Origin of the sequence: Roseobacter sp. MED193, from assembly GCF_000152965.1 — a bacterium.
Taxonomy (GTDB): domain Bacteria; phylum Pseudomonadota; class Alphaproteobacteria; order Rhodobacterales; family Rhodobacteraceae; genus Pseudophaeobacter.
This window is the reverse complement of sequence record NZ_CH902583.1, coordinates 569,676-795,048: the sequence shown is the minus strand read 5'-3', so window position 1 is coordinate 795,048 and position 225,373 is coordinate 569,676. Positions and strand designations below refer to the sequence as shown.

Annotated in this window: 216 protein-coding genes, 2 tRNA genes and 2 pseudogenes (1 of these 220 running past the window's edge); 90 read left to right on the top strand and 130 right to left on the bottom strand. The window is 57.2% G+C overall.

Annotation, left to right across the window (positions count from 1 at the left end):
• The 5 genes from MED193_RS06300 to MED193_RS06280 all read right to left on the bottom strand — a co-directional run.
• Positions 1–32 carry the 5' portion of a glycerophosphodiester phosphodiesterase family protein gene (locus tag MED193_RS06300; protein WP_254655436.1) on the bottom strand. The gene continues 1,195 nt to the left of window position 1, outside the view, so the window shows 32 of its 1,227 coding nt (coding positions 1–32); the start codon lies at positions 30–32; its stop codon lies off the left edge, out of view.
• Positions 33–149: 117 nt separating this feature from the next.
• The gene (locus tag MED193_RS06295; protein WP_009808836.1) at positions 150–512 is read right to left on the bottom strand and encodes an SUF system Fe-S cluster assembly protein; all 363 of its coding nucleotides are present in this window, start codon (positions 510–512) and stop codon (positions 150–152) included.
• 137 nt (positions 513–649) lie between these two features.
• Positions 650–1,147, bottom strand: coding sequence for an STM3941 family protein (locus tag MED193_RS22890; RefSeq protein WP_009808835.1), 498 nt, complete (start codon positions 1,145–1,147; stop codon positions 650–652).
• A 145-nt stretch (positions 1,148–1,292) separates the two neighbouring features.
• Complete coding sequence (locus MED193_RS06285) at positions 1,293–1,583, bottom strand: NfeD family protein (protein WP_157041295.1); 291 nt, start codon at positions 1,581–1,583, stop codon at positions 1,293–1,295.
• Positions 1,580–2,470 (bottom strand): SPFH domain-containing protein, encoded by an 891-nt coding sequence (locus MED193_RS06280; protein WP_009808833.1) that lies wholly within the window; start codon positions 2,468–2,470, stop codon positions 1,580–1,582. Before MED193_RS06280 ends, MED193_RS06285 begins: the two co-directional genes overlap by 4 nt.
• A 183-nt stretch (positions 2,471–2,653) precedes the next feature.
• Here MED193_RS06280 and tgt point away from each other — a divergent pair, with 183 nt between their 5' ends.
• From tgt to lon, 4 genes are all read left to right on the top strand, one after another.
• Positions 2,654–3,784, top strand: a complete 1,131-nt coding sequence (gene tgt / locus MED193_RS06275) for a tRNA guanosine(34) transglycosylase Tgt (RefSeq protein WP_039965969.1) — start codon at positions 2,654–2,656, stop codon at positions 3,782–3,784.
• 129 nt (positions 3,785–3,913) lie between these two features.
• A complete protein-coding gene (locus MED193_RS06270) occupies positions 3,914–4,159 on the top strand; it encodes a RebB family R body protein (protein ID WP_009808831.1) in 246 nt (81 codons plus the stop codon).
• Between the two features lie 165 nt (positions 4,160–4,324).
• Entirely contained in the window at positions 4,325–4,477 is a 153-nt protein-coding gene (locus MED193_RS22885; RefSeq protein WP_009808830.1) for a hypothetical protein, read from the top strand.
• Positions 4,478–4,884: 407 nt separating this feature from the next.
• Positions 4,885–7,299 (top strand): endopeptidase La, encoded by a 2,415-nt coding sequence (gene lon, locus MED193_RS06265; protein ID WP_009808829.1) that lies wholly within the window; start codon positions 4,885–4,887, stop codon positions 7,297–7,299.
• 137 nt (positions 7,300–7,436) lie between these two features.
• On the opposite strand, the gene MED193_RS06260 is transcribed toward lon, so the two are convergent.
• Positions 7,437–8,489 carry a Glu/Leu/Phe/Val dehydrogenase dimerization domain-containing protein gene (locus tag MED193_RS06260; protein WP_009808828.1) on the bottom strand — a complete coding sequence of 351 codons (1,053 nt, stop codon included), beginning with the start codon at positions 8,487–8,489 and terminating at the stop codon, positions 7,437–7,439.
• A 131-nt stretch (positions 8,490–8,620) separates the two neighbouring features.
• On the opposite strand from MED193_RS06260, the gene MED193_RS06255 reads away from it, so the two are divergent.
• The 3 genes from MED193_RS06255 to MED193_RS06245 all read left to right on the top strand — a co-directional run bounded on the left by MED193_RS06255 (position 8,621) and on the right by MED193_RS06245 (position 9,882).
• Complete coding sequence (locus MED193_RS06255; protein ID WP_009808827.1) at positions 8,621–9,076, top strand: Lrp/AsnC family transcriptional regulator; 456 nt, start codon at positions 8,621–8,623, stop codon at positions 9,074–9,076.
• 307 nt (positions 9,077–9,383) lie between these two features.
• Positions 9,384–9,788, top strand: coding sequence for an HU family DNA-binding protein (locus tag MED193_RS22270; protein ID WP_083790515.1), 405 nt, complete (start codon positions 9,384–9,386; stop codon positions 9,786–9,788).
• A gap of 19 nt (positions 9,789–9,807) precedes the next feature.
• Positions 9,808–9,882 (top strand) — tRNA-Val (locus MED193_RS06245).
• 192 nt (positions 9,883–10,074) lie between these two features.
• Here MED193_RS06245 and MED193_RS06240 read toward each other — a convergent pair.
• The 11 genes from MED193_RS06240 to uxaC all read right to left on the bottom strand — a co-directional run bounded on the left by MED193_RS06240 (position 10,075) and on the right by uxaC (position 21,385).
• The gene (locus tag MED193_RS06240) at positions 10,075–11,001 is read right to left on the bottom strand and encodes a sugar kinase (RefSeq protein WP_039966715.1); all 927 of its coding nucleotides are present in this window, start codon (positions 10,999–11,001) and stop codon (positions 10,075–10,077) included.
• A gap of 14 nt (positions 11,002–11,015) precedes the next feature.
• Positions 11,016–12,500, bottom strand: coding sequence for a UxaA family hydrolase (locus MED193_RS06235; protein WP_009808824.1), 1,485 nt, complete (start codon positions 12,498–12,500; stop codon positions 11,016–11,018).
• Positions 12,493–13,695: a mannonate dehydratase gene (uxuA, locus tag MED193_RS06230; protein ID WP_009808823.1), complete on the bottom strand. Its 1,203-nt coding sequence runs from the start codon at positions 13,693–13,695 to the stop codon at positions 12,493–12,495. The genes MED193_RS06235 and uxuA overlap by 8 nt, the downstream gene beginning before the upstream one ends.
• Positions 13,692–15,131 (bottom strand): mannitol dehydrogenase family protein, encoded by a 1,440-nt coding sequence (locus MED193_RS06225; RefSeq protein ID WP_009808822.1) that lies wholly within the window; start codon positions 15,129–15,131, stop codon positions 13,692–13,694. The genes uxuA and MED193_RS06225 overlap by 4 nt, the downstream gene beginning before the upstream one ends.
• A complete protein-coding gene (gene kduD, locus MED193_RS06220) occupies positions 15,109–15,861 on the bottom strand; it encodes a 2-dehydro-3-deoxy-D-gluconate 5-dehydrogenase KduD (protein ID WP_009808821.1) in 753 nt (250 codons plus the stop codon). The genes MED193_RS06225 and kduD overlap by 23 nt, the downstream gene beginning before the upstream one ends.
• Positions 15,858–16,682, bottom strand: a complete 825-nt coding sequence (kduI, locus tag MED193_RS06215) for a 5-dehydro-4-deoxy-D-glucuronate isomerase (protein WP_009808820.1) — start codon at positions 16,680–16,682, stop codon at positions 15,858–15,860. The genes kduD and kduI overlap by 4 nt, the downstream gene beginning before the upstream one ends.
• Positions 16,683–16,693: 11 nt before the next feature.
• Entirely contained in the window at positions 16,694–17,008 is a 315-nt protein-coding gene (locus MED193_RS06210) for a cupin domain-containing protein (RefSeq protein ID WP_009808819.1), read from the bottom strand.
• A 13-nt stretch (positions 17,009–17,021) separates the two neighbouring features.
• Entirely contained in the window at positions 17,022–18,302 is a 1,281-nt protein-coding gene (locus tag MED193_RS06205; RefSeq protein ID WP_009808818.1) for a TRAP transporter large permease, read from the bottom strand.
• 5 nt (positions 18,303–18,307) lie between these two features.
• Positions 18,308–18,904: a TRAP transporter small permease gene (locus tag MED193_RS06200; RefSeq protein WP_198133855.1), complete on the bottom strand. Its 597-nt coding sequence runs from the start codon at positions 18,902–18,904 to the stop codon at positions 18,308–18,310.
• Positions 18,905–18,976: 72 nt separating this feature from the next.
• Positions 18,977–19,954, bottom strand: a complete 978-nt coding sequence (locus tag MED193_RS06195) for a TRAP transporter substrate-binding protein (RefSeq protein ID WP_009808816.1) — start codon at positions 19,952–19,954, stop codon at positions 18,977–18,979.
• 24 nt (positions 19,955–19,978) lie between these two features.
• Positions 19,979–21,385 (bottom strand): glucuronate isomerase, encoded by a 1,407-nt coding sequence (uxaC, locus tag MED193_RS06190; protein ID WP_009808815.1) that lies wholly within the window; start codon positions 21,383–21,385, stop codon positions 19,979–19,981.
• A gap of 102 nt (positions 21,386–21,487) precedes the next feature.
• Between uxaC and MED193_RS06185 the strand changes: the two genes are divergently transcribed.
• Complete coding sequence (locus MED193_RS06185) at positions 21,488–22,207, top strand: GntR family transcriptional regulator (RefSeq protein ID WP_009808814.1); 720 nt, start codon at positions 21,488–21,490, stop codon at positions 22,205–22,207.
• A 229-nt stretch (positions 22,208–22,436) separates the two neighbouring features.
• Here the strand turns inward: MED193_RS06185 and MED193_RS06180 are convergent, their stop codons facing one another.
• Genes MED193_RS06180 through MED193_RS06165 form a run of 4 tightly spaced genes read right to left on the bottom strand, consistent with a single transcriptional unit; the run spans position 22,437 to position 27,166 of the window.
• On the bottom strand, positions 22,437–23,849 hold the full coding sequence (locus MED193_RS06180) for an ABC transporter ATP-binding protein (protein ID WP_039965967.1): 1,413 nt from the start codon (positions 23,847–23,849) through the stop codon (positions 22,437–22,439).
• A complete protein-coding gene (locus MED193_RS06175; protein ID WP_009808812.1) occupies positions 23,846–24,682 on the bottom strand; it encodes an ABC transporter permease in 837 nt (278 codons plus the stop codon). The genes MED193_RS06180 and MED193_RS06175 overlap by 4 nt, the downstream gene beginning before the upstream one ends.
• Complete coding sequence (locus tag MED193_RS06170; RefSeq protein WP_009808811.1) at positions 24,682–25,638, bottom strand: ABC transporter permease; 957 nt, start codon at positions 25,636–25,638, stop codon at positions 24,682–24,684. Before MED193_RS06170 ends, MED193_RS06175 begins: the two co-directional genes overlap by 1 nt.
• 1 nt (position 25,639) lies before the next feature.
• Positions 25,640–27,166, bottom strand: a complete 1,527-nt coding sequence (locus MED193_RS06165; protein WP_039965966.1) for an ABC transporter substrate-binding protein — start codon at positions 27,164–27,166, stop codon at positions 25,640–25,642.
• Between the two features lie 570 nt (positions 27,167–27,736).
• On the opposite strand from MED193_RS06165, the gene MED193_RS22265 reads away from it, so the two are divergent.
• Positions 27,737–30,322 (top strand): PAS domain-containing protein, encoded by a 2,586-nt coding sequence (locus MED193_RS22265; protein ID WP_009808808.1) that lies wholly within the window; start codon positions 27,737–27,739, stop codon positions 30,320–30,322.
• A gap of 225 nt (positions 30,323–30,547) precedes the next feature.
• Here MED193_RS22265 and MED193_RS06155 read toward each other — a convergent pair whose 3' ends face one another.
• Positions 30,548–33,337 carry a bifunctional aconitate hydratase 2/2-methylisocitrate dehydratase gene (locus tag MED193_RS06155; protein ID WP_009808807.1) on the bottom strand — a complete coding sequence of 930 codons (2,790 nt, stop codon included), beginning with the start codon at positions 33,335–33,337 and terminating at the stop codon, positions 30,548–30,550.
• A 498-nt stretch (positions 33,338–33,835) separates the two neighbouring features.
• Between MED193_RS06155 and MED193_RS06150 the strand changes: the two genes are divergently transcribed.
• Both MED193_RS06150 and MED193_RS06145 read left to right on the top strand, forming a co-directional pair.
• Positions 33,836–34,606 carry a mannosyl-3-phosphoglycerate phosphatase gene (locus tag MED193_RS06150; RefSeq protein WP_254655435.1) on the top strand — a complete coding sequence of 257 codons (771 nt, stop codon included), beginning with the start codon at positions 33,836–33,838 and terminating at the stop codon, positions 34,604–34,606.
• A 16-nt stretch (positions 34,607–34,622) separates the two neighbouring features.
• The gene (locus tag MED193_RS06145; RefSeq protein ID WP_009808805.1) at positions 34,623–35,843 is read left to right on the top strand and encodes a glycosyl transferase; all 1,221 of its coding nucleotides are present in this window, start codon (positions 34,623–34,625) and stop codon (positions 35,841–35,843) included.
• Here the strand turns inward: MED193_RS06145 and MED193_RS06140 are convergent.
• A complete protein-coding gene (locus MED193_RS06140; RefSeq protein WP_009808804.1) occupies positions 35,840–37,588 on the bottom strand; it encodes a sugar phosphorylase in 1,749 nt (582 codons plus the stop codon). The two genes, MED193_RS06145 and MED193_RS06140, sit on opposite strands and share 4 nt — an antisense overlap.
• Before the next feature lie 479 nt (positions 37,589–38,067).
• Here MED193_RS06140 and MED193_RS06135 point away from each other — a divergent pair, with 479 nt between their 5' ends.
• From MED193_RS06135 to MED193_RS06125, 3 genes are all read left to right on the top strand, one after another.
• The gene (locus MED193_RS06135; RefSeq protein ID WP_009808803.1) at positions 38,068–39,504 is read left to right on the top strand and encodes an alginate export family protein; all 1,437 of its coding nucleotides are present in this window, start codon (positions 38,068–38,070) and stop codon (positions 39,502–39,504) included.
• On the top strand, positions 39,485–40,825 hold the full coding sequence (locus tag MED193_RS06130; protein WP_083790457.1) for a serine hydrolase: 1,341 nt from the start codon (positions 39,485–39,487) through the stop codon (positions 40,823–40,825). The genes MED193_RS06135 and MED193_RS06130 overlap by 20 nt, the downstream gene beginning before the upstream one ends.
• 289 nt (positions 40,826–41,114) lie before the next feature.
• Positions 41,115–42,833, top strand: coding sequence for a bifunctional diguanylate cyclase/phosphodiesterase (locus MED193_RS06125; RefSeq protein ID WP_198133854.1), 1,719 nt, complete (start codon positions 41,115–41,117; stop codon positions 42,831–42,833).
• A gap of 55 nt (positions 42,834–42,888) precedes the next feature.
• Here MED193_RS06125 and MED193_RS06120 read toward each other — a convergent pair whose 3' ends face one another.
• On the bottom strand, positions 42,889–43,920 hold the full coding sequence (locus MED193_RS06120; protein WP_009808800.1) for a LysR substrate-binding domain-containing protein: 1,032 nt from the start codon (positions 43,918–43,920) through the stop codon (positions 42,889–42,891).
• Positions 43,921–44,327: 407 nt separating this feature from the next.
• Between MED193_RS06120 and MED193_RS06115 the strand changes: the two genes are divergently transcribed.
• A tRNA-Cys gene (locus tag MED193_RS06115) sits at positions 44,328–44,401 on the top strand.
• Positions 44,402–44,584: 183 nt separating this feature from the next.
• Here MED193_RS06115 and MED193_RS06110 read toward each other — a convergent pair.
• Both MED193_RS06110 and MED193_RS06105 read right to left on the bottom strand, forming a co-directional pair.
• Entirely contained in the window at positions 44,585–47,686 is a 3,102-nt protein-coding gene (locus tag MED193_RS06110) for an HsdR family type I site-specific deoxyribonuclease (RefSeq protein WP_009808799.1), read from the bottom strand.
• Positions 47,679–48,743, bottom strand: coding sequence for an AAA family ATPase (locus tag MED193_RS06105; RefSeq protein WP_009808798.1), 1,065 nt, complete (start codon positions 48,741–48,743; stop codon positions 47,679–47,681). The genes MED193_RS06110 and MED193_RS06105 overlap by 8 nt, the downstream gene beginning before the upstream one ends.
• Between MED193_RS06105 and MED193_RS06095 the strand changes: the two genes are divergently transcribed.
• Positions 48,715–49,844 (top strand): IS3 family transposase gene (locus MED193_RS06095; RefSeq protein WP_085978290.1). Its coding sequence is split into 2 segments (ribosomal slippage): positions 48,715–48,979 and positions 48,979–49,844, totalling 1,131 coding nucleotides; the frame shifts between segments, so codons are not numbered across the junction. The genes MED193_RS06105 and MED193_RS06095 overlap by 29 nt on opposite strands.
• A gap of 18 nt (positions 49,845–49,862) precedes the next feature.
• Here MED193_RS06095 and MED193_RS06090 read toward each other — a convergent pair.
• The 11 genes from MED193_RS06090 to MED193_RS06040 all read right to left on the bottom strand — a co-directional run bounded on the left by MED193_RS06090 (position 49,863) and on the right by MED193_RS06040 (position 58,713).
• The gene (locus MED193_RS06090; protein WP_009808796.1) at positions 49,863–50,324 is read right to left on the bottom strand and encodes an Anticodon nuclease PrrC; all 462 of its coding nucleotides are present in this window, start codon (positions 50,322–50,324) and stop codon (positions 49,863–49,865) included.
• Positions 50,325–51,512: a restriction endonuclease subunit S gene (locus MED193_RS06085; RefSeq protein WP_009808795.1), complete on the bottom strand. Its 1,188-nt coding sequence runs from the start codon at positions 51,510–51,512 to the stop codon at positions 50,325–50,327.
• The gene (locus MED193_RS06080; protein WP_009808794.1) at positions 51,509–53,053 is read right to left on the bottom strand and encodes a type I restriction-modification system subunit M; all 1,545 of its coding nucleotides are present in this window, start codon (positions 53,051–53,053) and stop codon (positions 51,509–51,511) included. Before MED193_RS06080 ends, MED193_RS06085 begins: the two co-directional genes overlap by 4 nt.
• Positions 53,050–53,244, bottom strand: a complete 195-nt coding sequence (locus MED193_RS06075; RefSeq protein WP_009808793.1) for a helix-turn-helix domain-containing protein — start codon at positions 53,242–53,244, stop codon at positions 53,050–53,052. Before MED193_RS06075 ends, MED193_RS06080 begins: the two co-directional genes overlap by 4 nt.
• Positions 53,245–53,430: 186 nt before the next feature.
• A complete protein-coding gene (locus tag MED193_RS06070) occupies positions 53,431–53,769 on the bottom strand; it encodes a hypothetical protein (RefSeq protein WP_254655434.1) in 339 nt (112 codons plus the stop codon).
• On the bottom strand, positions 53,735–55,285 hold the full coding sequence (locus MED193_RS06065) for a relaxase/mobilization nuclease domain-containing protein (protein WP_009808790.1): 1,551 nt from the start codon (positions 55,283–55,285) through the stop codon (positions 53,735–53,737). The genes MED193_RS06070 and MED193_RS06065 overlap by 35 nt, the downstream gene beginning before the upstream one ends.
• On the bottom strand, positions 55,282–55,743 hold the full coding sequence (locus tag MED193_RS23220) for a MobC family plasmid mobilization relaxosome protein (protein WP_254655433.1): 462 nt from the start codon (positions 55,741–55,743) through the stop codon (positions 55,282–55,284). The genes MED193_RS06065 and MED193_RS23220 overlap by 4 nt, the downstream gene beginning before the upstream one ends.
• Entirely contained in the window at positions 55,743–56,531 is a 789-nt protein-coding gene (locus tag MED193_RS06055) for a hypothetical protein (RefSeq protein ID WP_009808788.1), read from the bottom strand. The genes MED193_RS23220 and MED193_RS06055 overlap by 1 nt, the downstream gene beginning before the upstream one ends.
• 11 nt (positions 56,532–56,542) lie before the next feature.
• Positions 56,543–56,758 carry a helix-turn-helix domain-containing protein gene (locus MED193_RS06050; protein ID WP_009808787.1) on the bottom strand — a complete coding sequence of 72 codons (216 nt, stop codon included), beginning with the start codon at positions 56,756–56,758 and terminating at the stop codon, positions 56,543–56,545.
• A 39-nt stretch (positions 56,759–56,797) separates the two neighbouring features.
• Positions 56,798–57,574: a hypothetical protein gene (locus MED193_RS06045; RefSeq protein ID WP_009808786.1), complete on the bottom strand. Its 777-nt coding sequence runs from the start codon at positions 57,572–57,574 to the stop codon at positions 56,798–56,800.
• 35 nt (positions 57,575–57,609) lie between these two features.
• Positions 57,610–58,713, bottom strand: a complete 1,104-nt coding sequence (locus tag MED193_RS06040; RefSeq protein ID WP_009808785.1) for a site-specific integrase — start codon at positions 58,711–58,713, stop codon at positions 57,610–57,612.
• 684 nt (positions 58,714–59,397) lie between these two features.
• On the opposite strand from MED193_RS06040, the gene MED193_RS22260 reads away from it, so the two are divergent.
• Positions 59,398–60,525, top strand: coding sequence for a hypothetical protein (locus tag MED193_RS22260; protein ID WP_157041291.1), 1,128 nt, complete (start codon positions 59,398–59,400; stop codon positions 60,523–60,525).
• A 309-nt stretch (positions 60,526–60,834) separates the two neighbouring features.
• Here MED193_RS22260 and MED193_RS06030 read toward each other — a convergent pair whose 3' ends face one another.
• The 5 genes and pseudogenes from MED193_RS06030 to MED193_RS06005 all read right to left on the bottom strand — a co-directional run bounded on the left by MED193_RS06030 (position 60,835) and on the right by MED193_RS06005 (position 65,477).
• Positions 60,835–61,584 carry a hypothetical protein gene (locus MED193_RS06030; RefSeq protein WP_009808780.1) on the bottom strand — a complete coding sequence of 250 codons (750 nt, stop codon included), beginning with the start codon at positions 61,582–61,584 and terminating at the stop codon, positions 60,835–60,837.
• Between the two features lie 413 nt (positions 61,585–61,997).
• Positions 61,998–62,186 (bottom strand): AlpA family transcriptional regulator, encoded by a 189-nt coding sequence (locus MED193_RS06025; protein ID WP_039966700.1) that lies wholly within the window; start codon positions 62,184–62,186, stop codon positions 61,998–62,000.
• A 197-nt stretch (positions 62,187–62,383) separates the two neighbouring features.
• Positions 62,384–63,277, bottom strand: a complete 894-nt coding sequence (locus tag MED193_RS06020) for a phage integrase N-terminal domain-containing protein (protein ID WP_009808777.1) — start codon at positions 63,275–63,277, stop codon at positions 62,384–62,386.
• A gap of 539 nt (positions 63,278–63,816) precedes the next feature.
• A pseudogene (locus MED193_RS06010) lies at positions 63,817–64,265 on the bottom strand (transposase); the annotation flags it as partial.
• 102 nt (positions 64,266–64,367) lie between these two features.
• Positions 64,368–65,477 (bottom strand): NADH:flavin oxidoreductase, encoded by a 1,110-nt coding sequence (locus MED193_RS06005; RefSeq protein ID WP_009808773.1) that lies wholly within the window; start codon positions 65,475–65,477, stop codon positions 64,368–64,370.
• A 119-nt stretch (positions 65,478–65,596) separates the two neighbouring features.
• Here MED193_RS06005 and MED193_RS22880 point away from each other — a divergent pair, with 119 nt between their 5' ends.
• The 4 genes from MED193_RS22880 (at position 65,597) to MED193_RS05990 (ending at position 68,514) form a co-directional block, all read left to right on the top strand.
• Positions 65,597–65,764 (top strand): hypothetical protein, encoded by a 168-nt coding sequence (locus tag MED193_RS22880; RefSeq protein ID WP_009808772.1) that lies wholly within the window; start codon positions 65,597–65,599, stop codon positions 65,762–65,764.
• A 53-nt stretch (positions 65,765–65,817) separates the two neighbouring features.
• Positions 65,818–67,104, top strand: a complete 1,287-nt coding sequence (locus MED193_RS06000; RefSeq protein ID WP_009808771.1) for a lipoprotein-releasing ABC transporter permease subunit — start codon at positions 65,818–65,820, stop codon at positions 67,102–67,104.
• On the top strand, positions 67,097–67,780 hold the full coding sequence (locus MED193_RS05995) for an ABC transporter ATP-binding protein (RefSeq protein WP_009808770.1): 684 nt from the start codon (positions 67,097–67,099) through the stop codon (positions 67,778–67,780). The genes MED193_RS06000 and MED193_RS05995 overlap by 8 nt, the downstream gene beginning before the upstream one ends.
• A 113-nt stretch (positions 67,781–67,893) precedes the next feature.
• Positions 67,894–68,514, top strand: coding sequence for a DUF6869 domain-containing protein (locus MED193_RS05990; protein ID WP_157041289.1), 621 nt, complete (start codon positions 67,894–67,896; stop codon positions 68,512–68,514).
• 41 nt (positions 68,515–68,555) lie between these two features.
• Here MED193_RS05990 and MED193_RS05985 read toward each other — a convergent pair whose 3' ends face one another.
• The gene (locus MED193_RS05985) at positions 68,556–68,990 is read right to left on the bottom strand and encodes a DMT family transporter (RefSeq protein ID WP_009808768.1); all 435 of its coding nucleotides are present in this window, start codon (positions 68,988–68,990) and stop codon (positions 68,556–68,558) included.
• A gap of 251 nt (positions 68,991–69,241) precedes the next feature.
• On the opposite strand from MED193_RS05985, the gene MED193_RS05980 reads away from it, so the two are divergent.
• The gene (locus MED193_RS05980) at positions 69,242–69,649 is read left to right on the top strand and encodes a cytochrome c (RefSeq protein WP_009808767.1); all 408 of its coding nucleotides are present in this window, start codon (positions 69,242–69,244) and stop codon (positions 69,647–69,649) included.
• A 36-nt stretch (positions 69,650–69,685) separates the two neighbouring features.
• On the opposite strand, the gene MED193_RS05975 is transcribed toward MED193_RS05980, so the two are convergent.
• The 4 genes from MED193_RS05975 to MED193_RS05960 all read right to left on the bottom strand — a co-directional run bounded on the left by MED193_RS05975 (position 69,686) and on the right by MED193_RS05960 (position 72,342).
• Positions 69,686–70,369 carry a hypothetical protein gene (locus MED193_RS05975; RefSeq protein ID WP_009808766.1) on the bottom strand — a complete coding sequence of 228 codons (684 nt, stop codon included), beginning with the start codon at positions 70,367–70,369 and terminating at the stop codon, positions 69,686–69,688.
• 71 nt (positions 70,370–70,440) lie between these two features.
• A complete protein-coding gene (locus MED193_RS05970; RefSeq protein ID WP_009808765.1) occupies positions 70,441–71,100 on the bottom strand; it encodes a DNA-3-methyladenine glycosylase I in 660 nt (219 codons plus the stop codon).
• A gap of 20 nt (positions 71,101–71,120) precedes the next feature.
• A complete protein-coding gene (locus MED193_RS05965; protein WP_039965962.1) occupies positions 71,121–71,543 on the bottom strand; it encodes a PaaI family thioesterase in 423 nt (140 codons plus the stop codon).
• Positions 71,544–71,577: 34 nt separating this feature from the next.
• Positions 71,578–72,342 carry a hypothetical protein gene (locus MED193_RS05960; RefSeq protein WP_009808763.1) on the bottom strand — a complete coding sequence of 255 codons (765 nt, stop codon included), beginning with the start codon at positions 72,340–72,342 and terminating at the stop codon, positions 71,578–71,580.
• 166 nt (positions 72,343–72,508) lie between these two features.
• Between MED193_RS05960 and MED193_RS05955 the strand changes: the two genes are divergently transcribed.
• Complete coding sequence (locus tag MED193_RS05955) at positions 72,509–73,297, top strand: hypothetical protein (protein WP_009808762.1); 789 nt, start codon at positions 72,509–72,511, stop codon at positions 73,295–73,297.
• An 80-nt stretch (positions 73,298–73,377) separates the two neighbouring features.
• Here MED193_RS05955 and MED193_RS05950 read toward each other — a convergent pair whose 3' ends face one another.
• The 3 genes from MED193_RS05950 to parE all read right to left on the bottom strand — a co-directional run bounded on the left by MED193_RS05950 (position 73,378) and on the right by parE (position 76,824).
• The gene (locus tag MED193_RS05950; RefSeq protein ID WP_009808761.1) at positions 73,378–74,136 is read right to left on the bottom strand and encodes a hypothetical protein; all 759 of its coding nucleotides are present in this window, start codon (positions 74,134–74,136) and stop codon (positions 73,378–73,380) included.
• Between the two features lie 380 nt (positions 74,137–74,516).
• Positions 74,517–74,873: a hypothetical protein gene (locus tag MED193_RS05945; RefSeq protein WP_009808760.1), complete on the bottom strand. Its 357-nt coding sequence runs from the start codon at positions 74,871–74,873 to the stop codon at positions 74,517–74,519.
• Entirely contained in the window at positions 74,866–76,824 is a 1,959-nt protein-coding gene (gene parE, locus MED193_RS05940) for a DNA topoisomerase IV subunit B (RefSeq protein ID WP_009808759.1), read from the bottom strand. Before parE ends, MED193_RS05945 begins: the two co-directional genes overlap by 8 nt.
• Before the next feature lie 197 nt (positions 76,825–77,021).
• Here parE and MED193_RS05935 point away from each other — a divergent pair, with 197 nt between their 5' ends.
• Positions 77,022–77,630: a carboxymuconolactone decarboxylase family protein gene (locus MED193_RS05935; protein ID WP_009808758.1), complete on the top strand. Its 609-nt coding sequence runs from the start codon at positions 77,022–77,024 to the stop codon at positions 77,628–77,630.
• A gap of 85 nt (positions 77,631–77,715) precedes the next feature.
• Here MED193_RS05935 and MED193_RS05930 read toward each other — a convergent pair whose 3' ends face one another.
• Positions 77,716–78,591: an alpha/beta fold hydrolase gene (locus MED193_RS05930; RefSeq protein ID WP_009808757.1), complete on the bottom strand. Its 876-nt coding sequence runs from the start codon at positions 78,589–78,591 to the stop codon at positions 77,716–77,718.
• 196 nt (positions 78,592–78,787) lie between these two features.
• On the opposite strand from MED193_RS05930, the gene ppk2 reads away from it, so the two are divergent.
• Both ppk2 and MED193_RS05920 read left to right on the top strand, forming a co-directional pair.
• The gene (ppk2, locus tag MED193_RS05925; protein ID WP_009808756.1) at positions 78,788–79,708 is read left to right on the top strand and encodes a polyphosphate kinase 2; all 921 of its coding nucleotides are present in this window, start codon (positions 78,788–78,790) and stop codon (positions 79,706–79,708) included.
• 111 nt (positions 79,709–79,819) lie between these two features.
• Complete coding sequence (locus tag MED193_RS05920; RefSeq protein ID WP_009808755.1) at positions 79,820–81,208, top strand: MATE family efflux transporter; 1,389 nt, start codon at positions 79,820–79,822, stop codon at positions 81,206–81,208.
• 51 nt (positions 81,209–81,259) lie between these two features.
• Here the strand turns inward: MED193_RS05920 and MED193_RS05915 are convergent, their stop codons facing one another.
• Positions 81,260–81,673 (bottom strand): hypothetical protein, encoded by a 414-nt coding sequence (locus tag MED193_RS05915; protein ID WP_009808754.1) that lies wholly within the window; start codon positions 81,671–81,673, stop codon positions 81,260–81,262.
• Positions 81,674–81,691: 18 nt separating this feature from the next.
• Complete coding sequence (locus MED193_RS05910) at positions 81,692–82,894, bottom strand: pyridoxal phosphate-dependent aminotransferase (RefSeq protein WP_009808753.1); 1,203 nt, start codon at positions 82,892–82,894, stop codon at positions 81,692–81,694.
• Positions 82,895–82,993: 99 nt separating this feature from the next.
• On the opposite strand from MED193_RS05910, the gene MED193_RS05905 reads away from it, so the two are divergent.
• From MED193_RS05905 to MED193_RS05895, 3 genes are all read left to right on the top strand, one after another.
• On the top strand, positions 82,994–83,395 hold the full coding sequence (locus MED193_RS05905) for a helix-turn-helix domain-containing protein (RefSeq protein WP_009808752.1): 402 nt from the start codon (positions 82,994–82,996) through the stop codon (positions 83,393–83,395).
• 10 nt (positions 83,396–83,405) lie between these two features.
• Positions 83,406–83,675 (top strand): succinate dehydrogenase assembly factor 2, encoded by a 270-nt coding sequence (locus tag MED193_RS05900; RefSeq protein WP_009808751.1) that lies wholly within the window; start codon positions 83,406–83,408, stop codon positions 83,673–83,675.
• Positions 83,676–83,746: 71 nt separating this feature from the next.
• Positions 83,747–84,244: a MarR family winged helix-turn-helix transcriptional regulator gene (locus tag MED193_RS05895; protein WP_173907544.1), complete on the top strand. Its 498-nt coding sequence runs from the start codon at positions 83,747–83,749 to the stop codon at positions 84,242–84,244.
• 262 nt (positions 84,245–84,506) lie between these two features.
• Here MED193_RS05895 and MED193_RS05890 read toward each other — a convergent pair whose 3' ends face one another.
• A complete protein-coding gene (locus tag MED193_RS05890; protein WP_009808749.1) occupies positions 84,507–84,935 on the bottom strand; it encodes a VOC family protein in 429 nt (142 codons plus the stop codon).
• A gap of 410 nt (positions 84,936–85,345) precedes the next feature.
• Here MED193_RS05890 and MED193_RS05885 point away from each other — a divergent pair, with 410 nt between their 5' ends.
• Positions 85,346–86,242, top strand: a complete 897-nt coding sequence (locus MED193_RS05885; protein WP_009808747.1) for a thymidylate synthase — start codon at positions 85,346–85,348, stop codon at positions 86,240–86,242.
• 166 nt (positions 86,243–86,408) lie between these two features.
• Here MED193_RS05885 and MED193_RS05880 read toward each other — a convergent pair whose 3' ends face one another.
• The gene (locus tag MED193_RS05880) at positions 86,409–86,951 is read right to left on the bottom strand and encodes a YaeQ family protein (RefSeq protein ID WP_009808746.1); all 543 of its coding nucleotides are present in this window, start codon (positions 86,949–86,951) and stop codon (positions 86,409–86,411) included.
• A gap of 355 nt (positions 86,952–87,306) precedes the next feature.
• Between MED193_RS05880 and MED193_RS05875 the strand changes: the two genes are divergently transcribed.
• Complete coding sequence (locus MED193_RS05875; protein WP_009808745.1) at positions 87,307–87,795, top strand: dihydrofolate reductase; 489 nt, start codon at positions 87,307–87,309, stop codon at positions 87,793–87,795.
• A 127-nt stretch (positions 87,796–87,922) separates the two neighbouring features.
• Here MED193_RS05875 and MED193_RS05870 read toward each other — a convergent pair whose 3' ends face one another.
• Positions 87,923–88,141: a cold-shock protein gene (locus MED193_RS05870; protein WP_009808744.1), complete on the bottom strand. Its 219-nt coding sequence runs from the start codon at positions 88,139–88,141 to the stop codon at positions 87,923–87,925.
• Between the two features lie 227 nt (positions 88,142–88,368).
• Between MED193_RS05870 and MED193_RS05865 the strand changes: the two genes are divergently transcribed.
• Positions 88,369–88,686, top strand: coding sequence for an ArsC/Spx/MgsR family protein (locus tag MED193_RS05865; RefSeq protein ID WP_009808743.1), 318 nt, complete (start codon positions 88,369–88,371; stop codon positions 88,684–88,686).
• Between the two features lie 75 nt (positions 88,687–88,761).
• Here MED193_RS05865 and MED193_RS05860 read toward each other — a convergent pair whose 3' ends face one another.
• The 5 genes from MED193_RS05860 to thrS all read right to left on the bottom strand — a co-directional run bounded on the left by MED193_RS05860 (position 88,762) and on the right by thrS (position 93,661).
• Positions 88,762–89,325, bottom strand: a complete 564-nt coding sequence (locus tag MED193_RS05860; protein ID WP_009808742.1) for a DoxX family membrane protein — start codon at positions 89,323–89,325, stop codon at positions 88,762–88,764.
• Between the two features lie 4 nt (positions 89,326–89,329).
• The gene (locus tag MED193_RS05855) at positions 89,330–90,115 is read right to left on the bottom strand and encodes a DNA-binding domain-containing protein (RefSeq protein WP_009808741.1); all 786 of its coding nucleotides are present in this window, start codon (positions 90,113–90,115) and stop codon (positions 89,330–89,332) included.
• Complete coding sequence (locus MED193_RS05850; RefSeq protein ID WP_009808740.1) at positions 90,112–91,008, bottom strand: DUF692 family multinuclear iron-containing protein; 897 nt, start codon at positions 91,006–91,008, stop codon at positions 90,112–90,114. Before MED193_RS05850 ends, MED193_RS05855 begins: the two co-directional genes overlap by 4 nt.
• Before the next feature lie 179 nt (positions 91,009–91,187).
• A complete protein-coding gene (locus tag MED193_RS05845) occupies positions 91,188–91,493 on the bottom strand; it encodes a DUF2282 domain-containing protein (RefSeq protein WP_009808739.1) in 306 nt (101 codons plus the stop codon).
• 221 nt (positions 91,494–91,714) lie between these two features.
• Positions 91,715–93,661: a threonine--tRNA ligase gene (gene thrS, locus MED193_RS05840; RefSeq protein WP_009808738.1), complete on the bottom strand. Its 1,947-nt coding sequence runs from the start codon at positions 93,659–93,661 to the stop codon at positions 91,715–91,717.
• Here thrS and MED193_RS23155 point away from each other — a divergent pair.
• On the top strand, positions 93,660–93,842 hold the full coding sequence (locus MED193_RS23155) for a hypothetical protein (RefSeq protein ID WP_009808737.1): 183 nt from the start codon (positions 93,660–93,662) through the stop codon (positions 93,840–93,842). The genes thrS and MED193_RS23155 overlap by 2 nt on opposite strands.
• A gap of 14 nt (positions 93,843–93,856) precedes the next feature.
• On the opposite strand, the gene MED193_RS23215 is transcribed toward MED193_RS23155, so the two are convergent.
• From MED193_RS23215 to MED193_RS05820, 4 genes are all read right to left on the bottom strand, one after another.
• On the bottom strand, positions 93,857–94,213 hold the full coding sequence (locus MED193_RS23215; protein ID WP_254655490.1) for a DUF4105 domain-containing protein: 357 nt from the start codon (positions 94,211–94,213) through the stop codon (positions 93,857–93,859).
• Positions 94,156–94,899, bottom strand: a complete 744-nt coding sequence (locus MED193_RS05830; protein ID WP_009808735.1) for a DUF4105 domain-containing protein — start codon at positions 94,897–94,899, stop codon at positions 94,156–94,158. Before MED193_RS05830 ends, MED193_RS23215 begins: the two co-directional genes overlap by 58 nt.
• 42 nt (positions 94,900–94,941) lie before the next feature.
• Positions 94,942–95,652 carry a CbiX/SirB N-terminal domain-containing protein gene (locus tag MED193_RS05825; protein ID WP_009808734.1) on the bottom strand — a complete coding sequence of 237 codons (711 nt, stop codon included), beginning with the start codon at positions 95,650–95,652 and terminating at the stop codon, positions 94,942–94,944.
• A 112-nt stretch (positions 95,653–95,764) separates the two neighbouring features.
• Positions 95,765–98,038 (bottom strand): NADP-dependent malic enzyme, encoded by a 2,274-nt coding sequence (locus MED193_RS05820; protein ID WP_009808733.1) that lies wholly within the window; start codon positions 98,036–98,038, stop codon positions 95,765–95,767.
• A gap of 170 nt (positions 98,039–98,208) precedes the next feature.
• On the opposite strand from MED193_RS05820, the gene MED193_RS05815 reads away from it, so the two are divergent.
• The 6 genes from MED193_RS05815 (at position 98,209) to MED193_RS05790 (ending at position 104,552) form a co-directional block, all read left to right on the top strand.
• Positions 98,209–99,300 carry a cupin domain-containing protein gene (locus MED193_RS05815; RefSeq protein ID WP_009808732.1) on the top strand — a complete coding sequence of 364 codons (1,092 nt, stop codon included), beginning with the start codon at positions 98,209–98,211 and terminating at the stop codon, positions 99,298–99,300.
• Positions 99,301–99,414: 114 nt separating this feature from the next.
• On the top strand, positions 99,415–99,807 hold the full coding sequence (locus MED193_RS05810; RefSeq protein ID WP_009808731.1) for a cytidine deaminase: 393 nt from the start codon (positions 99,415–99,417) through the stop codon (positions 99,805–99,807).
• A gap of 5 nt (positions 99,808–99,812) precedes the next feature.
• Positions 99,813–101,117: a thymidine phosphorylase gene (locus tag MED193_RS05805; protein ID WP_009808730.1), complete on the top strand. Its 1,305-nt coding sequence runs from the start codon at positions 99,813–99,815 to the stop codon at positions 101,115–101,117.
• Positions 101,117–102,328, top strand: a complete 1,212-nt coding sequence (locus MED193_RS05800) for a phosphopentomutase (RefSeq protein ID WP_009808729.1) — start codon at positions 101,117–101,119, stop codon at positions 102,326–102,328. The genes MED193_RS05805 and MED193_RS05800 overlap by 1 nt, the downstream gene beginning before the upstream one ends.
• Positions 102,329–102,419: 91 nt before the next feature.
• Positions 102,420–103,052 carry a uracil phosphoribosyltransferase gene (upp, locus tag MED193_RS05795; protein WP_009808728.1) on the top strand — a complete coding sequence of 211 codons (633 nt, stop codon included), beginning with the start codon at positions 102,420–102,422 and terminating at the stop codon, positions 103,050–103,052.
• A 138-nt stretch (positions 103,053–103,190) separates the two neighbouring features.
• Entirely contained in the window at positions 103,191–104,552 is a 1,362-nt protein-coding gene (locus MED193_RS05790) for an SPOR domain-containing protein (protein ID WP_039965959.1), read from the top strand.
• A 230-nt stretch (positions 104,553–104,782) separates the two neighbouring features.
• Here the strand turns inward: MED193_RS05790 and MED193_RS05785 are convergent, their stop codons facing one another.
• Together MED193_RS05785 and MED193_RS05780 are read right to left on the bottom strand one after the other, a co-directional pair.
• Positions 104,783–105,793 carry a hypothetical protein gene (locus MED193_RS05785; protein ID WP_009808726.1) on the bottom strand — a complete coding sequence of 337 codons (1,011 nt, stop codon included), beginning with the start codon at positions 105,791–105,793 and terminating at the stop codon, positions 104,783–104,785.
• A 153-nt stretch (positions 105,794–105,946) separates the two neighbouring features.
• Positions 105,947–107,575, bottom strand: coding sequence for an AMP-binding protein (locus MED193_RS05780; RefSeq protein WP_039965955.1), 1,629 nt, complete (start codon positions 107,573–107,575; stop codon positions 105,947–105,949).
• A 78-nt stretch (positions 107,576–107,653) separates the two neighbouring features.
• Between MED193_RS05780 and MED193_RS05775 the strand changes: the two genes are divergently transcribed.
• The 4 genes from MED193_RS05775 to MED193_RS05755 all read left to right on the top strand — a co-directional run bounded on the left by MED193_RS05775 (position 107,654) and on the right by MED193_RS05755 (position 110,773).
• Entirely contained in the window at positions 107,654–108,586 is a 933-nt protein-coding gene (locus MED193_RS05775) for a DMT family transporter (RefSeq protein ID WP_039966691.1), read from the top strand.
• A gap of 91 nt (positions 108,587–108,677) precedes the next feature.
• Entirely contained in the window at positions 108,678–109,076 is a 399-nt protein-coding gene (locus tag MED193_RS05770) for a DUF5071 domain-containing protein (protein ID WP_009808722.1), read from the top strand.
• A 244-nt stretch (positions 109,077–109,320) separates the two neighbouring features.
• Positions 109,321–110,010 carry a sulfotransferase family 2 domain-containing protein gene (locus MED193_RS05760; protein WP_009808721.1) on the top strand — a complete coding sequence of 230 codons (690 nt, stop codon included), beginning with the start codon at positions 109,321–109,323 and terminating at the stop codon, positions 110,008–110,010.
• Between the two features lie 100 nt (positions 110,011–110,110).
• The gene (locus tag MED193_RS05755; protein WP_009808720.1) at positions 110,111–110,773 is read left to right on the top strand and encodes a Hint domain-containing protein; all 663 of its coding nucleotides are present in this window, start codon (positions 110,111–110,113) and stop codon (positions 110,771–110,773) included.
• A gap of 203 nt (positions 110,774–110,976) precedes the next feature.
• Here MED193_RS05755 and MED193_RS05750 read toward each other — a convergent pair whose 3' ends face one another.
• The 12 genes from MED193_RS05750 to MED193_RS05695 form a co-directional block, all read right to left on the bottom strand.
• Complete coding sequence (locus MED193_RS05750) at positions 110,977–114,369, bottom strand: error-prone DNA polymerase (protein WP_009808719.1); 3,393 nt, start codon at positions 114,367–114,369, stop codon at positions 110,977–110,979.
• The gene (locus MED193_RS05745) at positions 114,366–115,844 is read right to left on the bottom strand and encodes a DNA polymerase Y family protein (protein ID WP_083790456.1); all 1,479 of its coding nucleotides are present in this window, start codon (positions 115,842–115,844) and stop codon (positions 114,366–114,368) included. Before MED193_RS05745 ends, MED193_RS05750 begins: the two co-directional genes overlap by 4 nt.
• Entirely contained in the window at positions 115,786–116,334 is a 549-nt protein-coding gene (locus MED193_RS05740; protein WP_009808717.1) for an ImuA family protein, read from the bottom strand. Before MED193_RS05740 ends, MED193_RS05745 begins: the two co-directional genes overlap by 59 nt.
• Positions 116,335–116,472: 138 nt before the next feature.
• Entirely contained in the window at positions 116,473–118,677 is a 2,205-nt protein-coding gene (locus tag MED193_RS05735; protein WP_009808716.1) for a 3-hydroxyacyl-CoA dehydrogenase NAD-binding domain-containing protein, read from the bottom strand.
• The gene (locus MED193_RS05730; RefSeq protein WP_009808715.1) at positions 118,674–119,159 is read right to left on the bottom strand and encodes a cupin domain-containing protein; all 486 of its coding nucleotides are present in this window, start codon (positions 119,157–119,159) and stop codon (positions 118,674–118,676) included. The genes MED193_RS05735 and MED193_RS05730 overlap by 4 nt, the downstream gene beginning before the upstream one ends.
• Positions 119,159–120,370 carry an acetyl-CoA C-acetyltransferase gene (locus tag MED193_RS05725; protein ID WP_009808714.1) on the bottom strand — a complete coding sequence of 404 codons (1,212 nt, stop codon included), beginning with the start codon at positions 120,368–120,370 and terminating at the stop codon, positions 119,159–119,161. Before MED193_RS05725 ends, MED193_RS05730 begins: the two co-directional genes overlap by 1 nt.
• A gap of 10 nt (positions 120,371–120,380) precedes the next feature.
• The gene (locus MED193_RS05720; protein WP_009808713.1) at positions 120,381–121,013 is read right to left on the bottom strand and encodes a glutathione S-transferase family protein; all 633 of its coding nucleotides are present in this window, start codon (positions 121,011–121,013) and stop codon (positions 120,381–120,383) included.
• Positions 121,014–121,293: 280 nt separating this feature from the next.
• Positions 121,294–122,445 (bottom strand): acyl-CoA dehydrogenase family protein, encoded by a 1,152-nt coding sequence (locus tag MED193_RS05715; protein WP_009808712.1) that lies wholly within the window; start codon positions 122,443–122,445, stop codon positions 121,294–121,296.
• Positions 122,446–122,488: 43 nt separating this feature from the next.
• Positions 122,489–122,701 carry a hypothetical protein gene (locus MED193_RS05710; protein ID WP_009808711.1) on the bottom strand — a complete coding sequence of 71 codons (213 nt, stop codon included), beginning with the start codon at positions 122,699–122,701 and terminating at the stop codon, positions 122,489–122,491.
• A 93-nt stretch (positions 122,702–122,794) separates the two neighbouring features.
• Positions 122,795–124,576, bottom strand: coding sequence for an acyl-CoA dehydrogenase C-terminal domain-containing protein (locus MED193_RS05705; protein WP_009808710.1), 1,782 nt, complete (start codon positions 124,574–124,576; stop codon positions 122,795–122,797).
• Between the two features lie 75 nt (positions 124,577–124,651).
• Positions 124,652–125,065, bottom strand: coding sequence for a MerR family DNA-binding transcriptional regulator (locus tag MED193_RS05700; RefSeq protein WP_009808709.1), 414 nt, complete (start codon positions 125,063–125,065; stop codon positions 124,652–124,654).
• A 319-nt stretch (positions 125,066–125,384) separates the two neighbouring features.
• Positions 125,385–125,753, bottom strand: coding sequence for a MerR family DNA-binding transcriptional regulator (locus MED193_RS05695; RefSeq protein ID WP_039965949.1), 369 nt, complete (start codon positions 125,751–125,753; stop codon positions 125,385–125,387).
• 141 nt (positions 125,754–125,894) lie between these two features.
• Between MED193_RS05695 and MED193_RS05690 the strand changes: the two genes are divergently transcribed.
• The 3 genes from MED193_RS05690 to MED193_RS05680 all read left to right on the top strand — a co-directional run bounded on the left by MED193_RS05690 (position 125,895) and on the right by MED193_RS05680 (position 128,217).
• Positions 125,895–126,317, top strand: a complete 423-nt coding sequence (locus MED193_RS05690) for a PaaI family thioesterase (protein ID WP_009808707.1) — start codon at positions 125,895–125,897, stop codon at positions 126,315–126,317.
• Complete coding sequence (locus tag MED193_RS05685) at positions 126,314–126,829, top strand: PaaI family thioesterase (RefSeq protein ID WP_009808706.1); 516 nt, start codon at positions 126,314–126,316, stop codon at positions 126,827–126,829. Before MED193_RS05690 ends, MED193_RS05685 begins: the two co-directional genes overlap by 4 nt.
• A gap of 68 nt (positions 126,830–126,897) precedes the next feature.
• Complete coding sequence (locus MED193_RS05680; RefSeq protein WP_009808705.1) at positions 126,898–128,217, top strand: MATE family efflux transporter; 1,320 nt, start codon at positions 126,898–126,900, stop codon at positions 128,215–128,217.
• An 8-nt stretch (positions 128,218–128,225) separates the two neighbouring features.
• Here the strand turns inward: MED193_RS05680 and arsC are convergent, their stop codons facing one another.
• Genes arsC through MED193_RS05660 form a run of 4 tightly spaced genes read right to left on the bottom strand, consistent with a single transcriptional unit; the run spans position 128,226 to position 130,385 of the window.
• Positions 128,226–128,567, bottom strand: a complete 342-nt coding sequence (arsC, locus tag MED193_RS05675; protein WP_009808704.1) for an arsenate reductase (glutaredoxin) — start codon at positions 128,565–128,567, stop codon at positions 128,226–128,228.
• Entirely contained in the window at positions 128,564–129,622 is a 1,059-nt protein-coding gene (locus tag MED193_RS05670) for a quinone-dependent dihydroorotate dehydrogenase (RefSeq protein ID WP_009808703.1), read from the bottom strand. Before MED193_RS05670 ends, arsC begins: the two co-directional genes overlap by 4 nt.
• Positions 129,619–130,050, bottom strand: a complete 432-nt coding sequence (locus MED193_RS05665; RefSeq protein WP_009808702.1) for a DUF1330 domain-containing protein — start codon at positions 130,048–130,050, stop codon at positions 129,619–129,621. The genes MED193_RS05670 and MED193_RS05665 overlap by 4 nt, the downstream gene beginning before the upstream one ends.
• The gene (locus MED193_RS05660) at positions 130,047–130,385 is read right to left on the bottom strand and encodes a DUF952 domain-containing protein (protein WP_039965945.1); all 339 of its coding nucleotides are present in this window, start codon (positions 130,383–130,385) and stop codon (positions 130,047–130,049) included. Before MED193_RS05660 ends, MED193_RS05665 begins: the two co-directional genes overlap by 4 nt.
• Before the next feature lie 218 nt (positions 130,386–130,603).
• On the opposite strand from MED193_RS05660, the gene MED193_RS05655 reads away from it, so the two are divergent.
• From MED193_RS05655 to mnmH, 4 genes are all read left to right on the top strand, one after another.
• Positions 130,604–132,187, top strand: coding sequence for a bifunctional UDP-sugar hydrolase/5'-nucleotidase (locus MED193_RS05655; RefSeq protein ID WP_009808700.1), 1,584 nt, complete (start codon positions 130,604–130,606; stop codon positions 132,185–132,187).
• Between the two features lie 107 nt (positions 132,188–132,294).
• The gene (locus MED193_RS05650; protein WP_009808699.1) at positions 132,295–132,603 is read left to right on the top strand and encodes a DUF1992 domain-containing protein; all 309 of its coding nucleotides are present in this window, start codon (positions 132,295–132,297) and stop codon (positions 132,601–132,603) included.
• A 60-nt stretch (positions 132,604–132,663) separates the two neighbouring features.
• Positions 132,664–133,422 carry an SOS response-associated peptidase gene (locus tag MED193_RS05645; protein WP_009808698.1) on the top strand — a complete coding sequence of 253 codons (759 nt, stop codon included), beginning with the start codon at positions 132,664–132,666 and terminating at the stop codon, positions 133,420–133,422.
• A gap of 73 nt (positions 133,423–133,495) precedes the next feature.
• On the top strand, positions 133,496–134,563 hold the full coding sequence (gene mnmH, locus MED193_RS05640; protein WP_009808697.1) for a tRNA 2-selenouridine(34) synthase MnmH: 1,068 nt from the start codon (positions 133,496–133,498) through the stop codon (positions 134,561–134,563).
• On the opposite strand, the gene selD is transcribed toward mnmH, so the two are convergent.
• The 7 genes from selD to MED193_RS05605 form a co-directional block, all read right to left on the bottom strand.
• The gene (selD, locus tag MED193_RS05635; protein WP_009808696.1) at positions 134,560–136,719 is read right to left on the bottom strand and encodes a selenide, water dikinase SelD; all 2,160 of its coding nucleotides are present in this window, start codon (positions 136,717–136,719) and stop codon (positions 134,560–134,562) included. The two genes, mnmH and selD, sit on opposite strands and share 4 nt — an antisense overlap.
• A 160-nt stretch (positions 136,720–136,879) precedes the next feature.
• The gene (locus MED193_RS05630) at positions 136,880–137,254 is read right to left on the bottom strand and encodes a Na+/H+ antiporter subunit G (RefSeq protein ID WP_009808695.1); all 375 of its coding nucleotides are present in this window, start codon (positions 137,252–137,254) and stop codon (positions 136,880–136,882) included.
• 15 nt (positions 137,255–137,269) lie between these two features.
• On the bottom strand, positions 137,270–137,539 hold the full coding sequence (locus tag MED193_RS05625) for a K+/H+ antiporter subunit F (protein ID WP_039966687.1): 270 nt from the start codon (positions 137,537–137,539) through the stop codon (positions 137,270–137,272).
• The gene (locus MED193_RS05620) at positions 137,539–138,036 is read right to left on the bottom strand and encodes a Na+/H+ antiporter subunit E (RefSeq protein ID WP_009808693.1); all 498 of its coding nucleotides are present in this window, start codon (positions 138,034–138,036) and stop codon (positions 137,539–137,541) included. Before MED193_RS05620 ends, MED193_RS05625 begins: the two co-directional genes overlap by 1 nt.
• Complete coding sequence (locus MED193_RS05615; protein ID WP_009808692.1) at positions 138,033–139,598, bottom strand: monovalent cation/H+ antiporter subunit D; 1,566 nt, start codon at positions 139,596–139,598, stop codon at positions 138,033–138,035. Before MED193_RS05615 ends, MED193_RS05620 begins: the two co-directional genes overlap by 4 nt.
• Entirely contained in the window at positions 139,595–139,948 is a 354-nt protein-coding gene (locus MED193_RS05610; protein WP_039966686.1) for a Na+/H+ antiporter subunit C, read from the bottom strand. The genes MED193_RS05615 and MED193_RS05610 overlap by 4 nt, the downstream gene beginning before the upstream one ends.
• A gap of 17 nt (positions 139,949–139,965) precedes the next feature.
• Positions 139,966–142,830: a monovalent cation/H+ antiporter subunit A gene (locus MED193_RS05605; protein ID WP_009808690.1), complete on the bottom strand. Its 2,865-nt coding sequence runs from the start codon at positions 142,828–142,830 to the stop codon at positions 139,966–139,968.
• A gap of 416 nt (positions 142,831–143,246) precedes the next feature.
• Here MED193_RS05605 and MED193_RS05600 point away from each other — a divergent pair, with 416 nt between their 5' ends.
• Both MED193_RS05600 and MED193_RS05595 read left to right on the top strand, forming a co-directional pair.
• Positions 143,247–143,759 carry a rhodanese-like domain-containing protein gene (locus MED193_RS05600; RefSeq protein ID WP_009808688.1) on the top strand — a complete coding sequence of 171 codons (513 nt, stop codon included), beginning with the start codon at positions 143,247–143,249 and terminating at the stop codon, positions 143,757–143,759.
• Complete coding sequence (locus MED193_RS05595; RefSeq protein WP_009808687.1) at positions 143,747–144,622, top strand: PHB depolymerase family esterase; 876 nt, start codon at positions 143,747–143,749, stop codon at positions 144,620–144,622. Before MED193_RS05600 ends, MED193_RS05595 begins: the two co-directional genes overlap by 13 nt.
• 204 nt (positions 144,623–144,826) lie before the next feature.
• On the opposite strand, the gene mdoH is transcribed toward MED193_RS05595, so the two are convergent.
• The 11 genes from mdoH to MED193_RS05540 all read right to left on the bottom strand — a co-directional run bounded on the left by mdoH (position 144,827) and on the right by MED193_RS05540 (position 159,325).
• Complete coding sequence (gene mdoH, locus MED193_RS05590) at positions 144,827–146,680, bottom strand: glucans biosynthesis glucosyltransferase MdoH (protein ID WP_039965941.1); 1,854 nt, start codon at positions 146,678–146,680, stop codon at positions 144,827–144,829.
• 59 nt (positions 146,681–146,739) lie between these two features.
• Positions 146,740–148,257, bottom strand: a complete 1,518-nt coding sequence (locus tag MED193_RS05585) for a glucan biosynthesis protein (RefSeq protein ID WP_009808685.1) — start codon at positions 148,255–148,257, stop codon at positions 146,740–146,742.
• Positions 148,254–149,534 carry an OpgC family protein gene (locus MED193_RS05580; protein ID WP_009808684.1) on the bottom strand — a complete coding sequence of 427 codons (1,281 nt, stop codon included), beginning with the start codon at positions 149,532–149,534 and terminating at the stop codon, positions 148,254–148,256. The genes MED193_RS05585 and MED193_RS05580 overlap by 4 nt, the downstream gene beginning before the upstream one ends.
• A gap of 74 nt (positions 149,535–149,608) precedes the next feature.
• Complete coding sequence (locus MED193_RS05575; protein ID WP_009808683.1) at positions 149,609–150,973, bottom strand: tetratricopeptide repeat protein; 1,365 nt, start codon at positions 150,971–150,973, stop codon at positions 149,609–149,611.
• Between the two features lie 271 nt (positions 150,974–151,244).
• Positions 151,245–152,474 carry a CaiB/BaiF CoA-transferase family protein gene (locus MED193_RS05570; RefSeq protein WP_009808682.1) on the bottom strand — a complete coding sequence of 410 codons (1,230 nt, stop codon included), beginning with the start codon at positions 152,472–152,474 and terminating at the stop codon, positions 151,245–151,247.
• Positions 152,461–154,083, bottom strand: a complete 1,623-nt coding sequence (locus tag MED193_RS05565) for a thiamine pyrophosphate-binding protein (RefSeq protein ID WP_009808681.1) — start codon at positions 154,081–154,083, stop codon at positions 152,461–152,463. Before MED193_RS05565 ends, MED193_RS05570 begins: the two co-directional genes overlap by 14 nt.
• A gap of 166 nt (positions 154,084–154,249) precedes the next feature.
• The gene (locus MED193_RS05560) at positions 154,250–154,723 is read right to left on the bottom strand and encodes a DUF302 domain-containing protein (RefSeq protein WP_009808680.1); all 474 of its coding nucleotides are present in this window, start codon (positions 154,721–154,723) and stop codon (positions 154,250–154,252) included.
• Between the two features lie 291 nt (positions 154,724–155,014).
• Positions 155,015–157,045 (bottom strand): PhoX family phosphatase, encoded by a 2,031-nt coding sequence (locus MED193_RS05555; RefSeq protein WP_009808679.1) that lies wholly within the window; start codon positions 157,043–157,045, stop codon positions 155,015–155,017.
• A gap of 168 nt (positions 157,046–157,213) precedes the next feature.
• The gene (locus MED193_RS05550) at positions 157,214–158,272 is read right to left on the bottom strand and encodes a YeeE/YedE family protein (RefSeq protein ID WP_009808678.1); all 1,059 of its coding nucleotides are present in this window, start codon (positions 158,270–158,272) and stop codon (positions 157,214–157,216) included.
• Between the two features lie 207 nt (positions 158,273–158,479).
• Positions 158,480–158,821 carry a helix-turn-helix transcriptional regulator gene (locus MED193_RS05545; protein WP_009808677.1) on the bottom strand — a complete coding sequence of 114 codons (342 nt, stop codon included), beginning with the start codon at positions 158,819–158,821 and terminating at the stop codon, positions 158,480–158,482.
• A gap of 63 nt (positions 158,822–158,884) precedes the next feature.
• Entirely contained in the window at positions 158,885–159,325 is a 441-nt protein-coding gene (locus tag MED193_RS05540; RefSeq protein ID WP_039965938.1) for a hypothetical protein, read from the bottom strand.
• Positions 159,326–159,442: 117 nt separating this feature from the next.
• Here MED193_RS05540 and MED193_RS05535 point away from each other — a divergent pair, with 117 nt between their 5' ends.
• The 9 genes from MED193_RS05535 to MED193_RS05495 all read left to right on the top strand — a co-directional run bounded on the left by MED193_RS05535 (position 159,443) and on the right by MED193_RS05495 (position 167,485).
• On the top strand, positions 159,443–160,180 hold the full coding sequence (locus tag MED193_RS05535) for a cytochrome c biogenesis CcdA family protein (RefSeq protein WP_009808675.1): 738 nt from the start codon (positions 159,443–159,445) through the stop codon (positions 160,178–160,180).
• A 40-nt stretch (positions 160,181–160,220) separates the two neighbouring features.
• Positions 160,221–160,814 carry a thioredoxin family protein gene (locus MED193_RS05530; RefSeq protein ID WP_009808674.1) on the top strand — a complete coding sequence of 198 codons (594 nt, stop codon included), beginning with the start codon at positions 160,221–160,223 and terminating at the stop codon, positions 160,812–160,814.
• Positions 160,815–160,938: 124 nt separating this feature from the next.
• On the top strand, positions 160,939–161,415 hold the full coding sequence (gene soxX, locus MED193_RS05525) for a sulfur oxidation c-type cytochrome SoxX (protein WP_009808673.1): 477 nt from the start codon (positions 160,939–160,941) through the stop codon (positions 161,413–161,415).
• Positions 161,416–161,466: 51 nt separating this feature from the next.
• A complete protein-coding gene (gene soxY, locus MED193_RS05520) occupies positions 161,467–161,886 on the top strand; it encodes a thiosulfate oxidation carrier protein SoxY (RefSeq protein WP_039965935.1) in 420 nt (139 codons plus the stop codon).
• Between the two features lie 67 nt (positions 161,887–161,953).
• Positions 161,954–162,283, top strand: coding sequence for a thiosulfate oxidation carrier complex protein SoxZ (gene soxZ / locus MED193_RS05515; RefSeq protein WP_009808671.1), 330 nt, complete (start codon positions 161,954–161,956; stop codon positions 162,281–162,283).
• Positions 162,284–162,358: 75 nt separating this feature from the next.
• Positions 162,359–163,210: a sulfur oxidation c-type cytochrome SoxA gene (gene soxA / locus MED193_RS05510; RefSeq protein WP_009808670.1), complete on the top strand. Its 852-nt coding sequence runs from the start codon at positions 162,359–162,361 to the stop codon at positions 163,208–163,210.
• A 127-nt stretch (positions 163,211–163,337) separates the two neighbouring features.
• Positions 163,338–165,035: a thiosulfohydrolase SoxB gene (gene soxB, locus MED193_RS05505; protein ID WP_009808669.1), complete on the top strand. Its 1,698-nt coding sequence runs from the start codon at positions 163,338–163,340 to the stop codon at positions 165,033–165,035.
• 112 nt (positions 165,036–165,147) lie between these two features.
• A complete protein-coding gene (gene soxC / locus MED193_RS05500; protein WP_009808668.1) occupies positions 165,148–166,440 on the top strand; it encodes a sulfite dehydrogenase in 1,293 nt (430 codons plus the stop codon).
• Positions 166,424–167,485, top strand: coding sequence for a c-type cytochrome (locus MED193_RS05495; RefSeq protein WP_009808667.1), 1,062 nt, complete (start codon positions 166,424–166,426; stop codon positions 167,483–167,485). Before soxC ends, MED193_RS05495 begins: the two co-directional genes overlap by 17 nt.
• A 170-nt stretch (positions 167,486–167,655) precedes the next feature.
• On the opposite strand, the gene MED193_RS05490 is transcribed toward MED193_RS05495, so the two are convergent.
• Positions 167,656–169,044, bottom strand: coding sequence for a hypothetical protein (locus MED193_RS05490; protein WP_157041287.1), 1,389 nt, complete (start codon positions 169,042–169,044; stop codon positions 167,656–167,658).
• A 314-nt stretch (positions 169,045–169,358) separates the two neighbouring features.
• Here MED193_RS05490 and MED193_RS05485 point away from each other — a divergent pair, with 314 nt between their 5' ends.
• Positions 169,359–170,969, top strand: a complete 1,611-nt coding sequence (locus MED193_RS05485; protein ID WP_009808665.1) for a class I SAM-dependent methyltransferase — start codon at positions 169,359–169,361, stop codon at positions 170,967–170,969.
• A 112-nt stretch (positions 170,970–171,081) separates the two neighbouring features.
• On the opposite strand, the gene MED193_RS05480 is transcribed toward MED193_RS05485, so the two are convergent.
• The gene (locus MED193_RS05480; RefSeq protein WP_009808664.1) at positions 171,082–172,089 is read right to left on the bottom strand and encodes a GlxA family transcriptional regulator; all 1,008 of its coding nucleotides are present in this window, start codon (positions 172,087–172,089) and stop codon (positions 171,082–171,084) included.
• Between the two features lie 341 nt (positions 172,090–172,430).
• Between MED193_RS05480 and MED193_RS05470 the strand changes: the two genes are divergently transcribed.
• The 7 genes from MED193_RS05470 to MED193_RS05440 all read left to right on the top strand — a co-directional run bounded on the left by MED193_RS05470 (position 172,431) and on the right by MED193_RS05440 (position 177,222).
• Positions 172,431–173,063, top strand: a complete 633-nt coding sequence (locus MED193_RS05470; protein ID WP_039965932.1) for an ATP-dependent Clp protease proteolytic subunit — start codon at positions 172,431–172,433, stop codon at positions 173,061–173,063.
• Between the two features lie 144 nt (positions 173,064–173,207).
• Positions 173,208–174,476, top strand: coding sequence for an ATP-dependent Clp protease ATP-binding subunit ClpX (gene clpX, locus MED193_RS05465; RefSeq protein ID WP_009808661.1), 1,269 nt, complete (start codon positions 173,208–173,210; stop codon positions 174,474–174,476).
• 163 nt (positions 174,477–174,639) lie between these two features.
• The gene (locus tag MED193_RS05460) at positions 174,640–175,011 is read left to right on the top strand and encodes a RidA family protein (protein ID WP_009808660.1); all 372 of its coding nucleotides are present in this window, start codon (positions 174,640–174,642) and stop codon (positions 175,009–175,011) included.
• A gap of 196 nt (positions 175,012–175,207) precedes the next feature.
• The gene (locus tag MED193_RS05455) at positions 175,208–175,771 is read left to right on the top strand and encodes a glyoxalase superfamily protein (RefSeq protein WP_009808659.1); all 564 of its coding nucleotides are present in this window, start codon (positions 175,208–175,210) and stop codon (positions 175,769–175,771) included.
• A 113-nt stretch (positions 175,772–175,884) separates the two neighbouring features.
• Entirely contained in the window at positions 175,885–176,271 is a 387-nt protein-coding gene (locus tag MED193_RS05450; protein WP_009808658.1) for an NADH:ubiquinone oxidoreductase subunit NDUFA12, read from the top strand.
• 100 nt (positions 176,272–176,371) lie between these two features.
• On the top strand, positions 176,372–176,824 hold the full coding sequence (gene mlaD / locus MED193_RS05445; protein ID WP_009808657.1) for an outer membrane lipid asymmetry maintenance protein MlaD: 453 nt from the start codon (positions 176,372–176,374) through the stop codon (positions 176,822–176,824).
• A gap of 50 nt (positions 176,825–176,874) precedes the next feature.
• Entirely contained in the window at positions 176,875–177,222 is a 348-nt protein-coding gene (locus MED193_RS05440) for a DUF2155 domain-containing protein (RefSeq protein ID WP_254655489.1), read from the top strand.
• On the opposite strand, the gene aat is transcribed toward MED193_RS05440, so the two are convergent.
• The 4 genes from aat to MED193_RS05420 all read right to left on the bottom strand — a co-directional run bounded on the left by aat (position 177,171) and on the right by MED193_RS05420 (position 180,483).
• Complete coding sequence (aat, locus tag MED193_RS05435; protein WP_009808655.1) at positions 177,171–177,803, bottom strand: leucyl/phenylalanyl-tRNA--protein transferase; 633 nt, start codon at positions 177,801–177,803, stop codon at positions 177,171–177,173. The genes MED193_RS05440 and aat overlap by 52 nt on opposite strands.
• Before the next feature lie 108 nt (positions 177,804–177,911).
• Positions 177,912–179,261 (bottom strand): acetyl-CoA carboxylase biotin carboxylase subunit, encoded by a 1,350-nt coding sequence (accC, locus tag MED193_RS05430; RefSeq protein WP_009808654.1) that lies wholly within the window; start codon positions 179,259–179,261, stop codon positions 177,912–177,914.
• Between the two features lie 9 nt (positions 179,262–179,270).
• Complete coding sequence (accB, locus tag MED193_RS05425; protein ID WP_039966679.1) at positions 179,271–179,762, bottom strand: acetyl-CoA carboxylase biotin carboxyl carrier protein; 492 nt, start codon at positions 179,760–179,762, stop codon at positions 179,271–179,273.
• 181 nt (positions 179,763–179,943) lie between these two features.
• Positions 179,944–180,483 carry a LuxR C-terminal-related transcriptional regulator gene (locus MED193_RS05420; RefSeq protein ID WP_039966677.1) on the bottom strand — a complete coding sequence of 180 codons (540 nt, stop codon included), beginning with the start codon at positions 180,481–180,483 and terminating at the stop codon, positions 179,944–179,946.
• Positions 180,484–180,617: 134 nt separating this feature from the next.
• Here MED193_RS05420 and MED193_RS05415 point away from each other — a divergent pair, with 134 nt between their 5' ends.
• Positions 180,618–182,120: a class I adenylate-forming enzyme family protein gene (locus MED193_RS05415; protein ID WP_009808651.1), complete on the top strand. Its 1,503-nt coding sequence runs from the start codon at positions 180,618–180,620 to the stop codon at positions 182,118–182,120.
• Here the strand turns inward: MED193_RS05415 and MED193_RS05410 are convergent.
• The 8 genes from MED193_RS05410 to MED193_RS05375 all read right to left on the bottom strand — a co-directional run bounded on the left by MED193_RS05410 (position 182,111) and on the right by MED193_RS05375 (position 189,091).
• Positions 182,111–182,638, bottom strand: coding sequence for a helix-turn-helix transcriptional regulator (locus MED193_RS05410; protein ID WP_009808650.1), 528 nt, complete (start codon positions 182,636–182,638; stop codon positions 182,111–182,113). The genes MED193_RS05415 and MED193_RS05410 overlap by 10 nt on opposite strands.
• Positions 182,635–183,177 carry a cytochrome b/b6 domain-containing protein gene (locus MED193_RS05405; protein ID WP_009808649.1) on the bottom strand — a complete coding sequence of 181 codons (543 nt, stop codon included), beginning with the start codon at positions 183,175–183,177 and terminating at the stop codon, positions 182,635–182,637. The genes MED193_RS05410 and MED193_RS05405 overlap by 4 nt, the downstream gene beginning before the upstream one ends.
• Positions 183,178–183,251: 74 nt before the next feature.
• Positions 183,252–183,500, bottom strand: coding sequence for a PepSY domain-containing protein (locus MED193_RS05400; protein WP_009808648.1), 249 nt, complete (start codon positions 183,498–183,500; stop codon positions 183,252–183,254).
• Positions 183,501–183,738: 238 nt separating this feature from the next.
• Entirely contained in the window at positions 183,739–184,494 is a 756-nt protein-coding gene (locus tag MED193_RS05395) for an ABC transporter ATP-binding protein (RefSeq protein ID WP_009808647.1), read from the bottom strand.
• 77 nt (positions 184,495–184,571) lie between these two features.
• Positions 184,572–185,327 (bottom strand): ABC transporter ATP-binding protein, encoded by a 756-nt coding sequence (locus MED193_RS05390; protein ID WP_009808646.1) that lies wholly within the window; start codon positions 185,325–185,327, stop codon positions 184,572–184,574.
• Between the two features lie 12 nt (positions 185,328–185,339).
• On the bottom strand, positions 185,340–186,542 hold the full coding sequence (locus MED193_RS05385) for a branched-chain amino acid ABC transporter permease (protein ID WP_039965927.1): 1,203 nt from the start codon (positions 186,540–186,542) through the stop codon (positions 185,340–185,342).
• A gap of 3 nt (positions 186,543–186,545) precedes the next feature.
• Complete coding sequence (locus MED193_RS05380; protein WP_009808644.1) at positions 186,546–187,568, bottom strand: branched-chain amino acid ABC transporter permease; 1,023 nt, start codon at positions 187,566–187,568, stop codon at positions 186,546–186,548.
• Positions 187,569–187,744: 176 nt separating this feature from the next.
• Entirely contained in the window at positions 187,745–189,091 is a 1,347-nt protein-coding gene (locus tag MED193_RS05375) for a substrate-binding protein (RefSeq protein ID WP_009808643.1), read from the bottom strand.
• 233 nt (positions 189,092–189,324) lie between these two features.
• Here MED193_RS05375 and MED193_RS05370 point away from each other — a divergent pair, with 233 nt between their 5' ends.
• From MED193_RS05370 to MED193_RS05350, 5 genes are all read left to right on the top strand, one after another.
• Positions 189,325–190,623: a helix-turn-helix domain-containing protein gene (locus MED193_RS05370; protein WP_009808642.1), complete on the top strand. Its 1,299-nt coding sequence runs from the start codon at positions 189,325–189,327 to the stop codon at positions 190,621–190,623.
• 95 nt (positions 190,624–190,718) lie between these two features.
• Positions 190,719–191,132, top strand: a complete 414-nt coding sequence (locus MED193_RS05365; protein WP_009808641.1) for a response regulator transcription factor — start codon at positions 190,719–190,721, stop codon at positions 191,130–191,132.
• A gap of 31 nt (positions 191,133–191,163) precedes the next feature.
• A complete protein-coding gene (locus MED193_RS05360) occupies positions 191,164–191,487 on the top strand; it encodes a hypothetical protein (protein ID WP_009808640.1) in 324 nt (107 codons plus the stop codon).
• A complete protein-coding gene (locus tag MED193_RS05355) occupies positions 191,487–194,180 on the top strand; it encodes a sensor histidine kinase (RefSeq protein WP_009808639.1) in 2,694 nt (897 codons plus the stop codon). The genes MED193_RS05360 and MED193_RS05355 overlap by 1 nt, the downstream gene beginning before the upstream one ends.
• A gap of 68 nt (positions 194,181–194,248) precedes the next feature.
• The gene (locus MED193_RS05350) at positions 194,249–195,601 is read left to right on the top strand and encodes a FliM/FliN family flagellar motor C-terminal domain-containing protein (protein WP_009808638.1); all 1,353 of its coding nucleotides are present in this window, start codon (positions 194,249–194,251) and stop codon (positions 195,599–195,601) included.
• Positions 195,602–195,819: 218 nt separating this feature from the next.
• Here MED193_RS05350 and MED193_RS05345 read toward each other — a convergent pair whose 3' ends face one another.
• The 4 genes from MED193_RS05345 to MED193_RS05330 form a co-directional block, all read right to left on the bottom strand.
• The gene (locus tag MED193_RS05345; protein ID WP_009808637.1) at positions 195,820–196,245 is read right to left on the bottom strand and encodes a TIGR01244 family sulfur transferase; all 426 of its coding nucleotides are present in this window, start codon (positions 196,243–196,245) and stop codon (positions 195,820–195,822) included.
• Between the two features lie 10 nt (positions 196,246–196,255).
• Complete coding sequence (locus MED193_RS05340) at positions 196,256–196,690, bottom strand: DUF6691 family protein (RefSeq protein ID WP_009808636.1); 435 nt, start codon at positions 196,688–196,690, stop codon at positions 196,256–196,258.
• Entirely contained in the window at positions 196,690–197,118 is a 429-nt protein-coding gene (locus MED193_RS05335; protein WP_009808635.1) for a YeeE/YedE family protein, read from the bottom strand. Before MED193_RS05335 ends, MED193_RS05340 begins: the two co-directional genes overlap by 1 nt.
• A gap of 183 nt (positions 197,119–197,301) precedes the next feature.
• Positions 197,302–198,165, bottom strand: coding sequence for an MBL fold metallo-hydrolase (locus tag MED193_RS05330; protein ID WP_009808634.1), 864 nt, complete (start codon positions 198,163–198,165; stop codon positions 197,302–197,304).
• A 384-nt stretch (positions 198,166–198,549) separates the two neighbouring features.
• On the opposite strand from MED193_RS05330, the gene MED193_RS05325 reads away from it, so the two are divergent.
• Entirely contained in the window at positions 198,550–198,765 is a 216-nt protein-coding gene (locus MED193_RS05325; protein WP_009808633.1) for a hypothetical protein, read from the top strand.
• 193 nt (positions 198,766–198,958) lie between these two features.
• Here the strand turns inward: MED193_RS05325 and MED193_RS05320 are convergent, their stop codons facing one another.
• Positions 198,959–199,177 (bottom strand): hypothetical protein, encoded by a 219-nt coding sequence (locus MED193_RS05320; RefSeq protein WP_009808632.1) that lies wholly within the window; start codon positions 199,175–199,177, stop codon positions 198,959–198,961.
• 297 nt (positions 199,178–199,474) lie between these two features.
• Here MED193_RS05320 and MED193_RS05315 point away from each other — a divergent pair, with 297 nt between their 5' ends.
• From MED193_RS05315 to preA, 4 genes are all read left to right on the top strand, one after another.
• On the top strand, positions 199,475–199,738 hold the full coding sequence (locus tag MED193_RS05315; RefSeq protein ID WP_009808631.1) for a DUF2312 domain-containing protein: 264 nt from the start codon (positions 199,475–199,477) through the stop codon (positions 199,736–199,738).
• Positions 199,739–200,143: 405 nt separating this feature from the next.
• Positions 200,144–200,542, top strand: a complete 399-nt coding sequence (locus MED193_RS05310) for a RidA family protein (protein WP_009808630.1) — start codon at positions 200,144–200,146, stop codon at positions 200,540–200,542.
• Positions 200,543–200,908: 366 nt separating this feature from the next.
• Positions 200,909–202,243 carry an NAD(P)-dependent oxidoreductase gene (locus MED193_RS05305; RefSeq protein WP_009808629.1) on the top strand — a complete coding sequence of 445 codons (1,335 nt, stop codon included), beginning with the start codon at positions 200,909–200,911 and terminating at the stop codon, positions 202,241–202,243.
• 58 nt (positions 202,244–202,301) lie between these two features.
• Positions 202,302–203,606, top strand: a complete 1,305-nt coding sequence (gene preA, locus MED193_RS05300; RefSeq protein ID WP_009808628.1) for an NAD-dependent dihydropyrimidine dehydrogenase subunit PreA — start codon at positions 202,302–202,304, stop codon at positions 203,604–203,606.
• Positions 203,607–203,725: 119 nt separating this feature from the next.
• On the opposite strand, the gene MED193_RS05295 is transcribed toward preA, so the two are convergent.
• Positions 203,726–204,340 (bottom strand): TetR family transcriptional regulator C-terminal domain-containing protein, encoded by a 615-nt coding sequence (locus MED193_RS05295; RefSeq protein ID WP_009808627.1) that lies wholly within the window; start codon positions 204,338–204,340, stop codon positions 203,726–203,728.
• A gap of 254 nt (positions 204,341–204,594) precedes the next feature.
• Here MED193_RS05295 and MED193_RS05290 point away from each other — a divergent pair, with 254 nt between their 5' ends.
• From MED193_RS05290 to MED193_RS05260, 7 genes are all read left to right on the top strand, one after another.
• A complete protein-coding gene (locus MED193_RS05290) occupies positions 204,595–205,845 on the top strand; it encodes a Zn-dependent hydrolase (protein ID WP_009808626.1) in 1,251 nt (416 codons plus the stop codon).
• Between the two features lie 139 nt (positions 205,846–205,984).
• Positions 205,985–207,439: a dihydropyrimidinase gene (gene hydA / locus MED193_RS05285; protein WP_009808625.1), complete on the top strand. Its 1,455-nt coding sequence runs from the start codon at positions 205,985–205,987 to the stop codon at positions 207,437–207,439.
• An 82-nt stretch (positions 207,440–207,521) separates the two neighbouring features.
• Positions 207,522–208,346, top strand: a complete 825-nt coding sequence (locus MED193_RS05280) for an ABC transporter ATP-binding protein (RefSeq protein ID WP_009808624.1) — start codon at positions 207,522–207,524, stop codon at positions 208,344–208,346.
• Positions 208,339–208,617 (top strand): hypothetical protein, encoded by a 279-nt coding sequence (locus MED193_RS05275; RefSeq protein WP_157041285.1) that lies wholly within the window; start codon positions 208,339–208,341, stop codon positions 208,615–208,617. Before MED193_RS05280 ends, MED193_RS05275 begins: the two co-directional genes overlap by 8 nt.
• Positions 208,610–209,527 carry an ABC transporter permease gene (locus MED193_RS05270; protein WP_009808622.1) on the top strand — a complete coding sequence of 306 codons (918 nt, stop codon included), beginning with the start codon at positions 208,610–208,612 and terminating at the stop codon, positions 209,525–209,527. Before MED193_RS05275 ends, MED193_RS05270 begins: the two co-directional genes overlap by 8 nt.
• A 121-nt stretch (positions 209,528–209,648) precedes the next feature.
• Entirely contained in the window at positions 209,649–210,494 is an 846-nt protein-coding gene (locus MED193_RS05265; RefSeq protein WP_009808620.1) for an ABC transporter permease, read from the top strand.
• Positions 210,495–210,715: 221 nt separating this feature from the next.
• Positions 210,716–211,702: an ABC transporter substrate-binding protein gene (locus MED193_RS05260; RefSeq protein ID WP_009808619.1), complete on the top strand. Its 987-nt coding sequence runs from the start codon at positions 210,716–210,718 to the stop codon at positions 211,700–211,702.
• Positions 211,703–211,823: 121 nt separating this feature from the next.
• On the opposite strand, the gene MED193_RS05255 is transcribed toward MED193_RS05260, so the two are convergent.
• The 8 genes from MED193_RS05255 to acs all read right to left on the bottom strand — a co-directional run bounded on the left by MED193_RS05255 (position 211,824) and on the right by acs (position 221,307).
• Positions 211,824–212,324 (bottom strand): flavin reductase family protein, encoded by a 501-nt coding sequence (locus MED193_RS05255; RefSeq protein ID WP_009808617.1) that lies wholly within the window; start codon positions 212,322–212,324, stop codon positions 211,824–211,826.
• A gap of 12 nt (positions 212,325–212,336) precedes the next feature.
• Positions 212,337–213,791, bottom strand: a complete 1,455-nt coding sequence (locus MED193_RS05250) for a 3'-5' exonuclease (protein WP_009808616.1) — start codon at positions 213,789–213,791, stop codon at positions 212,337–212,339.
• Between the two features lie 3 nt (positions 213,792–213,794).
• Positions 213,795–214,313: a hypothetical protein gene (locus tag MED193_RS05245; protein WP_009808615.1), complete on the bottom strand. Its 519-nt coding sequence runs from the start codon at positions 214,311–214,313 to the stop codon at positions 213,795–213,797.
• A 99-nt stretch (positions 214,314–214,412) separates the two neighbouring features.
• Positions 214,413–216,236 carry a DUF294 nucleotidyltransferase-like domain-containing protein gene (locus MED193_RS05240; protein ID WP_009808614.1) on the bottom strand — a complete coding sequence of 608 codons (1,824 nt, stop codon included), beginning with the start codon at positions 216,234–216,236 and terminating at the stop codon, positions 214,413–214,415.
• 139 nt (positions 216,237–216,375) lie between these two features.
• A complete protein-coding gene (locus MED193_RS05235; protein WP_009808613.1) occupies positions 216,376–218,160 on the bottom strand; it encodes a sodium:solute symporter family protein in 1,785 nt (594 codons plus the stop codon).
• A 3-nt stretch (positions 218,161–218,163) separates the two neighbouring features.
• On the bottom strand, positions 218,164–218,448 hold the full coding sequence (locus tag MED193_RS05230; RefSeq protein WP_009808612.1) for a DUF4212 domain-containing protein: 285 nt from the start codon (positions 218,446–218,448) through the stop codon (positions 218,164–218,166).
• Positions 218,449–218,655: 207 nt separating this feature from the next.
• Positions 218,656–219,339, bottom strand: a complete 684-nt coding sequence (locus MED193_RS05225; protein WP_009808611.1) for an adenylate kinase — start codon at positions 219,337–219,339, stop codon at positions 218,656–218,658.
• A 6-nt stretch (positions 219,340–219,345) separates the two neighbouring features.
• Positions 219,346–221,307, bottom strand: coding sequence for an acetate--CoA ligase (acs, locus tag MED193_RS05220; protein ID WP_009808610.1), 1,962 nt, complete (start codon positions 221,305–221,307; stop codon positions 219,346–219,348).
• A gap of 543 nt (positions 221,308–221,850) precedes the next feature.
• On the opposite strand from acs, the gene MED193_RS05215 reads away from it, so the two are divergent.
• The 3 genes from MED193_RS05215 (at position 221,851) to MED193_RS05205 (ending at position 225,015) form a co-directional block, all read left to right on the top strand.
• The gene (locus MED193_RS05215; protein WP_009808608.1) at positions 221,851–222,867 is read left to right on the top strand and encodes a C4-dicarboxylate TRAP transporter substrate-binding protein; all 1,017 of its coding nucleotides are present in this window, start codon (positions 221,851–221,853) and stop codon (positions 222,865–222,867) included.
• A gap of 85 nt (positions 222,868–222,952) precedes the next feature.
• Complete coding sequence (locus MED193_RS05210) at positions 222,953–223,606, top strand: TRAP transporter small permease subunit (protein ID WP_009808607.1); 654 nt, start codon at positions 222,953–222,955, stop codon at positions 223,604–223,606.
• Between the two features lie 5 nt (positions 223,607–223,611).
• Positions 223,612–225,015 (top strand): TRAP transporter large permease, encoded by a 1,404-nt coding sequence (locus MED193_RS05205; protein WP_009808606.1) that lies wholly within the window; start codon positions 223,612–223,614, stop codon positions 225,013–225,015.
• Between the two features lie 65 nt (positions 225,016–225,080).
• Here MED193_RS05205 and MED193_RS05200 read toward each other — a convergent pair.
• Positions 225,081–225,373: pseudogene (locus tag MED193_RS05200) on the bottom strand (NAD(P)-dependent oxidoreductase); the annotation flags it as partial.

Sequence of the window (225,373 nt, the reverse complement as noted above, 5' to 3'; positions counted from 1 at the left end):
GCGGTCAGCGTAAGGGCGATGATATTGCGCAAGGGAGGTCTCCAAAGAAGTTGATTTTCAAAAGAGAAATCGCGGCGAAAGGTAAAACCTTTGCCGCGATCCGGTGAAGCTTTTATGACCATCTTTGATGGTGTAGTGCTTGGTCAATCCTACATGAAGCCCAGCTCGAGACGGGCCTCATCGGACATCATCTCCATGCCCCAGGGCGGCTCCCAGGTGATTTCGACATCAACGGATTTGACGCCTGCCACAGGCGAGACCGCATCAACGATCCAACCGGGCATCTCACCGGCGACAGGGCAGCCGGGCGCGGTGAGGGTCATGATGATCTGCACATCGTTTTCATCCGTGATGTCGATGGTGTAGATCAGGCCGAGTTCGTAGATGTTGACCGGAATTTCAGGGTCATAAACAGAACGGCAGGCCTCAACGATTTGATCGAAAAGCGGGTGTTCAACGGAAGACGGCGCGATCAGCGGCGTGCCTTCAAGCGGTTCGGAAGCGTTGGTCATGTCGATCCCTGACAGTTAATCCGACTGTTTATATAGGGAAACTGTGGGAGGAGGTCCATAGCCCGTGACAAAGTCTGATCGCGCCAAGTTAGAACCGGGGCTGTTGAGGTGCAGGACACAGATTGATAGGAGTGGCGTTACTTGAAGTGGTTTATCCTGTCCGGCAGAGCCTTGGGATTGTGCTCTTGCAGAAACTGGCACATGCGCTCCCAAAGTTCGCTAAAGGGGGCATCGAACTCGTAGGTGGAAATCCACACAGTGTTTCTCCCCAAGACGGAGTTGAGCCAGAACGATAACCGTCCTTGCAAATTTAGGTCTAGTTGCTGAATTCCCTCTTCTGTAATCTGGAGGCCAAGAAATTCGTGGCCTCGATAGTTCTTTTGCGAAATCTTTTCAATGTTGCTCCAAGGGATGATCCCAACGGACAATCTCCTATCCAAAACGCCAACTGGTGAGAACACGAGGGTGGTCTTGGGTGTTTTGACCAAACGGATTACTCCAAGGATAAGGAACGAACCGAAAACCACCAATGTAAGCCAACCAACTACTATGGAAATACTTCCCTTGGTCCCATAGGCCCAACCCTGCGCGATTAGGAAACCCAAGTAACAAAATACGCAGTTTAAGGCGATCAAACAGATCAGGCGGGGCGTGTTTCGGTCAAAGTAAATGGTTTTTTGGGGGCCGTGCAATGGTGCTTCCCTTCATGGGGCCAGCTAGATGACCCAAGGCAATATCCTTGGTGTTCAACAAATGACCTTGGATCAGTGACTTCTGACTTTAGTCGTTGATATCGTGTTCAAAGGTCTTCACCTGGCCTTTGGGCAGGGCAAAATAGCGGCGCATCAGCAGCCAGGAGATCAGCGACAGGGCCGCAAAGAGGAAGATCAGGGCGGGCAGGGCTATAGCGCCACCACCCAGCACTGCGAGCAGAATGCCACAGGCCAGGGCGCCCAGGGCAAATCCAAGGAAGACAAAACCGGGGGCGAGGACCTCAAGGATGGCGAGCACCAGCGCGGCGGCACACCAGACCCACCAGAGCTCCCAATAGGCGGCTACCTGTTCCATCATTTGCCACCTTTCAGCAGTTTGAAGGCATCGCCAAAGGCCTCGATTGCATGGGCGGGCAGCACGATGGTCTGTTTGCCCTCACCATTGCCAAGCGCATTCAGCGCCTCAACCTGTTTCAGGGCAACCTGATACTGCGCGGCTTCAATACCGTTTTCGCGGATCGCCTTGGCAACCACCTCGGTGGCATAGGCTTCGGCATCGGCTTGAATGCGGCGGGCCTTGGCGATCTGTTCGGCAGCGTAAAGCTCAGCATCGGCAGACAATTCAACCGCGCGTTTGCTGCCCTCGGCCTCGGTCACCTGAGCACGGCGGGCGCGTTCGGCATTCAGCTGCTGCAACATGGCGTCGCGGGTGGCTTGATCGAGGTTCACATCCAGGATTTCGGCACGGGTGACTTCGATGCCCCAGTCATCTACGGCATCCTCGACGCTTTCCTGGATCTGGCCGATCAGTTGGGCGCGGTTTGATTGCACCTCGTCCAGATCCATCTTGCCGATTTCTGCCCGCACGATGCCTGCCACAGTGGTGGCAATGGCGGCATCCACGTCGCGGATGCGGTAGACAGTCTTTTCTGGCTCGGTGATGCGGTAGAAGACCGAGGTGTCGATCTGCACCAGCACGTTATCCTTGGTGATGGCATCCTGGCTGGCGCTTGGCAGCTGACGCTCCAGAATTGAGATCCTGTGGGCAATGCTATCCAACAGCGGTACGATAAAGTTGATGCCGGGCCCCAGAACCGCATGCAGGCGGCCAAAGCGTTCCACTACATATTTTTCAGACTGCGGGACGATGTGGACGCCCTTGAAGATGATGACGATCAGGAAGATCGCCCCCAGCAGATAGATGGCGTTTTGTGAAATTAGTCCAATGAGGAAGTCTTCGTTCATCGGGTCCTCCTAATAAATACTGTGTACTATTGTATACATATGTGGTCGCGCTGGCGCGTTTTCAAGAATAGGGCTTATGTTATGTATGGGCTGCCCTTGGCAGGCTGGCAAGATGGCTTGAGGCTTGTCAAACGCGCCGCAATCAGGCAAATGCGCCGGGTTCCGCAGTCAAAGGAGAGTAAAATGGCGCCGAAAATCACCTTTGATCTGAAAGCCCAGGATGGCAAGGCCCGCACTGGGGTCATTTCAACTCCACGCGGCGACATCCGCACCCCGGCTTTTATGCCAGTTGGCACCGCTGCCACGGTCAAGGCGATGATGCCCGAAAGCGTGCGCGAAACCGGCGCTGATATTCTGCTGGGCAATACCTACCATTTGATGCTGCGCCCCACGGCAGAGCGGATTGACCGCCTGGAGGGGCTGCACAAGTTCATGAATTGGGAGCGCCCTATCCTGACCGACTCCGGCGGGTTTCAGGTGATGTCCCTGGCAGGGCTGCGCAAGCTTACGGAGAAGGGCGTCACTTTTAAGTCCCATATTGACGGTTCCAAACACGAGCTGACCCCGGAACGCTCGATGGAGATCCAGCGGCTGTTGGGTTCTGACATCGTGATGTGTTTTGATGAATGTCCCGCGCTGCCCGCGACCCGTGATCGCATTGCCGAAAGCATGCGCCTGTCGATGCGCTGGGCGGAACGCTCGAAAGAGGCCTTTGGAGATCGCCCGGGGCATGCACTTTTTGGCATTGTTCAGGGCGGACTGGAGCAGGATCTGCGCGAAGAAAGCGCCGAGGCGCTGAAGCAGATTGGCTTTGATGGCTATGCGGTAGGCGGCCTGGCGGTGGGCGAGGGGCAGGAGGCGATGTTTAAGTGCCTCGACTATGCCCCCGATATGCTGCCGCAGGACAAGCCGCGCTATTTGATGGGGGTTGGCAAACCCGATGATATCGTCGGCGCGGTGGCGCGGGGTATCGACATGATGGACTGTGTGCTGCCCTCCCGTTCGGGTCGTACCGGGCAGGCTTTCACCCGTCATGGTGTGGTCAACATCAAGAACGCCCGCCACGCGGATGATCCACGCCCCCTGGATGAAAACTGCAGCTGCCCGGCCTGTTCAAAATACAGCCGCGCCTATCTGCATCATGTGTTCCGCAGCAACGAAATGATCTCGGGCATGCTGCTGACATGGCACAATCTGCACTATTTCCAGGAGATCATGCAGGGCATGCGCGAAGCCATCTCGGCAGGCACCTTCGAGGCCTGGCAGAAGGATTTTCATGACCAGCGTGCTCAGGGCGATATCGAGCCTTTGTAATCTGGCTCGAACTGCAGTCTTTGACTAAAACTATGTTTAAAAATCATGGGGGTGTGATGCGTGCCCCTTATTTTTGCCTCTTTGTAGGGAAACTCTGTGAAGGGTTTTTGATACGAGGAAAAACTGGTTATGGTTACAGAAAGCACGCATGGTAGAAAACAGGCCCGCCAGAGGGCGGGAGGTCCTTCACCTGTTGCATTGGCCCTGGTCGGTACGGTTTGGGTCATCAGTCTGATCTGGGCACGCGGTGGATTTGCCTATGAAAACTCCGTGAACGCGCAAAATCAGCAGAATATTTTGTCTCAGGCTGCCACGACGCAGGGCGTGAGCGACATGGCGACTGCTGGCAGCGCGGGTATTGTCGGGCCTCGTTAGCGGTGCGAACTAGCGCTAGCGCTTGGGGCAACCTGTAGGGATCGGACGCAGCGGATTTGACCTGAATTTGAGCGGTTCTCCAGCAGAGTGACCTGATCGAGCCCAGTTTTTGCCGCAAACAGCGGGTCTGTTGATCATCAGTTAAATGGTGATTGGAGATGAGTAATGAAAAACACTATATCCGCGAATTCGGCGCATATTGCGCTATTTGTTGTCCTGGGTCTTGGCGTCGCATTGATTGGATTTTGGGATGGAAGCTCCGCCCAGCAAACCGAGTTTGCAGAGCTGTCACATCTTCACAGCAGTGCTGCTCAGTAGTCGGCGCATTGGGGTCTTGAGGGCCCTGCGGTCGATACGCGGCTGGTCTGTTGGTAGCAAAGTCTCATGTTCGGGAAGCACAGGTGCTCCTCCAAGCAGAAGATGATTTTTGATTTTTCAGGCCGAGCCCTTGAAAGCCTGTCGTTTTGAGGAATTGCAGGGAGCTTCTCCCTCGCAGTATCCTCACCAGCCGGAATTCTCTCGTCTACAAACCTTGTTCCTTGGAAGCCACGAGGCCAATTGTGCCCTTGTGGTTGCTTTGGCTTGCGGGCACACTGCGATCCAACTTGTAGGCTGGGTGGTTGAAAAATATTAACTGCTCTACCAGATAAAGACTTCCAAAGAGGAGAGCGCCAGAGGTCGCCGAATGTCGGGGCTGGGCACTCTTGCCAAGTAAAGGACCAAGTATGAACGAGCCGCTTAATTCTTCCTATCCTGTACTGCCGCTGCGCGACATTGTGGTCTTCCCTCATATGATCGTGCCGCTGTTTGTGGGTCGGGAAAAATCTGTGCGCGCCCTCGAAGAGGTGATGGCCGATGACAAGCAGATTCTGCTGTCCAGCCAGATTGATCCGGCAGAGGACGAGCCACAGACCGATGGCATCTATCCAACAGGTGTTCTGGCCAATGTGCTGCAGCTGCTGAAGCTCCCCGATGGCACCGTCAAGGTGCTTGTCGAAGGTCACGCGCGCGTCAAAATCACCAATTTCCTCGAGAATGACGATTATTTCGAGGCCAGTGCCGAGTATCTGACCGAAATTCCGGGCGACGCCACCACCATTGAGGCGCTTGTGCGCACTGTGGGCGATGAGTTCGAGCGCTACGCCAAGGTCCGCAAGAACATTCCCGAAGAAGCATTGTCCGCAGTGGGTGAAACCGCAGAACCTGCCAAACTGGCGGATCTGGTTGCAGGCCACCTTGGGATCGAGGTCGACCGCAAGCAGGAACTTCTGGAGACCCTGTCGGTCAGCGAGCGCCTAGAGAAGGTCTATGGCCTGATGCAGGGCGAGATGTCCGTGCTGCAGGTCGAGAAAAAGATCAAGACCCGCGTCAAATCCCAGATGGAGAAGACCCAGCGCGAGTATTATTTGAATGAGCAGATGAAGGCCATTCAGAAGGAACTGGGTGACGGCGAAGAAGGGGCTGGCGAAATCGCCGAGCTGGAAGAGAAAATAGCTGCCGTCAAATTGTCGAAAGAAGCCCGTGAAAAGGCGGATGCGGAGCTGAAGAAGCTCAAAAACATGTCGCCCATGTCGGCAGAGGCCACTGTGGTGCGCAACTACCTCGATTGGATGCTTGGCATCCCTTGGGGGGTGAAGTCGCGCGTCAAAAAGGACCTGGGCAAGGCGCAGGACATTCTGGATGCGGATCACTATGGCCTGGAGAAGGTCAAGGAGCGCATCGTTGAGTATCTCGCGGTGCAGCAGCGCTCGGCCAAGCTCAAAGGTCCGATCCTCTGCCTTGTTGGCCCTCCCGGTGTTGGTAAAACCTCGCTTGGAAAATCCGTGGCCAAGGCTACGGGCCGCGAATTCATCCGTATCTCTCTGGGGGGGGTGCGTGACGAGAGCGAGATCCGTGGTCACCGCCGGACCTATATTGGCTCCATGCCCGGCAAGATCATCCAGGCGCTGAAAAAGGCCAAGACCACCAATCCGCTGATCCTTCTCGATGAGATCGACAAGATGGGTCAGGATTTCCGCGGCGACCCGGCTTCAGCGATGCTGGAAGTGCTTGATCCGGAACAGAACTCGACCTTTGTGGATCACTATATGGAGGTCGAATATGACCTATCCAACGTGATGTTCCTGACTACTTCGAACAGCTACAACATGCCTGGGCCTTTGTTGGACCGGATGGAGATCATCCCGCTGTCTGGCTACACCGAGGATGAAAAGCGCGAGATTGCCAAGCAGCACCTGGTGTCCAAGCAGGTCAAGAACCATGGTCTGAAGGCCAAGGAATTCGAGATGAGCGATGACGCGCTGAAGGATATTATCCGCGTCTATACCCGCGAGGCGGGCGTGCGGAATCTGGAGCGTGAAATCGCTAAGGTAGCGCGTAAGTCTCTGACAAAGATCGTCAAAAAGGAAGCCGCGAGCGTTTCGGTCACCTCTGATAATCTGGATGAGTTCCTGGGTGTTGCCAAATACCGCTATGGTCTGGCAGAGAAAGAAGACCAGGTTGGTGTGGTCACCGGGCTTGCCTATACGTCGGTTGGCGGGGAGCTGCTGTCCATCGAGGCCCTGCGCCTGCCGGGCAAGGGCCGGATGAAGACCACCGGCAAGCTGGGCGATGTGATGAAGGAAAGCATCGAGGCAGCCTCTTCTTATGTGCGGTCAATTTCGCCCAAGATCGGTGTGAAGCCTCCCAAGTTCGACAAGTGGGATATCCACGTCCACGTGCCCGAAGGCGCCACCCCCAAGGATGGCCCCTCTGCGGGATTGGCTATGGTGACTTCCATCGTGTCGGTGCTGACGCAGATTCCTGTGCGCAAGGACATCGCCATGACCGGTGAAGTCACCCTGCGCGGCAATGCGCTGGCCATTGGTGGTCTCAAGGAGAAGCTCTTGGCGGCTCTGCGTGGCGGTATCAAAACCGTGCTGATCCCGCAGGAAAACGCCAAAGACTTGCCTGAGATCCCGGACAACGTAAAGGAAGGCCTGGAAATCATTCCCGTAAGCCATGTCTCCGAGGTGCTGGAACATGCTCTGGTAAAGCAGCCAGAAGCCATTGAGTGGGATGAGGCCGCCGAAGAAGAGGCTGCTGCCGCAAAGGCTGCTTTGGAGGCCCAGGCGCGTAGCTCAGGTGCGCCAGCGCATTAAACGCGATCTGCTGTTGGAGATCTGGAAAAAGTGAGGGCGGCCCACAGGGGTCGCCCTTATTAGGTGTTTTGTTTTTACTCTTACCGTTCTGGCCCCCTTGGCAAGGGCTCGAATTGTTATGCTGGGGTGTAGCCGGATCAGGCGGCGTTTTGTCTGTCCATTTTGGCCAGGACAGTGCTGATTGCCACTGAATCGGGGCTCTGGCCTTCCACTTTGGCCTGTTTGAGAATATTCGCCATGGTTACATCCAGAGCCTTAAGTTTCTCTGCGACATAGGCCTTTCGGTCGGTGATCTGTTCGATCTCGGTGGCCACATTGATGATGCCGCCGCCATTGGCCACAAAATCAGGCGCATAGAGAATACCCGCATCCTGCAGGGCCTGCCCATCCGTTTTGGTCGCCAGCTGGTTGTTGGCGCCGCCGCAGACAATTGCGACCTTGAGTTGCGGGATGGTCTGGGCGTTCAAAATACCGCCAATGGCGCAGGGGGCAAAGATATCTGCTTTGACCGCGTAGATCTCATCCGGTGCTACGGCTATGGCGTTAAACTCGGTGATCGCTTTGTCGATTTGCCCTTGATTGACATCTGTTACGATCAATTTGGCACCGGCCTCATGCAGGTACTCACAGAGATAATAGCCCACATGTCCCAAGCCCTGCACCGATACGGTTAGACCAGACAGATCCTTGCTGCCACTCCTGTGGGACTGGCTGGTGCGAATGGCATTAAAGATGCCGCGCGCGGTAATCGGGGAGGGGTCACCACTGGCAAATTCCCCATCAGCCAGACCAGCGACATATGGTGTCTCCTCTGCCAGTATCGCCATATCTGCGGGGCTCATCCCCATATCCTCGGCAGTGTAGTAGCGCCCTTCAAGGCTGTGAATGGCGCGGGCGAAGGCGCGCAACAGGGCTGGCGATTTTTCGGTAAGGGGATCCCCCATGATTACCGCCTTGCCTCCGCCAAGCGCCAGGCCTGCGGCAGCGTTCTTGTAGGTCATGCCTTCGCTCAACCGTTTGACATCCGTCAGCGCCTCCGCCTCGCTGGCGTAGGGGCGCATGCGCAACCCGCCAGCGGCTGGTCCCAGCTGGGTGGAATGCAGGGCAATGAAGCCGACAAGCCCTGTGGGTTTGTCTTCGACCCGGTAGATTTCTTCATGCGTCGTGGTTGCGACTGGGGTGACTGTCATTGCGATGGCTCCTCCTAGATTGACACATAGGTTAGCCCGGAGCGATTGGCGGTTTTCGTCAAAAATCGGCTTCTTTGGTTGAAAATTTCGAGGGTTCATCTAAAGTGGAGGAAAAAATTAGGGAAAAAACCATGGACTCCATTGATCGGAGGATCGTCGCCATTCTACAGACCGAAGGGCGGATCAAGATGGCGGAGCTCTCTGAGCGCGTCGGTCTTTCCCCTACGCCCTGCGCGCGGCGCGTTGCAATGTTAGAAGATGCCGGTGTGATTAGCGGCTACTCGGCGCGGGTGGATCAGGCAAAGCTAGGGCTGCCGGTGACGATCTTTGTCGCGGTGGAGCTGGAGCGCCAATCAACAGACGCCCTGCAGGCGTTTGAGCGTGCTGTTAGCCAGTTTGATCAAGTGATGGAATGCTATTTGATGACGGGAACCCGCGATATCCTGTTGCGGGTTGTGGCTCAGGACCTGAGTGATTTTGATCGATTTCTGGAGGAGCGCCTGATGCGGGTTTCTGGCATTCGAAATACCCGGTCCAGCTTCACCCTGCGGACAATGATCGCCCGCAACGCCTTGCCGCAGTTTTAGCGAGGACCTTTCCTTGGGAACAGCTTCAGGTGCGGCATTGAAAAGTCACAGGTTAACCTTTTGTTAATCATTCGGCTGGCCATGCGGGGGAGGAGAGCCTAGCCTGTCTTTAGATGATGGATAAGCAAAAATCATATAATTGAGGCACATCATGGCAAGCAGTAAGACAGGCAGTCGCAAATCTGGGGTGAGAAAACCCACAGTGCGAAAGACATTGCCGCCGAAATCAGCAACCAAGGCGAGATTGACAAAGGGTAAGACCGCCCTTCAGACCGCGCCGCTTCAGCAAGAAAAAGAAGAGCTCCCAATGTCAGATGGATCGGCAAAAACAGTTTCTCCCCCCCAGGCCCTGGCCGCCGGACAGGAGCCCAGCCCCGTTGTTGTCCCCTCTGCGGCGGTCGTCAAAGAACCGGCCCTGAACAAGAGAGAGCTAATTGACGAGGCCGTATTGCGCTCTGGCGTCAAGAAAAAGGATGCCAAACCCGTTGTCGAGGCGCTCTTGGCGATCCTCGGAGAGACCGTGGCCGCAGGGCGGGATCTGAACCTCAAACCTTTTGGTAAGTTGCATGTGAATCGCAGTGATATACGTAGCAATGGCACGGTTCATGTCTGCAGATTGCGCCAGCCGCTGGAGCGCCAAAGCATTGATCAAGAAAGTGTAGGGGAGCTGGATGTTTCTTCTCTGAACCCACTTGCGCAGAGCGAGACCTAAAGGTAGTACCCGGCGCCAAGGGTGATTAGCTCAGTGGTAGAGCGCTTCGTTCACATCGAAGATGTCAGGAGTTCAAATCTCTTATCACCCACCACTTCCAATAGCTTAGTGCTGTTTTACGAAGCATGCATTGGTTCAGTGAACCTGAGGGCCTGATTGATTAGCGTGCCTCCCTAAACTGGCAAATCAAGGATCTCGGTGATCGCCTTGCAGGGCTCCCGGCTGGTTATGGGGCGTTTTACCAATCCGAGGTCTTCTGCCCCTGACAGATCGACTGCGGTAGATATCAGTTTCTTTCACCCTCAAAGGCTGCAGAGCCCTTCGAGAGCGGAACAATGGCTCCTTTGTGTGCGATCACCCGAGTTGCCTGTTCATGGGCCAGTTTAAGGGCTGTGGCCGGATCGCAGTTCCCAAGAGTGCTGGCCATCCAGGCTCCGTTGAAGCTGTCGCCTGCCGCAGTCGTATCGACAACCTTTGTTGCCTGTGGGAGAATGGGAGAGGGCAAGTTCGGATCAATCGGCCGCGGCCCGCGGGCGCCGCGTTTCAGGGCGCCGTTTCTCAACCCATAGCTGCGCAAACGCATTAAGACGGCCTCGTCATCCTGATCTCCAAATAGCAGCATCTCATCATCGACCGAGGGCAGCGCGATATCACAAATGCGCCATGCAGATTCGGTCATTCGGCGCGCCGTGGCCTGATCCTCCCACAGCTTTGGGCGATAGTTGGAGTCAAACGCGATGCGGGCCGGGTGGTGCTGGAGGTGATCCAGCAGTGCCAGGCGGCGCTCTTGCGGTAGAATGGCGAGGGTGATGCCGCTGAGGTAAATCAAGTCTGCGCCGTCGAGTTGGCCAAAGCCATCCTCGAACAGGCTGCGCGCAGCGGATTGATCGCGCCAATAGGAAAAACTGCGTTCGCCCTCTGCATCAACAGCGATGGAGTAGATACCTGGCAGTCGTGTGTCATGGTGGCGAATGCGCGTGGTGCCGACGCCCTCTCTGCGAATAAAGCGTTCCATTTCCGCAGACAATGGATCCTGCCCGAGGACCGAGACAAACTCGACCTTGCTTGCGGCGTCTAGCCCGCGCGACAGATAGATTGCAGTGTTCAGCACGTCGCCAGCAAAAGCGATTTGCTGTGCGGTGTTGGTGATATTTAGTTCGACCATGGCTTCACCAACGCAGGCAATTGTGCGTGAGGTGTTCGTTGCTGTCATATCGGTTCCCATTTTCACATTACCGCGCCGGTCTGCCAGGGGACGAACTCATTGTCACCCAGGCCAAGCAGTTCGCTTTTGGTAGACTGGCCAGAAGCAACGGCAAGGACCATTTCGAAAATTTCTTCGCCCTTATCCTGCAGTGAAACGCCGGTCGATATAATGTCGCCGCAGCCAAGGTCCATATCATCGGGCATCTGCATCAAGAGTCTGTCAGAGGTTGCCAGTTTAAGGGTTGGAGCCGGTTTGGAACCGAAGGCAGACCCGCGTCCGGTGGTGAACACAATGAGCTGCGCACCGCCTGCAATTTGTCCGGTTGCGGACACCGGATCATATCCAGGCGTATCCATGAAGCTGAGCCCTGGTGAGATAACGGCCTCGCCGTAGGGGTAAAAGGCACGCAGGGGGGTGGACCCGGCCTTCGCGACGGCGCCAAGCGATTTTTCAAGAATGGTGGTGATCCCACCTTCCTTGTTGCCAGGAGAGGGGTTGTTATCCATCGACCCGCCCCCCTGGGCTGCATAGTCTTCCCACCAGTTCAGGCAGGCGATCAGGCGCTCCGCTACGTCGGGTTGGCTTCGCCGCAACAGCAGGGCCTCGGCGCCATAGATTTCAGGTGTTTCAGAGAGGATCACGCCTCCGCCCTCGGCGACGATCAAATCAGAAGCGATCCCGAGAGCGGGGTTCGCGGTGATCCCAGAGAGGCCATCAGAGCCGCCGCATTGTAAGCCCACGCGCAGGTCTGACACCGGACAGTGTTGCCGCCGAAGCGCGTTGACTTGTGGCAGGATCTCTTTGATATGGGCCTTGATACGATCAATGCTGGCGCGGGTTCCTCCGGTTTCCTGGATGGTTAGCCCATGGAACCGTCCAGCAAAATTTTCCCCAAAACGGGCCTTCATGCGTGCCAGCTGCATAACCTCACACCCCAGGCCAACAAAGACGGCGGCCCCAACATTTGGATGGCTGGCATGGCCCCAAAGCACCCGCTCCAGGATCTCGGCACTGTGACCGGAGGCAGACATTCCGCAGCCGGTTCCGTGGGCCAGGGCGCAGATCCCGTCCACATTTGGGTAAGGGGCCAGCGCCGCTTCGGCCTGTAGCTCTTGGGCGGCTTGGCGGATCACGGTTGCCGAGCAATTCACCGTGGCGCAAAGCGCAATGTAGTTGCGCGTGCCTGCCGGACCAGCGCCTCGGCGGTAGCCAAGAAAACTGCGTGCGCGCGGCGATGGCATTGCCGCCTCTGCATGGGCATAATCAATACCAACGGGGTAGGATCTATCGTGATCTGAAAAGCTGCAATTGTGCACATGCACATGCTCCCCTAGGGAAACCGTTTGGGTCGCAGTACCGATGATCTGGCCGAATTTAATGACCGGATCTCCTGCCTCCATCATCCGCCGTGCTCGTTTGTGCCCTTGCCCAATGCCCTGGCCATGATCTGTGGCCGTGACGATTTCTACCGTATCAGCCGGGTGTAGGAGCAGTGCATCAGCCATGGGCCTGACCTTGCTTTTGCATGTGCATCAGGCCCTCAATCACGCCGCGCAGTTCTGCCAGCCCGCGCAGACGCCCCACCAGGGGGTAGCCGGGAAAAGTGCCTTTGCCGATGTCACCGGCAATTTCATGGCCGTGATCCGGGCGAAACGGGATCTGGTGATCCTGGCGCTCAATCTCCTTACGCCGGTTTTCTTCGTCCAAAAGCGCTGCGATCACTGCGGCCATATCGGTGTCGCCTTCAAGATGTGCGGCCTCTTCAAAGGATCCATCTGCATCTTTGCGCACGTTGCGCAGATGGGCGAAATGGATGCGGTCTGCAAACTGGCGGGCGATGGCGGGCACATCATTGGCCGGGTTGGCGCCCAAAGAGCCGGAACACAGGGTCAATCCGTTGGCGCGGCTGTCGACCGCGGCCAGGATCCAGGCAATGTCTTCGACATTCGAAACCACCCGGGGCAGGCCCAGAATATCGCGGGGCGGGTCATCGGGGTGCACACACAGGCGCAGGCCCAGATCCTCGGCTGTTGGGATCACCTCGTCCAGGAAACGTTTGAAGTTGGCGCGGATCTGAGCACGGTCGATCCCGTCATAAAGCGACAACTGGTGACGCAGGCCGGCGATATCATAGCGGTCAAAGGCGCCGGGCAGGCCTGACATGATGGCGTGCAGCAGCGCGTCGCGGTCGCTCTCGGTACTGGCTTCGAACCAGCTGCGGGCCTGATCAAGCACGGCGGGCAGGTAGTCGCTAGCAGCATCTGCGCGGCCCAGCATGTGCACCTCAAAGGCGGCCATCTTGTAGGCTTCAAAGCGTAGGCAGCTGCCGCTGCCGCGTGCCAGTGGCGCGGCCAAATCGGTCCGGGTCCAGTCCAGCACCGGCATGAAGTTGTAGCAGATGACCGAGACGCCCTCATCGGCCAGATTGGCCATCGACTGGCGATAGTTGGCAAAGAGATGCGCCAGATCCCCGTCGCCGCGTTTGATCCGCTCATGGATGGGCAGGCTTTCGACCACGGACCAGGTGAACCCGGCCTGCTCGATCAGCTTCCGCCGCGCTGCAATCGCCTGTTGCGACCAGACCTCCCCGTAGGGAATTTCATGCAGGGCATTCACGATTCCGGTGGCGCCGGTCTGCGCCACCTCATCCAGGGTGATCTGGTCCAGGTCAGGCCCGTACCAGCGCCAAGTTTCGATCATGCCAGAACCTCCTTGATGCTGTCGCGCGCGCCGATCTCGAGCAACCGTTGGTAGGCTGCTGTCACGGGAACCTTCAGGGCTTCCGCTTGGTCAGCGGAAAAGACCTCGCGCACTGATAAGAGGGCGGAAACCTTGTCGGCAGGCGTTTGGCCACCATCGCTGAGCGCCTTTAGACGTGCTGCAAGCGGGTCGCGTACGTCGATCACATGTCCATTCTCATCTATGCCGCCGACATAGCGCATCCAGGCGGCCACCGCGAGGATCAGGCCGGGGCAGGGGCGCCCTGCAGTCATGGCATCGTTGAGCGTTCCAAGGATGCGCTGAGGCAGTTTCTGGCTGCCATCCATCGCGATCTGCCAGGTCAGATGCCGGATTTGCGGGTTGGCGTAGCGGGTCGCCAAGGCTTGGGCGTAGTCACACAGGGAGACCCCATCCGGCGGCGTCAAGGTCGGCGCGATCTCGGTCTGCCAAAGCTGTTCGACAAGAGCGGCCATCCGCGCGTCCGCCATGGCGTCTGAAATCGTCTCATGCCCTGCCAGATAACCCAGATAGGCGAGCGCCGAATGGGTGCCGTTCAGCATGCGCAGTTTCATATGCTCATAGGCGGTGATGTCTCCCACCATCTGCGCCCCTGCGGCCTGCCAGTCGGGCCGCGCGCCCGCAACAAAATCGTCTTCGATCACCCATTGGCGAAAGGGTTCATGCAGGACCGGCGCGGCATCCCCTTGCCCGATCAGGTCGGCAACATGGACGATATCCTGGGGCTTGGTTGCCGGGACGATCCGATCCACCATCGACGAGGGAAAACACCCCTCGGCGGCGATCCAGCCCGCAAGATCCGGGTCGATCTGCTGCGCCAGCGCCAGCACAACGCCCCGCACGACGCGCCCGTTGTCAGGCAGGTTGTCGCAGGATTGCACGGTGAAGGGGGCGAAGCCTGCGGCCCGCCGCGCTTGCAGCGCGCGCACCAGGTAACCAGGGGCTGAGCAGGGCAGCGGTTGGGCGATGTCATGCTGAATATCAGGGTGATCCAGATTCAATTCGCCAGTCGAGGGTTCGTGGCAATAGCCTTTTTCGGTCACTGTCAGCGACACGATGCGGATCGCCGGGTCTGACATTGCCTCCAGAACGACCTGCGGATCCTCGCGGGCGGCCAGCACCCGGTCAATGATCTGGATATGCCGTGGCTGGCTTGCCTCTGGTCCGAGTTCCACGGCCATGTATGTGCCCCCCTGCGGGGTCAGGGCGTCGCGCATGGTCGGCGATTGCAGCGACACGCCGATGATGCCCCAGTCACCGCCGGATTTGGCAATCGCGTCAGCGGTATAGATCGCGCCATGGGCACGGTAAAAGGCGCCAAGCCCCAGATGCACGATACCCGGTTTGGGTGCGGCGACAGTGCGGGTCAGTCTCTCAGCGGGCAAGCCAGCCTCCATCCACGTTCAGAACCGCGCCGTGAATATACTGCGCGGCGGCAGAGCACAGAAAGGCAGCGGTGCCTGCGATATCCTCGGGGGCGCCCCAACGCCCAGCAGGGATCCGGTCGACAATGGCGCGGTTGCGCTCGGGATCGGCCTGTAGCGCGGCAGTGTTGTTGGTGGCGATATAGCCCGGTGCGATGGCGTTCACATTGATGCCTTTGGCGGCCCATTCATTGGCAAGGATCTTGGTCAACCCGGCCACCCCGTGTTTGGATGCGGTGTAGGAGGGCACCCGGATACCGCCCTGAAACGACAGCAGGGAGGCGATGTTGACGACCGCGGCGTGGCTGCCTCCTTCGGAGGGCGTGTTGATATAGGCGCGGGCAAAGGCCTGCGTGGTGAAAAACAGCGCCTTGAGGTTCACGTCCATCACCGCATCCCAGTCCTCTTCCGAAAACTCCAGGCTGTCGGCGCGGCGGATAATGCCGGCATTGTTCACCAGGATCGAATAGTCCTGCCCAGCAAACACATCCGCAGCGGCCATGGGATCGGTCAGATCAAGGATCAGCCCCTCCGCCGCGCCGCCTGCAGCAGAGATCTGGGTTATCGTCTCATCGCAGGGACGTCGACCGGCGCAGGTGACGCGCGCGCCCTGCGCCGCCAGCGCTACGGCGATGGCCTGGCCGATGCCAGTATTGGCCCCGGTTACCAGCGCCCTGCGGCCTGCCAGAGAAAAAGCGCTCATTTTAGGTCGCCCGGCTGGTGGAAATCCATGTCGGTGTAGTCAACATTGTCGCCGGCCATGGCCCAGATGAAGGTGTAGCTGCCGATGCCCGCACCGGAATGGATCGACCAGGGCGGCGACAGGGCGCCTTGCTCGTTGGCGATGAACAGATGCCGTGTCTCCTGCGGCTCTCCCATCAGGTGCAGAACGCGGGCTTCAGGGGTCATGTCCCAATAGAGATAGGCCTCCATCCGGCGGTCATGGGTATGGGCCGGCATGGTGTTCCAGACTGAACCTTCAACCAGCGTGGTATAGCCCAGAACCAACTGGCAGCTGTCCATGACGGTGGGGTGGATGAACTGGTTGATCACCCGCTTGTTGGAGGTGGCGGCTTCGCCCATTTCGACCTGGCTTGCCTCGCTCAGCCGGATAAGCCGGTGGTCGCAGGTCCGGTGCGCCGGGGCCGAAGTGATATAGAACCGCCCCGCGCCATCAAATGTGACTTCGCCTGCGCCCATGCCGAGGTACAGGACATCACCGCGCTCCAGCGTCCATACCTGCCCTGCGGCGCTGACGGTGCCGGTGTCGCCAATGTTGACGATGCCCATCTCACGCCGCTCCAGAAAGGTTTCGGTGCGGGTTTCTGCCACCTTGCCAAGAGTCAGCGGGCTGCCGCCTGGCACTGCGCCGCCCATGGTGAAGCGATCGTAGTGGGTGTAAATCAGCCGGATCTGCCCGTCCTGAAACATGTCCTCGGTCAGGAAATGGCGGCGCAGGCTGTCGGTGTCCATGCCCTTGGCATGATCGGCGTGAACGGCGTGGCGGGTTTCAACGTGAAGCATGGGGTATCCTGTTACAAAAAGTCGTCGCGGCGTGGCGTGAAGGTGTCGATCAGCTCTCCGGGTTTTAGGCAGGTGCAGCCGTGTTCGGCGCCGGAGGGGATGATGAAGCTGTCGCCAGGGCCAATCTCGAAGGTTTCGCCCGCGACTGTGAAGCGAAAGCGCCCGGATTTGCAGTAGGTGGACTGCACATGGGGATGGCTATGCAGCGCGCCGGTCGCGCCATTTGCGTTAAAGCGGAACGAGACCACCATCAGCTCAGGCGCATCGGACAGAACCTGCCGGGTGACATCCGGACCGGCATCGACTTCGGGGAATGATTTCAGCATTGAATACAGGTCCTTAGTGGAACATGGAGGGCAGCCAGAGCGACAGAGCCGGAACATAGGTCACGGCCATCAGCGTCGCGACGGCGGCCAGGTAGAAGGGCCAGATCGAGTGCATCACCGACCAGATCGACACCCTCCCGACGGCGCAGCCCACAAAGAGAACGGCGCCCACCGGTGGCGTACACAGGCCGATGCCGAGGTTCAGGATCAGGATCACGCCGAAATGCACCGGATCGACGCCAAAGGCCTGCGCCACGGGCAGGAAGATCGGTGTGGTGATCACGATCAGCGGCGACATATCCATGAAGGTGCCGAGCAGCAGCAGCACCAGATTGATCAGCAGAAGGATCACGATGGGATTGTCGGACAGGCCCTGCAACGCGGCCACCAGCATGGCGGGCACCCGCAAGAAAGCGAGAAGCCAGCCAAAGGCCGCGGCGCAGCCGATGACCATCAGGACCATGGCCGTGGTGCGCACCGCAGCGAGGGTGGCAGCGACGAATTCGCTCCAAGTCAGGCTGCGATAGACCAGCAGGGTCACGAACAAGGCATAGACCACCGCGATGTTAGAGCTTTCGGAAGCGGTGAAGACACCCGAACGCACGCCGCCAAAGATGATCAGGATCAGGATCAGCCCCGGCGCGGCACTGGCAAAGAGAACGCCCAGCATCCGAAGACCCGGAAACGCTTCTGTCGGGTAACCGCGTTTCTTGGCCACGAACCAAGCCACAGCCATTAGAGACAGGGCCAACAGCAGCCCGGGCACAATGCCGGCGGTAAACAGATCCGCGATCGAGATCTTGCCGCCGGCTGCAATCGAATAGATGATCATGTTGTGTGAGGGGGGCAGCATCAGCGCGATGATCGAAGAAACAACCGTTATGTTAACTGCGTAGTCAGCGCCGTAGCCGCGCTCCTTCATTTGCGGCACCATCAGGCCGCCGACAGCAGAGGCATCAGCGGCGGCCGATCCGGATACCCCGCCAAACATCACCGAGGCGGCGATATTGACCTGGCCCAGGCCGCCGCGCATGTGCCCCACCAGGGCAGAGGCCAGGGCCACCAGGCGGCGGGCAATGTCTCCACGCACCATCAAATCGCCGGCATAGATGAAAAAGGGGATCGCCATCAGGGCATAGACTGACACGCCCGAGTTCAGGCGCTGAAACACCACCACCGGCGGCAGATCCAGATAGAGAACGGTGGCAAAGGAGGCCGCGCCAAGGCAAAAGGCGACTGGCGTTCCGATCAAGAGCAGCACGCTAAAGGTGCCAAAGAGAATCCAGAGTTCCATCGGGGTCAGGCCTTTTCTGTGGTCATGGCAGCGCCATCGGACGTCGCCGCAGAGGCAGATTGCGAGGTCGGGCGATTTTGCGCCTCATCGTCGTGATCATCGCCGAACCGTCGCGTTGGCAGGCCAGCAGCGCGGCGGGCCAGCCGTTCCAGCGTGAACAGCACCAGCAGTGCACCGCCCACCACCAGTGGCAGGAAATCGAAGGCACCCGAGATGCCCAGAGAGGGTAGTTTATTGCCGGCAGTTTTGATTGCCAGATCGGTGCCATATTTCGTCATCCCTGCGCCAAAGGCACAGATCACCACGTCGGATATGGAAAAACACCACAGGCGCGCGCGTTCCGGCAGCACGAAGATCACCACGTCAAAGGCAAGGTGATAGCCTTCGCGAATCCCGACAGCGGCGCCCAGAAAGATGAACCAGCCCATGATCATCACCGCGGCCGGCTCGGTCCAGGGCAGTGAATCATTCAGCACGTAGCGCCAGAACACCTGGGCTGCGATGAAGAGGGTCATCAGCACGACGCCTGTCCCCGCCACCCATAGACCCGTTTGGGCCAATAGCCCTGTTGCACGCGCAATCCGTAGCATAACCTGTTGCACGGATCCCCCCTTCCGCTGTCATTCATGAGTGAGGAGGCGCAGCCTGAGCGCGCCCCCAAAGCTGTTTTGAGATTATTCAGTCGCCTGAATCCGCGTCACCAGGTCCTTGAGCGTGTCTGTTGTGACATACTTCTGGTAGACGGGAACCATTGCTTCGATGAAGGGGGTTTTGTCGATGTCAGTAATGACCTCTACGCCGGCTGCGACGATTTTCGCCTCAGAGGCTTTTTCCCGTTCGGCCCAGAGGTCGCGCATGACTGGAACAGAAGCGCGCGCAGCGGCCCTTACGGCCTCCTGCTGATCAGCCGAAAGGCTATCCCAGGTCTTCTTCGACATGACCAGAACCTCAGGCACGATCAGGTGCTGATCGAGGGTGTAGTATTTGGCGACCTCGAAATGGCCCGAGCTTTCGTAGGAGGGCCAGTTGTTCTCTGCGCCGTCAATCACGCCGGTCTGGATCGAGGAATAGACCTCGCCATAGGGCATTGGGGTTGCATTGGCACCAAGGGCAGAGACCATGTCAACAAACAGGTCAGACTGCATCACGCGGAACTTCATTCCAGCCAGATCTTCCATCGACTGGATCGGCTTTTCGCTATTGTAGAAGCTGCGCGAGCCGCCATCATAGAAGGCGAGCCCGATCAGATCATGGGCTGCAAAGGCATCCAGGATTTGCTGGCCGACAGGGCCATCCATGACCTTGTGCATATGTTCGACCGAGCGGAAGATATAGGGCAGGGACGGGATCTGGGTTTCGGGAATGATGTTATTGAAGGGGCCAAGCGAGACGCGGTTGAGGTCAATAACGCCGAACTGGGTTTGTTCAATAGTGTCTTTTTCCTGACCCAGCTGGGCGGAGTGGAAGACTTCGACGCAGAGGCTGCCATCGGTGCTGTCCTTGAGGATTTCGCCCATCTTCTCGACCGCGACGACGGTCGGATAGCCTTCGGGGTGGGTGTCCGAAGACCGCAGGGTGGTCTCGCAGGCGCCAGCGGCGCTGGCGAAGCCAGCAGAGGCCAGCAATGCGGCCGTAAGGGTCAATTTATTCATTTTTTCCTCCCAGAAAATGGCTGTTCAAAGCCGGTAGGCTTGGCGTGCAAGCCGGTGTGTGAGGTCCTCCACGACCTCAAATGCCTCGTCCATGGCCAGCCGCCCGGTGGAGACCAGCGTGGCGAGGTAACTTGCATCGACCCGGCGCGCCACGTCGTGACGGGCCGGAATCGAGCAAAAGGCGCGGGTATCATCGTTGAACCCGACTGTGTTGTAGAACCCTGCGGTTTCCGTGGTCATCTGGCGGAACCGCATCATGCCCTCATAGCTGTCGTGGAACCACCAGGCAGGTCCAAGGCGCAGGCAGGGGTAGACGCCGGCCAGCGGCGCCAGTTCGCGGGCATAGGTGGTTTCATCAAGGGTAAAGAGGATCAGCGTCAGATCCGGTTCCATGCCTACCGCATCCAGCAGTGGCTTCAGCGCCGTCACATAGTCGGTGCGGGCCGGGATGTCGTAGCCCTTGTCGCGGCCGAAACGGTTCAAAACACTGCTAGAGTGATTGCGCATGGATCCGGGATGCAACTGCATGACCAGACCGTCCTCGAGCGACAGCCGCGCCATTTCGGTCAGCATCTGTCCTCGGAAATCCTCGCGCTCTGCCGTATCTGCCTTGCCAGTCATGACACGGGCATAAAGCGCCTCGGTCTCGCTGCGGGTGAGGTTGCGCGTTGTCGCGCTGGGGTGACCGTGGTCGGTCGAGGTGGCGCCGAACTGTTTGAAATAGGCGCGGCGATTGCGATGGGCATTGAGGTATCCGTCAAAGCTGGCGGCGCTTTCACCCGCAAGGGCGCAGAAGGTCTCGACGTTTTGCACAAAGCCTTCGAAGTCGGGGTCAATGACCGCATCCGGGCGATAGGCGGTGATGACTCGCCCGCTCCAGCCGCTGTCCTGTATCATCCGGTGCCACTTTAGATCATCCAGGGGGCTTTCGGTGGTGGCGATGACTTCAATGCCGAAGGTCTCAAACAGCGCGCGCGGGCGATACTCGGGGCGCGCCAGGCAATCGGCGATATGGTCATAGTATAGGTCTGCGGTCTCTTTGCTTAGCCGAACATCCAGCGCGAACACCTCCTGAAAGGCATGATCGAGCCAGATCCGCGACGGTGTGCCACGAAACAGGTGGTAGTTCTCGGCAAAGCGCCGCCAGATCTTGCGACCGTCGACCTCGGTTGGACCGCCATCCACCCGCGGCACACCCAGATCTTCGAGGCGCGTCCCCTGACTGTGCAGCATCCGAAACACATAGTGATCGGGCGTCACAAAGAGCTGTGCGGGATCTTGAAATGGCGTGTTTTCGGCAAACCAGCGGGGGTCCGTGTGGCCATGCGGGGAGAGGATAGGGGCGTCTTTTACGCTCTGATAGAGCTCTCGCGCCAGGCCGCGCAGGGTGGGGTCAGTTGGTAGGAGGCGATTCTCGTCCAGGATAGGCATTTTTCTATTTTTCCAATTTTTTAAAGGCTTTATCTGCTGGACAATGCCCTGTCTCTTATAGTAATATTCTAGTATATCAGTTTCAGTCAAGGGAGAATTGTCATGCTTGAGATCAAGCCGCTTGCCAGTCAGGAGCCATCTTCGCGTCCATCAGCAGCTGAGCAGGTCTTTGCGCAGCTGCAGCGGCAGATCCTCTCGCTTGAGCTGGAGCCAGGGAGCAAGATATCTGAGGCGGAGTTGGCGAAGGCTCTGGGGGTGTCGCGACAACCTGTGCGTGATGCCTTCTTTCGTCTTGCGAAGCTGGGATTTCTTTTGATCCGCCCTCAGCGGGCCACCACGATCACCCTGATTTCTGAAAACGCGGTCATGCGGGCACGGGCGATCCGCACAGCGCTTGAGGTCGAGACCGTCCGTACAGCTGCCTTTACCCTGAATTCAGAAGACCTTGATGCGCTGGAAAATGTGATCGAACTGCAAGACGTTGCAGTCAGGGCCGAGGATAAACAGGAGTTTCACCGGCTCGATGATCTTTTCCATCACGAGATCTGCACCCGTGCTGGTGTCGGGTTCTTCTGGGATCTGATTGCCGAGAACAAGGGGCACATGGATCGGGTGCGCATGCTGTCGCTCAGTTTTGCTTCGCGTGATGCCTGGAACGACCACGTTGAAATCATGAGAAAATTAAGGGCGCGTGATGTAGAGGGCGCTAGCGAAGCAATTCGTGACCACCTGAGCCGAATTCGCCAGCAGATAGATCGGATCCGCGCCGCAAACCATGAATGGTTCGCGCCCGAGGAAACGGATTTGCATTTGCGCGGCTGAGCCTGGGATTGGCAAGGGCGCTAGGTCTCCGTTTTGTGCCCCTGGTACTTGCATCACCAAAGGTCACTTTGGTCTATTGATGGCAAAACCAATAAAGTATCAGCGGAAAGCTTTGCCCAGAGCGCTGCCGCAGGTCTGTTAGGGGTGGGGGGGGCGTTTGAGTGCGCTTCAAATTGCCCCCGACAGGCTATGCGCCTGCCGGAGGGGGGTGAGAGCAGAGGTTTCCGGTTCACTCTGTGCTCGCGGGCGCTGCCACCAATGAGATCGTTCTATCGGCCCATTTCTGGGCAATATTTTGATCATGGGTCACAAGAACAATGGAGATCCGCGTTTTTGCAGCGATGCCTGCGAGCATGGCCAGGGTCTCACGTTGGGTGATCGGGTCAAGGCGCGAGGTGGGTTCGTCGGCCAGAAGTATCTTTGGCTTTACGGTTAAGGCGCGCGCAATGGAAATCCGTTGCAGCTCCCCACCGGATACTTCGTCTGGTCGCCGATTCAGCAAAGCAGGGGAAATGCCAAGCTGTTCCAGATGGTGCAGGACTTCGTTCCAATCCGTTCTGTGCAGCCTTGCAACGTCTTTTAGTGTGCGCGACAGGGAAATACGGTCTGGAAAGGCCGCGGGCGGGTCCTGATAGAGCTTTTGGATCCCGTGGCGTGACAGCGAAGGATCCCGCAGAACTGTACCGGATTGCGGTTTCAATAGCCCGGCCAAAGCATCCAGGAGCGTGGTCTTCCCGATCCCGCTGGGGCCTGTGAGCGCAAGTTTTTCACCCTCGCGCAGCTCGAGGTTAAACTCTTGGAACAATTTCCTATTGCCGCGGGCAACAGCAAGATTTTTGACCGTTAGGACCGTTTCACCCAGGGAAGCAGGTGCACTGACAGGCCAATTCTGCGGGTCGGCGTCTAACAATGACTGGGTGTAGCTATCGGTCGGGGCATTCAGGACCTTGGCGGTCGGCCCTTGCTCCACCAAAGTGCCCTCTCGCAGCACCAGCATCACACCGCCAAGACGACGAGCAACAGTGGCTTCATGGGTGATGGCTAGCAAAGTGCCGCCTGCCTGGGGAACCTCAGCCAATAGATCGATCACTTTGCTATGGCGTTCGGCGTCAAGTCCCTTTGTTGGTTCATCGGCCAGAAGGATCGGTGCCTTTGCTGCGGTGGCGGCGGCAAAGGCAACCCGTTGCGCCATGCCTCCCGAAAGCGCTCCAGGAAGGCGCTGTTCGGCCCCGGTCAGGCTCAGCGTCTGAAACGCGCTTTGGGTGGCTTGATGTGCTTCGTCCGGGGAGCGCCTGGCCACAAAGCGATGGGCTTCCTGGACTTGCCCGAAGGATCGCATCAGTGGATCTAGCGCGCGCCAGGGCTCCTGAGGCAGCGTTGCAATGTCACGCCCCCAAAGCTTGGCGCGCTCGACTTGGGGCAGCTGATCAACGCGATTGCCGTTGATATAGATGTCTCCCTCTGCTCGCAAAGCTGCTGGTAAGGTGCCAAGAATAGCCTGTGCAATAAGGCTTTTGCCTGCGCCGGTTTCACCCATGATAACAAGTGTTCCTCCAGGGGCCACTTGAAAGCTCACGGGTCCCAAAAGGCATTCTTTTCCCGCAAAGACTGAAAGGGCTTTCACTTGGATTGAAGTATTCATGAGCGGCGCAGGCCTCCGACGGATAGATGTAGGGCAAGAACGGTAATGACCAGGCAGGCAACCGGCTGCAGGATCAAAAACGGCGCCTCTCGCCAATAGGGCAGGAGTTCGGTCATCATAACGCCCCACTCGGCAGTTGGGGGCCGAACACCGACGTTGACAAAGCCCAGTGCTGCAACCGCAGTTACAGCAGTGGCCGCGCCAAAGGCGGCAATGGTCAAAAGGCCCGGCCCGATCTCAGGGATCAGGTGACGACGTACCAAAAGCCAGGGACCAAGGCCCAACAGGCGAGAGGCCTCAACCGAGGGGTCTGCCAGAATGATCCGAGCCCGTTGACGGGTATAGCGGAAGTATTCGACCCAAAGGGTCAACGAAATACCGGCATAAAGCGCCCACCATGAACCTGGCGCGATCGCTGCAAGCATCAGCACCAGCAGCAGGCCCGGCATCGCGAGAACCGCGTCGGCAAAAGCCCCTAGGAGACGATCTGTCCAACCGCCAAACCAGGCGGATGTGACGCCTAAGATAGTGCCTGGCAAGCCAGCAGTCAGGACGGACAACAAGGCCAGCGACAAAGACAGCTGCGCTCCTGACAACAGCCGGGCAGCCATATCGCGACCAAGATGATCTGTGCCAAGCGGATGTGTGAGGCTTGGAGGGCTAAGCGTGGCCAACAGGGATTGCTTGGCGGGGTCCACTCCGATTAAATCTGGCCCGCCAATAGCCGCGATGGCCAAGCCAGTTACGAGCCCAAACCCCAGCACTTTTGCGATGGGTTGTTTTGGCAGTCTTGTCTGCGCATGGGGCGACTGGATTGCGTTTGTCTGTTGCATTACAAAGCCCTTTCTCGTGGGTCGATGCCGCGGCAGGCCAGATCAACGCAGAGGTTCAAGGCCACATAGAGCAAGCCCAGCGTTAGGGCTGTGCCCTGTACCATGGCGATGTCGCGCCCAAAAATCGCGTGGACAAGTGCGTGGCCAATTCCGGGCCAAGCAAAAACGGTTTCAACGATCACAACGCCCTCGATCAGATAGGCCAGCTGGACACCCACATAGGTCACAACCGGCAATGCGGCGTTGCGCAAAACGTGGCGTGTCAGGGTTAGACGCGCACTCAGACCTTTGGTGCGTGCGAACAGCTGCCAATCTGAATTCATGGCGTCAACAACTGCATCGCGCACCACTCGGTTGGACACTGCGGCGAGCCCAATTCCAAGGGTAAAGGAGGGTAAGATCAGGTTTTCAATGCCGCGAAACCCAGCAACAGGAAAGAGTTTGAGCTGCACCGCAAAGATCAAAACCAAGACGACCCCCAGTGCAAATGCGGGCACTGCGCGCAAGAATATGGAGAGCCCCATGCAGATCCGGTCCAAAAGGCTGTTTGGGTTCAGCCCTGTCGCGATCCCCACTGGCAGGGCGATCATCAGTGAGGCAGCCACTGCGCCGCCTGCCAGCAAAAGCGAATAGCCAAGTTGGGTGGCGATTTCGTCGACAACAGGCGTGCCATAGACCAGTGAATTGCCCAAATCAAATTGGGCCAATTGGCCAAGCCATCCCCAAAGCTGCACAAACCAGGGCGCATCCAGACCCAATTCCAGACGAACAGCTTCGGCGGCGGCGGCATCCATCATATCATAGCCATAGCGACCAGCGGCAATGCGAAAGGCGGCATCACCGGGCAAGGCCTGCATCATTGCAAAACTGACGATGCCGACGATGACCGATACAATAATGGCTTGCAGCCCTCGCGCAGCGAGGACTGTAAGCACTGACTTAAAATAGTGAGCCATTCTAGTCTTTGGCCCAATACATTTCGCTCAGGCCGTAGCTACGCTGCAGCGGGTCAATAACCACACCTTCAAGGTTTTTATCAATCGAAACAGTATGTTGATACCAAACCACAGGGATCACCGGCAGCTCCTGCTGCAGCAGGTTTGCTACGGTGGCGATGTTTGCCTGGCGTAGTTCCTGGTCAGAGGTGGATGCAATAACCTTCAAGGCATCCACGACCTTTTGGTTTTCCCAACCCATGGCGCCCCAATCGCCGCCACCCGGACCAAAGTCCTGCAGGACAGACCCAATCGGATCGGGCGTCAGCCCATAGTTCCGCGCGTAAAGCGCCACATGTAGCGAGCCATCTTGGTGGCCTGCGGGAATTTCAGAATAGCTTGCTACGCTGACTTCCAGCTCGATGCCGATGTCACGCCATTGATCCTGTAGGGCTGCAGCGATCAGCGGCAATTCTGGGCGATCGGGGAAGGTCCGCAGGGTGATGGCAAAGCGTTCACCATCGCGGGTCAGAACTCCGTCGTCACCGGGCACCCAGCCTAGGTCCGCCAGCAGGGCCTTGGCAGCTTCAATGTCTGTCTGAAGAGGTTCGATTTTTGCGGAATGCCACCGGTTTAGTGCGGGCGGGAAAAGCTGATCCGCTGCGGCCTCTGGGAACCGGGTGATCGCGCGTGCGATCCCATCCCGCGGAATGGCAAGGCTTAGGGCTTGACGCGCCTTTGGGTCGTTGAAAAATGGGTGAGCGGCATTGACCTTGAGGGCGACAACCCGCGGGATCGGAACTGCAGAGGTCTCAACGGTCTCGACGTGGCTCAAATGCGAGTATCCGGCGGCGTCAAGGGTAAAGACGATATCAGCATCGCCGCTTTCAGCGAGCAAAGCCCGGGTTTCGGCACGTCCCGCCGCCAAATAGGTAGCGGTTTCCAGCTTGGCTTTTTCACCCCAATAGGCGTCATTGCGCATCAGCGAGATACTTTGCGGGGGGGTGAAGGCAGACACTGCAAATGCTCCGGTGCCAATCAACGCCACTGGCTTACCTTCTGCGTCGAATGCAGCAGGCGCGGGTATGATTGTGGTTGCATGGGCCAAAAATGCGGGCAGGGCGGTGAAGGGGGCGTCAAGCGTCACTACCACTTTGCCCTCTTTTGCGGTGATTTGGGTGATCGGCGCCTTTTGCAGAACGCCGGGCTGCCCCCAGGCACGGGTCAGAGCAAGAACCGCCGCATCGGCATCAAAGGCGGATCCATCGTGAAAGCGCACACCTTGGCGCAGGGTGAACTCCCATGTCAGCCCATCCTCGGATGCGGCCCATTGCGTGGCCAGGCCCGGGCGCAGCGCCCCGGTTGCATCCGCATCAACCAGGTTTTCCATGATCTGCAGTTTTTGGATGGTGAAACCCGCTACAGCAGGGTCATAGCTCGCCACTTCCCATGGGGAGGCGATTGTAACGCTTGATCTGGTCTCCGCTAAAACGGGACTCGCAGCAGCTGCGAGCGCAATGGCTGCGGCGAGGCTTAGGGATCTGAACATTTTTTATCTCCGAAAATGAGCACAAGATTCGGCGATAGGTAGCATGAAATGTTATGTCATAACATTCTAAAAGTACTAGAGCGGACAACAGGCCTAAGATCGGACATTCTGCGCAAACGCAGGCAGTAACCCGAGGGGGTAAAGCGCATCCCAGACTCTAAAGGGGTACACAAGTAACCTGAGGTTTGGCCCGCTTTCCATATGTTTGGATTGGGCAATAAACGCCTGCGCTGGTCATTGAGCGGCTGCCTTTGATCGCGCAACTTCCGCCAAAATTTTAATAGGTTACCCTTGGGAGAGTGCGTTGAAATCTTTTCTTTCGAAAAGGACGGCCCCCAGAACGACCAGTGGTTCACGAAAGGCGAAGCCGGAGCCTGGCCAAGGCGCGCCAACCCCAGTGTCCATTAAGAGCATTTAGCTTTTTGAATTTAGTTTTTTTTGTGGGAGGAGCTTAGAATTCTCCAAGGGCCTTTGTGCGAACCCAAATTGAGCAAAACGTTGACAGTAGGTCTGTATTGGGTGCTCTACTCTTCCTGTAATTGGGCTGCTGCCCGCCAAAGTGGATGCCAAATGTTTGCCTTTATTCTGCAAAGCCTAATTTCCCTTTCTCTGGCGGGTGTTCTGGTCTACGTCGCGCTGACCAACGATTATCTCAACGGCAAGGAGCAACGACAGAAAGCTCTGATCGGCCTGTGCCTCGGGGTGACCGTGATCTCGTTGAGCATGATTTCGATAGAGGTCGGGCCACAACGGATTTCGATGAATGCTGTGACCGGACCGTTGTTGTTGGCAGGCTACCTTGGAGGACCGGTCGGAGCTTTTATTGCCGGGCTTTGTGCGGTTATGTTCCGGGTCCTGAGTAGCGATCCAATGCCTGCTGTGACCCTTTATATGTTGCTCGCGATTCCGTCCCTTGGTCTGGCAACGAGTTATCTGAAGGGGGGACGGGCTTGGCCGCAGATTTCGCGCCGGGCCTTGCTCACGATTTGGATTGGCTATTGCCTGTTGTTCATCCCGCCACTGTTGAACAATCTATATGTCTCTCCCACGTCGTCCTCGTTGTTCCAGGCCGTAAAGATGACTTTGATTTTCGGTGGTAATGGGACGCTCTCCATTGTTGTCACATGGAAAATTCTCAATTTTGCTGCGCGCCTTGCAGATAAAGTAAACGGTGCAAATGAATTGTCTGAAAGCTTTGAACTGGCAATGGGGATGTCGGGAATGGGGCGGTTCAGACGGGAGAAGGGCGATCCTAGGCCATTCTTTGATGAAGGCATGCTCGCAATCTATGGGCTTGATAACACTGGTGCCTCTGAAGAGGGGGGCAAACATGGTTTCATTCCAGTCTCTGGGTGGGATAAACTTGTCCTGCCCGAAGACCAACCTGAGATATTGTCCGAGGTGGACCGGGTTTGGAGAGGTGAGCAACGGTTTGGTCGGGGCGAGTTTCGGGCGCTCAGACCGGATGGATCGGTGTGCTTTATTCGCGCCGCCTGGGTCTCGGATTCAAAGAATGGCGAGGTTCCAACCCGTGTAACTGGCGTGCATATGGACCTTACTGACATTCGCGAAGCAGAGAGGCAAAACAGGGCCTCGCAAGAGCGTTTGGCGATGATTGCTGAAGAAATTCCGGGCGTGATCATGGAAATTGACATGACGGATATCAAGCGCCCGAAGCCTTTGTATGTCAGCCCAAAATGCAAAGAGATCTGGGGGGTTTCGGACCACGAAATTTATGACAGGCCTGAGATCTTGTTCGAAATGCATGATCCCGAGGACATCGACCATTTCATGGGGCTGATTGAAACAAAGGGTGCAGAGGGCAAACCCTTTTCGCATCGTTACCGGATTACTTCGCGAGATGGATCAAACCGCTGGTTGGATTTCCATTGCAGCTTTTCCAAGGGGACAGATGGCGAGGTATTGTTGAGAGCGGTGCAGCTGGATGCGACCGGACAGGTTGAAGTGCAAAACCAGATGCAGCAAGAACGCGAGATCGCCCGCCGGGCACAAAAGTTCGAGAGCATTGGCCAGCTGACCGGTGGTGTGGCCCATGATTTCAACAACCTGCTGGCGGTTGTGCTGGGCAATCTGGAACTGTTGCGTGACGATGAAGAGCCAGCAAAACAAGTTCAGCTGATTGATGCGGCCATTGCTGCGGCGTTGCGCGGGGCCGATCTGACCAAGAACATGCTTGCCTTCGCGCGCAAGGCGCCACTTGAACCGGTAAAACTCAACCTCAATGATGTGGTGCGGGAGGCCAAGAATTGGATGGGTCGCGCTTTGCCAGAAAGCGTACAGGTCGAGACCTCCCTTCTTGCCGGACTTTGGGCGATTGATGCTGACCGGACCTCTCTGGAAAGCGCGTTGCTTAACCTGACCCTCAATGCCCGTGATGCGATGAATGGCAAAGGAAACCTGACGATTGAGACCGCCAATGTGCGGATCGACGACGACTACATTGACAGTCGAGAGGAAGAGCTTGCTCCTGGGCGCTATGTCATGCTGGCGATCAGTGACACCGGTCCTGGAATTGAGAAAGAACTGCTGGCTTCGATTTTTGAACCTTTTTTTACCACCAAACCTCCAGGCGTTGGATCGGGGCTCGGCTTGTCGATGACGCTCGGATTTATGCGTCAATCCGGTGGCACCGTGCAGGTCTATTCCGAAATTGGCGAGGGCACGACGTTCAAACTGTATTTCCCTGCTGCTAAGGATCAGCCAGACACACCGACAAAGGTGCAATCCATTAAGGTTGCCGAGGCGACGGCGGGTCGTCGACTTTTGCTGGCTGAGGATGAAGAAGGTGTGCGCGACACCCTTGTGACCATCTTGGAACGGGCAGGCTACTTGGTGACCGCCACGGCCTCGGGAGATGAGGCCTTTGCCACCTTCGTTGCAGATCCCACTTATGATCTGTTGCTGACAGATATCGTTATGCCAGGAAAGTTGCAGGGCACGACCCTTGCCAAGGAACTGCGCCTTAGGTGGACGGATCTACCGGTTATTTTTATGTCGGGCTATGCCAGCGAGGCGACCGTACATGGCAATGGTCTGCGACCAGAGGATATCCGCCTGATGAAGCCGGTTCGCCGGGCCGATTTGTTGGCCGCGCTGGACAAAGCCACTGCCAATCTCCGTGACAGGCCCACCTGAACCTGTCCTGCAGCTATGGCCGTGTCTAACCGGCGTCTGATCGCCTATTTGGGTGGGTCTGGCGGCGACTTAGCTCCGGCCTGAGGCCTCGAGACGTCAAAAACCGGTGAGAAGCCTCACCCGGAGAAACACGGGGCTGAGCGAAACAGAACAGCACATGAAATAGGCAAGGGGCGCAATGTTGCCATCACGCCCCTGCCAAGTATTGGATTGCTTTTTCAGCTCTTAGAAATGTGCTGATTTGGTCCCTGCTGGAACCGTCAGAGGGGGGGCAAACTTGGTGAGGTCGATGCCTTCTACTGCGGTTTTGTATTCCTCCATCGTGGGCGTGCGGCCCAGAATGGCGGAGAGCACAACAACTGGGGTCGAGGCCAGCAGCGATTCACCCTTCTTCTCAGCGGTGTCACCCACGACGCGGCCTTGAAACAGACGGGTCGAGGTCGCCAGAACGGTATCGCCTTTTGCGGCCTTTTCCTGGTTACCCATGCAGAGGTTGCAGCCGGGGCGTTCTAGATAGAGAATGTTCTCATACTCGGTCCGGGCCTGGGTTTTGGGGAACATATCGTCAAAGGTGAAGCCGGAATAGCGCTGCAGGATCTCCCAGTCGCCTTCCTCCTTCAGTTCGTCGATGATGTTATAGGTTGGGGCAGCGACCACCAGCGGCGCGTTGAACTCCACCTTGCCCATCGCCTTTTCAAGGTTCTTGAGCATCTGCGCCACGATCTTCATGTCGCCCTTGTGCACCATGCAGGAGCCAACAAAGCCCAAATCAACATGCTTGTCACCACCGTAGTAGGTGATGGGGCGGATGGTGTCGTGGGTATAGCGCTTGGAGACATCATCGTTGTTCACATCCGGGTCAGCGATCATCGGCTCATCAATGGCCCCAAGATCAACGACAACCTCTGCAAAATATTTGGCGTTGTCGTCTGGGGTCAGGGCCGGCTTCGCACCTGATTTGATATCAGCGATACGTGCATCTGCCTTTTCGATGAGACCCTGCAAGAGCTTAGCTGCATTGTCCATGCCCTTGTCGATCATGATCTGGATGCGACCCTTGGCCAGCTCCAAAGAACCAATCAGGGTTTCATCATTAGAGATACAGATCGAGGCCTTGGCCTTCATCTCGGCTGTCCAGTCGGTGAAGGTAAAGGCCTGGTCTGCCAACAGGGTGCCGATGTGGACTTCGATGATACGCCCTTGGAAGACGTTCTCGTCATGTTGATCCAGCATCTGTGCCTGGGTAGCATGGACCACATCCCGGAAGTCGAGATGCTCGGCCATCTTGCCCTTAAAGGTCACCTTAACGCTCTCCGGGATCGGCATCGAGGCCTCACCGGTGGCCAGCGCCAAAGCAACGGTACCGGAGTCGGCGCCAAAGGCCACGCCCTTGGACATGCGGGTGTGGCTGTCGCCACCGATGATGACGTCCCAGTCATCCACGGTGATGTCGTTCAGCACCTTATGGATCACGTCGGTCATCGCGTGATATTCGTCCTTGGGGTCACGCGCTGTGATCAGGCCGAAATCATTCATGAATTTCATCAGCTTGGGAATATTGGCCTGCGCCTTTTTATCCCACACAGATGCAGTATGGCAGCCGGACTGATAGCCAACGTCCACTGAAGGTGAAATCACGGTCGCCGCCATGGCTTCCAATTCCTGCGCCGTCATGGGGCCAGTGGTATCCTGCGAGCCAACCACGTTAACCTTGACGCGGACATCAGACCCAGCGTGCAGGGTGGCGCCAGGGGTGGTGCCCAGGGCATTGCGGTTAAAGATTTTTTCAACGGCGGTCAGGCCCTGGCCCTCGGCGGTGATCTCCTTGGAAGGGGCGTAGGCCGATTTCAGCTCCTGTCCCAGGGCTTCGGCGGCAAATGTCTGCAGCTTCTTGCCGAAGACCACGGCGTAGGAGCCGCCTGCCTTCATGAATTCAATTTTCTGCGGAGTGAAGGCCGCTGCGACGCTTTTCAGCTCTTTGCCTGTCGCATCATGCAGCGTCTTGGTTTTGGAATTGATGGTCAGCACGGTGCCAGTGGCGACCGAATAGGCTTCTTCCAGAACGGCTTCGCCCTCTTCGTCCTCAACCACGTTGCCATCCGCGTCCAGCTTCTTGACCCAGTTGTCCAGATCAATGCCGATGCCGCCGGTCACGCCTACGGTGGTCAAGAAGATGGGCGAAATGCCATTGGTCCCAGCCACAACAGGGGCGATGTTGATGAAGGGCACATAGGGAGAGGCCTTTTTACCAGTCCAGAGCGCCACGTTGTTGACGCCGGACATCCGGCTGGAGCCAACACCCATGGTGCCTTTTTCGGCAATCAGCATCACGCGTGCATCGGGGTGCTGTTTTTGCAACTCCTGAATTTCTGCCTGGGCTTCGGGGGTCATCATGCATTTGCCGTGCAGCTCGCGGTCCGCGCGCGAATGCGCTTCTGCACCAGGGCTCAGCAGGTCGGTCGAAATATCGCCCACACCGGCGATATAGGTCACAACCTTGATTTCTTCTTCCACCTCGGGAAGCTTGGTGAAGAATTCAGCCTTTGCGTAGCTCTCAAGGATGTCCTTGGCCACGGCATTGCCTGCAGCCAGGGCAGCGGCCAGACGGTCGGTATCGGCCTCATAGAGGAAGACCTGAGTTTTTAGGACTTCAGCTGCCTGGGCTGCAATCGCTGCGTCGTCACCAAGTGCCAGATCGAGCAGAACCTCAACCGAGGGGCCGCCCTTCATGTGAGACAGCAGTTCAAAGGCAAAGGTCGGGGTGATTTCCGCAACCTCTTCCTGACCCAGAATGATCTCTTTCAGGAACTGCGCCTTGACCCCTGCGGCGCTGGTGGTGCCGGGGATGGTGTTATAAATGAAGAAGTCGAGCGAGGCCTCGCGGTTTGCGTTGCCTACATCCTTGATCTGCGCGATGAGCTCTGCAACCAGGTCAGCCCCGTCGATGGGCTTGGGGTGCAGGCCCTGTTCTTTGCGCGTTTCAATCTCTGCTAGGTAGTCAGTGTACAAGGTCATGGTTTTCCCGCCGATAGAGTGTTGCACGTGAGCTTGAACGACGGGTGTCAGAAAGGTCTGGCGAGTCGGAACAAGCTGGTTGTATGCGATTGTATACTTCGTGGGGCCGATATGCAATATGCCCACCAAGCCGTTTGATGTTTTGACTGCTCTCGTTTGTGAATAATTTTAAGACTGCGCTGGGGCAGCCCCGTTGTCACGGCGCAAATTAAACCATCAAAGTTACCGCAGGACTAAACACGGTTCTGCGAGGCTGGCAAGGAGTGCTTCGCACAAGAACCTGCGGCACTTTTGTGTCATTGAAGCCCTCCCTGTGGTGGGTTTTGAACCAGAGGAAGCAGCAGGCGGGCCGGAAATCCCATGGGGTTCACTGCCGACACTTCGGTTGATCGAGGCAGCTGACATCCGATCACAGTTGGCTAACGAGGTTTTCGCCGGGCTCGCTCACTGTTGAACCTTTCTTCGATTGCTCGCTAAATTACCTCTATGACATTCAAAATGCCTTTGCTCGTATTTACCGATCTTGATGGGACACTGCTGTCCCATAGTGATTACCAATGGAAGCAGGCAGCTCCGGCCCTCAGGCGCCTTGCAGATATCGGTGCGGGAGTTGTGATGGCAAGCAGCAAAACCGGGGCTGAGATAGCAAGCCTGCGCGCCGAAATGGGCTTGCAGCACTGGCCCGCGATTCTTGAAAATGGTGCCGGTCTGCTTGAAGCCTATGCAGAAGCTCCCTCCGATTGTTCCGATTATGCCCAATTGCGCGCCGGTTTGTCTAATATTTCAGCACCACTCAGGGCGCGGTTCTTGGGGTTTGGGGATATGAATGAGGCGCAGGTCTCTGAGGCGACCGGGCTCTCACACTCTGATGCGCGCCTTGCCAAGCAGCGCGCCTTCTCAGAGCCGGTGATCTGGTCAGGAACGCTGGAGGAAAAAGAAGATTTCCTTGCAGAATTGGCAAAACTGCGCATTTTTGCCCGCGATGGTGGCCGGTTTATGACCCTCTCATTGGGGGCAACCAAGGCGGATCAAATGGCAGATCTCATGCGCAACTATGCGCCCCGCCATACCATTGCCCTGGGCGATGCGCCCAACGATGTCGAAATGCTGGAGAAAGCTGATCTTGGTATCATTATTGCTAATCCACATCGTGCGCCGTTACCTGAGTTGAAGGGTGAAAGTGCAGGCAGGATCATACGCACGACACTGTCCGGCCCCGAGGGGTGGAACGCTGCAATCCTGGCGCAGCTGACGCGATTAAACTTGTGATAGAGGGTGAAAAACTATGGCGGACTTCCATCAAAACGGAAACATCACAACCCTTCACAATCTGCGAACACGCTCGGTTGACGAACTGACCTATGAGTTGGAAAGCTTTGCAGCGAACCGCAATATTTCTCTTGTTTTGCCCTGTCTGTATTCTGAACTGGAAACAGACGCGATGCCAAAAATTTTGGACGAACTGGCAAAGGTTCCCTATCTGCATCGTATCATCATCGGGTTAGACCGCGCTGATGAGGCTCAATACCGTCACGCGAAGGCGTTCTTTAAAGGGTTGAACCAGAACCATATCGTGATTTGGAACGACAGCCCCAGAATGCTTGAGTTGGGCAGCAAGCTTGTTGAAATGGGATTGGCTCCCTCTGAGCCGGGGAAGGGCAAAAATGTCTGGACCGCGATGGGCTATCTGATTTCATGCCAAGACAGCGCAGTCATGGCCATTCATGACTGTGATATCCTGACCTATACAAACGAACTGCTGGCGCGTCTGGTGTATCCGGTTGCGAACGTGAGTTTTCCCTATCAGCTTGCAAAAGGTTACTACGCCCGTGTTGGACAAGATCGCCTGAATGGTCGTGTGTCCCGGCTCTTGGTGAGCCCGCTGCTAATTGCGCTTAAAAAGGTGGTTGGAGACCGCGATTACATCGACTATCTGCGCAGTTTCCGCTACCCCTTGTCCGGTGAGTTTGCCATGCGGACCTCGATCCTGCCGGACCTGCGCATTCCATCAGACTGGGGGCTGGAGATCGGCATTCTGTCCGAAGCCTGGCGCAACCTGGCATCGCAAGCAGTCTGCCAAGTGGAGATCGCTGATCAATATGATCACAAGCATCAGGACATGGGGGAAGAGGATGCCAACTCAGGGCTCAATCGGATGTCCACGGATATTTGCAAGGCAATTTTCCGCAAACTTGCTGCAGACGGTACCGTGTTCACCCCCAATGTGTTTCGCACCCTCAAAGCAACCTATTATCGCAGCGCTTTGGACGTGCTCGAAGCCTATTACAGCGATGCGAAGATGAATGGCCTTAGCATTGATCGTCACAAAGAAGAGCGCGCAATCGAGCTGTTTGCCGAGAACATTATGCGCGCGGGGCAGTTCTTTTTGGACAACCCACACGAAACCCCCTTCATTCCCACCTGGAACCGGGTCCATTCTGCTGACCCAGACTTCCTGTCTAAACTCCACGCTGCAGCTGCTGCGGATGAGGCGGAGTATGTCTAGTTGCGGTTGGTGATCCACAGGCACTGATAGGGGGCGACAGTGATCTCAGGGGCGGTGGTGTCAATGACGGTATCGCTCAGGAGGTCGGTCCAAACCTGATCCTCAATCAGATTGAGATCTGCTGCTGAGACCTTAACGGCGGCGTCCGAGACATTGTGCAAAGCAAAAATCGACTGGCCACGATCGAGGCTTTGGCGCCAGATACCAAATATACGGTCATCCCCCATATTGACCGTGAACTGCGTCGCGTTGGGGTGAAAGGCTGCCTGTTTCTTGCGGATTTGCAAGCGCATAGACAGGTCGGACATGACGCGGGCCTGGTCTGTGCTGGGGTCAGCCAGACGGTCGCGCAAAACCGGGTAATCCCAACGGTGGCGGTTGATTGCGCGGTTCATGCCGCGGTATTCGACGCCATCATGATCGTTTGGCGTGGCAAGCATTGCGTGAATGTAGAACGCCGGTATGCCTTCCAGCGACATGACGATCGTCTGCGAGCAGATGAAGCGCGCATGATGATAGCTATCGGTCCCTTTGAAGGTCCGAGACATCGCGTCGTAGAAAGTCGTATTCAACTCATAGGGGCTTTCGCTGCCATCGGGCAGTGTGCGCATGGACACCAAACCGCCCAGATCTGTGACCGTATCAATCACCCGTTGCTTTTCGTGTTCTGGCAACAACCCTTCTGCGGGGCGCATGCCAATGCCATCATGGCTCGCGGTGAAGTTCAAATAGGCACATCCCATAGGGGCAGGGGGCATGGCACGCTGCCAGCGCCGCAAGAACTCTGCGTTTCCAGACATCATGGCGTGTAGAATGAGCGGCGGAAGGGGAAAGTTGTAGATCGCATGCGCTTCGTCACCCTTGCCAAAGTAGCTTAGGTTTTCGGCCTTTGGCACATTGGTTTCCGTCAGCAGGATCACCTTCTCCGTGGCAAAATCACATAGCAGCCGCATGAGTTTGATCACCGCATGTGTTTGCGGCAGATGGATAGATGGGGTGCCGGCCTCTTTCCATAAAAACGCGACTGCATCGAGGCGAATGATTTGAACTCCATTGTCCACATGCAGACGGATGATGCGCAGAAATTCTAGCAAGACTTCTGGATTGCGAAAATCCAGGTCAATCTGGTCATGGCTAAAGGTGCACCAGACATGGCGCGGGCCCATGCTTGTATCGACCTCTTGCAACAGCGGGGTTGTGCGGGGGCGCACCACGTCACGCAGATCATCCTCGGGCGAGGCCTCAAAGAAAAATTTGTCGTAAGGGGCTTGGCCCTGGCGATAGGCATTGAACCAGCTTCCCTGGCTCGACACGTGGTTTAGAACCAGATCCGACATCAGCATGAATTCACTGGCAATGCGGTTGATGTCTGGCCAATCCCCGAGTTGCGGATTGACCGCGCGAAAATCGGATACGGCAAACCCATCGTCGGAAGTATAGGGAAAGAAGGGCAATATATGCACTGCATTGAGCGTGCCCTCCAGATAGGTTTCCAAAAAATCCGAAAGCAAATCCAACGGTTTATGGGCTCCGTCGATGATTGAGTTTCCATAGGTGATCAGTAGCGCGTCTTTTTGCGTCCAAAGGGTATTGCCGGGAACCCGCCCTCGTTTGCGCCTGACAGTCCCTTCGGGCCAGAAGGCTTCGATGACCATGCTGGACAGAATGTCACCGTCGAGCTCAGGGTATATCTGCTTGAGAAAACCCGATAGTTTTGGGCCAATCGAACCTGCGTGCTCTTTCATGGAACGTAAACTCACATATCTTGGTCAGGGTGTTGGTCTTAACCGTTGCTTCCCCGCTTTTTGCGATCATGCAGGTCTATCACCGATTCAGGCCATCTACTTTTGCGACAACTGTGGATCTTTCTGAAATTGAGGCGTTTGTTTTGCAACAATGCCGCTTGTTTACGCATCCCTTCGCGCCGCAGGTGGCATGGGATAAGGTCTGGCGCGGATCACGTTGCTGGTCCCGGAGCCAGCCTAGGACGACCGCCCTGCGAGTGATGGTGGCTCAAAGTCCTGCCTGGTGGCGCCAACACAGGGCCAGTCCCTAAGAACCACAGCTAGCGTTTGCAAACTGTATAGTTCGCGCTGCGGGTTTCGCAGGGCGTGGCGCTTTGGTCTTTGGGACGCAGCAAGAATGGAGAGAAAAGAATACTGGCCTTTTGAGGCATTCCAGCTACCCTCGCTGCGAGAGAATTCTTTTGGAATGGGAGGCGCCAATGGAATTTCCGTGCAGGTTACCTCTTGTCGTCGCCTCTGTCTGCGGTGTGACCTTGGTACCAGATTTGGCACCGGCCCAGGATCGCGATCCAATGCTGATCCGCCAACAAGATGCGCTGACTATACGGGGACACCTACAGGTTGGCCTAAACGCAGTGGCAGAAGGCAACCTGTTCTGGGATCTCGCGGTGACAACCGCTCCTGGCAGCGGTTTCGATCCCGACACAAGCTGGCTAGAAGGCTACATTAAGCCTGGAGTCAGTTTTGAGTACCAGCTCGACGCTGGCGCGGTTGTCTATGGTAAGCTCTCAGCGGTTTCTTCGTATAGCTGGGGGACCGACGCCTTTGATACGGGCGACACGGGGGCAACGACACTGGAAGAGGCCTATCTTGCCATCCGTGGCGATTTTAGGTCCAAGGGTAGCTATGATCTGTCTCTTGGCGCGCGAGAATTGACCCTCGGCACGGGTATGCTGATTTCAAATGGCGCAACCAGCGGGTTCGAACGGGGGGCGTTGAAGCTCGGTCCGCGCAAGGCCTGGGAACGTGCCGCTATCGGAGAACTCTCCCTTGGGGGTTTTAGCGGGACCGCCTTCTTTCTTGATCCCAACGAATTGCCATCGACGGATGGCAACAACGAGCTGGCGGGCATGGATCTACGCTATGACGATCCGGCGGGAGGCTATCTGGGCGCGACATATGTTGAGGTGTTGCAGTCCGACTCGCCTTACCCCCAGGCTGCACCAGGTGGAATTGGTCCGCCAACGGTAACGCCGGGGGCGCGGGAGGGGACGCGTACGCTCGGCCTCTACGGCAAAAACAATCCCCTGACGGCTGGCTTGAAGAATTGGACCTTTTCTGGGGAAGTCGCTTATCAATGGAACAAAAGGATCGACATGGAGGCCTGGGCTGGACGGATAACAGCTGGATATGATTTTGTGCAGTTGCCCTGGTCGCCCAACCTCACCCTAGGCTATCAGAGCTTTTCCGGGGACGACCCCAATACCACCAAGCTCGAACGGTTCGATCCGCTGTACTATCAGGGAAGCCCCAGTGCCTGGGCCACAGGATCGAAATCCGCATCGACCTTCATCAATTCGAACGTGAACGCGCTGACCCTGGCGCTGCGTGTCCAGCCAAGGCCACAGGATACCTGGACGCTTCGATATGCCCATATCCGAGCAAATGAGTTAAACAGCCCCGTCCAGTTTGGGCAGGCGACGCGGGTGAACGTGAATGGCAACGTTGTGTCCGGTGTTACGGACAGCCATCTCTCTGATGATTTGTTTCTCGAATACAGCCATATCATAAATCGCAATACCTATCTCTCGGCCGGGGTTTCGGTTTCCTTCCCGGGTACGGGGATAGACAGGGTCATCGGCGCAAACGCTGATCCGTGGACAGGGGGATTCATCAATGTCGTTGTTAACTTCTAAGCTCTTCTCGGGGACAATGGGGGGCGTGATTGCGCTGGGCCTGGCAATGGGCGCACAGGCGCAAACCGTGCCGCTTTCGGCGCAGGAGTCAGACCCCAATGTCATGGGCTGGATGCAGGGTTTCCCGCCGCCGCCTGACAAGATTATCACGCAGCCTGACAGCCACTATTTCAGCTTTCCCCGGCTGCGCTGGTCTGTCTGCCACTTGCGTGAATTCCTCCCGACTGAAGAGATCAGCCGCGGTATCGGAGCGCCTGTGCCACTGAGCTACCCGTCTCCGTCCGACTTCGCCGAGTTTAGGTCGCAGATCGACGCGCTCACCTTCACTCCGCAAAGCAGCGAAGCACAGATGACTTGGGAGCAGTCGCTCTACGCCAATTACACCGACGGCATGTTGATCATGCACAGGGGCGAGGTCGTCTATGAGCGCTATTTCGGCTGCCTTGAGGAAGACGGCAAACACGCCATTATGTCGATGACCAAATCCTTTACCGGGCTCTTGGCTGAGATCATGGTGGCGGAAGGTCTGCTTGACGATGGGGCACTGGTGCGTGAGGTGGTGCCTGAGATCGGCGATAGCGCCTTTGCGTCGGCCACCGTGCGGCAGGTCATGGATATGACCACGGGGGTGAAATACTCCGAGGATTACGCCGATCCTAACGCCGATATCTGGCTCTATTCCGCTGCCGCCAGTCCATTGCCCAAACCTGCGGATTACGAGGGACCAAACGGCTATTGGGAATACCTGCAACAGGTGGAGGGCGAGGGCAAACACGGCACGGAGTTCCACTATAAGACCATCAACTCCGATATGTTGGGTTGGATCATCAGCCGGGTGTCGGGGAAATCGGTCACCGAACTTGCCTCTGATCGCCTGTGGCGCCGGATGGGGGTGGAACAGGATGCTTATCAGACCGTCGACGGCAAGGGGGTGCCTTTCGCAGGTGGCGGCATTACTGCGGGGCTGCGTGACCTGGGCCGTCTGGGACAGCTGATGCTGAACGAGGGCAGGCTGAATGGGCAGCGCCTGTTCCCGGCCAAAGTAGTAGAAAAAATCCGTGCAGGAGGCGATCGCTCAAAGTTCGGCGAGGGCTTCCCCACTTTTGGTGCGGGCAGCTACACCAGCCAGTGGTGGGTCTTCCACAATGACCACGGGGCCTATGCCGCAAGAGGGGTGCACGGCCAGACGATCTATGTCGATCCCACGGCTGAGATGGTGCTTGTGCGTTTGGCCTCCTTCCCGCAGGCGCAAAACGGCTTCATCGATCCGACCTCGTTGCCCGCCTATCAGGCCGTGGCCGAGTACCTTATGGCGAGATAGCACATAGCAGGGGCGTAATCAGTTCGCTGCGCGGATAAAATACAGATTGCTGCACATCGCCTGTGATGGGATCTGAGCAAGCCTGACCTCCCTCGGTGAGGTTTGGCCCCTTGACGTAGCGCGCAGAACACGCCGGACCTTTGCTGTTGGCGGCGCGCGGTTTCTGCTCGTGCGGAATGCTCTTTTACGGAATTTACGGCCAATTGTAAGGAATTAATAAAATCGATGAAACGATTTTTAACTGCCGGCAGCGTAGAAACTTGACGAATGTTTTATGGAGTGTGTGCTGGTGTTTGCCAAAGAACGAGGGCTGAACAGCATCCCGGTGCGATTTGGGCTGATGGCCGTAGTGATGGGGGGGCTGGCGATTGCGGGTCTTCTGCAGGCGGTTCGAGCGGAGCTAAGCAATGGCTGGCTTGGGCTGGCCATTGCTGCTGCGGTACTGCTTCCAGGATTGGTTACAGTTCTTGCAGCGCATAAGTTGACAGGGCAGATCTTGGCCTTGCGGCGCAGTACAGAGGCACTTGTTTCCGGCGACTTCAATGCCGCCGTTGACGTTGATTGTGCCTGCGAGGTCGGCGGTCTGGCTGACAGTTTCCGCAAGATGGTGGGGCGGCTCAACAGCAACATTTTGCGAATGAATGTTCTGGCCTATGCGGATGGGGTCACAGGCCTTCCAAACCGGGCGGTGATTTTCCATCTGTTGAGCCGCTTGACCCAAGCGCCTCTTGTCGATGCCTCAACCGTTCTCTTCATTGATCTGGACGGTTTCAAGCGTGTGAATGATCTTCATGGTCACGAAGCAGGGGATGATCTGTTGCGTGGTGTAAGCCAACGCATCGCTTCTGCGCTGGGCCGGTCATTGGAAGAGTTGGAAACCTGCATGTCCCCGACGGGAGAGCTATGTGACGAGGTGCCCAATGACATCGTTTTAGCCCGTGTTTCCGGTGATGAGTTTGTGGTTCTGCTGCCGCCGGAAACGGGGGACCCAGAGGCGCTTGCTTCAAACATCCTCGAAGGCCTGGCGGAACCCTTTCAGATCAGCGAAGCGACAGTCCACATTGGCGCCAGTATTGGTTTGGCCAATTATCCTGAAGATGCTGTTACCCCGGAAGAGCTGTTGAATATGGCGGATCTCGCCATGTACGAGGCAAAGCGCAATGGCCGCAATCGTTTGGTCGCCACTAGCCCGGTTTTGCGGGCCAAATGGCAGGACCGTCGTGATGTAGAAAGAGACCTCAGGCGCGCCCTGGAGAACGACGAGATCGTTCTGGCCTACCAGCCCAGATTTGCCACAACGGACATGCACTGTGTTGCCGTCGAGGCGCTGGCAAGATGGTCGCACCCCGAGCGCGGGGATATTTCGCCGGCGGTTTTTGTGCCAATTGCAGAACAGGCCGGGATGATCCCAATTCTCGGGGCGGTCGTGTTCGAAAAAGCGGTTCAGCAGTGCCGTAGATGGCAAGACCAGGGGCTCGAGTTGAGTGTTTCTGTCAATGTTTCCCCAGCCGAGTTTGCGGCGCCGGATCTTGTATCGCGGCTGACCTCAGTTCTGAGACGCCATGGGGTTGACGCCAGTCTTGTTGAAATCGAGATAACTGAGACCATAGCAATGGATGATTTTGAAACGACGCAGGAGCAAATGATCAGCCTGAGAGGCGCAGGTTTCAGGATCGCAATCGACGACTTTGGCACGGGTTACTCCAACCTGTCACAGCTGTCCCGGTTGCCCTATACATCGATGAAACTTGATCGTTCATTGATCCTCGATAGCTCAGAGGGTGATATTGGCCTGAAAATCCTGCGCGCTGTGACGAATATGGCTAAGGCGCTGGGACAGGCAACCATTGCAGAAGGGGTCGAAACCCAAGCGCAGTATGAGGTGGTCAAGGCGCTGGGCTGCGATGAAGTGCAGGGGTTCTATCTAGCCCGTCCCATGACGCCTCATGACGTGCATGATTTCGTCTTACAGTCCCGAAAGAAGGGGGGGAAGGCGCAAAACCGCTAAGGCGGTCTTGCGCAATCTGACGTGATCTTTGCAGGGACGAACAAATCTGGAAATCTCAGTCGAGCTGGGAGGCGGTGTCTTCTGTCACCTGATCTCCCACCCAACGGGCAAAGAGGTGGATCAGAATAATGATCATGGAGAGGGGTACGGCCACGGAGATCCAAACCATCGGTATTCCGAGTGTATCGGCTGTCAGGCCGGATTGACGGGCCAGGTAACCCTTCGCGAAGCCGCCTCTTAGTGGCAGCGTCGCGATTGCTCCGCGCCTGGCCTGGGCCTGTGCAAGCCGCAGCGGCAATAAGCCAAGCGCGGGCATCGCCTGCAGAATTTCAAGGTTCAACGCCTGCGAAAGAGAGGCTATTGTATTGGTGGGTGGCGCCAGTCCATTGGTCGCAAACAGCGCGTCGACAGCCCGTCGAGCAACTGAATTAGGGTGTGGCAGGATCCAAGGATAGTTCACAACATCTGCCCAGGCCACAGCAACTTCTTGCGCCGGCGGATGGTCGTGCCCAGCCACGACGACGGGTTCCGAAAACAGTGTCATCTGGTCGATCCCGCCCAGTTCTTTTGGCTGCCAGATCCGCGCAATCAATAGATCCAGTGCCCCTGCCTCAGGCTGTGGTAAGAGTTCGACGAAATGGCCTTCGGAGACGGATACGTTTGCCTGAGGTGTGCTGCGTTTGAATAAGGCAATCGTGCCAGGCAACAGGGTTGGGGCCACCGAGCTGACAACGCCAACGGAGACAGATCCTGTGACCCCACTTGTCATGGCTTCGATATCAAATTCGGCACGATCAAGCTGGCTCAGAGCGAGGCGTGCGTGTTCTGCAAGCCGCACCCCAATCGGTGTCAGGTACAGCCTGTTGCGATCCCGCGTAACAACGGGCACGCCTACGATTTTTTCCAGCTCTGCGATCTGTTTCGACACAGCCGGCTGGGTGACCCCAAGCGCCTCGGAGACCCGAGCTAGAAGTTTCAGGTCTGAGAGAGAAACAAGTGCACGCAGGTGCCGAAGCGTTATAACTTGTTGAAAACCCTTAGCCCAAATACGATCTGCCTCCTCACAAAGCCGTGGCAGTGGTGCCATGGCTCTTCCTTCAATCTGCAGATATAGCCTACAGAGAGCGACTTCGCACCTCGCCTGATCCTGATTTGCACATAATCTGCTTTCGAAGAGGGGGAGGGGGCGCTCGACTTGGCACCGAAATACGTGGTTCTGTTTCGTCGTAAGTGCTTGGCTTCTTGGAAAAACCACCTGATCTGCCCTGCCAGTTTTACAAAGGGACCAGTCAAATTAGGTGGGGTTGCTCAGCAGGGAACTGGCCTGACCAGTACGACGCGATACCGAAGCAGAAGACCCCAAAATGCGTGATTTTTTGAAAGGCGATTTTCCGGAGTAATTGTCGTTTTGCCTCTTGCGAACAAAACGGAACATTAATAGAAGGTCCCCAGACCGTGTGGCAGGACACCACCCGCCATACAACGGTCACTAAAGGCGAGTTGGCGGAGTGGTGACGCAGCGGATTGCAAATCCGTGTACACCGGTTCGATTCCGGTACTCGCCTCCAATAAAATCAATGACTTACATGATTGCAAAAAGTCGAGCGCTGGAAATTGGTGGCGACTTTGGTGGCGAAAACACAAAATTGCCTTCGAGGGAACTGTGGCTGAATCGCCATAAATTCCGCATGAACCAGCTTAACCTCAAACAATGTGTGTCAGTCGGTTCGAGTGACTCAACTGTTCGAACGCTAGATTTTCCCACCAACGTCTTTAAACCTCTCGACCAAGGCAGATATTTTCTGGAAAACACTTTGCTTCTTCGTGCGGAACTGAGAGTTCAGCGGACTCATCTTGGGCAGGATATCGTTTAGATCATCTCCGTTTTCGCTGGCAAAGTTGCGTTTGATCGACGCCGATATATAGCGCTTGGCCTCTTTTGGCTTAAGGTCTTCGGAATTGATGAGATCTTCAACTTCGCGTTGCTGCTCTGCCCTTGCAAAGGTAAAGAATGCATCAATCACACTAGCTTTATCGTCCATTTGCCCCAGATCGGTTGCGTTGATGAACTCAATAAGCAGACCTTCCTTTGCCCGGTGTCCAAGGCTGGCACGGATGATGCGACGGGCTTCTTCAATCAGATCCCCCTTGTCTTTGGCGTGCTTGTTTTTCTCAAAAATCAGCTTAAGGATATAGTCCAGATTGATTTCCTGCGACTTGAGAAGGTCAACCTCGAACACGATATCATCCCAGTCGATGCTGGTTTCCTCCTGCTCTTTTCCTGCCTTCTCCTGCCGCAACCAGTCGCGAATGTCGTTATAGGTTGACCGGTAGTCTTGCACCGATCTTTCAGAGGGCAACTTGATTGCAGTCAGTTCACGTAAATCCTCGTCGTTCAGGTAGTGTTTTTCCTTAAAGGCCTCAACGGCGTCTGCATCAGACGGGTCAATGTGCTGAAACGCTTTCAAGGCCGCGAACTCATCATAATTCTGAAGAATATTCTCGGCCCTCAGGTATTCACCAAACAGTTTTGCAAACGCCTTCTTGTCGGATTCTTTGACGATATCTTCAGGATTTGGGAACCGCTCTTCCAGTTCTTCCACAATCTCAGTGAACCCGCGCCGTGCCTTACCGGTTTCCTGATCCTGAAAGCCGTTCATATATTCATCGTAACTCTTTTCGAGAACGACATTTTTCGTATTTTTGTCACCAAAGAGCGTGATCGCATCCACGGTGGCCTGCTCAAGGTCACGAAAGGCAACGATATTTCCAAAAGTCTTCGTCGCATCAAAAATCCGGTTAGTGCGGGAAAAGGCCTGCATCAAGCCGTGATATCGCAGGTTCTTATCGACGAATAAGGTGTTCAGTGTCGGCGCATCAAAACCGGTCAGGAACATTCCCACAACAATCAACAGATCAATGTCCTGCGACCGCACGCGTGCAGCCAGATCACGATAGTAATTCTGAAAACCGCTACTATCGACACTGAAGTTCGTTTTGAAATATGCGTTGTAGTCGCCAATCGCCGCATTCAGAAACTCTTTGGCGCTGCTGTTCATGGCAGACACGTCAAAGCTTTCATCGTGAATGTCGCCGATGGCATCCTGTGCTTCATTCGCGGCAAAGGAAAAGATGGTGGCAATCTTCAGAGGCTTGTCGCGGTCCTTCTGCAGCTCGTTCAACGCCTCATAGTACAGCTTGGCGGCATCGACACTGCTCACGGCGAACATGGCGTTAAAGCCGCCTGTGCCTGCCTGTGTCCGATGGGTTTTCTGGCGGAAGTTGTTCAGGATATATTGTGAGACCTCTTTGATCCGCTCGGGATGCAAAAGCGCCTGCCGGTTTTCCGCCGCACTCAGCTTCTTCTCGTCCTGTTCGCTCTCAATCGCTTTGAATTGCGGACGGACATCATTGTAATCAACCTTGAACTTCAGAACCTTCTCATCGCGGATCGCATCCGAAATCACATAGGAATGCAATTCGCGCCCGAATACGCTGGCCGTGGTTTCCGCCCCAAGAGCATTTTCCGGAAAAATCGGCGTTCCGGTAAAGCCAAACTGATAGAACCGCTTAAACTTCTTTTGTAGGTTCTTCTGGGCCTCACCAAACTGGCTGCGGTGACATTCATCGAAAATGAACACCACCTGCTGCTTGTAGACCGGCAGCTCCCCCTCGGACTTCATCAGATTGTTCAGCTTCTGGATCGTGGTGACAATGATCTTGTTGTCGTCCTTACCCAGATTGCGCTTTAGCCCAGCCGTGCTGTCAGACCCGTTAACACTGTCGGGCGAAAACTTCTGGTATTCTTTCATCGTTTGAAAATCGAGGTCCTTGCGATCCACGACGAAAAACACCTTGTCGATGAAATCCAGCTCGGTCGCCAACCGCGCCGCCTTGAAACTGGTCAGCGTCTTGCCTGATCCGGTTGTGTGCCAGGTATAGCCGCCGCTTTCTGGCTTGCTCCACGTTTTGGACTGATACGAACCTTTGATCTTCCACAGGATCCGCTCGGTTGCAGCGATCTGATAGGGGCGCATTATCAGCAGGGTATTGCCCGCATCAAAGACCGAATATTGCAACAACACGTCCAGCAGAACACGCTTTTGAAAGAACGTCGCGGTGAAATCTTTCAGGTCGCGGATCAAATCATTGTCTGATTTTGCCCAGTTCATGGTGAAGTCAAAGCTGTTCTTGTTACGCTTGACGGTATTGGCGAAATAGCGCGTGTCCGTACCGTTTGAGATCACAAAGACCTGCAAAAACTTATACAACGAGTTTTCACTGTTGAAGCTTTCCTTGCTGTACCGGTGGATCTGGTTAAACGCCTCGCGAATGGCCACGCCGCGCCGCTTTAGCTCGATCTGCACAAGGGGCAGACCATTTACCAAAATTGTCACATCATAGCGGTTGGCATGAGTGCCCACCTGTTCAAACTGTTTGATCACCTGCAGTTTGTTGCGTGCTTTGTTTTTCTTATCAAACAGATAGATGTTCTTGATGCGCCCATCATCAAAGACAAAATCAAGGATGTAGTCATCATGGATCTTGCGCGCTTTGTCGGTGATGCTGTCGCTGGGATTATCCAGATAGCTGTCATTGAACCGCTGCCATTCATCATCAGAAAAACGGACGCTGTTCAAGGCCTCAAGCTGCACCCGCACGTTGGCCAGCATGGCCGCAGGGGTGGTCAGGGCAGATAAGAATTCATAGCCTTGGTTCTGTAGATCCTGAACCAGCTCGCGCTCCAGATCATCTTCGCTTTGGTACTGGTCAGCGGCCACCCAGTCCTTGGTGTACTTATCAAGAACGATGTAATTCGGCGTCTCTGCAATCGGTGTTGTCTGCTCAGGCATTTTGTTCTTTCGGCTTAAAAAAATGGTAGTGGCTAAATAAATAATTCACGAGCTCGCCCAGCTTTTCTTGGTCGCGCGCCTCGAGCTCTGCGACCTCTTCGCCAGAGTGCGCTGAATGGCTCGACAAATTCACTATTCGAGAGGCAAATGGATCTGGATTCCCATCGATCTTTGGCAGTAGGTCACCCCACCTATGGTGACCTAGGAATGTTGCGGTCTTCTCCAGAACGTTCCTTAGATAGTTGAAATGAAATTTCCGAACTTGACCACTATCGACGGCATTTTTTAGCTCCGACAACAACAGCAGATGGTAAGAAAACGGCGAGTCATTCCCCTGCTCTGCCAAAGCAAACGAACCATCAGCTTCTTTGCTTAACCTGTATTTGGCTGAGCGTTCTCGCTTGTATATCATCTTGGGACGGGTCACTGCCGCGATTGCGGCGTCATTGTCAGATAGTTGCAAGGCTGCGGCGACGTTATCTTTATCGTCAGGTGCTACAAGAGTATCGAGGGCTTCAGCCACATCGCCACCGCTAGCAATAGCTGCTTGCAACGACGCCTTCACTTTATCGACATCCTTATATTTCTTGTTGTTAAATTCATTGAAGAGAACATTGTAAAACAATGGGCTATGTGTGGTGATGATGAACTTAAGATCCGACTCTGTAGCTTTGATCAACTCAGCCAGATCGACCGCAAGCTCAATCAGATGACTGTCATCAAGAGAGCTAACCGGATCGTCAATGAACACATACTTGAGGTCATCATATTCATCGTCATCTCGCTTTTCTGGATCAGGCTCTCTCAGAATCTCAACGACCTCTTGCAACAGCGTATAGAAAACGCTCCAGATTAGGTTGCTTTCTTCGCCCTTTGAAATTTTCACATCATTTTCAATGTTATCGCCGCCAGTGTAGGCAAATCGGATCTCTGGAAAGGTGTCGATTTTTTTCGCGCCATCCTGAAGTGGTCCGGCAAATTCGGACAGCGTGCTAAGATGTATCCAACCCGATTGAATGGATACAAGAATGACAAAGCGACGGAATTTTTCAGACAAGTTTAAAGCGACTGTGGCCCTTGAAGCATTGCGCGGTGACAAGACGGTGCAGGAGATTGCATCGAAGCGCCAGCTGCACCCTACGCAGGTGAGCACGTGGAAACGGCAGGCGATTGATGGCATGGTCAACGTTTTCTCGGACAAGGTCAAAAAGGCTGAGAACAAAGACGGCGAAATCAAAGAGCTTCATGCCAAGATTGGTCAGCTGGCGGTGGAAAATGATTTTTTGTCACAAGGGCTGAAGCGATGAGCCTGTCTGAACGCCGCGAGATGATCCGCAAGGACAACACCGACCTTAGCCTGACGCGCCAGTGTAAGCTGCTCAAGATCAGCCGTTCCTCAATCTATTACACGCCTGTTGGCTTTGATCAGGCGACGATTGATCTGATGCATGAGATTGACCGGATATTTACGAAGTATCCGTTCTTCGGCAGCCGCCAGATCGCGGCGTATCTGCCCCAATCAGGGTTCTCGGCAGGACGGCATCGCGTGCGTCGCCTGATGGGCATCATGGGGCTGCAGGCCATCTACAAAGGGCCGAACACCAGCAAGAAGCACCCGCAGCATAAGATCTGGCCATACTTATTGAGAAAGCTGTCGATTACGCGGCCCAACCATGTTTGGTGCAGCGACATTACCTACATTCCAGTGAAGAACGGGTTCCTGTATCTGGTGGCAATCATGGATTGGGCAACACGCAAAGTGCTGTCCTGGCGGCTGTCAAATACGTTGGATGCCAGCTTTTGCGTTGAAGCACTGGACGAAGCCATCGCCAAATATGGCAAGCCCGAGATCATGAATACGGATCAGGGTAGCCAATACACGGGCGCGGATTGGATCAAGACGCTGACGAAGGCCGATATCAAAATCTCTATGGATGGGCGGGGCCGCTATCTGGACAACATCTTCATCGAGCGGCTCTGGCGATCCCTGAAGCAGGAGGCAGTGTATCTGCACGAGATCACCAACGGCTTTCAAGCCAAAAGGATCATCGACGACTGGATCGGCTTTTACAACGCAGAGCGGCCTCACACCGCCCTCGACAAGCGCACGCCAGACGCGGCATACTTCGAACAAAGTGAAACACGAAAAGCGGCATGAACATAAACCAGATGCATCTTAGCCAAGCCGCAAACCTGTCCTAAAAAGCAGGACCACTTCATCCCTAAAGTCCACTCTGGACTTAAGGGGAAAACTTGGCGTGATACTTCTGCTCGTATAGCGCTGGAAATTGGCGATGATGTTCTGATCCTGCCCTCGGTCACGCAAGACCCAATCGGTAAAAGAGTTCGGCTGGATATCGATTTTTCGAACTTCGTCATTGTCACGATCATTGTCCCAAACGAACAGGTCTTCAGTGAACGCGCTATAGTAAAGGATCTTGCGCCGTGTTGGTTCTTCCTCCTCACCATTCTCAGGCTTGGGGGCGACCAGATCCTTCACCGCGCGGGACAGACGGGTTTTGCCCGTACCGTTAAAGGCATAGATCAGCTGCACTTTTTTGTTTGATTTGACGAGCTCTTCCGCAACGGCCTTGATCTTGTCGTCTTGCTTTTCTTGGGCTTCTACCTGCTCGGGCATCTATGCGGCCTCCTCGGGTTTAGGGAAGCTCAAGAGCAGGTCGCGGTAGTATTCGTATTGCTGCTGACGCAACTTGATTTCACGCGGCAGGCCCTCGCTGAGCGATGCGGTCAGCGTGTTGAACTTGTCGAGGATGGTGACGATGCGGTTTTGTTCTTCGGCAGAGGGTACAGGAACTTTAACGCCGAGAATCCAGTCTTTCTTGAGATGCGTTTGATCGTAGCCGCTATCGTATCTGAGCAGTTGTTTATTGCGGTTCATGACGTAGTGGAGGAACTTTGAAGAGAAAGACTCTGGGTCCTTCACCCTCAGCAAACAGACACGTTGATTGGCTGCATAGCGGCCGTCTTCGTCAACGAAAAACGTCTTGGCAAGTGCCCGACCATTGGGAAGATCACTCATTACCATTGCAACGTCGTTCTTGAAGGCTGGTGTCAAAACATCGGTCGTTTTTACAAATCGTGCTGACCTGCCATCGGTCGAAATATAGCCTGCAGTCAACAGTGCGACGTCACCGTCTGGTGTGACAAGTTTTTCATGCGGTTTGGCGTTCTGGAAATCGACCACATCGCCCAAAGTCTTCCATTCCACATCCCCATCATCGAAACTCAAAAGCTGATCTCGGTAGTGGTTGTATTGTTGCTTGCGAGCCTTAAGCTCGGCTGTCAGCTCGGCTGTCAGCTCGGTGAAGCTGTCCAAAATCCGAACAATCTCTGCCTGTATCGCCAGCGATTTTTCTGGGTCGTCAGGGCATGGGATGGGGATCACCAAGCCTTTGAGTTTGCCAGCGTTCAAAGCCGGGATACCATCGAAGGTGCAAAGCGCGTGAATGTCAGCCTGCTTTTCAAGCAAAAGATGATAGAGATAACGAGTTTCTAATTTCGCATCAGACTTGATACTGACAGCGTAGTTGAGGTTTCCTCGAAAGTACTTTCCCTCCTGCCATGTGATTGAGCCGACTCCGGCACCCCGCGTAGTGACGCCGATTGGGTCATCGTCTGTATTCCATTCATCAATGAAGCCCAAAGGCTCGCGCCCGCTATTGATAACCGCGTAAGGCCCGGGATTGCTTGCTATCTTGTTCTTGTTGACCGATTGACCCGTTTTCACATTTGTCAGTTCGCCAAGCTGCTTCCATTCAACAACAGCGCCATCTAGTAGCTTTTCCAAAAAGCCCCGGTTGCTCATGCCTCGATCTCCGCAACGATGGCGTCGATTTCCGAACGAAGCTGATCGATCTTAGCAACAGTCTTGACCAGTTCTGCATTCAGCTCTGTGATGTTGGTCTTTACTCGGGTGTCCTTGGGTTCGACATAGGCGCTGACGGACAGGTTGTAGTCCTGCGCAATGATCTTGACCTGATCAACCGTTTCGGCAACGTGGGCTTCGTTTTCCTTACTGTCGAAGATCCTCATAACCTCGGCAATATGATCATCAGACATTTCATTGTTGTTGGTTTTCTTGTCAAAGAAGTCTTCGCCTGTTGCATCAATGAACTGCACGTCAGTGTTTTGTTTATTCTTGGCCAGCACCAGAATATTCACCGCAATCGTCGTGCCGTAAAACAGGTTAGGCGCAAGCGCGATGACGGCTTCAACATAGTTATTATCCACTAGATACTTACGGATCTTCTGCTCTGCGCCGCCGCGATAGAAAATACCAGGAAAACAAACAAGCGCCGCGCGGCCCTTGGCAGAAAGATAGCTCAGCGCGTGCAGCACAAAGGCAAAGTCAGCCTTGGACTTCGGGGCCAGTACACCAGCAGGGGCAAAGCGTTCATCGTTGATCAAGGTCGGGTCATCAGAGCCCTTCCATTTGATTGAATAGGGCGGGTTCGAGACGATGGCATCAAAGGGCTTATCATCGCCGAAATGTGGATCCGTCAGCGTATTCCCCAGTTGGATGTTGAACTTGTCATAGTTGATGTTGTGCAAAAACATATTCATGCGGGCGAGGTTGTACGTGGTGTGGTTGATTTCCTGCCCGAAGTAACCGTCCTCAACCCCATGATCCTTCAGGAAGTATTTGGCCTGCAGCAGCAAAGAGCCGGAACCGCAAGCAGGATCGAAGATCTTGTTGATCGTCGTCTGACCGTGGATCGCAATCTTAGCAATGAGTTTAGAAACGTGTGGCGGGGTAAAGAACTCGCCACCGGACTTACCCGCATTGGCCGCGTAGTTCTTGATCAGAAATTCATAGGCATCGCCGAACAGGTCACGTTGACTATCATCAAAGGTCAACGGCAAGCCAGCGACGCCCTTAAGCACCGCAGCTAGACGCGCGTTTTTGTCTTTGACGGTGTTGCCAAGGCGGTTGCTGGTGGTGTCAAAATCAGCGAACAGGCCAGAAATGTCTTCTTCAGACGGGTATCCGTTGGCCGACCCCTCAATAGCGGCAAAGATGGCGGCAAGATCGGTATTCAGACTGTCATTCGTATTCGCCTGCGACACAACATTTGAAAACAACTGGCTGGGATAGATGAAATATCCCTTGGTTTTCACAGCCTCGATGACAAAATCATCCGGGACTTCACTGTCAGACATACCTGCATAGTTGACGTTGTCATCACCTGCGTCGGCATAATTGACAAAGTTCTCACTGATGAAGCGGTAAAACAATGCACCCAGAACAAACTGTTTGAAGTCCCAGCCATCAACGGCCCCGCGCACATCGTTTGCAATAGCCCAGATTTGACGGTGGAGTTCGTCGCGCTGTTGTTGGCCTGTCATTTTCCTGCCCCTTCTTGTTTTTGTTCTTGCTCAGTGATCCAGCGATCAATTTCGCTTTTGCGAAACCGCCACGCGCTCCCTACCTTGAAGCCCGGAACCTTACCCTCTGATGCGAACCGATATGCCGTTTTCTCGGCGATTTTCAGATACTCAGCGAGTTCTTTCACGGTCAAAATATCAACGTTGGGCATTGCAAAATGTCCTCCCTTGGGAATTAGGATTGAAACTAGAGGAAAGATGGGTAGCCAGCAAGCACGACGTTTAGAACGAGGACCCCTACAGTGATGGCGGCAGCGGCTTGTCCATAACAACAAAAAAAACAGGCAGCCACTCACTGTGACTGCCTGTTACTAGATTTGTCCTACCCTCACCGCACACTAAGCTTTAGCGGTTAGCAACTGCCCCACCGCCAGATCCTTAGCGTTCAGACCCAATTCTCTGATGATGTATTCGCCGCCTCTGCCACTGATATTTCGGCAATACCCGTTGCCATCCTCATCGAGGAACAAGCAACGTATGTTGCTATAGTCACCCCAGACACCGGCAATGGCCATCAACGGGATGCCTTCAGGCAGGCGCGCCACCTTCTCAAACTCTCGGTAGTCAATGCCGTAATCACGGGATTGCCCGAATGACATGGTGAAATGATCATGTGGGAAGTTCATATATTTTCCTTTCAATTTAAAGGCCGAGGCTATGGCCGCGTTCTTGTTCACTCAGGCCTCGTTCAGCCGTTGCTCGGCGTGTTTCGCTAATTTCAAACTGGCCTCTAAGCCCTCTTGAAGCGTCTCGTAGGTCTGCTCCTCTCTCAGCAAGTCGGCCAATGTGGCGACCGACAAGAGATGCGATTTCATCAGCAGCGCCACGCAATGCGCCAACCCATTCACTTTGCTCTCGATCCCGTTCGTCGAGCGCGCTTCCAAAGCGCGCAATTCCTGCGCTGAGGTTTCGCAGGCCGTCACCAATCGCTCGACGCAGGCGAGCAAATCGCGCTCCAAGGCTGTCAGTGGCGTCGTCATTTACTGCCCCCTGACTTCGATGCAGATGATCGGTGTTCCCGCCATCGTGCAGGTTTTCATTTCGGTCTGATCGGGATCCAGCGTCAGCCAAATCTGCCCCGCGTGTTCGATCCGTGTCAGACCCAGTTCCGTCAGTTCCGAATGCGTCAAAAAGGTCATCCAGAGCCAGCTCACCGCCACGGTCGAGGCGATCCACGCCAAGATCAGCCCCACGATCACCCAAGGCGATATCGTCAGCCAGCGCCGGAGCGTCTCGCTCCGCCTCTGCAATTCGCTCTTGCTGTCGCTGAGAAAGAACCTGATATCGGTCTCGATTGTATGCAGCGCGCTGGTCGCAATGCTGCTGAAATCGCTCCTGAAGCTCTCCAGCTGAGATGCCATCAAGGCGGCGTGGTCGCTGCGTACTATCTCCAGGTCCGCGTTCAATTTCTCGGCGAGGCGGTTCGGCTTGCCAGTCGTCATGGAAAATCTCTCCTTTCAAACGCCAGCGCTCGCCGGTGTCGGGGTCTTGGGCGGTGATGTAATTCTTACTGGCACGGGGGATGTCGAATCCCGCGTCAGTGAGTGCGTCGATCATGCTGGCACGGTCAGTAACGGTGCCGACGCTGATCTGATCGAGGAGCCAATCGTGCAGCGCCTCGCGCCCCTGTGCGCGGGTTGGAGCCTCAATCGTCGCCCTTACCTCCCGTGCGCGTTCTGGGTCCAAAGGGTCTGCCCAACCGTGCGTCTTGTTCATCAAATCGCGGAGGCTGGAAAAGGCGCTCTCATGGCCTGGCGGTGCGATGTTCAACGCCTTGCCGGTGCTGAGCTCAAGGCGTGGCGTGCAGAAGTGCAGCTCGACGTTGCCTTCATGCGAGTGGCGCACCCAGAGACAATCGTATTGGTCCCTGTCCAGCCCAGCAAAGGCCAGAGCCTCAAATAGCTCAATGGCCTCTTGCTGGGCGTCGGGACTGGGATCATCGCTGTCGGCAAAGCTGATGACGCCCGCCGTGTAGCTCCACTTGTTGGTGCTCGCGTCGATCAGGTCGCGGGTTTGGTCGGGGTTACCATGCAGCACCTCAGGCAACGGGTCGCGGATCTTGGTTTGCGGTTTGCTGGTGTCGTCGCGGATCAAATTGCGGTTCTCGTCATAGGCAAGAACTTCGCGTGCGATCAGGTAGTCGACGGGTGCAGCTCCGCCGCCTGTGCCGGTGGAGAAGAACGAGATTATCATTCGCAGTTATCGCCTGTGTGTGCCGCCACGATCTGCGCCATCTGCCGCTCGATGACCACCAGTTGTGTCGCGACCTTGAGCGCATCGATCTGGCTCGCGCGGCCGGATTTGACCGCTCCGTTGATCCAGCGGGAGAGCTGATTGAGGTTGCCGCCGACGCGGGCAATCGCAAAGGTCAGCTTCGGGTCAACACGGGGGACGGGCTTGCGCCGACGTGCCTCAGCCAGCCCCAAGGCCTCACGCATCAGCGTGGCGTTGGGCAGGCCAGCGGCGCGCGCTTTGGCCACAAGCGCTGCCTTCTCCGACGGTGTGCATCGAAAGATCACGCTCTCGGAAAGGCCCTCTTTGACGCCGCTTGCGCGCGTCGGGTTGGGGTTTGAAGGGGAGGCTTGCCGCCCCTCACAAGTCCCGCCGATGTAATCGGAGGGTAACCTTGCTCTTTGCGGGGAACCGGACATCAAATCAGCTCCTTGCGCGCCTGTTTGGCGATCTCGCTATTGAGGGCTGAAGAACTTGGCTTGTCTGTGACGCTGGAATTACGAGGCGGCGAAACGTTTAAGGTTTTTTGATTTATTGTTTTTTCCTCTTTTTTCTTCTCTTGTTTCGAAAGGGTTTCGATACCCTTGCGAAAGGGTTGCACGCTATGCAGCCCTTCGCTCGGCAACATCTGATAGCAGGACTGGATCGCGCCAAATGTCACCCTGCCGCGTTTGTTGATCTCGTCCATCAGGATCAGATTGAAGTCATCGCCGTATTTGAAAAACTGCGCCTTCAAAAACGTCCTGAAGGCATCGTGAACTTTCTTGTGTTCCGGGCTTAGGTCTTCCCATGACAACGCCTGCTTGAAACTTGAGACCGTGAACTCGGACACGGCACGACAAAACATTTCTGGCGGACATGTTGGCAAACCCGAAAAGCTCTTGATGTGGCCTTTCATTTGGTTGCCATTGTTCGGGGCATTCAGGGAACTGAACCAGCCAACCAGACGCAGCGTTTGATATTCAAAGTCGTATTCTATGAGGTCGCAACGCTGAAGTTCAGAAATTGCGGCCTCTATCTCTAGCGGCTTGGCACTCGCATCGTAGCTCCAAATATCTACTGGATAGCGAAACAGACCAATGTAGTTACTCAGTTTCGAACAATGCGCCGCCAGATAAATGTAACGGATATCATTGGACGAAAGCGCTCGATATTTTGGGTTTGAAAACAGATCAAAGTCGATCTGTGCGTAGTATTTCACTGCCATGATCGCCCCCGCTATGCAGAAACGATCTTCGACAGGATCCAAGCATCCAAATCTACGCGCCGATACAGGATGCAACCTGCGATATTGGCAAACTTAGGACCACGTGCGCGGTTTTTCTGCATCCGCAACTTGGAAAGTTGGCTTTCGGATATCTTCAGATAGGCGGCGGCCTCTGCGGCGCGGTAGTACTCCTGCAACTCGTCATTCTGTGTTTCTTCTGCATGCATCGCTGACTCCTGTGATTCATCTGCATGCACTCAGAATGATTAGCGTTGCCGGGAAACGCATGTGTTTAGATTTTGGAGATTTCTGTTCATCCAGAACATAAATCCGAATTTTTTATACCACCTGTTTGATTTCTCTTTATTTTCAAGCCATCGCAGCATTGACACCTCATAGCGCATTTGCGCGCGGTGTTCTCTTTTCCAGATGCGCTTGATGACGCTGGGCGTCGGCTTGCCCAAGCTGCTATTCACATATTCGACATGGGAAAAACCGTCAGACACCAAAGCGGTCGCATTCGGGCACGTTTCCTTCGCGTCCGATTCAAATTGCATCCCCAACTTCTCACATAGGAAATCTACGCTCTCAAAGATTGCCAAGTTGCGCAATTTGTCTCGTGTAATCGCTGGCCCCTGTTTGTTAGGAACCGGAAACATCCCTGACATTACCTCGCCAGCGAAAACTCTCAATTTTGCTGGAACTGCAACATTCAAGGTGAGGTTTTCACTGACCACTTCAGCCAAACGCGTGTACACTTTGAAATCGACTTTCGCTGCTTCATAGACGCCGTTGGCCCAAATCGGATCCATCGCATACCCAGTCTTTCGCTTAACGATTCCGATAGACAGGTCAAAGCAAAGATAGAAAAGAACAGTTTCGCTCGAATTTATGATCGCCGTGTAGTGATCCGCGATGGCCACAACTCGATTTTGCGCATCGAAAGCATCCATCTCAGGTTCAACGACTGGCCCATCAAAAGAAAAGTCGCCCCTGTTTGAATACACATCACTCCCAAGATTCTGATCAATAAAATAGTTCACAGCATTCAGCCAATGAACGGGTGCAACTCTTGCGTTCAGTTTTTCGATAATTCGTTTAATGCCTGCCTCTTTTCTTCTCTGTAATTTGCCCGATCATAGACCGCAGTAACGCTTCGGTCCGCGTGGCCAAGAACGCGCTCAACGATGAATCTTGGGATTTTGTTCTCCGTCATCCTCGTTGCAGCGGTTCGGCGCAAATCATGAAGCCGCCAGTCATCTACACCTGCCTTCTTTGCCAAGCGGTCCTTTTCACGTGAACCGAGTCGCAGCTGCTTTAAACCGGTTGGCCCAAACACAAACGGCCCTCGTTTGGGCTGATTTTCCAAAATCTCCATTAACGCAGGTGTCAGCGGCACCTCGTGGGCTTTTGCGCTCTCCTTCTTTGTCGCTTTGAATTTTTCAGCGGGGATCGTCCAAAGATTGCCCTGAATCTCATCCCATTTCATGCTGGCAACATTGTCTTTGCGCTGCGCCGATAACATCAGAAACCTGAAATACGCCCCGAGGTTATCCTTAAACGTGGCACCCCATACCTTTTGCCATTCTTCATTCGTCAACACTCGATCACGCGGTGTGGCAATCGCCGTAGCCTTCAATCCTGCCCAAGGATTTTCATCGATCAGACTTTCATCAACCGCCCATGAAAACATAGGTCGAATGTATCTAATTACGGCACTCCCGCGCAGCTCAGTCGATTTCTTTGAAACATGATTGCGTAGTTCACGCCCATGATGGATCGAAACATCGGTCAATTTCAGATAACCTAAGAACTCCTCCCCCCAGACATCCCAAGCGGATTGAACGTCACGCCATGCGCGCATTTTTGGCTCTCGTGCTTTTCGATACTCTTCGAACAGATCAGCCACCGTTTTGATGTGCTCAGGTGTCCAAGGAGCGTTCGCATTCGCTTTGGCTTGGATGGCTGCCATGCGTGCATCACGCACCGACATATGCGGGAATAATCCCAAGCGAACCATTCGGCGTTTTGATCCGCGATAAACAAACGTATGCCAATGTTTCGCGCCGAATTTCTTGCCGACGCGTAGCACTAAGCCCCGCTCGACCGTGTCGCGAACATCATACCGTTCTGATTTGTGCTTCAGTTTGGTGATATATGTTTCTGTGAGTTTTGCTTGCATTTTGGTGGCGGTTTGGTGGCGTTTTTAGTTGTAGACACGACTTCACCCTGATTCCTGAAAATTCATAAGTCAATGGTTTCAAACGATTTTGAAAGCGCAGGAACCCACAGGAAACAAGATTTTAAGAATTGCAAATCCGTGTACACCGGTTCGATTCCGGTACTCGCCTCCAAACAAAATCAAGCACTTATGAGGAAATGAGCAAGCCCAACAGCGGATTTAGTCTCTTTTTAGTCTCGTAAATCGCTGAGTTTCGAAGCGAGTACCTATGTTCAGAAAAGAGCAATAGGGGTACACTTAGCGAAAGCGCTCTCGCCTCATTTGTAGAGTTTTTCCTTGGGGTGTGCATCGACCAAGTGGATTTCATGGCGACACTCATGAAACCAGATGCTCTACGAGAACGCATATTAATGTGGGCTGAAGAAGAAATGCGCTTGGGCAGACTTCCGTCAAAATCTGACCTAGTCCTACGGGAACTGCTCTACAATGGTACTGTTCCTAGATCCAACATTCCCGGCATACTAGGTGTCAGCGACCGTGCGGCCCGAAGAGTGACCGGCGCTCTGATTGAAACAGGAGCCATTGCATCTGACAGCACACGTGCGCCACTCAGGCTCGTTTTTTCTGCATCTCTTGCTGGACGCTGGATGCCGGGTTTGTTTCCTGATCAATGAAGAAGGAAACTTGTCAATAGCTGTAAAGAAAAAGTTCAAAAAGACGTCATCTATGAGCCCAGATTTTCCAAAGAAAACTGTAGACACGTTAGCAAAAAGAGCTGGCTATCGATGTTCAAATATTGATTGCGGTGTGAGCACGGTTGGACCAAACTCCTCTTCCGAAAAAGCTACCATCATTGGAGAGGCCGCTCATATTTCAGGGGCTCGCCCTAGCGCTCCTCGATACGATGGCACGCAAACAAACCTTGCGCGGTCTGCGATTACTAATGGTATTTGGCTGTGCCGAAATTGCCATCGTAAAGTTGACGCCGATGAAAGCCTATACTCCACTGAACTTTTATATGCGTGGAGAGAGAAGCGGGAGGAAATCACTTTAAAGGAACTCGGCAGCGAAAGTGATCGCATTCAAGCAGAGATTGATGATAATGCTATTGATGAATTTGCAGAATACCCAGCCATCATAAAACGCATTGTTCGCGACAAGCCTCAAGGATGGGAATATCGCTTGACGGCTGAACTGTTTCAATACCTTACCAAATCAAGTTTTCGAAAACTAAGAGACCTTGAAGATGGAATGTACAATACGGTTGGCGAGCACATTTCTGACGACGACTTACTAGCATGGTTAGATCAACGAATTCGAGAAATGTTAGCGATGGTAGAACCAGCTTCAAAGCTGCTTGACCGGTTAAGTTCAAGCTGGGGTGATCGCGGAGAAGAAGGTAACATTGAGGAAATCCATCACACCTGCCAACTATTGTCTCACTGGCTAGATCAGATTGTTGCGCACGAAGAGCGCGTGAGATCTACGATTGTCTCAGATGAGTACGAAGAATGCAAATCGGTTGCTGCTGGTCAGCTTGGTTCGCAAGCATTAAAGTTGGCCAGCATCCCAAAAACTCTGAATGACGCCCTGGAAGAAGCAATAAGGCATGAAGAATCTGGCTCCAAAGAACCACTGACCATTAGCAGAACAATAAATTTTGAACTTCCTGAAAATTGGCAGTCGAGAGTAAGACATATTTTTAAGAGACTAGAGCAAGGAAAACCCCCTCAACCTGAAGGTGGTGGACCTTTCTCCACAATTATTAGCTTTATAGTTCTTGCGCTTATACTTGCCTTCTTGGTATTTTGAGGACAACCTCAGTCCAGGTTGATTTCGCGTTTTTCTTTCTGAAATTGATGTATAATCCAGGTCAAGTCAGCCCTCCCTTCATACAAGCCTACCAGACTGCGGCCTGCCTCTATCACAAAAAGACCTTGCCGCAGGGCTTTGCTCAACACCCGAGTTTTTCCGCTCTAACGTGAGTATATCTAAGTTCGCATAGCTAATTTTCTACAAAATGGTACAAAGGCCAAACCAAAAGACTTAAAAGAAGGGGAAACACTCGCTGCACCACCTCAAGGCAGATCAGAGCCCAACATGAATATCAATGTCTGGGCATCAATTGGTGAATTGTGACTTATATTCAGATGGGTAACTTGCAGCTAATTTTTCGAAAACACCATCGCCCGCTGTATGTACACGCAGAACTTTGGCTGTATCCAAGCAATCAATGATTGCAAGATCACTACTCAAAACTTCCACGGCTACGTCGAGAGTTCTAGCCCATGCTTCGGTGGCCGTCCTCGCGGAAGAATACGCGTTCATCTCATCCTCTAGTGCCGTTTCGATTTCCACAATACGTGGCGTCCCGATAGTTTTCAATTTCGCTGCAATAACTTCGTCGGACAGCCAAAAATAGGCCGACTCTCCGCCCCAGCTCTGCAGAAGAGGTACAACGCCCGGATACTCCGGTGAAAAAGGAACCGTAGTTGTGTAGACCCGATTGGACCGTAAGCCCCCTTGTTGGTGAAATGGACTCTGATCGTATATGATCTGTGCTTCTTGTTTTGAAATTACCCTTCTATTTATTAGTGATTCAAGCCGCTGCTCGAGTCCGATTAGTGAAGAGGGAACCAGCCTTCTTTGCATCGATGCAATCTCGTCATTTAAGAGATGGGTATAATGCCACACTCTAATACGCCGCTCACTCATCATCGGCGTCAATGTGTGTTCGAGTAGCGATAAAAAAGACGCCGAATAAACGTTCTGCTTGAGGCTCTCATACGGATCGCTTTCTAGGTGTTCCCTCATCAAGCGCCGACCCTCATCAAAATAGTTAAAAATCAACGTGGAATTCTTTGTTAGCATATCTTTAAGTTCCGTGTCGAAAGTCTGTGGGTTCCATAAATCAATTTAGCGAAATATCCAATCTAATTTGTAATTATGTACCGTAAGATAGTAACACTAATCTCAGTTCAAAATGGAAGAAAGGGTTCTGTCGTCTCACGGGACTACAAGCGGCGGAGTATTTCGAACGTTAACAAAGTCCGAAAATCTAACATTTCAGCAGGAAAAAATGCCGCGACCTGTACGAATGGCCATAATGGCGGGCCGCGCCGCCATATGCTGGTCTAGTGCTGAAGGTTCGCTACGGGCTGTTCGCGTCATATTAGCCCCAGGCCAGCCTGGGGTTGGTAATAGTTTATCGCCTCGTCCGTCCCGCGCATCAGTTAAAAAAGAGGACTGGCCTCTCGGCCAGCCCTCGCTCTCGCCAAGGAGAGTTAGTGTTGTTGATTGCGGACATTGATGCGCTGTTGAAGCCAGTCCAAGACTTCATCCTCAACCCACCCCACGCGGTTGTGGCCCAGCTTTACCCTTACAGGGAGACGGCCTGCCGCTTCCAAACGTGCAACGTGTTGCGGTGAGTGCAGAACCAGTTCAGTCACCTGCCGTCTGCTCAACATTTTCATCACAATACTCCTCATGGTGAGGAGCATCGCGATGCCCCAAGGAAAGCCCCAGGGTAGTTCCTTCATACAAAATGCAACCTATAGATGATAGCCCCTTCATCGGATCAGCTTATTGATCAGCACGGCCAGCCCATGCAGGACGGATTGAAGCCCAATCGCAATCAGCCAGATCACTTCTCCTAGAATGATGAACAAGCTCACGAACATGACACGGCACCTCCCTGTTGCAGACGCCCCAGATAGACATCTGTGATTTCAATTCGGTTGTGACCCAGCTCTTTGGAGATCCTTTGGCGAGCTTGGCGATCCAGTTCGTATTGATCCTCTGACATTAAAGAGCGATCAGGACCGCCGTTGATGGGGCACTTCATGCCTGTAAGCTTTTCACAACGAGCTTGCGCGTATTTGTGACGCAGGCCGTGAGCGCGGGCGATGCCCGCCTTGTGCACTTGGCGTTCATAAATTCGCATGTGCTGGGCATAGCTGCGTTCTGTTGGGACCAGACTGCCATCCTCAACGATCTGACGAATAGCCAACAACACCACACGTTGATGCTGTGACGTGATCGGAATAGTGCGCGGACGCCCGCCTTTGGTCCAACTTCCTTTGAGTTTCAGGCTGTCAGCCTTGATCGCGTCTTTCGGGATGATCTTCATGGCCTCTTGCCGGCGAAGACCAAAAGCAGCTTGTAGCATAACAGCCGCTTGAACATGCCGATCTGTCAGCGCATTCAATTGATCTGGATGCAGACTAAACGCGATATTGGTGCGCTCTGTTCGGTCGTCGTTCAACTCATATGTGGCGTTGTCCTTGTCCAGGATCGAGATCTTGTCCACCTTTTGTGCCCACCATCTAAGCCAGCTCATGCGGTTGCGAATAGTGGCTTTGGTAAGCCCCGTATCCCGCCAGTGTTCAACCAGGGCGTTGATATGCTTTGGCTTGATCGAGCGGGCTGTTTTCAGCGTGTAGCCCAGGTGCTTCAGTTCTGCCGCCATCGCGGTCAGCCCCCGTTGGCGGTTCTTCTGCGTCCCAGAACTACCATCACGGTTACGCTTGGTGAGATGCACCAAGTCCATAGTGAGATTATCCATCTCCTTTTCTTTCTGTTGTTTCAATTATTGTTTAGTGTTGATGGCCAACCGGCAGCCCTCAGGCTGGACGGTCCGCAACAGCGGGAATTGGCCCAGACAGATATGCGCCCTTGGCGTTCATGTCTGTTGCCCCAATGGGCGGAAATACGCCCTTAGGCGGGATTTCAGGTTGTGTGCTGCGATGTGCAGCGGTTTCGGTGTGTCTTCCGAATATTCGTGAATAGACCGCTCACGGCGGTTTAAGATGATCAGTGATCATGCAGTGTCTCCTTTTGAAATGCGTATGATGGTTCGAGAAAAGAGGGCTTTGCCCTTTTTTCTGGTTCGGTCGCGATCATAATGGACGCGCTCAACTCTTTCGATGAAATGATCAAAAATGATGGGGGGATCTTCTCAGTTTGGGCTGTCATTTGCCCGTCACTCGTCATTTTCTCTCAAGAACGCTGGTGAGCATGGCAAACCAAGCGCCGTCACTCCCGCGTTGCTTGGAGTGACGGCGTTGCCGTGCATGGCCGTTGGCCATCGGGGTACAAACGATCTTCATCGACACGGCCTCTCGGGATGTGCCTTTGTGTGGAACGGTGTTGTCCCAGCACGCGGCAGGCCCTGCGCTCAGACACTTTGAACTGGCTGCGCACATGATCGATGCAGGCGCGACGACGAGCGGGGCTTAGTAGTTTCCCTTTGCGGCCTCAGTCAGGATCAGCTTGTCCAAGGTCAGATCCGACACAGCTCGCCTCAGACGGTCATTCTCCCTCTGGAGCCGCTTCAGTTCCTTCAATTGATCCACGCCCATTGCCCCATATTGCTTGCGCCAGCGATAATAGGTTTACTCAACGACACCGATCTGTCTGATCGCATCCAGGCGGGGCATGCCTTGCCCCATCAAAACTTCAACCTGTCGTAACTTCGAGACAATCTCTTCGGGCTTCGGGCTTCGGGCTTCGGTCGCTTGATTGCCATTCTTGGTCCTCCGTCTTCTAAACATAGCGGTGGACCAGTCCAGTTGGGGAGGCTCAGTTCTGGCATTACCAACCAAAGGATGCGCTGGTTGGTAACCCAATGAGGGTGCCTGGAGGCTGAGTTTACCTCAGCGCAGCTCGTGCAGCATTTTTTTCTCAAAGGCGACCAGCCCTTCAGTTTGGCCCTCCGCCACCTGGTTGGCCCAGTCGGGATTGGCAATCAGGGCACGGCCCACGGCCACAAGGTCGAACTCATTGCGCTCAGCCCGCTCAATCAGACGGTCCAGGCTGGCGGGTTCAGCTGCTTTGAAATCTGCGGTGCCATCTTCGGGCAGGAAATCGGCATTCAGTCCGACGCTGCCGACGGTGATTGTGGGCTTGCCAGTCAGTTTGCGCGCCCAGCCTGCCAGGTTCAAATCGCTCCCTTCAAACTCCGGTTCCCAAAAGCGGCGGGTGGAACAGTGGAAGATATCAACCCCAGCCTCTGCCAATGGCGTGAGGAAAGCCTGCAGGGCCTCGGGTGTCTCACAAAGCCGCACAGAATAGTCCTGCTGCTTCCATTGGGAGAAACGGAAGATAATCGGGAAGTCGTCGCCGACGGCGGCGCGGACGGCGCGGACGATTTCCAGTGCAAAGCGAGAGCGTTGTGCCAGATCTCCGCCATAACCGTCGGTGCGCTGGTTGGTGCCTTCCCAGAAAAACTGGTCGATCAGATAACCATGGGCGCCATGCAGCTCTATCGCGTCAAAGCCGATTTCCTTGGCGTCGGCAGCGGCCTGGGCAAAGGCAGCCACGACATTGTCGATGTCGTCCTGCGTCATGGCATGACCCGTCACCTTGCCCGGCTTGGCCATACCGCTTGGGCTGTGACCGGGTGTGTCGCCGCCTGGCATGATACCGGGGCGACGAATAGCCCCGACATGCCACAGTTGTGGTGCAATCTTACCCCCAGCGGCATGAACCGCATCGACGACCTTTTTCCATCCTGCAAGCGCCTCCTTGCCATAAAATGCGGGGACATTCGGATAGCCGCTGGCGGCCTCGTGGTTGACAAAGGTACCTTCGGTGATGATCAGCCCAACGCCTCCTTCTGCACGGCGCTGATAGTAGGATACCACAGCCTCGTTAGGGATGTTTCCTGGCGAATAAGTCCGGGTCATCGGCGCCATTGCAATTCGGTTCTTGACGCTGAGTTTGCCTAGGTCGACAGGGGTAAACAGGGTCTCGGCACGGTCCATTGGGGCATCCTTTTTTGTTCAATATCGGGGTGGGCTGGCGTTGAGCGCCACAGTCTTGATGCTGCATCAAATAGCAGTCCCCGGGATCGAGAAAGGTTTTACTTGAGGTCAAACCGCGAATGACCCAGCGTTTTGTGCAAACCTGCTGGGTCACTTGTGGCGGGGTTCCCCAAAATATGTCGGGCGTGGCAGCGCAGGTGAGCCGGGCCAAGGCTGGGCAGCGGTCTTTTGCTGATCCGGTGCGGGTAGGGCGCGTCACAGAGCTGCCAAAGCGTCCGGTGGCTTGACCCTGCGCGCTGGAAAGCCCAGTTTGGCGAAAAAACTGTGAGCAGGAGCCATCATGGCCAGCACCCCCCCGCCGTTTGCGCGATTTGAATGGATGATTGCCTGGCGATACCTGCGGGCGCGACGGGCCGAGGGCGGCGTGTCTGTTATGACCTGGATCAGCCTCATCGGCATTACGCTGGCGGTATTTGCGCTCATTGCCACGCTGGCGGTGCGCTCGGGGTTTCGTTCAGAGTTCGTCGGCACCATTCTGGGCGCTAACGCCCATGTGACGCTCTACGCCCATGGGGAGCTGAACGAGGCTGGTCATTTTGAGCGCTACATCAAAGATTTTGACGAGATGGCGGCCCGCGTGGCCCAGGTGCCCGGCGTGATCCGCGCGGCGCCGCTGGTCAAGGGGCAGGTCATGGCCAATGCACGCCAGCGAAACGCCGGTGTTGAGGTCTTTGGCATTGCCAAGGCTGGCATCATGACGATCCCAGGCGTGGCACAAAGTGATGGTGCCATCGGCGATCTGGACCTTTTCCAAGAGGGCGTTGCCATTGGCTCCGGCGTGGCGCGAGAGCTGGGGGTCAGCGTTGGCGATCGCATCAAGCTGATTTCGCCCAATGGCGTCAAAACCCCCTTTGGCACCAGCCCCAGAGTCAAAGCCTATGAGGTGGTCTACATCTTTACTGCCGGGCGCTATGACATCGACCGGACCCGCCTTTACATGCCCTTTGGTGAGGCTCAGAGCTTTTTTAACCGCGAAGGCGTTGCGGATGAGATCGAGGTGATGATCGAAGACCCAGAAGGGGTGGACCTGAAGGTTCTGCCGCTTTTGCGCGCGGCCGGGGGCGCCGTCGGTGTCTGGACCTGGCGCGATGCCTCGGGTGGTTTTTTGCGCGCGCTGGAGGTCGAGGACAATGTGATGTTCATCATCCTGTCGATCCTGGTGCTGATTGCGACGATGAATATCGTTTCCGGCCTGATCATGCTGGTGAAAAACAAAGGTCGCGATATTGGTATCTTACGCACAATCGGGCTGAGCGAGGGATCGGTGATGCGGGTCTTTTTCATCTGCGGTGCCTTTACTGGCGTCTTGGGCACGCTGTTTGGCGTGGTTCTGGGCTGTCTCTTTGCCACCTATATTGATCCGATCTTTTCCTTTGTGAACTTTGTGATGGGCGGCGGCGTCTGGGACCCCTCGATCCGGGGGATCTATGCGCTGCCGGCTGAGTTGAACCTGCCGGATGTTCTGTCAGCCGTTGGGCTGTCGCTGGGGCTTTCCTTTGTGGTGACAATTTTCCCCGCCCGGCGTGCCGCGCGGCTGAACCCGGTGGAGGCGCTGCGTTATGAGTGAGGCTGTATTAGAACTGAAGTCCGTGACCAAATCCTACAATCAGGGGCGCGCGAACCAGATAGATGTGCTGCGCGGCATAGATCTGACCTTGAATGCCGGGGAGATGGTGGCGCTGGTGGCGCCTTCGGGGGCAGGAAAATCCACCCTATTGCATATCGCTGGGTTGCTGGATGTGCCGGATAACGGCTCTGTTCTGGTGGCGGGGCAAGACGTCAGTGGTAAGGGCGACGGGATGCGCACCAGTCTGCGGCGTCAGGATGTTGGGTTTGTTTACCAGTTCCACCACCTTTTGCCTGAGTTCACTGCGTTGGAAAACATTGTCCTGCCTCAACTTGCCAATGGCGTATTGCAGTCGGGGGCGGAGGCCCGCGCCGAGGAGCTTTTGACCCTGGTTGGCTTGGCTGACCGCGCCGGGCATCGCCCTGCGGCTTTGTCAGGTGGTGAACAGCAGCGGGTCGCCTTTTGCCGGGCGCTGGCGAATAGCCCCCGCGTGTTGTTGGCAGATGAACCCACCGGAAATCTGGACCCGGGAACCTCGGATCAGGTCTTTGCCGCGTTGATGGATTTGGTGGCCGGTACCGGCCTGTCGGCGCTGGTGGCCACCCATAACCACGAGCTGGCCGCCCGGATGGACCGCCGGGTCAAGCTGGAGCAGGGCAGGCTGGTCAAGTTGTGAAAGTAGTTATCAATCTTGACATAGGTTGATGATTGGCTTTGTGTGAGGGTACTTACAGCCCCGGCGTAGATTGAAACGCCCTTCAGACAACGTGGTGATAGCCACGGAAATTTTTGACTCAAACATCAGTTTCGTTTCAACGGCTCCTAGCGAAATACTGGCTGGAAGCAGAAACCCGTCCTGCTGACAATAAGAACATCGAAGAACGTCTTAGGGCATTTGCATATGTCCATGAAATGCCTGTGTCCCAAGAGGTGTTGCAGGAGGCCTGCCAGCATCTAAGCGGGTGGGCTGCCAAAGGGGGTATTGGGCAGTGGGTGGTCACCATCTGTTTCTGGGCCCACCCCCATGGACTTTGGAACTTCATGCTTGATGCGATGACAGAGGCCTGCTCTGATGATCACCTTCATATGATTGCCTGTGAGCTCGCCGAGCACCAATTGGCGCATCACGGTTCAATGATCCCCCATTATCAGGCACAGGCCCGGTTGGACCTGCGGTTTCGGCGCATGCTGACCGGCGTTTGGCGACATCGTATGAGCGATGAAGTTTGGGTCCAGTTGAGAGAAATCCAGGCTCAGGAGCCTGATCCACTTCCCAATATGATTCCGCTCGAGCTTGGTGTGGAATACGGGGCAGAGCGACTGAGCGAAGATGATCGCCAGAATGCAGACAAGAAGGGGTTCTTTTCTCGCGATGAGGCCGGTGAGTGGCAGCGGGCAAAGCGCACCTAGCTGTCGGCATGAACCGGGGGCAATACCCAGCTGGGGTGAAATTATGCTAGCTGGGTGATCCAGACGCCCAGCGCCATCACCGAAATTCCGGTGGCGCGCATCAATGTCAGTGGCGAGGCCTGGGCACCAAAGAGGCCAAAATGGTCGATGGCGGCGGCGCTGACCAACTGCCCCAGCAGCACAAAAAAGACTGCGTTGCCGACGCCGAAATGTGGTGCAACATGGGTGATCGACAACACATAAAAGGCCACCAAGAGGCCTGCCAGGAACAGATGCTTTGGCGCTTGCGGCAACAGCAACAGCGCACTTGGCCCTTTGATCAGGCAGTAGGCGAGGGCGGCGACAAAGGCGACGGCAAAAAGCACGACGCCGGCGGCTGCGGGAGAGCCGATATGCTGACCCAATGCGGCATTCAAAGCCGCCAGAACTGGAATGCCAAGCCCCGCGGCCAGCATAATAAGTGCGTAGTGCAGCATGAGATCTCCGCCATTATGATGTGCCCCAGTTAGGGACAAGAGGTTTCGTGCGACTTTGGGCCGGAAGTGGCGACTGCCACAAGAGCTAATCCTCGGAACTGATAAGCTATTTTTTGAATTTCTTGTCGTACCCAATTCAAATTGATGCTTATATGCAACCCTGCCCGGAACTTTCGTTTGGCAGGCACCTTTTGATGAAGGTCGAGAGGAGCGCAGACCAATTGTCGCCACCAAGAACAGGAAGCAGATTGATGAAACGCACAGTTGTGACCATGGGCCTGACGGCGCTCTTGCTTGTCCAGTCAAACTGCACTCCTGCGGATGTTGATATGCCTGAGCCCTCCGAGGGAGCCGCGCTGTTCAACCAAAACTGCTCTGTTTGCCATGGTGCGAATGCAGATCCCTCTGCAGGCGAGCTCTCTGTTGGCGCGCCGGATCTACGGCAAATTACGACCCGCAACCGGGGGGCGTTCCCACGCGCTGCGGTGCTGTCACAGATCGACGGGTACGGCCGCGGCCGGGTCGGGGCGGAGCAAATGCCAGAATTCGGTGCCCTGCTTGAAGGCGATCTTGTTCCCGTTGAAGTGGATGGGATCTTTACTCCAACGCCGCGCCCTTTGGCTGCGCTGTTGGCCTATCTGGAAGACATACAGCGCTGAACGCACCACAGGCAGGAGTTCCACGGCTCAGCCTTTTCAGGCGCAAATCCCTTGCAATTCGGCGTCTTTCCACGGCAGGTAGACATCGCTTTGCCGGGCCTTGGGTAGATCCGAGACAGGCATGACCGCCTTGAGCATTTTGTGTAACCGTTTGCTGCGCGCCGCTTGCGGCGCCAGGGCACGGCAACAAACATATTCTTCGACGATGGCGCCCTGTTGTTCATACCCATAGCTGAGGAAGTCGGGGCTGTTGTCTAGCTCAAACAAGTAGGGATCAGGGCTGGCGCTGTGCTCGGCTGCTGCCCGCAGCGGGTGATAGCCGGTGATCCGGCGGTTCTGCCATTGCCAAACATGGGTCATCTCGTGGGCCAGCAACATGGCCTCCACCAAGTACAGACGGTCTGGATAGGCAGGCATGTAGTCCTCTGTGTACCAGTCTTTGACAAAAAAGATCCGGTTAAACAGGGCGATAGCCGCAGGGGAAGAGGTGACGATCTTTTCCTCCTTCACGGGGGGGAGTATGCGCTCGCGGCAGGTGATACGTGGGCGAGGTTTGCGCCGAAAGGTGACAGCGGCAACCGGCGCACCGCGCACCAGCCTTACCCTATCCGTGTTGATACTCTCGCCGTGTATGTCGGAGAGGAAGCTGAGTTCCGCCTCGCTGAGCGGGCGTCCACAGGCTGCAAGCAAAGAGAATATCACAACAAGGCGCAGGATCATGTGATGCCCCGGTGCGATCGTCGTAGATCATGGAAAAAACCTCTGAGATTCAACATCTTTTCCTCGAAAACCTATCCGCAGCTCAAGGCCAGAACCCGGCTGATTTCCATCAACGAACGGCCAGACTGTGCCTGCCAGTGATTGAAGGCGGCTTGAACTTGGCGCAGCGCTTTTTGTGATGTGGCCGGTTTGTCGATCACCCCTTCGGCTATCAACCGCCCGGTGACATCTTTGGACAGGACAAACCCATCGCGCCCAGCAAAACGCATCACCATTTGACCGGTGCCCCCTCCCAGGCGGCTACCGCGTTTTTTCAACATGTCCAACAGCCCGATAAAATCCGTCGATGGCCAATCGGTAAACACCTTCGCCGCGCCGCCCTCTTGGCGCAGCTCCATCAGGAAGACCGCATTGTCACGCACGGTCTGGATCTTGGCCCCGTTGCGCACGATATTGGTGTCTTTCAGCAGGGCGTCGAGTTTTTCTTCATCCATAAAGGCGTTGCGACCCACATCAAACTGATCAAAGGCGGCTTCAAAGCCAGGCCACTTACCCTCTATGACTTTCCAGCTAAATCCGGCCTGAAAGATAGATTTGGTCATCAGTGAAAGCCAGCGATCCTCCGCCAGGGTCGAGGCCGCAGGGGCGGGGTGCACAAGCAAGGCCTCCACAGCCGCAGCACCACCGTGACGGGCAGCAGATATGTCAAAGATCTCTTCAAAACTGCGCATGGCACTTTGGTCCGGTTAGGTTAGGGGGCGTAAAAGGTCGCAGTCGCGGTTGCGACCAGTTTGTCGCTGCTTTCTTCGCGCATCTCGGCGCGGGTGAAGACCAGCGCCTTGCCTGCACGCACCACCTCTGCGCGGCACTGGATGGCAGAACCAACACCGGGGCGTAGAAATTGCGTGTGCAGATCCGTGGTGGCAAACATCCGCATCTCGCCGGCATGGGCGACCGCCGCCAGAACCATCGCAGTATCGGCCAGCGCAGCCAAGGCCTGCCCTGATACAATACCGCCCACCCGCGCCAGATGGGGCGCCAAGGGCATATGTAACACGGTAAATTGGGGGCAGAAGTCGGTCACTGTCAGATCCAGCGCCCGGACCCATTCAGCAAAGTTTTCGTCCAATAGGGCCTGGGCGTCTGTCACGCTCATTGCTGCGGTTGAACTCATCTTGGCCTCATCCTTGCATCTGTCCAAAAGCAGACTAACGGCCTGATTGCCGCAACTCCACCACAGATTTTCCCAGCCGGAACGGAGCAGCGAATCCAACCAGGCAAAGTGCAAAGAGTTGCAGGACCAGGATATAGGCGTTGTCTTGCAAATAGTCCCATTCCTGTTTGAGCCGCTGAACCTGAGCGATCAGATCTTCATAGGCCTGTGCCAAAATCACAAAGTCTCCGGCGATGGCAGGAACCCGGCTGCGCAGATCTTCCACAGATGTCTGTGTCGCTTCATCCAAAGCAGAAAAGATCAAAAACGCTTCCGGATCAAAGGCATCGGCGCTGGCGGTCTTTGCTGTCATTTCTTGTGCTGCGGGGCCAGATCCGGCCAGAAAGGTGATGCCCTGCAAGGGGGCGACCTCATCCGTCACCGCAATGAACAGCGGGAGCTCCGCATTGCCAGCGGTTGAGGCCGACAGGAATTCGATCTTTTCGCAGAGCACAACGACAGAGGCGTCGGAGGCGGGATCGCAAAACCTTAGACGAAACCGCGCAGCATCATGGTCAAAGGCAGCGGTTGCGGCATAGGCGACATCAATCTGGCGTTCCAGGTGACTGCTGTCGGATTTGTAAATCCCGGCAATAACCGCAGCCAAGGCGCCGATGCCCCCTAGGAGGATCCAAACCAGATCCGCGTATTTCCAGGCCCTGTGCTCTGCGGGTTTGCGCAGCAAAAATGCCGTCCCGATCAGGCCGAGGAAAAAGCAGATCAGGATGAGGAAAAGCTGGTTGTCGGCGATAAAGATCATAGCATGTCCTTGGGGTAGAGCGACTGGCTGTACAGTAAAAAGCTGGCAGGGTTTCATGCAACAGGGCTGATGGAAACGTGATCAGGCAGGCAGGCTCTGTTTGATTTTTCAGCCTGTCACGGCAGTCTGGGACAGACAGCTTGGGAAATTCGGTGGGAGAAAAGAAATGCTGCGTTTTGTAGTCGGTCTATGGTGCGTTGTGCTGGGTGCGGCAGGAGCCGCTGTGGCGCAGCCCATCACCTATGAGGTGCGCGGCGAGATGTATGAGCAGGTGATCATCGCCTATGTCAATGGCGTGCCAGTTCAGGCCATGGTGCCAGAGACGGGAATTTCCAGCAAAATTCTGGAGGCAGATTTTGACGGTGACGGTCAGATCGATCTCTTGCACAGCTGGAGCGGTGGCGGCAATTGCTGTGCGCCCAGCTATGCGGTTCTGTCGCTGCAGGGCGGGCGATTTGTCAACGCAACCCATCCCGAGTTCTACGCCTGGGGAGATCCCGAGGTGCAGCGCAGCCCCCAGGGCTACCGGTTCGTGATCGAAACCACCGAGGCCGGAGCCGGGCATACCGATCTGAATGGCCGCTTCGGGGCCTTCGTTTTTGCGGGCGGGGTGTTGCAGCAGGTCGAGAGCCGGGTGCTGGACCAGATGTTGCCCGCCTTGGCGCAGCTTTCAGTGGCGGACTATGATCGGCCCGGATTTGATAAGGGTCTGCCACTGAAGATGCAGTACGATCTGGATGGCACGGGCCGGATGGATTTGTTTCAATGCAGCTGGTGGGAGCGCTGGGGCATGCTGTCCTGCGAGTTGCAGATGTCCACAGGGCACCGGATCGCCATCAATACCGGCTGTGTGCGTCTGGGCGTGTTGCCAAGCCGCTCCGCCGGTCTGCCCGAATTGGTCTGCGGCCGCGAAACCGTACTGCGCTATGATCCCGGCAGCGGCAGCTATCAATAGCCCGAGCCATAGGGAGGGCGGGCCGCGTGTTAGGGCGGAATGGCACAGGAAAACTGTGCAAATGAAATGCGCTCCATTCCTCAACGAGCTTCCGTCAACACGGATAATTCGGCCAGAACACGTTCGGCCGAGCGGCCCGTTGCAGCGACTGAGTAACGCTGGAAGCTTGTCATGCTGGCACAGTAATCACCGCTTGATGCGTCGTCTTTCATCAGTGTTTCGAACATGCTGGGCGTTACGTCTGACTGTTTCCGCCACTCGGCTAGGAAATCGGCATAGTCCTCCTCTGTGGCCTGTTTGCGCTCCACTGGGTGATCCCGACCCGCGACAATAGAGTTGAGAACCACGATCGACCCCTCAAAGAGGATCGCTTGTCGTTGGTCGTTCATTTCGTTTGCTGAAAGAGCGGCTGCACTAAGTTGTGCAACTTTGTTGCAAAGCGCCGGGTCGTCTTGGACCGCGAGCAAGAGGTCAAGTTTGCTCCTGTGCAAGGCGCGTAGAAGATCTGCAGGGGTTTGTCGCAAATAATGAGCGTTCTCGCGTCTTAGCTCTGCTGTGAACGCAGCACTACTGGTGCGGACTGCGATGGATTTTTGTTGTTTGTCGGCATGTTCTTGATTCACGACCTCGGTCAGCTCTTCGATGAAGGTGTGAAATTCTTGGGGAAACCCGGCTTTTAAGACTTGGAAGAACTCACCATGATCGGCCTGCATCAGGGCATGCTCAAGCTGTTCTGATTCAACATCTTTAGCCGCAGCAGTGTCAAAGAAAAATGCCTTTACAGCAAAGTAGGATGCTAGAGCAACGACGATTGGCCCAGCTTTTTTCAAAAGTTGCATCGACGGTATCCTCAAAGCAGAGAAACGTTTTTTTTAGGCAAAAGGATCCGCGACTGTGTCTCAGTTTCTTCCGGCCTTTGTGATTTCTCCGCACTTTAGGCGTGTGATTTTGGGAGTCAATGCTGGCTTGTGGGGGCGCAGCCGCCAGGCCCGCGCCTGACCTTCCCCCCGTGGAGTTCAAGCCGGTTCCCGTAGGGACAAACAGTGCGGGGGACTGTTTGAGGCGAGGACGGGCGAAGCCCCTCGCTGATGCCGACAGCTTTGGAAGGCAACAGTTGCAGGTGATCCCCTGGGCCGTCAGGCCGGCGCCTGACCTTCCCCCCGGTAAGGCGCATTCGCGCCCTCCCAAGGTCAGGCGGGGGCTCGTTAATTATAGCGGACTATTGTCTCTGAAACTTGAAGAATTGGGAGCTTTCAAATGACCCTTCGCCTACAAAGCGGGAGCTCCAGTTTTCCTTGAACCAAGCAAGCTGAACCATGTTTGTGCCGACAATGAACCCGTCTTCCTGGACGCATGCATTGCCTTGAAGCCCGGCTTTGTAACCGATCCAGTTGATGCAAGCCATTACCTTGCGGCCTTTGGAATCGTGGCGCATCTCAAACATGTACCATTCAGCGTCACGATCTAATGGTGGCACAAATCGAACGATATCACCTGCGCAAATCTTTTCGCCCAAATCAGTGACGCGTCGGTAATGATGTTCAAGGATGGAAAACCCTCCGTTGTTATCAAACATCCAACTCCTCAACGAACTTCGCGTTTTCCTGAATATACTGGTAGCGTAGCTCGGGCTTTTTCCCCATCAGACGTTCGACCAGATCGCCGGTCTCGCCGGGCTCGTCCTCGTCAATGGTCACCCGGATCAATTTCCGGGTGTTGGGGTCCATGGTGGTCTCTTTCAGATCCTTGGCATCCATTTCGCCCAGACCCTTAAAGCGGCTCACATCAATCTTGCCCTTGCCGCCCAGGCCCTTCTCCATCCATTTGTCGCGCTCTGCCTCATCCAGGCAGTACACACGTTTGGCCCCTTGGGTCAGGCGGAACAGTGGCGGGCAGGCGAGGTAGAGATGGCCGCCGTCAATCAGCGGGCGCATCTGGGTGAAGAAGAAGGTCATCAAAAGCGAGGCGATATGCGCCCCGTCGACATCCGCATCGGTCATGATGATGATCTTGTCATAGCGCAGATCATCAAGGTTGAACTTGGTGCCAGTGCCTACCCCCAAAGCCTCGCAGAGGTCGCGGATCTCGGCATTGGTGCCGATCTTGTTAGAGGCCGCGCCCAGCACGTTGAGGATCTTACCCTTCAAGGGCAGTAGCGCCTGATTGTTGCGATTGCGTGCGCCCTTGCCGGAACCGCCGGCCGAGTCGCCCTCGACGATGAACAATTCAGTGCCGGCGCGGTCCTTGGAGGTGCAATCCGTCAGCTTGCCGGGCAGGCGTAGCTTTTTGGTGGCGCTTTTGCGCTGGGTTTCTTTTTCCTGCTTGCGGCGCAGCCTCTCCTCGGCGCGCAGCACCAGGAAGTCAAGAATGGCGCCGGCCGATTTGGTATCGGCGGCCAGCCAGTTGTCAAAATGGTCACGCACCGAGTTTTCCACCATTTTGGCGGCGCTCTCAGTTGAGAGGCGGTCCTTGGTCTGGCCGACAAAGGCGGGGTCGGCGATAAAGCAGGAGACCAGGGCACAGCCGCCCGCCATCAGATCGTCGCGGGTGATGCTGCCGGCCTTTTTATTGCCGACCAGCTCACCATAGGCCTTGATGCCCTTGAGAATCGCCGCCCAGAACCCGGCAACATGGGTGCCGCCCTCGGGCGTGGGGACGGTGTTACAGTAGCTCTGGGTGAAGCCATCACGTGAGGGCGTCCAGTTGATCGCCCATTCCACATAGCCCGGCTCGCCGAATTTTTCGCGGAACTCCACTTTGCCCGCAAAGGGTACATCGGCATAGACAGAGGATTTGCCCAAGACCTCGGTCAGGTAGTCCTTGAGCCCGCCGGGGAAGTGGAAAGTCGCTTCGACCGGGGTTTCTTTGTCGTCGATTTCGGACTTCCAGCGGATTTCAACGCCCGAAAACAGATAGGCCTTGGAGCGCACCAGGGTGAACAGGCGTTTGGGCTTGAAACGGTGCGAGCCAAAGATCTGTTCATCCGCGTGGAAGGTGACAAAGGTGCCGCGTTTGTTTGGCGCCGCCCCGACCTTCTCTACCGGGCCCAAGGGCAGGCCGCGGGAGAAGCGCTGTTCAAACAGTTCTTTGTTTTTAGCGACTTGCACCACAAGGCTATCGGACAGCGCGTTCACGACCGAGGAGCCAACCCCGTGCAGACCGCCGGAGGTCTGATAGGCCTTGCCCGAGAATTTACCGCCCGCATGCAGGGTGCACAAAATGACTTCGAGCGCGCTCTTGTCCGGGAACTTGGGGTGCGGATCAATGGGGATGCCGCGACCATTGTCCGAGATCGTGACAGAGTAATCCGCGTGCAGCGTCACCTCGATGCGGTTGGCATGGCCCGCGACGGCCTCATCCATCGAGTTATCGAGGATCTCCGCCACCATATGGTGCAGTGCACGCTCATCAGTGCCGCCGATATACATGCCAGGCCGCTGACGAACAGGTTCCAACCCTTCGAGTACCTCGATCGAGGAGGCGTCATAGGTTTCGTCGTTGGGCGTGCTGAGGAGGTCGTTGGCCATTGGCGGGAGCTGCTCTTTGGTTTGTTATGGTTGCAGCCATTATGGCAGGTGTTGTGGTCTTGCGAAAGAGGTCCGCTAGGCGCTGTGGATAACCTGATCCATGGGGAGGCCATCCTGGAGGCAGGGAGGTGTGTTTTTGCTTTCACTTTGGGTTTGCTTGGCTAACGTGAGGCGAGAATGAAAGAGGGAAAGATACGATGGCCTGGATCAAGACAGTTCCGTTCGATGCGGCAACCGGCAAACTGAAAAAGCTCTATGAGCGGGTTACTGGGCCAAACAACAATGTCGACAACATCATGATGGCCCACAGCCTGCGACCCCATTCGATGGAGGGGCATATGGCGCTTTACAAGAATGTCCTGCACCACACGGGCAACAAGATCCCCAAGTGGTTCCTGGAAGTGCTTGGGGTCTGGGTCTCATCCTTGAACAACTGTGAGTACTGTGTTGAGCACCATTTTGCCGGGCTGCAACGTCTGCTGGGGGATGAGGCGCGCGGATTGGCTATTCGCTCCGCGATTGAGGCCCGTGACCCGGCTTCGGCCCCTTTGGACGCGGCGCAGCAGGGTGCTATGGCCTATGCCCGTAGATTGACCGAGGCCCCCGCGGATCTGGTGGAGGCAGACATAGAGGCCCTGCGTCAACTGGGCTATGACGATGGAGAAATTCTAGAGATCAACCAGGTGAGTGCCTATTTCTCCTATGCCAACCGCACGGTTCTAGGGCTTGGTTGCTCAACCAAGGGCGATGATCTGGGGCTCAGCCCGAACAATTCAGAAAATCCCGATGATTGGGGGCATAGCTAAACCACAGGACAAACCCTCAGGATAAACCCACAGGCCTAATCCCTGGTCTAAAGCTCGGGCCCGAAACTCTGGTGCGAATACTCAGCTACGGATGCCAGTCCAGTATGGCCTGAGCAACTTCTTCGGGTTTTTGGTGGTGCAGCCAGTGATCACAGCCGGGAAGCGTGATGCGGGTGAGATCGGGTGCGAACTCTTCCAGCCCTTGGGTTGTCTCTGGCAGCAAGGCCGTATCCCCATCCCCCCAGAGCAATAGGTGAGGTTGCGGAACCTTCAGACGCGTCAGGGGCAGGGGCGGTATGGCGATGGGCTGCCCTGGCGTGGCCACCACGAGCGGCGAAGCCCGATACCAATTGAGCATGGCGCGCAGCCGGCCAGGACGTGACCATTCCACCTTGTAGTCCTGCAACCGCGTGCCAGAGAGCCAGGACATATCCATATGGGTGGCAAAGAGTTGCTGGAGCTTCTCAAAGCCATTGGCGCTCAGATCATCCTCAACGCCAGGTTGGCGGAGCCAGGTGATATATTGCGAGGCAGTGGTCTGCGCGCCACCCGCTGCCAGCGCGCGCTGAAATGGCACCGGATGAACCCCGTTGGCAATGATCAAGCGATCCACCAGACCGGGGTGAAACATTGCCAGGCCATAGGCAATGGCTGCGCCCCAATCATGGCCAAAGACCGATATGGGACCTGTCATAGCGTCTGTGCCAATCAGCGCCACCATATCGTCAATCAAATGGGAGGCACCATAGGCCTCGACCCCTTCGGGGGTCCAGCTTTGTCCAAAGCCGCGTTGGTCGGGGGCAATGCAGTGAAACCTCTGGTTGAGAGACTTGGCCACATCGTGCCAGGCGCCGCCATATTCCGGAAAGCCATGCAGTAGCAAAAGGCGCGGCAGACTGGGATCCCCCCAGCGGCGCACAAAGAAAGGTCTGCCCTTAACGCTCTCAAAGGCTCCCTGCATCTGTCCCCCTCCTATCGCCTGCCAGTTATAGAGAGAAGCTGCGATCTGCCTCGCCCTTAGGCAAGCGCAGCGTTGCGTCATCTCGAGCGAGAAAAAATAGAAAGTCCAGGCAATATGACAGTTTCTTGACACAGGTCAGCGCGTGGCTTCGCCAAGTCAAATATGATCCGGGCGAACAGATCAAAAGGGAACACTGATGACAGACGCCACCGCAAACTCGCCAATCGCTCCGACTTCTGAAGCACAGGAGGTGGTTGAAAAGCGACCATCACCGGAGGAGATCCATAGTGCCTTTGAAAGCGGGCGCTATCCCTACAAGCGCAAGATGGCGCGCCGGACCTATGAGGCCGAAAAGGCTCGCCTACAGGCGGAGCTGTTGAAGGTTCAGATCTGGGCACAGGACACCGGGCAGAAATTTGCCATGGTCTTTGAAGGGCGTGATGCGGCAGGTAAGGGGGGCACGATCAAACGCTTTACCGAACACCTGAACCCGCGGTCTGCTCGAGTTGTCGCTTTGAACAAACCTACCGACGAAGAACGCGGCCAATGGTATTTTCAGCGCTATATTAATCATCTGCCGACCAATGGTGAGATCGTTCTCTATGACCGTTCTTGGTACAACCGGGCTGGTGTCGAACGCGTCATGGGTTTTTGCGAACCAGATGAATATCTGGAGTTCATGCGTCAAACACCAGAACTGGAGCGGATGTTGGTACGTTCCGGCGTGCGGCTTTACAAATACTGGTTCTCGGTAACCCAGGCTGAGCAGCTGCGCCGGTTCAAATCCCGTGAAACGGATCCGCTGAAGCAATGGAAACTGTCGCCAATTGACAAGGCCTCCTTGGGCAAGTGGGATGATTACACAGAGGCCAAAGAGGCGATGTTCTTTTACACCGACACCGCTGATGCGCCCTGGACCGTGATCAAATCCAACTGCAAGAAACGCGCGCGTCTTAACTGTATGCGCCATTTCCTCAGCACCCTCGACTACCCCGGCAAGGATACCTCGATTGCGCAGGATCCTGATCCCTTGATTGTGGGCCAGGCGCATCATGTGATCCATCGCTCGGATCATATCCTGGGCAAGGCCCTGCACCCGGACACGAAAGCGCGCTAGGGCCTGCGGTTTCGCCGCTTTTCGTGAGGCGGCAACGGTCAAGGGGTTCTTTGAAATCGCCTTTGCGCTCTCGGTGCTTGCCGGGGGCGTATTACCTGCTAAGACGGGTTTATGGTAGATCAGTCGAGCCCTCTTTCGCCCAAGCCCAAAATGACCACCGCAGGCCACCTGCGGGCGGTTTCTGTACTTGGTTTCCCGCTGGTTGGCGGTCACGTGGCGCAATTTGCCATTGGCATGACGGATTCCGTCATGTTGGGCTGGTATGGCGCTGCAGAACTGGCGGCTGTCACGCTGGCAGGGTCCTATTTCTTTGTGTTTTTCCTGATGGGCGCGGGATTCGCTATCGCGGTGATGCCGCTTGTTGCGGCGGCAGCCGGCGCAGGTGAGGAGCGCCAGATCCGGCGGGCCACCCGTATGGGGCTGTGGCTCTCATTTCTTTTTGCGGTAGTGGCGATGCCAGTGCTGCTCTATTCGGAACAGATCCTGCTGACCCTGGGGCAAAAGCCCGAAGTGGCAGGGCCGGCCTCCGCCTATCTGAAGTTGGCGGGCTGGGGCCTGTTTCCGGCGCTGTTGGTTATGGTGTTTAAATCTTATCTGGCGGCGCTGGAGCGGACCCAGATTGTGCTTTGGATCACCATTCTGGCCGCTGTCGTCAACGGGCTGGTGAACTACGCGCTGATTTTCGGCAACTGGGGCGCGCCAGAGCTGGGCATTGCCGGGGCAGCCTATGCCTCGATCGCAACGCAGACCGTGTCCTTGCTGGCAGTGGCAGCCTATGCGCTTTGGGTGCTGCCTGAGCATGAAATTCTCAAAAACTTTCATCGCCCCGATTGGGAGATGTTCGCGCGGGTGTTTAAACTTGGGATGCCCATTGGCCTTACCAACTTGAGCGAAGTGAGCCTGTTTGCAGCCTCCGCCATGATGATGGGCTGGCTGGGGACGATCCCGCTGGCCGCCCATGGCGTGGCGATGACCCTGGCCGGGCTTACCTTCATGGTGCATCTGGGACTTAGCAATGCTGCCACCATCCGCGCTGGCAATGCCTATGGGCGTGGGGATCGTGCCCATATGGCGCTGGGCGCTCAGGTTGTTATCGCGATGTCCCTGATCATGGCCTTTATTGGGATCGCCGCCTTCCTGCTGCTGCCGGACCCGTTGATTTCATTGTTCTTGGACCCGCAGGAACCAAATAAGCCTGAAATTCTGATCGTCGGGGCTGGCCTCTTGGCGATGGCGGCATTGTTCCAGCTGGCCGATGGTATGCAGGTGATTGCCCTGGGGTTACTGCGCGGGGTGCAGGATACCAACTGGCCCATGGTGATTGCGGCCCTCAGTTATTGGGCGATCGGGGTTCCGGCTTCTTACCTCTTTGGGTTTAGCTTTGGCTGGGGGGGCGTCGGAGTCTGGTCCGGCCTGGTGCTGGGGCTTTGCTTTGCTGGCGTGTTCCTGATGCTGCGGTTCTGGCGTCATTCGATCAAACAGACACCAGAGAGGGCGTAAGGGCCGCGGCTTGTCCGCGATAAAGGCGCCGTGCAACGCGGTCCGCCCTAGCTAGTCGCCTTTATTGCCTTTCATCAGTCGATCAGCCTTTTTGCGCACCAAGACGCTGCGCAAATCATGCATGGTCAACAACAGATCATCAGTGACGGCCTCGAGTTGGTCGTCTGTGGCTTTGGTCTGCGCCCAATGCGCGGTGAGGTTCAGATGATCCACCGCCCGCTTGATGTCATCGATATCGCGCGCTGCCAGCACCGCGCGCCGCTCTTGCATCCAGGTCTTGATCTGCGCGAGATCCGTCTCGGATAGGGCGCGTCCACCGTGCGGTTTGATCTCACCATTGCGGATATTGACGGCTGCAATCTGGTCCATATCGATACGACGCTGGCGGTTTTCGGTATCAACCCGAAACACAAAAGCACCGTTTTCACGGACGCGAAAGAAATACTCGGGCAGTATTGCAGCCATCAGATAGGATCCTTTGACTTAGGTAAGGGAGGCACAGAAGGCCGCGATCCGGGCGCAGGCTTTTGTCAGGGCCTCATCCGAAGTGGCATAGCTGACGCGGAAATTCGGCGACAGGCCAAAGGCGGCGCCAAAGACCACAGCCACATCCGCTTCGGCCAAGAGCGCCTTTGCAAAAGTCTCGTCATTCTCAATAACGGTACCTTTTGGTGTGGTTTTTCCAATTAACCCAGCAATCGACGGATAAACATAAAAGGCGCCCTCTGGTGTCGGGCAGGTTATGCCTTCAATGGCGTTGAGCTTCGCCACCACCAGATCACGGCGGCGTTTGAAGGCGACGTTGTTGGTGGCCAGGAAATCCTGCGGCCCGTTCAAGGCTTCAACCGCCGCCCATTGGCTGATGGAGGAGGGGTTCGAGGTCGATTGCGACTGAATTTTTCGCATGGCGGCAATCAAGTGCTCGGGGCCGGCGGCATAACCGATACGCCAGCCAGTCATGGCATATCCCTTGGAGACGCCATTGCAGGTGAGGGTCCGCTCATAAAGACCGGGCTCTACTTGGGCGGGGGTGGCAAATTCAAACCCATCAAACACCAGATGTTCGTACATATCGTCAGACATCACCCAAACATGAGGGTGGCGCATCAGCACATCTGTCAGCGCCTTCAGCTCGGCGCGGCTGTAGCCTGCACCGCTGGGGTTGGAAGGAGAGTTGAAGATGAACCATTTGGTTTTGGGGGTGATTGCCGCTTCCAGCTGTTCAGGGGTCAGTTTGAAATCAGTCTCCAAGCTGGCCTCGACCGCGACAGGGGTGCCACCGGCCAGCAGCACCATATCTGGATAGCTCACCCAATAGGGCGCAGGGATGAGGACTTCGTCGCCAGGATTCAGGGTCGCCATCAAAGCATTATAGAGCGTCTGTTTGCCGCCCGTGCCGACCGAGACCTGAGCTGGCTCATAGGAAAGACCGTTTTCGCGCTCAAACTTGGCGCAGATCGCTTGCTTCAGCTCGATGATCCCATCTGGCGCGGTGTATTTGGTCTTGCCAGCTGCGATGGCAGCAACCGCGGCGTCTTTGATGTTCTGAGGCGTGTCAAAATCGGGTTCGCCGGCGCTTAACCCTATGACATCACGGCCTGCGGCCTTCAGCTCTGCCGCCATAGCGGTGATCGCAATTGTGGGCGACGGTTTTACACGCTCGAGGGTCTTGGAGAGGAAAGACATGGCGGTTGGTCCCTGTTTGAATGTTCTTGGTAACTGTCATAGGGTGCCACCAAAATTCGATCAAGCAGCATTGATAAAGACGAGAAACGGAGATGGCAAATGGCTGACGAAACAACAGATTGGTTCGGACCTGAGGCGGCGACCTTTGGGGATCGCGTTGCGGCGGCCCGTGAAGCCGCTGATATGACCCAGGCCCAGCTTGCCCGTCGCCTTGGCGTCAAGAAAACCACGCTGATGGGCTGGGAACAGGACCTGTCGGAACCACGGGCGAACAAACTGTCTATGGTCTCGGGGTTGCTCAATGTTTCCATGTCCTGGTTGCTGACCGGCGAGGGCGAAGGAATGTCGGAGCCCAGCGAGATGGATTTGGATGTGGGCGATTTTGCCGGTGTCCTGCAAGAACTGCGGGCTTTGCGCAACGAGATGCGCAGTAATGCTGAACGCGCAGCGCGCCTGGAGAAGAAACTCCGCACGCTGGTGCACAGTTCTTCTACCACGTGAGGCGGATGGCATGACCGACGCGACAGAACTGTACGAACATCGGCTAAAGCGGCTCAAGATGCGGTCGATGCGGCGTGGTATCAAAGAGATGGACATTTTGTTGACCGCCTATGCTGATGCCAACCTGCCCGCGATGGATGCGGCCAAGCTGGATCTCTATGATCAGCTGCTGCATGAGAATGACCAGGATCTCTATCAATGGGTTACCGGCCAGGTGGCAACGCCCAGCCCCTATGAGTCGCTGATCGAAGAAGTCGCGCAAACCCATCAAAATAAATAAAAAACCAGCTTAACGCATTTTTGGGGAATTTTCTGCATTCTCTCTTGAGCAAACTCGAGTCGGAGATGCGAATGAGTATGGAAATGCCAATTGGCCAGCAGGACCGTAAAGGGTTCATGACTGGTTACCTTGAAGCGCTGGCACTGGTGGAGCGTCTGCACCGTCTGCTGTTGGATGTGATCAAGGATGAATTTGAACGCGTAGGCGTTCTGGAAATAAATGCAGTGCAGGCACTGCTCTTGTTCAACGTTGGTGACAATGAAGTCACCGCCGGCGAGCTGAAGAGCCGTGGCTATTATCAGGGCAGCAATGTCAGCTATAATCTGAAAAAGCTGGTTGAGCTGGACTATATGCACCATCAGCGCTGCGAGATTGACCGTCGGTCCGTTCGGGTTCGCCTGACGCCACGCGGTCGCGAGATCCGTGATATCGTCGCGGGCCTCTTTGCACGTCACGCCGAAGGCCTAGAGGGCAAGGATGTTATCAGTCGCGAAGGCATTGCTGACATCACCGGGTCCCTGAAGCGTGTGGAACGGTATTGGTCGGATCAGATCCGCTATATCTATTAAAAAACAGGGCTTTGGGGCAAAATGTCCCCGAGTAAACATCTGGGGCGCGCTAGAATTGCACCGCCCAAAGCACAAAATATCCTGGTTCGGCTGGACACCAGTCGCATCTAGACTTGAAGAATTCGGGTTCGCTAAAAAACGCACCGCCTTGTCCCAAATGGACCAGCGGTGCGTTTCTATTTGGCGTAACGCATTTTGCGGCGGTCTTAGATGGTGTGATCCAGGGGGGAGCCCAGCTGGCGTCACGCAGCCGGAGAAACGATCACCAGTGGCCCGTGTTGCCCATGCTCGTCCAGGGCTCAGCTGGTTCCAAGGCTTCGCCGTTTTGCAGCAGCTCGATCGAAATATTGTCAGGCGAGCGAATAAAGGCCATGCGCCCGTCGTGGGGCGGGCGGTTGATGGTCACACCGTTATCCTGCAGGAACTGGCAAGTTTCATAGATATTGTCGACGCCATAGGCGAGGTGGCCAAAATGGCGACTGTCGCTGGGCAGGCCTTCATCACCATCCCAGTTGTAGGTCAGCTCTACTGGTGTTTCTTCCTGACCGGGCGCAGCCATATAGAGCAGGGTAAAGCGGCCCTTTTCGCTGTCGTAGCGGCGGGTTTCGCGCAGTCCCAAAAGCTCATAAAATGCTTGGGATTTTTCCAGGTCTTTCACCCGAACCATTACGTGCAGATATGTAAGCGCCATGTGTGAGTATCCTTGATATTGAAAACATCTCTCCCATAGGCCCCAGGGGCCAGAGACTGCGGGGAGGTGCCTCTGCTTGCTACTATCTGCGTGGACTATAGGCCAGAACCAATCGATTCGCAGGGCTGGAAGGAGATGGGCTGAATCTCTGCCAACACGCGGCTGTGAGGCGGCGGCAGATCAACAGCCATCTCCAGCAGATCAAGCCCAAGGGGGCTCGTTTCCGGCACGGCGAAAGCTGTGGCCCGTTGGCTGTCGCGCACTGTCTAATAGTCTGCCGCCTCAGTTGCTTGATAGCGCTAATATTTCTGAATGAGCTGTGGCTCCGCCTGCGCTTTGCTTTATGATTGAGAAAAGTGGTCGCCGTTGTGGGCTGACGGTAGCAAAGAAACATTTTTGGAGGCGGAGTTATGCGGCATCCGGAGTATCAGTATCTGGACCTGATGGAGCGGGTTCTAGAGCAGGGGGACGAGCGCATTGACAGAACCGGCGTTGGAACGCGGTCACTGTTTGGCGCAATGGTTCGGTTCGACCTGTCGGATGGCACTGCCCCCATTTTTACGACCAAGCGCGTGTATTGGAAGACCGCCGTCAAGGAAATGCTGTGGTTCCTAACGGGGCAGACAAACATTCAGTCTCTCCTCAAAGATAATGTGCGGATCTGGACCGATTGGCCGTTAGCAACCTATCGCCGCGAGACTGGAGAGGACGTCTCGCAAGAGGAGTTTGAGCAGCGGGTTGTCAACGATGATGCCTTTGCGGCCCGGTGGGGAGAGTTGGGGCCTGTTTATGGCAAGCAGTGGCGCCGGTGGATGGGCGCCGACGGGCGCGAGCACGACCAAATTGCGGGTTTGGTTCGCGCGCTTCGCGAGACACCTGCAAGCCGGCGCATGCTGTTTCACGGCTGGAATGTTGCTGAACTAGGAGAGATGGCGCTTCCACCATGTCATATGGTCTATCAATATCATGTGACTTCGGATGGAAGACTAAATTGTCTCTTGTTTCAGAGGTCAGTTGATCTGCTGCTTGGAAAACCCTTCAACTGTGTTGGGGCGTCCGCCTTGCTGCTCATGCTTGCGCAGCAGGCAGATCTTGTACCAGGGGAGCTTGTTTGGGTTGGCGGTGATGTTCACCTCTATCTCAATCACTTCGAACAGGCGCGCGAGCAGATAAAGCGCCAACCCCGCCCCTTCCCAAAGATGTCACTGTTGAAACGCGCGGCAAGCATCGATGACTATGAGATTGGAGACTTTCAGGTTGACGGGTACGCGCCTCATCCTCCGATATCTGCCGAGGTCGCGGTGTAGCCTAGGTATGGAATCTTAAATCGGTTTTTGTGGACTGCCGCAGAGATCGGATGGCAAGAAGCGTCCTGGGAACGGTTATGCCAGAGGCCATGGCCCGGAAGGGCCAAGGGCCAACCATGCGCAAACTGTCAATGTGGTCCATTTGGGTGGGGGTGATCAGGCGCGGCTATACCGTCGCTTTCCATTTGGTCTGGGTCACATAAACGATGCGATCATCAACGCTAACCATCACATCGCCATCCTGAATATTGACCTGCAACTTCATCGAGCGATTTGCGAGCTCTGCCAACTCACGGGTTTCGTTCTCAGAAAAGTTGACGACCTGAAGGTTTTCAAACCGTGTAGTGCTGTTCTTGATTTTGTCCCACCACACATCTGCGGTCCTGCCATAACTATACACGATCACCTCTTTGGCTTTGCCACAGGATTGGCGTATGATCTTCTCGCTGGGAAGCCCCAAGGCCACCCATAAATCCAGCTCGCCACTTAGGCTTTTTTGCCAGATGTCTGGCTCGTCATCTGTTGAAAGACCTTTGGTCAGTTCCAATTGTTCGTTTGCATTTAGTGCAAAAGCGAGCAGCCGCACCATCATCCGTTCATCCGTCTCGGAGGGATGTTTGGCAACGGTTAGCTTGTGGGTCTCATAATAATGACGGTCCATATCAGATACGGAGAGCTCGACTTTATAAATGGTGGCTTTTTGCGCCATGGTTTTTCCTGAAATAGCAAAGATAGAGCTATGTAGGACGCTGCGTGGCTTTGTAAAAGCGAAAAGCGCTTTACCGCGTTGCCCAAGGGGCGAGCCCCTGCAGGACCGCGACCTGTGAGGCCCTATCTGGGCAAAACAGCGCATGGCCTGCGTCAAGTCACACAGTAGCAGGCCCATTTGAAGCTGTGGGTCGATGTTGATTTTATCTCAGGCGATTTTGCGTGCCTGAACTCTGGAATAAATCCAGATAATATGGCACCCGTTCCCAAGCGAGCCTGCACATGCAGTACTGGCAGCTCACCGTGAATTGACCTCCGCCCCAAGCTGGGGCTTTCGTTTTAAGGCAGACCCCAAGATGATTACCCTGATTGTTGCTCGCGACCGCAATGGCGCCATTGGCAAGGATAACACCATTCCCTGGCACGCGCCTGAGGACCTGAAAGCCTTTCAGCGTGAAACCCTTGGTGGCGCCATTATCATGGGGCGGAATACCTGGGACAGTTTGCCGTTCAAGCCATTGAAGAACCGGCTGAACTTAGTGGTTTCTTCCAATTCTGAAGCCGCGGATGAGGTGCATGGCTCAGTCGCCGCAGCCGTTGATGCGGCCTATGGACAGGGCTATCGTCGTATCTATGGCATTGGCGGCGCGGGGATCTATCGGGAGATGATGCAGATCGCTGACCGATTGTTGATAACAGAGGTCGATATGGTGGTTGAGGGCGCGGATACCTTCTTTCCCGAGGTGACCCTGAGCGACTGGCAACGCAATGGCGAGACCCAGCTCCGCGTTGCCGACCCTGCCTGCACGATGGTCGAATTTCTGCGTATTCCTGCGCATCCGTAAGGCAAGGCTCTGAGAAGGCCAAAATACCTGGCCATCTGGCTTTAACGTCCGCAAACGCCGCGCCCCACCAGCAGAGATTCATGACCTGCGTGGTGGCGTTGCGTGTACCTGCCAGGGGTCTCTGCGTTCAGTTTGAGCTCATCAAGGGTTTGATGTCACCGGCCATTTGACGGCCGTCGCGCCCCTCGGTGAGCTCATAATCCACTTTCATGTTGTCTGCGAGGCCAGTGAGGCCGGATCGCTCAACCTGAGATATATGTACAAAGACGTCACTTCCACCGGCGTCGGGCTCGATAAAGCCAAATCCCTTGGTGGTATTAAACCATTTCACGGTGCCGCTTGGCATTTCCCGTGTCTCCTTCTACTTATATGTTGCTCTGGGTACGCCCAGTTGTTTAGGGGGGACTAGTGTCAGATATTCATGAGCACGGCGTAGCACAGCCAAAACTGTGCCGCATGGGAGCCCATCTGTTGTCACCCGGATACAACTGTTGCATGAGTGGAAAATAAATCAAGTGGCTATCTGCACTCCCTCATGGGTTGTGCTCTTGCTGCATTGAGAAAGGGAAGTTGATGATCCTCTATGGGCTAAAGAACTGCGACACCTGTCGCAAGGCGTTGAAACAATTGCCTCAGGCGCGTTTGGTGGATGTTCGCGGCGAAGGGGTGCCAGCAGAGGTCTTGGCCAAAGCTCTGGCACAGTTTGGTGATAAACTGGTCAATACGCGTTCAACCACCTGGCGTGGATTGAACGCAGAGGAGCGCGGCAGAGCGCCCCTGGATCTTCTGCAAGAGCACCCCGCGCTGATGAAACGCCCGCTGATCGCCCGGCAGGCAGAGCTATTTTTAGGCTGGGACAAGGCCACACAGGCGGCCCTGGTGGCCGACTAGGCCTCTTGATCAGCCATGAAAAAAGGCGCCACTGTATGATGCAGGGCGCCTTTTCTTGTGGATCAGATCGTGGGTTTACATCGGAACAGTTTCAAGCCGACGTTTCAGGATTTTGTCTAGGGATAGGGCTCCGGCGCCCTTGACCACAAGTACAGCCAAAACAAAGACCCAGAACAGGCGTTGGTCCATGATGAGGCTATCTGGGAAGCGGTCAAACAGAGCGCCCAGGGTCTTTGCATCAGTCGCGCCGTGGCCAATCACATCAGTGAGGGACTGAACAACGATAAAGCCAATCATCCCCAGTGAGGCCAGACGGGTGAACAGCCCCAACAGGATCAAGAGCGGCAGAATGAATTCGGCATAGGTGCCAGCAAGTACGACCAGCTGATGAAACACGCCAAATTCGGAGACGTCATAGCCGACCGCTTCGAGCTGTTTCGGAAAGATCTGCGAATAGGCACCAATTGAGGGGCTAAACAGTCCGAAAAGGCCATCGCCCAGTTTTGTCAGGCCCGAGTTCCAATAGTACAGCAATAGCGTGGCGGCAAAGACAAAGCGCGCCGCAAGTGGCAGCAGCCAGCTACCCGCTTTTTCGACGAGGCCAAAGATGGCGTTGTGAATGGTGACAAGTGTATGCATGTCGTTACCCTTTGCTTTCTAGTCCAGTGATGGCTCCGGCCTGCAAGAGCAGGGTGAGTGGGGAGCTGAGGTCAAATGTGCTGTCTATGGTGCGGGCCTGGTCCAGGGCCTCGCCAATGCTGTCTCCCTGCATGAGGGCCTCTATCCAGGCGGCGTCGGCTGGGTTCACGACCTGCGGGATCGGATCGAATTCGGGGCGGGTGATTAGGACAGCCTCAGCTCCGGCTTTTGGCTTTGCAGCGCCTGCTTCGGTGGAAAAGCGCCAGATCGAATGCATCGGCCAGGGAGAGCGGATCAGGTGCAGCGCTGGGGCCAAGGTAATACGGCTATCTAACAGTGCTTGTTCGGACTGCCCTGCCAGCAACATGGGATCAATAGGGGCGGCGTCAGCAGCGTGATAGGCATGGCGCAGGGCCAGTTCCAGACGCGCCACATCGCCGAGATATCCCAGATGGCTCAGCTGTTGCATACCTTCAAGAAAGGCGGGGAATTCAACACCGTAAAACATCATCAGTGGCGAGCTGGGCGGATGGGCGCGCAGAAAGAGACCCGACAGCCCATCCATGTTTTCCTTGCCCAGCAATTTGGCGACCACCGGAAAGGCGCTGTGCATCGCCTCGGTAAGGGAAACGGCCACATTGTTGCGGTAAACGGAAAACCTCTGTCCGGCAGCGGCGCCTTCATGATCCACCAACCCCAGGGGCACATCCTGGGTGGCATCCATCATCGCCTGGGTGAATGTTGCTTGATCAACAGACCCCAGTGCGGTTTTCGGATCTGTCTGGGTCATCCCGTGGCCCTTTTGGCAGCCGAGCTGGCCGTTCCTGAGTTTGGTAGCCCACTGAGAGCAAAGGCCGCCCGTTCAGCTTCAGCAGCCAGGGTCGGCCAATCTGGCACGTCATTGTCCCATTCTATCAGCACGGGTTTGGGACCAGAGCGCTCCAGAGTATAATCCAGCAGCGCCCAGACCGGATCGACCACTGCACGGCCATGGCTGTCGATTAACAGCGGTCGGCCCTGATCGTCCTCATCCTCGTCGTGGCCACCCAGATGGATTTCCCCAACCTTGTCGAGCGCAAAGGCGTCGATATAACCTTGGGGTGAAAAATCTAAGTTGGTGGCAGAGACAAAGACATTGTTCACATCCAGCAGCAGGCCGCAGCCGGTGCGGCGACTGATTTCTGCCAGGAACGCCGGTTCAGACCAAGTGCTCTCCGTAAAGGCGAGATAGCTGGAGGGGTTTTCCAGCAGCATGGGGCGGTTGATTGCCTCTTGCAACTGATCAATATGGGTGCAGACCCGGTCCAGCGTGGCATTCGTATAGGGCAGCGGAAGCAGGTCGTTGTAAAAATGGCCGTCATGGGTCGACCAGGCGAGATGTTCGGAAAAACTCGCTGGTTTGAGCCAGTTCACCAGGTGTTTTAATCGGGACAGATGTTGCGGATCAAGCGGGGCTTCGCCGCCAATCGACAGACCAACACCGTGTACCGAGATAGCAAATTTCTCAGCCAAATGGCGCAGTTGAGCCAGAGGACGCCCGCCCGCACCCATGTAGTTTTCCGCGTGGATTTCCAACCATTGCACTGGCTCTGCCTGTTCCATGATTTCCGCGAAATGCTGTGGCTTGTAGCCGACGCCGGGCGCGTCTGGCAGGCCGCAATTGGGAGAGAAGGATTGAAGCATAACAGATCTCGTGTTTGGCGGATCCGATCAAAGCAGATCATAGGGCAGAGGGGCGGAGAGGCCAAAGCGGCGTTCAGCTGGCTGACCTAGCTGGTCCGAATGCGCCAGTGAAAACCGGATGGCCAAAGCAAGAGAGCCGCATGATGGCCGCCCTCTTGGCGTCGTTTCAGTGACCTGGATTATGCAGGCAGGTCACGCTCCAGAGCATCCAGCGAGCCGGTCCGCTTGCCGCCATCTGCAAGGTCAGGCAGGTCAATATCGGCGCAGGTTCCAGCGTCTACCAGAGTCCAGGCATTGCCCTGATAGTCAACGGTAGAGGTTCCGGCGCAGGTTGTGCCGGGACCGGCGGCGCAGTCATTTTGACCGGCAAGGGAGACACCATAGCACTTCTCTTTGGTGCCTGCAGCGGCGGGCAGGGTGGAGGCTGCGGTCAGAGCGGCGGCAACGGCACTTGCAACGGCGAGAGATTTGGAAGTTTTCGACATCTCATGAATTCCTTTTGGTTAGGCTTGCGCTGTCTTGTTGACATGAAAAACCTAACCCGAGGAGTACAAGAGTTTAAGTCACGAGAGCGTGTCTCACGGGCGCGTCAGTACCTGTGACTGAGGGGGCCTGCCTAGATGCTTGAAAATAAGGGGCATTTTGAAGCGTTGAAACAAAGCGGCCCCCAAATGGGGGCCGCTGAGATGAGATTTCTGAGCAAATGTTACAAAAGGTCTGGTGCCGTTGCTTCGACCCCAAGGGCCTTTGTAACATTCTCGAGACTATCAACGCGGGTCTGCTTTTCACCAAGACGGCGGATCGAGACGGTGCGCTCCTCCACTTCGCGATGGCCAATGGCCAGGATCACCGGCACTTTGCCCAGCGAATGTTCGCGGACTTTGTAGTTGATCTTCTCGTTGCGGATATCCGCTTCGGCCCGAACACCTGCTGCCTGCAGTTCGGTAACGACCTCATGCACGTAGTCATCCGCATCCGAGGTGATGGAGGCGACCACTACCTGACGCGGGGCCAGCCAGAAGGGCAGCTTGCCGGCATGTTCTTCGATCAGAATGCCGATGAAGCGTTCGAAAGAGCCGAGGGTTGCACGGTGCAGCATGAAGGGGCGGTGTTTGTTGCCGTCGGCACCGATGAAATTGGCCTCCAGACGTTCCGGCAGGTTGGGGTCAACCTGCAGCGTCCCGCATTGCCAGTTCCGGCCAATGGCATCGGTCAGGGTGAACTCCAGCTTGGGGCCGTAGAACGCGCCTTCACCTTCCAGCAACTCATACTCATACCCTGCGGCCTTGCAGGCATCGCCCAGGGCCTTTTCCACCAGATCCCAGCTTTCATCAGAGCCGATGCGCTTTTCGGGACGGGTGGAGAGCTTGATGGTCCAGTTGTGGAAGCCGAGATCGGCATAGACCTTGGAGAGGAAGGCGATGAATTTGGCGGTTTCCGACTCGATCTGGTCTTCGGCGCAGAAAATATGGCCATCATCCTGGGTAAAGCCGCGCACCCGCATGATGCCATGCAGCGCGCCCGAGGGCTCGTAGCGGGCGCAGGAACCGAATTCGGCCATGCGCAGCGGCAGGTCGCGATAGCTCTTGAGGCCCTGATTGAACACCTGCACATGGCAGGGGCAATTCATCGGCTTCAGCGCGTTCACTGCCTTTTCACGAGCGTGCTCTTCGTCGACTTCAACGATGAACATGTTCTCTTGATACTTATCCCAATGGCCCGAGGCCTCCCAGAGTTTGCGGTCCACCACCTGGGGGGTGTTTACCTCGACATAGCCGTCGCGTTCCTGCATGCGGCGCATGTAGTCCTGCAGGGTGGTGTAGATCTTCCAGCCGTTTGGATGCCAGAACACCTGGCCAGGGGCCTCTTCCTGCATGTGATAGAGATTCATTTCGCGGCCCAGTTTGCGGTGGTCGCGTTTTGCGGCCTCTTCCAGCATATGGAGGTGGGCTTTGAGCTTTTCCTTGCCGGTAAAGGCAACGCCATAGATACGCTGCAGCATGGCACGGTCACTGTCGCCGCGCCAATAGGCGCCGGCGATTGACATCAGCTTGAAGGCGTCGCCGGGCAATTGGCCGGTGTGTTGCAGATGCGGGCCGCGGCAGAGATCCTGCCAGTCGCCATGCCAATACATCCGCAGCGGTTCATCGCCGGGAATGGCCTCGATCAGTTCGACCTTATAGGGCTCATCATTCGCGGTGTAAAAATCAACGGCGCGCTGACGATCCCAGACCTCGGTGCGCACCGGATCACGCTTGTTGATGATTTCCTTCATCTTTTTTTCAATCACACCCAGATCTTCGGGGGTGAAAGGCTCGGCGCGGTCAAAGTCGTAATACCAGCCGTTTTCAATGACGGGGCCGATGGTGACCTTGGTGTCGGGCCAGATTTCCTGCACCGCGCGGGCCATCACATGGGCGAGGTCGTGGCGGATGAGCTCATTCGCCTGAGCCTCGTCCTTCATGGTGTGAAGAGCGATGGAAGCATCGGCGTCGATTGGCCATTGCAGATCCCAATGGGCCCCGTTCACGGTGGCGGAAATCGCTTTTTTGCCCAGCGAGGTGGAGATGGAGGAGGCCACTTCTGCAGGGGTGATACCTGCGTCGAAGTCACGTGCATTGCCATCGGGGAAGGTGAGAGAGATTTTGGCCATGGTCTGGCTGCTCCTCGTCGGTTTGGCGCCCACTGAACGCCCGGTTGCGGGTTATGTGATGGGGGCTGATGTCGCAGGTGTCCGCTGCTCTGTCAAGATCATGTCCCTGCGTGGGGAGGTGATTTTGGCAGGGGGCGAGGGGCCGACCCCTCGCGCTTCCCGGGGTATTTACAGCCAATGAATAGAAAAGCGCGCCTATCGCATTTCAGGCATGGGAACGCCCTGGCGGATCACTTGCGAATAGTTTTGGGAGAGGCCATGCGCCTGTGCGCGCGAAGTGATACGGCCCTGTTCACGTAGTTCTGCAAGGGGCAAGCGGGTGTCCAGAATGCCCGCCTCATAGGCGTAGGCAGGGAGGTAGCCATTGGCCAGAATTCGCCAATCCAGAGGCCGCTTACCGGTGATCGTACGGATCATTTTCAGGACCACGGTGGTGCAATTGGTGAAGACCGAATTGTACCATTGGGGCTGTTGGGACAGTTGATTGGCTGCCACTACATATTGCAGCAAGAGAGCACGCGCGGTTTGCGCCCCGGTGTTGGTGCGGTAGATATAGACATCTTCGCCCCGGTGTTGGTGCGGTAGATATAGACATCTTCGCCGCGGGCATTGGTGCGGGTGCCCAGTACATCGCGCTCATCTGCAGCGATGAGCACGAGGGTATTGCTTTTGAAGAGATCGGCGATGGGGGAGAAGCCGCCATCGATCTGGCGGCGGACTTCTACTGACCAGGCCAGCTGGTCACCATCAGAAAATCCGAAGCTGATGATCATATGGCCAATGGTTTCACCAGACCAATGAGACATGAAGAGGTCTACACTTTCCAACCGGTCCAGATCATAGCTGCGGCTTTCCCATTTAGCATCAAAATCCGATGGGCTGCGCCAGGTGAAATTGCGGACGTGTTTGAGTGTCAGGGTCGATCCGGTCAGCTCTCCTGTGACCTGGTGCGCGACATCTGGCGCCCAGTTTCCTGTGGTGGGAGGGGTGAGGCTGGCCCACCAGGTAAGTACCGTCGTCAGCGCAAGACAATAGGTGGCAAGGGCACGCAACCGGCGAGGTCGGAACAGGCCGCGCAATACCATAAGGGCCAAAGTGGCAAAGCCGAGGGCCACTGCGCCGCGCGCAAGGGAGCCAAAGGGGAGGCGGTTCCAAAGGGCAAGAGAGGCCCAGCAAGCGGAAAGCGCGATCGCCAGGCAGAGCACAGCGAGGCCACTGCGGTAGAGTGTCTGTGTCATACTGGGTCCCTCAGCTGTCAGTGGCACATCGTTGAGGCTGCGCTATGCGGCCGCTTTTAGCGCCTGTGCGATCAAACTGACAATGCCTTTGCTACTGCCCAGGGAAGGAAGGGTTCTGCCTTTAAAATCCGCCTCTTTCAGGGCCTCGGGGAGGTCCATGATTACATGGTTTCCTGACTGGGCAAAGAACGGCAGGCAGAGCGTATCTGCGGGCAGATCTCTTGCTGCGTCAGCCACAAAGGGCGCTTGTTCGATATAGCAGGTTATCACCTGATGGCCGGGGAGCAGTGGGCGCAGGGCCTGGGCAAAGAGTTCTGTGGCCTCTGCGGCTTTGGGGCCGCGTGCCGAGCCATGGGCCGCAAGCAAGACGGGCGGTTTCCCGAGTGTTTTGGTGCGCTGGGCTTGTAAGGCTTGGAAGAGAACATTCGCCGTTAGCTGCGGCAGCGCTGGATCCTGGCCAAAGGAGGGCAGCTGCTCATAGTGAAAGCCCTGAAGCCGCTTGGGGAGCACCTGAGAGGTGAACCAGCCGTCCGCCATGAAGAAGGGGTAGACCAGAGCCCCATCCTGCATCAGCTGTTCCAGACGTCCTGGGCTGGCAAGAGTGGCTGAGCGGATGTCCCAGTCAGGCAGCTGCTCCGAGACCTGTTGCGCCAGCTGCGTCAAGGCCTGTTCCTGTCCCTCCGGTGCGGAGGGCTGGCCATGGGCGGTGAGAAGGGCGATTTTTGCAGGTCGGGTCTTTGCAGAACGGGACATAGGGGCTCGATGGATCTTTCGGGATTATTTGAGGGGTGAATAGTGTTCAGGGCCGGGGGAGAGAAGGGGGGAGACGTCTCCCCCTTCAAAAACCGGATCCCTAGACCCAAGTCTAGCCATATTCCGCCACAGGGGTTCCGGCAATCGCCGCCATGTTGAGCAAACCGCGCGCTGTGATTGAAGGGCTGACGATATGAGCACGGTTGCCCATCCCCATCAAGATCGGGCCAACCTCCAGACCATCTGAACGCATCTTGAGGATATTGCGCACGCCTGAAGCGGCATCGGCATGGGCGAAAACCAGCACATTGGCCGCGCCCTGCAGGCGTGAATTGGGGAAAATGCGGCCACGCAGCTCGGCGTCGAGAGCTGTGTCGATGTTCATCTCGCCCTCATAGGTGAAATCGCAGTTGTTGTTGTCGAGGATTTCGATGGCGGCACGCAACCGGCTGCCGGTGTCACAGGCGATATTGCCAAACTGAGACTGCGAGCACAGGGCGATTTTTGGCTCGATGCCAAAGCGGCGCACATGACGGGCGGCCCCCATGACGGTCTGGGCGATCTGGTCTGGTGTGGGTTCGATCCTGACCTGGGTATCGGCTATGAACAGCGGCCCATCCTCGAGGATCATCATAGACAGCGCGCCGTGAGGTTCAAAGCCATTACCACCCAGGACTTGGTTCACATAGTTCAAATGCCAACGGTATTCGCCAAAGGTACCACAGATCAGGCTGTCGGCTTCATTGTGATGCACCATGATGGCGCCGATGGCGGTGGTGTTGGTGCGCATGATCGCCTTGGCCAGATCGGGGGTCACTCCCTGGCGTTGCATCAGCTGATGGTAGCTGTTCCAATAGTCATAATAACGGGGGTCATTTTCTGGGTTCACGATCTGGAAATCACTGCCAGGGCGGATGCGCAGGCCCAGTTTTTCACAGCGGGCCTCAATCACTTCTGGGCGGCCAATCAGGATTGGCGTTTCTGTGGTTTCTTCCAGGACCTCTTGTGCGGCCCGCAGGACCCGCTCGTCCTCGCCCTCGGAAAAGACAATGCGGCGGGCAGCAGCACGGGCGGCTTCGAAAACGGGGCGCATAAGCAGGGCGGATTTGAACACGGTCTGGTTCAGCCGCTGCTTATAGGCCTCCAGATCCTCGATGGGGCGGGCGGCAACGCCGCTTTTCATAGCCGCTTCTGCAACTGCGGAGGACACCACTGCCACCAGGCGCGGATCAAAAGGTTTGGGGATCAGGTAATCGGCCCCAAAAGTCAGCTGTTCGCCTTTATAGGCGGCAGCGGCCTCAGCGCTGGTGGTGGCGCGGGCCAGCTCGGCAATGCCTTCAACACAGGCGATCTGCATCTCATCATTGATCTCAGAGGCGCCGACATCCAATGCACCACGAAAGATGAAGGGAAAACACAGGACGTTATTGACCTGATTGGGAAAATCACTGCGCCCTGTGGCGATAATCGCATCTGGTGCAACCTCTCGCGCCAGATCCGGCATGATTTCCGGGTTGGGATTGGCCAAAGCAAATACGATAGGCTGGGCGCTCATCTTGGCGACCATTTCAGGTTTGAGCACATTGGGCCCTGATAGACCTAGGAACATGTCAGCGCCGTCAATGACCTCCTCCAGGGTCCGCAGGTCAGAGGTCTGAGCGAAGGCCGCTTTTTCTGGGTTCATATCTTCGGCGCGGCCTTCATAGACCAGCCCGTGAATATCACAGAGCCAGATATTTTCCCGCTTTACCCCCAGTTTCACCAGCATGTTGAGGCAGGCGATCCCGGCAGCCCCGCCACCGGTTGAGACGATCTTGATGTCCTCAAAGCGTTTGCCTGCCACATGCAGGGCGTTTCTTGCGGCTGCACCAACCACGATGGCGGTGCCATGCTGATCATCGTGAAACACCGGAATACCCATCCGCTCGCGGCAGAGTTTTTCCACGATGAAACAGTCTGGCGCTTTGATGTCTTCCAGATTGATGGCGCCAAAGCTGGGCTCAAGGGCGCAGACGATATCCGCCAGCTTTTCTGGGTCGTTCTCGTTTACTTCGATGTCAAAGCAATCAATGCCGGCAAAATTCTTGAACAGAACCGCCTTGCCCTCCATCACCGGTTTTGAGGCCAAGGCGCCAATATTGCCCAGGCCCAAAACTGCGGAACCATTGCTGACAACCGCCACAAGATTGCCGCGCGCCGTATAGCGGGCCGCATTGGCGGCATCGGCCTTGATCTCCAGACAGGCCTCGGCAACACCGGGAGAATAGGCCCGCGCCAAATCCCGGCCGTTCGCCATCGGCTTGGTGGCGCGGATTTCCAATTTTCCGGGCCGGGGGAATTCGTGATAGCGCAGCGCCGCATCGCGCAGCGAGGGGGTGTCAGACATGAGGGGCTCCAATAAACATATAGTTTAACGTTAAACCATTTGTGACGTCGGGTGAATAGGCTTTTGCTAACCTAACGTGATCTGCACTCACTTGCGCAATGGAAAACTTCGCCCCACTGTGGCGAAAACGACCCGCGATAACCAGCGCGGCACCGGAAAAGGACAGTAGGATGAGCGAAACAATTGCAGAGATGCGCCTGCCAACGCAGGAGTTGCGGGAGGATATTCCGTTTTTCACCAAAGTCTTGGGCATGAAGATGGATATGATCTACCCGGCGGATGACCCTTCGGTTGCTGTGTTTTCTGGCCACGGGTTGAGGCTGCGGATCGACAAGCAGGCCTCAGAGGCGCCTGGGACGCTGCGCATTCTCTGTGATGATCCCGATGGCTTTGCCGATGGGCAGCGGGTTCTGACCGCGCCAAACGGCACCAGGGTCGAGATTGAGGAACGTCATCCCCCCTTGGTGATGCCAAAGACCGTGCACAGTTTTGTGGTGCGTCGACTCAAGGACCAGGCGCCCTGGATCATTGGCCGGGCGGGCATGCACTACCGCGATCTGGTGCCGGATCGTCTGGGCGGGTCGATCATTGCCAGCCATATCCGCATCCCCGACGGGGGGCCGGTGCCGGATATGGTGCATTTTCACCGGGTTGGCTTTCAGCTGATCTTTTGCATCCATGGCTGGGTCGATGTGGTCTATGAGGATCAGGGCGAAAAGATGCGCCTTACCGCAGGGGATTGCTTTATCCAGCCGCCCGAAATCCGCCACCGGGTGCTGGAGGCCAGCGACAATGTGCAGGTGATCGAGATCGGCGTGCCGGCCGAACATGTGACCGAGATCGATCATGAAATGACCCTGCCAACCCCGCATCTTCGCCCCGACCGTGAATGGCAGGGCCAGCGCTTTGTCTACAATAAGGCCGAGGGTGCCCCCTGGCAGAGCTTCCGCCTACCCGGATTTGACGCCCGCGACACCACAATTGCCGAAAACACCAAAGGCGTCGCCGGCGTGCAGGTGGTGCGCCCGGCGACCGCAGGTGCCGATCCGGTCTGGGCCAGTCATGACACCGATATTCATTTCACCTTTGTGATGAATGGCACGGTGACGCTCGAAGGCGAAGGGCGAGATCCCTATCCGCTGGAAGAGGGCGACGCCTTTGTCATTCCGCCGACGATGAAAACCCGGCTCAGCAATGCCAGCGCCGATCTGGAGCTGCTGGAGGTGAGCCTGCCGGGGGTGTTCAACACCACCCTTGGATGACGCGCACTGATCCTGCGCGGGATAGGGGCTTCACCTTTGCTGGTGGTTTCTCCTATCCTGTCGTCTTTCGATCTATTCGCCCTACCTGTTGGCCCTAGCAAGCGAGACCCTGTGATGACCCTGAAAGATGCCGCCCTTGCCGTGCGCAAGAATGCTCATGCGCCCTATTCCAATTTCCTTGTTGGAGCGGCGATCCGCACCTCTGCGGGCAATACCTATGTGGGCTGCAACGTGGAAAATGTCGCCTATCCCGAAGGCACCTGCGCCGAGGCTGGCGCCATTGCCGCCATGGTTGCCGCTGGCGAGCGCGAATTGGCCGAGGTCTATGTTGTGGCTGACAGTCCTGAGCCCGTACCGCCCTGTGGCGGCTGCCGACAAAAGCTAAAGGAATTTGGCGCTGGCGATGTGAAGGTGACCATGGGCACTCTGGATGGTGTGGAGCAAGAGACCACCATTGGCGATCTATTGCCCGGCGCCTTTGATGCTGGTCACATGGCGCGGAGCTGAGCCTCATGGATGCACGCGCGATCATTGCCGCCCTGCGCCGGGGCAGCCAACCCAGTGAGGCAGAGCTGAGCTGGTTTTCCAGGGGGCTGGCCAATGGGGAGGTCAGCGACGCCCAGGCCGGGGCCTTTGCTATGGCAGTCTGCCTGCAGGGGCTGGACCAGCCCGCGCGCCGCGCCCTGACGCTGGCCATGCGCGACAGCGGCGATGTCTTGCACTGGGACCTGCCGGGGCCGGTCATGGACAAGCACTCCACAGGCGGGGTGGGCGATTGTGTTTCACTGCTGCTGGCGCCTGCCTTGGCGGAATGCGGGGTTTACGTGCCGATGATTTCAGGGCGCGGCCTGGGGCATACCGGGGGAACCCTCGACAAGATGGAGGCCATTCCGGGCGTCGCTACTCAGGTCTCTGAACAGCGCCTTCATAAGATCACCGCCGAGGTTGGCTGCGCCATAGTTGGCGCCACCGGGCGCATTGCGCCTGCGGACAAGCGGCTTTATGCCATTCGAGATGTCACCGCAACGGTGGAGAGCCTGGATCTGATCACCGCTTCGATCCTGTCGAAAAAGCTTGCAGCCAGTCCAGAAGCGCTGGTGCTGGACGTGAAAATCGGCTCTGGCGCCTTTATGAAAACCCTTGAAGAGGCGCGGGCTTTGGCGCGTTCTCTGGTCGATACTGCCAATGCGGCAGGATGCAAGACCACGGCACTGATCACCGATATGAACCAACCCATTGCACGGGCGCTCGGCAATGGGCTTGAGGTGGCCGAGGTGATGCAGGCGCTCACCGCAGGCGCGCCGTGTCCGCTGATCGATATCACCGCAGAGCTTTCGGGGGTCTTGTTGACCCATGCTGGTCTGGCGAAGGATGAGGCGGAGGGTGCGCGCCTGATAACCGAAGCCCTGCTGAGTGGGCGGGTCGCTCAGCGCTTTGGTCGCATGGTTGCCGCCCAGGGTGGGCCTGATGATTTTGCCAGCCACTGGCGCCGTTATCTGCCCGTGGCCCCGGTCATCCACGAGGTTTCGGCGCCCCAGGCCGGCTATGTCTCTGCGATAGATGGGGAGGCCCTGGGGCTTTGTGTGGTGCAACTGGGCGGTGGGCGTATGGTTGAGGGGGATCAGGTGGATCCTGCGGTTGGTCTCAGTGATGTGGTGCGTCTGGGCCAATGGGTCGAAGCCGACGAGGTGCTGGCGCGCGTTCATGCAGCCCGTGAAACGGCCGCTCAGGAGGCCGAGGCCGCTGTGCTGGGGGCCATGAGCATCACCGCGCAAGCGCCAGAGCAATTGCCGCTCATCTATGAGAGGATCAGCTGATGGCCCGTGCCTTTCTGGTGGTGATGGATTCTGTTGGCATTGGCGGCGCGCCGGATGCCAGTGCCTTTTACAACGGGGATCTGCCCGATCTCGGTGCCAATACGCTGGCCCATATTGCCCAGGCCTGTGCCGAGGGTCGGGCCGAGCAGGGGCGTACCGGTCCGTTGCAACTGCCCAATCTTGAACGCTTGGGATTGGGCGCTGCTGCGCGCCTTGCCTCCTCGGTGCCACTCCCGGGGTTTGAGACCGAACCCAGAGGACTTTGGGGCTGCGCTGCCGAGGTCAGTCTGGGCAAGGACACCCCGTCGGGTCATTGGGAGCTGGCCGGGCTGCCAGTGCCCTGGGATTGGTGCTATTTCCCCGATAGCGATCCGGCCTTTCCTGACGATTTGACCCGTTTTGTGGCACAAACGGCTGGCACCACCGGGATCTTGGGCAATTGCCATGCCTCGGGCACGGATATCATCGCGCGCCATGGTGCGGCGCATCTGCGCAGCGGTCAGCCGATCTGCTACACCTCAGCTGACAGCGTGTTTCAGATCGCCGCCCATGAAGAGAGCTTTGGGCTGGAACGTTTGTTGGATTTGTGCCGCGCTGTGGCTCCGCGTCTGCATGAGATGAAGGTGGGGCGGGTCATTGCGCGCCCCTTTGTTGGAACCGAAGAGGCAGGGTTTACGCGCACCGCCAACCGGCGTGATTTTGCCATTGCCCCGCCAGCGCCGGTGTTGACCAATTGGGTGCAGGCGGCAGGCAACAGAGTGCATGCCATTGGCAAGATTGGCGATATCTTCACCATGTCCGGAATTGATACGTTGGAAAAAGGCCCGGACGCGCAGCTGATGCAACATCTGTCCCGGGCTATTGATACGGCGGAAGAGGGCAGCTTGACCTTTGCCAATTTTGTTGAATTTGACAGTCTGTATGGCCATCGCCGTGACATCGCGGGCTATGCCCGTGCGCTGGAGTGGTTTGATGCCGAGCTTGGCAAGCTGCTGACGCGCCTGCGCCCCGGTGACATGCTTCTGTTGACCGCTGATCACGGCAATGACCCCAGCTGGCCGGGAACAGATCACACCCGTGAGCAGGTGCCGGTTTTGGTTGCAGGCTACGGGGCCGGATCTCTTGGTCAGCGCGCCTTTGTTGATGTTGCCGCCTCGGTTGCGGCGCACTTAAATGTAGCGGCACTGGGGCCTGGTCGTAGCTTTCTTTGACCATCAGATCAAAACCCGCTTGCCCTGACAGGGGCAGCGGGCATAAACCCGCGGTTAAGGACGTTGGAATTCATAGTAGGAGAGAGCCCAAATGAGCGAACACCTTACCGTTGTTGATCACCCGCTGGTACAGCACAAGCTCACATTGATGCGCGATAAGGCCACCTCGACCTCTGAGTTCCGTCGTTTGCTGCATGAGATCACCCAGCTTCTGGCCTATGAGATCACCCGCGAGTTGCCGCTGACCAATACCTCCATAGATACGCCGATGGAAACCATGGACTCGCCCATTTTGGCTGGCAAAAAGCTGGCGTTGGTTTCAATCCTGCGGGCGGGCAACGGCATGTTGGACGGGGTGCTTGAACTGGTACCCTCGGCACGTGTTGGTTTTGTTGGGCTCTACCGGGATGAAGAAACCCTGCAGCCTGTGCAGTATTATTTCAAAGCCCCAAAAGAGCTCGGTGATCGTATGGTGATTGCGGTGGATCCGATGCTGGCCACCGGCAATTCCTCAGCGGCGGCGATTGATCTGCTGAAAGAAGCAGGTGCCACAAACATTCGTTTCCTCTGCCTGCTGGCTGCCCCTGAAGGTGTGGCACGGATGAAAGAGGCCCACCCAGATGTACCGATTGTCACGGCTTCTTTGGACCGTGAATTGAACGAAAAGGGCTATATCATGCCGGGTCTTGGCGATGCTGGTGACCGGATGTTTGGTACTAAATAGACCGGTCTTTCTGGGATGTTACGCAAAGGCAGCAATCGTGCAACTATTTGCCCGATTGCTGCCACATTGTTGCCAAAGGCGGCTTTACTCATTTGCCATATTCAGGCATTCTGACCCCATATATTGTGGGGCTCAGCTATGAAACTAACAAGAATTGTCGCGCTTGCCATCATAGCGAGTTCTGCTGCGGTTTCCGTCCAAACGGCGGGAGTTCAGGCGCAGACCCTGCGATCGGTCAGCCCGCCAGCACAATTTCCTCCGGCCTCCTATAAGGGAAAACAGTTCGTTGATAGCCGCGGCTGCGTGTATATTCGCGCTGGTATAGATGGCAATGTGAACTGGGTGCCTCGGGTGGCGCGCAATCGCAAACAGCTTTGCGGATATCAGCCCACAGCCGTTGCAGGGACGACGGCGCGCCCGACGCAAAGCGCGCCACCGGAACAGATCACGTTGAATGGCAGCGATACCGCCGCACCCGCGCCAAAACCGCGTAGAACACGCGCGGCTGCGCCTGCTGAACCAACTGTCGTGACCACGACGCGGGTGCGGCGCACGCCACAAACCACCACCGCGCGGGTGACCCCTGCTCCCAAGGCACCGCGCAGAACGGTTGCGGCCCCTGTGACGATACAGGCGGCTCCCGCCGCCCAAAGCCCTCAGCCGCGTGTTGCGGCGCCCGCGGCAACAGGCCAGCCCCAAAGCAATGGCTGTGCCGGTGCCTCGGCGATCAGTCAGCAATACAGCAATCAAAGTGGCGTGCGCTGTGGTCCCCAGGCTAAATCGCCTGTGAGCTATGGAAACGGCAGCGGCATAGGTCCGCAATCTTCCCTACAGTTGACCCCCAATACCAGAGTGTTGCCTGTGCATGTCTATCAACAGCAGCGTCATAGTCAGGATTTGGTGACCCCAGCCGGATACAAACCGGTTTGGGAGGATGACCGCTTGAACCTTCGCCGTGCAGAGCGGGATTTGCGTCCAGCCATTTTGACGAGCCAGACCGAGGTGCCTGCGGGCTATGTCCGGGTTGAGCGGGGGGATGACCGAATGAACCCAATGCGGGGAGTGCGCACCGCCCGGGGCGATGCGCAGATGGCGGCGATTTGGTCCAATGGCCAGCCACGCCGTTTGCGGGACCTGCCTTTGGATCGTCAGGTTGTGACAGCCACCGACACCCGTCAGGACTCCTTTGAAGGTGACGCTAGGGGCGGGCTGGTGCTGCGCCTTTCCAGCCGTTCGGCCCCGGGAGCGACCCTGGACATTCCCAAAGCCTCTCAGTCGCGCTATGTGCGCGCGGCAACATTCTCTGATCGCGACGCTGCCCAGCAGGCCGCCCAGGCCTTGGCGGCAACTGGTGTTCCCGTGCGTCTTGGCAATGTCTCGCGAAAGGGTGTCCCCTATAAGGTTGTTTTGGCCGGTCCCTTTGCAGATTTGAACGCGGCAGAGCAGGCGTTGAGCAAAGTTCAGGCCGCAGGCTATCGCGGCGCCCGGATCAGTCGTTAAGAGCGCAGGTTAAGAGGCGCAGGCCAGAAAGCAGCAGGCCGTATCTGCGGTGTGCTGCTTTTTTCATGGGCCTTGTGAGTGCTTTGCTTGGCTCTGTCGTTGAGGCGCGCGACGGGTTTGTTCTTGTAATCGAACTGCAGTATTTGGCGGCCTTTGGCATCTTTCCCTAACAGGCGGCAGCGTCGGGACACAAAAGAGGGACGCAGGAAAGAGGACGTTACTGGAAGGCCTTAGCCGCAGATGTTTTGCAGCTGCACCCAGTCGCGATCATTCAGTACGGGTTCCAGCACCCGACCAGCCATTGGGTCGGCCTCGATCAGGCCCAGCGTGGTCTCTCCGGTGATATCCAGCGCATAGGCATAGGGCGTCGAGGGGATGGCCGCGCGGGCAAATTCAGCCAGCAACAGGTCATCGGGCAGGGCTGGACGCGGTGCTGCCAGCACGGTCTCGGAATAGCGGTCCAGGGTCTCGCGGGTTAGCTCTCCGGTGGTGAGCAACCGAAATGAGGCCAGAAAACCCCCAGCCTCTAGAAGCTCAGCCAGAGGGTCGCGCATCTGTGCACGGGCGCGCTCTGCCAGGATCGCCCCTGCTGCGACTGCGGGGTCCTCGTGGTCCTCGACCAGGCTGCGGTTGAGCAGGACAATACCGCCGGGCAGATGCAGGCTGCTGGCGACGCCGGACGGCATGATGACCAGTTGTCGCAGGTCCGTGCGCTGCGCCAGTTTGGCCAGGATCGGTGTCGCCTCTGGCGTGGCGCAGGCCTGCCCTGACACACGTTCGATCCGGCCTAGAAGCGCTTGGCCAATCGCCTTTGTCTTGATGTCTGGAACCACTTTGACCGCGTGGTTCTGCATCAGACTAGGCAGTCCAAAAAGCACCAGCAGCGCCACCAGGGCGAGACTGCCAAGGATGCTCACCACCCGCAGTCGACCCGGATGTGGCCTGGCACGCTCTATGGCCTGGCGTACCCTTTCAATGGCCTCCAGCATGGTTTTTTCATCTTCGGGGATTTCCAGCACTTCGCCGGGGTCGCCATCTGGGTGAAACAGAGCAGGAAAGGCACCAGGATTGGCACGTTCCACCGCCGCAAGCGACCAATGCGCCAAGACCCGGTCCTGCAAATCAGAGATGGTCAGCGTGGCATCGCCAACTGAAATGATCACGTCACGACGCTGCGCATCTGGGCTCGCTCGCCAAAGGCCCGCAGCCTCAAGTCGTTCGAATTCCCTTAAAACGGTCATTCTGTCTGCCTGTCCTGCCTGTTTTCATTGCCCCAAGCCTAGCATGGTGCACACACAGGCGGCAAATGGCTTTGATTGCCAAATGCCGCCTGTGCCAGTGATTTTTGCCAAATTCGCTGTTGGAACCGCCCCATTGGGGGGCGGTAACGCGGGCTAGATAGATTTAGCGATCTCGCGCAGCTCGAACTTCTGGATTTTCCCGGTGGAGGTTTTGGGAAGCTCTTGAAAGATCACCCGCTTCGGGGCCTTGAAGCCAGCGATTGTTTCGCGCGCAAAGGCGATCAACCCTGCCTCGTCGACCTCTTCGCCCTCTTTCAACTCGACAAAGGCGCAGGGCACTTCGCCCCATTTGTCATCTGGCTTGGCCACAACGGCTGCCAGATTCACCGCAGGGTGGCCCATCAGCACGCCCTCAACCTCGACCGAGGAGATATTTTCGCCGCCTGAAATGATGATATCCTTGGCGCGGTCGGCGATTTGGATATAGCCGTCGGGGTGCTGCACCGCGATATCGCCTGAATGGAAATAGCCGCCCTCAAAGGCCTCGGCAGTGGCCTCTGGGTTCTTCAGATAGCCCTTCATCACCGAGTTGCCCCGCATGACTATTTGGCCCTGATCGGTGCCATTCTTTGGGATCTGCTTCATATCGTCATCCAGCACGGTGATATGATCCATCATCGGGAAGGCAACCCCTTGGCGGGCCTTGATCGCCGCGCGCCCCTGATGGTCGAGATCGTCCCATTTGTCGCCTTTCCACAGGCATTCTGTGACGTGACCATAGGTTTCCGTCAGGCCATAGACCTGGGTGACATGAAAGCCCAGTGTTTCGATTTTTTGCAACGTCGCAGGCGCTGGCGGGGCGCCTGCGGTAAAGACTTCGACCGTGTGGTCAAAGGCGCGGCGCTCTTCTTCCTTGGCGTTGACCAGCAGATTGAGCACAATGGGGGCGCCGCCAAAATGGGTGACGCCATGGTCCCCGATGGCATCATAAATCGCGCCTGGCGTGATGTTGCGACAGCACACAAGCGTGCCGCCCAGGACAGGCATCATCCAGGTGTGGTTCCAGCCGTTGCAATGAAACAGCGGCACGATGGCCAGATAGACCGGGTTCATCACCATGCGCCAGGAGATCACCGTGCCCATGGTCATCAGGTAGGCACCGCGATGGTGATAGACCACGCCCTTGGGGCGGCCGGTGGTGCCAGAGGTATAGTTCAGCGCCAGGCTCTCCCATTCGTCCTGGGGCATGATCCATTCAAAATCATGTTCGGCATTGCCCAGCACGTCTTCATAGGTGGGATGACGACCGGTCGCCTCGAACCCTGCTTGCGGGTCCGGCACTTCGATCAGCAGCGGCGCTTTGCCTTCCATCCGCTCAACGGCAGCTTCGGCCAGGGGCAGGAACTCGGTATCCACCAGCGCCACCTTGGCGCCGCCATGGTCAAAGATATAGGCGACAGTATCCACATCCAGCCGGGTATTGATGGTGTTGAGCACTGCGCCACAGGCGGGCACGCCAAAATGCGCCTCTGCCTGGGCGGGCAGGTTGGGGATGAGGGTGGCGACGACATCGCCGGGTTTCACCCCCATGCCCGCCAGTGCCGAGGCCAGACGCGTGCAGCGGTCGTAATAGGCGGCATAGGTCTTGCGGTGATTACCATAGATCACCGCCGGGGTTTCGCCAAAGACATGTGCGGCGCGGCGCAGGTGCGACAGCGGCGTCAGCGGCACATAGTTTGCGGCGGTTTTCTCCAGGCCTGTTTCGTCAGCCATCCATCCCATCAGCTTTCCTCCCATGATTCTGTCGGTATGTCGGTTTGAGGACAGATAATGATGAAAGTTGCGGGCAATGAAAGAGCTATGAAACAAGTTGCATCCCTACAGTCCCCTGCGGGCAATCAAACATCCGCAGCCCAGGCCATGCTGGCGGCCATGGCCATTATCGGCGTCACCGACAACGCAGTGCCCTTGATGGCCGAGACATTGGGGCTGGGGCAGTTCTATCTGTTACGCACTCTGGTGGCGCTGCCGATCCTCTGGGTGATGTCGAAAATGGGCTTTGGTAGCATGATGCCGCGTCGCTTTGGCGCAGTCACGCTGCGGGCCCTGCTGGTGGCGACCTCCATGGTGTTCTACTTCTCCGCAGTGGCGCTGATGCCCATTGCTCAGGCGCTGGCGGGGCTGTTTACCTCGCCCATTATCATCGTTGTGGTTTCGGTGCTGTTTATGCGGCTGCGCATCGGCATGGTGCGGATTGCAGCGGTGATTGGGGGTTTTGTCGGGGTGTTGTTTGTGTTGCAACCGGATGTCACGGCCTTTGACTGGATGATCCTGCTGCCGGTTGCGGGCGGGTTCTTTTACGCATTGGGCTCCATCGTGACGGGCACCATGTGCAAAGAGGAAAGCACGGTCTCGATGCTGTTCATCTACCTGTTGGCGCAGGGATTGATCGGAGCCCTGCTGCTGGTTGGTGTCGAGATCTGGCCACTGCCGGTGGAGCAGGGGGCTGACGGTTTTGTCACCCGCGGTTGGATCTGGCCGGTCTGGGAAATGTCGCATTTGATCCTGCTCCAGGGCTTTGCCGCTGTGGCTGGAGTGTTTCTGATCACCAAGGCCTATCAGCTGGGCGAGGCCTCTTTTGTGGCGGTCTTTGAGTATTCGGTACTGCTGGTCGGCCCGGCCATTGCCTGGGCGGTCTATGGTCAGGTGCTCAATTTCTGGCAGATGCTGGGCATTGCTCTGATCGTTCTGGCCGGTTCAACGCTGGCGCTGCGGTCGGCCAAGGGGGCTTGAGATCTTGGCTTGGATGGGCCGCCAGGGAAACGCAGCGAAGATCCGCCTGGAGTCCATTGTGAACATCACAGCCAGGATCTAATGTGGTTAAATGGATATCAATAACTGCATTCCAAAAGACAAATTTGATACCGCAGCGATAGAGCAGGCTTGCCAAATGGGCTTTCCCGCTCTCAACCCGTTTCTCTCGGACTTGTTGAAATGGGTGCAGGATGTCAATTGGCCAGTTGCAGCCAACACAGCCGCACTGCTCTCAAATGCGGGTCCTGAAATACTCCCTTACATCAAAGCTATCCTGCGCTCGGAGGATGGAGCGGGGAAGTTCTGGACAATCGACCTTGTAGTCAGGAATTCAAACCCAGATGTTCTCTTGGGACTGCGTAGCGAGCTAGTGAGACTAGCTAACAGTCCGACCCAAAATGATCAGAGGGAAGATGTTGCCGCAATTGCGCAGAACATCCTGACTAAAAAGGTATTTAATTCTGAATAACTTGATGGATGTCAGCTTTGTCCACTCAACTGACATTCAATGATTGAAAAAAATCAAGTGTTGCGCGATTTGCCAAAGCGCCGCTATGGCAGCGCCCGAACCGGCCCCACGGGGCGGGCGCTTCGCTTTCCACCCCTCGGTTCGGGCGCGGGTATCTTTCGAAACGGTTCAAAGGTAGCAAACACCGCTTGGGGGCCCTTCGCCAAGCGTTTCCTTCTGTGGGTCAATGTCGTAGCTTCACCTCATGATCTTGTCGCGCGGCCGTAAATATCTGTTCATACATATCCCCAAAACCGGCGGCACCGCGCTGGCGCTGGCGCTGGAGGCGCGGGCGATGCGTGACGATATGATGCTGGGGGACACCCCAAAGGCCAAGAACCGCCGCCGTCGTTTGCAGGGCATTAAAACTGCCGGCCGCTTGTGGAAGCATTCCACCCTGGCGGATCTCGCCGGGTTGATCCCTGCGGATGAAATGCGCGCATTGTTCACCTTTACCCTAGTGCGCAACCCCTGGGACCGGGCCGTGAGCTATTATCACTGGTTGCGGCAGCAGGGCTTTGATCATCCAGCAGTGAGGCTTTCCAAATCGTTGGAGTTCAAAGAATTTATCCTGCACCCCGTAGTCCTGCGCAGCTTTGAAACCAACAGCGCCCCCAGCTATATGCGTCATGCCGATGGGGCAGAGAAATGCCAGCTCTATATCCGGCTCGAACACTTTGCCAGCGATGCTGTGCCGCTGTTTGACCACCTCGGATTTTCACTGGATTTGCCTGTCGAGAATGCCTCCACCCGGCAGCGGGACTGGCGTGGTTATTATGACGCACAGACGCAGGCGGCACTTGCCCAGGCCTGCCGTGAAGAAATAACGCGATTTGAATATTCTTTTAACGATTTCGACCTAGCCTTGGATCAAACGGGCCGCAGATCCGGGTGAGATCACGACAAAGATTCTCTCCGGCCTGCCTAAGCCCAGACAAGGATAGCAGCGCCACAGCCCAGCGGGATGCAGGTGCCGCGGCAGAGGAGAGATCGAAATGTTGGATTGGTTTCAAAAACGCCTGAGCTTTGGTGCTGAACTGTCGGTTCCGCCGGTATCGGTCGGGCAGGGCGGCTTTTTGTCCGGCACCCATGTGGCCTCCAATTTGGGCTGGCGCCCCGTTGAGGCGCTCTGTGCGGGCGATAAGGTGCTGACCTTTGATCATGGCATGCAGACCGTGGTCGAAATGGTGCGTGAGACTGTGCATCTAGAGGCGGGTGAGATCGACCCAACGCGCTGCCCCATGCATATCCCCCGCGACGCGCTGAACAACCGGGTGCCCATGTGGCTGATGCCGGATCAGGGGGTGCTGATGGAAAGCGATCTGATCGAGGATCACCAGGGCGATCCCTTTGCTGTGGTGCCTGCCTCCACTCTGGACGGCTATCGTGGCATCTGTCGTTTGCACCCGGACAATGAGCTACAGCTGATCACCCCGCGCTTTGAACAGGACGAAGTGATCTACCTTGAGGCTGGATTGCTGGGCTATTGCCCTGCGCCGCGTGATCTGTTGACCATCGGGGTTGAGCTGCAAGAGGATATCTACAAGGTCCTGCCGATCCAGGAAGCCTGCGATCTGATTGAGGCGATGACCACGGCTGAAACGCTGATGATGCAGGGGGCGATGCCGATGATGCCTGCAGGTAGCTTCCAGATGTAGCCTCACTGTTGTGATCTGAAACCAGGCGAAACCCCTGGTCCCAAACACCCCTTGGCCTGCGCGCTTTGGGGTGTTTGTGTTTGCAGTCTGCGCCTTGGGTCAGATCATTGCCCAGCGGGCCAGCTGCCAATCGCTACGAGATGAGGCCGGTATCCAGGCGCGTCGCCCAGGGCCGCTTTTCGGGGCCACTTTACATGGACGCCTTAATGAAAGTCCCGACTTGGGAAAAGCTGCTTGGCCTGATCTCGTGGATGGCTGACGCGGGTGGGGTGTCGCGATGCTTTGGGGGTGTCATCGGCGCGCAGCCCTTCAACGTTCAGCGCTTCTGGTTGTGGATGGCCCAGATCAGAGAGCTTATGAGACATATCCTCCACGTGCTGTGCGATCAGGTGAACAACCTGGCCTTCGCGTTGCAGATAACCGGTGACACGCAAGAGCCGCCCCCCCATGACGATCCGGCGAAAGCGCTCGTATATTTTGGGCCAAACCACCACATTGCTGACGCCTGTTTCGTCCTCAAGCGTGAGAAAAATCACACCCGAGGCGGTGCCGGGGCGCTGACGTGTAATGACAAGACCGCAAACACTGTAGCGCCCCAATGGGATCTCAGGCAGTGCGGCATGGGTCACCAGCCCCGTAAGCGCGGGGCGGAGCAGCTCCATGGGGTGGGCGCGCAGGGACAGGCGGGTTGCGACATAGTCTTCGACCACCTGTTCGCCCAACTGCATCCCCGGCAAGTCTATTTTGGGTTCTTGGATGTTTTCGCCGTCGATGGGATCGTTGAAAAGCGGCAGGGGTTTTTTGCTGCGGATGGCTTTGATCTGCCATAAGGCATCACGGCGGGTAAGGCCCATATCGCAAAAGGCGTCAGCTTCGCCCAGACGAGCGAGGGCATCCGGGCGCAGTCCGGCCCGCAGCCATAGGGCCTCGGGATTTGGGTAGCCGTTGCCACGGGCAGCCACGATCCATTCGGCGTCTTCTTTCTTGAAACCTTTGATCTGGCGAAACCCCAGGCGCAGAGCCAAGGCCCCGTCCGGGCGGCGTTCCAGCGTGTTATCCCATGCGGAACGGTTCACGCAGATGGGGCGGGTTTCGACGTCATGTTCACGGGTGTCGCGCACGATTTGGGCTGGGGCGTAGAACCCCATGGGCTGAGAATTCAGCAGCGCACAGGAAAAAATCGCCGGGTGATGGCATTTCAGCCAGGCCGAGACATAGACCAGCATGGCAAAGGCGGCTGCATGGCTTTCGGGGAAGCCGTAATCGGCAAAGCCCTCGATTTGACCAAAGCATCGCTCGGCCATGTCGGGATCATAGCCGTTGTTCAGCATGCCGGTGATGAACTTATCTCGATAGGTGGCAATCGTCCCCATACGCCGGAAGGAGGCGAGGGAACGGCGCAGGTGGTCGGCCTCTTCCGGTGAAAACCCAGCGCCGACCACCGCGATTTGCATCGCCTGTTCCTGAAAGAGCGGCACCCCCAGGGTGCGTCTTGTCACCTCTTCTAGCGCCGGGCCAAATGGCTCTGCTTTCTCCAGGCCGTTGCGGCGCCGGACATAGGGCTGCACCATGTCACCCTGGATGGGGCCGGGGCGCACGATGGCAACCTGGATCACCAGATCATAGAATTCCCGTGGCCGCATCCGAGGTAGAAAATTCATCTGCGCCCGGCTTTCCACCTGGAAAACGCCAACCGCATCGGCGCGACAGAGCATGTCATAGGTGGCAACATCGCCCTGGGGAATGGAGGCGATACTGTGGCTAAGGGTTTCATGCTGTTGCAGCAGTGCAAAGGATTTTCGGATGCAGCTGAGCATCCCCAGCCCCAAGATATCCACCTTGAGGATCCCCAGAGCGTCAATGTCATCTTTGTCCCAACAAATGACCGTGCGATCCTCCATTGCGGCATTTTCGATGGGGGCAAGTTCATCCAAGCGCCCGCGGGTGATGACAAAGCCCCCGACATGTTGGGACAGGTGACGGGGAAAGCCGATGAATTCACCGATCAGATGAAGGGTTTGCATCAGGCGGCGGTCCTTCAGATCAAGGCCAAGCTCGCGAATGCGCGTAAAGTCGAGGCCACCAGTGGACATCCCCCAGATTTGCCCGGACAGCCCGGCTGTTACATCCTGACTGAGCCCCATGACTTTACCAACCTCCCGGATGGCAGCGCGGGTGCGAAAATGTATGACGGTGGCGCAGAGCCCCGCCCGTTCACGACCGTATTTTTGGTAGATCCACTGGATCACCTCTTCGCGCCGTTCATGTTCAAAATCAACGTCGATATCCGGGGGTTCGCCCCGGTGTTTGGACACAAAGCGTTCAAACACCATGGCGATCATATCAGGGCTGACATCGGTGATGCCCAGCAGGTAGCACAGGATGGAATTGGCGGCAGATCCCCGCCCTTGGCACAGAATGCCCTGTGATTTGGCGAATTGCACAATGTCATGCACGGTCAGGAAATAGGCGGGAAAGTTCAGCTGGCGCACCACTGCCAGCTCTTTTTCCATCAGTTGAATTGCCCTCTCCGGTGGTCCCTCGGGATAGCGGCGCTTTAACCCCTCTTTTGCCAGCTGCTCCAAACGGTGTTGCGGTGTTTGCGCCTCCATCTCCTCGTGAGGATATTCATAGGACAACTGGCCGAGATCAAAACTGCATTTTGCGGCAATTTCCACAGTGCGCCGCAGGGCCGCTGGATAGTGTCGAAAGACACGGGCCATGTCGCTCCCGGCCTTTAGGCGGCGTTCTCCATTCGGCAGGGCGCGGGTGCCGATCTCATCGATCGTAATATGATGGCGCATACAGGTCAGCACATCGGCAAGCTGGCGGCGGCCTGCGCGATGCATCAGCACATCACCCACAGCAACCATCGGGGCCGAGGCCCGTTGTGCCGCTTGGGCACAGCTGGCCAGATAGGCCTGATCACTGCCGTCATAATGGGGGGCCGCACCCAAGAAAACCTGATTGGGGTGATGGCGTCCCATTGCCTGGATCTCTGGAATGCTTTGAGACAAGCTCCGCTGAGACCAGTTTCTTTGGGGTAAAGCGATCAAGATCATCCCCTTACAGGCAGCGATCAGGTCTTTGGTGTACAGATCACATCCCCCTTTTGTCGTGCGACGCTTGCCCAGGGTGAGCAGACGCGTCAGCCGTTTGTAGGCGGCTTTGTCCTGCGGCAGCGCGATCCAATGCAGGTTGCTGTCCTGCAAGACCAGACGACAGCCCACGATCAGCTTGGGAAGCGACAGGACAGGGGGGCGCGTAAGTGGCCTCCCCTGGCTGCTGTCTTGCCGAGAGGAGGGGTCCACCTGCTGATGAGAACGAATCTGCAGCGCCTCCTGGCTCTCTTGTTTCAGCTTTTTCAACGCGCTCCAGGCCCGTACCACACCTGCCAGAGAGTTTTGATCTGTAATGGCGATTGCCGATAGCCCCAGCTCGGCGGCGCGCATCACCAGTTCCTCCGGATGAGAGGCCCCTGTCAGAAAGGTGAAATTGGTTGTGACGCAGAGCTCTGCATAGGCGGCCTGTGCCTGCACAGCGGGCAGGCTTTCTTGGGGCGCATTGGCCGCAGGGGGCTGGTTGGTCTTACTCATGCGAATTCCCCCTGAACGAACCAGCCCGGGTTTTGTGGCGTATAAAACAGCCAGAGCCGACGTCCCTGCGTTGTGTGCACCTGCCAGTAGTCGCGCAGGCCCGAACGCCAGTTTTCGTCCTCAAGCCACCACTCCGGCGCGATCCGTTCCGGGCCGATGGCATGACCTGTGGTCAGGGATATGCGACGCCATCGAAACCGCTTTGGCGGGCGCGGGCCACTGCCAAAAACTGGCTCAGGTGGGAACAGGATAATCGGGCGCGGATTGACTGTGGCCCAGGCCTGGGAGGGGGTCGAATACGCGGCGGGGGCGATGAGGAAGCTGCGTTCCGGGATATGGCTGTCTGCGGGTAAAAACCGTTGAATATTCTCCAATCCAATTCGGCTGCCCAGCCGGGAAATCAGGTCATCAAGTTCGTCTTTGCGACCCTCTAAGACATGGTTGATCTGTTGCGCGGGCACAGGCTCGACCTGTGTGGCTTCCAGCCGCAGCATATCAATGCCAAAGCCCGCATCGATCTCTGTCAAGCCGCGCTCAAACAGGGACAGAATACGGTGTGGATCCCGCAGGGGGCGGGCCAGCCGTTGCTCGACCTGTTGGTGGTCCTGATCAACGCGGCGCAGGGTCAAGCAGAGCTGCCGCGCCCCCATTTCCTGCGCCATGAGCTTGGCGCAGAGCTGTGCCAGCAGGCGCTCTGTGCCGGCCATCACATCCGAAAGTAATCCAATCGGCTCTGGCAGGGTCATACGCACCGCGTAATGTGGGGCCTCTGCCTGTGGGGTGATCGCTTCGGGCTGTTTTCCCAAGGCCTGATCTAGCCGCAGTAAAAGAGTGGGGCCAAACCGGCGCGAGAGCGGCGCGCGCGGTGCCAAAGCCAGATCGCCAATATGGCGCAGACCCAAACGTTGCAGAGCAACCGAAACGCGTTCTTCAATCCGCAAGGCTGCAACAGGGAGCGATTTTATCGCGGCCAATGTCTCCCCAGTCGGTGCATGACCTTCACCATAATGGGCCAGGGCCCAGGCCGCTCCGCGGGTATCGGCACAGCCAATTTGCACGGATAACCCGGCGCGCAGAAGGCGGCTCCGCATGTTGCTCAACAGAGCGCCTTCTCCGCCAAACAGATGCGCCGATCCGGTGATGTCCAAGACCAGCCCGTTGCCCCCCTCAAGCCCCACCCAGGGACAATAGCGCGTCGCCCAGCGGCGCAGCATCGACAGAAACCTCTGGTCTTGTTCAGGTTCGGCTACATGGCTTTGCAGATCCGGACAAAAGGCACGTGCATCTGTGTAGGGCATGCCCGGGTGCAACCCCTGGCGCAGGGCGGCGGTGTTCAGGCAATAGATCCGGTTGGCGTTTTGCTGCGTCAAAGTCAGGGCGAATGGCCCGTCTACCGGGCGCAGGCGCAAAACCCGGTCACTTGCCAGCCGGGGAAACCACAAAGAGACGACGCGACGCTGCATTCCATCGAACATGCCAGACACCCAATGTTCCTGATTTGTTCTTAATAAGCTCCCACATTTGTAGTGTCGAGTCCTCTGCATCAAACACAGGTGCGCACCGCCACCGGGTTTCGGCGGCATGACTGCCCATGTCTTCGGAAATGATCGCCAATCCGGTTGATTGCCCATGTCGCGCTGCCAGCTGCAAACGCCGCCCTTCGGTCAGGCCAATGGGCTTACTCAATTGCATTACCACCAGGGATACTGCTCCCGACCGCAGGGATTCTTCGGCCACGGCAAGCGTGTCGAGCTGATTTTCCGTGTTACACATTGTCAGCTGCGAGGGAGAGACGAGGTCCGAGAACCCGGTGGGATTTATCTGTCGGAGATCCCAAGATTCGCGCACCCATAGCGTAGGCCCGTCCAAGCGCGCTGCAAGGGTGAGGGCAAACATATAGGCACCAGCACCGCAGACCTCATGTGTACGGGACTTGACGAGAGAGGGGGGGGCTGAACGCTGCATAGCCAGAATTTAACATGCCATGGGACGGTTGAAAATATTGCAGTGCTGCGAGGGGGGCAAGAAAAGACCGCCCCCCATTTTCATGGGAGGCGGCTGTTGGGGGTCGATCTGTCAGACGATCAGACGATCAGACGATCATCAGGCAGCCGAAGCGGCATCCGGGTTGAAGCGACCGTAGAATGTCTGACCCTTGGCGGCCATGTCGCGCAGCAGATCAGGGCATGCAAAACGCTCGCCGTAGGCTGCGGTTAGCTGGTCGCAACGTTCGGCCGCATAGGGCGTGCCGATGATGTCGAGCCAGCTCAGCGGGCCACCGGACCATGGGGCAAAGCCCCAGGCCAGAACTGCGCCCACGTCGCCTTCGCGGATGTCTTCCAACACGCCTTCTTCCAGCGCCCGTACCGCTTCCAGAACCTGAGCAAACATCAGACGTTCCTGCACCTCAATGAGGTCAGGCTGATCTTCGGCCAGCGGGTATTTGTCCTGCATGCCTTTCCAATAGCCTGTGCGCTTGCCCTTGTCGTCATAGTCAAAGAAGCCCGCGTTGGATTTGCGACCCAGACGACCCAGATCTTCCATCCAGAAGATCATGTCGTCAGCAGGGCTGTCGGGGTATTCATTGCCCATGGCGGCCTTGGTGGCGCGGGCAATCTTGGCGCCCAGATCAATCGAGGTCTCATCGGTCAGCTGAATGGGGCCAACAGGGAAGCCCAGCTGGCGCGCGGCATTGTCGATCAGCACCGGCGAGACACCTTCGGTGATCATCCGTGCGCCCTCATTCACGTAAGGAATGATGCAGCGGTTGGCATAGAAGAAGCGCGCATCATTGACGACGATCGGCGTCTTCTTGATCTGGCGCACATAGTCCAGTGCCTTGGCCACGGCGCGCGGGCCGGTCTCTTTGCCCTTGATGATCTCCACCAGGAACATCTTCTCAACCGGCGAGAAGAAGTGGATGCCGATGAACTGCTCGGGGCGGCTTGACGCCTCGGCCAGGCCGGTGATGGGCAGGGTCGAGGTGTTGGAGGCAAAGATGCAATCCTCGGGGATCACCGCTTCGACCTTTTTGGTCATCTCGGCTTTGACGGCAGGATCCTCGAATACCGCCTCGATGATCAGATCGCAGCCCTTAAGCGCGTCCAGATCTGGCGTGGCGGTGATGCGGGCCAGCATCGCGTCTTTCTTGTCCTGAGTGACCTTGCCGCGCTTCATCCCCTTGTCGAGGTAGCTCTCGGTATAGGCCTTGCCCTTGTCGGCAGCTTCCTGGTCGCGGTCGATCAGAACCACTTCCATACCGGCCTGGGCCGAGACCAGCGCGATGCCAGCGCCCATCATGCCCGCGCCCAGCACGCCGAGCTTTTGCACGCGCTGATCGGGGATGTCCTTGGGCCGCACGGCGCCTTTTTCCAGCGCTTCCTTGTTGATGAACAATGAGCGGATCATCGCACCAGACGAGGGGTTCATCAGAACGGAGGTAAACCAGCGCGCCTCGATCTTGAGGGCGGTGTCAAAGTCCACCAGCGCACCTTCATAGACGGCGCTCAGCAGCGCCTTGGCGGCTGGAAACGCGCCTTGGGTCTTGCCGTGCACCATGGCAGAGGCACCAACAAAGTTCATGAAGCCAGCGGGGTGGTAAGGGGCGCCACCGGGCATCTTGTAGCCCTTGGCATCCCAAGGCTTTACCAGATCGGCGCCAGAAGCATTCAGCACCCATTCCTTGGCAGCGGCAACGGGATCAGCGGCGATCTCGTCAACATAACCGGCACCCTTGGCCTTTTTCACATCCAGCATCTTGCCTTCAAGCAAGAGGGGGGCTGCGGCAATGGCGCCAACCTTGCGCACCATGCGGGTGGTGCCGCCGGCACCGGGGAAGATGCCAACCATGATTTCCGGCAGGCCATATTTTGCCTTGGGGTTCTCGGCTGCAAAAATCCGGTGGGTCGACAGCGGCAGCTCCATACCAATGCCCGCAGCGGTGCCGGGCAGGGCGGTGGCGATTGGCTTGCCGCCTTTTTTGGTTTTCAGATCCATGCCGGCCAGTTCGATCTTGCGCAGCAGGGCATGCATTTTCATGGTGCCTTCAAAGACCCCGCGAGCAGGATCGTCGCCGGCTTCTTCCTTCATCACCGCCAGCAGGTTCAGGTCCATGCCCCCAGCAAAAGAGCCTTCTTTGCCAGAGGTGATGACCACGCCCTTGATCTCGTCATCTGCCAGGGCCTGATCGATGCAGGCCTCCAGCTGTGACAACCCGTCAAAGGACATCACGTTCATGGTTTTGCCGGGAACATCCCAGGTGATTGTTGCGACGCCATCTGCGTCCTTGGAAAGCGTAAACTCACTCATGTCTCGTCTCCGATTTGGTCAGCCGTCAGCGGGCTGCCGTCTTTACGGGTAAAGCTGGCGCCTGTTGCGTCCATTTCTACCTTCATGTCCATATCGCTGTAATAAGCGGTCTCTGTCGGGGTCCGGGTGCCCACCACCAGAAAGGTGGCCGGCGCCTCGGTATTGTTCTTCAGATGATGGCCATTGGCCTCACCGGCTGGAAAGCTGGCGCAATCGCCGGGCAGCATCTCGTGCTCCCCGTCGTCGTCGATCAGGGCCAGCGCACCGCTCAGCATCACCAGGAATTCATCCTGTTGCATGTGGTAGTGGCGCAGGGACGACAGCCCGCCGGGCTCAATCCGCACGATATTGATGCCCGATTGGGTTAAGCCGCTGGCATCCCCAATGCGCTGCACAAAACGACCGCTCGTCGCCTCGGCCAGCTTTCCCGGGTAGCTAGAGCCCCCCTGAAAGGGAATTTGCGACAGATCCAGCTTTGGCATCAGACGCGCTCGATGATGGTGGCAGCCCCCATCCCGGAGGCGATGCAGAGTGTTGCCAGGCCCATCTCTTTGTCCTGGCGTTCCAGCTCATCCAGCAATGTGCCAATGATCATGGCACCAGTTGCGCCCAGTGGGTGGCCCATAGCGATAGAGCCGCCATTGGGGTTGACCACGGCAGGGTCCACATCAAAGGCCTGCTGGAAGCGCATGACAACAGAGGCAAAGGCCTCATTGACTTCAAAGAGATCCAGATCGGAAATCACCATGCCATTGTCGGCGAGGATTTTCTGGGTCACAGGCACCGGGCCGGTCAGCATGATGGTGGGATCGGTGCCAATCTTGGCGGTGGCCTTGATGCGTGCGCGCGGCTTCAGACCGTATTGTTCGCCAAATTCCTTGTTGCCGATCAGCACAGCAGCGGCACCATCAACAATACCCGAGGAGTTCCCCGCGTGGTGGATATGGTTGATCCGCTCCAGATGCGGGTATTTCAGCATTGCAACCTTGTCAAAGCCAGGCATCTGCTCGCCCATCATCTGGAAGGAGGCATTGAGCCCACCCAAAGACTGCATATCGGTGCCGGGGCGCATGTATTCATCATGATCCAGAATGGCGATGCCGTTCTGATCACGGACTGTAATGACCGATTTTGCAAAACGGTTGTCGTCCCAGGCCGCTTTGGCGCGGCGCTGGCTTTCCACCGCCAGGGCATCTGCCTGTTCGCGGGTGAAACCGTATTCAGTGGCGATGATATCGGCCGAGATGCCCTGGGGCACAAAATAGGTCTCCATGGCAAGGCTGGGATCAACTGCAATGGCCGCCCCGTCAGAGCCCATGGCAACGCGGCCCATCATCTCTACACCACCAGCGATATAGGCCTGGCCAGCGCCGCCCTTGACCTGGTTGGCGGCCAGGTTCACGGCCTCCATCCCAGAGGCGCAGAAGCGGTTGATGGCGAGGCCGGGGATGCTTTGATCCAGATCCGAGGCCAACACGGCAGAGCGCGCCAGACAGCCGCCCTGTTCCATCACCTGGGTGACGTTGCCCCAGATCACATCCTCTACAGCATGGCCTTCCAGATTGTTACGCTCTTTCATCGCATTCAATGTCAGAGCAGAGAGGCGCACGGATGTCACCTCGTGCAAGGATCCATCCTTGCGGCCCTTGCCCCGCGGGGTGCGAATGGCATCGTAAATATAAGCTTCGGTCATGAGTGTCTCCTCAAGCGCGGTCCGACGGATTGCCGGGCATTAGATCATAGGGGTGTTTCCAGCCAGGCATTGCGCTGATGCGCGTCAACCAGGCGTCGATATTGGGGTAGTCTTTACGGTCAAAGCCAAAGGGCTCGTCATAAAACAGGTAGCCACAGCAGGTGAGATCGGCATTGCTCATGGCATCGCCCACCAGCCAGTCGCGGCCCTTAAGCTGGTTCTCCAGGGTGGCAAAGGCCGCTTTCAGGCGCCCCTGCATGAAGTCGATCACCTCTTGCGGGCGTTTGTCTTCTGGCAGGAAATTCATCAGGAAACGAGTCATGCCAACCTGACTGGAGAGCTTATGGTTGTCCCACAGCACCCAGCGCAGGACTTCATATTTGTCCTCAGACTTGCCGCCAAATTTTCCGGTCTTGTCGGTGATATACTGTTGTATCACCCCGGATTGTGACAGGCGAATATCGCCATCAACCAGGACCGGGGCCTCTGCCATGACATTGAGATTCCGGTAGTCTTTACCGCGGTGTTGACCGGAAAAGAAATCCACAAAGACGGGCTCCCAGTCCAGGCCTGATAGCTGTAACGCCAGTGCCGCTTTGTAGGAATGGCCCGACTCGCCAAAACAATGCAGTTTTATGGTCACGTTCTGCTCCCTTGCAGCTGCTGCGCATTGGGGGTTTCACACCCCCAAACCCCCGTGGAATATTTATGGAAAGATGATGAAGGGGTCACATCTTTTGGTTGAATATGTGCTATATTTTCTAGGCGGTACAGGCTGGAAAGCCGATGACCGCGAAAGGTGATGTCGTCCCTGCCCATTTGGCGAAGGCTTGGGGGTGGGGACGCATTTTCGATATCATCTTTCTCCAAATATTCCCGCCGGAGGCATCCTAACGGTGCCTTTTGTGATATGGGGCGCTGAGTCACAGGGACCGTCCAATCAATTCTTTCATGATCTCATTCGTCCCACCATAGATGCGTTGCACGCGGGCGTCCGTCCACATCTCGGCGACGGCATATTCCTGCATGAAGCCATAGCCTCCGTGCATCTGCAGACATTCGTCGAGCACTTCGCCCTGGGTGTCGGTGATCCAGTATTTGGCCATCGCCGCCTTTTCGACGGTCAATTCATCCTTCAGGTGTTCCACCATGCATTCGTCCAGAAAGGCCCGCGCGACCTTGGTTTTTGTCAGGCATTCCACCAGTTTGAACCGGGTGTTCTGAAACTGGGTCAGGGGACCGCCAAAGGCTTCGCGTTCTTTGCAGTATGCAATGGTGCGGGCAACCGCGCCTTCCATGGCGCCAACCGCCCCGCAGGCGATGATCAGACGTTCCTGTGGCAACTGCTGCATCATCTGATAAAAGCCCTTGCCCTCTTCCTGGCCTAGGATGTTTTCCGGCGGGATCTCAACATTATCAAAGAACAGCTCAGAGGTATCCGCCGCGTGCATCCCAACCTTTTCCAGGTTACGGCCGCGTGCGAAACCTTCTGCCCCATCGGTTTCCAGGGCGACAAGGGATACGCCTTTGGAGCCAAGACTGGGATCGGTTTTGGCGGCAACCAGGATCAGGTTGGCGTGCTGACCGTTGGTGATAAAGGTTTTTTGACCCGACAGGCGATAGGCATTGCCATCGCGGATTGCCTTGGTCTTGATCCGTTGCACATCTGAGCCGGTGGAGGGTTCGGTCATGGCCAGCGCTCCGACCAGCTCGCCGCTGATCATTTTGGGCAGCCAGCGCTTTTTTTGCTCCTCAGTGCCGTATTCCAGAATGTAGTGGGCGACGATGCCGGAATGAATGCCGTGGCCCCAGCTGGCCAGATTGGCGCGGCTGCCTTCGATCAGGATGGCGGCTTCATGGCCAAAATCGCCGCCAACACCGCCGTATTCTTCGGGGATGGAGGGGCAGAGCAGGCCCAAGTCACCGGCTTGGTTCCAGGTGTCACGGTCCATCATGCCCTGTTTGCGCCAGGTCTCATACTTGGGCATCCATTCATTGGTGATGAACTGTGCTGTCATATCAGCAAGCATCTGGTGCTCGTCAGTCATCCAGGCGGAACGTGTCTCGATCGTCATGTTGCTCCCTTTGGCCGCGTTTGGCGTGTCGTGCGCCGGGCCTTTATCTTTTGCGGTCCTCCAGCGCGCTGTTGAACAGGCGCAGCCGGTGGCCGAGATTGTCTTGGTCCGTCACGCTGTCGAAGTTCTCGAACAGAAATGACAGGGCTTCGCCTTCGTCCAGTCCGGCCTCAGCAGCAAAGCGTTTCAACCTGCGAAAGCCATCCTCTGTCATGGCGACGGGAAAACGGCGGGTGAGGCGAAAGCGTTTTGGCATGGGAGGCTCCTTGCTTACAGTTGGTCAAAGCCCCGGACCGGATCGGGCACCCCCTGCCATGAGTCAGGGGAGGCCCGGTGTTGTCTACATAGATCAGAAGCTTGCCGCATCCAGAGCCATGACTGTATCCGCGCCGGTCTCGATCCGGGCAAGGTGCAGTTTGGTGGCGGGCAGCCTCCGTGCCATATAGTACCGGCCAGTGGCGATTTTTGTCTCATAGAACGCCGCGTCAGCGGCCCCAGCGTCAAGGGCTTCGATTGCAGCTTTGCCCATCTGCGCCCACATCAGGCCCAGGCAGACATGGCCAAACATATGCATGAAGTCATAGGAGCCGGACAGGGCATTATTGGGGTTTTTCATGCCATTTTGCATGAAATACATCGACGCCGCCTGCAGGTCTTTTGACGCCGCTTTCAGCGGGGCGATGAAGCTCTTGGTGTAATCCTCATTCAGCTCGGCGTTGTCCTTGCAGAAGGATTTCACCAGCTCAAAGAAGCCCATCAGATGCTTGCCGCCATCCACGGCCAGCTTGCGACCGACCAGATCCAGCGCCTGAACACCGTTGGCACCTTCATAGATCTGGGCGATACGGGCGTCACGGGTGTACTGGCTCATGCCATGCTCTTCGATATAGCCGTGACCACCATAGACCTGTTGGGCCTTTACGGTCATGTCGTAGCCCTCATCCGAGAGGAAGCCCTTGATTACCGGGGTGAGCAGGGAGACCAGACCGTCTGCGTCTTTGTTGCCGTCGCGGTGGGCTTGGTCGATCATGGTGGAGCCCCACAGAAGGAAGGCACGGCCCCCTTCGACAAAGCTTTTCTGATCCATCAGGCTGCGACGGATATCCGGGTGCACGATCAGCGGATCAGCGGGGCCATCGGGGTTTTTCACACCGGTCACATCGCGGCCCTGCAGGCGGTCCTTGGCGTATTCAACCGCGTTTTGATAGGCGGCTTCGGCCTGGGACACGCCCTGCATGCCGACACCCAGACGGGCTTCGTTCATCATGGTGAACATGGCGCGCATGCCTTTATGGGCATCGCCCAGCAGATAGCCGGTGGCCTCGTCATAGTTCATCACGCAGGTGGAATTGCCGTGGATGCCCATCTTCTTTTCGATGTTGCCGACAGAGACCCCATTGCGCGGGCCGGGTGTGCCATCTTCGTTGAGCACAAATTTGGGCACGATGAACAGCGACACGCCTTTGATGCCGTCCGGGCCGCCAGGGATCTTGGCCAAGACCAAGTGGATGATGTTGTCGGCCATGTCGTGGTCGCCTGCCGAGATAAAGATCTTCTGGCCAGAGACCTTATAGCTGCCGTCGTCCTGAGGCTCCGCCTTGGTGCGCATGAGCCCGAGATCGGTACCGCAATGCGGTTCGGTCAGGTTCATGGTGCCGGTCCACTCGCAAGAGACCATTTTGGGCAGATAGGTGTCTTTCTGCTGGTCGGTGCCATGGGCCAGGATCGCCGCGGCAGCGCCATGGGTCAGACCCTGGTACATCACAAAGGCCTGGTTGGCCGAAGAGAACATCTCACCCACGGCAGTGCCCAGCACATAGGGCATGTTCTGACCACCGTATTGCTCGGGCATGTCCAGCCCGGTCCAGCCGCCTTCTTTGACTTGCTCAAACGCCGCCTTGAACCCGGTGGGGGTCGAGACCAGGCCGTTTTCCAGCTTGCAGCCTTCCTGATCGCCAACAGTGTTCAAGGGATGCAGCACTTCGGAGCTGATCTTGCCCGCCTCTTCCAGAATGGCGGCGGTAAAGTCGCGCTCCAGGTCCTCATAGCCGGGGGTGGCGGCCTCAGAGACTTTCAAGACGTCATGCAGGATGAACTGGGTGTCTTTGGTGGGGGCTGTATAGACTGGCATCGCGGTCCTCGTTGGTAGGTGTTCTTGATGGCTGCTGCCCTATAGGGCTCGCAGCGTAGGGGGGAGGGTCGGTCGCTATTCTGCGGCCTTCTGTTCGGTTTTCATGGAGGCGATGACTTTTTCGCCCCATTTCAGCTGATCCTGAAGCTCTTCGATTGCCTCGTTTAGCTCGTCGCGTTGACGCACCATGTCATCCAGCCGGTCACAGGCGATTTCATAGGTGCGCGACAGTTGGGTGATTTGCTGATCGCCAATATGATAGAGATCCAACAGCTGGCGTATCTCTTCTAGGCTAAAGCCAAAGCGCTTGCCGCGCAGAATGAGCTTGAGCCGAGCGCCATCTCGTTTGGTGAACAGCCGCTTTTGGCCATCGCGCTGAGGAAACAGCAGTTCCTTGGCTTCGTAAAAACGCAGGGTGCGCGGGGTGACCCCAAAGGCGTCACACATCTCGCGGATTGATTTGGTCTCTTCTTCGGTTGTCTCTGTCATCGTCGTCACTCTTTGTCGGCCATGAGGCAGCATCTGATCTGGGTGTGACCCCTAGCTGGGATGGTCTTGGAGAGTTTACAACATTCTCTTGACGTTTACGTAAGCTGAACGCGGCGTCACTTTTTTAAGTGACGTAACTGTCACCGGGATTTGGCGATCAGATACGGATCCCCCAGGCGTCGATCCTGTGCCGCTGATGGGGGAATTTTGCCTTCTTCTGGGATGATGTAGAGCGCAGGTTACGGCCTGACATAGAAATATGGCCCAGCCTGCGGATGCAGATTGGGCCATATTGGATTTTCTCAAGTGCTCTTTGTGTCTACTTCAAAAGGCTATGTGTGGTTGCGCGTAGGCTGCCCAGCTCATCCAGTGCTTCATCCAGTTGTTCGCGCTGCTTTTGCAGCTCCCCCATCTGGCGATCGGCCATCTCGATAAAGGCCTGCATCTGAGCCTGGTTGCCTTCGTTTTCATATATCAACAGCCATTGCCGGATTTCTTCCAGCTGAAAGCCGAATCGGCGCCCGCGCAGAATCAGTTTCATGCGGGCTCGCTCACGGGCACCGTAAAACCGGGACCGCCCTTCGCGGTCTGGTTTCAGCAGTTCAATATATTCATAGTAACGCAAGGTTCGCGGCGTAACGTCGAACGCTGCACACATTTCCTTGAATGACAATCTTGCTTCGGTCATCCATCATCTCCCTTGCGCGCAACCTATGCACTTGGATTGACCAGTGCAACCACCCAGTGCAATCAACCAGCGTGTTGTGGGCTTGCTCTTTATTTCGGGCAGGGCCACAAATAGGGCCAAGCCAAAACAGGAAACAGCCATATGGCAGATAAGACCAAACTCGCCCGCCAGTTCATACAGGCCATTCCCCATGCTCAGGAGCTGGGTATGGTGCTCGAAGAGATTGGCGATGGAACGGCACTTATTTCAATGCCTTACGATACGAAGCTTATTGGGGATCCGCAGAGCGGAGTGATCGCTGGTGGTGCGGTATCGGCCCTGATGGATACCTGCTGTGGTGCGGCTGTGATGTGTCATCCAGACGCACCAGGTGGAACCGCAACAATTGACCTTAGGATTGATTATATGCGTGCTGCAACTCCGGGGCAGACCATAACCACCCGCGCCACCTGCCATCATATTACCCGTAATGTGGCCTTTGTCAGGGCGGTAGCCATGGATGATGATGCCGACCGGCCCGTGGCCACTGCCTCTGGTGCCTTCACAGTGGAGAATGGATTTTGAGCCGCCCCCGTCCCGAACATATCCAGGTGGTCAAGCAGCGTCGCGATGCCGCTCTGAAGGCGCTGTTGGACTCCGTGCCCTACATTCAGTTTCTCAATGTCAGCTTTGACCGGCGCGGTGATGAGCTGACCGCGCAATTGAATTTCAGCGAGAAACATATCGGCAACCCCTTCCTTCCAGCGATTCACGGGGGGGTGACAGCGGCCTTTCTGGAAATCACTGCGGTGATAACGCTGAACTGGTCGCATCTGTGGGAACGCATTGAAAGCGGCGCCCTGGATCCCGATGAGATGGCCAAGGGAATACTGCCACGCCAGCCCAAGACCATTGATTTCACCGTCGACTACCTGCGCTCAGGCTTGCCGCGCGATGCCTATGCCCGCGCCACCATCAGCCGCGCTGGGCGGCGCTATGCTTCGGTTCATGTCGAGGCCTGGCAGGATCACAAGGATAAGCTCTTTGCCCAAGCCTCAGGCCATTTCCTGATGCCACAGGACGGAGACAAGAGCTGAGCGAGGTGAATTCTTAGGCTTTTTGGACACGCCAGAGGGCCTGAGGCGAGATAGAAAGAGACCCGCCCATGTCCGAGATGCAGGCAGAGATCACCCATGCGCGGGTGCTTAAGATCGCTGTCCCGATCGTGCTGTCCAATGCGACGGTGCCCATTCTGGGCGCGGTAGATACGGGCGTTGTGGGTCAAATGGGCACCGCTGCGCCCATTGGTGCTGTAGGCATCGGCGCGGTGATCCTGGCGACGCTCTACTTCATTTTTGGGTTTCTGCGCATGGGCACCACCGGGCTGGTGGCCCAGGCGCGGGGCGCTGGGGATGTGGCCGAAAGCGGTGCCCTCTTGATGCGCGCTGTGCTGCTGGCCGCCGCCGCAGGAGTGAGCTTTATCCTGTTGCAGGGGCTGTTGTTTTGGGGCGCTTTTCAATTGGCCCCCACCAGTGCCGAGGTCGAAAGCCTGGCACGCAGCTATCTGCAGATCCGCATCTGGGGCGCGCCTGCGACCATTGCGCTTTATGCCGTTACGGGCTGGCTGATTGCGGTGGAGAATACCCGCGGCGTCTTTGTGTTACAGATCTGGATGAATGGGCTGAATATCATTCTGGATCTGTGGTTTGTGCTGGGCCTGGGCTGGGGCGTCGAAGGTGTCGCCATAGCGACCCTCATCGCCGAGTGGAGTGGTGTGCTGTTGGGGCTTTGGCTGTGCCGTGCGGCCTTTGCTGGCAGACAATGGTGCGACTGGCCTCGGGTTTTTGATCCAAAGCGGATCCGCCGCATGGCGCAGGTCAATGGCGATATCATGGTGCGCTCGGTGCTGCTGACGGGCTCCTTCACCACCTTTCTCTTTATTGGCGCCAAGTTCGGCGATGTGACCCTGGCGGCCAATCAGGTGTTGTTGCAATTTGTCGAGATCACCGCCTTTGCGCTGGACGGGTTTGCCTTCTCGGCGGAGGCGCTGGTGGGGGCGGCAATCGGAGCGAAGAACCGGTCCAACCTGCGCCGCGCCGCCTGGATATCCGCGCAATGGGGCCTGGGCTGTGCGGTGCTATTGGCGGCCGGATTTGCCCTGGGCGGACCCTACCTGATTGATCTGATGGCCACATCACCCGAGGTCAGGCAGGAGGCCCGCGACTATCTGATCTGGGCCGCCGCGCTGCCAATCATTTCACTGGCCAGCTATATGTATGATGGCATCTATATCGGTGCCACCTGGACCCGCGACATGCGTATCGCCATGATACAATCAGTGGCGATCTATGTCCTGACACTTGTGGCTTTGGTGCCGCTCCTGGGCAATCATGGGCTTTGGGTCGCACTGGTGGTGCTGAATGTGGCCCGCGGGTTGACGCTGGGGCTGCGCTACCCCGGCTTGGAAGCCAGGGTAGCGCGCTAGCCGCGGGGTCAAAGCAGCGCCGAAAGCGCCTCGGTTGGGCGGCCGATCACGGCCTTATTTCCTTTGATGGCGAGAGGGCGTTCGATCAAGATGGGGTGATCCACCATAGCCGTCAGCAGATCCGCCTCTGGGCTTTCCTTGTGTAGACCCAGCTCCTTAAAGATCTTTTCGCCGCTGCGCATCATTTCGATCACCGGCAGCCCAAGCGCAGCTTGGGCGGCTTGCAGCTCCTCTAGGCTTGGGCTGTCCTGCAGATAGAGGCGCAGTTCTGGCGTAACGCCCTTTTCCTCAAACAGCGCCAGCCCGGCGCGGGACTTGGAGCAGCGTGGATTATGCCAATAGGTGATCATAGCCAGTCCCCACGTTTGGAGCCAACCGCAGCTGCGACACTCTCATGGCCGTCCTTGGCCAGCAGTTGATCGAGCCCTTGAGCGATTTCGCTGCCTAGGGACAATCCTTGATAGACCATAGCAGTATAAAGCTGCACCGCCGAGGCCCCAGCGCAGATCTTGGCATAGGCCTGTTGCGCATCTGAAATACCGCCAACCCCCACCAGTGGCACCCGACCATCCAACAGTTCGGAAAGCTGGGCCAGAACCCGGGTTGATTTTTCAAATAGTGGCGCACCAGACAGGCCACCCGCCTCGTCGCGATGGGCGCTTTGCAGCCCTTCGCGCGATAGGGTGGTATTGGTGGCAATCACCGCATCAATGCCAGTTTCCAGCGCTACGGCGGCAATATCTTCAATTCCCGCCCGATCCAGATCTGGAGCGATCTTCAGGAAAACCGGCACGCGTTTTTGCAGGCCATCACGGGTTGCAATGACGCCACTAAGCAGCGCTGAAAGTGCTGCCTTGCCCTGCAGGTCACGCAGTTTTTCGGTGTTGGGCGAGGAGACATTGACGGTGGCAAAATCCAGATGTGCGCCGCAATGGGCCAACACACGGGCGAAATCTGCGGCCCGGTCATCGCTGTCCTTATTGGCGCCAAGGTTTAGCCCGATGACCGCATCTTTGGGGCGTTTGGACAGTCGCGCGCCAATTGCCTCCATTCCCTCATTGTTAAAGCCAAAGCGGTTGATCGCGGCGCGGTCCTCGCTCAACCGGAACAAGCGCGGTTTTGGGTTGCCAGGCTGTGCGCGCGGCGTGGCGGCGCCGACCTCGATGAAGCCAAACCCTGCTTGCGACAGCGGCCTCAGCGCCTCGGCGTTCTTGTCAAAGCCGGCGGCGAGGCCAACGGGATTGGGCAGGGCAATACCTGCGATCTCACATTCCAGCCGCGCGGAGGTCACGGGGCCAGGGGTCGGGGTCATGCCTGATGTCAGGGCCTTGATCGACAGCCCATGGGCCACCTCGGGATCTACCCTGTGCAGCGCTTTCAGCGCCAGTTTTTCGGTCAGTTTCATCCGAATGTTGCTCCGGTATCGCTGGGGTGGGTGCGGATCAGCCGCGAGGTGGCAACGGCGGCCTGCCGGTGCACCACGGCCTTTTGGTAATCAGCATTGGTGACCATGGCCAAAAAGGCATGGGCATCCGGGTAGCGGGCCACAAAGACCTCGTCCCAGACCTCATCGGCTGGGCCAATCAAGGTTGTTTCAAACCCACCGCGCCAGATTATTTCGCCACCAAGGCCTGCAAAGATCGGACCGCTCTCGCGCCCGTAGGTCTCATAGGCCTGTGCGCCGGTCAGCCCTTCCTGGGCCAAGGCATGCGTGGCGGGGTAGCTAGCGCGTGCCTTGAAACGCACTAGGTTGAGCATCTCGATTGGGTGGTCCCTAGGCAAGGCTTTGAACTGTGAAAACTGAAGGCCGTCGGGATCCACATAGGGGGTCATGCCATGTCCTTTGGGAACTGGTGCACTCCGTTGACCAGGGGCAGCGGCTTTGACCAAAGCACCTCTGAGAGCAGCAGCTTACGGTAAAGATGGGGGAAATCCGCCCCCCCGCGGGAGACCTCCCATTTCAACGCCTCTCCCAGGCTCTCAGCCTTGACCGCCAGCAAAAAGAGCCCGTCAACATTGGCAAAATGCTTGGCCGCGGTCTCGGCGGCCTGGGTGGCCGTTGAGAAGTGAATGAAACCATCGCTCAGGTCGATGGGCGCGCCAAGGGTTTCCCCTTGGGACTGGAGGGCCGACCATTCATCGGCGCGGAAGATTTTATAGATCAGCATAGGGCTCTGATGCCCCGTTGCTGCACTGGAATCAAGTCCGAAGCAGCCTGTGCTGCTCAACCCAGTTGGGGTAATGCGGGGGGCTTGGGTGCCGAAAAAATGTAAATCTGCCCAGAAATACCGCAAGGGAACCCGGAAGAGTTGTTTTTCCCCTTTGACTGCCACCGGCTTTGACCGCACCATCGCGGACAAAGATAAGATAAAAGGGAGTGACCATAATGTTTACGCGTTTCCTGACCTCGGTGGCAGCATTAGGGCTGACAGCCGGTATGGCAGCGGCGGATTACAAGCTGACAATCCTGCATACTAATGACATTCACAGCCGCATTGAATCGATCAACAAATATGACTCGACCTGCGATGCTGAAGGCGAGGCTGAGGGCAAATGCTTTGGCGGGGTGGCCCGTATTAAGGCCGCCGTCGATGCCCGCCGGGCAGCTCTGGCCGGGCAGAATGTGTTGCTGTTGGATGCGGGCGACCCTTTCCAGGGCTCGCTGTTTTACACCACCTATAAAGGCGCAGCTGAGGCTGAGTTCATGGAAGCCATCGGTTACGATGTGATGGCGGTCGGCAATCACGAATTTGATGACGGGCCGCAGGGCTTGCGCGATTTCATCGACACGGTGTCCTTCCCCGTGATCTCCGGCAATCTTGACCTGAGTTCCTCTGCTGAGTTGAAAACCCATGTGGGCAATCATGTTGTGCTTGAGGTCGGCGGCGAAAAGATCGGTATTATCTCGGTCCTGGCCACCGATACGGTTGAGACCTCATCGCCCGGTCCAAATGTGGTATTTCAAGATGAAATCGAGAGCCTGAAAGCTGATGTTGCTGCTCTGCAGGCCGAAGGCGTGACCAAGATTATCGCGCTGACCCATGTGGGGCTGCCAAAGGATCTGGAGATCGCGGCTTCGGTTCCTGGACTTGATCTGGTTGTAGGGGGGCATTCGCACACACTGTTGTCCAACACCGATGAAGACGCGGCTGGATCCTATCCAATGATGGTTGGCTCTGTGCCAGTGGTACAGGCCTATGCCTACAGCAAATACCTGGGCGAGCTGGCGGTCACATTTGATGATGACGGGAATGTCACAGCAGCCAATGGCGACCCAATTCTTCTGGATGCCTCGATCACCCCAGATGCTGCCGTAGCAGCGCGCGTTGCTGAGATGGGTGCGCCTATTGAAGAGATGAAGCTAAGGGTTGTTGCCGCGACCTCGGAAGCCGTCGTCGGCGCGCGGGACGTTTGTCGCGCGCAGGAATGCCCAATGGGGAACCTGGTGGCAGATGCCATGCTGGACCGGGTCAAGGACCAGGGGATCTCCATCGCCATCCAGAACGGTGGCGGATTGCGGGCGTCGATTGATGCCGGCGAGGTCACCATGGGCGAAGTGCTGACGGTTCTTCCCTTCCAGAACACACTCTCTACCTTTGAGGCCTCAGGCCAAGAAGTGATTGCGGCGCTGGAAAACGGGGTGAGCCAGGTTGAAGACGGTAAGGGCCGTTTCCCACAGGTTGCTGGGCTCAAGTTCACTTTTGACATCTCCGTGGCGCCGAATGAAGGGCGGGTGAGCAACGTGCAAGTGATGGATGGCGATAGTTGGGTGATGATTGACCCTACCAAGACCTATGGCGTTGTGACCAACAACTATGTGCGCAATGGTGGTGATGGTTACAAGATCTTTGCCGGAGACGATAAGAACGCCTATGACTTTGGCCCAGATCTGGCGGATGTCACCGCCGAGTTCCTCGCCAAGAACCAGCCCTACAGCCCCTATGTGGATGGCCGGATCATCCGCAAGTAAGCGCTGAAGCCATTTGTTTCGCGCACGAAACACATGACCAAAACCTTATGGCCCCGCTCGCAATGGCGGGGCTTTTTCTTTGGTGCAGGGACTGGCAGAATAGAGGCATGGATCATCCGCTCGCTGCCCTGATAAATGCCCGCATTGCCACCGCCGAAGCGGAGGGCGCTTTTGAGGATCTGCCAGGCGCGGGCAAGCCTCTGCCGCAAATCGAAGACCCGGAAGGCACAGTGTTTCACCGGATGCTGCGCGATTCTGGGGCAGTACCGGAGTTTGTGGCTTTGGCGCGAGAACTGGCCCATCTGCGGGCCGAATTGCAGGAGACCGGGGATCGCAGCCGACGACAACAGATCCTGAAAGAGATGTCGATGATCGAAGTCCGCATCGATATCGCGCGCCAGGACTACAAGAAATAGCTCTGTTCAGTGGTGCCCATGGGGCTGGCTCATTGGGCACGGACTCGCTAGCCTTGGCCCATGTGTGGACGTTTTTCCCTGACCCAGCCGGATGACGCCATGGCGCGGCTGTTTGCGGCCAGCCCGGCCAATAACCTGCCGAGGCTGCCCAACTACAACATCTGCCCCACCAACCCGATACATGTGATCAAGGCAGAGGGTGCGGCACGTCAACTGGTGGCGATGCGCTGGGGGTTCTTGCCACATTGGTATGACAGCGAAACTGCCGGGCCGTTGCTGATCAGTGCCCGTGCCGAGACCCTGGCGCGGAAACCCGCCTTTGCCGAGGCCTGCCGGGCGCGGCGCTGTCTGATACCGGCATCAGGGTTTTACGAATGGACCAAGGATGCCGCGGGCAAACGGCTGCCTTGGTATATTCAGGCCGCAGATCAGACGCCGCTGGCCTTTGCCGGGATCTGGCAGAGCTGGGGACAGGAGGCGCAGAAAACCTGCGCCATCGTCACCACCGCCGCCAATCAAACGCTGGGGGCGATCCACCACCGGATGCCCTTGGTACTGGCGTCTCAGGATTGGCCGCTTTGGCTGGGAGAGGCGGGCAAGGGCGCTGCGACCTTGATGCAGCCAGGGCCAGAAGAGCGCCTGCAAATGCACAGGGTGTCACCACGGGTGAATAGCAACCGTGCGACGGGGCCAGAGCTGATCGAACCCTTCTTTGAAGAGGGAGACCATGATGATAGGGATGTGGCATCAGCACAGCAAGAAGAGGCGCTGCATGAAGAGGCCGCAGCTGAAGAGACCGCCGCGCCACGACTCATCTGAGCATCCTGGCGACTTTGGTGGGTCTGATGAATTTGCACTATTATTCAGGCCCCACGCGCGGTAAATCAAACCCATGCCCAATCGCTACGAAACCCTGCAAGATATCTTGGCCCACGGTTATGATACGGTCATTGATGTGCGCAGCCCTGCGGAATTTGCCGAAGATCATATTCCCGGCGCCATCAACCTGCCAGTGCTGAGCAACGAAGAGCGGGCCGAGGTGGGCACAATCTATGTGCAGGACAGCCCCTTTAAGGCCCGTAAACTGGGGGCGGCTCTGGTGTTTCGCAATGCCGCCAACAGTATTGAGCACAGCCTCAGCCATCATGACGGCGGCTGGCGTCCGTTGGTCTATTGCTGGCGGGGAGGGCAGCGCTCGGGCAGTTTTTCGTGGATGTTGAGCCAGATCGGCTGGCGCGCAGCCCTGGTTGAGGGCGGCTATCAAAGCTACCGGCGCCTCGTTTATGGCTATCTGTATGAGCAGACGCTGCCGTTTCGCCTGATCGCTCTGGATGGTTATACCGGCAGCGCCAAAACCGAATTGTTGCAGCGGGTGCGGGCCTTGGGAGGACAGGTGCTGGATCTGGAAGGCCTGGCCAATCACCGGGGCTCATTGCTGGGGGGAACAGCGCAGCCGCAGCCCAGCCAAAAGGCGTTTGAGAGTGCCCTGGCGCAGGCGTTGCTGCAGATGGATCCTGCCTGCCCGGTTTTGGTGGAGGCCGAGTCCAGCAAGGTCGGGGAACGGATTATCCCGCCCAGCCTGTGGCGCGCCATGAAACAGGCACCTCGGATTCTGGTGCAGGCACCGGTTGGTGCACGCTGCCGCTATCTGACCCAGGCCTATGATGATATCCTGTCAGACAGCGAGAAGCTGCGCGAAAAACTGGGCTACCTGCGAGGGCATCGCGCCAATGCGGTGATTGACCACTGGTTCGATCTGATCAGTGCGGGCAATAAACCGGCGTTGACCCTGGCCTTGATGCAGGATCACTATGACCCCGCTTACCTGAAATCACAGCGCGTCAATGGTGCAGACACTGTTGCTGAACTGGATCTGGGGCAAATGTGCGAGTCTGATCTTGACCGGGTGGCCCAACAGACCTGGGATCTGCTGCAACAATCTATGGATTCAGCCGTTTAGACCAGCGTGAGACCGGGAAGGCCGTCAGATAGGCCACCGATCTTGGCAGCCGGGTAGCCTTCGGATCTGAGCTGCTCTAGCAGGCCATCAGCCGCGTCGGCGCTGACCGCGGCCAGTAATCCCCCGGCGGTTTGTGGATCAAACAGCAGATCAGCCTCTGGCCCGAGTGCCAGATTTGGCGCAAGGCTGCGGTTTTCCTCAAACAAAGAAGAGCGGATGCCGCGCGCGCTCAGCGCAATGGCGCCCTGCATCATCGGGACTGCACTAAGGTCGAGGGTCGCTGCCAGGCCAGAAGCCTCGCAGAGCCCCAAGAGATGCCCTGCGAGACCAAAGCCGGTGACATCGGTCATTGCATGAGCCTCTGACAGGATGCGCGCGGCGGCACCTTGGGGTTGGCACATCTGCGTTAGCGCTGCTGCGACCCATTCTCCCTTGGCATCGCTAGACATTTCAGCCGCCATGATCACGCCAGAACCGATGGGTTTGGTCAGGATCAACACATCACTGGGCTTGGCTCCGGCCAGGGTTATGGGCTGCGACGAGCACAGTCCTGTCACGGTGAAACCAATGGAAAGCTCATCCCCGATAGAGGTGTGGCCGCCGACGATATCCGCCCCAGCCGCCTGAAACACTTCGCCGGCTGTGGCCATGATTTCGCTCAGACTCCGCTGTTGCAGGGCAGGCGACAGGCGGGGCAGGATCAGATTCGCAGTGGCCACCTGCGGCGCGGCCGCCATGGCCCAAATATCGCCCAAGGCATGTATCGCAGCAATCCGTGTCATCATCACTGGGTCCTGCACAAAGGCGCGCAGATGATCGGTTGAGATCACTTGCTGGACCTTGCCTGTCTGCACCAAAGCCGCGTCATCGCCGGGCAGGGGGCTCACATCTGGGCGCTGCATGGGCCCCAGGGCCGACAGCGCCCGACGTAGCGCGCCACGACCGGCCTTGGCACCACAGCCGCCGCACATGGGTTTCTCGCCTAGGGCTTCTGGCAGATCATGGGTGTGTTCCGGGGGCAGTTTTGGCTGCTCCATCTTGGGCAGGTGGCGGAACTGCTCCATAAAGTTTTGATCGATCCGATCTTTCCATCCCCAAACCAAACCGCCTGAGAACTGAAGCCCAAAGCGATCCCCCAGGGCCTCTTTGCGGCCCATGGAGATCAGTTTGAGGTAGTCCTTTTGTGGTTTGTATCTGCGCAGGGGGTCCTGGGTCAGGCGGGCCCGCAGGTTATGGTGCAAAATGGGGGCCTGTCTTACCGCATAGACGCCGGCCTTGGGGCGGGGCGAAAACGCGAGATGGGCGCAATCGCCCACCGCAAAGATGTCTGCATCAGAGCTTTGCAGCGTTTCATCAACGGCGACAAATCCCTGATGCAGCTTGAGGCCGCAGTTTGCAATCCAGTCGTGTGGGCGGGCTCCGGCGGCACCAGTGGTGAAATCCGAGAGCACCATGCGCCCGTCCGTCAGATGGACCAGGCCGGGCTCAATGCGCGCAACGCCGGTATTCTCAACCAGGGTGACACGATGTTCACTAAAGGCGCGGCGCAGGCGTTTGGCGACCTCTGGGCTGGCCTGTCCGAGAACCGGGCCGCTGTCGATCAGGGTGGCCTGACCCAGCCGCCCCTGTTGTGACAGAGCATGGGCCATGGCCAGGACCAGCTCGGCCCCGGCGACACCGCCGCCGATGGCGGCGATATTGGCCGGTCCACTGCCATTGCGAAACTGGTCCCAGGACTGGGCAAAGACGCCAAGCGGTTTGGCCGGGACGCCATGATCGGCAAAACCCGGCAGATCAGGCATTTCAGAGGTGATGCCGACGTCAATCGAGGCCAGATCATAGGCAATGGGCGCTCGCCCGGGCACATGGACCATGCGCGCGCGTGGATCCAGCCCGTCAGCCGCCCCCAGGATCAGGCGGGCGCCAGAAAAACGCACCAGTCCGACCAGATCAATATCGAGGTCTTCACGCTGGTAATGCCCGGCGACAAAGCCCGGCAACATGCCGGAATAGGGCGCGGTAGGGCCGGGGTTGATCAGAGTGAGCCGCGCGCCGGCCAGCGGGCGCATACCCCACTTTAATAGCACCAGCGCATGGGCATGACCGCCGCCAATCAGGACCACATCTTTGGTTGCCGGAAGAGGAGCGCTATGCATGAGACTGTGCCTTTTTGTCAGTGCGTCACAGCCTATCTAGGGCTGCCCGTTGGCACGTGCCTTGCGCCAGAACAAATGGCACAAGGCACGTGAGAAAAAGCGCGCATGATGCGCAGACCTTTCGTGCTGGTGCGACCCTATGGCCCTGTTGCTGCGGGCGCTAGGTCTTGTCTGTTTCTGGGGCGGTCTCAGCCACATCATGGGTGGCCCAGAGGCCATCTTCGCCGGCCTTAGGCAGGCTTTGCCTTGTTTCATGCCGGTGAATATGGACCTTGGCAATAAACAGTGCCGTGACCGGGGCGGTGAGAAACAAAAACAGGGTGATCATCAGCTCGTGCAGCGACGGGTCTCCCTCGATCATTGCCCCATGCAACATCGAGGCCAAGAGCACCCCGCCCACACCCAGTGTTGTGGCCTTGGTGGGCGCATGCAGGCGCGACATCGGGTCATTGAGCTTGAGCAGGCCAAAGGAGCCAACAAAACCAAACAGGCCTGCCATGACTAAAAAGGCGGCGATCAGGTATTCATAGAACATGCGATCCTCCTCTCATCACTCGATAATATTGCCGCGCAGGATAAAGCGCGCATAGGCCACGGTAGAGACAAAGCCGAGCATGGCAATAATCAAGGAGGCCTCGAAATAGACCTCGCTGCCCAGAGCAATGCCATAGAGGATCATCAGAGCCAGCGCGTTGATGAACATAGAATCCAGCGCCAGAATTCGGTCAGCGATTTCCCCGGCAGTGATGATTTTCCACAGGTTCATCAGAATTGCGAGGGCAAAGCAGATAAAGGCAAAATGCGTGGCATAGGTAATGATCATTCGAAAATCTCCTTTAGCCGGCGCTCATAGCGCTGCTTGATTTCATCGCGCACTGCATCCGGATCGGGGGCATCCAGGCAATGCACCAAAAGCGCGTGACCTTCAGCCGAGACATCCGCCGCAACGGTTCCGGGCGTCATGGTGATGGTCCCTGCAAGAACCGAAATCGCTTCGGGGGTAAGAAGATCCAGCGGCACCGCGATCCAGGCAGGCTGGCGTTTGGCATTGGGTTTGAACACCACGATACGGGCCACGATCACATTGGCGACCACAATATCATAGAGCACTATCAGGATGTACTCGATGATCTTGATCGGCTTTTTCAGCCGCATCTGCTGGGGCCAGTAGGGTTGGGTCAAGAAGGGGATTAACAGCCCCAGCAAAAAGCCAAAGACCAGGGAGTTCAATGTCCATGTGCTTGTCAGCAAGACCCAGGCCAGGGTCAACAGCAGTGTCAGGATTGGATGCGGCAGCAGCCGCCTTAACAGTCTCATGGTGTGACCTTTCCAAGCACGGCCTCGATATAGATCTCAGGCGCAAACAGCTGCGCTGCCGTGGCCTCCGCATAGTGACTGGCCGGACCGGCAAAGATGGTCAGCAGGATTAGGCCGCTCAGCAAAGCAAAGCAGGCGACAAAGGGCAGTGCTGCAGGGGCGCTGCGCTCTGCGGTGTCGTCCTGCTCGTTGGCCTCTTCCTCGTAGGGCTGCTGGCTGGTCTCGGCGGAGGGGGCTACGGGGATGCTATGGCTTTTCCAGAACAACAGGCTGCCCGCCCGGGCCATGCCAAGGATGGTGATCAGCGAACCAATAAGGATTGTCCCCCAGATCCACCAGACCATACCATGGTCGCGCGCCGCATCCAGGACCAGCAGTTTGCCGAGGAAGCCGGAGAGCGGCGGCATACCTGCCATGGCAATGGCGCCGGTAAAGAACAATACCGCAATCAGCCCGCTTTGGGGCATAAGGCGCTGGGCGGTGATTTCGATCCCCTGGCGTTCTGAGATCAGATCAGCGACCAGAAACAGGAAGGCCGCCGCCAGGGTGGAATGCAGGGTGTAATAGAGCGCGGCGGCGACGCTTTCAGGGGAGAACAGCGCGATGGCGGTCAGCAACGTGCCCATGGATGTGATGGCGCCAAAGGCCACGAGGCGGCCGATACGGTACGAGCCCAGAATGCCAATGGCGCCGATCATCAGCGTGACCAGCGCAGCCGGCATCAGCCAGGCTCCGGCGAGCCCCTCGGTCGTGCCCAAATCCGGACCAAAGACCAGCGTATACATACGCAGGATGGCATAGGCACCAACCTTGGTCATGATGGCAAAGAGCGCGGCCACTGGGAGCGGCGCATTGGCGTAGGAAGCCGGAAGCCAGAAATGCAGCGGAATGACCGCGGCCTTGATGGCAAAGACCAAGAGCAGCATCACAGCGCCAACACGGAGCAAGGCTGTGTCTTCAGCCGGAATTTCGGCCACACGCACCGCTAGGTCGGCCATGTTGAGCGTCCCCGTCACCGAATAGAGCGTGCCAAGCGCAAACAGGAAGAGGGTCGAGCCCAAGAGATTGTAGACCACATATTGCACGCCCGCCTGAAACCGCCGGGTGCCGCCGGAATGGATCATCAAACCGTAGGAGGCGATCAACAGAACCTCGAAGAAAACAAATAGGTTAAAGGCGTCTCCTGTGAGAAAGGCACCGATGATGCCCATCAGTTGGAACTGGAATAAGGCATGGAAATTGGCGCCGCGTTTGTCCCAGCCGGAACCAATCACATAAAGGTTAATGATCAGCGCCAGCACCGAGGTCAACAACACCATCATCGCCGACAATCTGTCCAGCACCAGCACGATGCCAAAGGGCGCTGACCAATTGCCCAGCTCATAGACCTGCACCTCACCGGTGGAGGCCTGCGCCGCCAGTACCAACGAGATCGCCAAGAGCAAAACTGTGCTGGCTAGAGAGAAGATCCGGGTCAGATCCATGTGGTGGCGCACCACCATGATGATAAAGGGCGCTACCAGTGCGGGCAGAACCACAGGGGCAATCAGGAAATGGTTCATGCGTCTTCCCCTTCGTCTTCGGGATGATGGGGCATATCAATCTTGTCATCACGCGCTGACAGATAGGCGGCCAGGGCGATCATCACCACCACAGCCGTCATGCCAAAGGAGATAACGATGGCCGTCAGTACCAGCGCCTGGGGCAGCGGGTCGGTATAGGGCACCTCGGCGTATTTGTTCAGGATAGGGGGCGCGTTGACCATCAGCCGACCCGAGGCGAAGAGGAAGATATTGACCCCATAGGTCAACAAGGACAGCCCAAGGATCACCGGAAAGGTGCGCCGTCGCAGGATCAGATAGATGCCAGCAGCAGTGAGCAGACCCACGGCGGAGGCCACGAGGAATTCGATGTTCAAAAAGGTCATGCTCATGCCTCGCCCTCAGCTGCTTCAGCCGCGTCGTCGCGTGCCGGGTTGATATCCATCGCATGTTCCGAGGAAATGCCCGGCTGCCAGGCAAAGCGCGCCAGGCTTTCCAGCGCCAACAGCACCGCACCAACCACGGCCAGGAAGACCCCAAGGTCAAACAGCGCCGCGGTGGCCCATTCAAACTCTTCCAGCGGCGCCCAATGCAGATAGCCAAAGGCGCTGGTCAGGAAGGGCGAGCCGCTGAACCAGGAGCCAAGTCCCGTGGCGGCCGCGATAAGCACCCCAGATCCAATGGTGCCGTGATAAAACATCCGTTGCCGCTCTGAGGCCCAGCTAAAGCCAGAGGCCATATATTGCATCAACAGGGCGATGGCCGCGATCAGACCGGCAATAAAGCCGCCCCCTGGCAGGTTGTGGCCACGGAAGAAGATATAGGCGGCAACCATCAGCGCCAGTGGCATCATCACCCGTGTGGCGACAACCATCATCATCGGATGTGCATCGCCCGCCTGGGGCATATCGGGTTTGCGGTTGAGCAGATAGGCCCGCACCCGAGTGCCGAGCACCGCCTCCGTCAGGGCGTAGATGACCAAGGCAGCAATGCCCAGAACGATGATCTCGCCAAAGGTGTCATAGCCGCGGAAATCCACTAGGATCACATTGACCACATTGGTGCCGCCGCCGCCTTTGTAGGAATTGGCCAGGTGGAACTCCGAAATGCTGGGCAGGGCGAAATCGCGCAGCATCAGCGCATAGATCAGCGCTGCCGCCCCCAACCCGCCGACCACTGCTATACCGCCATCACGCAGGCGCACCCACATGGGGGCCTCGACAGGACTGTCTTTGGGCATGAAATTCAGTGCCAGGAGCAACAGCACCATGGTGACCACTTCGACCGACAGCTGGGTCAAGGCCAGGTCCGGCGCTGAGAGGTAATTGAACCCAAGTGAGACCACCAGGCCGACCACACCGATCAGCACCAGCGACAGCTGCCGCTGGCGATGTTTGGCAACCACAGCCAAAGTTGCGACAACCAGGCAGAACCAGGCAATGGCGGGGATGGCTCCGATGGCCTGCACGTCACGTGTAGGGGTCGCAACCGTTCCAGTTGAATAGGCATAGTAGCTGATGCCGATGATAAAGAGCATCATCAAGAAGGCATAGCGGGTGATGGCGCCATTGTGCAGACCATCGGTCACGATCTGCGATAGTTTTGTAAGGGTGCGCATCACAGCGTCAAAGATCTGCTTTGCCTCTGGGCGCGGTGCTGCATTCCAGGCGCGCATCAGGGGCGCGTGCATCTTGAGCAGGATCAAACCGCCAATCACAGCCACTGCGGACATATAGAGCGCAGGGGTCAAACCATGCCAGAGCTTGAGAGAATAATAGGGCAGCTCAGCGCCGCCAATGACTGCCCCAGCGGCAACCGCCACCAGTGGTCCGGCTAGCTTGGCGGAAAACAGCCCGATCAGGATCACCAGCGTGATCAGTAGGGCCGGACCTGCCCACATGCCAAAGCCCGGATCATGGGGCTTGGCTGGGTAGTCGTCGCGGGTTTTGCCCAAAAACACATGGCCAATAAAGCGGAAGGAATAGGCCGCCGAAAACAGCGCTGCCACCAGTGCCAATGCGGGCACCACATAGTGTGAGCCGCCCCAGAGCGTATGCACGGTCTCTTCAAGCATCATCTCCTTAGAGAGGAAACCGTTGAAGGGCGGGATCCCGGCCATGGAAAGGGAAGCGACAATCGCCAGGGTGGCTGTGACCGGCATCAGATGACGTAAACCCCCTAAGCGCTTGATATCACGCGTGTGGGCCTCATGATCGACGATGCCGGCAGACATGAACAGCGCCGCCTTAAAAGTGGCGTGGTTGATGATGTGGAAAACGGCGGTCACGGCGGCGATCTTGGTGCCAAAGCCCAAGAGCATGGTAATCAGGCCAAGATGCGACACGGTGGAAAAAGCCAACAGCGCCTTGAGGTCGTCTTTGAACAGGGCAATCACCGCGCCCAACAACATGGTCACCAACCCAGTGGTGGCGACGATATAGAACCACTCTGGTGTGCCTGCCAGCACCGGCCAAAGCCGCGCCATGAGGAACAGCCCGGCTTTGACCATAGTGGCTGAGTGCAGATAGGCCGAGACCGGCGTTGGGGCTGCCATGGCGTGCGGCAGCCAGAAATGAAACGGAAACTGCGCCGATTTGGTAAAGCAGCCCAAGAGGATCAGGATCAGCGCCGGCAGATACAGCGGCGAGGCCTGTATCAGATCTTTGTTTTGCAAAATCACGCTCAAGTCATAAGAGCCAGCGATATGGCCGAGGATCATCATGCCGCCAATCATGGCGAGCCCGCCCGATCCCGTCACTGCCAGGGCCATGCGCGCGCCTTGGCGGCCCTCTGGCAGGTGTTTCCAATAGCCAATTAGCAGAAAGGAGGAAAGCGAGGTGAGCTCCCAGAAGACAAGCAAAAGCAATATGTTGTCGGACAAAACGATACCAACCATCGCCCCCTGAAACAGCAGGAGATAGGTGTAGAACTGCCCCATTGGATCTTCGCGTGATAGGTAGAAACGCGCGTAAAGAATGATCAGCAAACCAATCCCAAGGATCATGGTGGCAAAAAGAAAGCCAAGCCCATCAAGAAAGAAATTTGCATTGAGGCCAAGCGCGGGCAGCCAATCGACACCCACCTGAATGACCTCGCCGCGAAACACTGCAGGGGCGTGCAGCATCAGGCCAACAAAGGCAAGGAATGTGGTAAGACCTGCAGCCGAGGCCGAGGCGTTGCGCCCGGCGCGGATAAGCAGAGCGGGGAAAACCGCTCCGAGAAACGGCAGGGCCGCAATCAAAAACAGGGACACGTGCAGTTCTCCTGGTTGGTCTTTAGGCACTCTTCAAAGGCTTAGGCAATTTTGAGCAACTGTTCCAGCCCTGTGACTGCCTAAGTACCTCTGGAGTGAGGTTTTATCGCCGCACAAAGCGGCATTTATGTTCTTCGTCACGCATCTAGGTCCACGTGATGGCTTTTTGTAGCCCGGATCGGAATTTTCTGACTGGGTTTTTGATCAGAGCCTGTGGGATTGATATTTTGTCGCAGCCCAAAGAACGCAACAGGGGGGCAGTGGGGCATCTTGGTGACGAGAAGTTGATGCGCTTGACGGGGCTCGGTGCTGAACAGAACCGCAAAAGATGTTAAGAGCGCTCAGTGCCTCTGCTCAGTGCTTTGTTGATCGTGAGCAGAGGCCGCACCAAGACCGTCACATAGCTGTAGGGCAACATGGCAACAGAGAAACAGAGACAGGGATCGCAGCAACAGCCGCAGGCAGAACAGGCCTCAGGCCTGTCGCGGCGTCAGTTGCTGCTGGGGGGGGCTGGGGCTGGGCTGGCCACAGCGCTTGGCACCTTTTGGTGGCGCAGCCAGCCGGTGGCCCATGATCATCAGCGGCTAACCCCTACAGCGGCGTTTACCGCGGCGCAGGCGGGGGAGGTGACACTGGTAGATATCCGTACCCCGCGAGAATGGCGTCAGACTGGAGTCCCGGTGGGGGCGGTAGCGATTGATATGCGGCGGGATGACTTTTTGCAGGCCTTAGGCAGGGCTGTCGCGGGAGATCTCACGGCACCTGTTGCCCTGATCTGTGCCCGAGGCGTGCGCTCGGCCCGGATGACGCGGGTGCTAGAGGCGGCGGGCTATACTGCCATTCTCGACGTGCCAGAAGGGATGTTGGGATCCGCCAGCGGCCCGGGCTGGATCGCGGGGAATTTGCCGGTGGCCCGATGGCAGAGCTAGGGGGCGGGCCAGCGCGGCTGACCTGCGCCGCGCTGGCGCTGTTTTTAGGCGCAGGGGCGAGTCCAGCGCAGGCAGGCTGTGGTCCTGACGATCAGGAGGCCTGTGCGTTGGCGCAGGGCAGCTACCATATCGTCTTGCCCGAGGTGGATCAGGCTCGGGAGAGAGGCGGCAATCTCCCTCCGGCGGTGATGTTTCTGCATGGCCATGGCGGGTCGGGGGCGGGTACGCTGAAAAACGAGGCTCTGGTCGAAGGGCTGACAGCGCGCGGCTATGCAGTGATTGCGCCGGATGGCTTGCCCCGGTCTGGCGGCACCCGGTCCTGGACCTTTTTCCCCGGTTGGGAAGGGCGTGACGAGCTGGCGTTTTTGCAAGATGTGGCCACGGACGCGGCTGCGCGATTTGAATTGGATCGCGAGGCAATGATCCTTGCAGGGTTTTCGGCGGGGGGCTTTATGGTCAACTATCTGGCCTGTGCCGCGCCTCAGGCCTTTGCCGGATATGCGCCTGTTGCAGGGGGGTTTTGGCGACCGCAGCCGACAGGCTGTGCCGGAGAGATCCGTCTGTTTCACAGCCATGGCTGGAGTGACGGTGTTGTGCCACTGGAGGGGCGTTTCCTGGGTGGTGGGCGTTTCCAGCAGGGAGACATCTTTGCCGGACTGGAGCTTTGGCGCGAGACCAATAACTGCGATGACCATGCTCCGACCCGGCGCTGGCAAGAGGGAGACATTCTTGGGCGTCGCTGGGACTGCGGTTTGGGCGCGGATATCGAGTTCCTGTTGTTCCCCCAGGGGCATCAAGTGCCAGGGTGGTGGTCTGATCGCCTGTTGGATTGGTTCGAAGGATCTGCTCCGGACGGAAGGTGAGCCATGGCGCTGTTCAGGCAGATGCTCAGGGGGATTCCGGAGGGGATGCCCAGGGGCGAGGATCGTCATAAGAGGAGGGCTCCCGCGCCTTTATCTCTCAGTGGAGATGAGAGAAAAAGCCTTGGGCCCGGCATCTGCCGCCCGAGGGGCGCCAGATGCGGTTGCGCATTATACCTTGGCGCAGAGATCTGCGTGAGGGGGGCGCTATTCTGCGGGATGGTGTTGCACGGCTTCAAGATAGTGCTTTAGCTGCGCCCGGTAGCGTCCGGCAGCCTGAGTGACTGGGGGCTCGCAATAGACCACTGGCGTTGCCATCCAACCGGTTGCAGAGCTGCCGGCGCGTCGCCCTGACAGCGCCGAGAGCGGCACAGCCAGCACCAAGGATAACGCTATAGGCACCAGCCAGAGCGAAACCAGCCCACTGGCTATTCCACCCCAAAGCGCCAGACCGCTGAGCGTCTCAAGCGCGTGGCAGCTCATGAGGGTGCCCAGCCCATAGCGCCCGCCCGCACGGGCCTGGGGCGACCAGCCGCGCTGAAGGCCAAAACTGGTCCGAAACACCGCAATCATCTGTTGAACCATGAGGATTGGGGCGTAGAGGACAGCAAGCAGGATTTCTGCCAGCACAGAGATGGCAAATCGGGCTGGGCCTCCGTAGTCGGACAGGCGCCCATTGGTGAAGGCCAGCGCCAGAACCGCGAGAAGTTTGGGCGCCAGCAGCATCGCATAGATCAGCAAGATCACCAGAACATGGCGCGGTTCTGACATATCGGGCCAGGAGGGGCGCGAAGGATTGGCTGCGCTGAAGTAATGGATCACCGAGCTTTCTTCACCGCGGCCAATCAAGGCCCAGATAACCAGTAGGGCGAACCAGATTGGGGCCATCAGGTAGCCAATGGCCCCATGCAGCAGGTGAAAGCGCGAGATGGCAAAGAACCCGCGCGCCCCCAGCAGGTTCAGATGTTGCAAATTGCCCTGACACCAACGCCTATCCCGCAGGATATGGTCGACCAATGTCGGTGGGGTCTCTTCGAAGGACCCGCCCAAACGTGGTAGAAACCGTACCCGCCAACCGGCACGGCGCAACAGACCTGCCTCGACAAAATCATGGCTCATGATCAGCCTGTCACGCCCCGTAAGGCGGGAGCGCAGCGGTGGCAGGCCGGCGCAGGCGGCAAAGGCACGGGTGCGCATGATGGCATTATGACCCCAATAGTTACCCTCAAACCCGGTCCAGCGGGCCAGACCCTCGGCCAGAGCCAGGCCATAGACGCCATTGGCGAACTGCTGCATGCGACCAAAAACAGATTGTGCACCAATGAGTTGCGGGAAGCTTTGAATGAGGCCTGCGCTCGGGTCCCGTGACAGGGCATCGGCCAATCGGGCAATGGCCCGCCCAGTCATCAGACTGTCGGCATCCAGCACCAGCATGGCCTCATATCCAGCGCCCCAGCGTCGCAACCACTCGCTGATGTTGCCCACTTTGCGCCCGGTGTTCAAAGCGCGGCGGCGATAATAGAGCGCCACACCCGCCGGGAGGTCCGCGCGCAGGGCTTCTATGCTCAGGCGTTCCTGCTCGGCGAGATCCTCATCGCGGGTATCGGAGAGTACAAACATATCGTAGCTGTGTTGCCCGCCCCGCTGGTGTAGCTCATCCAGCATGGACTGCACATTTCCCAGAACATACCAAGGGCTCTCGTTATAGACAGGCACCAAAAGGGCGACCCGCATGGGGGCTGGCTTGCCATTGGGGCGACTGCGGTCGCGCTTGGACAGCGAATACAGCCCCAAGAGCACAGTAGAGACCGAAAAGCAGATCCAGAAAAAGTTGAAGGCAATCAGCGCAAGAAGAACCAGCTCCAGCGCCATAAAGCCCCCCTTTGCAAACCAGCCTTGCATGACCCAGGTCAGTGCCGCAGTTGCCAGCATAGCGGGGGAAAAGGCGAGCAGACGCCAGAGCGCCAGATGCTGCGGCGGTTCAAACCCTGGGGCGTTTTCGTCGTAGAAGGGCGCTGCAAAATCTTGCTCGGGCATCGCCAGAGGCTGCTCTGGAGGCATCAGTAACGCATTGGGACTTGGTCCACCGGGGCGGGGGGACGAATGGAAAAGAGCGCTGCTCATGCGGTCCACCGGTACAGCCAGACTTCGCTGGCCGCTTGGCCCTCCCGGCGCAGTTGCAGTCGCAGCTCTACATGGTTTTCCGCATTGGGGGCAAAGCTAAAGGCCAGCCGCAGCCCACCCGTGGCTGGATTGCGTTGCAACACCCCTTCGCTGGTCTCCACATGGGGTGAGGAGAGATGCACCTCCAAATCTTCAGGCGCGCCCGCCAGCAGCGGATGGGCCTCGAAATCCACCGTCATCAACCGGCCAGGCTCTCCAAAGATGCGTGCCCCTGCCGCGCTATCAATCACCCGCGCCAGATCCATCTGCGGATCCTCCCCCCAGCTCAGCCGGTAGGAGAGCGGCAGTTCTGATCCCGCAGGCAAGGGATCGCGGGGACGCCAATAGGCAACAATATTGTCGTAGATTTCCTTGTCCGCTGGAATTTCTACCAGGGTCACGGCGCCCTTGCCCCAATCCCCACGAGGTTCCACCCAGAGACTGGGGCGACGGTGGTAGTTGGCTTCAAAGTCTTCAAAGTCTTGCAGGTTTCGTGACCGTTGCATCAGGCCAAAGCCACGGGGGTTTTCGTCCATAAAGGAGGAAATTTGCAGATATGTGGGGTTGGCCAGGGGCCGCCAGAGCACCTCACCGTTGCCGTTCTTGATCAACAGCCCGTCACTGTCATGTACATTGGGGCGAAAATCGTCGAATCTATTGCGGTTGGTGCGGTCAAACAAGAACATCGATGTGAGCGGTGCAAGGCCGACATGGGGCAGGTCATCGCGCGGGAACAGCCGTGCCTCGACATCCATGACCGTATTGGCGCCGGGGGTGACGGTGAACTGGTAGGCGCCGGTAACTGAGGGCGAATCCATCAGCGCATGCACCACCATGCTCCGCTGCTCGGGGCCGGGGGCCTCCAGCCAGAACTCAACAAAGTCGGGGAATTCTTCCCCCATGGGATCGCCTGTTTTCAAGGCGAGCCCTCGCGCTGACAAGCCATAGGCCTGACCGACGCCGATGGCGCGGAAATAGCTGGCCCCTTGAAAGACGCAGAACTCAGTTTTTTTACCGGGCTGGTCCAGCTGGGTACGTAGGCGCACCCCGCTGTAACCAAGCGCGCCAGTGGTGCTGAGTTGCGGGGCAATCTCACTGCGGTCAAACAGTGACATGTCAAAGCCAAAAGGCCGGGTCATACCGTCCTGTACAGTGTTCACTTGAACTGCATGGCGGAAATACAGCCCCGGCAGGAAGAGATCGACATTGTAGCTGCTGTCGGTCTTGGACCAGATCGCGTCCTGAGTGCGGAACCTATGGGCCTTGTATTCATCATAAGACAGGTTCAGCCAGTCCTGCGGCACCTCTTGCCGGGGGCGATAGCTCTGCGCGGCCAGAGCGCGGGCCCGCTCGATCACTTGGGTGTGGTCAAAGCGCCTGGGCTTGGGCGTATCTGCCGCGCCAGCTGGGAGGGCGGTGAGCAGGGTGCTTGAAAGCGCAGAGGCCATGAAGCTGCGGCGGGTGAGAGTGCTCATCGCTTGGCCCTCCAGGGGTGGGATTTGAACCAGCCCGCCCCATAGGCGCAGGCGATGATCAGAGCAAAGCCTGCCAGATTGGCCAGGGCGGTAATCGCGATACCGCGCTCGGTCTGATCCAGGGCAAAGCCGATAAGCCGCGCCAGCGCCATGGAAAACACAAAGACAGCGAGGCTTTGCTGGCCAACCTTGGTAACAATCCGCAGCAGCCGTGCCCAGATTCGGGCGCTAAGGCTGTGACCTGAAGCAATCAGGCGCTTGCCACCGGTCCCAGCGATGAGCCAACCCAGATAGGCCAGGGCCAGGAAATGGGCATAGCGCAGCAGGCCAAAATCTGTTTTTTCACGCCACTGGGCGGTGGCTTTCCACCAGGGCCGGATCATGTCGCCCAGATCGCCATGGGCCGCATCGACCCAGAGAAAGACTTTCCACGACCCAAAGGGGGCGGAAAGGATCAGGAAGGCGGCTGCGATCAGGCCCAGCAGGGCAGAGACCGGCGGCTTGGGCAGCCAGCCTTTCATGAAGGCAAAGCCGGTAAAAAACAAAAGCTGCCAGCCAAAGGGGTTAAAGAACCACTCGCGTTCCGACCAGGGTTCAGCCGGCAGCGAGGCCCCATCGGGACCCAGCCCGATCAGATAGGGGTTGGCAGTAAGCCAGATCAGCGCTGAAGCGAGAGCGACGGACCACAGGCCTAGGCGCTCCAGTCCCATCATCAGCGGCATCAAGGCCAGAACCACCAGGTACATCGGCAGGATATCAAAGTAATTGGGCACATAGGTGAGGGTAAACAGCCCCACCAGATTGGGCGCGGGGTTATTGAAAAAATGCTGTAGGTTCAGCGAATTAATATAGGTCTTTTCAAAGGTGCCATAGGTGTCGAGCGCGGCCATGGACATGGCAACAAAGAAGAACAGGCCGATGTGTGCCCAAAACACTTGCCAGCAGCGAAACACCACGCGGGCGGTGCCCAGGGCCCAGCCCTGTTTGGCAAAAGAGCCGCCAAAGGCAATGGCAGAGGCCATCCCAGAGCAAAAGACAAAGATCTCGGTTGCATCGGAAAAGCCAAAGCGCGCCGGGATCCAGCCGGTCCAGCGGTTGCCGGGAATATGGGCCACCAGAATGATGAACATGGCGATGCCACGATAAAAATCGAGCCGCGGATCCCGCTGTCGCTTGGGCGCGACCTTTGCAGAATCTGCAGGGCCAGGAGAGGCTGGCCGATTGGCAGCAGGGCCAGGATCAGGGTGCAGTTTAGGAAAGGGCGAAATCTCCGCCATGGGGAAATCCTTATGGGTCTTTTGTGGCCGGTTCTGACGCCGGGTCTTGGTCGAAAATGAGTGGGCGGGACAGGCTATTCTGCGGGCACGCTATGGGCGTCAGGCAGACCCCGGGCCTGCGAAATCAGGCTGCGTCTGGCCAGAGCATAGTTGTCTTCTCCTCCCGCCCGTTTGGCACGGCGATCGTCCAGAATGGCCTCGACCGCATCGAACTCTCCCGCACGCAGACCGGCGTCGATGGTCATGCGCTCGAAAACGTCGCGCTGGGCATGGCTGCCGCCAGCCAGCTGCATGGTGCTGCGGGCGCGCGACAGATGGGTAAAGGCCTGGGCATAGTGACCATCACCAAAGGCTTCCAGCCCATTGGCGGCATCGCAGCCAGGTGTCGCCATTCGTTCCTGCGCCTCGGTGTTGCGGGCCTTGGCATCGGCGTGAATGCGGCTGACCAGACGGCGGGTCTCGGCCTGTCGGTTCCGCCCCGATAGAGCCAGCAGGTAGTGCAGATCGGCAAAGATCAGGCTGCCATCCTCTGTGCGATTGGCGCAGAGTTCGGACAGTTCCTCCCAGCGATTGCCCACTGCAACCCCGTCCAACTCCAGCCGCATCAGGAGCGAGGTGGCATTGGAGATATCCCGGTAGTCATCGGTTTTGTCGCGGCGCACCTCAGTATCATAGAGCATCAGAGCCTGGTCAATCTGGCCCAGATCCAGATGCATCAGCGCCTTATGCCACCAAACGTGATAGCGGAAGTTATTGCAATGGGCCCAGGCCTCTTCGCGCCCGGTGAGCCAGTTTAGGCCTGCGGCCGCATCGCCGGTCATGTCATGCACATGGGCCACCGCATGCAGTCCCCAGGCATCGTCCGGTGCCATCCACAGCGCCTGGCGACCGGCGATGTCGGCCTTTTCATAGGATCCGGTTTCCTCCAGGGCGAAGGCATGGCATCCCAAGAGATAACCGCGCGCGGCATGATCCGGTGCATAGGCCGACATCACCCTCTCGACCGAGGCGCGCATGCCGGTGCAATCCCCAAGGATAAAGCGGATCCCATGGCTGAGTTTCATTGCCAATGAATCACAAGGGTTTACATCCAGAACTTGTTCCATCAGCACGACAGAACGCGAGGGGCGACCAGCCAGCCAGGCCTCAAGCGCGTCGACATATTTGCGTTCCCGTGGCAGGGCGGCCTCATAGCCTAATTTGGCAGCCTTCAGTGCGTCTTGTGCCATGGGCAACAGCTCGGAGCGGCCCAGCATCAAAACCGATAACCCCTTGATTGCCTGGGCCAGGGCAAAGTCTGGTGCCGATACCAGAACGGCCCCCAGATGATCGGCGGTGGCAGCGGAATGGGCCAGCACCCCCATCTGTGCCGCGTCCCACCTTGCCAGGGTGGTGGCGCAGCTGAGGCTGGTTTCTTGTCCAAAAATGTCTTGCGTCATTGGGGGTCCAATCTCTGCATATAGTCTCAAAACTCACTGATCTTGCTCAAAGGTTAGACCAGCCAGAGCCCCCGCGCGACGCCGCTCGCGGTTTGGTGATTGAACGTGTGTTCCCTGTGGGGCTGGGGGGGCTTTTCTCGACCAGAACAGGCGGTTTTTTGCGCCTTTTGGGCTTTGATGGCGCAAAAGCAAGCAAGCACCCGCCGGGGGGGCGGGTGCTTGCTTGGCTTTGTAACATTTGACAGTCTGGCCGCGGGTAACCTGGCCGGGGTTAGGTTTCGCCAAAGGGGTCTTTGGCCCGAAGAATCTCATCCGTGGCCGCGCCGCATTGAGGTGGCGCATGGCGATAGGTCACCGGGGTGCGGGAGAAATTCAGCGGGTTGCCCAGCAGTTTTACCGGGCCAACACCTGATTGCATTTCAATGGCCATGTCGCGGGCCTCCACTTGCTCGGTGGCAAAGACCCGATCCAGGGTTTGCACTGGCCCCGCAGGCACTTTGCGCGCCTCCATCCCGGCGATAACCTCTTCCATGGTAAAGCGTTTGAGTGCCGGGATCAGGATGTCATTCAATGCAGCACGGTATGCTAGACGCGCAGGGTTGGTCGCAAAACGTGGATCCTCTGCCAGACCTTCGAGACCCAGAAACTCCATAAAGCGGCGGAACTGGCTGTCATTGCCTACTGCCAGGATCACATGGGCATCCGAGGTTTGATAGAGCCCATAGGGCACGATGCTGGGGTGTTCGTTGCCGCGCCTTTGCGGCACTTCGCCGGTATTCAGATAGGCCACGCCTTCGTTGATCAACCAGGCCACCTGAGCATCGACCAGCGCCAGGTCGATCTGCTGGCCTTCTCCGGTCAGGGTTTTGTGGTGCAATGCGGCAAGAACACCGATGGTCGCATACATGCCGCACATCACATCCGCGATGCCTACGCCTGCCTTAACCGGCTGCCCCTCCGGCTCTCCGGTCAGCGACATCAGGCCGCCATAGCCCTGGGCCATGAGGTCATATCCGGGTTTAGAGCTGTTAGGGCCGGTCTGGCCATAGCCCGAAATAGAACAGTAGATCAGCTGCGGGAACTCGGCGCGCAGGCTGGCGTAGTCCAGCCCGTATTTTGCCAGCCCGCCGGGTTTGAAATTCTCCACCAGGATATCGGCCTCAGCGGCGAGGCGGCGGATCTGGGCCTGACCCTCGGCGCTGGTGATATCCAGTGCGATAGAGCGTTTGTTGCGGTTGGCGGCCATGAAATAGGCAGAGAGATCAGAACGTTCTCCATCTGCATCCGTGACATAAGGGGGGCCCCATTGGCGGGTATCATCGCCGCCGGTCTTTGGGTTTTCGACCTTGACCACGATGGCGCCAAGATCCCCCAGCAACTGGGTACAGGTAGGGCCGGCCAGAATGCGCGACAGGTCCAGCACCTTGATGTCTTTGAGTGCGCCATGGCCAAGATTGTCAGCCTCGCTCCAGCCGTTGGGCAATGCGTTAGATGCGTCCATCATATCCTCCGGGTTCGATCTCGGCAGAGATGACAGTGAAGCGGTCCGAGGCCAAGGCCTGTTGCAGGGCTTGATTTAATTCAGAGCGATTACGTACCGTTATGCCGGAGCCACCAAAGGCGCGGCCGATGGCAGCGAAGTCATGACGCCCCATGTCTACACCTGCATTGGCCATTTGGCGGCCGCGCTGTTTCAGCTCGATCAGTGCCAGGCTGGCGTCGGCAAAGACCACAAAGATCGGCGCAACACCCAGCTCCGCGGCGGTGGCCAGATCACCGGCGACCATCAAAAAGCCGGCGTCGCCGGAAAAACTGACCACAGGCCGATCGGGTTCCGCGAGTTTGCGTCCGATCGCCATGGGAACAGCGCAGCCCATCGTGCAAAGCCCTGAAGACTGGATGAGCTGACGGGGCGCGCTGCAGGACCACATCTGGCTGAGCAAGATGCGATGGGCGCCGCTATCTGCCGTGGCCAGGGTATTGGCGGGCAGGGTGGCACGGCATTCTGCAATGACCCCAGCGGGCCCCCAGTCTGCATCTGCGGGGAAGGCCATGCCTAGGTCCGCCTGGACCTGGGCTGGGCTGTGACAGGGCCAATTTTGGGGCTGGTCTGCTGATTGGGATACGGGCGTCAGGGCCGTGAGCGTGGGCTTCAACGAGGCAACCAGAGCTAGGCTCGCCTGGTGCATATAGTGGCTGTTGGGTTCCGGGGTGATGTCGATCATCCGTTGGCGCGCCGGATCCCAGACATTGCGCCAACCCGGGCGCATTTCAATGGGATCATAGCCAAGGGCCAGGATCAGATCTGATTTTTGCAGCAAGGGCAGCAGGTATTTGTCCGCCAGTGGTGACAATCCGGCTGCTCCGAGACAGAGCGGGTGAGTTTCCGGCAAAATCCCCTTTGCCTTATAGGTGGTGACAAAGGGGATCTGGTGCTGCTCAAGGAAGGTCTTGATTTCTGGCGCTGCGGCTTCTTGCAGGGCGTCAAGACCGATGAGGGCAAGGGGACGCCGGGCCTCTGCGAGCCAAGATAGCGCCTGCGCAAGTGTTTCACTCTCTGGTTGGGTCCGCGCTGCAGGCGCGCGGCGGGATCCGCGCTCTGTGGCAGCGGCATCTGCGGTGGAGATGGGTACGTCAATATGCACTGGGCCATTGCGCGGCTGGGTCGCGAGGGCGACGGCCTTGTCGGCGATCAGATCCGCCGCCTCTGCGTCGAGCCTGAATGTCGCCTTGGTGATGGGGGAAAACACTGCGCGGTGATCCAGAACCTGATGGGTATAGCTTTGTTCCTCTGCGGCATCGACGCAGCCGGTGAGCACCAACATCGGCACACGGTCTTGGTGGGCATTGGCCACCACATTGACGCCATTGAGGGCACCCGGCCCAAGCGTCGCCACCAAAATGACAGGGGCGCCGTCGCTGTGGTGCACGCCTTCGCCCATAAAGCCGGCGGCGTTTTCATGTTTGGCCAGATGAAAGGAAATGCCTGCCTTGACCAGCGCATCCACCAGGGTCAGGACCTCGCCACCGGGCATGCCAAAGGCATGGCGGCAACCGGCCTCATAGAGGCGACGAGCCAGGACGTCTGCGGCGCGAAGGGTCTGTGTCATGTTCTTATAATCTCGCTGTCTTCAAAATAGAGCCATTGTTTCGCGGGTCAGAATTCGCGGGTTGCACGGCAAGACGCAAGGCGTTTCACGGTTCTGTGACACGCTGTGAAGGGAATGACCAACCAGAGGAGGTGTGTCGGGCAGAAGGCAACGCGTCGCGACCTTGCTATTGCTGCCGTCCTAGGGCTGCGGCGGCGATTGCGGCAAAGCGGCGATCCAGCTCGGCTGAAATGCGCACCAACTGGCCGCCACCCTCATTCAGATAGGGAGAGAAGACAAAGCTCGGACGCTTGTAGGCCAGATGCGTGTGTGTCGCATCGACTTCGGTGACGTAAAAGCGGATTGGGGCCTCGATCATTGCAGCTGTGGACAGGGCCAGAACCTGTACCGCGTAGTCATTGTTGAACACGCCCAGCACACGATTGCCTGGTATGGTGATACCACGGGCTGCGGCGGCCTGTGTGGGGCCCGCCTGGGTCACCACCACCAGTCCCTCTGCCTTAACTGCGGTACGAAGATCCCGCAGCAGCTGATCATAGGGTTTTTGGCTTTCAAAGATCACCCAGCCTTCCCGCTTGCTGATTTCTTCTGCCCAGGCGGGCTGCGCCAGCGAGAGAGGGGCAAAGACAAACACCAGCATGAATGCCACTGATGGGATCTGCGCCAGGTGCTGAGACAGACACAGCGTGAACCGTCCCAAAGGTCGAGGAGAGCGGGAGACTGGGGGAGACGGAGCACGCATGGATAAGATCCCTCGAACAAGAGCCGAGTTAAGTTTAACAGAGATCTATGGGGCGCCCTGTCACGTTCCTGTGAGGGCAGGGCGGCCCTGTGCTCTCCGATTGCAGAGACAGATTGGGCCCGGAGTTTTTTGCACTCCGGGCCCAGGGTTTGGCCGATGATACCGAGATCCGGCTAGAGTGGCAGACCGTTAAACGGCAATGCGGCCGCCGCCCGTTTTGGTAACCACCACAACAGAGGGGCGTGGGGGCATCTTTGGATCAAAATCGGGCCACCGGGTGGCAGGGTCTTCAAAGGTGGAAGCGCGTTCAAAGCCTTTAAGCGCCTTAGTTCCATCTGTGCCGGGGTGCTGGACCGCAAGGAACAGGGTCTCGCTGTCCGCGGTGAAGTAGGGGCCACAGAGCTCACCGCCGACGGGGCAGCGGAAGAACAGTTTGGAGTGGCCGCGCAGCTCTCCTTCGGTTTCCAGCGCATAAAGCCCGTCAGATTTGCCGGTCTTGCCCCATTTGCTGCCCTGATCCGTGGAGATCCACAGACGTCCATCGGCATCAAAGGCGCAGTTATCGGGCGAGCCGAACCAACCGCTCTCGCTGGTTTCCGGGTTCCACTGGGCACCGACTTCGGCCAAGTCCGGGTCGCCACATTTCACCAGGATCGACCAGGTGCCTGTGGTGGCGGCATGATCGCCTGCCGCTTCTTTGATCTCGATGATATGACCAAAGTTGGATTTGGCACGGGGGTTTGCCGCGTTGACCTGCTCCTCCTTACGTTTGGAGTTGTTGGTCAGCATAATATAGGCGGTGCCATCGCCCCGCGGCTGGGCATCCTCTGGGCGGTCCATCGGCGTGGCGCCGAGCGCATCTGCGGCCAAGCGCGTGTCAATCAGCACATCCGCCTGACTGGCAAAACCATTCTCTGCGGTCAGCGGTCCTTCGCCGTGAACCAATGGCAGCCAGTGCACGGTGCCATCGGCATCAAAGCGGGCTACATAGAGAATACCGTCGCTCAGCAGGTTCCCATTGGCGTCATCGGTATGGGAAACTGTGCCGTTGGAGACATATTTGTACTGGTAGTCAAAGCGGTTATCGTCGCCCATATAGACAACCAACTTGCCGGTCGCGGAGATCGTGGTCTCGCAGCCCTCGTGGCGGAAGCGGCCCAGGGCAGTGTGTTTCACAGGCTTGGCATCCGGTTTGCGCGGGTCGACTTCGACCACCCAGCCAAAGCGGTTGGGCTCGTTCGGTTCTTTGTCGATGTTGAACCGGTCATAGTGCTGACCCCAGGCATACCAGCCACCGGGTACACCGTAGCGTTTCTTGCTGGCGGCATCCTCGTGGGCGGTAAGATCCGGTTTGCCCTCGCTGTCACGTGCGTCGGTCCAGAAATAACCGTGGAAGTTCTCTTCGGCCATCAGCCAGGTGCCCCAGGGGGTCATGCCGCCGGCACAGTTGTTGAGCGTGCCGATGACGGCTTTGCCTGATGGGTCAGCATTGGTCTGCATTCGGGCGTGCCCTGCGGCAGGGCCGTCGATGGTCATTTGAGTGTGCAGCGGGGTGATGCGGCGGTTAAAGACCCCATCACGCACAACCGCCCATTTGCCGCCTGCGTCGCGCGCGATCTCAACCACGGTGCCACCATGGGCGGCCATCTCGATATCAACCAGCTCTTTGGTCATGCCGACAAAGCCCTGTTTGTCCTGACGGCCAAGGCCGGGGAACATCACCTCTTCGTTGGTGTATTCGTGGTTCACACAGAGCAGGCCACGGGTGCCTTCGGCATTGAGGGGGGTAAAGCCCACATAGTCGTTGTTATAGCCAAACTGTTGCAGCTGGGCTTCGGCGGTCTGGTTCATCACGTCAAATTCGGGGGCCTCGGCGGTGATCGGGTCACCCCAACGCAGCAGTACATCGGCCTCATAGCCCTTGGCGATGTGATGGGTCTCATCATTGCCCCAGGCCAACTCGTCGAAGCGATAGCGGCTTTCAGGCGCTGTCGCTGCGGTGGCGCGGTTGGGGGCGATCAGCGCAGAGGTGCCAAACAGGGAGGCGGCAGCGGAGACACCCAGCATGCCGCGCAACATGTCGCGACGGCCATAGCGGGTATTGATGACGTCCCCAATGGTAGCCTCAAGGTTTGGATTGGTCGGGATATCGTCAAAGGCCTCATAGGCTTCGGCTTTGTTGCCGATTTCAGGGTCGTTGATGATGTGCTTGCGATCCATGGCTTGCTCTCTCTGTCAAAACACTATGCGCGGAAACTTCCGGCAGATACCGCAGGATGTGGAGGGCTAGTGTAACAGCTGGGTAATGATGGGCTATGATTTCATCAAAAGGTTACAAAGCACCAGAGCCTGCGCCCAATCGCGCCAGTGGGCTCTTGAGAGCCTATCCTAGGCGGCGCTGCGAAAGCCAACGATCAATTGGCGCAGTCCCAGGGCGGCACCGGCAAAGATCGCCAGAAAGGTTACAGGAGCGGAAAGCGACAACAGGGAGAAGGCGCTGAGCCCCTGTCCTACGGTGCAGCCCATAGCGATGACCGCACCGGCCCCCATAATGGCCGCACCAAAGATCTGGCGTCGCAACTCGCGCGGATCATCGCAGGCTTCCCAGCGAAAATGCCCCTTGATCAGCGAGCCCAAGAAGGCGCCCAGCCAAACCCCGCTGATGGAGCCTACAGCAAATGACAAAGGCCTCAGGCTGCCGGTCATGGTCCAGAGGATGGTTTCCCCCAGGGGGGCAGAAAAGGAATGGGAGACGACGGGCAGGGCCTCAAAGCCCCGGGCGTTGACATAGGCGGTGCCCGCCCAGCCAGAGACCACCGCAAGACCGACGACAACGGACCAAAACAGGCTCTTGTGGTCGCGGCGAAATTCCTGATCCCAGAGGCTGATGCCAATAAGGACAAACCCGGCACTGATGCCAATGCCTGCCAGCGGAAGATGGGTCAGCGCCGATAGGTGGTGTGCCAGACCAGGAGGCAGATCGCTTGTGACATCCTGCTGTTCAAACAGCAGGTTCCGCAGCGGTGCCAGGGGGCCGGATAGCACCACATAGGTGGAAATTCCCATGACCAGAACGATAACAAAGCTGCGCAGATCACCGCCACCAAGTCGCGCGATGGCCCCATATCCGCAGTTGCCGCTTAGCGCCATGCCGTAGCCAAACATCACCCCGCCCACGATCGAGGCCAAAGGCATCCAACGTACGGTAAGGTAAAAGGATTGAGAGGCGTCAAGCTCTCCTAGGCCGATGAGGGAAAAACTGCCAACCACCGCGGTGCCGATGGCCAATCCCCACATGCGCATGCGCTGGGAGGAACCACCATAGAGCAGGTCTTCGATCGCACCCAGGGTGCAGAACCGCCCCAGCCGCGCCGCCAAACCCAAGAGCACGCCGCCCAAAAGCCCAATAACGGTGACCAGATGGTGATCGCTGAACAGATCAAACATAGGCGAACTCTCCTCCCGCGCTGGGCGATTAAGCCCTGCGTCCACCGATGCGCTCCGAATGCGGTGCCGTTGGGATCACCCCCGACGGGTTAGGAGGCATGCTGTGCTTAATGAAGCGTCATTGAGGGGGGCATTGCAACGCGTTTTTGCACCCTAAGGCGCGCAATGGGTGGCACCTTCGGCTTATTTTCCTCTCAGCTGACGGTGTTAGCTGGCATCATCCGCGCAGAACAAGTCATAGACCACTTCGAGGATCCGGCGTGGCCGGTCGTCTGCAAGGCGATAATAGATGGCCTTGCCATCGCGACGTGGCACCACCAGCCCTTCCAGCCGCAATCGCGACAACTGCTGGGAAACCGCCGCCTGGCGCGCCGCAAGCAGGTCCTCTAGTTCCGTCACAGACTTTTCACCAGTGACCAGATGGCACAGGATCATCAACCGACCTTCGTGGCTGATCGCTTTTAGGAAATTCGAAGCCTTGGTGGCATTGTCCACCATGTTGTCCAGCTCTTCCGGGGCCATATCGGCCGAGAATTGCGGTAGTGCCATTGTCCTGTCTCCTGTGGTGGCGGCGCGCGCGGGCGCCGCACCTCCCAATTTGTCGTCTGCTGGCTAGCTATCCGGCTGATCCGTCCCGTCAGGGACAAATGCCAGATGCTGGCTCAAAAGCTGTGCAATCACGGGCCAGAAAAAATCCTCGCCCGGGTATCCTTCAAGACGGGCCATCTCATGGCCGTCTTTTACAATCAAGAAGGTCGGGGTGAAATTGACCCGACGTGTTACCTTGAGGTCATCCGGCAGGGCGCGAAGATCCACCCGGCGCAGGGGCGCAAAAGCGCCTTCGCGGGTTTTGCCGTAGATCGGCCCGATCTCTTCGTTCCAGCGCTTGCACCATTCACATCCGGCTTGCTCGACCATGACCAACTCATTGACATTGGTCGTGCCAGTCTCCGCCTCCGGCTCGCCGGCTTGGGCGGGGAGGGCGGCAGCAACAGCGAGCGCCATTGCCGCAAAACTGCGGCGCATTGCAAACAGAGGTGCTTTCGTATTCATGATCTCAACCGTTGACGGCATCCGCGATTTGCGGCTTGATACTACATAATTTGAATATGTGAATAAAACAAGTCTTGCGCTGATCTGGCCCAAGACCCGGAGGATCATAAGATCGTGATGTTGGAAATTTCATACCTCGGGGCCGCCTTTGCCGGATTATTGAGCTTCTTCACGCCCTGTATCCTGCCCATGGTGCCGTTCTACCTGTCCTATTTAGGGGGGCTGTCAATGGCCGAGCTGCGCAGCGATGGCGAAATCGCTCCTGGGGCGCAGCGGCGCATGGTCATGGCTGCTCTGTGTTTTGCTGCTGGGGTGACGTCGGTCTTTATGCTGATGGGGATGGGCGCGACGGCGCTGGGGCAGCTCTTTGGTCAGTATATGGAGATCCTGTCCTATGGGGCGGCTTTGATACTGGTAGTCTTTGGCCTGCATTTCCTCGGGGTTATTCGCATCGGGTTGCTTTATCGTGAGGCACGTGTGGAAAGCTCCGCCGATCCATCAAGCCTGGCGGGGGCCTATCTGATGGGGCTGGCTTTTGGCTTTGGCTGGACGCCCTGCGTGGGTCCGGCCCTGGCCTCGATCCTGATGGTGGCCTCTGGGCTGGGTGAGATCTGGCGCGGCGGTGCGCTCTTGTTTGTTTACGGTGCGGCGATGACGGCCCCCTTTGTGGTGGCTGCACTGTTTGCTAAGCCATTTCTGGCCTGGGTTGCACGACATCGTGCTGCGTTTCACTGGGTTGAAAAGATAATGGGTGCTATGCTGATCCTGTTCGCCATCCTGATTGTTACCGGTGGGGTGCGCTGGATCGCGGATCTGATGATCCGCTGGATGCCGGGTTTTGCCACCCTGGGATGATAGAGATTGTGGGACTTACTGCGTTACCGGAGGGGAAGACATGAAACACTTTATCTTGAAACTGGCGGCCGCGGCTCTGGCTCTGCCGATGCTGGCCGCAGACCTTGCCGCTGTTGAGCTGGGCGATGATGGGCTGCATAAAACGCCCTGGATGCGCGAGACTTTCAAGGATCTGCGCGAAGACCTGGAAGAGGCCAATAGTGAAGGCAAACGTCTGGTGCTGTTCTTTGAACAGCGGGGCTGTATCTATTGCACCAAGATGCATGAGGAAGTCTTTCCGCGCCCGGAGGTGAGCTCCTATATTGATGAGCACTACTTTGTGGTGCAGATGAACCTCTACGGGGACGTTGAGGTGACAGATTTTGACGGCGAGACGCTGCCGGAAAAGGATATGGCACGCAAATGGGGCGTTTTGTTTACGCCGACGATTCTGTTCCTCCCTGAAGAGGTGGCAGAGGGAGCGGCTGCGACACAGGCGGCCGTGGCGACAATGCCCGGCGCCTTTGGTCCCGGAACAACATTGGACATGTTTACCTGGGTGGCCGAGAAACGGTATCTTCTTGACAATGGGGAAGATTTTCAACGCTATCACGCACGCCGTATTGCTGAGCGCAATAATGGATCCGCAGATTGATCGTGGGTGAATGAATATATTAATTCACACTATTGAATTTGTTGTTGCGTTGAGGGGGCTGCGTGCCCTACGGTATACAAAGCTAAGCCCGCCAGAACGCGGGTGGCAGCCAACGGGAGGAACCATGAAGAGACTATCTCTGACACTGGCCGTGTGCCTGACCGGGAGTGCAACCCTAGCGGCAGAGGTCGCGCCAAAGGATGTGCAATTTGATGAGGATGGCGCGGTTGCGGCCTCCTTGACCGGAACCCCAGGTGATGCGGCAAGCGGTGCTATTATTGCAGGCACCAAATCGCTGGGCAACTGCGTGGCCTGTCATCAGTTAACAGCCCTTGCGGATGTACCGTTCCACGGTGAGATCGGCCCTTCGCTGGATGGCGCCGGTGATCGCTGGACCGAAGCAGAGCTGCGCGGGTTGATGACCAATGCCAAAATGACCTTTGAGGGCACGATGATGCCTGCATTCTACAAGGTTGAAGGCTTTATTCGTCCAGGTGCCGCCTATACTGGCAAGGCTCCAACCGAGGCGCTGACACCAATCCTGTCTGCTCAGGAAATTGAAGATGTGATCGCATTCATTGCGACCCTAAAAGAAGAGTAAAGCGCGGGCGAAACCCCCTGTCGCTCTGCGAAACGTCAAAGGAGACATATGATGGAGTTCTCACGCCGTGAGACCCTGGGCCTGGCCCTGGGTGCTGCTGTGATGACGGTCCTGCCGCTGCGCGCCAGCGCCAGCGTTGTTGATGATCGGATTGCCGAATTTACTGGTGGCGCTGAAATGGCCGACACCGGAATTGAACTGACTGCGCCGGAGATTGCTGAAAACGGCAATACCGTGCCAATCTCGGTCGATGCGCCTGGTGCCACTGCGATCATGGTTCTGGCCACCGGTAACCCAACCCCTGGTGTTGCAACCTTCAACTTTGGCCCGCTGGCTGGCAGCCAATCTGCCTCCACCCGGATCCGCCTGGCAGGCACCCAGGATGTGGTAGCGATCGCCAAGCTGGCCGACGGCAGCTTTGCCAAGGCAAGCGCTGCTGTGAAAGTGACCATCGGCGGTTGCGGCGGCTAAGGCATTCCGCCCCGCTGCGACCCGATTGTGGCCTGTGAAAAGGCCTGAATACGAAGGAGTTTAAGACATGGCATCCGGTGTAAAACCCCGCGTCAAAGTCCCCAAGAAGGCAACCCCTGGTGAGGCGATCACTATCAAGACCTTGATTAGCCACCAGATGGAAAGCGGTCAGCGCAAAGACAAAGAAGGCAATGTCATTCCGCGCTCGATCATCAACCGCTTTACCTGCGAATTCAATGGCCAGTTGGTGACCGATATCACCATCGAACCTGCGGTTTCGACCAACCCCTATTTCCAGTTCGAGGCCCTGGTGCCCGAAGCCGGTGACTTCAAATTCACCTGGTATGATGATGACGGGTCAGTCTACGACGCGACCAAGTCGATCGCTATGGCCTGATCCCTTCCGGATCTCAAAGGCACGGCATCCTGGCCGCTTTGGCGGCCCGGATGGATACCCAAGGGAGGACAAGGAATGAACTATAAGGCGCTTACCGCCATTGCTGTCGCACTCAGCTTGCCGCTTTCTGCCCATGCAGATGCGGATGACGACACGCTGGTACTCAACGAAGAAGAAACCCTGGTGACCAAAACCGCCGCTCCTGCGCATCTGTCGGATGTTATGGATGAGGTGATGTCAGGCTGGCACTTCCGCTCTGATGAGACCCAGGCCCTGCAGATGGACGATTTCGAAAACCCTGCAATGGTCTTTGTCGACAAGGCTTTTGATGCCTGGAACACCGTTGAGGGCACCGAGGAGAAATCCTGCGCCTCCTGTCATGATGACGTGGAGGAGAGCATGGCCGGTGTGCGCGCGGTCTATCCAAAGTGGAATGAGCAGGCTGGCGAAGTCCGGACGCTGGCGATGCAGGTCAATGACTGTCGCGAGAACCAGATGGGGGCCAAGGCCTGGAAATACACTGGGGGTGACATGACCGCGATGGAGGCGCTGATCTCGGTGCAGTCACGCGGCATGCCGGTCAATGTGGCCATTGACGGACCCGTGCAATCGGTCTGGGAACAGGGCAAGGAAATGTACTATGCCCGCACCGGTCAGCTGGAACTTTCTTGTGCCAATTGCCACGAGGACAGCTATGGCCTGATGATCCGTGCAGACCACCTGAGCCAGGGCCAGATCAATGGTTTCCCGACCTACCGTCTGAAGAACGCCAAGCTCAACAACGTGCATGCGCGTTTCAAAGGCTGTGTGCGCGACACCCGCGCCGAGACCTACAAGCCTGGCTCTGCCGATTTTGTCGCGCTTGAGCTCTATGTCGCCTCGCGTGGCAATGGCCTGGCGGTCGAAGGCCCGTCGGTCCGTAACTAAACACACCTACACCCCGCGTCTGATCCAGGCGCGGGGTTTATCGCTTAACACAAATTCATAGATGCGAATATGAATCATGTTTACTGCTCATGATCGCCTATGATGACAAACAGGATGATAGATAGACATGATCTCGCGCCGTGACTTTTTGCAGGTATCAATGGCCGCTTCCGCCCTGGTTGGTGCGTCTGGTTTTGGCAACTGGGGCCGGTTGGCAGCACAGCAAAGCCTGACGCAGGATCAGCTGCTGGAATTTGATACCTTTGGCAATATCAGCCTGATTCACGTGACTGATATTCACGCGCAGCTCAAACCGATCTATTTCCGCGAGCCCTCTGTCAACCTTGGCGTTGGTGGGAACAAGGGGCATGTGCCGCATATCACCGGTGCCGATTTCCGCAAGGCCTACGGCATTGCCGATGGCAGTGCCTCTGCCTATGCGCTGACCCACGATGATTTCTCCTCGCTGGCGCAGGGCTATGGCCGGGTCGGCGGTATGGATCGCGTCGCAACCGTGATCAATGCCATCCGTGCAGATCGCCCCGATGCGCTGCTCTTGGATGGTGGCGACACCTGGCATGGCTCCTATACCTGTCACCACACCGCTGGCCAGGATATGGTCAATGTGATGAACGCGCTGAAACCTGATGCGATGACCTTCCACTGGGAATTCACCCTGGGCTCTGACCGGGTGAATGAGATCGTCGAAGGCCTGCCTTTTGCGGCGCTTGGTCAGAACATCTTTGATTCCGAGTGGGATGAGCCTGCCGAACTGTTCAAGCCCTATAAGTTCTTTGACCGGGGCGGGGCCAAGGTGGCCGTGATTGGTCAGGCCTTCCCCTATATGCCCATCGCCAACCCAGGCTGGATGTTCCCGGAGTATTCCTTTGGGATCCGCGACGAGCACATGCAGGACATGGTTGATGAAGTCCGCGCCGCCGGGGCTGATCTGGTTGTTTTGCTGTCGCACAACGGTTTTGACGTGGACAAAAAGATGGCCAGTGTTGTCACCGGGATTGATGTGATCCTGTCAGGACACACCCATGATGCGCTGCCAGAGCCGGTTCTGGTGGGCAAAACCCATATCATTGCCTCTGGCTCCAACGGTAAATTTGTCAGCCGCATTGATCTGGATGTGCGCGACGGCCAGATGATGGGTATCCGTCACAAGCTGATCCCGATCTTCTCGGATATTATCGCGCCGGATCCGGTGATCACCAAGCTGATTGATGAGCAGCGCGCCCCCTATGCTGATCAGCTGGCAGAGGTGATCGGCAAGACCGAATCGCTGCTCTATCGCCGTGGCAATTTCAATGGCACCTGGGATGACCTGATCTGCGACGCGCTGCTGAGCGAGCGCGAGGCTGACATCGCCATGTCGCCTGGTGTGCGCTGGGGGCCATCGCTGGTACCGGGTGATGACATCACCCGCGAGGATATCTGGAATGTCACCTCCATGAGCTATGGCGCGGCCTATCGTTCTGAAATGACGGGTGAATTCATCAAGGTGATCCTTGAGGATGTGGCTGATAACATCTTCAACCCCGATCCCTATTACCAGCAGGGCGGCGATATGGTCCGCATTGGTGGCATGGGCTATCGCATCGATATTACCAAGCCACAGGGCGAACGCATCAGCGAAATGACCCTGTTGAAAACAGGCGAGAAAATCGACGCCAGCAAGTCCTATGTTGTTTCTGGCTGGGCCAGCGTCAACGAGGGTACCGAGGGTCCAATGATCTGGGATGTGGTCGAGGACCACATTCGCAAACAGGGGACGGTTTCCGTCACCCCCAATACATCGGTCAACGTGGTCGGCGCCTAAGCCCCGCCACAGGTGCCTAGCCAATGACCCTATTGGCTAGGCGTTTTCTGACCAAAATTTTTTGCGCTGATGAATTCATAATGATGAATTTGTCGATGTAAGGAGACAAGAGATGAGCGATAAAGCAGATGATTTTGCCCCCTCACGCCGCCGATTTCTGGCGGGTGCGGCGGCAACCGGAGTAGGGGCCGCCGCCGTTGGCGCAGGCCAGGCTGCACAGGCCGCCACGCCGGACCCCCTGATCACCGAGGTGCAGGACTGGGCCAGTGGATTGGGTGATGGCGTTGACGCCACGCCCTACGGCTTGCCGATCCAGTTTGAACAGGATGTGGTGCGCCGCAATGTGGAATGGCTGACAGCGGATACGATTTCCTCGATCAACTTTACGCCGATCCACGCGCTTGACGGCACCATCACCCCGCAGGGCTGCGCCTTTGAACGCCACCATTCGGGGGCCATCGAGCTGCGCAAAGAAGACTATCGTCTCATGATCAACGGCTTGGTCGATACGCCTCTGGTGTTCTCCTATGCCGATCTGGAGCGTTTCCCGCGCGAAAACAGAGTGTATTTCTGCGAATGCGCCGCGAATTCTGGTATGGAATGGGCCGGGGCGCAGCTGAATGGCGCCCAGTTCACCCATGGCATGATCCACAATATGGAATATTCAGGCGTCTCACTGCGCACCTTGCTGGAAGAGGCCGGTCTGGCGGCCGCGGGTGATTTCAAGGACAAATGGGTCTATGTCGAGGGCGCGGATGCCTCGTCTAACGGGCGTTCCATCCCGCTGGAAAAGGCGCTGGACGATGTGCTGGTGGCCTTTAAGGCCAATGGCGAGGCCCTGCGCAAAGAACACGGCTATCCGGTGCGCTTGGTTGTGCCCGGTTGGGAAGGCAATATGTGGGTCAAATGGCTGCGCCGCATCGAGGTCATGGATGGCCCGGTGGAAAGCCGCGAGGAGACCTCAAAATACACCGACACCATGGAAGATGGCTCAGCCCGCAAATGGACCTGGGAGATGGATGCAAAATCCGTTGTCACCAGCCCCAGCCCGCAGGCCCCAATCACCCATGGCAAAGGCCCGCTGGTGATCACCGGTCTGGCCTGGTCTGGCCGTGGCGCGATCACCGGCGTTGATGTGTCGATTGATGGCGGCAAGACCTGGACCCAGGCCCGTTTGGGGGCGCCGGGAACAGACAAGGCGCTGACGCGGTTCTACCTGGAGATCAACTGGGACGGTTCCGAAATGTTGCTGCAAAGCCGGGCGCGCGACAGCTCCGGCTATGTGCAGCCCACAAAAGCAGAGCTGCGCGAAGTGCGCGGACTGAATTCGATCTATCACAACAACGCCATCCAGACCTGGTGGGTCAAAGCCGATGGGGAGGCAGAAAATGTCGAAGTTTCCTAACGTTATCGCCGGAGCCGCTGTCTCGCTGGCGCTTGGCCTGCCTGCCTTTGCCGGCGAATATGGCCTGGGCCGTCCCGCCCTGCCAGAAGAGATCGCCGCCTGGGATATTGATGTCTCGCCTGATGGCACCGGCCTGCCTGCAGGCTCTGGCGATGTCTTCACCGGAGAAGAGGTCTTTGCCGAGAAATGCGCCGTCTGCCACGGCGACTTTGCCGAAGGCGTCGACAATTGGCCAAAACTGGCGGGTGGCCAGGGCACGCTCGACCGTGAAGATCCGCTGAAAACCGTGGGTTCCTACTGGCCCTATCTGTCCACCACCTGGGACTATGTGAACCGCTCGATGCCCTTTGGCGCGGCGCAGACGCTGGAAGCGGATGAGGTCTATGCCATCGTGGCCTATATCCTCTATTCCAACGATCTGGTGGATGATGAATTTGTGCTCTCGAACGAGACATTTACCGATGTAGAGCTGCCCAATGCCGAAGGGTTCTTTGTCGATGACCGACTGGAAAGCGAAGCGCATTTCTGGAAGGCTGAGCCCTGCATGTCCGATTGTAAGGACACAGTTGAAATCACCATGCGAGCGCGAGTTCTTGACGTAACCCCTGAGGAGACCGCCACCACAGATGTGGCGGTTGAGCAGGCTGCGGCGACCCCGGTTGCTGCAGAACCTATTGTCGAAGAGCCTGCTGAAGAGCCTGTCGTTGCGGAAGTCGCGCTGGATCCGGAACTGGTCGCCAAAGGCGCCAAGGTCTTTAAAAAGTGCAAAGCCTGCCACAAGGTGGGGGAGGGAGCTAAGAACGGCACAGGCCCGATCCTGAACGGCATCTTTGGTGCCACGGCCGGCGTGGTCGAGGGCTTCAGATACTCCAAGCCAATGTTGGCAGCGGGTGAGGACGGGTTGGTCTGGAATGACGAAACCCTGGCGGCCTTTTTGGCCAAGCCGCGGAAATTTATGAAAGGCACCAAGATGTCTTTTGCTGGTCTGCGCAAGGAGCGCGATATCGAAGCCGTCGTTGCCTATCTCAGAAGCTTTGACAACTAGGCCCTAGGGGGCTTTAGCGCTCTGACTGGCGCTACGTGATCTGTATGGGGGCAGGCCTGGGTCTGCCCCCGTTTTGTGTCTGGTGTCAGGGTCTGCGTGCCTCGATGCAGGTGCCAACGCCGCAAGGCCGGTTCTGTACCTGCTGGTGCCTGAGGATGGCAGCATCTGGCCTAGGCCTGTGGCTTTGCGGGCTTGTCATTTGGCGTGTTGTGTTCCGCGCTTTGTTCAACCCGCTTTAGGGCGTTTGGAACAAATTGCTCAAAAAAGCCTGCGACGAAGCTCCAGACCAACAGCTTACACAGCTCAGCATTTGGCACCATAATCCCCATGGGGCGGGTGCTATTGCCCTGCTGCACCGGCTGTGCATCCTGGATGGCCTTGGTCAGGGTTTCCACCAGTTCGGGGCTTGCCTGACTGTCTTTGGCAGAGGCGATCAGATCTTTCAGAGCGCTGTTTTGCGTGGCGTCCATTGCCGCGATGGTTTTGAAGGCATCCGCGATTTCTGCCTTTGTCACCCCGCCGGGGGAGAGCGGGGTAAATCCAAGAGCCTCCAGATTGGGCAGGAGCGTACCGTTAAGAAGCCCGGCGTTGAAGAAGAAATACAAGATTGCCGCACTGATACCGCCAATGCCGATGCGCAGATAGACATTGGCCAGTCCGGTCTGCAGCATTGTCTCTTCAATGGAGTTTCCCTGGATCAGCGACCGGTCACGATTGAACACGCTAAAGCTGGCACCAAGAAGCCCGGCAACAACCGCGAGAAAATAGCCCGAAAAGGACCAGTTCAGGGTTTCCGGTACCATTGCGTTGAGGATCCCAATCCCCAACAGGGTGCCAAAGAATAGGACGGCGAGCACTGAACCGGACAGAAAGACAAACAGAGAATAGCGGTCGATAATGCGACGATTGAAATAGCGTTGCGAATATTTCCAATGCACATCGTTGAGCACGCGCTCCAGCAGATGGCGCAGGGCTAGGGTGTTGGGGGGGGCATAGGGCATTGCCTGATTGGGAGGGCTCTTTTGGGCTTGGCCTCCGACGCCCACTGGGCCCTGAGCCTTTGCAGGGGGACTGTTGGGGGGCTCGGGACTGGCAGTTGCCTCTTTGGCGGGTTTTGTCCCTGCCGCAGGCGATTGCGGTGTCACCTCGTCTTGAGCCTTGGGCTGTTCAGAGTTTGCCCCCGGTGCAGGAGGGGAAGGGGGCGCTTGGGTATCTGTGGCGGCCCCGGCTTCCAAGGCTTTGAATTCTTTACTGAACAGGGCGGCGGCTGTCGGGTCAACCTTTTCCAAAGCGGAAATTTGTTTCTTAATCTCGATTTCCAGGGATTCCTTGGGCCGGATATGGGCCAACATTTTTTCCGCCTGATAGGCCGCTGCCCAGGTAAAGGGCTTGGCGTCCAAAACCTCCTGTGTTTTTTTGCGCAAGATTGCCATTGTCTGCGGCATTGCCGCATCATCTGCAGGCACGGAGAGCAAATTGGCCTGCAGGGTGTCTCGAAACTGGTAGAGCATCTGCAGATTTGAATTCTTGCGTGGCGAATTTCTGAAGTAGTCGATCATTTTCACCTCCGTTTTAATGCGCATTGATTAATGTCGCTCTGAAAAAAACAAGTGTCTCTGGATCGCGTCATGTTAGTGTAGCGAGGCTGCGGGTGCAATCATAGGCTGCTTTTTGTCCCGCTTTTGGACCTGGTTGCTCCGCGCAGAACAGGACTTTCCCTGCGGGAAAATGCAGCCTGAAAGGGGATCCAGATTTGCTGGCGTCCGAGGTCGTGAAAACTTGATTATAAATGTTGTGATCTTAACGTCTTTATCACCTGTTTTGGAGAGTTTGCTGGAAAGCGTCCTTTTCCAGACAGACCATGAGGTAATAAATGAGCGACTGGACTTCCGGCTATGTTTCTGAGGTAGATTACACACATGATTTCTTTCATGAGATGACACCGGCAGTCTTAGCCCTTGCTGCAACGTCTAAGGGGCAAAAACACGGTTTCGCTCAATCGGAGCTCAGCTATTGCGAACTGGGGTGTGGGCAGGGTTTCAACAGCAATCTACTTGCTGCGGCCAATCCGCATATTGAGTTCCACGCGATGGATTTTAACCCTGCACATATTGCGGGGGCACGCGAACTGGCGGCCGAGGGCAAGATCAGGAACGTGCATTTTTATGAACGCTCCTTTGCGGATTTTGATGCAGAACCCACCTTGCCAAAGCAGTTTGATGTTATTGCCCTGCACGGGGTGATGAGCTGGGTTTCCCAACAGAACAGGCAGCTGATTGTCGACTTTATTCGCCGTCGGTTGAAATCCGGTGGTATGGTCTATGTTAGCTATAACGCGTTGTCGGGCTGGGCCTCTGTGATGCCATTGCGGCGTATTCTTCTAGATCGCGCGACGCAGGGGACAGGCCCGCTTGAGGCGCGGATCGCCGAGGCGCTGCACTTTGCTGAGCAGCTGCAAGGCACAGGTGCCAAGTTTTTCCAAGCCAACCCATTGGCCTGTGCTCGTCTGGGCAAGTCCAAACAGATGTCTCCGAATTACCTGGCACATGAGATGTTCAACGCTGATTGGACGCCGTTTCACTTTGCGGATCTTGCCGAGGAGTTGTCCGAGGCTAAGTTGAACTTTCTGGGATCCACCAGTCTATTGGATCACATTGACGATCTCTGCATGACTCCGGAGCAAATTGCAGTGCTTGACGGAGAAGCCGACCCGGTGCGCCGTGAAAGCCTGCGTGATGTGCTGGTGAATGAGCAGTTCCGGTCGGACCTGTTTGTGAAGGGCGCGCGACGCCATACCGAACGCGGCGCTGTTGGGGCCTGGTTCGAAACCCCCCTTGCGCTGGCGCAGCGCTACAGCGGTGGCCCGCTCAAGCTGAACTGGAGATTGAAGGAAATAGAGCTGGATCCAGCTCAATACATCCCCATCTTGGAGGCCCTGGGCAGCGGGCCTATCACCGTGCGCGGTTTGTTGGATCAGGGGGCCTTTGGACAGATGACCTGGGCGGAGATTTCTCGCCTGTTGACGATTTTGGTGGGGGCGAAGGTTCTGTCGCCCTGCCTGCCCCTGGAGGGCACGCAGGCGCGCAAAGCCCAGTGTCAGGCCTTTAATCTGGCGGTTTGCAAACGCGCAGAAGAGAGCGAAACACTGCGCTTCCTGGCTTCGCCGATCACCGGTGGCGGGGTTGAAGTGGATCGGTTCGAACAATTGTTCCTTTTGGCCTATAGCGAGGGCAAGACTGAGCCATCGCAATGGGCTGACCTGGTTTGGCGCATTCTGTCCGCGCAGGGGCAGCGGCTGCAACATGAGGGGCAGGTGCTGGAACGCGCGGAAGAAAACCTGGCAGTTTTACAGGCGCGAGCAGCGGCCTTTGCGGCGCGGCGTTTGAACCTGTGCAAATCACTAGGCGTGATTCCTGCTGCTACACTGGCAAACTCCGGGGCAGCACCGATGGAGGCAGAGCCACAGCGTGAAGCCGCGGCCTAAGCGCGCCTCGCCCTTCTTAGGGGCGCGAGGTATGACCTATCGCCTGAAAGATATCAGGCCGCAGCGGCGGCGCTGCGGCCTTGGCCTTGTCCCGGGGCAACCCGATTTGGCGCTAGCTCCAGCCTTTGCGGAAGAAATGCGGCGAAGCGCCGAACTTCCGTTTGAACTGGCGCGAGAAATGCGTGGAACTGTTAAAGCCCGACGCTAGGGCAATTTCGGTGACGCTCATCGCGGTTTCATTCATAAGCGCAAAGGCATGGGCGAGGCGCATGTCAAAATAGACATGCATCGGGCTTTGGTCCAGATAGCGCGAGAACAGGCGTTCCAACTGGCGCCGCGAGATGTCGAGCTGCTCACAGAGCTCGCCAATGGAGAGCGGGTCTTCAATGGCGGATTGCATCAGTTGCAGCGCATTCAACAGGCGCTGGTTGCGGCTGCCGATGGCCACTGCATAGTTTGATTTCTGCGGTGTGGCCTGACCGCCAGAGCGTACGTGTAGACACATGTCGGCCACGATAATCGCCAATTGTTTGCCATGGCGGGCCTCAATCAGATTAAGCATCAGATCGGTGGCCGCATTGCCACCGCCACAGGTCATCAGGGCATCGCTGATTTCAAAGCTATTGGCAGATGGCGCCAGGTCAGGAAAGCTCTCTTGAAAACCTGGCTGGTTTTCCCAGTGTAGCGTAAAAGCCTGATCGCGGATCAACCCGGCCTGGGCCAGGGCAAAGGCGCCAGTGCAGATGCCGCCAATCGCGCGGCCAAACCGGCTTTCGCGACGCAGCCAGTTCAGGGTGGCATCCCCTGCGGTAGATTGGGGCTCGACCCCGGCACAGACAAAGCCCACGGCCTCGGCCGGCATTGGTTGCAGCGCCATATCAGGGGTGATCATCATCCCGTTGGAGCAGCGGATCGGTGCGCCGTCTTCTGTCATTATGAACCAACGATACAATTTGGTGTTTGTGACTTGGTTGGCAATGCGCAGAGGCTCGATGGCAGCCGCCACTGGCAACATCGTTGCCTTGGGCAGCAGCAGGAAATAAAAATCCTGCGGGGCGCCACAATAGGGTACTGCAAGGGTGGCTGACGCACCTTTTTGAACAAAATTATCGTCCGACATGGCTTTGTCCTGGTCCAAATGGCGGGGCAACCGCAGTGATGAGGCGGGTCTAGGGGGGGAACCGCTTCACAACGAGCAATTTGCGACACTTGTGAACAGCCCCAGCTTTCACCTTATGACACCGCATTTACTGCGCCTCAGCGTCAGAGAGCCCCGAAATTGCGACAGCGTTCAGTGGTTTTGCGACGCCAGCGCCACAGGTCGGCAAAAGCAGAGGCTTGATCGATGGTAGAGCCGTAAAAACAAAAGCCACCTCTTGCAGGCCTAAGAGGGCGATACTAAGACTCAGGTAATACTCGTCTGGTATGGTGCCGGACATAACACAACGCAGGCAGGTTCGCATGATTGATCCCAGAGAAACTTACATGAATACACTCGTGCCCATGGTGGTTGAGCAGACCAGCCGGGGGGAGCGGGCCTATGACATCTTTTCGCGCCTGCTGAAGGAGCGGATCATTTTCCTAAATGGTCCGGTGCACGATGGCATGTCGTCCCTGATCGTGGCGCAGCTTTTGCACCTTGAAGCTGAGAATCCATCCAAAGAAATCTCCATGTATATCAACTCTCCCGGTGGTGTCGTGACCTCGGGCCTGTCGATCTACGACACTATGCAATATATCAAACCCAAGGTTTCGACGCTGGTGATCGGCCAAGCGGCCTCCATGGGCTCCTTGCTGTTGACCGCAGGTGAGGCAGGCATGCGCTTCTCGCTGCCTAATTCTCGTGTCATGGTGCACCAGCCTTCCGGCGGGTTCCAGGGCCAGGCCACCGATATTATGATTCACGCTGAGGAGACGTTGAAGCTGAAGCGTCGCCTGAACGAGATCTACGTCAAGCACACCGGTCAGGAGCTGGACAAGGTCGAAGCCGCGCTGGAGCGTGACAATTTCATGGACCCAGAAGAGGCCAAGGCCTTTGGCCTGATTGATGAGATCGTTGAGAACCGTGCCAAGGGTGACGACGAGGAGAGCTGAGGCTCTGCTTAAAGATACAACATGTGCCCCGCATTTTTCGGGGCACATATTTTGACATTGTGGCCGCCGATGGGCTGTCATAAGCTGACTGATAGGCGCGGCGCCCGGAGAAACCGGCCCTGCGAGCGGACTGAAAGGTAGACCATGGCGACGAATTCGAGTGGCGACAGCAAGAACACGCTTTACTGCAGCTTTTGTGGCAAAAGCCAACATGAGGTGCGCAAACTGATTGCGGGCCCCACCGTGTTCATCTGCGACGAATGCGTTGAACTTTGCATGGATATCATCCGTGAAGAGACGAAAGCCTCTGGTTTGAAGGCCACAGACGGTGTGCCCAGCCCCAAAGATATCTGCGAAGTTCTGGATGACTATGTGATTGGTCAGGCCATGGCGAAGAAGGTTCTGTCGGTGGCGGTTCACAACCACTACAAACGTTTGAACCATGCGCAAAAGGCTGGCAATGACATCGAGCTGGCAAAGTCCAACATCCTACTGATCGGCCCCACGGGGTGCGGTAAAACGCTTCTGGCCCAGACCTTGGCGCGCATTCTGGATGTGCCCTTTACCATGGCGGATGCGACCACATTGACCGAAGCCGGTTATGTTGGCGAGGATGTGGAGAACATCATTCTCAAGCTGTTGCAGGCCTCGGAATATAATGTCGAGCGCGCCCAGCGTGGGATCGTCTATATTGACGAAGTCGACAAGATCACCCGCAAGTCAGAGAACCCGTCGATTACGCGTGACGTGTCGGGGGAAGGCGTACAGCAGGCGCTGTTGAAACTGATGGAAGGCACCGTGGCCTCTGTGCCGCCACAAGGTGGCCGGAAACATCCGCAGCAGGAGTTCCTGCAGGTGGATACCACCAATATCCTGTTCATCTGCGGCGGTGCCTTTGCGGGCCTTGACCGGATTATCGCACAGCGTGGTAAAGGGTCTGCTATGGGCTTTGGCGCAGATGTGCGTAACAATGATGACCGCGGCGTTGGGGAGATCTTCCAAGAGCTTGAGCCGGAAGATCTGTTGAAATTTGGTCTGATCCCTGAATTTGTGGGTCGTCTGCCCGTTCTGGCAACACTGGAAGATCTCGACGAAGATGCGCTGGTCACCATCCTGACCAAACCCAAGAACGCATTGGTAAAACAGTATCAGCGCCTGTTTGAGCTGGAAGAGACTGAGCTGGACTTTACCGATGAAGCGCTGAGTGCCATCGCCAAACGCGCCATTGAGCGCAAAACTGGCGCCCGCGGCCTGCGGTCCATTCTTGAGGATCTACTGCTGGAAACCATGTTTGAGCTTCCAGGGATGGAGAGCGTGACCAAAGTGGTGGTCAATGAGGAGGCTGTGACGTCGGATGCGCAACCTTTGATGATCCATACAGATGCTGAAAAAGAGCCTGCCTCTGCGAGCTGAACGCGCAAAATTTTGGCCTAGTTGTGGAGCTAGGGAAGTGGCCGGTGTTACTCGACACCGGCCATTTTGTGTTTCATAACAAGGAGAACGGGGGCTTTCCCCCCTCGGGCCCCAAGGGTCCTCACCCCCAGGATATTTTGGGGCCAAATGAAAGGAAGCATCGGTGGCTAGGATCACGCGGATTTCGTCTGGTGGCGAATTTGAAAAGAAGGTTGGCTATTGCCGTGCGGTTATTGCGGGGGGCTTTATCCATGTGGCCGGCACCGTTGGTCAGGGGGATGATGTGGTGAGCCAGTGCCAATCGGCCCTGGAGATCATCGGCAAGGCGCTTGCAGAGGCTGGCGCGGGTTTTGCGGATGTGGTGCGGGTGAACTACTATCTGCCGGATGCGGCGGAGTTTGAGCCGTGCTGGGCGATGCTGGCTGAGGCCTTTGGTGAGAACCCGCCTGCTGCCACCATGATCGAATCCGGGCTGATCGATCCCAAATACCGCATCGAGATTGAGGTGACGGCACTGGCGCCTAAAACCACCTGATTTAGTCAACTAAATCGTTGCTCTGTCAAGGTTTTGTCCCTACAAGAGTGGCAGGCTGATATGGCCTGCCGCGCGCAGTCGGTTCTGACAGGGTGAACATATCAATTTTATCAAGCACTTCGTCTTTCCGCACAGGGAGTCTTGAGGCAACGCGCGCGCTGACAGCTGGATCTCCCGTTGCAAAAGGACAGGCGCAATGCGCAATTTCACTGATGCCAAGGCTATGGCAAAATCTCTGCGGAATTCTTTGGCAGAGCAAGGTCTGGAACTTTCACATGCACAATCTCTGGAGCTTGTGGCACGGCAGTTTGATCTGCCGAACTGGAATGTTCTGGCCTCTCAGATCAAGACAAAATCAGAAGACTCGCCGCTGCCCTCCGCGATCCGGATCAGCTCGGCAATCCCAGTCATACGCAGTTTCGACAGTGACAGGGCGCAGGCCTTTTACATCGGGTATCTGGGCTTTAGGGTCGACTGGGAGCATAGACACGCGGATCATCTTCCGCTCTATCAGCAGATCTCACGTTCAGGTTGCCTGCTGCATGTGAGCGAACATCATGGAGATGCTACTCCGGGCGGGCGCTGCTTTATTCCGATGCAGCAACTGGAGGCCTTCCATGCTGAGCTACAGGCCAAGGACTATCCCAATCTCAATCCGGGTATTGAAACCGTTCCCTGGGGGCTACAGATCACCCTGACTGATCCCTTCGGCAATCGGTTGACCTTTTGTGAGCAGCTGGCTGAGGCTACTGAAACTTAAGGCTCTCGAGATAGACTTGCCAAAACCCGCCAAGGCCGCTGGATGCTGGTGCAAGCCACTGGACCTTGGCGGGAATTTGCGTCATACGGTTATGGAAATCTTCGGAGGCATTCATGGGAATCCTGAACACTCTTTTGCGCGCTGTGACCTGGTGGAACGGTCAGACGCTGAATACCCAGATCTTTACCGCCCGTAAGGGGATCAAGGTGGGAGAGGATGACCAGGGCAATGTGTTCTATCACAATGCCGATGACAGCCGTCGTTGGGTGATCTTCAACGGCGAAGTTGAAGCCTCACGCATTGACGTTAACTGGCATGGCTGGTTGCATCGCACCTTTGATGAGCTGCCCAGCAAAAAGCCACTGGCGCATAAGGCCTGGGAAAAGCCACATCAGGAAAACCTGACCGGCACCCTGAACGCCTATGCCCCTGCGGGCTCGATCCGTAGTGGGTCCAGCCCAGAGGCACGCAGCGACTATGAGGCCTGGGCGCCGGAATAGGCCTCTTTGCAGGGACTGATTACGATATCATTGGACCCAAGGGCGTTGCTGCCCTTTGGTCCTTTCCTCTTTTTGACCCATAGATCTAGGCAGAAACGCTATGTCGCACAACACCACTGAAGTTCTGACAGGTGGGCTTGTTCTCGCCGCGGCCATCGGTTTTGCCGTCTATGCGGGGCAGGTCGCCGGGCTGTCCACCGGCAACAGCGGTTATGAGCTCACCGCCTCATTCCGTTCGCTGGAAGGGGTTGGCGTGGGCACGGATGTGCGTCTCGCTGGGGTGAAGATTGGTACTGTCACCGGGGTGGAGCTGAACGCGCAGACCTTCCGGGCGGATACCCGTTTCTCGGTTCTTGAGGGCATCGAGGTGCCAGATGACAGTGCGGTGATTATCTCATCCGAGGGTTTGCTAGGGGGCAATTTTGTTGAGGTGATGCCGGGTGGCTCGCCCTTTAACTTTGAGCCTGGCGATGAGGTGCTGGACACGCAGGGCGCGGTGAGCTTGATATCGCTTTTGGTTAAGTTTGTTTCCGGCAGCGGAGACGACTCGTGATCTCTGCCGTTGCTCTCCTGCGTAAGCTTGCCCTTTCGGGGGCAGCAGCTATTGCTCTGGGGGGCGCCGCCGCCGCGCAGGTTCCTGCGGAGACCGGGGATTCTGCGGTATTGCGGGGGTTGGATAAGGTCAACGGACACCATACGGACATCGAAGTCCAGATTGGTGGCAGCGCCGAGATCTATGGGCTAATCGTTACTCTGACGGAGTGCCGCTATCCAGCTGCGAACCCAACGGGCGATGCCTATGCCTATCTCACCATTCGCGACCCGCTAAATGGGGAAGTGTTTTTTGACGGTTGGATGATTGCCTCCAGCCCGGCCCTGTCAGCGCTGGATCACGCGCGCTATGATGTCTGGGTCATCCGCTGCAAGAGCAGTGTCGGCGAGGGCAGCTGAGGCGCTTCAAAATCGGCCTCGTGCTCCAGGGCGAGTTGCAACCGGGCCTTATAAGCCGCACGGCTGATCTCTATCGCCCCAAGCGAGGCCAGATGCGGGGTTAGGAATTGCGTGTCACAGAGCTGAAACCCTGATTGGCGCAGGCGGTCCATCAGGTAGGCAAGGGCAATCTTTGAGGTGTCGCGTTGGCGCGAGAACATGCTTTCGCCGAAAAACCCCCCTCCCAAGGATACACCATAAACACCGCCCACCAGCCTGTCCTGGTCCCAGACTTCCAGCGAATGCGCATGGCCCATGGCATGGAGATCTTGGTAACGCGCAAAGATCTCCGCATTGATCCAGGTTTCTGTGCGATCCGCGCAGGCCATCACCACATCGCTAAAGGCGCGGTTCACTGAAACCGCATAGTCTGCGCGCCGAATGGTCTTGGCCAGCGAGCGCGAGATATGGAAGCCATCAAGAGGGAAGATGCCGCGATGTTTGGGGTCGACCCAGAAAACCTCCTCATCTTCGCGGTGCTCGGCCATCGGGAAAACACCGATGGAATAGGCATGTAGCAAAAGATCCGGAGTGAGGCTCATTGATTTGCCTGACCATCAAAGAAAGAAGGGACGGAGCCACAGGGGCACATAAATCGCTAAATGAAAAAGGGGCGTTCCGTTACAGAACGCCCCGATACAGGTGGGGGCTTATCCCCCGAGGTTTTCTTCAAGCCAGCGTTCCAGCCAATGAATGCCATAGTCGCCAGACTGCACGTCTGGCTCTGCCAGCAGGGCGTGAAACAGCGGTACGGTAGTGTCGATCCCATCGGCGATCAGCTCACCCAGGGCTCGGCTCAGACGCGCCAGGGCTTCGGGGCGATCACGGCCATGCACAATCAGCTTGCCAATCAGGCTGTCGTAATAGGGCGGGATCGAATAGCCATCATAAAGCGCCGAATCCATCCGCACGCCCAGACCACCAGGGGCATGGTAAGCGGTAATCTTACCGGGGCAGGGAGAGAAGTTCGGCAGCTTTTCAGCATTGATCCGAACTTCAATGGAATGCCCATTGATGACCAGATCATCCTGGGTGAACGACAGCGGCATGCCAGCGGCAACGCGGATCTGTTCACGCACCAGATCAACACCAAAGATGGCCTCAGTGACGGGATGTTCCACCTGCAGTCGGGTGTTCATCTCGATGAAGTAGAACTCGCCATCTTCATAAAGGAATTCAACGGTGCCAGCCCCGGAATAGGACATGGCGCCAACGGCATCAGCACAGATTTTGCCAATACGGGCACGCTCTTCAGGGGTGATGCAGGGGCCGGGAGCCTCCTCAAAAACCTTCTGGTGGCGGCGCTGCAGCGAACAATCGCGTTCGGCCAGATGCACGCCGTTGCCCTTGCCATCGCCAAAGACCTGAACTTCGATATGACGCGGTTTCTGGAGGTATTTCTCCATATAGACTTCGTCATTGCCAAAGGCAGCCTTGGCTTCCGAACGTGCAGTGGAAAAGGCCACATCGATGTCAGCCGCTGAGGTGGCCACCTTCATGCCGCGCCCGCCACCACCGGCGGTTGCCTTGATAATCACCGGGTAGCCCATGTCGGCAGCGGCCTTGCGGGCGCTTTCCACATCGGGCACGCCGCCTTCAGAACCGGGAACAACCGGGATACCCAGTTTCTGGGCCGTGTCCTTGGCGGTGATCTTGTCCCCCATAGTGCGGATATCTGCGGCGGAAGGTCCAATAAAGGTCAGACCGTGATCTTCAATGATCTGAACAAAATTGGCGTTTTCCGACAAAAAGCCATAGCCAGGGTGCACGGCTTGAGCGCCGGTGATCTCGCAGGCCGAGATAATGGCCGGAATAGACAGGTAGCTCTGCGCGCCTGAGGGCGGGCCGATACAGACGGATTCGTCGGCCATACGCACATGCATCGCATCGGCATCAGCAGTGGAATGCACAGCAACCGACTTGATACCCATCTCGCGGCAGGCCCGGATCACGCGCAGCGCAATCTCTCCGCGGTTGGCAATCAGGATCTTGTCAAACATGGGCTGCCCTTACTCGATGATGGCCAGCGGAGATCCGAATTCGACGGCAGCGCCATCTTCAACCAGGATGCGCTTGACGGTGCCGGATTTTGGCGCCGGGATGTGGTTCATGGTTTTCATCGCTTCCACGATCAATAGGGTGTCGCCCTCGTTGACCTGTTTTCCAACGCTTATAAAGGCCGGGGCACCAGGCTCTGCTTGCAGATAAACGGTCCCCACCATAGGCGAAGTAACCGCGCCGGGGTGGTTGGCGGGGTCCTCAGCGGTTGCGGCTTCGGGCGCAGAAGCCGGGGCTGCGGCAGCTGGTGCTGCGGCAACGGGGGCGGCAACTTGTACCGGAGCGGCAGCAGCCACAACAGCCTGACGCGAGACGCGCACATTCAGGCTGTCATCTTCGCTATAGTCGCGTTTGACCTCAAGTTCGGTCAGGTCATTGTCCCGCAGCAATTCGGCCAATGCCTTGATGAATGCCACATCTGCTTCGTGCGTTTTATTTGTCATTGTGTCCTCAGCCGGTTCCGACAGGTCTGCCACTGGTCTGCCCCCGGGGCAGCCATGAAATTAGAAGCGCTTATAGGGCAAGCTTTACCACAAGGAAAGCGCTGTCGATTCTGGTCACAAAATGGGCAGGCTTGGCGGGATTCGCAATCTCTGAGCCAAAAATATCGTCGAAATTTGCCTATCAGAGCGGCATGCCGCTGAGTTTGGCCACCAGTTCTGGCAGTTTGCGGGCGTTGAATTTTTGCAAAAGATGGGCGCGATGGGTCTCGATTGTGCGATAAGACAGATCCAGCTTTAGCCCGATTTCCTTGGCTGAGAGCCCTTTGCAGGTGAGGATTGCTACTTCACGCTCACGTGGGGTGAGGCTCACGACGGGGCGATCCTCTGAGATATCGGCAAAAGACCAGATGCCGGTACGAAAGGGGTCCTGCGGGCTGATGGATCGTCCCCGCACCCGGCACCAGAACAATTCGCCGGACAGACGGCGCATGATGCGTTCGTCATTATAGAGCCCAGATTTGGCGCCTTCGTCCTGTCGCAGCAACTGGCCGATACGCTGGTAGTCCTCCTGGCTGGGGTAAAGCTTGGCAATCAGGACATCAATGTGATCCTCCGCAGCACCGCCAAAAGTGGCCGCAAATTGCAGATTACACCGCTTGATGACACGGTTTTCCAAAACGGCGAGGCCCACAGGGGCATGGTCAAAGGCTATATCGCTCATGGGCTCTATTAACCGGGTATTTTTGCGGAATTGAAGCAAAAGCTGCACCATGGAAGGTTGTTTTTGGCAGGCTCTTTGTCGCAAGGCTCCGGGGCGGGAGTATGAAGGCCTAGGATAATTGGGGAGATGAGGCGATGAATATCGCACAATGGCTGTACCGGCAGGCGCAGAGAGATGGGTGTCGGCCGGCTCTCTATCTTGGGCGGGATCTGGTGGCGGATTATCGCGTCTTTCATCAACAGGCGGCGGCGCTGGCGGGCTGGTTGCAGGCACAGGGGGTGGAGCCGGGAGACAGGGTTGCCCTGTTTATGAAGAACTGCCCGGAGTATCTGATCACACTCTATGGTATCTGGTATGCCGGCGCTGCGGCAGTGCCGATCAATGCCAAATTGCATGGCCGCGAGGCCCGGTTCATTTTACAAGATGCGGGCGCGGGCCTGGTCTTTGTCAGTCCAGGCCTGGATGACGCCCTAGTAGCGGCTGAGGTTGCTACCCTTGTGGTGTCAATCGCAGAACCGGCCTTTGACGCGGCCATGGCCTGCGCCCCGGTTGAGGCACCTATGCCGCGCGATGCAGAGGATCTGGCCTGGCTATTTTATACCTCCGGCACCACTGGGCAGCCAAAGGGGGTGCAGATCACCCACCGGATGCTGATGGCGGTCTCGCTGTGCTATTTTTCGGATGTGGATGTGGCCACAGGTGCGGATCAGATCCTTTATGCAGCCCCCATGAGCCATGGCGCTGGTCTCTATAACATGCTGCATGTTCTGGTGGGAGCGGCACATGTCTGCCCTGTATCCGGCGGATTTGATGAGATGGAGATCCTTGATCTGGCGGCGCATTTTGGCCGGGTACAAATGTTTGCGGCCCCTACCATGGTCACGCGCATGACGGCGGTGGCCAAGGCGCAGGGGCGCTCTGGCGCGGGGCTGCGCAGTGTGATCTATGCTGGCGGGCCGATGTACCTGGCCGATATCATCGAGGCCGAAGCGTATTTTGGTCCGATTTTTATCCAGATCTATGGCCAGGGGGAATGTCCCATGGGCATCACGGCCCTGCGACGCTCAGAGGTGAGCGACCGGGTGCATCCTGGCTGGAAATCGCGCCTCTGCGGTGTGGGCCGGGCGCAAAGCGGGGTTGAGCTACGTATTGGGGATAGCGCAGGCAATCCCCAATACGTAGGGGAAATGGGCGAGATCATGGTGCGTGGCGATGCGGTGATGCCCGGCTATTGGAACAACCCAGAAGCCTCCGCAGAAACCCTCAAGGGGGGCTGGCTGATGACGGGCGATATGGGGGTTTTGGACGCCGCAGGCTATCTGACCCTGCAGGACCGCTCCAAAGATCTGATAATTTCAGGAGGATCCAACATTTACCCCCGCGAGGTGGAAGAGGTGCTGCTGATGCATCCCGAGGTGCGGGAGGTCTCTGTTGTAGGGCGCCCTCATGGCGATTGGGGCGAAGAGGTGGTGGCCTTTGTGGTTGGGCAAGTCCCAGAGGTTGAGCTCGACGGGCTCTGTCGGGACCATATTGCCCGCTTCAAATGCCCCAAGGCCTATGTCTTTGTTCAGGAACTGCCCAAGAACAACTATGGCAAGGTTCTGAAGACCGAGCTGCGGGCGCGATTTCAGGGCTGATCGGGTAGGTCAGGGGAGACACGTTGCCCCATGAGCGTGTCAATGAGAAGGCTCATCAGTTCTGCGCGGTTACTACTCCCTGATTTGCGATAGATCGCGTTAAGCTGGGCCTTCACCGTGCCCTCGGCACTGCCCCGCATCTGTGCGATTTCACCGGTGCTGAGGCCCTTGACCAGAAAGGTGGCGACGTCTTGTTCGGCTGGGGTCAGTTTCCAAGAGGAAAATTCCGCATCGATCACCTCTTCAATGGCGCCCTGTGCGTTGCGCAGGCTGGTCTCAAGATGTGCTTTACGGCGCAACAGCCACATCAGGATACGCCCTTCGATCACGATGGCTGCGATCAACCCGAAGGTGGCGATGGCTTCGAGATAGGCATGTTGTCCCTCTGTTTCCTGGGGGTCGGGAAACATCAGGTCAGCCACAATATCGCCGAAGAAAATCGCGGCGCAGATCGACTGCACCACGATGAGGGCGACCAGAACTGTTGGGTGTGCCGGATCGGATCTTCTGTTGGTCAAGGTGAGGACTCCGTTTCGCCTGTCGCCACCTCCTTGTAACCGGTGATCATCGCGCGCGCCAGTTTGACCTGGGTACGGCGGCTTTCGAAAATCACAGCTGCCACATGCAGCACCACCGATAATTCGGCCCATGTGACCAGCGCCTCGTGTAGGTCTTCGGGCCATTCGGTGCCCCAGAACATATCCGTTGTCATCAGATATCCGCTCAACCCGATGCCTGTCAGTGTGATCAACAGATTGTAGATCATCAGCGCTCCGAGGGGAGAATGCCCCTTATGTTTTTGTGTGCGGCCCGTCGCAATTTCGGTGAGGTGCCCCACAGCCCCCGATATGCTGGGGGGAAAGCTGGAAAACCGCGCATAGCGGCTGCCAACTATTCCCCAGATCAGGCGTAAGCCGATGAGGCCCAGCACAGCATATCCCAAGAGCTCATGCAGCCGGGCCTCTGGATCGGTTATCAGGGCGTTGACGGCGAAGAGGATCACGAGCGACCAATGAAACAGCCGCACAAGCGGATCCCAGACATAGTAACTTTGCATAGCAGTCAATCTCATACTTGAGGGCAGGGGCAGGGCGGTCAGGGCCGCACCCGCCTGATTGCCGGTCCGTGGGATCAGTCTTCTTCGATGCGGATAATTTCCATCTTATCGTTCATGTAGATCTCCAATTTTTGGCCATCCTTAAGGGCATAGGCCTCGTATTCCCCGTCTTCCTTCTCGACCTTGCGGACCTCGTAACCCTGTTCAGTCAGCGTGGCGCGGATCTTGGCTTCGACGTCTGGGCTGGGCTTGTCGCTGGAAGCGAGGGCGGCGACAGGGATCAGGGTGGCAAGAGCGAGGATCTGTACGGAACGTTTCAGCATTGGGTGTCTCCTTAGTTTCACTGGCCACACGAATGCGGGCCTTGTCTGCATATCGGGGAGACCCTTGGAAAAGGGGAATAGGCTCTGAGGCTTAAATCTGGCCAGAGACAGGCGTATATAACCGGGGTTTAGGGGAAACAGGGGAGGGGGCCGTTCAAAAAAGAAGCCGGTTCCAGAAGAGGAACCGGCTAACAGGGTTTCACACGAACCCGAGGCTAGAAGGATGAGCTGTAGGGGGTCAGATCGCCAGATATTCAGCGCGCAGTTCGGCGTTTTCCAGAACCTCAGCCGCAGAGCCATCAAAGACGATGCCGCCGGTGTCGAGGATGACGGCGCGATCAGCCAGTTCCAGCGCCCTTACCGCATTCTGTTCCACCAAAATGGTGGTCATGCCCTGTTCTTTGACGTGCATGAGTGTCTTTTCGATCTCATCCACAATCACCGGCGCCAGGCCTTCATAGGGTTCGTCCAGCAACAGCACCTTGATGTCACGCGCCAGGGCGCGGGCGATGGCCAGCATTTGTTGCTCACCGCCTGACAGGGTTACACCCTCCTGCTTGCGGCGTTCCCCCAGGCGGGGGAAGAGGTCATACAGACGGTCGATCGACCAGCCGATGGGCGGGGCGATCTGCGCCAGCTGCAGGTTTTCCTCGACTGTGAGGCCCGCAATGATGCGGCGATCTTCGGGCACCAGCCCCAAGCCAGCGGCGGCCGCCTCATGGCTTTCCATCAGGTGCAGCGGTTGGTGATCCAGCCAGATCTCCCCTTGGGTCACCATTGGCGATCCAGTGCGGGCGATGGAACGCAGGGTCGAGGTCTTGCCGGCACCGTTGCGGCCCAGCAGGGCGAGGATTTCGCCCTCGTGGACGTTAAAGTTGATGCCCTGCACGATATAGCTTTCGCCGTAATAGGCATGCATGTCCCAGACCGACAGAAAAGCCGGCGCGGTGGTCGCCTGGTTGGCGTTCTTGGAAAAGTCGGGTTTGACGTTCATCTGTCTTGTCCTTTCTTACTCTGACCCATCCAGGCCTGAGGCTGCTGCCTGACTGGATGGGCCGGGAGTGTCCGTTTTTACGCCGACTCGCCGAGATAGGCTTCGCGCACTTTGGGATTGCCTCGGATGTTCTGCGGATCATCCTCGACCAGGGGGGTGCCCTGGGCCAGAACAGTAATCCGATCCGCTAGCGAGAACACCACATGCATGTCGTGCTCGATAATGGCGATGGTGATATCGCGCTGATCCTTGATCTCTTTCAGCAGATCAATGGTGTTGTTGGTATCCGCCCGCGCCATCCCGGCGGTGGGTTCATCCAACAAGAGCAGACGCGGTTCCTGGGATAGGCACATGCCGATCTCAAGACGGCGTTTATCCCCGCGTGACAGTGATGCAGAGTGCATATGGCGCTTGTCTGCCATATTCATCTCAACCAGCATGGCCTCGGCTTTCTCGATCACGTCTGTTTCGCTGGGAACCGAGGTGATCGCGTTCAAGGAGAACGCGCCATCACGTTTGGCAAAACAGGGGATCAGCATGTTTTCCATCACCGTGAGATCGCCAAAGATTTCAGGTGTTTGGAACACGCGGCTGATGCCCATCTGGTTGATCTCATAGGGTTTGCGCCCCAGCACCGACTGCCCGTCAAACATTACCGATCCAGTATCCGGGATCAGTTTGCCCACCAGGCAGTTCAGCAGGGTGGATTTGCCCGCGCCATTGGGTCCGATAATGGCGTGGACAGTGTTTTCCTTAACGCTGAGATTCACATCTCCCAGCGCTTGCAGGCCACCAAAGCGTTTGCCTACGTTTTTGACTTCAAGAATACCCATCAATCCGTCTCCTTATTCCGCAGGGGTTTTAGTGGCAGAGGCGGAGTCGTCTTTGTTTTTACGACCCTTCACCCATTTGGCGATGCGCTGACCACCCTCGACCAGACCGCCAGGCAGGAAGACCACAACCAGCATGAACAGGATGCCCAGGGTCAGGTGCCAGCCCTTGCCGATAAAGGGGTGGATGATGAAGACCACAAAGTCCTCAAGCCCATCTGGCATAAAGCTGAACCAGCCATGCAGGACGTTGTCGTTGATCTTGGAGAAGATGTTCTCGAAGTATTTGATGAAGCCTGCGCCCAGTACCGGACCAATCAGGGTGCCCGCGCCGCCCAGGATCGTCATCAGAACGACCTCACCCGAAGCGGTCCACTGCATACGCTCAGCGCCTGCAAGAGGATCCATCGAGGCCATTAGACCACCGGCCAGACCCGCATACATGCCAGAGATCACAAAGGCCGCCAATGTGTAGGGCTTGGTGTTGAGGCCGGTATAGTTCATCCGCTGCTGGTTGGACTTAACAGCTCTCAGCATCATGCCAAAGGGAGAGCGGAAGATGCGGATCGACAGATAGAAAGCTGCCAACAGGATCAAGGCACAAAGGTAGTAGCCGGCGTTGAACTGGAAGGCCCAAGGCCCCACAACCATCTCGAAGGTTGAGCGCATTTCCATGCCAAAGAGGTTGGTCACCGGGATCGAGCCATCAGCGGTGGCGGACACGCCCAAGACGCGGGGGTCTTCCAGTGTCAGCTGCAGGCCGGTTTCACCATTGGTGATGGGCGTCAGCACCGAATAGGCCAGGTTAAAGGACATCTGGGCAAAGGCCAGCGTCAGGATCGAGAAGTAGATGCCCGAGCGTCTGAGAGAGACAAAGCCAATAAGCAGCGCAAACAGACCGGAGATCACCACCGAAAGCATAATGGCCGGCACCACGTTCATGCTCAGCAGTTTGAACATCCAAACCGCAGAGTAGGAACCGACACCCAGGAAGGCCGCATGGCCAAAGGAGAGATAGCCGGTGAGGCCAAAGAGAATATTGAAACCGATGGCAAAGATGCCAAAGATCACAAAGCGTTGCATCAGATCCGGGTAGCCCGCGTTGAACTGCGCCATGGCGCTGTCAGTGGGGAATGGATTGAGAATGAAGGGAGCGCAAAGCGTCAGTACTGCGACGACCAAGAGCATCCGAGTGTCTTTATTATCTAGTCCGAACATGTGTTATTCCTCCATCACGCCTTTGCGGCCCATCAGACCCCGCGGACGGGTGAGCAGAATAATGATCGCGACAACGTAGATGATGATTTGGTCGATACCGGGAAGGATAGATTTGATCTCGTTCATCGAGGCAAAGCTCTCAAGAATACCCAGCATGAAGCCGGCAAGCACAGCGCCGGGCAGGGAGCCCATGCCGCCCACAACCACAACCACAAAGCTCAGCACCAGGAAGTCCATGCCCATGTGGTAATTGGGGGAGTTGATCGGAGTATACATCACCCCGGCCAGGCCCGCGACGGCTGCAGCGATGCCAAACATAATGGTAAAGCGGCGGTCGATATTGATGCCGAGCAATCCGACGGTCTCACGATCTGCCATGCCTGCCCGCACAACCATCCCAAAGGTGGTGAACTGCAGGAAGGAGAAAATGCCGCCGATGATGATGACCGAGAAGAAGAAGTAGACAATGCGCCAGACCGGATAGACGATATCCATCCCAAACAGCGCCCCGACATTGGCCACACCGCTCAGCGCTTCGGGCGAGGGGGTCTGGATCGGGTTGGCGCCGTAGAAATACTTGATCACCTCCTGCAACACGATGGCCAGGCCAAAGGTCACCAGGATCTGATCCGCATGTTCGCGCTTGTAAAAGTGTTTGATCAACCCGCGTTCCATCACAAAGCCAACGGTGATCATGATCGGAATGGCAAAGAGGATCGCGAGGGGCACCGCCCAGTCTATTATGGCCCCGCCCATTTCCGGGCCGAACCAACTCTCCACATAGGGTGTCTTTACTTTCAGCGGGTTGCCTAGGAAATCCTTTTGGGTTTCGTCGATGACCACATAGCTGAGGCTCAGCATGCGCTGCAGGGTAACGGCACAAAATGCACCGATCATGAACAGAGCACCATGTGCAAAGTTCACCACGCCCAGCGTGCCAAAAATGAGTGTCAGGCCTAGCGCGATCAGCGCATAGGCAGAGCCTTTGTCCAGCCCGTTTAAAATTTGCAATAGGATTGCGTCCATAGTCCCCACCCTTGGGTTCTTCGATGTGGAAGTGGTGGATTCTGACCCTGCGAGGCCTCATGCCCCGTCTTAACGGCACGCTCCCACGGCCTAAGCCGCGCCAGGAGAAACCGCGATGTCAGAATGAAGATAAAGTGCCGGGCGCTAACGAAAGCGCCCGGCTAAGATGACCTGACTTAGGCGCCCGAGTTACAGCTGCCCAGTGCACCACCCGCAAACATTGGGTGATCCGCAGGGTAGGTAACCTGTGCAGCAGGTGTGACTTCAACAACTTCCAGAAGGTCAAACTCGGACGTGGGGTTTTCTTTACCACGAACGACAAGAACATCTTTGAAGCACTGGTGATCTTCGCCACGGTACAGTGTTTTACCGTTGCCCAGACCGTCGAACTCATAATCTTCCAGAGCTTCGACCACCGCACATGGGTTGAAGGACCCGGCGCGCTGAACCGCATCTGCATAAAGCAGTGTCTGGCAGTAAACGGTATGTGCCGCCTGGCTGGGTGGGAAGCCGTACTTGGTACCAAAGGAGCGCACAAAGGCCTGGCTGCCTTCGTCCTGCAGGGACCAGTGCCAGTTGGTGGAACCGTGGATACCTTTAACGTTGGCACCCGCACCTTTCGCCATCAGACGCGAATAGAGCGGAACAACGATTTCGAAGTTCTTGCCATTCACGACCTTCTCACGCAGGCCAAACTGAACCGCGTTGGTCAGCGAGTTCACCATGTTACCGCCGTAGTGGTTCAGAACCAGCACGTCCGCGCCGGAGTTCAAAACCGGGGCAATGTAGGAAGAGAAGTCAGTGGCAGCCAGTGGCGTGCGCACTTTTTCAACGGTGTTCCAGCCCAGAGCTTCGGTGGCAGCTGCGATGGATTCTTCCTGCGTCCAACCCCAGGTGTAGTCGGCGGTCAGGTGGTAGGCGTTACGATCGGTGCCATAGAGGTTCTTAAGCACTGGCGCCAGCGCGGCACCGGACATGTAACCGTTAAAGAAGTGACGGAAGCCATTGGCTTTCTTGTCTTTACCGGTGGTGTCGTTGGAGTGCGTTAGGCCTGCCATGAAGATGACGCCAGCTTCCTGGCACAGACCCTGAACAGCGATAGCCACACCAGAGGACGAGCCACCAGTGATCATGACCGCGCCGTCTTTTTCGATCATCGACTTGGCCGAAGCACGGGCCGCGTCAGACTTTGTCTGGGTATCGCCGGTGACGAACTTGACCTCTTTGCCCAGGATGCCGTTGCCCTGCAACTCTTTGGACGAGAAGGTGTTCATCATGCCGCCGTCGCCGCCACCGTTCAGGTGCTCAACTGCCAGCTGATAGGCGCGCAGTTCGTCGGCGCCCTCATCGGCGTAGGGGCCAGTCTGCGGAACGTTGAAACCCAGAGTGACCGAGCTGCCAGTTGGGTCATTGGTGAACGCGGCTGCAGAAGACGCGGTAAAAATTGTTGGAAGCGCAAGGCCAGTGCCTGCGAGAGCGCCTGATTTCAGGACCCCGCGACGCGAGAATGCTGACTTGGACATAAATTCCTCCCTTATGTGTAAAACGCTGAGCAGCTCCTCACTTCTGCCCAGGCGTCCGCACGTTTTGTGCAAAATCAGTATGGGAGGCAGTTGTAAAATTGCGCAATAAAACCCTTGAAATGATCATCTATTCTGTGAACAAATGCACAGTATTCATCGGTATTCTGTAAACTTTCTTATGTTGCAGTGCAGAAAGCCGTTGAAAAGGTGAGGTTTTGACAGGGAGGCAACTCATGGCGCGCGACACGCTGACAGGCAGCCGTATTCGGGAACGCCGTTTGATCCTGGGTATCAGACAGGCAGAGCTGGCGCGCAAGGCCGGAATCTCTGCCTCATACCTCAATTTGATTGAACACAATCGCCGCAGAATCGGTGGCAAACTCCTGGTGGCCCTGGCGCAGGTCCTGGGTGTGGAGCCCTCCATGCTGACCGAGGGTGCTGAGGCGGCGCTGATCGCATCCCTACGCGAGGCAGCCGCTGATGCAGGCCCTCAGGTTGCAGAGTTGGATCGGACGGATGAATTTGCAGGGCGGTTTCCGGGCTGGGCGGAGGTTTTGGCCAGCAATCACCAGCGCATTTCGCGGCTGGAGCAGACAGTTGAAACGCTGTCGGACCGTTTGACCCATGATCCCCATCTGGCGGCCTCGCTGCATGAGGTGCTGTCGACGGCGGCAGCGATCCGCTCCACCGCGTCTATTCTGGCGGAAACCGGAGAGCTGGAGCAGGAATGGCGCGACCGTTTTCACAATAACCTGAATGAGGATTCGCGACGCTTGGCTGAAAGCAGCCGGGCGCTGGTGAATTTTCTCGACGAAAGCGATAGCAGCGCCGAGCGCCGTGGCGTGCCTCAGGAAGAGGCCGAGGAGTTCTTTTTATTTCATGGCTATCATTTTCCTGACCTGGAGCAGGAGAAGTGTACCCCTGAGGAATTGATTGCGGCGGCACCTCAGCTGGTGAGCGACTCGGCCCGGATGATCGCGCGCAGCGCCTTGGAACAGTACCAGAGCGATGCGCGGCAAATGCCGTTTAAGGAGGTGGCGCAGATCATTCAGTCCGAGGGCATGGATCCGACAGCCCTGGCGCTGCGGTTTAATGTCACCCTGCCTGTGGTGCTGCGCCGACTGGGCGTTTTGCCGGTGGATGTGCTGGGTCAGGAGGCGGGGCTGGTTGTCTGTGATGCTTCCGGGTCTATCTTGTTTCGCAAACCGGTGGGGGGATTTGCGTTGCCGCGTTTTGGTGCCTCTTGCCCGCTTTGGCCTGTCTATACAGCCTTGCAACGTCCTGACGTACCGCTGCGCCGCACTGTGGTCCAGCAGGGGCGCAGTACTTTTGGGTTTGAATGCCTGGCTGTGGCCTGGAACCATGTGCCCAGCTCCTTTGATCGCGACCCGCTGTATCACGCCGTGATGCTGATCCTGCCACAGAGTGAGGTGCCCCCAGGGGCGCAGCCGGTGGGGAGCAGCTGCCGGATCTGCCCGCGCAGGACCTGCGAAGCGCGCCGCGAACCCTCGATCTTGAAGGAAGAGTTTTGACAGTCAAGGGTCGGCAGGGCTAGTCTAAGCGGGGATGAGGACGTGGCCTTGGGGCAGTTTGCCTAAAACAGCCACGCTGGGAGGAATATCTGCCAATGAGCAGACATGTCGTTTTGATTGAAGATGAGCCCAATATCGCAGAGGCCATCCGGTTTTTGTTGACTAGGGACGATTGGTCCGTGGATGTGCATGGCAATGGTGGCGATGCGGTTGAAGTGATTCAAGCCGCCAGACCAGATCTGGTTATTCTGGATCTCATGCTGCCAGGTAAAAGTGGCCTTGAAGTGATCCAGGAGCTTCGTCTGGTGGAGGGAATGCAATCCCTGCCAGTTCTGATGCTCACCGCGCGGGGACAGTTAAAAGACCGTGAAATGGCGGAAAAGGCTGGCGTGACCCGGTTTATGACCAAACCCTTTTCTAATTCTGAAGTGCTCACTGCTGTGCGCGATCTTCATGCGCAGGCCTATCAGGTGGCCCCGACGGCGGCGAGCCAGAGCGCGGCCTCGTGAGCGGGGTTTTCTGTCCGGCGGACCTGTTGTAATGCGCGCCGATGGGGCCGGGCGCCAGGATGAGCCAAACAGTCCCTTTGTGGAGCGGCGTACCTATCGGCGCCGTCGTTTGATGGATATCGCCCGCTTGCTGCCAATTTTGGGCGCTTTGTTGTTTACCGTGCCTTTGATGTGGCCGAATCCTGATCCATATCCTGCCCCTGGCAATCAGGCCGGCATGGCGACCTCGGCGGCGATTACCTATATTTTTGTAGTCTGGGGGGGGCTGATTGCGCTGAGCTTTGCTTTCGGCGTGGCAGTGCGGCTTTGGGCTGGGCACTGGACCGAGGGTGGCCCTCAGGACGAACGTAGCTGATGGCTTCGCTGAATGTCTTGGCGCTGGTGTGTCTGGGTTATGTGGCCTTGTTGTTTCTGGTCGCCTTTCTGGCCGACCGTCGCGCTGCGCGCGGGCAGAGCGCGACCTGGATGCGCTCGCCGCTGATCTATACGCTGTCTTTGTCAATCTATTGTACCGCCTGGACCTTCTACGGTGCGGTCGGCTATGCGGCGCGCTCTGGTCTTGAGTTTCTGACCATCTACCTGGGGCCAACCCTGGTGATGATTGGCTGGTGGTGGGGGCTGCGTAAGCTGGTACGGGTTGGGCGCAGCCAGCGGGTGACGTCCATCGCGGACCTTTTGTCGGCGCGTTACGGAAAATCCAATGCGCTGGCCATTGGGGTCACGGTGTTGGCTGTTATTGGGATAACCCCATATATTTCACTACAATTACAATCTATTACCCTGTCTTTTGCAATCTTTGCTGAGGCTGACCCTCTGCGCAGCTATCACGAGACCACCACGGTGTTCTGGGTGACGGCAGGGCTGGCCATCTTTGCCATCCTGTTTGGCACCCGTAATCTCAACGCAAATGAGCGCCATCACGGCGTGGTGACGGCAGTCGCCCTGGAAGCCGTGGTCAAACTCGTGGCCTTGCTCGCGGTTGGTGTCTTTGTGGTCTGGGGGCTGTCGGATGGTGTCACAGAAACGCTGGCGCGGATTGATGCCTCGCGGATCGGCGATTGGCGGGTTGATGGCGGGCGTTGGGCCACCATCACCTTCCTATCGGCGGCGGCCTTTGTCTGCCTGCCCCGGATGTTTCAGGTCATGGTGGTGGAAAACGAAGACGAGCGTCATCTCCGGGTCGCGGCCTGGGCCTTTCCGCTCTATCTGCTGCTGATCTCGATGTTTGTGGTGCCGATCGCCGCCATTGGGCTGGAGCTGTTGCCTGTCGGCTCCAACCCGGACCTGTTTGTTTTGACCGTGCCGCTGTCGCAGGGACAGCAAGGTCTGGCCATGTTGTCTTTCTTGGGCGGGTTTTCTTCGGCCACATCCATGGTGATCGTTGCGGCCATGGCGCTGTCGACCATGGTCTCAAACCACATGGTGATGCCGATCTGGCTGCATATGCAGGGCGGTGAGGGCGCCTCGGTCTCGGGGGATGTACGCAATGTGGTTCTTTATGCGCGCCGAATTTCCATCGCGGTCATTCTGGGGCTGGGGTATTTCTATTATAAACTCTCTGGTGGGGGGGCGGCTCTGGCGGCTGTGGGGCTGATCTCCTTTGCCGGAATTTCTCAGATGTTGCCAGCCCTTGTCGGCGGTTTGTTCTGGCGTGGCGCCACCCGGACGGGGGCGCTGAGCGGGCTCTCTGTGGGCTTTGCCATTTGGGTCTATACAATGTTGCTGCCAGCCCTGGGCGGTGGACTACTCCCAGATCACGTGTTGGCCGAAGGCCTGTTTGGTCTGTCCTGGCTACGCCCACAGGCGCTGTTTGGCATCGAAGGGCTGGATTCAACCGTGCATGCGGTGCTTTGGTCCATGAGCCTCAATGCGGTGGTGTTTTGCCTGGTCTCCCTGATGACCTTCCCCAGCCCGATCGAGCGTCTCCAGGGGGCGCAATTTGTGAATGTGTTTGAACATTCCTCTGGCCCACGGGGGTGGACCGGATCTGTCGCCCAAAGCGAAGATTTGATGGTGATGTCGCAAAGGATCTTGGGGGCCAGTGAGGCTCAGGCTTTCTTCCAGCGCGAATTGGCGCGCCAGGGGGGGCGGGGCACTCTGCCAGAGCCAACACCGGCCTTCCTGGAAAGGTTGGAACGGGAACTTGGGGCCTCTATTGGCGCGGCGGCGGCGCATGCAATGATTGGACAGATTGTTGGCGGGTCTTCGGTTTCCGTGCAGGATTTGCTGGCGGTGGCGGATGAAACTGCGCAGATGCTGGAGTATTCCAACCAGTTAGAAGAACAGTCCGCGGAGCTTTCGCGCACAGCGCGGCAATTGCGGGTTTCAAATGAGAAGCTGACGCAAATTTCTCAGCAAAAAGATGCTTTCCTCAGCCAGGTGAGCCACGAGTTGCGCACTCCGATGACGTCCATTCGGGCCTTTTCCGAGATCCTACGCGATGACAGTGATATGCCTCTGGTTGAGAAAAGGCGCTATGCGACGATCATACACGATGAAGCCCTGCGCTTGACCCGGCTGCTGAATGACCTGCTGGATTTGAGCGTTCTAGAAAGTGGTCAGGTGAGTTTGAACATGTCCGCAGGCACCCTTAACGAGGTGCTGGACCATGCGGTTTCCACTGCTTTGGCGGGATCTGACCACCCTATCCAGGTGCACAGGGACCCAAAATCTGAGGATATCAGGATCTCTTCAGATTTGGATCGGCTGGCACAGGTCTTTATCAATCTTATCGCCAATGCGCAGAAGTATTGCGACGCTGACGCGGCAGAATTAACCATTCAGGTGAGGCGCAGCCTAGGTGAGATCTGGGTCGATTTTATCGATAATGGCAGCGGTGTTCCTGCGGACCACCAGCAGTTGATTTTCGAGAAATTTTCGCGTGTTAGCCCAGAGCGCGCAGGGGGTGCCGGGCTTGGGCTGGCGATCTGCCGCGAGATTATGCAGCGCCTAAATGGTGATATTTCCTATCTGTCTGGGCAGAAGGGCGGCAGTTTCAGAATTTCGCTGCCAATTGAGCGGAAAATCTCACTTGAGACTGGGTTATAAAGATCTTGGTAACGAACGGTCGTTAAGACAATTCCAAAGGGAGCGCAAAACGTGCAGGTTGATGGCTGATGTCTGAAGAGCAAAAACAGCAAGCTGGTAGCAGCGGGTCTGGTGGACTCGCGCGTAAGCTTGCGGCGTCAAAGGAGAGTGGCGCGGCTCAAAAGGGGTCGTTCACCCTCAAAGCCCTGCGCCGGTCGCTCGCGCGCGCGGCTTCGGAACAATGCGATCTGCCACTTGCCGTTTTAGCGGCGCGCCAGGTCAACCGTGTGCCCGAAGACCTTGTTGACGATCTGTCGGATAAGGATCTTCTCGTTGTTCTGGATGGCCCTAACGGGCGTCTTGGGGCGGCGACAATGGATGCGGCTCTGGTGACGGCGTTGATCCAGAAACAGACCATCGGCCAGATCATGGGCAAAGCCCCCGCAGAGCGAAACTATACGCCCACCGATGCGGCCATGACGGCAGAGTTTTTGGAGAAGTCGTTTGCCAAGGTGCATGCTCTCTTGCAGGGCGAAAAAGACCAGCTCATATTTTCTGGCTATCGCTACGGGGCCCAGATCGAGGACGTGCGTTCGCTGATCCTTGGGTTGGAGGGCGAAGATTATCGCCTGATCTCCCTGACCGTGGATCTGGCCGTTGGTGCAATGCAAGGCGAGCTGAAGCTTATCCTACCTGAACCAACATTAGAAGAGCTTGGGTTGAGCGGGGCCAAGGCCGGTTCTTCACTGGCTGGCGGTATGGGGGCCATGCGGGCCGAGCTATCGGCGATCCTGTGCAAGGTGCGGGTGCCTCTTAACGAGTTTTCTGCTTGGAAAGTGGGCGAAGTTCTGCCACTGGATCAGGCCTTTTTATATGAAACCGATTTGATTGATATTGGCGGTCGCTCCATTTCCAAAGGGCGCCTTGGGCAGTTGAACGGTGCACGCGCGGTGCGCTTGACCATAGGGCGCCCACAGGCGGCCTCGGATCAGATGGGAGATGGGTTCGCTGACAGCATCAGCTCGGATCAACCACCCGCTCTGCCAATGATCGAAGAGCCTGCCGCTCTGGATCTTGGGATTGCAGCGCAGGATCTGCAGGACCCGTTGGATGATCCAATGGGCTTTGGGGCTCCGGCAGGTGGGCTTGCCATGGATGGCATGGCAGATGATCTTGGCGATCTAGGGGCAGAGCTTGGGGCCGATTTGGGAGCGGACCTTGGCGGTGGCCTGGGAGGCGACTTAGGTGGAGACCTGGGCGGTGGCCTAGGTGGCGACCTTGGCGGAGATCTGGGAGCAGACCTCGGCGCTGATTTGGCAGCTGCCCCGATGGGTGAGTTTGCGGGCCTCGGCGACGGAATGGATCCGTTCAACCCGGATGATGCTGCCGCAGAGATATCCAAACTTGCAGGGCTAGAAGGGGACGCGGCGCCAGGCCTTTGATGGCGGGCGCGGAGTGTTTTCGCAAAATCTCTTTGGATTGTTTTGAGGACGGCGCGTTTGGCGCCGTTTGTCTTTCGGCGGATCCGAAGGGGCTCAAAAGGCAAACCGGCCCCACCGTATTCTGGTGGAGCCGGTGCGTTAACTACCGACCTGGAAGCCATTGGTTTTTGCTAAAACAGTGGCTCACCTTCGGCCAATCACTTGACGAAAAAACAGATTTAGCCGTTGGCAATCGAGTCCAAAGCCGTGCGAAGCCCTTCCAGTTGGTAGCCCGCTGCACTGGTTCTTTGCAAAATCTCGTCTGTGCTCATTTCACTGGCCATTCCCAGCGACCAAATGATTGAAGAGCGGGTGCCAGAGGCGCAATACGCAAGAACCGGACCTGGGCAATCCTCATAGTAGGCCCGCTGTTGCGCCACATTTTCTGGTGTCATGGTTTGATGTGTGAGGGGCAATTCGCGAAAGACCAGCCCAGCAGCCTCTGCCGCGCTGCGTATAGCGGCGGCTTGATGGCTGGGAGGTACTTCGGAATCCGGGCGATTGCAAATCACCGTCTTGTAGCCGTCAGCAACGATTTTGGGCATGTCTTCAGCCGAGATTTGCGGCGAGACGGCGTAGCGGGGGGTTATCACACGTGCATCCATGGTGGTGTCTTTAAACCTTTGCCGCCAGACCGTCCAGTTGCCGCCCAAAAAATGGTGCAGCGCCCATGCCCGCTAGCATCGCACCCATGAAGATCAGCCCACCAGCGCCATTATACGACAGCGAAGCAATCGCCGGTCCAGGGCAAAGCCCTGCCAGCCCCCAGCCCATGCCAAACAGCACCGATCCGGTGATCAGCCTATGATCCATTTCGGGACGCGGTGCGGCAGGAAATTCACCGCCAACCAGGGGGCGGCGACCTGCGGTCAGGCGCCAGGCGATAAACATCGGCACAATGGCGCCGCCCATGACAAAGGCGAGCGTGGGGTCCCAATTGCCAAAGACATCAAGCCAACCTTGTACCTTGGTGGTATCGGTCATGCCCGACACAAACAACCCGGCGCCAAACAAACCGCCAGAGAGCAAAGCGAGAAACAAACGCTGCATCAGATTACTCCCAATACGTGGCGGAACAGGGCGATGGTGAGGCCGCCGGCCAGGATGTAGAAGACAGTGGCTACTATGCCGCGCAGTGATAGGCGGGAAATACCGCAGACCCCATGACCTGAGGTGCAACCGTTGGCAATTCTGGTGCCAATACCGACCAGCAGACCTGCCGCAATGATCACCGCAGTATTGCTTGTCAGGTGGGTGTCGACGCCACCGTCATAGAGCGGCAACAGCAGCATGGGCGTTACAAGCACACCGATCAAAAACACCAGCCGCTCTGCCATGTTGCTTTGGCCTGAGCCATCGATCAGGCCGCCCAGGATGCCGCTGGCCCCCATGATGCGGCCGTTTCCCAACAGGAAGACAGCGCCTCCTAGCCCGATGAGGCCGCCTCCGACGAGCCCCCAGATCCAATCTGTTTCCATTTCGCGCGTTCCTTTTTTAAGTGAGTGATGAGGGCTCTGGGACAAGAGAGCACCGGCCATACAAATCCGTTGTGCAGGCAAGTCTGTGCCCGCAGCCCGCTGTTGAAAGCGGGCCTGATCGACACCATTTCCCAGCCTTCGGGCCTATGTCCGGCCCATGTCGAGCCTATGTTGTGGCGCCGCTCAGATCTTGTTGATCGGCAGTTTCAGAAAGACATCGCCCTGTTCGTCGGGCTCAGGCATTTGTCCCGCCCGCATATTGACCTGCAATGAGGGTAAGATCAGGCGTGGCACTGCCAAGGTGGCGTCGCGGGCATCCCGCATTGAGGTGAATTCCTCCATCGGACGCCCTTCGCCGATGTGCACATTCAGAGCTTTCTGCTCTCCAACCGTGGTTTCCCAGGCGTAGTCATCCCGCCCCGGCGCCTTATAGTCGTGGCCCACAAAGATGCGCGTCTCGTCTGGTAGGCTCAGGATCTTTTGGATCGATTGATACAGAACCTCGGAGGAGCCCCCGGGGAAGTCGCAGCGAGCGGTACCAAAATCGGGCATAAACAGGGTGTCGCCGACAAAGGCCGCATCGCCAATCACATAGGTGAGGCAGGCCGGCGTATGCCCCGGCGTATGCATGACATTGCCCTGTAGCTGCCCAATCGAAAAGCTGTCGCCTTCCTTGAACAATGCATCGAACTGGCTGCCGTCACGTTGAAATTCTGTGCCTTCGTTAAAGATCTTGCCAAAGGTGTCCTGAACGACAGTGATATTGGCTCCAATGCCGATCTTGCCCCCCAGGCGCTCCTGCAGGTAGGGGGCCGCCGATAAATGATCCGCATGGACGTGGCTTTCCAAGATCCATTCACAGCTCAGCCCCTCGGCTTTGATCCAGGCGATGATCTCATCCGCAGAGGCAGTATCGGTGCGCCCTGAGGCATGATCAAAGTCCAGTACGGAATCAACCACAGCACAGGCAGACCCATCTGGCTCCCGCAGAACGTAGGACACAGTATTGGTGGCCTCGTCGAAAAATGCTTTGACGGTGGGGTTCATATTCTGGGCACTCCCTTTCGTTGTAGTAGATATATACAAAATGAGGAATATGTTTCAAGTGCTGCGGTAGCTGTGTTGTGAAAATAGTCCACCGACCGGTCTGTTTATGGGGTCCAAGAGGGGCAGTAGAGTTGATTTTGCGGTTTTTTTGACCTGCCGCAAGGACAGGAATTGAGCAGCGGCTTAAGTTTGAGGCGTTAAGCCGAGGGGGAGGAACTTTTGACGGGTTTTTCTGACCTTTTATCGGCTCTGCCTGTTTACACTGCCTTAGCCCTTTCTGGGTGGCGGCTGAGATCGCCATACCTGCGGGGGCGCTAAGGGAGGATGGCATTGTAGCTGCCATCGGCGATCACTATCGCTGCGATAATCTGGAGGAGATGAAGAATGCCGAATAGCGAATTGCTGGACAAAGCAGAACAGTTGGCAAATGAAATTCGCCGCGGCCCGGTCAAGGACCGGCTGTCACTGCGGCCGAAGTTTGCACACCTTCTAAGCGACTTGCGCGGGGAAGGGACTTCTGTGCCGCGTCGTTTGCAGCAACTGGATTCAGAGCTTTCTGAGGAGGCTGCAGAGCGCCAGTTCGACAATATGCCTGTTTAGGCCGGTCCTGAGAGGCTTTTGCGCAATTGCCAGGCTGCTTTGATTGAGCTGCCGACGCGTGTTGAGCGGACGCGTGTTGAGAGATGGTGTCGGCCAGGAAATTCTCAAGGAAATTTTGGGCCGACTGTGCTCTAGCAGGCCAGTCTTGGTGGGGCAGCCTGGTGGGATAGGTGTTTGGGGCTATCCTTGACGCTTAGCCCAGGAAGATGCCCACCATGACCAGCATCAGGCCAATAACCGACAGGAACAGCGCGCCTAGATTAAAGGGCAGAACTTTTTGCACAACTGCGCGTAGTTCTTCATCGCTCAGGTTTTTGCCGCGCGCGCGCACCACGTGCAGGATACACCACACCAGGCCCAAGAGCCCAGCAACCGACAGGGCTGCTCCGGCCCAGACGAGAATTTCAAACATGGTGCGGCTCCTGCATCATTTGCGTCGCTGTGCGGTTACCGGATTACCCGCGTGGACACAAGCCACAGGCCCTCTCAAGAGCGCCAGACAGGCAGTGGCGGGAGTAGGGGGGATTAGGTGCTTGGCTTTCAACTCTGCCATTTGGACCTGAGCTTTCGCAGGCTTACTGCAGCTGTGTGACCGGTTTTGAGCGGCGAGAAGTTGCAGCCTGCGGTTTCCTTGCTTGCGATGGCGCGTCTCTGCGGCTATCCCCTTGCTCAAATCCATATCTCATGACAGCAGTAGAATGAGGCACCCATGACAGATCATGAAGAAGCCAGCGACTCCTACAAGGTAACCGCAGGCGAGCTGCGCCAGTTCGTTGAACGTATCGAGCGGCTTGAGGCTGAGAAGAAAGATATCGCCGAACAGGTCCGCGAGGTCTACGCCGAGAGTAAATCGCGAGGCTATGATCAAAAGGCCCTGCGGGCGATCGTCAGTCTGCGCAAGCGCGACAAGGATGAAATCGCCGAACAGGAAGCGGTACTGGAGATGTACAAAGAAGCCTTGGGAATGACCTGAGGCACTGATCTTACCCTGTATGGTGGGCCAACTGCCCAGGCTGCGCTAGGATAAATACTGTTTCTGTTACTACTGAAAGCCCTGTTTCTTTGATGGAAACAGGGCTTTCCTCTGTTTGCTCTTGGTTTTTGCGCCAATCATCTGGCCTGCTACTGCCCAAGGGCTGGGCCGTTTTACACAGAGGAGGATTTTGCTGCTGCCACGGTGTCAGCAGCTTTTGGCTGGGGGCGTTGCTTATAGCGGGGCCATTGGCGATTTCGGACTAGGGGGGGGGCGAGTTGCGTGTTGATTTTGTTTCAGGTTTATAAATTTTAAGCTTGAAATACATTGGGTCTACCTGATACGAAACCATGAACTGCTACAGCCATCTGTTTTTCGATTGTACCTGCCCCAAAGGAGAGCCCCATGCCTGCCATTTCTGTACATCCCGAAGGATGGAAACCGGCCAAGGGCTATGCCAATGGTATGGTCGCAGAGGGAAAATTGCTCTTTGTTGGGGGGCAGATTGGCTGGAATGCTGACCAGGTTTTTGAAGAACACGGCTTCATTGGACAGATGAGTCAGGTGCTGCGCAACATTCTCGATGTGGTCGAGACCGCTGGTGGGCAGGCAAGTGATATCACCCGTCTCACCTGGTATGTGACAGATAAATCTGAGTATCTGGCGCATCAGGCTGAGGTCGGATCTGCCTACCGCGCAGTCATGGGGTATCATTTTCCAGCGATGACCATGGTTGTCGTCTCGGCGCTGGTGGAAGACGAGGCCAAGATTGAGATTGAGGCAACCGCAGTTTTACCGCGCTAAAACAGGCCCTGAAACTGAACAGAGACCACGAGGTCGGCGGAGGCACCGCCGACCTTTTTTGTGCTGCGTTGAGGCTTTCTGAGGGCGTGCACAGGGGGAGAGCTGTTTGGTGCTGGGCATGCCGGAACGGGCAGCATGGTCGCGTCATCAGATGTCGATATCGCGGAATTTTGGTGTGGTGCCGTGTTGCCAGATCTTTTGCACAAGAAATGAGCTGCTGTTTATCTGTATATATTTCAGCGGCTTGAAGGTGGTCGTCAGTGGCTTTCCCTAAAAAATTGCAACTTTAAAAATTTTACCAGTTGATAAAAAATCAAACTGTGGCAGTCTTTGAGTCGAAGAAGAACAGAGTCAGGGAGACACCCAATGGCGAGTAGCCATCAGGCATCAGGCATTCAGGCAGGGCGTTTGGCCGCTGCAGATATCGCCGACAATTTTGGGGATCTGCACCCCGCTTATGACGCACATGAGGCCGCAGTGGCCGCGGATCGTTGCTATTTTTGCTATGATGCGCCCTGTATGACCGCATGCCCCACCAGCATTGATATCCCGCAGTTCATCCGCGAGATTCAGGCGGGCCATCCATCCTCGGCAGCCAAAACCATTCTGGACCAGAACATTCTGGGCGGCATGTGCGCCCGGGTCTGCCCGACGGAAACCCTCTGTGAGGAGGCCTGCGTTCGCGAAGCCGCCGAAGGTAAACCGGTTGAGATCGGCCGTTTGCAGCGCTTTGCCACGGACACATTGATGGAAAAAGATGTGCATCCCTATAGCCGTGCTGCAAGCACTGGCAAAAAGGTTGCCGTTGTTGGCGCCGGTCCTGCGGGTCTATCGGCGGCACACCGTCTGGCCATGCTGGGCCATGACGTGGTTGTCTATGACGCCAAATCCAAGGCCGGTGGTCTGAATGAATTTGGCATTGCTGCCTATAAATCCACCGAGAATTTTGCAGCCCGCGAAGTGGACTGGCTGTTGAAAATTGGCGGCATCACTATGGACTACGGCAAGAAACTGGGCGCCGATCTGTCGCTCGATGGGCTGAAGGCTGATTACGACGCCGTGTTCCTGTCCATTGGCCTGGCAGGGGTGAATGCCCTGCGTGCCGCCGGTGAGGATATGGACGGCGTGCGCGATGCGGTCGATTTCATCGAAGAGCTGCGCCAGGCGGAAGATCTGAGCGCGCTGCCTGTAGGTCGCAATGTTGTGGTTATCGGTGGCGGCATGACGGCTGTAGATGCGGCTGTTCAGTCCAAGCTTCTGGGCGCTGAGAACGTCACAATCGCCTACCGTCGCGACCGTGAAGCAATGGGCGCCAGCCGGTTCGAACAGGATCTTGCGGCCTCTAAAGGTGTGACCTTGATGTTCAACGTGATGCCCAAGGCCATTCATGGCGATGGGGCCGCGGCTGAAATCGAGCTGGAATATACTCAGGTCGAAGACGGTCGGGTGCGTGGCACCGGTGAGACAGTGCGTCTGGCGGCAGAGCAGGTCTACAAGGCTATCGGTCAAAGTCTGCAAGGTCAGCCTGAGGCGGTTGAGCTGGAGGGCGGTAAGATCATGGTTGATGCCACAGGCCGGACTTCGGTGGCCAACGTTTGGGCTGGGGGCGACTGCGCCTCAGGTGGCGAAGACCTCACCGTGACCGCCGTGGCTGAAGGCCGCGACGCCGCAATGGATATTCACGCGAGCCTGATGGGCTGAGCAAGCCGGGGCTCTTGCTAGTTGAGAGCCCCAAGCGAGCATGAAAAGGAACAGACAAATGGCTGATCTGACAACAGAATTCTTAGGCATTAAATCCCCAAACCCGTTTTGGCTGGCCTCGGCGCCACCAACGGACAAAGAATACAACGTACGCCGCGCCTTTGAGGCTGGCTGGGGGGGGGTAGTCTGGAAGACCCTCGGCTCCGAAGGTCCCCCTGTGGTTAACGTAAATGGCCCGCGTTATGGTGCCATCTTTGGTGCTGATCGTCGCCTTTTGGGGCTGAACAACATCGAGCTGATCACTGATCGCTCCCTGGAGATCAACCTGGAAGAAATCACCCGTGTGAAAAAGGACTACCCGGATCGCGCCGTGATCGTGTCGATTATGGTGCCCTGCGAAGAAGAGGCCTGGAAGGCGATCCTGCCCAAGGTTGAAGCGACCGGTGCTGACGGTATCGAGCTGAACTTTGGATGTCCGCACGGCATGGCCGAGCGTGGCATGGGGGCGGCTGTGGGCCAGGTGCCCGAATATATCCAGATGGTCACTGAGTGGTGCAAGAAATACTACTCCAAGCCAGTCATCGTGAAGCTGACGCCGAACATCACCGATGTACGCTTCCCAGCCCGCGCGGCCAAGGCAGGCGGCGGCGATGCGGTTAGCTTGATCAACACCATCAACTCCATTGTCTCGGTGGATCTGGATCAGATGGCGCCTGAGCCTACCGTTGGCGGCAAGGGCACCCATGGTGGCTATTGTGGCCCAGCGGTTAAGCCTATTGCCATGAACATGGTTGCAGAAATCGCACGCTGCCCAGAAACCCATGATTTGCCGATCTCTGCCATTGGCGGTGTCACCACCTGGAAGGACGCGGCAGAATTTATGGCGCTCGGGGCTGGCAATGTGCAGGTCTGCACCGCTGCGATGACCTATGGTTTCAACGTGGTGAAAGAGATGATTTCCGGTCTGTCCAACTGGATGGACGAGAAGGGCTATACCTCCACGCAGGACTTCATCGGCATGGCGGTTCCGAATGTCACTGACTGGCAGTATTTGGATCTGAACTACATCGCCAAAGCCAAGATCAATCAGGATGATTGCATCAGCTGTGGTCGTTGCTTTGCCGCCTGCGAAGATACTTCGCATCAGGCCATCGAGATGAGTGCAGATCGTGTCTTTACTGTAAAAGACGATGAATGTGTGGCCTGTAACCTCTGCGTCAATGTCTGCCCAATTGAGGGTTGCATCACCATGGAGCAGGTTCCTGCCGGTCAGATCGATGAGCGCACTGGTAAAGTGGTGTCAGATGAATATGCCAACTGGACAACTCACCCCAACAACCCATCCGCCACTGCAGCGGAATGAGATAGGGCTCTCAACACTCTGATTTTAAAGAAAAGGCAGCGCATTGGCGCTGCCTTTCGTGTTTTGGCTGCCATCCGCCGCGCCACGACACGTGGGAGATCGATCAGAGTTAACGAATGTTAACTTGTTGGTGTAAGCATCCGGCGATAAAGGGTTTCCAGGAACTCGGGCGCGGCATCAAAGGGGTCCTCCGGCTCCATCAGCATGCGGACCTGAACGTCAAAATCCGCATAGTGCTGGGTCAGGGCCCAGATCGAAAACATCAGGTGTTTGGGGTGGGTTGTGTTGATCTTTCCCGCGGCCATCCAAGCGGTCAAGACGGCTTCTTTTTCTGCCAGAAGATCTCGCAGATCGGTGGACAATGCCTCCAGCATGCGGGGTGCCCCTTGCACGATTTCATTGGCAAACAGGCGACTTTCGCGCGGGTAGTCCCGGCTCATCTGAAGTTTGCGCTGAACATAGGCGAGGATCTCTTCCAGCGGGTCGCCATTGGCATCGATTTCGCGCATTGGGTCAAGCCAGGTATCCAGCAATTCCGACAGCAAGGCGGTGAACATCGCCTCTTTGGAAGGGAAGTAGTAGAGCAGATTCGGTTTTGACAGCCCGGCTTGGCTGGCAATTTGATCCACTGTGGCGCCGCGAAATCCATGGGCTGAAAAGACCTCTAGCGCGGCCTCCAGAATGGCGGCGCGATTCTTTTTCTGGATACGGGTGGGTGATCGGTCCTTGAGCATTGTGGATAAGCGATCCTTAACGTCCGTTGCGCGGGTATGAGCGCCCGCTATTTGCGCATTGCCCCCAGTTTCATGGGGATTTCAGAGCCAAAATGACTCAATTTCTTGACTGGTGGTCTCTCCGTGATAGCGTGAGTTTGACCAGTTGGTCAAATCCCGCCTTTTGGGTGTCGGCCAACGATTCAAAGCCACCGATTGGTGCCAAGCCAAGAATAACCCGCAAGATCAGCGGGGGGAACAGGAAGGAAGCTGCGATGACGTCTTTGGGACAGAATCTAAAAATCAACGGCGATCGGCTCTGGGAGAGCCTGATGGAGATGGCAAAGGTTGGCCCCGGTATCGCAGGGGGAAACAACCGCCAGACGTTGACCGATGAAGATGCTGAAGGGCGGGCTTTGTTCCAGAAATGGTGTGAGGAGGCGGGCTGCACCATGGGGCTGGATCAGATGGGCAATATGTTCGCTCGCCGCGAGGGCACCGACCCCGATGCGCTGCCGGTCTATGTGGGCTCGCATCTGGATACGCAACCAACCGGCGGAAAATACGACGGTGTGCTTGGGGTGCTTGCTGGGCTGGAGCTGATCCGCTCGCTCAATGATATGGGCATCAAGACCAAACATCCCATTGTGGCCACGAATTTCACCAACGAGGAAGGCACGCGCTACGCCCCGGCCATGCTGTCGTCGGGGGTCTTTGCAGGCATCCACACCCAGGATTGGGCCTATGACCGGGTTGATGCCGAGGGCAAGACATTTGGCGATGAGCTGAAACGGATCGGCTGGCGAGGCGAGGAAGAGGTCGGCGCGCGTAACATGCATGCATTCTTTGAGCTGCATATCGAGCAGGGCCCCATTCTGGAAGCCGAGGGCAAGGATATCGGGGTTGTGACCCATGGGCAGGGGCTGAGTTGGACCCAAGTGACAATCACCGGCAAGGATGCGCATACCGGATCGACTCCGATGCCAATGCGCCGCAATGCAGGCCTCGCCATGGCGCGGGTTCTGGAAGCGGTGGATGAAATTGCCTGGTCCCATGCGCCAAGCGCTGTTGGTGCGGCAGGTCACATTGACGTCTATCCCAACTCCCGCAACGTGATCCCCGGCAAGGTGGTCTTTACCGTTGATTTCCGTTCGCCTGAGCTGGAAGTGATCGAAGACATGGAGCTGCGGCTGCGCGAAGAGGGCAAGGATATCGTTGAGGCCATGGACATGCAGATCGAGTTTGAAAAGGTCGGCGGCTTTGATCCGGTGAAGTTTGACGACAACTGTGTCACCGCTGTCCGCAGTGCGGCAGAGCGTCTGGGCTATTCACATCTCGATATCATCTCGGGTGCGGGGCATGACGCTTGCTGGATCAACCGGGTTGCGCCAACGGCGATGATCATGTGTCCCTGTGTAGACGGGCTGAGCCATAACGAAGCTGAAGAAATCAGCAAAGACTGGGCTGAAGCGGGCGGCAATGTGTTGTTCCACGCGGTTGTTGAGACGGCTGAAATCGTTTCCTAAAAAGGGGGCGCTGCCCCCGCGGCCCCTTTTGGGGCCGCTCCCCCGGAATATTTCGAGAAAGATGAAAGAGAGCCGCGCGCGCTGCGGCAGCAAAGAAACATTGGAGGCGTAAATCGCCCCATCTCAGGGAGTTCTAGTTATGAGCAAGGTCATCAAAAACGGGACCATTGTCACTGCCGATTTAACCTACAAGTCGGATGTTTTGATTGAAAATGGCGTGATCACCGCGATTGGGCCGAACCTGAAAGGGGATGAGGAACTCGACGCCACCGGCTGCTATGTCATGCCGGGTGGGATTGATCCGCATACCCATTTGGAGATGCCCTTTATGGGCACCTATTCGACGGATGATTTTGAAAGTGGCACCCGTGCTGGTCTTGCAGGCGGCACCACCATGGTGGTTGATTTTGCGCTGCCCAATCCGGGCGAGAGCCTGTTGGAGGCGCTGAAACGCTGGGATAACAAATCGACGCGGGCCAACTGTGACTATTCGTTCCACATGGCTGTGACCTGGTGGGGGGAGCAGGTCTTTGACGATATGAAGACCGTGATCGAGACCCGCGGCATCAATACTTTCAAGCACTTCATGGCCTACAAAGGGGCTTTGATGGTCAATGATGACGAGATGTATTCGAGCTTTCAGCGCCTGGCGGAGCTCGGCGGCATTGCCATGGTGCATGCGGAGAACGGCGATGTGGTGGCAGAACTCTCGGCTAAATTGCTGGCTGAGGGCAATACAGGCCCAGAGGCCCATGCCTATTCGCGTCCTCCGCAGGTGGAAGGCGAGGCGACCAACCGCGCCATCATGATCGCGGATATGGCCGGTGTGCCGCTCTATGTCGTGCATACCTCCTGTGAGGACAGCCACGAGGCCATTCGCCGCGCTCGCATGCAGGGCAAACGCGTCTGGGGTGAGCCGCTGATCCAGCATCTGACGCTGGATGAGAGCGAGTATTTCAACCCCGATTGGGACCACGCGGCGCGGCGCGTCATGTCGCCGCCCTTCCGTAACAAACAGCATCAGGACAGCCTTTGGGCCGGTTTGCAGTCGGGATCTCTATCGGTTGTGGCGACCGACCACTGTGCCTTTTCCACCGAGCAGAAACGCTATGGCGTTGGAGATTTCACCAAGATCCCCAATGGCACCGGTGGGTTGGAAGACCGGATGCCGATGCTTTGGACCCAAGGGGTTGCCACCGGGCGGATCACACCAAATGAATTTGTCGCAGTGACCTCAACCAATATCGCCAAGATCCTGAACTGCTATCCGAAAAAGGGCGCAGTTTTGGTCGGAGCGGATGCGGATCTGGTGGTTTGGGACCCAGAAAAGTCCAAGACCATCGCCGCCAGCACTCAGCAATCGGCCATTGATTACAACGTCTTTGAAGGCCATGAAGTCAAAGGTCTGCCACGCTTTACCCTGACACGCGGCCATGTGGCGGTACATGACGGTGAAATCCGTACCCAGGAAGGCCATGGTCGATTTGTTGAGCGCGAAGCCAATGCAACCGTGAACAAGGCGCTGTCGACCTGGAAAGAGCTGACGGCCCCACGTCCTGTGGAACGCTCTGGCATTCCTGCCACTGGCGTGTAGAGACGGGCACTGAATTTAGGAGCAGGGCGGCGCCGGGGAAACCGCGCGCGCGGCCCGCTCATAGTCTGAACAAGGCAAAGAGATGAATACTCAAACGACTACCCAGGCCCAGGCCCAATCCGGTGCCCCCGAGGCCGTCGTCGAAGCAAAGAACCTGGATCTGGTTTTTCCGACAAATGACGGCCCCGTGCAGGCGCTGAAGGATGTGAACCTTACCATCAACAAGGGGGACTTTGTTTCCTTCATCGGCCCCTCTGGCTGTGGCAAGACCACATTTTTGCGGGTGATGGCGGCGCTGGAACACCCCACAGGTGGCACGATCACGGTGAATGGCATGAGCCCGGATGAGGCCCGCAAGCAGCGCGCCTATGGCTATGTGTTTCAGGCGGCAGGGCTGTACCCCTGGCGCACCATTGCCAAGAACATCAAGCTACCTCTTGAAATCATGGGGTATTCCAAGGCCGAGCAGGACAAACGCGTCGAGCAGGTGCTGGAACTGGTGGAACTGGCGGGCTTTGGCGGCAAGTATCCCTGGCAGCTCTCAGGCGGCATGCAGCAGCGGGCCAGTATTGCCCGCGCCTTGGCCTTTGATGCGGATATTCTGTTGATGGATGAGCCCTTTGGGGCCCTGGATGAAATCGTGCGCGATCACCTGAATGAGCAGCTGCTCAAGCTTTGGGCGCGGACCAATAAGACCATCGGCTTTGTCACCCATTCGATCCCGGAGGCGGTCTATCTGTCGACCAAGATCGTGGTGATGTCACCGCGCCCGGGCCGGATCACCGATGTGATCGAGAGCACGCTACCGCGCGAGCGCCCGCTGGATATTCGTGACAGTCAGGAATTCATCGACATCGCCCATCGCGTCCGCGAGGGCCTGCGGGCAGGGCATGGTGATGATGAGTGAAGGTAATACTGATCAAAGGCCTGAATTAGGGAAAGCTTCCGCCCGTTGGCAGCTAGATCCGAAAGCTTCAGATTGGCTCGGTCGTGTGTGGAATTGGGGAGGCATTGCTGCAATGTTCTTTGCTGGAGTGGTCCAAATTGTTCTTGGCTTGGAAAGCATAGATAGTGGCTCTCCCAAGTTTGGAGCTTTTCAAATCCTGGTTTCGGTGATGTTGATTGTTAGAGCGGGAATGTTCATTCGAGAGAACACGAAGGAACGAAAAAATGCGTAGTTTCCTTGCAGTTCTCACCGTTCTAGCGGCGATCGTGGCTATCTGGTATGCCGCTTGTGTGCCCATGAACATCAAAGGCGTGTTGGATGCTGCGGAACGCGGCGGGGCTGAAGTCATGCCTGCGACCTCAAAAGTGCGCCGTGACATGGGGACTTTTGGGCTGGTGGCTGGCAATACCTTTGCCATTGCGCAGACCTGGGAACAGGACCGCCCGCGCCTGCCAGCGCCGCATCAGGTGATCACCGAGCTGTGGAAAACCACGGTGATGAAGAAGGTCACCTCAAAACGCTCCTTGGTCTATCATGCACAGGTGACGCTGAACGCGACCCTTTTGGGCTTTGTCATCGGCACAGGGTTGGGGATCTTGCTGGCGGTTGGCATTGTACACTCAAAAGTCATGGATATGTCGGTGATGCCCTGGGCCATCGTCAGCCAGACCATTCCGATCATCGCCCTCGCACCGATGATCATCGTGGTTCTCTACTCGATTGGGGTGCAGGGGATCCTGCCCAAGGCGATTATCTCGGCTTACTTGAGCTTTTTCCCCGTGGTGGTTGGCATGGTGAAGGGGCTGCGCAGCCCGGATGCGATGCAGTTGGATCTGCTAAAGACCTATAGTGCCAATACAAACCAGGGCTTTTGGAAGCTGCGGCTCCCATCGTCGATGCCCTATCTGTTCACCTCTTTGAAGATTGGTATCGCGGCCTCATTGCTGGGGGCGATTGTTGGCGAATTGCCGACTGGCGCGGTGTCCGGACTGGGCGCGCGTCTACTGGCAGGGAGCTATTATGGCCAAACCGTTCAGATCTGGTCGGCGCTGTTTGCTGCTGCGATTTTGGCGGGCCTGTTGGTGGCGCTGCTGGGGATGATCGAAAAACTGGTGCTGAAACGGATGGGGATGGCGTCATGATGGGACTGAGCAAGGGGGGCGCTGCCCCCGCCGCAACGCGGCTCCCCCGGGATATTCGTGGCCAAATGAAGCCTGAAGGGCCCGTGTTTGTGTGGGCGCTACGGGGCGAAGGAGACACCAGATGATGATGGTATTACTTGCCGCTCTGGTTTGGAGTTTCGGGTGGTGGTTGAACAGCCGCTTGGCCAATGGGAGCAATTCGGATAGGGGCGCTGTGAAGCTTTTGGTTCCGGTGATCTTTGGGATTACGGTGTTGGTGGTCTGGGAATTGCTGGTGCGGGGGCTTCAGGTCTCGATGGTGATTCTGCCAGCGCCGAGCCTGATTGTGGAGCGGTTTGCCTCTTCCTTGCCAATCCTGTGGAAGGATCTGTCGCAGACCTTTTTGAAAGGGGCCTTGTCTGGCTATGTGATGGGCTGTGGGGCTGCCTTGCTGATGGCTGTGGCGGTGGATCGCAGTGATTTCCTACGCCGTGGCTTGCTGCCCGTCGGCAACTTTGTCGCGGCACTGCCAATTGTGGGAACCGCGCCTATCCTGGTGATGTGGTTTGGTTTTGACTGGCAGTCCAAGGCAGCTGTTGTGGTGGTCATGGTGTTCTTTCCCATGCTGGTCAATACCGTGGCAGGCCTGCGCGAGACCTCTGCGATGCAGAGAGATCTGATGCAGACCTATGCGGCCAGCTATTGGCAGAGCTTTTTCAAACTGCGTCTGCCTGCGGCTTTGCCCTTTATCTTTAACGGCTTGAAGATTTCCACCACCCTGGCGTTGGTGGGGGCTATTGTGGCTGAGTTCTTTGGCTCCCCCACCGTGGGCATGGGCTTTCGGATCTCAACCAGCGTGGGGCAGCTGGCGCTGGACATGGTCTGGGCCGAGATCGTGATGGCGGCCCTGGCGGGTTCGTTTTTCTACGGGGCAATTGCCTTGATTGAGAAAAGCCTGACCTTCTGGCATCCCTCGCAACGCGGGTAAATGAACATCCCATCGCGGGGGATCAACTGCGCGGTGGGGAAGACCAGAGGGCGCTCTGGTTTTAGGTCTAGATGAGTGGTGAAAAATCAGTCACCGACCGGAAAATAGCGCCCAATTGCTACGCGACGGGGCAGAAAGCCTAACAAAAACTTAAGAATAATATTTGATCGAAGGGTCAAATTCGCGCTAGCTTTCATCATAACCAACGGGAGAACGATCTCATGAAACACATTTTGACAGCCGCCGGTCTGGCGCTTGCTTCTGTCGGCGCGGCCCAGGCTGCGGATGACGTGAAACTGCAGCTGAAATGGGTGACACAGGCACAGTTCGCAGGCTACTATGTGGCACTGGACAAAGGCTTTTACGAAGCTGAGGATCTGAATGTCACCATCTTGCCGGGGGGACCGGACATTGCCCCAACCCAGGTGATTGCAGGCGGTGGCGCTGATGTCACGGTTGAATGGATGCCTGCGGCCCTGGCGGCGCGCGAGAAGGGCCTGCCCTTGGTCAATATCGCCCAGCCTTACAAAAGCTCCGGCATGCAGCTGACCTGCTGGAATGACACTGGTATTGCCGAGCCTTCTGACCTGTCCAACCGTACGCTGGGTGTTTGGTTCTTTGGCAATGAGTTCCCCTTCATGAGCTGGATGAGCAAACTGGGGATCTCGACTGAAGCCAAGGGCGAGATGGGTGTCGAGGTTCTAAAGCAGGGCTTTAACGTGGATCCGCTGTTGCAGCGCCAGGCTGATTGTATTTCAACCATGACCTACAATGAATATTGGCAGGTGATCGATTCTGGTGTGTCCGCAGATGAGCTGATCACCTTCAAATACGAGGACCAGGGCGTGGCCACGCTGGAAGATGGTCTTTATGTTCTGGAAGAAAACCTGGACGATCCAGCCTTTGTCTCCAAGATGGAACGTTTTGTGCGCGCCTCTATGCAGGGCTGGAAATATGCCGAAGCCAATCCTGATGAAGCAGCGGAAATCATTTTGGAAAACGATGCGTCTGGCGCGCAGACCGAAGTGCACCAGCAGCGCATGATGCGCGAAGTTGCCAAGCTGACGGCAGGCAGCAACGGGGCACTTGACCCTGCGGACTACGAGCGCACGGTTCAGACCCTGCTCGAAGGTGGCTCTTCACCGGTTATCACCAAAATGCCTGAAGGCGCCTGGACCCATGTCATCACTGATGCGGCTTTGAAGTAACGCTTTGGTGCTTTGGGCTGTGAATGGCCCTGAGATTTAACATCAACAAAAAACCCGCCAAACCGTTTGGTTTGGCGGGTTTTTTGTTGATGTCTCGCGTCTCGATCAAAACCGGGTAGGCCTAGATTTGTTCTAGGAAGCCGCCGTATTGTCCGCGTTTAAAGATCAGTCCTTTGCCAGGTCGGGTGGTCACTTGGGTCACTTGACCTAGAATGATTGTGTGATCTCCGGCGGGGTGGGCTGCAAATTTCTGGCATTCAAACCGCGCGATGCTGCCGGACAGGGCAGGGGTGCCAGCCCGGCTCTTGCGCCAGTTTTCCTGGGTGAAACCTTCACCATTACGGGCGAAATGCTCAGCTTGCTCAAGCTGGTCTTCAGCAAGCACATGAATGGCAAAACGCTCAGCCGCGACAAAGGCATCGTGGCGCAGAGAATTGCCTGCAGGACACCAGAGCAACAAAGGCGGCTCAAGCGAGACAGATGTGAAGCTATTGACTGTAATCGCCAGCGGGCCGCTCTCTGTCAGGGTCGTTACAACTGTAACGCCAGTGGCAAAACACCCCAGGGCATCCCGATAGGCCCGAGCCGTATCAGCGCCGGGAATAAAACTGGTTTCTGGCATTGCGGCCTCGCTTCAGGTCTTTTTGCCTGCCTGCCATGTGCTGCCATGATTGTCCACTGGATTGAGGTCTTCCAAGAGCCGCCCATGGCGCTGAGTCTGCTCAATGACCTGCAAGAGGCTGTTAAAGCCGCGGGCCTGCAACATGGGGATCATTTGCACCAGGGCGCAGGCTGTTGCCTGGGCGTCTCCCAGGGCGGTGTGGCGCAGCGCAGGGGGAATGGTGATGTCCAGCCGTTCACAGAGCGCATCCAATGTATGGGGTACTGAGGCCCCAAACAGAACCGCGCTGAGCAATACCGTGTCCAGGATCGGATGATCCCAGGCCAGCCCGCTTGCCTTGGCGTGGCGACGCAGAAAGGCCATGTCAAAGGGGGCGTTATGGGCGACAATCACCGCATCCGTGGCAAAAAGGTGAAACTCTGCCGCAGCCTCTGCGATATCTGGTGCCCCCTGCACCATGGCGGTGCTCACCCCATGAACGCGGGTCGAGGCCTCAGGGATAGGGCGCCCTGGATCGACCAGCGTGTTCAATTCTTCGCCCTCTATCAGTCGACCATTCAAAACCCTGACAGCACCGATTTGTACGATGTCATCCTTGTGCGGCAATAGTCCTGTGGTTTCGGTGTCAAACACCGCAAAACACAGCTGGTTCAACGGTTGATCGCCAATGTCCTGGGGCGCGCGATTCAGGAGGTCAAAATCATAGACCAGGGGCCGCGCCGCCTCTGGTGCAATTTTGGCAAGGGCCGCATCAAAGATCAGCACATATCCCTCGCCTGGACCCAGGGGTTTAAGAGTGACGGTATAACTCTGGGTTTCATCCCTGCCAGCAACCTGGGCCTGCACGTCTTTGCCAGTTTTGACCATGTGATCATAGGCGGCCTCCAGTGCGATCTGATCCAGATAGTCAAACAGGCAGGCATTGAGGCGTGGGTGGGCGATCTGCGCCAGAACCCCGGCGGCCTGAGCGTCATACAAAACGATACGGTGATCCGCCCCCAGCATGACTGTCGCCACAGGGAGCTCGCTCAGCAGGGTGGTCAGCTGGCGTTTGTCTTCTTCCAGCCGGGCTGTTTCCTCGGCAATACTGCGCGCAGTGAGCAGTGTGGTGTCGCCAAGCTGCCCGGCTAACCCGGCTGCCGCAGGAGCCAGGTCCCCTAGATAGCGGGCGGTTTTCGCGTCAATCCCGCGTGATACGCCTCCATGGGCGCGCAGCCGCATCTCTACTGCCAGGGCCTCAATGGGCTTGGCAACATTTTCGTCGAACAACAGCCAGATCCCGGCGCAGAGCCCCAGAATTGCAAAGGTTCCCAGCAGGCCCGCAAAAACAAAGGGATCCATCAAGGCAGGTGTCGCGGCGCGGTGATAGCTCAGCCACAGACTTCCCAGGCTCACCGCGATCGCGCCTAGGGCCAGCAGGCAAAAAAACAAAAAGATCCGCAGACGAAGGCTCAGATGGGTCAACATGGGTCAGCCTCCACAGATGGTTGTCAACAGCGTATCGTCGCGCGGCGGAGAGACCCAGTTCGCTCCGGCAATCTCGCCGTCCTGGGAAAATTCGGTCTCTGCCTCGACCACCGCACGACGCCAATCGCCGCAATCCGCCAGGACGCTTAGCTGGCTGATGGGGGCCCAGCGGCCAAAAAAGAAGACCTCCGCCAGATGGCGGTCGGGTTGTTCGGGATGATTGCGCAGGGTGGCCATATCCACCGCAACAAAGCGTTCGTTCAGAGGCACCAGAAAGGTCCAGGGGCGATAAAGCTTGCGGCTCTCCACCACCTCGGCCACCACCAGCCCTTCGGGCAGATTGGCCTCAGTGCGGCTGTACCAGCTGTACTCTGAGGCAATTGTGACGCCGATCATCGCCAGGCCTGCCGCCACAGGCGCCAGCCAGCGCGGCAGGCGGGAACCAATGGCACTGTTGAGCAGCATCACCACCCCGGCAACAGCAAAACCGGCAAAAATCACAGCGATCAGTTCCAGAAACATCTTTCCCCCAAGACTGCCCGGGTGTTGTGTCACCCTGGGCTTATCATCTTTCCAAAAATATTCCCGCCGGAGGCTTCGACAATAGCCCCAAGCGATGCGTTATCCCAACATGCCCTTACCGTGCCCCAGCGCCGATTGCATTGTTTTTACCACGACAAAAGCATCGCGCAGATGACTTCGCTCAAAGTCGGACAAATCGGACGGGGCCAAATAGTTGTCCGGTGCCTGTCCCTTGCGCACCAGATCCGCCTGATGTTCTAGCCGGGTCTGAGCAATCAGGTCATAGGCATCCAGCAGGTCGCGGGCGCCGCTGCTGCTGATCACCCCCAAGGCGGCGCCAGCTTCCAGGCGGGCACGGGTGTTCACGGCAGAGATTTTGCCCTGCAGCGCATAGATACGCCCCAGATCGGTCACAGGCACCACGCCATTGTGTTTCATGTCCAGGGTGTTGCGGTGCTCGCCAGAGCGGATGGTGGCAAAGCTGCGCAAAAGCCCCAGCGGCGGCGTGTGTTTCAATGCGTTTGAAGTCAAATGGGCCACAAAGATCGAATTGGCGCTGGCCGCGGCTAATACTTGCGCTTGCAGCCCTTCAAACAGGCTCACATCGCCGCCGATGGGGCGCAGATCGAACATGACCGAGGCCAGCATTTGCGCTTCGGGGCCCGGTTTGGTGATCCAGCCGCCAAAGTAATCGCGCCAGATGCGCAGGGGCTGGCGCCAGCGTGGATTGGTCGCCATCATGTCGCCCGGGCAATAGACGTAGCCGCAGGTGTTCAGCCCGTCACAGACAAATTCCGCTAGGGCGGAAAAATAGCCGTCATGCGCGTTTGTTGCCGCGTCTGACAGGATCAGGCAGTTGTCCTGGTCCGAGACCCCGGTCTGCTCCTGACGTCCCTGGCTGCCACAAGCGAGCCAGAGATAGGGCACCGGGGCAGGGCCAAGCCTGCGTTCGGCCAGGGTGAGCAGCCGTCTGGTTACGGTATCGGCGATATCGGTGATCAAACGGGTTACCACCTCATGCCGGTTGCCGCCTGCGACCAGTTGCACCAAAAGCCGCGGTATTTCAGCGGTGACCCTGGCCATATCCTCGGCGCTCATGGCGCGAGCGATGCTGGAGACCAACTCGGCAGAGCTGACTGCCTGAAATCGGGTCAGGTCGGTCTGGGTGATAATCCCGACCAATTGCTGGTTCTGTACCACTGGAATATGGCCGATATGATGTTCCATCATCGCGTGCAACACGTCAGACCCAATGGCCGAAGGCGGCAGGCTGCGCGGATCTTTGGTCATGACCTGCGACACCGGGGTCGAAATGGGCAGACCCTCGGCCAGCAGTTTTTCCGTTAGATCACGCGTGGTCAGAATTCCAAGTAGCTCGTCGCCATCGCTGATACAGACACATGAGATATGATGTTGGCGCATCAGTTGCGCCGCCCCCTGGCAGGTGAGGCCCGGAGAACAGGTCACGGGCGGCGCTGCCATGAAGCTTTCAGCGCGGGTTGTGGTCAGACCATTTTGAATGGGTGTTTCCGGGCGACGGCGATCAAAGAACCGTTTGACCGCAGGCTCCGCCTGCATCAGGGCGTCAAAATCCAGTCGGGGCAGGAGCAAGAGCACGGTAGCCATGCTGGCCCGCGCCGATGTTGCTGCGCGGCCTCCGCGTGTCAGCCCGCGTTCGCCAAAGGAGTTCCGTGGCCCCAGGATCGAGATCGCCATGCCGTTGTCGTCAAAGACCTCTACCTCTCCGTGGTGGACCAGGTACAGCCCGGCGAGATCGGTGCCAAGCTCATAGATGCTGTCTCCGGATTTGACAGACAGAACTTGAAATTTTGGCGCCAAGTCGTGCAGCGTGGCGAGCTCCAGACTGTCATAGGGATGAACAGAGGTCAGAAAACGGATCAGATCGGTCTCAGTAATCGGCATCAAAGCACCTTTCTGAAAAGAGGCAACTTGCAAAGAGTGGGGATGCCCGCCCGGGCCGAAACCAGGGCGGGCATGAGGAGAAAAAAAGGACGGACCATGAGGGGGGAGCCTCAGGGAGAGTGGCCCGTCCAGTGGGGGATCAGTGATCCTGTGCTGCACCAGCACCACGGGGGATGCGCACGCTTTCGACCAGATCTTTGATCTCCTGCGGGGTTTCCTTGGTCATACCGGCCACAACATAGGCAACTGCAAAGTTGACCGCAGCGCCAATGGCACCAAAGGAGGTCGACTTGATTGTACCCAGCAGTGGGTCGGCATCGGTAAAGGAATTGGTGCCGGGAATGAACAGCCAGCCCTTATGCAGGAAGATGTAGATCAGGGTGACACCCAGACCAGCCAGCATACCTGCGACAGCACCGGTGTTGTTGATCTTCTTGGAGAAGATCCCCATCATCAGCGCCGGGAAGATCGAGGCCGCCGCGAGGCCAAAGGCCAGGGCCACGGTCTGCGCTGCAAAGCCGGGAGGGTTGAGACCCAGGTAGGTGGCAACCGCAATGGCAACCGCCATGGCAATACGGGCCGACAACAGCTCGCCTTTTTCCGAGATCTGCGGGTTGATCGAGCCCTTGATCAGATCGTGCGACACAGCCGAGGAGATCGCCAGCAACAGACCCGCCGCCGTTGACAGCGCCGCTGCCAGACCACCAGCGGCCACCAGACCAATTACCCAAGAAGGCAGGTTGGCGATTTCAGGGTTGGCCAGAACTAGGATATCCCGGTTGAACTTGGTCAGCTCGTTGCCTTCCCAGCCCATTTCAGCCGCTTTGGCTTGCATATCCGCGTTCTTGTCGTTGTAATACTGGATGTGGCCGTCGCCGTTCTTGTCTTCCCAAGCCAAGAGTCCGGTTTTTTCCCAGGTCGCCATCCAGTCATAGCGGGCATCGTTTTCGATCTGCTCGACAGAAACCGCCTGTGAATCCGTACCATTCGGCCACATCATGTCGGTGATGTTCAGACGTGCCATGGCGCCAACAGCAGGGGCGGTGAGATACAGCAGCGCAATAAACACCAGCGCCCAACCAGCCGACCAACGCGCATCCGACACTTTGGGAACGGTGAAGAAGCGCATGATAACATGGGGCAATCCAGCGGTGCCGATCATCAAAGACAGGGTGAACAGCACCATGTTGAAGGTATCAGCATGATGGGCGGTATATTCGTTAAAGCCCAGCTCGGCGACGATGGCGTCCAGCTTTTGCAGCAAAGGCTCACCCGAGGCCACGTGATCACCAAAGAGACCCAGCGCCGGGATTGGATTGCCGGTCAGCTGCAGTGAGATAAAGATGGCCGGAATTGTGTAGGCCATGATCAGCACGACATATTGGGCAACCTGGGTATAGGTCACACCCTTCATGCCGCCGAACACCGCGTAGGCGAACACAACACAGGCGCCGATCAACAGACCCGCAGTGTTGGAGACTTCGAGAAAGCGGCCAAAGGCTACGCCAACGCCAGTCATCTGACCAATCACGTAGGTGGTTGAGGCCACGATTAGACAGATCACTGCCACGATGCGTGCGGTAGGGCTGTAAAACCGGTCGCCGATGAACTCGGAGACGGTAAACTTGCCGAACTTGCGCAAGTAAGGCGCGAGCAGTAGCGCCAGAAGCACATAGCCGCCGGTCCAGCCCATCAGGAAGGAAGAGTTATCATAGCCGGTAAAGGCGATAAGGCCGGCCATCGAAATGAACGAGGCCGCAGACATCCAGTCGGCCGCCGTTGCCATACCGTTGGTGACGGGGTGCACGCCACGACCCGCAGCGTAGAATTCTGATGTGGAGCCCGCGCGTGCCCAGATTGCGATGCCGATATAGAGCGCAAAAGACGCGCCTACAAACAGCAGGTTGATGGTAAACTGATCCATTGTTTACTCCTCCTCAACGCCGAATTCACGGTCGAGACGGTTCATCCGCCAGGCGTAGAAAAAGATCAGACCCAAAAAGACCAGGATCGATCCCTGCTGGGCAAACCAAAAGCCCAGATCAGTGCCACCAACGGCAATGCCAGACAGCATTGGGCGCAGCAGGATGCCGAAACCAAATGAAACGACAGCCCAGATCACCAGGCTGACAAGAATGATCCGCACATTGGCCTGCCAATAGCCCTTATCGGCCTCGGCTGTCTGTGCAGCTTTTGTTGTTTGATCCGCCATGGCGGCTTCTCCTTCTTCCTCCAGGACCTGATTGGGGGGTCAATCAGGCAAACGCTCTCTGTTTGCCCGCGCCACTGTTTGGAAAAACAGGGTGTCGGACATGGCTCCGCCAATATGCTGGCCCGAGGGTCAGCAGAGATCGTCGGATTTTCCGGTTTGTGGTGTGGGGATCGGCTGAGCAGGCCAACCCCCTGGAAATTCTAGGTGTTACGCGGTGGCTTCGGTTACGATCTTGGCCAAGCCGCCGGAGATTGCTTCGATCTCTCCCATGGCATCAATTTTTTTCAACACGCCTTTGCCGTCGTAATAGGCAATGAGCGGCGCTGTCTGTTCATGATAGGCCGCCAGACGGCTGGCGACGGTTTCGGCATTGTCGTCGGCGCGGCGGGTCATGTTTTCGCTGCCGCATTTATCACAGGTACCGGCCACAGCGGGCTGCTTGAAGCTATCGTGGTAGCCCTCGCCACAGCCGCCGCAGGTGTAGCGACCAGAGACACGCGCCACCATGGCGCTGTCGTCGACTTCCAGACTGACGGCGGCGTTGATCTTCTGGCCGGTCTCAGCCAGCAAAACATCCAGCGCTTCGGCCTGCACGGTTGTTCGCGGAAAGCCATCCAGGATGACTCCCTTTGCACAGTCGGGTTCTGCCAGACGGTCGCGCAGGATATTGATGACGATCTCATCCGAGACCAAGCCACCGGATTCCATTACCGCCTTGGCAGCCTTGCCAGCCTCGGTGCCAGCGGCCACGGCAGCGCGCAGAAGATCCCCGGTGGAGAGCTGGACCAGGCCAAACCTCTCTTCCAGAACACGGGCTTGGGTGCCCTTCCCGGCGCCAGGAGGGCCGAGAAGGATCAAAACAGCAGGGCGGGTCATTACATCAGTTGTCATGCGAATTTATCCCTTGTTTGCCCGGTTGGCGATCAGATCATCGACCACCGATGGATCCGCCAGGGTCGAGGTGTCGCCCAATGCGCCAAAGTCGTTCTCTGCGATCTTGCGCAGGATGCGGCGCATGATCTTGCCTGAGCGGGTCTTAGGCAGGCCGGGGGCCCATTGGATCACGTCGGGGCTGGCGATCGGGCCGATCTCGGTACGCACCCAGGTGCGCAGCTCTTTCAGCAGCTCATCTGACGGCTCGCGGTCGTTCATCAGGGTGACATAGCAATAGATGCCCTGGCCCTTGATGTCATGGGGGTAGCCTACCACGGCGGCCTCGGCGACTGCGGCATGGGCGACCAGGGCGCTTTCGACCTCGGCGGTGCCCATCCGGTGACCAGAGACATTGATCACATCATCGACGCGACCGGTGATCCAGTAGTCTCCATCCTCGTCACGTCGGCACCCGTCACCGGTAAAGTAGTAGCCTTTGTAATCAGAGAAATAGGTCTTCTGGAAGCGCTCATGATCGCCCCAGACGGTGCGCATCTGGCCTGGCCAGCTGTCCTTGATGCAGAGAACACCCTCGACACCATTGCCAGAGATCTCTTCGCCGGACTGCGGATCCAGCACGACTGGCTGGATGCCAAAGAAGGGCTTCATCGCCGAGCCGGGCTTGGTGGCATGGGCACCAGGCAGGGGGGTCATCAGATGGCCACCGGTTTCGGTCTGCCACCAGGTGTCAACGATCGGGCAGCGGCCACCGCCGACAACATCGTTGTACCAGTTCCAGGCCTCGGGGTTGATTGGTTCCCCCACAGTGCCCAGCAGGCGCAGCGAGGAGAGATCACATTTCTCGACCCACTCGTTGCCCTGACCCATCAAAGCGCGCAGCGCAGTGGGAGCAGTGTAGAACTGGTTGACCTTGTGCTTTTCACAGACCTGCCAGAACCGGCTGGCGTCTGGATAGGTTGGTACGCCCTCGAACATCAAGGTGGTGGCACCATTGGCTAGTGGGCCGTAGACGATATAGCTGTGGCCGGTGACCCAGCCCACGTCAGCGGTACACCAGTAGATATCGCCATCATGGTAATCAAAAGTGATTTCATGGGTCATCGCCGCATAGGCGAGATAGCCCCCGGAGGTATGAACGACACCTTTGGGCTGGCCTGTCGAGCCGGAAGTGTAGAGCACAAAGAGCGGGTCTTCGGCGTTCATCTCTGCGGGTTTGCAGTAGTCGTTCGCTTCCAGCGCCATCTCGTTATAGTCATAGTCGCGATCAGCGACCCAGGTGGTCTGGCCGCCAGTGCGTTTGACCACCAAGCATTTCACCGTGTCCTTGCAATGCAAGAGGGCGGCGTCTGCGTTGGATTTCAGCGGAGTTTTGCGGCCACCACGGGGGGCTTCATCGGCGGTGATCACCACCTTGGCGTCGGAACCGTTGACGCGGGCCGCCAGGGCATCGGGACTGAAACCGGCAAATACAATAGAATGAATTGCGCCGATGCGGGCACAGGCCAGCATTGCATATGCCGCCTCGGGGATCATCGGGAGATAGATTACAACCCGGTCGCCTTTGCGCACGCCCATGGTTTCCAAAATATTGGCCATGCGGCAGGTGCGGCGGTGCAGCTCCTTATAGGTGATATGCTGCGCGGCCTCATTTGGATCATCGGGTTCAAAGATGATCGCGGTCTGGTCGCCACGGGTGTCCAGATGGCGGTCAATGCAGTTGGCCGAGACGTTCAGGGTGCCGTCAGAAAACCAGTTGATCGAGACTTCGCCAAAGTTGTAATTCACATCCTTCACAGTGGTGAAGGGTTTGATCCAGTCGATCCGTTTGCCGTGCTCCGCCCAAAAGGCTTCTGGATCGTTCAGCGAGGCGGCATACATTTCCTCATACTTTGCACTGTCCACATGGGCGCGGGCAACGGTTTCCTCGGATGGCGCGTGGGCCTGACCTTCGGGCTGCGGTGACATGCTATTCTCCTCCCAGATATTTCGTCGGTTCGACACCACAACTGCTAGGCGCGACTGTCAAACCGTTTCCTTCCCTAGCGGTGATCATAGGGAGAGTGGAAAATAAGTGAATAAGATACGGGAAAATAACGATTTGCTTGTAAATGAATTTCCTTTTTCGAGATGGTAAATGAAAATTTTTGACGTATCTGCATCTGAAATCCCTTTTGATTATAAGCATTAGGAGTCAACGCCCCGTCGGAGGGAATTCTGTAAAGGGTCGTAAAACAGCTGCTGAATTTGACCCAAAGCTGGTGTCTTGCCGATCTTTACCTGCGGCATTTTGTGCGTTTAGGGCTGAATCAAGCCCAGTTGATGGCTGGTTTGCGCAATTTTGTTACGGCCTCATCCTCCCGCGCGCATGAGATGTAAACTCTTCATCACTGCCGTTGTGTGGGCTTGGCATAGATGTTTCTTGCGGTTAGCCTATCGCCCAAGCGCTTGCTGGGCCCTCGCCCTTTCGGGCAGGAGACAGGGACAGGCGCATCATGGGAGAAGTACAGAATGAAGACGATTTTGACTGCCGCTGTTGCGGCTGCTGCTGGTTTTGCTCTGGTTGGGGAAGCTGCCGCGACTGAATGGAATGTATCGGTCTGGGGCAAGCGCCGCGCCTTTACCGAACATGTTGAAAAACTGGCTGAGCTGGTGAGCGCCAAAACCAACGGTGAATTCACCCTGAACATCAGCTATGGTGGTCTCTCCAAGAACAAAGAAAACCTGGATGGCATCTCTATTGGTGCCTTTGAAATGGCGCAGTTCTGTGCGGGCTACCACCGGGATAAGAACCCTTCGATCACCGTGCTGGAACTGCCGTTCCTGGGCGTGAACACTCTGGAAGAAGAGGTTGCCGTCAGCCATGCTGTCTATGGCCATGAGGCGGCGCAAAAGGATCTGGCGCGCTGGAATGCTAAGCTGCTGATGACCTCGCCGATGCCACAGTATAACATTGTTGGCACCGGCGAGCCTCGCGATGCGGTTGCCGAGTTCAAAGACATGCGTGTCCGTGCCACCGGCGGTATCGGCAAAGCCTTCTCTGCTGTGGGCGCCGTGCCAACATCCGTGACGGCGACCGAGGCCTATAACGCGATGGAATCAGGTGTTGTGGACACCGTCGCCTTTGCCCAGCACGCCCATCTGGCATTTGGCACCATCAACCGCGCTGAGTGGTGGACCGCCAACCTGAACCCAGGAACCGTGAACTGCCCAGTTGTGGTTAACACCGATGCCTATGATGCCCTGTCCGACGCAGAGCGTAGTGCCCTGGACAGCTCGGTAGACGAGGCGATTGATCACTACCTGGCCAATTACGGTGCGCTGCTCGCCAAATGGGACACTGTGCTGGAAGAAAAGGGCGTGACCAAGGTCATGCTGCCTGAGGCCGAACTGGCTGCCTTCCGCGCCACAGCGGCTGACCCGATCCGTGAACAGTGGATCAAAGACATGGAAGCACAGGGCATTCCTGGTCAAGAGCTCTATGATCTGGTGATGAAAACACTGGAAGACACCCGCGCAGGCAACTAAGCCGCGTTTTACAGGATCGGGGCTGAGAGACATCTCTCGGCCCCGATTTTTATGTTCTGGAACTCTCTAACGAAAGGTGGGCCCCATGGCGGGAAACGCCGCGGTGCTGGAAGATGGCAGCTTGATTAGCCGTCTTGACCGCAAATTGCTAAAGCTGGAGCAGCTGCTTGCGCTCGTCAGCGGGTTGGCTGTCTTTTCTCTTATGTTGCTGGCTGTTGTGTCCGTTGGGGGCCGCAACGCGATGAATGCGCCGCTGCCTGGCTATGTTGACTGGATTGAACAAGCCATGCCCCTGATTGCCTTTATGGGGATCGCCTATGTGCAGCGCGATGGTAGCCATATTCGTATGGATATTGTCATCGGCGCGCTCAAGGGGCGCGCACTTTGGTTGTTCGAGTTGCTCTCGGTGCTGTTGATCCTGGTGCTGATGCTGGCCCTGGTCTGGGGCAGTTGGTCGCATTTTACCCGCTCTTTCGATTTTGCAGCGCCACTGTGGAGCCGGGATAGCTCCATCGATATCGGCCTGCCGATCTGGCCGGCAAAACTGTTGGCGCCAGTGGCGTTTTCTGTCCTATGTCTGCGGCTCTTGCTGCAGGCCTGGGGGTATGGACGGGCAATGGTGCTGGGGCTGGAGGCTCCGGTTGCGGTGCCACTGATCCAAGACGCGGCCGAGCAGGCGGCAGCAGAGGCAGAAGCATTAAGCGGTCACGACAATGACGCCATCGGCGGGCAGGGGTAACGGGCATGGAACCAATTGAAATTGGCCTCTGGGTCACGAGCTTTTTGCTGGTGCTGGTTGTCGTCGGCATGCGGGTGGCCTTTGCCGCCGGCCTCGCCGGTCTTGTTGGGCTGGTCTGGATCTTCTGGGCCAAGTTCGGCTATAGCCCCGACAAATTTGGCAAGGCGCTCACCGTGTCGGTCAAAATTGCCGGGCAAGTGCCGCATTCCAAGGTCTCCAGTCAGGCGCTGAGCCTGATTCCGACCTTTATTCTGATCGGCTATCTGGCCTATTACGCCGGTCTCACCCGCGCCCTATTCGAGGCCGCCAAACGCTGGATTGCCTGGCTGCCTGGGGGGCTTGCGGTTTCAACCGTGTTTGCCACCGCCGGCTTTGCCGCCGTTTCCGGGGCCTCCGTGGCGACCTCGGCCGTTTTTGCCCGTATCGCCATCCCCGAGATGCTGGCGATTGGCTATAACAAACGCTTTGCCGCCGGTGTGGTGGCGGCGGCAGGCACCTTGGCCTCGCTGATCCCGCCCTCGGCCATTTTGGTGATCTATGCGATCATTGTGGAACAGGACGTGGGCAAGCTCTTGCTGGCGGGCTTTATTCCCGGTGCCTTTAGTGCTGTGGTCTATGTTCTGTTGATCGTCGGCATTGCCCTCGTTTTCAAAAACGTCGGTCCACCGGTCAAGGGCTTTACCTGGCGCCAGCGTTTTGAATCACTGCCCGGCGCGCTGCCAATTGTCTTTGTCGTCGTGATCATCATCTGCTTTGTCTACAACCCCTTTGGCGGCGATGCCTGGGGCACCCCAACCGAGGGCGGTGCTTTGGGGGCCTTTGTGGTCTTCTGTATGGCGCTGTGGCGCGGCATGCGCTGGGGCGAGTTCAAATCGGCTCTGCTGGAAACCGCGAAATTGACTGTGATGATCTTTACAATCATCTGGGGCGTGTTGATCTATGTGCGCTTCTTAGGCTTTGCAGATCTGCCCGGCGCCTTCTCTGACTGGATCACCAGCCTCGAGATGTCGCCGATGGTCATTCTTGTCTGTATCCTGCTGGCCTATGCGGTGCTGGGGATGTTCATGGATGCCATTGGCATGCTCTTGCTGACCCTGCCGGTGGTCTACCCGGCAGTAATGGCCTTGAACGGCGGCGAAAGCGTTGCCGCTGCCGACAGTGCCTTTGGCATGTCGGGGCCGATGTGTGCGATCTGGTTTGGCATTCTGGTGGTGAAAATGGCCGAGTTCTGCCTGATCACCCCGCCCATCGGTCTCAATTGTTTTGTTGTGGCTGGGGTGCGCGATGATCTGAGCGTGCAGGATGTGTTCCGCGGCGTGATGCCCTTCTTCATCGCGGATGGTGTGACCATTGCGCTCTTGGTGGCTTTCCCGTCCATTGTGCTCTACCTGCCGAGCCTTGCGCAGTAAGGGGCTTATAGGTCGCATCTGATCCCAAAAAGGGGGCGAAAAGACTAAAGTCTTTTCCCAAACCAGGTATTCACCACCACCGCCGAGGGTTTCATCAATTTCAACCGGCTTGCATTCAGCAAATGGAACGTCGAAAGTGTTGAAGGGCAATTGACTGAGATCACATCCATCCGGGCCACCATCTGATCAAGGCTCTCCCAATAGGTGGCCTCCACATCAGCCTCAATTTCGGGGCGTAACCGGCATCGATTGTTGTAGTGGATCTGCATCCCAGAGGCGCGGGCCCGTCCCGCCACGGCCTGGCCAATCTGGCCCATCCCCAAAATGCCAAGGCGTCGCCCAGCCAGACGCCCCCCCA

What these genes read in the sequence shown, in the direction of transcription:
- MED193_RS06235 (WP_009808824.1), bottom strand. Translation starts at nt 12,500, where the DNA reads ATGGCTGATGCACTGCTCCTACACCCGGCTGATACGGTAGAAATCGTC.
- MED193_RS05470 (WP_039965932.1), top strand. Translation starts at nt 172,431, where the DNA reads ATGATTGATCCCAGAGAAACTTACATGAATACACTCGTGCCCATGGTG.
- MED193_RS05385 (WP_039965927.1), bottom strand. Translation starts at nt 186,542, where the DNA reads ATGTTCGGACTAGATAATAAAGACACTCGGATGCTCTTGGTCGTCGCA.
- MED193_RS05825 (WP_009808734.1), bottom strand. Translation starts at nt 95,652, where the DNA reads ATGTCCCGTTCTGCAAAGACCCGACCTGCAAAAATCGCCCTTCTCACC.
- MED193_RS05790 (WP_039965959.1), top strand. Translation starts at nt 103,191, where the DNA reads ATGAAACTAACAAGAATTGTCGCGCTTGCCATCATAGCGAGTTCTGCT.
- kduD (WP_009808821.1), bottom strand. Translation starts at nt 15,861, where the DNA reads ATGAGCGCTTTTTCTCTGGCAGGCCGCAGGGCGCTGGTAACCGGGGCC.
- MED193_RS05650 (WP_009808699.1), top strand. Translation starts at nt 132,295, where the DNA reads ATGGATCATCCGCTCGCTGCCCTGATAAATGCCCGCATTGCCACCGCC.
- MED193_RS05900 (WP_009808751.1), top strand. Translation starts at nt 83,406, where the DNA reads ATGACCGACGCGACAGAACTGTACGAACATCGGCTAAAGCGGCTCAAG.
- MED193_RS05860 (WP_009808742.1), bottom strand. Translation starts at nt 89,325, where the DNA reads ATGCATACACTTGTCACCATTCACAACGCCATCTTTGGCCTCGTCGAA.
- MED193_RS05755 (WP_009808720.1), top strand. Translation starts at nt 110,111, where the DNA reads ATGTTGGATTGGTTTCAAAAACGCCTGAGCTTTGGTGCTGAACTGTCG.
- MED193_RS05985 (WP_009808768.1), bottom strand. Translation starts at nt 68,990, where the DNA reads ATGCTGCACTACGCACTTATTATGCTGGCCGCGGGGCTTGGCATTCCA.
- MED193_RS22885 (WP_009808830.1), top strand. Translation starts at nt 4,325, where the DNA reads ATGAAAAACACTATATCCGCGAATTCGGCGCATATTGCGCTATTTGTT.
- MED193_RS05310 (WP_009808630.1), top strand. Translation starts at nt 200,144, where the DNA reads ATGCCTGCCATTTCTGTACATCCCGAAGGATGGAAACCGGCCAAGGGC.
- MED193_RS05375 (WP_009808643.1), bottom strand. Translation starts at nt 189,091, where the DNA reads ATGTCCAAGTCAGCATTCTCGCGTCGCGGGGTCCTGAAATCAGGCGCT.
- MED193_RS06110 (WP_009808799.1), bottom strand. Translation starts at nt 47,686, where the DNA reads ATGCCTGAGCAGACAACACCGATTGCAGAGACGCCGAATTACATCGTT.
- ppk2 (WP_009808756.1), top strand. Translation starts at nt 78,788, where the DNA reads ATGACAGACGCCACCGCAAACTCGCCAATCGCTCCGACTTCTGAAGCA.
- MED193_RS06085 (WP_009808795.1), bottom strand. Translation starts at nt 51,512, where the DNA reads ATGAGCAACCGGGGCTTTTTGGAAAAGCTACTAGATGGCGCTGTTGTT.
- hydA (WP_009808625.1), top strand. Translation starts at nt 205,985, where the DNA reads ATGAGCAAGGTCATCAAAAACGGGACCATTGTCACTGCCGATTTAACC.
- MED193_RS05725 (WP_009808714.1), bottom strand. Translation starts at nt 120,370, where the DNA reads ATGACCGAAGCTTATATTTACGATGCCATTCGCACCCCGCGGGGCAAG.
- MED193_RS05295 (WP_009808627.1), bottom strand. Translation starts at nt 204,340, where the DNA reads ATGCTCAAGGACCGATCACCCACCCGTATCCAGAAAAAGAATCGCGCC.
- MED193_RS06055 (WP_009808788.1), bottom strand. Translation starts at nt 56,531, where the DNA reads ATGGCAGTGAAATACTACGCACAGATCGACTTTGATCTGTTTTCAAAC.
- clpX (WP_009808661.1), top strand. Translation starts at nt 173,208, where the DNA reads ATGGCGACGAATTCGAGTGGCGACAGCAAGAACACGCTTTACTGCAGC.
- MED193_RS05870 (WP_009808744.1), bottom strand. Translation starts at nt 88,141, where the DNA reads ATGCCAAGCGGCACCGTGAAATGGTTTAATACCACCAAGGGATTTGGC.
- preA (WP_009808628.1), top strand. Translation starts at nt 202,302, where the DNA reads ATGGCTGATCTGACAACAGAATTCTTAGGCATTAAATCCCCAAACCCG.
- MED193_RS06255 (WP_009808827.1), top strand. Translation starts at nt 8,621, where the DNA reads ATGGACTCCATTGATCGGAGGATCGTCGCCATTCTACAGACCGAAGGG.
- MED193_RS05850 (WP_009808740.1), bottom strand. Translation starts at nt 91,008, where the DNA reads ATGCTTCAATCCTTCTCTCCCAATTGCGGCCTGCCAGACGCGCCCGGC.
- MED193_RS05895 (WP_173907544.1), top strand. Translation starts at nt 83,747, where the DNA reads ATGAGTATGGAAATGCCAATTGGCCAGCAGGACCGTAAAGGGTTCATG.
- MED193_RS23220 (WP_254655433.1), bottom strand. Translation starts at nt 55,743, where the DNA reads ATGTCCGGTTCCCCGCAAAGAGCAAGGTTACCCTCCGATTACATCGGC.
- MED193_RS06205 (WP_009808818.1), bottom strand. Translation starts at nt 18,302, where the DNA reads ATGGAACTCTGGATTCTCTTTGGCACCTTTAGCGTGCTGCTCTTGATC.
- parE (WP_009808759.1), bottom strand. Translation starts at nt 76,824, where the DNA reads ATGGCCAACGACCTCCTCAGCACGCCCAACGACGAAACCTATGACGCC.
- MED193_RS05360 (WP_009808640.1), top strand. Translation starts at nt 191,164, where the DNA reads ATGCGCGCCGATGGGGCCGGGCGCCAGGATGAGCCAAACAGTCCCTTT.
- MED193_RS05910 (WP_009808753.1), bottom strand. Translation starts at nt 82,894, where the DNA reads ATGTCTTTCCTCTCCAAGACCCTCGAGCGTGTAAAACCGTCGCCCACA.
- MED193_RS05450 (WP_009808658.1), top strand. Translation starts at nt 175,885, where the DNA reads ATGGGAATCCTGAACACTCTTTTGCGCGCTGTGACCTGGTGGAACGGT.
- MED193_RS06155 (WP_009808807.1), bottom strand. Translation starts at nt 33,337, where the DNA reads ATGACCTTGTACACTGACTACCTAGCAGAGATTGAAACGCGCAAAGAA.
- MED193_RS06260 (WP_009808828.1), bottom strand. Translation starts at nt 8,489, where the DNA reads ATGACAGTCACCCCAGTCGCAACCACGACGCATGAAGAAATCTACCGG.
- MED193_RS05345 (WP_009808637.1), bottom strand. Translation starts at nt 196,245, where the DNA reads ATGGATGCACGTGTGATAACCCCCCGCTACGCCGTCTCGCCGCAAATC.
- MED193_RS05740 (WP_009808717.1), bottom strand. Translation starts at nt 116,334, where the DNA reads ATGCAGCGTTCAGCCCCCCCCTCTCTCGTCAAGTCCCGTACACATGAG.
- MED193_RS05550 (WP_009808678.1), bottom strand. Translation starts at nt 158,272, where the DNA reads ATGTTTGATCTGTTCAGCGATCACCATCTGGTCACCGTTATTGGGCTT.
- acs (WP_009808610.1), bottom strand. Translation starts at nt 221,307, where the DNA reads ATGTCACCGCAGCCCGAAGGTCAGGCCCACGCGCCATCCGAGGAAACC.
- soxY (WP_039965935.1), top strand. Translation starts at nt 161,467, where the DNA reads ATGGAGTTCTCACGCCGTGAGACCCTGGGCCTGGCCCTGGGTGCTGCT.
- MED193_RS05275 (WP_157041285.1), top strand. Translation starts at nt 208,339, where the DNA reads ATGAGTGAAGGTAATACTGATCAAAGGCCTGAATTAGGGAAAGCTTCC.
- kduI (WP_009808820.1), bottom strand. Translation starts at nt 16,682, where the DNA reads ATGCTTCACGTTGAAACCCGCCACGCCGTTCACGCCGATCATGCCAAG.
- MED193_RS05915 (WP_009808754.1), bottom strand. Translation starts at nt 81,673, where the DNA reads ATGGCTGCAATACTGCCCGAGTATTTCTTTCGCGTCCGTGAAAACGGT.
- MED193_RS05600 (WP_009808688.1), top strand. Translation starts at nt 143,247, where the DNA reads ATGGCAACAGAGAAACAGAGACAGGGATCGCAGCAACAGCCGCAGGCA.
- MED193_RS05250 (WP_009808616.1), bottom strand. Translation starts at nt 213,791, where the DNA reads ATGTTGACCCATCTGAGCCTTCGTCTGCGGATCTTTTTGTTTTTTTGC.
- MED193_RS05775 (WP_039966691.1), top strand. Translation starts at nt 107,654, where the DNA reads ATGAAACAAGTTGCATCCCTACAGTCCCCTGCGGGCAATCAAACATCC.
- uxaC (WP_009808815.1), bottom strand. Translation starts at nt 21,385, where the DNA reads ATGCCTATCCTGGACGAGAATCGCCTCCTACCAACTGACCCCACCCTG.
- MED193_RS05595 (WP_009808687.1), top strand. Translation starts at nt 143,747, where the DNA reads ATGGCAGAGCTAGGGGGCGGGCCAGCGCGGCTGACCTGCGCCGCGCTG.
- MED193_RS05575 (WP_009808683.1), bottom strand. Translation starts at nt 150,973, where the DNA reads ATGACGCAAGACATTTTTGGACAAGAAACCAGCCTCAGCTGCGCCACC.
- MED193_RS05715 (WP_009808712.1), bottom strand. Translation starts at nt 122,445, where the DNA reads ATGACGATCGAGACACGTTCCGCCTGGATGACTGACGAGCACCAGATG.
- MED193_RS05730 (WP_009808715.1), bottom strand. Translation starts at nt 119,159, where the DNA reads ATGCCAAAGCTGGATCTGTCGCAAATTCCCTTTCAGGGGGGCTCTAGC.
- MED193_RS23155 (WP_009808737.1), top strand. Translation starts at nt 93,660, where the DNA reads ATGGTCTGGCTGCTCCTCGTCGGTTTGGCGCCCACTGAACGCCCGGTT.
- MED193_RS05355 (WP_009808639.1), top strand. Translation starts at nt 191,487, where the DNA reads ATGGCTTCGCTGAATGTCTTGGCGCTGGTGTGTCTGGGTTATGTGGCC.
- uxuA (WP_009808823.1), bottom strand. Translation starts at nt 13,695, where the DNA reads ATGATCGAAACTTGGCGCTGGTACGGGCCTGACCTGGACCAGATCACC.
- MED193_RS05620 (WP_009808693.1), bottom strand. Translation starts at nt 138,036, where the DNA reads ATGAGACTGTTAAGGCGGCTGCTGCCGCATCCAATCCTGACACTGCTG.
- MED193_RS06025 (WP_039966700.1), bottom strand. Translation starts at nt 62,186, where the DNA reads ATGAAAATGTTGAGCAGACGGCAGGTGACTGAACTGGTTCTGCACTCA.
- MED193_RS06020 (WP_009808777.1), bottom strand. Translation starts at nt 63,277, where the DNA reads ATGGATAATCTCACTATGGACTTGGTGCATCTCACCAAGCGTAACCGT.
- MED193_RS05485 (WP_009808665.1), top strand. Translation starts at nt 169,359, where the DNA reads ATGAGCGACTGGACTTCCGGCTATGTTTCTGAGGTAGATTACACACAT.
- MED193_RS06195 (WP_009808816.1), bottom strand. Translation starts at nt 19,954, where the DNA reads ATGAATAAATTGACCCTTACGGCCGCATTGCTGGCCTCTGCTGGCTTC.
- MED193_RS05670 (WP_009808703.1), bottom strand. Translation starts at nt 129,622, where the DNA reads ATGAAACTGACCGAAAAACTGGCGCTGAAAGCGCTGCACAGGGTAGAT.
- soxA (WP_009808670.1), top strand. Translation starts at nt 162,359, where the DNA reads ATGAACTATAAGGCGCTTACCGCCATTGCTGTCGCACTCAGCTTGCCG.
- MED193_RS05415 (WP_009808651.1), top strand. Translation starts at nt 180,618, where the DNA reads ATGAATATCGCACAATGGCTGTACCGGCAGGCGCAGAGAGATGGGTGT.
- MED193_RS05800 (WP_009808729.1), top strand. Translation starts at nt 101,117, where the DNA reads ATGGCCCGTGCCTTTCTGGTGGTGATGGATTCTGTTGGCATTGGCGGC.
- MED193_RS06180 (WP_039965967.1), bottom strand. Translation starts at nt 23,849, where the DNA reads ATGAATACTTCAATCCAAGTGAAAGCCCTTTCAGTCTTTGCGGGAAAA.
- MED193_RS05420 (WP_039966677.1), bottom strand. Translation starts at nt 180,483, where the DNA reads ATGAGCGATATAGCCTTTGACCATGCCCCTGTGGGCCTCGCCGTTTTG.
- arsC (WP_009808704.1), bottom strand. Translation starts at nt 128,567, where the DNA reads ATGATCACCTATTGGCATAATCCACGCTGCTCCAAGTCCCGCGCCGGG.
- MED193_RS05760 (WP_009808721.1), top strand. Translation starts at nt 109,321, where the DNA reads ATGATCTTGTCGCGCGGCCGTAAATATCTGTTCATACATATCCCCAAA.
- MED193_RS06145 (WP_009808805.1), top strand. Translation starts at nt 34,623, where the DNA reads ATGGCGGACTTCCATCAAAACGGAAACATCACAACCCTTCACAATCTG.
- MED193_RS05785 (WP_009808726.1), bottom strand. Translation starts at nt 105,793, where the DNA reads ATGACCGTTTTAAGGGAATTCGAACGACTTGAGGCTGCGGGCCTTTGG.
- MED193_RS06000 (WP_009808771.1), top strand. Translation starts at nt 65,818, where the DNA reads ATGGCCAGCACCCCCCCGCCGTTTGCGCGATTTGAATGGATGATTGCC.
- MED193_RS05490 (WP_157041287.1), bottom strand. Translation starts at nt 169,044, where the DNA reads ATGATCGACTACTTCAGAAATTCGCCACGCAAGAATTCAAATCTGCAG.
- MED193_RS05225 (WP_009808611.1), bottom strand. Translation starts at nt 219,339, where the DNA reads ATGACAACTGATGTAATGACCCGCCCTGCTGTTTTGATCCTTCTCGGC.
- MED193_RS05905 (WP_009808752.1), top strand. Translation starts at nt 82,994, where the DNA reads ATGGCTGACGAAACAACAGATTGGTTCGGACCTGAGGCGGCGACCTTT.
- MED193_RS05555 (WP_009808679.1), bottom strand. Translation starts at nt 157,045, where the DNA reads ATGGATCGCAAGCACATCATCAACGACCCTGAAATCGGCAACAAAGCC.
- accB (WP_039966679.1), bottom strand. Translation starts at nt 179,762, where the DNA reads ATGACAAATAAAACGCACGAAGCAGATGTGGCATTCATCAAGGCATTG.
- MED193_RS05580 (WP_009808684.1), bottom strand. Translation starts at nt 149,534, where the DNA reads ATGGCGGAGATTTCGCCCTTTCCTAAACTGCACCCTGATCCTGGCCCT.
- MED193_RS06120 (WP_009808800.1), bottom strand. Translation starts at nt 43,920, where the DNA reads ATGGCACCACTGCCACGGCTTTGTGAGGAGGCAGATCGTATTTGGGCT.
- MED193_RS05350 (WP_009808638.1), top strand. Translation starts at nt 194,249, where the DNA reads ATGTCTGAAGAGCAAAAACAGCAAGCTGGTAGCAGCGGGTCTGGTGGA.
- MED193_RS06040 (WP_009808785.1), bottom strand. Translation starts at nt 58,713, where the DNA reads ATGCAAGCAAAACTCACAGAAACATATATCACCAAACTGAAGCACAAA.
- upp (WP_009808728.1), top strand. Translation starts at nt 102,420, where the DNA reads ATGAGCGAACACCTTACCGTTGTTGATCACCCGCTGGTACAGCACAAG.
- MED193_RS05735 (WP_009808716.1), bottom strand. Translation starts at nt 118,677, where the DNA reads ATGAGTGAGTTTACGCTTTCCAAGGACGCAGATGGCGTCGCAACAATC.
- MED193_RS05875 (WP_009808745.1), top strand. Translation starts at nt 87,307, where the DNA reads ATGATTACCCTGATTGTTGCTCGCGACCGCAATGGCGCCATTGGCAAG.
- MED193_RS05540 (WP_039965938.1), bottom strand. Translation starts at nt 159,325, where the DNA reads ATGAATACGAAAGCACCTCTGTTTGCAATGCGCCGCAGTTTTGCGGCA.
- MED193_RS05995 (WP_009808770.1), top strand. Translation starts at nt 67,097, where the DNA reads ATGAGTGAGGCTGTATTAGAACTGAAGTCCGTGACCAAATCCTACAAT.
- MED193_RS05455 (WP_009808659.1), top strand. Translation starts at nt 175,208, where the DNA reads ATGCGCAATTTCACTGATGCCAAGGCTATGGCAAAATCTCTGCGGAAT.
- MED193_RS05855 (WP_009808741.1), bottom strand. Translation starts at nt 90,115, where the DNA reads ATGACCCAGACAGATCCGAAAACCGCACTGGGGTCTGTTGATCAAGCA.
- mdoH (WP_039965941.1), bottom strand. Translation starts at nt 146,680, where the DNA reads ATGCCTCCAGAGCAGCCTCTGGCGATGCCCGAGCAAGATTTTGCAGCG.
- MED193_RS06065 (WP_009808790.1), bottom strand. Translation starts at nt 55,285, where the DNA reads ATGATAATCTCGTTCTTCTCCACCGGCACAGGCGGCGGAGCTGCACCC.
- MED193_RS05205 (WP_009808606.1), top strand. Translation starts at nt 223,612, where the DNA reads ATGGAACCAATTGAAATTGGCCTCTGGGTCACGAGCTTTTTGCTGGTG.
- MED193_RS06270 (WP_009808831.1), top strand. Translation starts at nt 3,914, where the DNA reads ATGGTTACAGAAAGCACGCATGGTAGAAAACAGGCCCGCCAGAGGGCG.
- MED193_RS05945 (WP_009808760.1), bottom strand. Translation starts at nt 74,873, where the DNA reads ATGTTTGATAACAACGGAGGGTTTTCCATCCTTGAACATCATTACCGA.
- MED193_RS06030 (WP_009808780.1), bottom strand. Translation starts at nt 61,584, where the DNA reads ATGCTAACAAAGAATTCCACGTTGATTTTTAACTATTTTGATGAGGGT.
- MED193_RS05560 (WP_009808680.1), bottom strand. Translation starts at nt 154,723, where the DNA reads ATGCTGGTGTTTGTCTTTGCCCCTCTCTCGCTGGCGCAGCCCGCCTGG.
- MED193_RS06150 (WP_254655435.1), top strand. Translation starts at nt 33,836, where the DNA reads ATGCCTTTGCTCGTATTTACCGATCTTGATGGGACACTGCTGTCCCAT.
- MED193_RS05705 (WP_009808710.1), bottom strand. Translation starts at nt 124,576, where the DNA reads ATGCCAGTCTATACAGCCCCCACCAAAGACACCCAGTTCATCCTGCAT.
- MED193_RS05885 (WP_009808747.1), top strand. Translation starts at nt 85,346, where the DNA reads ATGCGGCATCCGGAGTATCAGTATCTGGACCTGATGGAGCGGGTTCTA.
- selD (WP_009808696.1), bottom strand. Translation starts at nt 136,719, where the DNA reads ATGCATAGCGCTCCTCTTCCGGCAACCAAAGATGTGGTCCTGATTGGC.
- soxC (WP_009808668.1), top strand. Translation starts at nt 165,148, where the DNA reads ATGAGCGATAAAGCAGATGATTTTGCCCCCTCACGCCGCCGATTTCTG.
- MED193_RS06210 (WP_009808819.1), bottom strand. Translation starts at nt 17,008, where the DNA reads ATGCTGAAATCATTCCCCGAAGTCGATGCCGGTCCGGATGTCACCCGG.
- thrS (WP_009808738.1), bottom strand. Translation starts at nt 93,661, where the DNA reads ATGGCCAAAATCTCTCTCACCTTCCCCGATGGCAATGCACGTGACTTC.
- MED193_RS05780 (WP_039965955.1), bottom strand. Translation starts at nt 107,575, where the DNA reads ATGGGATGGATGGCTGACGAAACAGGCCTGGAGAAAACCGCCGCAAAC.
- MED193_RS05585 (WP_009808685.1), bottom strand. Translation starts at nt 148,257, where the DNA reads ATGAGCACTCTCACCCGCCGCAGCTTCATGGCCTCTGCGCTTTCAAGC.
- MED193_RS05265 (WP_009808620.1), top strand. Translation starts at nt 209,649, where the DNA reads ATGATGATGGTATTACTTGCCGCTCTGGTTTGGAGTTTCGGGTGGTGG.
- MED193_RS05820 (WP_009808733.1), bottom strand. Translation starts at nt 98,038, where the DNA reads ATGTCTGACACCCCCTCGCTGCGCGATGCGGCGCTGCGCTATCACGAA.
- MED193_RS05280 (WP_009808624.1), top strand. Translation starts at nt 207,522, where the DNA reads ATGAATACTCAAACGACTACCCAGGCCCAGGCCCAATCCGGTGCCCCC.
- MED193_RS06140 (WP_009808804.1), bottom strand. Translation starts at nt 37,588, where the DNA reads ATGAAAGAGCACGCAGGTTCGATTGGCCCAAAACTATCGGGTTTTCTC.
- MED193_RS05255 (WP_009808617.1), bottom strand. Translation starts at nt 212,324, where the DNA reads ATGCCAGAAACCAGTTTTATTCCCGGCGCTGATACGGCTCGGGCCTAT.
- MED193_RS05240 (WP_009808614.1), bottom strand. Translation starts at nt 216,236, where the DNA reads ATGCCGATTACTGAGACCGATCTGATCCGTTTTCTGACCTCTGTTCAT.
- MED193_RS05810 (WP_009808731.1), top strand. Translation starts at nt 99,415, where the DNA reads ATGACCCTGAAAGATGCCGCCCTTGCCGTGCGCAAGAATGCTCATGCG.
- MED193_RS06240 (WP_039966715.1), bottom strand. Translation starts at nt 11,001, where the DNA reads ATGACAGCAACGAACACCTCACGCACAATTGCCTGCGTTGGTGAAGCC.
- MED193_RS05690 (WP_009808707.1), top strand. Translation starts at nt 125,895, where the DNA reads ATGGCAGATAAGACCAAACTCGCCCGCCAGTTCATACAGGCCATTCCC.
- MED193_RS06170 (WP_009808811.1), bottom strand. Translation starts at nt 25,638, where the DNA reads ATGGCTCACTATTTTAAGTCAGTGCTTACAGTCCTCGCTGCGCGAGGG.
- mlaD (WP_009808657.1), top strand. Translation starts at nt 176,372, where the DNA reads ATGTCGCACAACACCACTGAAGTTCTGACAGGTGGGCTTGTTCTCGCC.
- MED193_RS05400 (WP_009808648.1), bottom strand. Translation starts at nt 183,500, where the DNA reads ATGCTGAAACGTTCCGTACAGATCCTCGCTCTTGCCACCCTGATCCCT.
- MED193_RS06165 (WP_039965966.1), bottom strand. Translation starts at nt 27,166, where the DNA reads ATGTTCAGATCCCTAAGCCTCGCCGCAGCCATTGCGCTCGCAGCTGCT.
- MED193_RS05320 (WP_009808632.1), bottom strand. Translation starts at nt 199,177, where the DNA reads ATGTTTGAAATTCTCGTCTGGGCCGGAGCAGCCCTGTCGGTTGCTGGG.
- MED193_RS06080 (WP_009808794.1), bottom strand. Translation starts at nt 53,053, where the DNA reads ATGACAGGCCAACAACAGCGCGACGAACTCCACCGTCAAATCTGGGCT.
- MED193_RS05615 (WP_009808692.1), bottom strand. Translation starts at nt 139,598, where the DNA reads ATGAACCATTTCCTGATTGCCCCTGTGGTTCTGCCCGCACTGGTAGCG.
- MED193_RS05700 (WP_009808709.1), bottom strand. Translation starts at nt 125,065, where the DNA reads ATGACAGAGACAACCGAAGAAGAGACCAAATCAATCCGCGAGATGTGT.
- MED193_RS06005 (WP_009808773.1), bottom strand. Translation starts at nt 65,477, where the DNA reads ATGGACCGTGCCGAGACCCTGTTTACCCCTGTCGACCTAGGCAAACTC.
- MED193_RS06130 (WP_083790457.1), top strand. Translation starts at nt 39,485, where the DNA reads ATGTCGTTGTTAACTTCTAAGCTCTTCTCGGGGACAATGGGGGGCGTG.
- MED193_RS05380 (WP_009808644.1), bottom strand. Translation starts at nt 187,568, where the DNA reads ATGGACGCAATCCTATTGCAAATTTTAAACGGGCTGGACAAAGGCTCT.
- MED193_RS05935 (WP_009808758.1), top strand. Translation starts at nt 77,022, where the DNA reads ATGGCCTGGATCAAGACAGTTCCGTTCGATGCGGCAACCGGCAAACTG.
- MED193_RS06050 (WP_009808787.1), bottom strand. Translation starts at nt 56,758, where the DNA reads ATGCATGCAGAAGAAACACAGAATGACGAGTTGCAGGAGTACTACCGC.
- MED193_RS06075 (WP_009808793.1), bottom strand. Translation starts at nt 53,244, where the DNA reads ATGCCCAACGTTGATATTTTGACCGTGAAAGAACTCGCTGAGTATCTG.
- MED193_RS05890 (WP_009808749.1), bottom strand. Translation starts at nt 84,935, where the DNA reads ATGGCGCTTACATATCTGCACGTAATGGTTCGGGTGAAAGACCTGGAA.
- soxZ (WP_009808671.1), top strand. Translation starts at nt 161,954, where the DNA reads ATGGCATCCGGTGTAAAACCCCGCGTCAAAGTCCCCAAGAAGGCAACC.
- MED193_RS06175 (WP_009808812.1), bottom strand. Translation starts at nt 24,682, where the DNA reads ATGCAACAGACAAACGCAATCCAGTCGCCCCATGCGCAGACAAGACTG.
- MED193_RS05930 (WP_009808757.1), bottom strand. Translation starts at nt 78,591, where the DNA reads ATGCAGGGAGCCTTTGAGAGCGTTAAGGGCAGACCTTTCTTTGTGCGC.
- MED193_RS05245 (WP_009808615.1), bottom strand. Translation starts at nt 214,313, where the DNA reads ATGTTTCTGGAACTGATCGCTGTGATTTTTGCCGGTTTTGCTGTTGCC.
- MED193_RS05330 (WP_009808634.1), bottom strand. Translation starts at nt 198,165, where the DNA reads ATGAACCCCACCGTCAAAGCATTTTTCGACGAGGCCACCAATACTGTG.
- MED193_RS05495 (WP_009808667.1), top strand. Translation starts at nt 166,424, where the DNA reads ATGTCGAAGTTTCCTAACGTTATCGCCGGAGCCGCTGTCTCGCTGGCG.
- MED193_RS05570 (WP_009808682.1), bottom strand. Translation starts at nt 152,474, where the DNA reads ATGGACGCATCTAACGCATTGCCCAACGGCTGGAGCGAGGCTGACAAT.
- MED193_RS05770 (WP_009808722.1), top strand. Translation starts at nt 108,678, where the DNA reads ATGGATATCAATAACTGCATTCCAAAAGACAAATTTGATACCGCAGCG.
- accC (WP_009808654.1), bottom strand. Translation starts at nt 179,261, where the DNA reads ATGTTTGACAAGATCCTGATTGCCAACCGCGGAGAGATTGCGCTGCGC.
- MED193_RS05695 (WP_039965949.1), bottom strand. Translation starts at nt 125,753, where the DNA reads ATGACCGAAGCAAGATTGTCATTCAAGGAAATGTGTGCAGCGTTCGAC.
- MED193_RS05565 (WP_009808681.1), bottom strand. Translation starts at nt 154,083, where the DNA reads ATGACACAGACCCTTCGCGCCGCAGACGTCCTGGCTCGTCGCCTCTAT.
- MED193_RS05960 (WP_009808763.1), bottom strand. Translation starts at nt 72,342, where the DNA reads ATGATCTTTATCGCCGACAACCAGCTTTTCCTCATCCTGATCTGCTTT.
- MED193_RS05880 (WP_009808746.1), bottom strand. Translation starts at nt 86,951, where the DNA reads ATGGCGCAAAAAGCCACCATTTATAAAGTCGAGCTCTCCGTATCTGAT.
- MED193_RS06295 (WP_009808836.1), bottom strand. Translation starts at nt 512, where the DNA reads ATGACCAACGCTTCCGAACCGCTTGAAGGCACGCCGCTGATCGCGCCG.
- MED193_RS05955 (WP_009808762.1), top strand. Translation starts at nt 72,509, where the DNA reads ATGCTGCGTTTTGTAGTCGGTCTATGGTGCGTTGTGCTGGGTGCGGCA.
- MED193_RS05395 (WP_009808647.1), bottom strand. Translation starts at nt 184,494, where the DNA reads ATGAACGTCAAACCCGACTTTTCCAAGAACGCCAACCAGGCGACCACC.
- MED193_RS05845 (WP_009808739.1), bottom strand. Translation starts at nt 91,493, where the DNA reads ATGTCGAAAACTTCCAAATCTCTCGCCGTTGCAAGTGCCGTTGCCGCC.
- aat (WP_009808655.1), bottom strand. Translation starts at nt 177,803, where the DNA reads ATGAGCCTCACTCCGGATCTTTTGCTACATGCCTATTCCATCGGTGTT.
- MED193_RS05305 (WP_009808629.1), top strand. Translation starts at nt 200,909, where the DNA reads ATGGCGAGTAGCCATCAGGCATCAGGCATTCAGGCAGGGCGTTTGGCC.
- tgt (WP_039965969.1), top strand. Translation starts at nt 2,654, where the DNA reads ATGGCGCCGAAAATCACCTTTGATCTGAAAGCCCAGGATGGCAAGGCC.
- MED193_RS06135 (WP_009808803.1), top strand. Translation starts at nt 38,068, where the DNA reads ATGGAATTTCCGTGCAGGTTACCTCTTGTCGTCGCCTCTGTCTGCGGT.
- MED193_RS05965 (WP_039965962.1), bottom strand. Translation starts at nt 71,543, where the DNA reads ATGAGTTCAACCGCAGCAATGAGCGTGACAGACGCCCAGGCCCTATTG.
- MED193_RS05975 (WP_009808766.1), bottom strand. Translation starts at nt 70,369, where the DNA reads ATGATCCTGCGCCTTGTTGTGATATTCTCTTTGCTTGCAGCCTGTGGA.
- MED193_RS05270 (WP_009808622.1), top strand. Translation starts at nt 208,610, where the DNA reads ATGCGTAGTTTCCTTGCAGTTCTCACCGTTCTAGCGGCGATCGTGGCT.
- MED193_RS05750 (WP_009808719.1), bottom strand. Translation starts at nt 114,369, where the DNA reads ATGAGTAAGACCAACCAGCCCCCTGCGGCCAATGCGCCCCAAGAAAGC.
- mnmH (WP_009808697.1), top strand. Translation starts at nt 133,496, where the DNA reads ATGCCCAATCGCTACGAAACCCTGCAAGATATCTTGGCCCACGGTTAT.
- MED193_RS05970 (WP_009808765.1), bottom strand. Translation starts at nt 71,100, where the DNA reads ATGCGCAGTTTTGAAGAGATCTTTGACATATCTGCTGCCCGTCACGGT.
- MED193_RS05805 (WP_009808730.1), top strand. Translation starts at nt 99,813, where the DNA reads ATGGATGCACGCGCGATCATTGCCGCCCTGCGCCGGGGCAGCCAACCC.
- MED193_RS06225 (WP_009808822.1), bottom strand. Translation starts at nt 15,131, where the DNA reads ATGGAGGCTGGCTTGCCCGCTGAGAGACTGACCCGCACTGTCGCCGCA.
- MED193_RS05210 (WP_009808607.1), top strand. Translation starts at nt 222,953, where the DNA reads ATGGCGGGAAACGCCGCGGTGCTGGAAGATGGCAGCTTGATTAGCCGT.
- MED193_RS05660 (WP_039965945.1), bottom strand. Translation starts at nt 130,385, where the DNA reads ATGCTGATCTATAAAATCTTCCGCGCCGATGAATGGTCGGCCCTCCAG.
- MED193_RS05325 (WP_009808633.1), top strand. Translation starts at nt 198,550, where the DNA reads ATGCCGAATAGCGAATTGCTGGACAAAGCAGAACAGTTGGCAAATGAA.
- MED193_RS05315 (WP_009808631.1), top strand. Translation starts at nt 199,475, where the DNA reads ATGACAGATCATGAAGAAGCCAGCGACTCCTACAAGGTAACCGCAGGC.
- MED193_RS05365 (WP_009808641.1), top strand. Translation starts at nt 190,719, where the DNA reads ATGAGCAGACATGTCGTTTTGATTGAAGATGAGCCCAATATCGCAGAG.
- MED193_RS06280 (WP_009808833.1), bottom strand. Translation starts at nt 2,470, where the DNA reads ATGAACGAAGACTTCCTCATTGGACTAATTTCACAAAACGCCATCTAT.
- MED193_RS05815 (WP_009808732.1), top strand. Translation starts at nt 98,209, where the DNA reads ATGAGCGAAACAATTGCAGAGATGCGCCTGCCAACGCAGGAGTTGCGG.
- MED193_RS05865 (WP_009808743.1), top strand. Translation starts at nt 88,369, where the DNA reads ATGATCCTCTATGGGCTAAAGAACTGCGACACCTGTCGCAAGGCGTTG.
- MED193_RS05390 (WP_009808646.1), bottom strand. Translation starts at nt 185,327, where the DNA reads ATGGGTATTCTTGAAGTCAAAAACGTAGGCAAACGCTTTGGTGGCCTG.
- MED193_RS22880 (WP_009808772.1), top strand. Translation starts at nt 65,597, where the DNA reads ATGACCCAGCGTTTTGTGCAAACCTGCTGGGTCACTTGTGGCGGGGTT.
- MED193_RS06090 (WP_009808796.1), bottom strand. Translation starts at nt 50,324, where the DNA reads ATGCCCGAGCAGGTAGAAGCCCAAGAAAAGCAAGACGACAAGATCAAG.
- MED193_RS05530 (WP_009808674.1), top strand. Translation starts at nt 160,221, where the DNA reads ATGAAACACTTTATCTTGAAACTGGCGGCCGCGGCTCTGGCTCTGCCG.
- soxB (WP_009808669.1), top strand. Translation starts at nt 163,338, where the DNA reads ATGATCTCGCGCCGTGACTTTTTGCAGGTATCAATGGCCGCTTCCGCC.
- MED193_RS05665 (WP_009808702.1), bottom strand. Translation starts at nt 130,050, where the DNA reads ATGACCCCCTATGTGGATCCCGACGGCCTTCAGTTTTCACAGTTCAAA.
- soxX (WP_009808673.1), top strand. Translation starts at nt 160,939, where the DNA reads ATGAAGAGACTATCTCTGACACTGGCCGTGTGCCTGACCGGGAGTGCA.
- MED193_RS05235 (WP_009808613.1), bottom strand. Translation starts at nt 218,160, where the DNA reads ATGGATCAGTTTACCATCAACCTGCTGTTTGTAGGCGCGTCTTTTGCG.
- MED193_RS05230 (WP_009808612.1), bottom strand. Translation starts at nt 218,448, where the DNA reads ATGGCGGATCAAACAACAAAAGCTGCACAGACAGCCGAGGCCGATAAG.
- MED193_RS05370 (WP_009808642.1), top strand. Translation starts at nt 189,325, where the DNA reads ATGGCGCGCGACACGCTGACAGGCAGCCGTATTCGGGAACGCCGTTTG.
- MED193_RS05335 (WP_009808635.1), bottom strand. Translation starts at nt 197,118, where the DNA reads ATGGAAACAGATTGGATCTGGGGGCTCGTCGGAGGCGGCCTCATCGGG.
- MED193_RS05980 (WP_009808767.1), top strand. Translation starts at nt 69,242, where the DNA reads ATGAAACGCACAGTTGTGACCATGGGCCTGACGGCGCTCTTGCTTGTC.
- MED193_RS05830 (WP_009808735.1), bottom strand. Translation starts at nt 94,899, where the DNA reads ATGACACAGACACTCTACCGCAGTGGCCTCGCTGTGCTCTGCCTGGCG.
- MED193_RS05340 (WP_009808636.1), bottom strand. Translation starts at nt 196,690, where the DNA reads ATGCAGCGTTTGTTTCTCGCTTTGCTCTCTGGCGGTTTGTTTGGCGCC.
- MED193_RS05535 (WP_009808675.1), top strand. Translation starts at nt 159,443, where the DNA reads ATGTTGGAAATTTCATACCTCGGGGCCGCCTTTGCCGGATTATTGAGC.
- MED193_RS22265 (WP_009808808.1), top strand. Translation starts at nt 27,737, where the DNA reads ATGTTTGCCTTTATTCTGCAAAGCCTAATTTCCCTTTCTCTGGCGGGT.
- MED193_RS05655 (WP_009808700.1), top strand. Translation starts at nt 130,604, where the DNA reads ATGTTTACGCGTTTCCTGACCTCGGTGGCAGCATTAGGGCTGACAGCC.
- lon (WP_009808829.1), top strand. Translation starts at nt 4,885, where the DNA reads ATGAACGAGCCGCTTAATTCTTCCTATCCTGTACTGCCGCTGCGCGAC.
- MED193_RS05645 (WP_009808698.1), top strand. Translation starts at nt 132,664, where the DNA reads ATGTGTGGACGTTTTTCCCTGACCCAGCCGGATGACGCCATGGCGCGG.
- MED193_RS05920 (WP_009808755.1), top strand. Translation starts at nt 79,820, where the DNA reads ATGGTAGATCAGTCGAGCCCTCTTTCGCCCAAGCCCAAAATGACCACC.
- MED193_RS06185 (WP_009808814.1), top strand. Translation starts at nt 21,488, where the DNA reads ATGCTTGAGATCAAGCCGCTTGCCAGTCAGGAGCCATCTTCGCGTCCA.
- MED193_RS05680 (WP_009808705.1), top strand. Translation starts at nt 126,898, where the DNA reads ATGTCCGAGATGCAGGCAGAGATCACCCATGCGCGGGTGCTTAAGATC.
- MED193_RS05260 (WP_009808619.1), top strand. Translation starts at nt 210,716, where the DNA reads ATGAAACACATTTTGACAGCCGCCGGTCTGGCGCTTGCTTCTGTCGGC.
- MED193_RS05405 (WP_009808649.1), bottom strand. Translation starts at nt 183,177, where the DNA reads ATGCAAAGTTACTATGTCTGGGATCCGCTTGTGCGGCTGTTTCATTGG.
- MED193_RS05545 (WP_009808677.1), bottom strand. Translation starts at nt 158,821, where the DNA reads ATGGCACTACCGCAATTCTCGGCCGATATGGCCCCGGAAGAGCTGGAC.
- MED193_RS05745 (WP_083790456.1), bottom strand. Translation starts at nt 115,844, where the DNA reads ATGTTCGATGGAATGCAGCGTCGCGTCGTCTCTTTGTGGTTTCCCCGG.
- MED193_RS05630 (WP_009808695.1), bottom strand. Translation starts at nt 137,254, where the DNA reads ATGTTCTATGAATACCTGATCGCCGCCTTTTTAGTCATGGCAGGCCTG.
- MED193_RS05950 (WP_009808761.1), bottom strand. Translation starts at nt 74,136, where the DNA reads ATGCAACTTTTGAAAAAAGCTGGGCCAATCGTCGTTGCTCTAGCATCC.
- MED193_RS05480 (WP_009808664.1), bottom strand. Translation starts at nt 172,089, where the DNA reads ATGTCGGACGATAATTTTGTTCAAAAAGGTGCGTCAGCCACCCTTGCA.
- MED193_RS05215 (WP_009808608.1), top strand. Translation starts at nt 221,851, where the DNA reads ATGAAGACGATTTTGACTGCCGCTGTTGCGGCTGCTGCTGGTTTTGCT.
- MED193_RS05710 (WP_009808711.1), bottom strand. Translation starts at nt 122,701, where the DNA reads ATGCCAAAACGCTTTCGCCTCACCCGCCGTTTTCCCGTCGCCATGACA.
- MED193_RS05290 (WP_009808626.1), top strand. Translation starts at nt 204,595, where the DNA reads ATGACGTCTTTGGGACAGAATCTAAAAATCAACGGCGATCGGCTCTGG.
- MED193_RS06285 (WP_157041295.1), bottom strand. Translation starts at nt 1,583, where the DNA reads ATGATGGAACAGGTAGCCGCCTATTGGGAGCTCTGGTGGGTCTGGTGT.
- MED193_RS22270 (WP_083790515.1), top strand. Translation starts at nt 9,384, where the DNA reads ATGTCAGATGGATCGGCAAAAACAGTTTCTCCCCCCCAGGCCCTGGCC.